Annotated in this window: 166 protein-coding genes, 1 tRNA gene and 1 riboswitch; of the genes, 74 read left to right on the top strand and 93 right to left on the bottom strand. The window is 71.3% G+C overall.

The window, feature by feature from the left end:
- Positions 1–106: 106 nt before the first annotated feature.
- Together AC07EG_RS29020 and AC07EG_RS29025 are read right to left on the bottom strand one after the other, a co-directional pair.
- A complete protein-coding gene (locus AC07EG_RS29020; protein WP_478256383.1) occupies positions 107–4,045 on the bottom strand; it encodes a ThuA domain-containing protein in 3,939 nt (1,312 codons plus the stop codon).
- 28 nt (positions 4,046–4,073) lie between these two features.
- The gene (locus AC07EG_RS29025; protein ID WP_478256384.1) at positions 4,074–5,093 is read right to left on the bottom strand and encodes a multicopper oxidase domain-containing protein; all 1,020 of its coding nucleotides are present in this window, start codon (positions 5,091–5,093) and stop codon (positions 4,074–4,076) included.
- 399 nt (positions 5,094–5,492) lie between these two features.
- Between AC07EG_RS29025 and AC07EG_RS29030 the strand changes: the two genes are divergently transcribed.
- A complete protein-coding gene (locus AC07EG_RS29030) occupies positions 5,493–6,053 on the top strand; it encodes a dihydrofolate reductase family protein (protein ID WP_478256385.1) in 561 nt (186 codons plus the stop codon).
- 50 nt (positions 6,054–6,103) lie between these two features.
- Here the strand turns inward: AC07EG_RS29030 and AC07EG_RS29035 are convergent, their stop codons facing one another.
- Positions 6,104–6,601: a DUF1360 domain-containing protein gene (locus tag AC07EG_RS29035; protein ID WP_478256386.1), complete on the bottom strand. Its 498-nt coding sequence runs from the start codon at positions 6,599–6,601 to the stop codon at positions 6,104–6,106.
- Between the two features lie 177 nt (positions 6,602–6,778).
- On the opposite strand from AC07EG_RS29035, the gene AC07EG_RS29040 reads away from it, so the two are divergent.
- From AC07EG_RS29040 to AC07EG_RS29050, 3 genes are all read left to right on the top strand, one after another.
- Positions 6,779–7,126, top strand: a complete 348-nt coding sequence (locus AC07EG_RS29040; RefSeq protein ID WP_478256387.1) for a hypothetical protein — start codon at positions 6,779–6,781, stop codon at positions 7,124–7,126.
- Positions 7,127–7,174: 48 nt separating this feature from the next.
- A tRNA-Lys gene (locus AC07EG_RS29045) sits at positions 7,175–7,247 on the top strand.
- Between the two features lie 190 nt (positions 7,248–7,437).
- Entirely contained in the window at positions 7,438–7,818 is a 381-nt protein-coding gene (locus AC07EG_RS29050; protein WP_478256388.1) for a hypothetical protein, read from the top strand.
- Between the two features lie 42 nt (positions 7,819–7,860).
- Here the strand turns inward: AC07EG_RS29050 and AC07EG_RS29055 are convergent, their stop codons facing one another.
- Positions 7,861–8,082, bottom strand: a complete 222-nt coding sequence (locus AC07EG_RS29055) for a hypothetical protein (protein ID WP_478256389.1) — start codon at positions 8,080–8,082, stop codon at positions 7,861–7,863.
- A gap of 143 nt (positions 8,083–8,225) precedes the next feature.
- A complete protein-coding gene (locus tag AC07EG_RS29060) occupies positions 8,226–9,401 on the bottom strand; it encodes an alpha/beta hydrolase family protein (RefSeq protein ID WP_478256390.1) in 1,176 nt (391 codons plus the stop codon).
- A gap of 131 nt (positions 9,402–9,532) precedes the next feature.
- Here AC07EG_RS29060 and AC07EG_RS29065 point away from each other — a divergent pair, with 131 nt between their 5' ends.
- The gene (locus tag AC07EG_RS29065; RefSeq protein WP_478256391.1) at positions 9,533–10,150 is read left to right on the top strand and encodes a TetR family transcriptional regulator; all 618 of its coding nucleotides are present in this window, start codon (positions 9,533–9,535) and stop codon (positions 10,148–10,150) included.
- On the opposite strand, the gene AC07EG_RS29070 is transcribed toward AC07EG_RS29065, so the two are convergent.
- The gene (locus tag AC07EG_RS29070) at positions 10,107–12,095 is read right to left on the bottom strand and encodes a glycogen debranching N-terminal domain-containing protein (RefSeq protein WP_478256392.1); all 1,989 of its coding nucleotides are present in this window, start codon (positions 12,093–12,095) and stop codon (positions 10,107–10,109) included. The genes AC07EG_RS29065 and AC07EG_RS29070 overlap by 44 nt on opposite strands.
- 97 nt (positions 12,096–12,192) lie before the next feature.
- Complete coding sequence (locus tag AC07EG_RS29075; RefSeq protein WP_478256535.1) at positions 12,193–12,693, bottom strand: ATP-binding protein; 501 nt, start codon at positions 12,691–12,693, stop codon at positions 12,193–12,195.
- Positions 12,694–12,905: 212 nt separating this feature from the next.
- Between AC07EG_RS29075 and AC07EG_RS29080 the strand changes: the two genes are divergently transcribed.
- Positions 12,906–13,418 carry an alpha/beta fold hydrolase gene (locus tag AC07EG_RS29080; protein ID WP_478256393.1) on the top strand — a complete coding sequence of 171 codons (513 nt, stop codon included), beginning with the start codon at positions 12,906–12,908 and terminating at the stop codon, positions 13,416–13,418.
- On the opposite strand, the gene AC07EG_RS29085 is transcribed toward AC07EG_RS29080, so the two are convergent.
- Positions 13,404–13,817 carry a MarR family winged helix-turn-helix transcriptional regulator gene (locus tag AC07EG_RS29085; protein WP_478256394.1) on the bottom strand — a complete coding sequence of 138 codons (414 nt, stop codon included), beginning with the start codon at positions 13,815–13,817 and terminating at the stop codon, positions 13,404–13,406. The genes AC07EG_RS29080 and AC07EG_RS29085 overlap by 15 nt on opposite strands.
- A gap of 205 nt (positions 13,818–14,022) precedes the next feature.
- Between AC07EG_RS29085 and lysA the strand changes: the two genes are divergently transcribed.
- Complete coding sequence (gene lysA / locus AC07EG_RS29090; protein WP_478256395.1) at positions 14,023–15,345, top strand: diaminopimelate decarboxylase; 1,323 nt, start codon at positions 14,023–14,025, stop codon at positions 15,343–15,345.
- Here lysA and AC07EG_RS29095 read toward each other — a convergent pair.
- Complete coding sequence (locus AC07EG_RS29095; protein ID WP_478256396.1) at positions 15,342–16,256, bottom strand: DMT family transporter; 915 nt, start codon at positions 16,254–16,256, stop codon at positions 15,342–15,344. The two genes, lysA and AC07EG_RS29095, sit on opposite strands and share 4 nt — an antisense overlap.
- A 115-nt stretch (positions 16,257–16,371) precedes the next feature.
- Between AC07EG_RS29095 and AC07EG_RS29100 the strand changes: the two genes are divergently transcribed.
- Genes AC07EG_RS29100 through dusB form a run of 3 tightly spaced genes read left to right on the top strand, consistent with a single transcriptional unit; the run spans position 16,372 to position 18,430 of the window.
- On the top strand, positions 16,372–16,905 hold the full coding sequence (locus tag AC07EG_RS29100; RefSeq protein ID WP_478256397.1) for a superoxide dismutase: 534 nt from the start codon (positions 16,372–16,374) through the stop codon (positions 16,903–16,905).
- Between the two features lie 23 nt (positions 16,906–16,928).
- Positions 16,929–17,258 carry a hypothetical protein gene (locus tag AC07EG_RS29105; protein WP_478256398.1) on the top strand — a complete coding sequence of 110 codons (330 nt, stop codon included), beginning with the start codon at positions 16,929–16,931 and terminating at the stop codon, positions 17,256–17,258.
- Between the two features lie 41 nt (positions 17,259–17,299).
- Positions 17,300–18,430 (top strand): tRNA dihydrouridine synthase DusB, encoded by a 1,131-nt coding sequence (dusB, locus tag AC07EG_RS29110; protein WP_478256399.1) that lies wholly within the window; start codon positions 17,300–17,302, stop codon positions 18,428–18,430.
- A gap of 3 nt (positions 18,431–18,433) precedes the next feature.
- On the opposite strand, the gene AC07EG_RS29115 is transcribed toward dusB, so the two are convergent.
- Complete coding sequence (locus AC07EG_RS29115; protein ID WP_478256400.1) at positions 18,434–19,438, bottom strand: NAD-dependent epimerase/dehydratase family protein; 1,005 nt, start codon at positions 19,436–19,438, stop codon at positions 18,434–18,436.
- Between the two features lie 3 nt (positions 19,439–19,441).
- Positions 19,442–20,413, bottom strand: a complete 972-nt coding sequence (locus AC07EG_RS29120) for a ScbA/BarX family gamma-butyrolactone biosynthesis protein (RefSeq protein WP_478256401.1) — start codon at positions 20,411–20,413, stop codon at positions 19,442–19,444.
- Positions 20,414–20,636: 223 nt separating this feature from the next.
- Here AC07EG_RS29120 and AC07EG_RS29125 point away from each other — a divergent pair, with 223 nt between their 5' ends.
- A complete protein-coding gene (locus AC07EG_RS29125; protein WP_478256402.1) occupies positions 20,637–21,284 on the top strand; it encodes a ScbR family autoregulator-binding transcription factor in 648 nt (215 codons plus the stop codon).
- Here the strand turns inward: AC07EG_RS29125 and AC07EG_RS29130 are convergent.
- Both AC07EG_RS29130 and AC07EG_RS29135 read right to left on the bottom strand, forming a co-directional pair.
- A complete protein-coding gene (locus AC07EG_RS29130) occupies positions 21,271–21,918 on the bottom strand; it encodes a ScbR family autoregulator-binding transcription factor (protein WP_478256403.1) in 648 nt (215 codons plus the stop codon). The two genes, AC07EG_RS29125 and AC07EG_RS29130, sit on opposite strands and share 14 nt — an antisense overlap.
- Positions 21,919–21,972: 54 nt before the next feature.
- Entirely contained in the window at positions 21,973–22,791 is an 819-nt protein-coding gene (locus AC07EG_RS29135; protein WP_478256404.1) for an AfsR/SARP family transcriptional regulator, read from the bottom strand.
- A gap of 322 nt (positions 22,792–23,113) precedes the next feature.
- On the opposite strand from AC07EG_RS29135, the gene AC07EG_RS29140 reads away from it, so the two are divergent.
- A complete protein-coding gene (locus tag AC07EG_RS29140) occupies positions 23,114–25,552 on the top strand; it encodes a helix-turn-helix transcriptional regulator (RefSeq protein WP_478256405.1) in 2,439 nt (812 codons plus the stop codon).
- Here AC07EG_RS29140 and AC07EG_RS29145 read toward each other — a convergent pair.
- The 7 genes from AC07EG_RS29145 to AC07EG_RS29175 form a co-directional block, all read right to left on the bottom strand.
- Positions 25,491–27,992: an acyltransferase domain-containing protein gene (locus AC07EG_RS29145; RefSeq protein WP_478256406.1), complete on the bottom strand. Its 2,502-nt coding sequence runs from the start codon at positions 27,990–27,992 to the stop codon at positions 25,491–25,493. The genes AC07EG_RS29140 and AC07EG_RS29145 overlap by 62 nt on opposite strands.
- Positions 27,992–29,713 (bottom strand): SDR family NAD(P)-dependent oxidoreductase, encoded by a 1,722-nt coding sequence (locus AC07EG_RS29150; RefSeq protein WP_478256407.1) that lies wholly within the window; start codon positions 29,711–29,713, stop codon positions 27,992–27,994. Before AC07EG_RS29150 ends, AC07EG_RS29145 begins: the two co-directional genes overlap by 1 nt.
- Positions 29,714–29,960: 247 nt before the next feature.
- Entirely contained in the window at positions 29,961–30,629 is a 669-nt protein-coding gene (gene phoU / locus AC07EG_RS29155; RefSeq protein WP_478256408.1) for a phosphate signaling complex protein PhoU, read from the bottom strand.
- A gap of 75 nt (positions 30,630–30,704) precedes the next feature.
- Positions 30,705–33,059: an LCP family protein gene (locus AC07EG_RS29160; protein WP_478256409.1), complete on the bottom strand. Its 2,355-nt coding sequence runs from the start codon at positions 33,057–33,059 to the stop codon at positions 30,705–30,707.
- A gap of 291 nt (positions 33,060–33,350) precedes the next feature.
- Entirely contained in the window at positions 33,351–33,992 is a 642-nt protein-coding gene (locus tag AC07EG_RS29165; RefSeq protein ID WP_478256410.1) for a GGDEF domain-containing protein, read from the bottom strand.
- Positions 33,993–34,085: 93 nt separating this feature from the next.
- The gene (locus AC07EG_RS29170; protein ID WP_478256411.1) at positions 34,086–34,517 is read right to left on the bottom strand and encodes a hypothetical protein; all 432 of its coding nucleotides are present in this window, start codon (positions 34,515–34,517) and stop codon (positions 34,086–34,088) included.
- Between the two features lie 4 nt (positions 34,518–34,521).
- Entirely contained in the window at positions 34,522–35,160 is a 639-nt protein-coding gene (locus AC07EG_RS29175) for a lysophospholipid acyltransferase family protein (RefSeq protein WP_478256412.1), read from the bottom strand.
- A 53-nt stretch (positions 35,161–35,213) separates the two neighbouring features.
- Here AC07EG_RS29175 and AC07EG_RS29180 point away from each other — a divergent pair, with 53 nt between their 5' ends.
- The gene (locus AC07EG_RS29180; RefSeq protein WP_478256413.1) at positions 35,214–35,801 is read left to right on the top strand and encodes a TetR/AcrR family transcriptional regulator; all 588 of its coding nucleotides are present in this window, start codon (positions 35,214–35,216) and stop codon (positions 35,799–35,801) included.
- 936 nt (positions 35,802–36,737) lie between these two features.
- Here the strand turns inward: AC07EG_RS29180 and AC07EG_RS29185 are convergent.
- The 3 genes from AC07EG_RS29185 to AC07EG_RS29195 all read right to left on the bottom strand — a co-directional run bounded on the left by AC07EG_RS29185 (position 36,738) and on the right by AC07EG_RS29195 (position 38,640).
- A complete protein-coding gene (locus tag AC07EG_RS29185) occupies positions 36,738–37,229 on the bottom strand; it encodes a helix-turn-helix domain-containing protein (protein ID WP_478256414.1) in 492 nt (163 codons plus the stop codon).
- Positions 37,226–37,429, bottom strand: a complete 204-nt coding sequence (locus tag AC07EG_RS29190) for a hypothetical protein (protein WP_478256415.1) — start codon at positions 37,427–37,429, stop codon at positions 37,226–37,228. The genes AC07EG_RS29185 and AC07EG_RS29190 overlap by 4 nt, the downstream gene beginning before the upstream one ends.
- Positions 37,430–37,731: 302 nt before the next feature.
- A complete protein-coding gene (locus AC07EG_RS29195; protein ID WP_478256416.1) occupies positions 37,732–38,640 on the bottom strand; it encodes an EamA family transporter in 909 nt (302 codons plus the stop codon).
- Positions 38,641–38,725: 85 nt separating this feature from the next.
- Between AC07EG_RS29195 and AC07EG_RS29200 the strand changes: the two genes are divergently transcribed.
- On the top strand, positions 38,726–39,295 hold the full coding sequence (locus AC07EG_RS29200) for a TIGR03086 family metal-binding protein (protein WP_478256417.1): 570 nt from the start codon (positions 38,726–38,728) through the stop codon (positions 39,293–39,295).
- A gap of 6 nt (positions 39,296–39,301) precedes the next feature.
- Here the strand turns inward: AC07EG_RS29200 and pstB are convergent, their stop codons facing one another.
- From pstB to AC07EG_RS29230, 6 genes are all read right to left on the bottom strand, one after another.
- Positions 39,302–40,078, bottom strand: coding sequence for a phosphate ABC transporter ATP-binding protein PstB (pstB, locus tag AC07EG_RS29205; protein ID WP_478256418.1), 777 nt, complete (start codon positions 40,076–40,078; stop codon positions 39,302–39,304).
- Between the two features lie 6 nt (positions 40,079–40,084).
- Positions 40,085–41,011, bottom strand: a complete 927-nt coding sequence (gene pstA, locus AC07EG_RS29210) for a phosphate ABC transporter permease PstA (RefSeq protein WP_478256419.1) — start codon at positions 41,009–41,011, stop codon at positions 40,085–40,087.
- A 4-nt stretch (positions 41,012–41,015) separates the two neighbouring features.
- Positions 41,016–41,936 carry a phosphate ABC transporter permease subunit PstC gene (gene pstC, locus AC07EG_RS29215; protein ID WP_478256420.1) on the bottom strand — a complete coding sequence of 307 codons (921 nt, stop codon included), beginning with the start codon at positions 41,934–41,936 and terminating at the stop codon, positions 41,016–41,018.
- 181 nt (positions 41,937–42,117) lie between these two features.
- Positions 42,118–43,257, bottom strand: coding sequence for a phosphate ABC transporter substrate-binding protein PstS (gene pstS / locus AC07EG_RS29220; RefSeq protein WP_478256421.1), 1,140 nt, complete (start codon positions 43,255–43,257; stop codon positions 42,118–42,120).
- Positions 43,258–43,479: 222 nt separating this feature from the next.
- Positions 43,480–44,355 carry a mycothiol synthase gene (gene mshD / locus AC07EG_RS29225; RefSeq protein ID WP_478256422.1) on the bottom strand — a complete coding sequence of 292 codons (876 nt, stop codon included), beginning with the start codon at positions 44,353–44,355 and terminating at the stop codon, positions 43,480–43,482.
- A 10-nt stretch (positions 44,356–44,365) separates the two neighbouring features.
- A complete protein-coding gene (locus AC07EG_RS29230; RefSeq protein WP_478256423.1) occupies positions 44,366–45,112 on the bottom strand; it encodes a winged helix-turn-helix transcriptional regulator in 747 nt (248 codons plus the stop codon).
- Between the two features lie 175 nt (positions 45,113–45,287).
- Here AC07EG_RS29230 and AC07EG_RS29235 point away from each other — a divergent pair, with 175 nt between their 5' ends.
- From AC07EG_RS29235 to AC07EG_RS29275, 9 genes are all read left to right on the top strand, one after another.
- Positions 45,288–46,178, top strand: coding sequence for an LmeA family phospholipid-binding protein (locus AC07EG_RS29235; protein ID WP_478256424.1), 891 nt, complete (start codon positions 45,288–45,290; stop codon positions 46,176–46,178).
- Between the two features lies 1 nt (position 46,179).
- Positions 46,180–46,602, top strand: coding sequence for a TlpA family protein disulfide reductase (locus tag AC07EG_RS29240; protein ID WP_478256425.1), 423 nt, complete (start codon positions 46,180–46,182; stop codon positions 46,600–46,602).
- Between the two features lie 262 nt (positions 46,603–46,864).
- A complete protein-coding gene (locus AC07EG_RS29245) occupies positions 46,865–47,293 on the top strand; it encodes a DUF4395 domain-containing protein (RefSeq protein ID WP_478256426.1) in 429 nt (142 codons plus the stop codon).
- 44 nt (positions 47,294–47,337) lie between these two features.
- The gene (locus AC07EG_RS29250; RefSeq protein ID WP_478256427.1) at positions 47,338–48,174 is read left to right on the top strand and encodes a sulfurtransferase; all 837 of its coding nucleotides are present in this window, start codon (positions 47,338–47,340) and stop codon (positions 48,172–48,174) included.
- Positions 48,174–48,482, top strand: a complete 309-nt coding sequence (locus AC07EG_RS29255) for a DUF1416 domain-containing protein (protein WP_478256428.1) — start codon at positions 48,174–48,176, stop codon at positions 48,480–48,482. The genes AC07EG_RS29250 and AC07EG_RS29255 overlap by 1 nt, the downstream gene beginning before the upstream one ends.
- A 174-nt stretch (positions 48,483–48,656) precedes the next feature.
- Positions 48,657–49,271 carry a heme-binding beta-barrel domain-containing protein gene (locus AC07EG_RS29260; protein WP_478256429.1) on the top strand — a complete coding sequence of 205 codons (615 nt, stop codon included), beginning with the start codon at positions 48,657–48,659 and terminating at the stop codon, positions 49,269–49,271.
- A gap of 11 nt (positions 49,272–49,282) precedes the next feature.
- Positions 49,283–49,894: a 5-oxoprolinase subunit PxpB gene (gene pxpB / locus AC07EG_RS29265; protein WP_478256430.1), complete on the top strand. Its 612-nt coding sequence runs from the start codon at positions 49,283–49,285 to the stop codon at positions 49,892–49,894.
- On the top strand, positions 49,891–50,751 hold the full coding sequence (locus AC07EG_RS29270; RefSeq protein WP_478256431.1) for a 5-oxoprolinase subunit C family protein: 861 nt from the start codon (positions 49,891–49,893) through the stop codon (positions 50,749–50,751). Before pxpB ends, AC07EG_RS29270 begins: the two co-directional genes overlap by 4 nt.
- A 17-nt stretch (positions 50,752–50,768) precedes the next feature.
- A complete protein-coding gene (locus tag AC07EG_RS29275; protein ID WP_478256432.1) occupies positions 50,769–51,473 on the top strand; it encodes a hypothetical protein in 705 nt (234 codons plus the stop codon).
- On the opposite strand, the gene AC07EG_RS29280 is transcribed toward AC07EG_RS29275, so the two are convergent.
- Entirely contained in the window at positions 51,464–52,312 is an 849-nt protein-coding gene (locus tag AC07EG_RS29280; RefSeq protein WP_478256433.1) for an aminodeoxychorismate lyase, read from the bottom strand. The two genes, AC07EG_RS29275 and AC07EG_RS29280, sit on opposite strands and share 10 nt — an antisense overlap.
- A 29-nt stretch (positions 52,313–52,341) precedes the next feature.
- On the opposite strand from AC07EG_RS29280, the gene ygfZ reads away from it, so the two are divergent.
- The 3 genes from ygfZ to AC07EG_RS29295 all read left to right on the top strand — a co-directional run bounded on the left by ygfZ (position 52,342) and on the right by AC07EG_RS29295 (position 55,084).
- Positions 52,342–53,469 (top strand): CAF17-like 4Fe-4S cluster assembly/insertion protein YgfZ, encoded by a 1,128-nt coding sequence (gene ygfZ / locus AC07EG_RS29285; RefSeq protein WP_478256434.1) that lies wholly within the window; start codon positions 52,342–52,344, stop codon positions 53,467–53,469.
- An 86-nt stretch (positions 53,470–53,555) separates the two neighbouring features.
- Positions 53,556–54,131: an RsiG family protein gene (locus AC07EG_RS29290; RefSeq protein ID WP_478256435.1), complete on the top strand. Its 576-nt coding sequence runs from the start codon at positions 53,556–53,558 to the stop codon at positions 54,129–54,131.
- The gene (locus AC07EG_RS29295) at positions 54,128–55,084 is read left to right on the top strand and encodes an asparaginase (protein ID WP_478256436.1); all 957 of its coding nucleotides are present in this window, start codon (positions 54,128–54,130) and stop codon (positions 55,082–55,084) included. The genes AC07EG_RS29290 and AC07EG_RS29295 overlap by 4 nt, the downstream gene beginning before the upstream one ends.
- Here AC07EG_RS29295 and AC07EG_RS29300 read toward each other — a convergent pair.
- Positions 55,081–55,992 carry a DUF8083 family protein gene (locus AC07EG_RS29300; protein WP_478256437.1) on the bottom strand — a complete coding sequence of 304 codons (912 nt, stop codon included), beginning with the start codon at positions 55,990–55,992 and terminating at the stop codon, positions 55,081–55,083. The two genes, AC07EG_RS29295 and AC07EG_RS29300, sit on opposite strands and share 4 nt — an antisense overlap.
- A gap of 185 nt (positions 55,993–56,177) precedes the next feature.
- On the opposite strand from AC07EG_RS29300, the gene AC07EG_RS29305 reads away from it, so the two are divergent.
- Positions 56,178–56,366 carry a DUF3073 domain-containing protein gene (locus AC07EG_RS29305; RefSeq protein ID WP_113695569.1) on the top strand — a complete coding sequence of 63 codons (189 nt, stop codon included), beginning with the start codon at positions 56,178–56,180 and terminating at the stop codon, positions 56,364–56,366.
- A gap of 97 nt (positions 56,367–56,463) precedes the next feature.
- Complete coding sequence (locus tag AC07EG_RS29310) at positions 56,464–57,321, top strand: 3-hydroxybutyryl-CoA dehydrogenase (RefSeq protein ID WP_478256438.1); 858 nt, start codon at positions 56,464–56,466, stop codon at positions 57,319–57,321.
- A gap of 42 nt (positions 57,322–57,363) precedes the next feature.
- Here AC07EG_RS29310 and AC07EG_RS29315 read toward each other — a convergent pair whose 3' ends face one another.
- The 5 genes from AC07EG_RS29315 to AC07EG_RS29335 form a co-directional block, all read right to left on the bottom strand.
- Positions 57,364–58,194: an ECF transporter S component gene (locus tag AC07EG_RS29315; RefSeq protein WP_478256439.1), complete on the bottom strand. Its 831-nt coding sequence runs from the start codon at positions 58,192–58,194 to the stop codon at positions 57,364–57,366.
- 600 nt (positions 58,195–58,794) lie between these two features.
- Positions 58,795–60,393 carry an ABC transporter ATP-binding protein gene (locus AC07EG_RS29320; RefSeq protein ID WP_478256440.1) on the bottom strand — a complete coding sequence of 533 codons (1,599 nt, stop codon included), beginning with the start codon at positions 60,391–60,393 and terminating at the stop codon, positions 58,795–58,797.
- A complete protein-coding gene (locus AC07EG_RS29325; protein ID WP_478256441.1) occupies positions 60,390–61,472 on the bottom strand; it encodes a CbiQ family ECF transporter T component in 1,083 nt (360 codons plus the stop codon). Before AC07EG_RS29325 ends, AC07EG_RS29320 begins: the two co-directional genes overlap by 4 nt.
- Entirely contained in the window at positions 61,462–62,334 is an 873-nt protein-coding gene (locus AC07EG_RS29330) for an ABC transporter substrate-binding protein (RefSeq protein ID WP_478256442.1), read from the bottom strand. The genes AC07EG_RS29325 and AC07EG_RS29330 overlap by 11 nt, the downstream gene beginning before the upstream one ends.
- Complete coding sequence (locus tag AC07EG_RS29335; protein ID WP_478256443.1) at positions 62,331–63,722, bottom strand: prenyltransferase/squalene oxidase repeat-containing protein; 1,392 nt, start codon at positions 63,720–63,722, stop codon at positions 62,331–62,333. The genes AC07EG_RS29330 and AC07EG_RS29335 overlap by 4 nt, the downstream gene beginning before the upstream one ends.
- A gap of 106 nt (positions 63,723–63,828) precedes the next feature.
- Positions 63,829–63,940: riboswitch (cobalamin riboswitch) on the bottom strand.
- A 60-nt stretch (positions 63,941–64,000) separates the two neighbouring features.
- Here AC07EG_RS29335 and AC07EG_RS29340 point away from each other — a divergent pair.
- Together AC07EG_RS29340 and AC07EG_RS29345 are read left to right on the top strand one after the other, a co-directional pair.
- Positions 64,001–64,903: a Gfo/Idh/MocA family protein gene (locus AC07EG_RS29340; RefSeq protein ID WP_478256444.1), complete on the top strand. Its 903-nt coding sequence runs from the start codon at positions 64,001–64,003 to the stop codon at positions 64,901–64,903.
- Positions 64,904–64,955: 52 nt separating this feature from the next.
- Positions 64,956–65,591: a TNT domain-containing protein gene (locus tag AC07EG_RS29345; protein WP_478256445.1), complete on the top strand. Its 636-nt coding sequence runs from the start codon at positions 64,956–64,958 to the stop codon at positions 65,589–65,591.
- 53 nt (positions 65,592–65,644) lie between these two features.
- Here the strand turns inward: AC07EG_RS29345 and AC07EG_RS29350 are convergent, their stop codons facing one another.
- Genes AC07EG_RS29350 through AC07EG_RS29360 form a run of 3 tightly spaced genes read right to left on the bottom strand, consistent with a single transcriptional unit; the run spans position 65,645 to position 68,675 of the window.
- Positions 65,645–67,150 carry a tripartite tricarboxylate transporter permease gene (locus AC07EG_RS29350; RefSeq protein WP_478256446.1) on the bottom strand — a complete coding sequence of 502 codons (1,506 nt, stop codon included), beginning with the start codon at positions 67,148–67,150 and terminating at the stop codon, positions 65,645–65,647.
- Entirely contained in the window at positions 67,150–67,692 is a 543-nt protein-coding gene (locus AC07EG_RS29355) for a tripartite tricarboxylate transporter TctB family protein (protein WP_478256447.1), read from the bottom strand. Before AC07EG_RS29355 ends, AC07EG_RS29350 begins: the two co-directional genes overlap by 1 nt.
- A complete protein-coding gene (locus tag AC07EG_RS29360) occupies positions 67,689–68,675 on the bottom strand; it encodes a Bug family tripartite tricarboxylate transporter substrate binding protein (RefSeq protein ID WP_478256448.1) in 987 nt (328 codons plus the stop codon). The genes AC07EG_RS29355 and AC07EG_RS29360 overlap by 4 nt, the downstream gene beginning before the upstream one ends.
- A gap of 166 nt (positions 68,676–68,841) precedes the next feature.
- Between AC07EG_RS29360 and AC07EG_RS29365 the strand changes: the two genes are divergently transcribed.
- The gene (locus AC07EG_RS29365; RefSeq protein ID WP_478256449.1) at positions 68,842–70,446 is read left to right on the top strand and encodes a sensor histidine kinase; all 1,605 of its coding nucleotides are present in this window, start codon (positions 68,842–68,844) and stop codon (positions 70,444–70,446) included.
- Positions 70,443–71,132 carry a response regulator gene (locus AC07EG_RS29370; protein WP_478256450.1) on the top strand — a complete coding sequence of 230 codons (690 nt, stop codon included), beginning with the start codon at positions 70,443–70,445 and terminating at the stop codon, positions 71,130–71,132. Before AC07EG_RS29365 ends, AC07EG_RS29370 begins: the two co-directional genes overlap by 4 nt.
- Before the next feature lie 175 nt (positions 71,133–71,307).
- Here the strand turns inward: AC07EG_RS29370 and arfB are convergent, their stop codons facing one another.
- The 6 genes from arfB to AC07EG_RS29400 form a co-directional block, all read right to left on the bottom strand.
- Entirely contained in the window at positions 71,308–71,745 is a 438-nt protein-coding gene (arfB, locus tag AC07EG_RS29375; protein ID WP_478256451.1) for an alternative ribosome rescue aminoacyl-tRNA hydrolase ArfB, read from the bottom strand.
- The gene (gene purM, locus AC07EG_RS29380; protein ID WP_478256452.1) at positions 71,726–72,796 is read right to left on the bottom strand and encodes a phosphoribosylformylglycinamidine cyclo-ligase; all 1,071 of its coding nucleotides are present in this window, start codon (positions 72,794–72,796) and stop codon (positions 71,726–71,728) included. Before purM ends, arfB begins: the two co-directional genes overlap by 20 nt.
- Positions 72,797–72,827: 31 nt before the next feature.
- A complete protein-coding gene (gene purF / locus AC07EG_RS29385) occupies positions 72,828–74,375 on the bottom strand; it encodes an amidophosphoribosyltransferase (protein WP_478256453.1) in 1,548 nt (515 codons plus the stop codon).
- A gap of 186 nt (positions 74,376–74,561) precedes the next feature.
- On the bottom strand, positions 74,562–74,960 hold the full coding sequence (locus tag AC07EG_RS29390; RefSeq protein WP_478256454.1) for a hypothetical protein: 399 nt from the start codon (positions 74,958–74,960) through the stop codon (positions 74,562–74,564).
- Complete coding sequence (locus AC07EG_RS29395) at positions 74,947–75,231, bottom strand: DUF397 domain-containing protein (RefSeq protein ID WP_478256455.1); 285 nt, start codon at positions 75,229–75,231, stop codon at positions 74,947–74,949. The genes AC07EG_RS29390 and AC07EG_RS29395 overlap by 14 nt, the downstream gene beginning before the upstream one ends.
- Positions 75,232–75,394: 163 nt before the next feature.
- A complete protein-coding gene (locus tag AC07EG_RS29400) occupies positions 75,395–76,216 on the bottom strand; it encodes a helix-turn-helix domain-containing protein (RefSeq protein ID WP_478256536.1) in 822 nt (273 codons plus the stop codon).
- Between the two features lie 211 nt (positions 76,217–76,427).
- Here AC07EG_RS29400 and AC07EG_RS29405 point away from each other — a divergent pair, with 211 nt between their 5' ends.
- Complete coding sequence (locus AC07EG_RS29405) at positions 76,428–77,264, top strand: SAM-dependent methyltransferase (protein ID WP_478256456.1); 837 nt, start codon at positions 76,428–76,430, stop codon at positions 77,262–77,264.
- On the opposite strand, the gene AC07EG_RS29410 is transcribed toward AC07EG_RS29405, so the two are convergent.
- Positions 77,265–77,645, bottom strand: a complete 381-nt coding sequence (locus tag AC07EG_RS29410) for a sterol carrier family protein (RefSeq protein ID WP_478256457.1) — start codon at positions 77,643–77,645, stop codon at positions 77,265–77,267.
- Positions 77,646–77,709: 64 nt separating this feature from the next.
- On the opposite strand from AC07EG_RS29410, the gene AC07EG_RS29415 reads away from it, so the two are divergent.
- The 7 genes from AC07EG_RS29415 (at position 77,710) to AC07EG_RS29445 (ending at position 84,203) form a co-directional block, all read left to right on the top strand.
- Positions 77,710–78,330, top strand: coding sequence for a type VII secretion system-associated protein (locus AC07EG_RS29415; protein WP_478256458.1), 621 nt, complete (start codon positions 77,710–77,712; stop codon positions 78,328–78,330).
- Positions 78,331–78,447: 117 nt separating this feature from the next.
- Complete coding sequence (locus AC07EG_RS29420; protein WP_478256459.1) at positions 78,448–79,227, top strand: lysozyme; 780 nt, start codon at positions 78,448–78,450, stop codon at positions 79,225–79,227.
- A gap of 162 nt (positions 79,228–79,389) precedes the next feature.
- Positions 79,390–80,310 carry a lysozyme gene (locus tag AC07EG_RS29425; RefSeq protein WP_478256460.1) on the top strand — a complete coding sequence of 307 codons (921 nt, stop codon included), beginning with the start codon at positions 79,390–79,392 and terminating at the stop codon, positions 80,308–80,310.
- Positions 80,311–80,401: 91 nt separating this feature from the next.
- Positions 80,402–80,962, top strand: coding sequence for a hypothetical protein (locus AC07EG_RS29430; protein WP_478256461.1), 561 nt, complete (start codon positions 80,402–80,404; stop codon positions 80,960–80,962).
- Between the two features lie 153 nt (positions 80,963–81,115).
- Positions 81,116–81,940 carry a hypothetical protein gene (locus AC07EG_RS29435; protein ID WP_478256462.1) on the top strand — a complete coding sequence of 275 codons (825 nt, stop codon included), beginning with the start codon at positions 81,116–81,118 and terminating at the stop codon, positions 81,938–81,940.
- 142 nt (positions 81,941–82,082) lie between these two features.
- Positions 82,083–83,147 carry a hypothetical protein gene (locus AC07EG_RS29440; protein WP_478256463.1) on the top strand — a complete coding sequence of 355 codons (1,065 nt, stop codon included), beginning with the start codon at positions 82,083–82,085 and terminating at the stop codon, positions 83,145–83,147.
- A gap of 3 nt (positions 83,148–83,150) precedes the next feature.
- Positions 83,151–84,203, top strand: a complete 1,053-nt coding sequence (locus tag AC07EG_RS29445; RefSeq protein ID WP_478256464.1) for a pentapeptide repeat-containing protein — start codon at positions 83,151–83,153, stop codon at positions 84,201–84,203.
- 4 nt (positions 84,204–84,207) lie between these two features.
- On the opposite strand, the gene purL is transcribed toward AC07EG_RS29445, so the two are convergent.
- Entirely contained in the window at positions 84,208–86,478 is a 2,271-nt protein-coding gene (purL, locus tag AC07EG_RS29450; protein ID WP_478256537.1) for a phosphoribosylformylglycinamidine synthase subunit PurL, read from the bottom strand.
- Between the two features lie 106 nt (positions 86,479–86,584).
- Between purL and AC07EG_RS29455 the strand changes: the two genes are divergently transcribed.
- Together AC07EG_RS29455 and AC07EG_RS29460 are read left to right on the top strand one after the other, a co-directional pair.
- Positions 86,585–88,210: an ABC transporter transmembrane domain-containing protein gene (locus tag AC07EG_RS29455; protein ID WP_478256465.1), complete on the top strand. Its 1,626-nt coding sequence runs from the start codon at positions 86,585–86,587 to the stop codon at positions 88,208–88,210.
- Between the two features lie 50 nt (positions 88,211–88,260).
- Positions 88,261–89,928 (top strand): ABC transporter ATP-binding protein, encoded by a 1,668-nt coding sequence (locus tag AC07EG_RS29460; protein WP_478256538.1) that lies wholly within the window; start codon positions 88,261–88,263, stop codon positions 89,926–89,928.
- Between the two features lie 598 nt (positions 89,929–90,526).
- Here AC07EG_RS29460 and purQ read toward each other — a convergent pair.
- The 3 genes from purQ to AC07EG_RS29475 form a co-directional block, all read right to left on the bottom strand.
- Entirely contained in the window at positions 90,527–91,213 is a 687-nt protein-coding gene (gene purQ / locus AC07EG_RS29465) for a phosphoribosylformylglycinamidine synthase subunit PurQ (protein WP_478256466.1), read from the bottom strand.
- Positions 91,210–91,449 (bottom strand): phosphoribosylformylglycinamidine synthase subunit PurS, encoded by a 240-nt coding sequence (gene purS, locus AC07EG_RS29470; RefSeq protein ID WP_478256467.1) that lies wholly within the window; start codon positions 91,447–91,449, stop codon positions 91,210–91,212. The genes purQ and purS overlap by 4 nt, the downstream gene beginning before the upstream one ends.
- 111 nt (positions 91,450–91,560) lie before the next feature.
- Positions 91,561–92,004, bottom strand: coding sequence for a L,D-transpeptidase (locus AC07EG_RS29475; protein WP_478256468.1), 444 nt, complete (start codon positions 92,002–92,004; stop codon positions 91,561–91,563).
- 236 nt (positions 92,005–92,240) lie between these two features.
- Here AC07EG_RS29475 and AC07EG_RS29480 point away from each other — a divergent pair, with 236 nt between their 5' ends.
- Positions 92,241–93,833, top strand: a complete 1,593-nt coding sequence (locus AC07EG_RS29480) for a GMC family oxidoreductase (protein WP_478256469.1) — start codon at positions 92,241–92,243, stop codon at positions 93,831–93,833.
- Here AC07EG_RS29480 and AC07EG_RS29485 read toward each other — a convergent pair.
- Both AC07EG_RS29485 and AC07EG_RS29490 read right to left on the bottom strand, forming a co-directional pair.
- Positions 93,808–95,304: an aldehyde dehydrogenase family protein gene (locus AC07EG_RS29485; protein ID WP_478256470.1), complete on the bottom strand. Its 1,497-nt coding sequence runs from the start codon at positions 95,302–95,304 to the stop codon at positions 93,808–93,810. The two genes, AC07EG_RS29480 and AC07EG_RS29485, sit on opposite strands and share 26 nt — an antisense overlap.
- A gap of 37 nt (positions 95,305–95,341) precedes the next feature.
- Complete coding sequence (locus tag AC07EG_RS29490; RefSeq protein ID WP_478256471.1) at positions 95,342–96,502, bottom strand: MFS transporter; 1,161 nt, start codon at positions 96,500–96,502, stop codon at positions 95,342–95,344.
- Between the two features lie 64 nt (positions 96,503–96,566).
- Between AC07EG_RS29490 and AC07EG_RS29495 the strand changes: the two genes are divergently transcribed.
- A complete protein-coding gene (locus AC07EG_RS29495) occupies positions 96,567–97,499 on the top strand; it encodes an ArsR/SmtB family transcription factor (RefSeq protein ID WP_478256472.1) in 933 nt (310 codons plus the stop codon).
- Between the two features lie 35 nt (positions 97,500–97,534).
- On the top strand, positions 97,535–98,170 hold the full coding sequence (locus AC07EG_RS29500; protein WP_478256473.1) for an MBL fold metallo-hydrolase: 636 nt from the start codon (positions 97,535–97,537) through the stop codon (positions 98,168–98,170).
- Here the strand turns inward: AC07EG_RS29500 and AC07EG_RS29505 are convergent.
- The 3 genes from AC07EG_RS29505 to AC07EG_RS29515 form a co-directional block, all read right to left on the bottom strand.
- Positions 98,142–98,819, bottom strand: coding sequence for a DUF2334 domain-containing protein (locus tag AC07EG_RS29505; RefSeq protein WP_478256539.1), 678 nt, complete (start codon positions 98,817–98,819; stop codon positions 98,142–98,144). The genes AC07EG_RS29500 and AC07EG_RS29505 overlap by 29 nt on opposite strands.
- A 112-nt stretch (positions 98,820–98,931) precedes the next feature.
- On the bottom strand, positions 98,932–99,852 hold the full coding sequence (locus AC07EG_RS29510) for a sulfite exporter TauE/SafE family protein (RefSeq protein WP_478256474.1): 921 nt from the start codon (positions 99,850–99,852) through the stop codon (positions 98,932–98,934).
- 95 nt (positions 99,853–99,947) lie between these two features.
- A complete protein-coding gene (locus AC07EG_RS29515) occupies positions 99,948–100,043 on the bottom strand; it encodes a putative leader peptide (protein WP_335645121.1) in 96 nt (31 codons plus the stop codon).
- Between the two features lie 68 nt (positions 100,044–100,111).
- Between AC07EG_RS29515 and AC07EG_RS29520 the strand changes: the two genes are divergently transcribed.
- Positions 100,112–100,939: an SAM hydrolase/SAM-dependent halogenase family protein gene (locus tag AC07EG_RS29520; RefSeq protein WP_478256475.1), complete on the top strand. Its 828-nt coding sequence runs from the start codon at positions 100,112–100,114 to the stop codon at positions 100,937–100,939.
- Here the strand turns inward: AC07EG_RS29520 and AC07EG_RS29525 are convergent.
- The 9 genes from AC07EG_RS29525 to AC07EG_RS29565 form a co-directional block, all read right to left on the bottom strand.
- Positions 100,879–101,709, bottom strand: coding sequence for an MOSC domain-containing protein (locus AC07EG_RS29525; protein WP_478256476.1), 831 nt, complete (start codon positions 101,707–101,709; stop codon positions 100,879–100,881). The genes AC07EG_RS29520 and AC07EG_RS29525 overlap by 61 nt on opposite strands.
- A 22-nt stretch (positions 101,710–101,731) precedes the next feature.
- Positions 101,732–102,463, bottom strand: a complete 732-nt coding sequence (locus AC07EG_RS29530; RefSeq protein WP_478256477.1) for an amino acid ABC transporter ATP-binding protein — start codon at positions 102,461–102,463, stop codon at positions 101,732–101,734.
- A complete protein-coding gene (locus AC07EG_RS29535) occupies positions 102,460–103,221 on the bottom strand; it encodes an amino acid ABC transporter permease (protein WP_478256478.1) in 762 nt (253 codons plus the stop codon). Before AC07EG_RS29535 ends, AC07EG_RS29530 begins: the two co-directional genes overlap by 4 nt.
- Entirely contained in the window at positions 103,222–103,983 is a 762-nt protein-coding gene (locus AC07EG_RS29540) for an ABC transporter substrate-binding protein (RefSeq protein ID WP_478256479.1), read from the bottom strand. It lies immediately after the preceding gene.
- Positions 103,984–103,997: 14 nt separating this feature from the next.
- Positions 103,998–104,810 carry a substrate-binding periplasmic protein gene (locus AC07EG_RS29545; protein ID WP_478256480.1) on the bottom strand — a complete coding sequence of 271 codons (813 nt, stop codon included), beginning with the start codon at positions 104,808–104,810 and terminating at the stop codon, positions 103,998–104,000.
- Positions 104,811–104,924: 114 nt separating this feature from the next.
- Positions 104,925–106,355 (bottom strand): adenylosuccinate lyase, encoded by a 1,431-nt coding sequence (gene purB / locus AC07EG_RS29550; protein WP_478256481.1) that lies wholly within the window; start codon positions 106,353–106,355, stop codon positions 104,925–104,927.
- A 647-nt stretch (positions 106,356–107,002) separates the two neighbouring features.
- On the bottom strand, positions 107,003–107,581 hold the full coding sequence (locus tag AC07EG_RS29555; protein ID WP_478256482.1) for a TetR/AcrR family transcriptional regulator: 579 nt from the start codon (positions 107,579–107,581) through the stop codon (positions 107,003–107,005).
- A gap of 37 nt (positions 107,582–107,618) precedes the next feature.
- Positions 107,619–108,344, bottom strand: a complete 726-nt coding sequence (locus AC07EG_RS29560; protein WP_478256483.1) for a hypothetical protein — start codon at positions 108,342–108,344, stop codon at positions 107,619–107,621.
- Positions 108,337–108,858 (bottom strand): SigE family RNA polymerase sigma factor, encoded by a 522-nt coding sequence (locus tag AC07EG_RS29565; protein ID WP_478256540.1) that lies wholly within the window; start codon positions 108,856–108,858, stop codon positions 108,337–108,339. Before AC07EG_RS29565 ends, AC07EG_RS29560 begins: the two co-directional genes overlap by 8 nt.
- A 149-nt stretch (positions 108,859–109,007) precedes the next feature.
- On the opposite strand from AC07EG_RS29565, the gene AC07EG_RS29570 reads away from it, so the two are divergent.
- From AC07EG_RS29570 to AC07EG_RS29580, 3 genes are all read left to right on the top strand, one after another.
- Positions 109,008–110,042: a threonine aldolase family protein gene (locus AC07EG_RS29570; RefSeq protein ID WP_478256484.1), complete on the top strand. Its 1,035-nt coding sequence runs from the start codon at positions 109,008–109,010 to the stop codon at positions 110,040–110,042.
- Between the two features lie 5 nt (positions 110,043–110,047).
- A complete protein-coding gene (locus AC07EG_RS29575; RefSeq protein WP_478256541.1) occupies positions 110,048–110,659 on the top strand; it encodes an HAD family hydrolase in 612 nt (203 codons plus the stop codon).
- A 65-nt stretch (positions 110,660–110,724) separates the two neighbouring features.
- Entirely contained in the window at positions 110,725–111,534 is an 810-nt protein-coding gene (locus tag AC07EG_RS29580) for an SAM-dependent methyltransferase (RefSeq protein WP_478256485.1), read from the top strand.
- Positions 111,535–111,543: 9 nt separating this feature from the next.
- On the opposite strand, the gene AC07EG_RS29585 is transcribed toward AC07EG_RS29580, so the two are convergent.
- Together AC07EG_RS29585 and AC07EG_RS29590 are read right to left on the bottom strand one after the other, a co-directional pair.
- Positions 111,544–111,717 carry a hypothetical protein gene (locus tag AC07EG_RS29585; protein ID WP_478256486.1) on the bottom strand — a complete coding sequence of 58 codons (174 nt, stop codon included), beginning with the start codon at positions 111,715–111,717 and terminating at the stop codon, positions 111,544–111,546.
- A gap of 77 nt (positions 111,718–111,794) precedes the next feature.
- Positions 111,795–112,970 (bottom strand): pyridoxal phosphate-dependent aminotransferase, encoded by a 1,176-nt coding sequence (locus AC07EG_RS29590; protein WP_478256487.1) that lies wholly within the window; start codon positions 112,968–112,970, stop codon positions 111,795–111,797.
- Positions 112,971–113,073: 103 nt separating this feature from the next.
- Here AC07EG_RS29590 and AC07EG_RS29595 point away from each other — a divergent pair, with 103 nt between their 5' ends.
- Positions 113,074–113,703, top strand: coding sequence for a L,D-transpeptidase (locus AC07EG_RS29595; RefSeq protein ID WP_478256488.1), 630 nt, complete (start codon positions 113,074–113,076; stop codon positions 113,701–113,703).
- Between the two features lie 16 nt (positions 113,704–113,719).
- On the opposite strand, the gene AC07EG_RS29600 is transcribed toward AC07EG_RS29595, so the two are convergent.
- Both AC07EG_RS29600 and AC07EG_RS29605 read right to left on the bottom strand, forming a co-directional pair.
- The gene (locus AC07EG_RS29600; RefSeq protein WP_478256489.1) at positions 113,720–114,835 is read right to left on the bottom strand and encodes a transglycosylase SLT domain-containing protein; all 1,116 of its coding nucleotides are present in this window, start codon (positions 114,833–114,835) and stop codon (positions 113,720–113,722) included.
- Between the two features lie 32 nt (positions 114,836–114,867).
- Positions 114,868–115,179, bottom strand: coding sequence for a hypothetical protein (locus tag AC07EG_RS29605; RefSeq protein ID WP_478256490.1), 312 nt, complete (start codon positions 115,177–115,179; stop codon positions 114,868–114,870).
- A 153-nt stretch (positions 115,180–115,332) separates the two neighbouring features.
- Here AC07EG_RS29605 and AC07EG_RS29610 point away from each other — a divergent pair, with 153 nt between their 5' ends.
- Positions 115,333–117,207, top strand: coding sequence for a serine/threonine-protein kinase (locus tag AC07EG_RS29610; protein WP_478256491.1), 1,875 nt, complete (start codon positions 115,333–115,335; stop codon positions 117,205–117,207).
- 9 nt (positions 117,208–117,216) lie between these two features.
- Positions 117,217–119,028 (top strand): serine/threonine-protein kinase, encoded by a 1,812-nt coding sequence (locus tag AC07EG_RS29615; RefSeq protein WP_478256492.1) that lies wholly within the window; start codon positions 117,217–117,219, stop codon positions 119,026–119,028.
- On the opposite strand, the gene AC07EG_RS29620 is transcribed toward AC07EG_RS29615, so the two are convergent.
- The 7 genes from AC07EG_RS29620 to AC07EG_RS29650 form a co-directional block, all read right to left on the bottom strand.
- Positions 119,025–119,798, bottom strand: coding sequence for an ESX secretion-associated protein EspG (locus AC07EG_RS29620; RefSeq protein ID WP_478256493.1), 774 nt, complete (start codon positions 119,796–119,798; stop codon positions 119,025–119,027). The genes AC07EG_RS29615 and AC07EG_RS29620 overlap by 4 nt on opposite strands.
- Positions 119,799–119,812: 14 nt before the next feature.
- Entirely contained in the window at positions 119,813–121,447 is a 1,635-nt protein-coding gene (locus AC07EG_RS29625) for a hypothetical protein (protein ID WP_478256494.1), read from the bottom strand.
- A 10-nt stretch (positions 121,448–121,457) separates the two neighbouring features.
- A complete protein-coding gene (locus AC07EG_RS29630) occupies positions 121,458–122,042 on the bottom strand; it encodes a DUF3558 domain-containing protein (RefSeq protein ID WP_478256495.1) in 585 nt (194 codons plus the stop codon).
- Complete coding sequence (locus AC07EG_RS29635) at positions 122,026–122,442, bottom strand: type VII secretion target (protein WP_478256496.1); 417 nt, start codon at positions 122,440–122,442, stop codon at positions 122,026–122,028. The genes AC07EG_RS29630 and AC07EG_RS29635 overlap by 17 nt, the downstream gene beginning before the upstream one ends.
- 97 nt (positions 122,443–122,539) lie before the next feature.
- A complete protein-coding gene (purD, locus tag AC07EG_RS29640; protein ID WP_478256497.1) occupies positions 122,540–123,802 on the bottom strand; it encodes a phosphoribosylamine--glycine ligase in 1,263 nt (420 codons plus the stop codon).
- A 69-nt stretch (positions 123,803–123,871) separates the two neighbouring features.
- Positions 123,872–124,858 carry a TAXI family TRAP transporter solute-binding subunit gene (locus tag AC07EG_RS29645; RefSeq protein WP_478256498.1) on the bottom strand — a complete coding sequence of 329 codons (987 nt, stop codon included), beginning with the start codon at positions 124,856–124,858 and terminating at the stop codon, positions 123,872–123,874.
- A gap of 8 nt (positions 124,859–124,866) precedes the next feature.
- Positions 124,867–126,870: a TRAP transporter permease gene (locus AC07EG_RS29650; RefSeq protein ID WP_478256542.1), complete on the bottom strand. Its 2,004-nt coding sequence runs from the start codon at positions 126,868–126,870 to the stop codon at positions 124,867–124,869.
- A gap of 168 nt (positions 126,871–127,038) precedes the next feature.
- Here AC07EG_RS29650 and AC07EG_RS29655 point away from each other — a divergent pair, with 168 nt between their 5' ends.
- Positions 127,039–128,142 (top strand): glycerophosphodiester phosphodiesterase, encoded by a 1,104-nt coding sequence (locus AC07EG_RS29655; protein ID WP_478256499.1) that lies wholly within the window; start codon positions 127,039–127,041, stop codon positions 128,140–128,142.
- Here AC07EG_RS29655 and AC07EG_RS29660 read toward each other — a convergent pair.
- Complete coding sequence (locus tag AC07EG_RS29660; protein WP_478256500.1) at positions 128,135–129,310, bottom strand: MFS transporter; 1,176 nt, start codon at positions 129,308–129,310, stop codon at positions 128,135–128,137. The genes AC07EG_RS29655 and AC07EG_RS29660 overlap by 8 nt on opposite strands.
- A gap of 146 nt (positions 129,311–129,456) precedes the next feature.
- Here AC07EG_RS29660 and AC07EG_RS29665 point away from each other — a divergent pair, with 146 nt between their 5' ends.
- On the top strand, positions 129,457–129,696 hold the full coding sequence (locus AC07EG_RS29665; protein WP_478256501.1) for a hypothetical protein: 240 nt from the start codon (positions 129,457–129,459) through the stop codon (positions 129,694–129,696).
- Between the two features lie 4 nt (positions 129,697–129,700).
- Here AC07EG_RS29665 and AC07EG_RS29670 read toward each other — a convergent pair whose 3' ends face one another.
- A complete protein-coding gene (locus tag AC07EG_RS29670) occupies positions 129,701–130,636 on the bottom strand; it encodes a TIGR03564 family F420-dependent LLM class oxidoreductase (RefSeq protein WP_478256502.1) in 936 nt (311 codons plus the stop codon).
- A gap of 43 nt (positions 130,637–130,679) precedes the next feature.
- Positions 130,680–131,966, bottom strand: a complete 1,287-nt coding sequence (locus AC07EG_RS29675; protein ID WP_478256503.1) for an adenylosuccinate synthase — start codon at positions 131,964–131,966, stop codon at positions 130,680–130,682.
- A 55-nt stretch (positions 131,967–132,021) separates the two neighbouring features.
- Between AC07EG_RS29675 and AC07EG_RS29680 the strand changes: the two genes are divergently transcribed.
- Both AC07EG_RS29680 and AC07EG_RS29685 read left to right on the top strand, forming a co-directional pair.
- Positions 132,022–132,705 carry a hypothetical protein gene (locus AC07EG_RS29680; RefSeq protein WP_478256504.1) on the top strand — a complete coding sequence of 228 codons (684 nt, stop codon included), beginning with the start codon at positions 132,022–132,024 and terminating at the stop codon, positions 132,703–132,705.
- A 101-nt stretch (positions 132,706–132,806) separates the two neighbouring features.
- Positions 132,807–133,439, top strand: coding sequence for an HNH endonuclease family protein (locus AC07EG_RS29685; RefSeq protein ID WP_478256505.1), 633 nt, complete (start codon positions 132,807–132,809; stop codon positions 133,437–133,439).
- Here AC07EG_RS29685 and AC07EG_RS29690 read toward each other — a convergent pair.
- Positions 133,436–134,077, bottom strand: a complete 642-nt coding sequence (locus AC07EG_RS29690; RefSeq protein WP_478256506.1) for a TetR/AcrR family transcriptional regulator — start codon at positions 134,075–134,077, stop codon at positions 133,436–133,438. The genes AC07EG_RS29685 and AC07EG_RS29690 overlap by 4 nt on opposite strands.
- Positions 134,078–134,210: 133 nt before the next feature.
- Between AC07EG_RS29690 and AC07EG_RS29695 the strand changes: the two genes are divergently transcribed.
- Positions 134,211–135,374 carry an alpha/beta fold hydrolase gene (locus tag AC07EG_RS29695; protein WP_478256543.1) on the top strand — a complete coding sequence of 388 codons (1,164 nt, stop codon included), beginning with the start codon at positions 134,211–134,213 and terminating at the stop codon, positions 135,372–135,374.
- Positions 135,375–135,745: 371 nt separating this feature from the next.
- On the opposite strand, the gene AC07EG_RS29700 is transcribed toward AC07EG_RS29695, so the two are convergent.
- Positions 135,746–136,156, bottom strand: a complete 411-nt coding sequence (locus AC07EG_RS29700) for a DUF3151 domain-containing protein (RefSeq protein WP_478256507.1) — start codon at positions 136,154–136,156, stop codon at positions 135,746–135,748.
- 112 nt (positions 136,157–136,268) lie between these two features.
- Here AC07EG_RS29700 and AC07EG_RS29705 point away from each other — a divergent pair, with 112 nt between their 5' ends.
- Positions 136,269–137,483: a hypothetical protein gene (locus AC07EG_RS29705; RefSeq protein WP_478256508.1), complete on the top strand. Its 1,215-nt coding sequence runs from the start codon at positions 136,269–136,271 to the stop codon at positions 137,481–137,483.
- A gap of 50 nt (positions 137,484–137,533) precedes the next feature.
- Here AC07EG_RS29705 and fbaA read toward each other — a convergent pair whose 3' ends face one another.
- Positions 137,534–138,565: a class II fructose-bisphosphate aldolase gene (gene fbaA, locus AC07EG_RS29710; protein WP_478256509.1), complete on the bottom strand. Its 1,032-nt coding sequence runs from the start codon at positions 138,563–138,565 to the stop codon at positions 137,534–137,536.
- Positions 138,566–138,668: 103 nt separating this feature from the next.
- Here fbaA and AC07EG_RS29715 point away from each other — a divergent pair, with 103 nt between their 5' ends.
- Entirely contained in the window at positions 138,669–139,235 is a 567-nt protein-coding gene (locus tag AC07EG_RS29715) for an HD domain-containing protein (RefSeq protein WP_478256510.1), read from the top strand.
- Here the strand turns inward: AC07EG_RS29715 and AC07EG_RS29720 are convergent.
- Positions 139,220–140,038, bottom strand: coding sequence for an LLM class F420-dependent oxidoreductase (locus tag AC07EG_RS29720; protein WP_478256511.1), 819 nt, complete (start codon positions 140,036–140,038; stop codon positions 139,220–139,222). The two genes, AC07EG_RS29715 and AC07EG_RS29720, sit on opposite strands and share 16 nt — an antisense overlap.
- A gap of 114 nt (positions 140,039–140,152) precedes the next feature.
- On the opposite strand from AC07EG_RS29720, the gene AC07EG_RS29725 reads away from it, so the two are divergent.
- Positions 140,153–141,040: an SDR family oxidoreductase gene (locus AC07EG_RS29725; RefSeq protein WP_478256512.1), complete on the top strand. Its 888-nt coding sequence runs from the start codon at positions 140,153–140,155 to the stop codon at positions 141,038–141,040.
- A gap of 4 nt (positions 141,041–141,044) precedes the next feature.
- Here the strand turns inward: AC07EG_RS29725 and AC07EG_RS29730 are convergent, their stop codons facing one another.
- Positions 141,045–141,326, bottom strand: a complete 282-nt coding sequence (locus AC07EG_RS29730; RefSeq protein WP_478256513.1) for a YciI family protein — start codon at positions 141,324–141,326, stop codon at positions 141,045–141,047.
- A gap of 167 nt (positions 141,327–141,493) precedes the next feature.
- Between AC07EG_RS29730 and AC07EG_RS29735 the strand changes: the two genes are divergently transcribed.
- The 4 genes from AC07EG_RS29735 (at position 141,494) to AC07EG_RS29750 (ending at position 144,462) form a co-directional block, all read left to right on the top strand.
- Entirely contained in the window at positions 141,494–142,069 is a 576-nt protein-coding gene (locus AC07EG_RS29735) for a SigE family RNA polymerase sigma factor (protein WP_478256514.1), read from the top strand.
- A gap of 114 nt (positions 142,070–142,183) precedes the next feature.
- Positions 142,184–143,320 (top strand): N-acetylglucosamine-6-phosphate deacetylase, encoded by a 1,137-nt coding sequence (gene nagA / locus AC07EG_RS29740; protein ID WP_478256544.1) that lies wholly within the window; start codon positions 142,184–142,186, stop codon positions 143,318–143,320.
- A gap of 19 nt (positions 143,321–143,339) precedes the next feature.
- Positions 143,340–143,684, top strand: a complete 345-nt coding sequence (locus AC07EG_RS29745) for a hypothetical protein (RefSeq protein ID WP_478256515.1) — start codon at positions 143,340–143,342, stop codon at positions 143,682–143,684.
- 127 nt (positions 143,685–143,811) lie between these two features.
- The gene (locus AC07EG_RS29750; RefSeq protein WP_478256545.1) at positions 143,812–144,462 is read left to right on the top strand and encodes a DedA family protein; all 651 of its coding nucleotides are present in this window, start codon (positions 143,812–143,814) and stop codon (positions 144,460–144,462) included.
- Positions 144,463–144,469: 7 nt separating this feature from the next.
- Here the strand turns inward: AC07EG_RS29750 and AC07EG_RS29755 are convergent, their stop codons facing one another.
- On the bottom strand, positions 144,470–145,858 hold the full coding sequence (locus tag AC07EG_RS29755; protein ID WP_478256516.1) for an FAD-binding oxidoreductase: 1,389 nt from the start codon (positions 145,856–145,858) through the stop codon (positions 144,470–144,472).
- A 651-nt stretch (positions 145,859–146,509) separates the two neighbouring features.
- Here AC07EG_RS29755 and AC07EG_RS29760 point away from each other — a divergent pair.
- Complete coding sequence (locus AC07EG_RS29760; RefSeq protein WP_153036418.1) at positions 146,510–147,115, top strand: RNA polymerase sigma factor; 606 nt, start codon at positions 146,510–146,512, stop codon at positions 147,113–147,115.
- Positions 147,112–147,594, top strand: coding sequence for a carboxypeptidase regulatory-like domain-containing protein (locus AC07EG_RS29765; protein ID WP_478256517.1), 483 nt, complete (start codon positions 147,112–147,114; stop codon positions 147,592–147,594). The genes AC07EG_RS29760 and AC07EG_RS29765 overlap by 4 nt, the downstream gene beginning before the upstream one ends.
- 18 nt (positions 147,595–147,612) lie before the next feature.
- On the opposite strand, the gene AC07EG_RS29770 is transcribed toward AC07EG_RS29765, so the two are convergent.
- Positions 147,613–149,079, bottom strand: coding sequence for an MFS transporter (locus AC07EG_RS29770; protein WP_478256518.1), 1,467 nt, complete (start codon positions 149,077–149,079; stop codon positions 147,613–147,615).
- Positions 149,080–149,166: 87 nt separating this feature from the next.
- Here AC07EG_RS29770 and AC07EG_RS29775 point away from each other — a divergent pair, with 87 nt between their 5' ends.
- From AC07EG_RS29775 to AC07EG_RS29795, 5 genes are all read left to right on the top strand, one after another.
- Entirely contained in the window at positions 149,167–149,691 is a 525-nt protein-coding gene (locus AC07EG_RS29775) for a TetR/AcrR family transcriptional regulator (protein ID WP_478256519.1), read from the top strand.
- A gap of 143 nt (positions 149,692–149,834) precedes the next feature.
- Positions 149,835–150,359 carry a MarR family winged helix-turn-helix transcriptional regulator gene (locus AC07EG_RS29780; protein WP_478256520.1) on the top strand — a complete coding sequence of 175 codons (525 nt, stop codon included), beginning with the start codon at positions 149,835–149,837 and terminating at the stop codon, positions 150,357–150,359.
- Positions 150,356–152,935 (top strand): MFS transporter, encoded by a 2,580-nt coding sequence (locus AC07EG_RS29785; protein ID WP_478256521.1) that lies wholly within the window; start codon positions 150,356–150,358, stop codon positions 152,933–152,935. Before AC07EG_RS29780 ends, AC07EG_RS29785 begins: the two co-directional genes overlap by 4 nt.
- The gene (locus AC07EG_RS29790) at positions 152,932–153,759 is read left to right on the top strand and encodes a YceI family protein (protein WP_478256522.1); all 828 of its coding nucleotides are present in this window, start codon (positions 152,932–152,934) and stop codon (positions 153,757–153,759) included. The genes AC07EG_RS29785 and AC07EG_RS29790 overlap by 4 nt, the downstream gene beginning before the upstream one ends.
- A 52-nt stretch (positions 153,760–153,811) precedes the next feature.
- A complete protein-coding gene (locus AC07EG_RS29795) occupies positions 153,812–154,549 on the top strand; it encodes a DedA family protein (protein ID WP_478256523.1) in 738 nt (245 codons plus the stop codon).
- Here the strand turns inward: AC07EG_RS29795 and AC07EG_RS29800 are convergent.
- Together AC07EG_RS29800 and AC07EG_RS29805 are read right to left on the bottom strand one after the other, a co-directional pair.
- On the bottom strand, positions 154,463–154,876 hold the full coding sequence (locus tag AC07EG_RS29800; RefSeq protein WP_478256524.1) for a VOC family protein: 414 nt from the start codon (positions 154,874–154,876) through the stop codon (positions 154,463–154,465). The two genes, AC07EG_RS29795 and AC07EG_RS29800, sit on opposite strands and share 87 nt — an antisense overlap.
- 124 nt (positions 154,877–155,000) lie before the next feature.
- On the bottom strand, positions 155,001–155,732 hold the full coding sequence (locus AC07EG_RS29805; protein WP_478256525.1) for a protein-L-isoaspartate O-methyltransferase family protein: 732 nt from the start codon (positions 155,730–155,732) through the stop codon (positions 155,001–155,003).
- Between the two features lie 117 nt (positions 155,733–155,849).
- Between AC07EG_RS29805 and AC07EG_RS29810 the strand changes: the two genes are divergently transcribed.
- A complete protein-coding gene (locus AC07EG_RS29810) occupies positions 155,850–156,611 on the top strand; it encodes a GntR family transcriptional regulator (protein ID WP_478256526.1) in 762 nt (253 codons plus the stop codon).
- A 3-nt stretch (positions 156,612–156,614) separates the two neighbouring features.
- Here the strand turns inward: AC07EG_RS29810 and AC07EG_RS29815 are convergent, their stop codons facing one another.
- Genes AC07EG_RS29815 through AC07EG_RS29840 form a run of 6 tightly spaced genes read right to left on the bottom strand, consistent with a single transcriptional unit; the run spans position 156,615 to position 161,617 of the window.
- Complete coding sequence (locus AC07EG_RS29815) at positions 156,615–157,340, bottom strand: SDR family oxidoreductase (protein ID WP_478256527.1); 726 nt, start codon at positions 157,338–157,340, stop codon at positions 156,615–156,617.
- Between the two features lie 9 nt (positions 157,341–157,349).
- Complete coding sequence (locus AC07EG_RS29820; protein WP_478256528.1) at positions 157,350–157,985, bottom strand: nucleoside/nucleotide kinase family protein; 636 nt, start codon at positions 157,983–157,985, stop codon at positions 157,350–157,352.
- Positions 157,982–158,818 (bottom strand): PfkB family carbohydrate kinase, encoded by an 837-nt coding sequence (locus tag AC07EG_RS29825; protein WP_478256529.1) that lies wholly within the window; start codon positions 158,816–158,818, stop codon positions 157,982–157,984. The genes AC07EG_RS29820 and AC07EG_RS29825 overlap by 4 nt, the downstream gene beginning before the upstream one ends.
- Positions 158,815–159,621, bottom strand: coding sequence for an ATP-binding cassette domain-containing protein (locus tag AC07EG_RS29830; RefSeq protein WP_478256530.1), 807 nt, complete (start codon positions 159,619–159,621; stop codon positions 158,815–158,817). The genes AC07EG_RS29825 and AC07EG_RS29830 overlap by 4 nt, the downstream gene beginning before the upstream one ends.
- On the bottom strand, positions 159,618–160,607 hold the full coding sequence (locus AC07EG_RS29835; protein ID WP_478256531.1) for an ABC transporter permease: 990 nt from the start codon (positions 160,605–160,607) through the stop codon (positions 159,618–159,620). The genes AC07EG_RS29830 and AC07EG_RS29835 overlap by 4 nt, the downstream gene beginning before the upstream one ends.
- Complete coding sequence (locus tag AC07EG_RS29840) at positions 160,604–161,617, bottom strand: substrate-binding domain-containing protein (RefSeq protein ID WP_478256532.1); 1,014 nt, start codon at positions 161,615–161,617, stop codon at positions 160,604–160,606. The genes AC07EG_RS29835 and AC07EG_RS29840 overlap by 4 nt, the downstream gene beginning before the upstream one ends.
- Before the next feature lie 122 nt (positions 161,618–161,739).
- Between AC07EG_RS29840 and AC07EG_RS29845 the strand changes: the two genes are divergently transcribed.
- Positions 161,740–162,777: a LacI family DNA-binding transcriptional regulator gene (locus AC07EG_RS29845; RefSeq protein ID WP_478256533.1), complete on the top strand. Its 1,038-nt coding sequence runs from the start codon at positions 161,740–161,742 to the stop codon at positions 162,775–162,777.
- 125 nt (positions 162,778–162,902) lie between these two features.
- Positions 162,903–163,796, top strand: coding sequence for a LacI family DNA-binding transcriptional regulator (locus AC07EG_RS29850; protein ID WP_478256534.1), 894 nt, complete (start codon positions 162,903–162,905; stop codon positions 163,794–163,796).
- The last annotated feature ends 587 nt before the right edge of the window (positions 163,797–164,383 follow it).

The following is a 164,383-nucleotide window of genomic DNA, read 5'->3' on the forward strand; positions in this document are numbered from 1 at the left end:
CCCCCCCCCCCCCCCCCCCCCCCCCCCCCCCCCCCCCCCCCCCCCCCCCCCCCAAACCCCCCCCCCCCCCCCCCCCCCCCCCCCCCCCCCCGGCCGGCTCACCGAATTACAGCTGCCGCACCCGGATGTTGCGGAACTCCATCAGGTCGTTGTCGCTGTGGTTCTGCAGGCCGATGAAGCCGTCGGCGAACTGCCTCAGGTCCGTGGCCGGGTCACCCGGCCGGGAGGACTGCAGCCCCGGCAGGTTGTCGAACTCGTTGATCACCTTGCCGTTGCGGATGATCGTGTAGTGCTGCCCGACCACCTTGATCTCGTACTCGTTCCACTGCCCCTTCGGCGTGGTACCGGCCGCCTCCAGCGGGTTCGGGTCGAAGTTGTAGACCGAACCCGTCTTCTGCGGTTCCCCGGTGTCCCCGTCGTAGAGCTGGATCTCGTGACCGCAGTAGATGGCCACCCACGCCGGTGACGTGGCCGCGGAACCGGTGGTGCCGCAGCTGCCCGGCGGCCGCTGGTCCAGCGGCGTGCGCGGATCCGGGAACCGCACGAAGACCCCGCTGTTGGCGCGGTAGCCCTCCGGTGCGATGTCCTTGAACTGCAGCTTCAGCGAGAAGTTGCCGTACTGCTGCCCGGCGTACCAGAGCATGCCCAGCCCGCCGGTGGCCCGCAGCGAACCGTCCGGCTGGATCTTGAACTCCCCGGAGGGCGCCATTTCCCAGCCCTTGAGCGAGGTCCCGTCGTAGATCGAGGTGTACCCGATGTGGCCGGGGTTCCCGATCGGCGAGTTCTGCGCCGCGGTGACGATCTTGTCCCGCTGCTTGTCGTTGATCACGCCGGTCTGCTTCAGGTTCTTCGCCGCGTTCTTCACGTGGTCGACGAACCCGACGTGGGTGGGCCAGGTGCTCTCGTCGTCGATCATGTCGTCGACCTTGCAGCCGCCACCGGCGTTGCGGTTGGGCACCCCGGTGTCGGTGTCCCCGATCGTCACCGTTTCACCCGGGTCGGACACCAGGCAGCCCACGTTGGCCGTGGTCCGCGAGACCACCTTCTCGCCGTCGGCGTAGGTGGTGGTCAGCTTCGCGGTGAACGGGCCGGTGCGGGTGTAGGTGTGCCGCGGGTTGGCCTCGGTCGACATGGTGCCGTCGCCGAAGTCCCACTCCCAGGCCACGCCACCGGACTTCGACCCGTTGAAGGCCACGGTCAGCGGCTTGCCCTGCACGTTGGTCGAGGCCGCCGCCGGAGCCGGGGTGGCCGCGCCGCCGGTGTAGGTGATCCGGATCAGCTTCTGGTTCGAGTCGAGGCTGAAGAAGCCGTTGCCGTAGTCCAGCAGGTAGAGCGCGCCGTCCGGGCCGAACTTGGCGTCCATCCAGCTGAGCAGCTTGTTGTCGCCGCTGCCCGACGGGATGATCTGCCGCAGGGTTTCGGCGAAGGCGGGCGGCTGCTGCGTCGGAACGCCCGCCGGGTCCACCGTCACCGCGACGCGGTTCTGCGAGTTGGACTGGTCACCGATGAACCACTTGTTGTCCCAGTACTCCGGCCAGGCCACCCCGCTGTTGGCGTTGACCAGTTCGCGGTGGTAGGTCGGACCGGACATGACCGCCTGACCGCCACCCTTGAGGTACGGCTGGGTGTAGGTCGCGTCCGCGGCGTTGTAGGTCGGCACGGAGCTGTTGGGGCGGTTGGGGAAGACCGGGCCACCGCCGTCCGGCGAGTACCAGATCATGTTGTCCTTGATCGGCGGCAGGTTCACCAGGCCGGTGTTGCGCGGCGAGGTGTTCACCGGGTTGTTGCAGTCGTACCAGCCGGTCAGCACCGCGGCGTCGGAACTGCTGCGGTCGCGGTACGGCTGCCGGTTGCCCATGCAGTACGGCCAGCCGTGGTTGCCCGCCTCGGTGATCACGGTCGCCGTCTCGTACTTCGCCGGGCCGAGTTCCGGGCTCGGCGAGGACGCGTCCGGGCCGACCCAGCCCGCGGTCACCCAGTTCGTCACCGGGTCCACCTGCAGGCGCGAGATGTTCCGCACGCCCATCACGTAGATCTCCGCGCGGGCCTTGTCGGTGCCCGGCGCGAACAGGTTGCCCGGCGGGATGGTGTAGGTGCCGTCGGCCTCCGGGTGGATCCGGATGATCTTCCCGTTGAGGTCGTTGGTGTTGCCCGAGGTGCGGCGCGCGTCCTGGAAGGAGACGCCCTTGTAGTCGGCGGTCCAGTTGTTGCCGGAGTAGCCGTTCGAGCCCTGCGACGAGTTGCTGTCACCGGAGCCGATGTAGAGGTTGCCGTCCTTGTCGAAGGCCATGCCGCCACCGGCGTGGCAGCAGCTGTGGATCTGCGTGTCCCAGGACAGCAGGTCCTTGCGGGTGGCCTGGTCGATGGTGGCCTTCGCGGCGTCGTAGGTGAACCGCGAGACCGTGCGCTTGCCGATCCGCTTGTCCTTGTCGATGGACTCGTACGGCATCCAGTAGACGTAGAACCAGCCGTTCTCGGCGAACTTCGGGTCCAGCGTCATGCCGACCAGACCCTCTTCGTTCTTCACCAGCTCGTCGCCCGAACCGCGGTTGCCCATCACCTTGAGCGTGGTGAGCAGCTTGACCTGCTTGGTGGCCGGGTCCCACTGGTGGATCGTGCCGCAGCCGAGGCCGACGTTCGGGTCCGCCCAGTCGGGCACCGGGCCGGTCGCGCAGGCGGCCTTGCCGATGTAGAACACGCGGCCGTTCGGCGCGATGGTCAGCCCGTGCGGCTCGCCGATCTGGTCCATCTGGCCCGCGGCGTTCGGCCCGGACAGCCGCTCCACCTTGTAGTTGGCCGCGATGGTCGCCTTGCAGTCCCCGCGCACCATGCCGGTGGTCCACTTCAGCGCGCCGAGCAGGTGGCCGCGGAACTGGTCCTCGGCGTAGCTGCCCTCGGTGCGGCCCATGCCGGTGTAGAAGGAGCGGCCGCCGTCGTAGTCGCGGCACCAGGAGATCGGGTGGAACGGCCCGTTGGCGCTCGCCCCCGGGTTGTAGCCCTTCTCCTCGACCTGGGCGATGGTGTGCACCTGGCCGATCGGGTTGGTCTCCCAGTTCAGCCAGCGGTCGGTCCGCTTCCAGTTCAGCGGCAGGCCCTCGTTCGCCGGGTGCTGGCGGTCGAGCACGTTGACCGTGGCCTCGGCCGGCGCCGGTTCCGGCGGCGGCGGGTTCTGCGAGTTGTCGTAGTGCACGTCGAACTCGGCCAGCTGGGTGGCCGTTTCACCGGCGTTCGCGGTGATGTTCAGCCGGTAGTGCGCGTAGCTCTTGGTGTTGGCGTACTCGAAGGTCCGGGTCTGGAAGCGCTCCGGGAAGTCCTCGCCCGTGCGCTTGTCCAGGTCGGTCCAGGTGCTGCCGTCCATCGACCCCTGCAGGGTCCAGTCCTGCGGGTCCCGGCCGGCGAAGTCGTTGGCCGAGGTCAGCGAGTACTTGGTCAGCGTGGCGGGCGCGGGCAGCTGGTAGCTGACCCAGCCGGTCTTGGCGAACGCGAGCCACTTGGTGTTCTGGTCGCGGTCGTTCAGCTTTTCCTTGGTCTCGTTGGGCGGGTTCTCGCCGCTGGCGGTGATCGCCGTGCGGGCCCCGGCCGGGCGGGCGCCGATCAGGCCGGTGAACCACTCGGAGTTGTCCTGGGCCTTGGCGGCGTCGGACAGGCCGAGGAAGCCACCGCCCGCCTTCATGTAGTTCTTCAGCGCGGTTTCCTGCTCCGCGGACAGCGTCACGCCCTCCGCGGACAGGAACACCACACCCCGGTAGTTCGCCAGGTTCGCCGCGGTGAACACCGCGGGATCCGAACTCGAGGTCACGCTGATCCCGTTGTCCTGGCCCAGCCGCGCGATCGCGTCACTGGCCCGGAGCACCGGGTCCTGCTGCTCCGCCGCCGGGCCGTGGAAGACCAGCACGGAGATCGGCGCGGCCGCGGCCGCCGCCGGCTGCGCCTGCGCCACGACCGTGGTGGCCAGCGGCGCCGCGAGCGAGACCACCGCCCCGACGGCCAGTGCGGCCGCCGATCGTCGCCGTTTCGACCAGCCTGCCGAAACTCTTCGCCCCATCCCTGACTCCTTAGTTGGTGGTTGGGAACTAGTGGTTGTGCGCGGTCGCGCTCGACTCGGCGGTGTGCCCCGAGTGGTCGTGGTGCTTGAAGCGGTCGATCGCCTCCTGCGCGCCGGGCGGCATGCTGCCGTCGGCGTTGCGGACCAGGAAGATGCCCGCCATGCCCATGTCCGAGTGGTTCTGGACGTGGCAGTGGTACATCCAGGCGCCCGGGCCGACGTCCGCGCCGGCGATCACCTGGAAGCCGAAGGAGGCGCCGGGGTCGAGGTTCTTGTTGTCGATCACGTTGGCGTGGTCGTTCTCGCCGTTGAGCATGCCGGTGCGGGTGTCCGCCCAGCGGTGCGCGTGCAGGTGGAAGGTGTGCGGGAAGATGCCGTGGCCGATGCAGATCCACTCGACGCGCTCGCCGAGGTTGGCCTCGAACATCGGGGTGTCCGGGGCGACCTTGTTGTTGATCAGCATGTCGTTGAACACCACGGTGTACTGCCTGCTCGGCAGCAGGTCGCCCTTCTTGCGCACGATCAGCCCGCCGTAGAGGCCCTTCTGCAGGCCGACGGTGCCGTGGTCGGTGCCCATCGCGTGGTCGTGGTACTGCCAGTAGCCGGCGCTGCCCGGCATCCAGAAGCCGTTGGCCGCCTTGTACTGCGTGCGGGTGCGCCAGGTGTAGGTGCGGGTCTCGCCGGGGTTGTTGAACGAGCCGTTCAGCGGGGCGCCGTCGGAGTTGGTGTCGTAGTTGACGCCGTGCGGGTGGATGGACAGCCGCTGGTCGGTGTTGTTGACCAGCTCGATCTCGAGGGTGTCGCCCTCGTAGATCTCCAGCAGCGGGCCCGGGATGGTGGCCTTGCCCGGTTCGAGGCCGTAGCCGAACTGGCCGTCGGGCAGCGGCTCGGCGTAGATGGTGACCTTGCGGGTGAGGCCGGCCGCGGCCGCGGCGTGCGGGGCGGCGGCCCCGGCGACCATGCCGGGGATGAGCACCCCGGCCGCCGCGGTGGCCAGCATCGAGCGGCGCGACAGCCCGGACCGGCTGGGCTGGGCGGCTTTGTCCATGGCGGAACTCCGTTTCGGGGACGGGGAGGGAGTGGGGAACGGGCGGCTGGAGGGCCGATCAGGGTTCGGGTGCTACGCGGAATGGGGGAACAGCGGCCGCCCAGCGGCCGTACCGTCCCCGCGGCACCCTCGTTGACATCGTTGACACCATTGCCACGTGCCTCGCCTTTCGACCCGGGCGTCCCACGAGAGGCGCACGGACATCGTTCTTCCGACGAAATGAGAACAACTTATGTTGACTCGTGGCAGAAGTTAAGGGCCAAATGGTCTAACGGCAAGCACACGTACGTTCTGCTAGCAGCCGTAGCTGACGGTCACGAAAAAAGTTTGGCTTCGCCTGTCGATGTGGGCCCCGGCGGTTCGACGCTCTGGCACACGCACCGAGCGAAGGAGCTTCCGATGAGCAAGATCGTCAACGCCACCTACATGACCCTCGACGGCGACATCAGCAACATGATGGACTGGCACTTCGACTACTTCGGCGAGCAGGCGCAGAAGGCCGCCACCACCCAGCTGGCCGAGGCCGACGCCCTGATCATGGGCCGCGAGACCTACGACGGCTTCTCCGCCGCCTGGTCCTCACGTGCCGGGGCGGACGAGTTCGCCGACCGGATGAACAACATCAAGAAGTACGTGGTGTCGTCCACGCTGACCGAACCGGAGTGGACGAACACCGAGGTGATCAGCGAGAACGTGGCCGAGCGGGTCCGGGAGATCAAGGACGCGGGCACCAGCCTGCTCCAGTACGGCTTCGGCGACGTCAGCAGGCTGCTCCTGGAGCACGGCCTCCTCGACGAGCTGCGGCTGTGGCTGCACCCGGTGCTGTCGGGGAAGGCGCAGCCGTCGGAGCTGCTCTACCGGGACACGCAGCAGGCGAAGTTCGAGTACAACGGCGTCGAGGTGCACGACACCGGCCTGATCATCCTGAGCTACGTCCCGGTGAACGCCGCCCGCCCCTGACCGGGGCCCGGGGTGGGTCGGCGGCCACGCGCCGCCGACCCGGGCGGCGGTCAGCCGGCGAGGCGCTTGGCCGCGGCGTACCCGAGTTGCAGCAGGTCGGAGCCGGCCACGGCGGCCAGCACCGTGCCGGTCAGGCGGGTGGCCCGCGGGGCCATCACCAGACCGGCGGACAGGCCGGTGGCGATCCACACCGCCGCGCAGAACGGGCAGGTCAGCAGCTCACCGGCGGCGTGCCCCGCCCCGTGGGAGGCCACCGACTCGACCAGTTCCGCCTCCCCGGCGGGCTTCTCGTAGCGGGTGAAGGGCGCGCGGAGCGGGCTGGTGACCGCTTCCTTGGTCAACAACCTGCTCGCCTTGTGCGTGGCCACGGCGAGCAGCACGGTGTCCCCGAGCCCGATGCGCTTCGGCAGCCGGGCACCGGTGCGCTTGCCCGTCAGCACCAGCGCCCCGGCGAACGCTCCGTAAGCACCCAGCGACAGCAAGTACCCCGGCAGGGGTCGCCGGTCCCCGTTCTCGTACCGCTCCCGCAGCTGCTTCAACCTGCCCACCACCGTCATACCCCAGGGTTGCCCAGCCCCGATCCCGACAAACAACTCGGGCCAGACCGTCCGTTTTGGACGGTCGAGCCGACGTGACTCTGGCACGATGTCGGTCGGGAAGTTTCGTTCCCCGTGCCCGCCGCGCGCTGCGCGGGGCGGGTGCGGGCCTGGGGAAGAAGCAGCACCATGACGCACACCCGAAGTCGCGCGGACTGGCCCCACCTCCCGCCGTGCCAGGAGCCGTCGGGCACCCCGGCGTGGAACGTCATCGTGGTGGTCGGCACGCTGGACCAGCCGATCGACACCCCCACCGCCCGGGCGGCGGCCGAGCGCATGCACGGCTCCGCCCTGCTCGACGTCATCGCCGAGGGCAATCGCGTCGGCGTGGCCAGCCGGAGCCCGCTCACCCTGTACCCCGCCCTGGAGCAGGCAGGCGAAGCCTTCGTCGACGGCCTGGCCGAGGCGGGGTTCGAGGTCCGCAGCTGGGAACGGGTCGAATGGCTGGCCGGCGCGGCCGCCCGGCCCGGGACCTGACCCCGGCTCACCAGTGGATCAACCCCCTGCCGCTAGACTGTCGGGCACGGGCCGTTAGCTCAATTGGTAGAGCTGCGGACTTTTAATCCGTAGGTTCTGGGTTCGAGCCCCAGGCGGCCCACTCTTCCGCCCGGTCCACGGCCGAGCGAGCCTTGAGCCTCGACGGGCCGCTCGTCTGACACGGCTGCCACCTCCCGGATCCCGCCGAGCCAACGCGGCGTGCCGGGGCGCGTAGGCAGCAGCTCGCCCGGGCGTCCCCACGGGCAGCTGCTCGTTCGCGCGACCGCCTCGCCTGTGGGCACTGGTGTTCGATGACAAATGTCATCGGTGCGCCCGTGTCGATTTGCTCTGATTCCGTGCGCGAAAGCCTGCGTATGATCATTCCGATCCCAGCGAAGGAGCGTATTATGGGTGTTGCACCACGCAACGCGGCCAGGTTTTTCGCGGCATCGACGATGGCCGTGGCCGCGCTTTTCGCGGGCGGATTCGCCGCCAGTGCGGAACCGGTGACGCAGGCGAGCGCCAAAGCGCCGTTCACCGGTCAGGACGTGTGGGTCGACTGGAAGGTGTACTCGACCCACGAGAAGTGCCGCCAGGCCGGGCGCGACATGATCGGCGTCGGCGCGGTGGTGGACTACCGGTGCTCGTTCGACAGCCCGGGCTGGCTGCTCGAACTGCGCATGGTCGACTGATCCGGGGTCCGGCCGCCTTCGCGGGGTGGCGGCCGGACCCGTTCACCTCTCGTCCCGGCGGTGGAGCACCTCGGTGGCACCACGCTTGCTGAACGCCGCCCACAGGTTGAACCCGATGATGCCGACACCGGCCGCCACCCAGAGCCAGATGAACCCGTTGTCCCGGCCGACTCCGCTGAAAATGCCGAAAAGCAGGATTCCCACGCCGACCAAGGCACCGAATACCGCGACCGGTTTGGACGGTTTCACGTTGTAGGTGGCCACTGCGCCAACTCCCTCGCTTATCCGGTTTTCGTACCTGCGAAGAACATTCCCAGCCGCGTTTCCGGCCAAACGCGACCACCCGCGGTTGCCCCGGTCGCCTCGAAGCGGGGCTCCGAATGGCCTAGTGCACACGATGACGCTCGTCAACCCCGGAACTCGATGTCCGGGTACCGCGGTGACGGACCGTCGAACAGGGAGGTCGGGTGGTGTCGCAGGTGCAGGTCGAAGAAAGCCGCCAGGTAGGCGCGTTGCGCGGAAACGCTGCGCCCCGCATCGACCGTGCCGAGGAACGGAGCCGTGACCGCCGGGTCGAGGCCGAGCCGCGGGACCAGCGACTGGTGGTCGGTGTAGCTGAAGTGCTCGCCGGCGGGCAGGTGCAGCTGCCGCAGCCAGCCGCGCTGGTGGCGCACGAACTCCTGCCACGAAACGTTCGAAGCCGAACTGTGGTCCCCGGCGCTCATCAGCAGGAACGGGCGGTCCAAGCCCTCGTCGGCGACCCGCCCGAAGTCGCGGGTCGACTGCGAGTAGGCCATGGTGCCGTCCAGGTTGACCCCCGCGTCGATGCGCCGGTCCGTCACCATGGCCTCCCCGGCGGTGAACCCACCCGCCGAATGGCCGAACGCGCCGACCCGCGACAGGTCCAGCGCCCGCCCGAGCCCCCGCGGCAACGGCCGCCGGCCGGCGTCCGGATTGCCGCCGCGCGCCAGCACCTCCAGCTGGTCCAGCACGAAGCTGGTGTCCCGCACGCGGGTCGCCACCATCAGCTTCGACACCTCCACGCTGGACGACGGCATGGCGTGCTCGGCCACCCGGCCGTCCGGGAACTCCACCGCCACCGCTTCGTGCGTGTGGTCGATGGCGACCACCACGTACCCGCGGCTCGCCAGCTCCTCCGCCTGCACCGTGCCGAGCGCACGCGACTGCTTGCCACCGGGCGAGAAGAGCAGCACCGGCTGCCGTCCGGCGGCGGGCGCGCCGGTGCGGGCGTGGGTGGCGAACCCGTAGTCGAGCCCGCCGGGGTCGAGGCCGAGCACGGCCGCGTCCTCTTCGGACGCCACCGCGGCGGCCCCCGGCGGCAGGTACGGCGCGACCGGTTTCCGGCTGGGCAGCGCCGGGTACCGGACGGTGACCATCAGCTCTCGCGGGGTGCCCGGCACCCACGGGTCCGGCCGCCCGTGGTCGATCAGGTGCAGTTCCGTGACGCCCACGGCATACCGCCCGGTCGGCTCGGGCAGGGGGGACCCGCTGCTCGCGGACGCGGCGGGCGCGGCCGACGCCACCACCGCGAGCGCACCCAGGGTTACTACCAGTTTTCTCATGCGCCACAAGCTACGAAGATCACCCGCCGAGGACATCCGGGTGATCACCCCCTGAGGCCCCGGAGATCGGGAAGTCACACCGGAATCACGGTCGGTGCGGGTGGGACCGGTCGCCCACTAGGCTCGCGCGGGTGACGAACGAGCTGGAGCTGGGCGTGCGCGAGCGCAAGAAGCTGCGCACCAGGAACGCGCTCATCGAGGGCGCGCTCCGGCTGTTCCACGACAAGGGCTTCGACGAGACCACGGTGGCGGAAATCGCCGCGGGGGCCGACATCTCCACCCGCACCTTCTTCAGCTACTTCGACAGCAAGGACGACATCGTCTTCTACGACCAGCGCGACCGCGTCGAACGGGCGCTGCAGCTGCTGGGCCGCCGGGCACCCGGCGAGAGCGTGGCCGAGCTGCTGCGGCGGGTGCTGGCGAACGGCCTGCTGGACACCGACGCCGACCGCGCCCAGCTGATCGCCTCGGTGCCCGCGTTGCAGGCCCGCGAGCTGCACCTGCTGTTCGACACCCAGCGGCGGATCGCCCACGCCCTGCACCGCGCCTGCGCCGGTGAACTGGGCCTGGTCGACGCCGCGAGCGCGGTCGGCGCGCTGGCCGGTGCGGTGAAGCTGGCGATCGCGGCCAGCCGGGGCCGCGGGGACGACACCGAGCAGACCCGCCGGGCCGCGCACCGGGCCGCCGACCTGACCCTCGCCGGGCTCAGCTCACTCGGCGGAAGCCGGGCGGCAGCACCAGGTCGCTGATCGAACCGTCCGCCGCCACGGCCACGTCCAGCGTGCCGCCACCGACCGGCAACCCGCGGACTTCGAACGCGCCGATCGGGGACGGCGGCGGGTCGAGCGAAATCGTGCCGGCCGGCACGTCCACCCGCAGCCCGAGGAAGGTCTGCAGCAACGCCACCGCCGAAGCGGCCGACCACGCCTGCGGACGGCAGGAAGCACCGTAGGGCAACGGAACCGGCGTTTCGTCCACCCCGAAGCCGGCGTACAGCTCGGGCACGCGGTCGCCGAACGCACCGGCGGCGGCGACCAGCTGAGCCCCGAGCCGGGCCGCTTCTTCCCGGTGCCCGGCGAGGAAGAGCCCGCGGACGACGATCGCGGTGTCGTGCGGCCAGACCGAACCGCAGTGGTAGCTCAGCGGCGAGTAACCGTCCATGGTGGACGCCATGGTGCGCAGGCCGTACCCGGCGGCCAGGTCCGGGCCGAGCAGGTGGCCGGCGATCGACGCGGACTCGCCCGCGTCGACCAGGCCGGTGCCGAGCAGGTGGCCGATGTTGCTGGTCAGCGCGTCGACCGGGGTCTTGGCGCCGTCGAGCGCCAGCGCCGGGTAGCCGGTCACCCAGAACCGCTCGCGGAAGCGCGTGCGCAGGTCGGCGGCCCAGTCGGCGAGGCCGTCGGCCGGTTCGCCCAGCGCGGTCAGCAGTTCCGCCGCGCGGACCACGGCTTCGTGTTGGTAGCCCTGGACTTCCGCCAGCGCGACCGGTGGGTCGGCACGGCGGCCGTCGGCGAACCGGACCGCGTCGGCGGAGTCCTTCCAGCCCTGGTTCGCCAGGCCGCGCCCGGATTCGTCGAGGTACTCGGCGAATCCGTCGCCGTCGGTGTCGGCGAGTTCGGTGATCCAGGTGAGCGCGGCCCGCAGGTTCGGCAGCAGCTCGCGGACGCGGTCCTCGGCCAGCCCCCAGCGCCACGCGTCGTGCAGCAGGCACACCCAGAGCGCGGTGGCGTCGACCGTGCCGTAGTACCACGCGGGCAGCGACATGCCGCGCAACTGGAAGTCCGCGCGGCGGCGTTCGTGCAGGATCTTGCCCGGCGCCTCTCCAGCGGACGGGTCGTGCTCGCGCCCCTGCGAACGGGCCAGCGTGCGCAGCGTTCCGGCAGCCAGCTCCACCGAAACCGGCAGCAGCAGGCGCGCGGCCCAGATGCTGTCGCGCCCGAACAGCGTGAGGTACCAGGGCGCGCCCGCGGCGGCGAAGACGTCCTCGGGGTGCTCGCGTTCGGCCAGCAGCAGGCCGTTGAGGTCGGCGAGCGAGCGGTTCAGGAAGCTGGTGAACCGGCGGTCGTCGGCGCGGACCCCGGGGGCCGCGAGCACCGGCGCACCCGGTACGAACAGCGGTTCCGCGTCGGTGGCCTCGACCGACCAGTGCAGCCGCGCGGGCGCGTCGACCGTCCAGCGGGCCACCACCCCGCCGTCCCGCACGGAGAATTCGGCGCCTTCGGCCCGGACGCGGCTGGTGAGCCCGTCGGCTGACCACTCGACGCCCGTGCCGTTCAGCACGGGGTCCAGCGGGGCGCGGGAGACGGCGGTCTTGATCTCCTCGATCGGCGCGAAGTCGGCGGACAGCGCCAGCTCGACGACACACCGCGTCGGCTGCGGTGCGACCAGCTCCAGTTCCTCGTGCAGGCCGCGGGCGGTCGCGGTGCGGTGGCGCCGGAGCCAGCCCGTGGGGGCGCCGAAGTCGCGGAGGAGGCCGGTGAACTCGCCGCGGTCGGCACCGGGTTCGGCGAACCCGATCCCCTCCGGCTCGCTGCCGTCGACGGTGAGCACCGCTTCGCCGAGCACGCGCCGGTCACCGTGCAGCACCCCCTGGACCCCGGCGGGCCGGAGCTGCCCGTCGCGGCCGGAGAGCACCACGGTCGGCGCCCGCAGCGCGATCGCCAGCTCGTGCAGCAGGGGCTGCTTCCCGGCCATGGTGGCTCCTCCGCGTCGAGACTGCGCCCAGTGTCGCAGCCGAACGCGACGCCGTCAGGACGACGGGTGCCAGGAGTGGCTCAGCCACTCAGCCACTTCAGGCGTCGGTGCGGGTGAGGCCGGTGAGGATGCGGCCGAGGAAGTCGGCGTCCGCGCCGATCGGCTCGCCGGTCATCAGCGGTTCCGGTACCGCGGAGCGGTGGGCGTTGCGCCGCGGCAGCGCCACCGACCCGGCGGTGAGGCCGATCGGCAGCGGCAGCTCGCACCAGATGCGCTTGCCACCACCGCGCAGCGGCTCGATGCCGGCGTGCTCGCTGTCCAGCGGGGGTGCGGTCTCCGGTGGCTGCCCGTCCTCGACCTCGATGACCAGGCAGTCGCCGCGCACCTGCAGGCGCACCAGCACGAAGCCGGGCGCCCCCGGGGCGGCGCCCTCGACCGAGGCGGTGACCAGCTGGGCCACCAGCTGCTCGGCCTGGTCGATCAACGGGCGGAGCGACCACTCGCCGAGCGTGAACCTGACGAACATCGCCGAGCAGTTCACCGCACTGGGCAGCGCGACCAGTCGCAGGTCATCGATTTGGGCGGCTTGTGCGTTCACCGTGCTCCCTTCTTCCCCGACCACGGTGTCGCGCATAATGCCAGCTCACCCACGCGATGTCACCCAAAGGGGTTGGTACCTCACCGTATCTGGCGCGTCCTTCGCGCCTCCTTTCAGTGATACGAGGGGGACGCCTTATGCGTTTGGCACAGCTGGCAACCACGGTGTGTGGTCGACGGGAGCGCTACACGGCGGGTGGCGAGGGGCCGACGGTGGTGTTTCTGCACGACCACGGCGACGCGTTCACCCCCGCGCTGGAGGTGATGGCTACGCGCGGTATCCGGGTGCTCGCGCCCGCGCGACCGGGATCCGACCCGGATTGGGTGACCGAATTTTTACATTCGGCCGGCGTCCGGGAGCCGGTCACGCTGGTCGGTCACGGGCTCTCCGGCGCGGTGGCCGTGCGCACCGCCCACGCGACGCTGCACACCGTTCAGCGACTGGTCCTGGTCGATTCGATCGGGGCGTCGGCGCTGCGCACCGCGCTGGACGGGCTGCGGCGGCGCGCGCTGCCGGTCTCACTGGTCTGGAGCGCCGACCGCACCTGGGCCTGGTCGGCGATGAACGCGCTGAACCTGGCGCTGGGGCAGCCGGGGCACCTGCTGGTCCCCGGGCAGAACTGGCCCGACCACGACTCGCGGTGGCTCGGCTGGGTCATCGGCGACCTGGTCCGGCCGCGGCTGCACCTCGGTTTCCGGCGGGTCGAGCTGTCAGTCTGCCGCTAGCGCGCGGCGCAGCAGCACCAGCAGGGCCTGCTGGTCGGCCTCGTCCAGTTTGGCCAGCGGGGACGCCTCGGCGACGCCGTAGAGCATCGCGGTCCGCACGCGCACGCCCTCCGGGGTGAGCTGGAGCGCCTTGGACCGGCGGTCGCGGGCGCCGGGCACGCGCTCGGCGAGGCCGCGTTCGGTGAGGCGGTCGGCCAGGAAGGTGACGCTGGAGCGATCGCAGCGCAGGCGCTCGGCCAGGGTTTTCATCGCGGGCGGCGGCTGCTCGGGGTCGATGGCGAACAACGCCTGCGACAGCGGCGCGGTCAGGGACAGCTCGGCGAGCGTGCGCTCCATCCGCGCACTGGTGCGGTCGGCGACGGCGAGCAGCGCGCCCAGCAGCTCGTCGAATTGGCTCACGGCCGCAGGATAACCCTCTTAGTTCGCAAAACAAACTAGTGCCTCCCCCGGACGCCCGCTCTGGCCGTGGGCACGCGCTCCGAGCACCGTTAACGCCGCGTCAACAACGCACGCGAGGGTGTCAGGAGGCCGTAGGCGCGCTGTCCACCCCGGACCGAACGGGGTTGTGCTGGCCGGGTAGCGATCCCGACACCCGGAGGTAGTCGTGACCCTTGCCGAGTTGCTCCCCAGCCTGGGCTGTGCCGCCGCCGATCGGCTGGACGCCGGGGAATGGCCGCCGGGGACCCGCATCGGGCGGGACGGTGAGCTGGAGTTCGCCGGGGTGCCGGTCACCCAGCTCGCCGCCCGCTTCGGCACCCCCGCCTACCTGCTCGACGAGGCGCACGTGCGGCGCCAGGCACGGGCGTACCGGCAGGCGCTGCCGGAGGCGGAGGTCGCCTTCGCGGGCAAGGCGCTGTGCACCAAGTCCGTGCTGCGCTGGGTCGCGGAGGAGGGGCTCTCGCTGGACACCTGCTCCGGCGGTGAGATCGCCGTCGCGCGGGCCGCGGGCTTCCCCGCCTCGCGGATCCTGTTGCACGGCAACGTGAAGACCCCGGAGGACCTGAAGACCGCGCTCGGCTACGGCGTCGGCCGGATCGTGCTGGACTCCCTCGACGAGATCGAGCAGCTCGGCGCGCTGGCGCACGGCCGCCAGGAGGTGCTGATCCGCGTGGTGCCCGACGTCGACGGCGGCACGCACGCCGCGATCACCACCGGCACCGAGGGGCAGAAGTTCGGCTTCTCCCTGCTGCCGCGGGTGACCGACAACCTCGACCGCGCGGTGGCCGCCGTGCTCGCGCAACCCTCGCTGCGGCTGACCGGGCTGCACTGCCACATCGGCTCGCAGGTGTCGAGGGTGGACGCCTACGAACGGGCGGCGCGGCGGATGGTCCGCGCGCTGGTGCACGTCCGGGAGACCTACGGGCGCGAGCTGGACCACCTCGACCTCGGTGGCGGGCACGCCGTCGACTTCGACCTGTTCGGGTACACGCGCCGGCTGCGCGTCGCGCTGGCGTACGAGTGCTCGGTGCACGACTTCCCGATGCCGCGGCTGACCGTCGAACCCGGCCGCGCGATCGTCGCGAAGGCGGGCATCACGCTGTACCGGGTGTGCGCGGTGAAACGCGGCAGCCGCACGTTCGTCGCGGTGGACGGCGGCATGAGCGACAACCCGCGCCCGGCGTTGTACGGCGCGCGCTACACCGCCCGGCTGGCGAACCGGGGTTCACGCGCCGAGCGGCAGCCGATGCAGGTGGTCGGGCGGCACTGCGAGTCCGGCGACGTCCTGGCGCACGACGTGCCGCTGCCCGCCGACACCCGCTCCGGTGACCTCATCGCGGTGCCGGGCACGGGCGCGTACCACCACTCGCTGGCGTCGAACTACAACCAGGTCGGACGGCCGCCGCTGGTCGGCGTGCGCGACGGCGTCGCCTCCCTGCTCGTCCGCCGGGAGACCGAAGAGGACCTGCTCGTCCGCGACCTCGGTTAGACGGTCTCCAGCACCATCGGCTTGGCGCGGACCTTCTCGTGCCAGCCGAGCGCGGTGACCGAGGCGACCACGACGAGCAGGCCGAGCCACTGCGTGGCGGTCAGCGTGGTGCCGAGGAAGCTGACGCCGATCACCGCGGCCGTCACCGGGAAGGCGAGTTCGGCGAGCGTCGCGCGGGCGGCCGGGGTGGCGCGCAGGCCCGCGTAGTAGAGGCTGAGCGCGAGCAGGCCGGGGATGAAGGAGAGCAGCAGCAGGCCCGGCGCGTTCGCCCAGCCGGGTACGAAAGACACGCCTTGCACGGCGACGACCACCGCGGAAACCGGCAGGCCGACGGTGAACCGCAGCACGGTGACGTCCCGCGCGGGCAGGCGGTGCGAGACGAACCTGCCGAGCACGGTGCCCGCCGCCCACAGCACCGCGGCGCCGATCGCGAGCAGGGCGGCGCGCAACGCGCTGAGTTCGACGTCGAGCGGGTTCTTGAACGCCAGCAGCCAGGCGCCGAGCAGCGCGGGCACGGCGAAGAGGGCGTAACCGGGGCGGATGCGCTCGCGCAGCAGGAAGAAGGCGGCGAGCACGACGAACACCGGTTGCAGCTTCTGCAGCACCAGCGGCGTGACCGGGTCGCCGGTGCGGAAGGCCGCGGTGAACAGGGCCGTCGCCAGCGCCGACGAGCCGCCGCCGATGACCAGCACGGCGGTCCACTCGCGTGGTCCGCAGGCACGCAGGGCCCGGAGCGCGCGGGGCACGAACGGGGAGAGCACGAGCACCACGATGAGGTGTTCCCAGAACACCACGGTCGCCGGCGGGAGGGCGTTGGCCAGTGGCAGGCGCAGCAGGCCGTCGGTCCCCCACAGCGCGGCGGCGACGGCCACCAGCCAGGTCCGGTCCGCCGGCGTTCGATCGGTTGTCACGCCGCCGATAGTACGACTCCCATCGAATTGATGCGGCTGTCAAGATCGCCGGTGGGATTCACCTGTTCCGGGCCGACTGGTGGCGCGGTCCGCGGGGGAGCGATAGGCAGTGTCCATGCGACGTCTGGTCCCCGCCTTGGTTGCCGTGCTGCTGCTCGGCCTCGCCACGCCCGCTTCCGCCGGAGCCGCGGTGGTCACCGCTTCCGGCGTGTTCGGCTCGACGGCCCACACCTACGCACCGGACCTGGTGCCGGTCGGCGCGTCCGCCCGGGTGCGCTCGGTGTCGTTGCTCGGCACCGGGGTTTCGCTGACCGTGCGCGGCCTGCGGCCGGACCGGGCCTACGGGGCGCACGCGCACACCCGCCCGTGCGGTGCCGACGGCGCGGCGGCCGGTCCGCACCACCAGAAGCGGCCGGACCCGGTCACGCCGTCGGTCGACCCGGCGTACGCGAATCCGCAGAACGAGATCTGGCTGGACTTCACCACCGACGCGGCCGGCAGCGGCGTCGGCGCCACCCACGTCCCCTGGACCTTCGACGCCGACCGGCGCGCCGGCTCGGTGGTCATCCACGAAACGCACACGCACACCGAGCCGGGCCACGCCGGCACCGCGGGCGCGCGACTCGCGTGCCTCACCGTCGCCTTCTGACCTCCTGGCGTGGCGCGGGTGTCATGAACGGTCTGCCGCAGCGCAGCGGCAGACCGTTCATGACCGCAACCGGCTTGTCTTCCGAAAGGGTGGCAATGAAGGCGTACCGGGCAACGGCTCATCGCGAGGACGAATGGTGGGTCGTCGAGGTCGAGGGCGTGGGGGCGACGCAGGGATGGTCGACCGCCGAGGTCAGCCGCGACGGCGCGTTCTGGTTGATCCGGATCCGGGAGCTCGAGCGCAGCACCCAGGCCCTCAGCTGCCAGGACGTCCCGGTGATGGCCGCCGACCTGATCGAGATCGTGGAGAACCGGCGCGTCGGCGAACACGACCTCCGGATCGAAGTGCGCTGACCCTCGGGCAAGTGCCCCGGGTCACCGGTGACAATGGGGGTATGACCGCCACCCTGAGCAAGCCCGTCCTGAAGATCGGCCCCTACGAGGTCGATCCCCCGGTCGTGCTCGCTCCGATGGCCGGCATCACCAACGTCGCCTTCCGGCAGCTCTGCCAGGAGTACGGGGCCGGCATCTACGTCTGCGAGATGATCACCGCCCGCGCCGTGGTCGAGCGGCACCCCGGGACGATGCACATGATGACCTTCGGGGTCAACGAGCAGCCCCGGTCCATGCAGCTCTACGGGGTCGACCCGAAGACCATGGCCGAAGCCGTCCGGATCATCGTCGGCGAGGGGCTCGCCGACCACATCGACAGCAACTTCGGCTGCCCGGTGGCCAAGGTGACGCGCAAGGGCGGGGGCGCGGCCCTGCCGTTCAAGCGCCGCCTGTTCGCCGACATCGTGCGCGAGTCGGCGAAGGCCGCGGGTGACGTGCCGTTCACGGTCAAGTTCCGCATCGGCATCGACGACGAGCACCACACCTACCTCGACGCCGGGCGCATCGCCGAGGCCGAGGGCGCGGCGGCGGTCAGCCTGCACGCCCGCACCGCCGCGCAGCGCTACTCCGGCCAGGCCGACTGGACCAGGATCGCCGCGCTCAAGCAGGCCGTGACCAGCATCCCGGTGCTCGGCAACGGCGACATCTTCTCCGCCGCCGACGCCCTGCGCATGGTCGAGGAGACCGGGTGCGACGGCGTGGTCGTCGGCCGGGGGTGCCTCGGCAGGCCCTGGCTCTTCGGCGAACTCGAAGCCGCGTTCCAGAACCGCGAGCTCCCGACCCCGCCCAAGCTCGGCGAGGTCGCGAAGGTGCTGCGGCGCCACGCCGAACTGCTCGTCGAGCACGACGGCGCCAGCAAGGCCATGCGCGACCTGCGCAAGCACATGGCCTGGTACCTGATGGGCTTCCCGGTCGGCTCCGAACTGCGCCGCGGCTTCGCCATGGTCTCCTCGATGGACGAGCTCGACGACCTGATCGCCCGCCTCGACCACGACGCGCCGTTCCCCGCGGACGCCGAGGGCCCGCGCGGCCGCCAGGGCTCACCCGGCAAGGTCACCCTGCCGCACGGCTGGCTCGACGACCCCGACGACAACTGCGTCCCCGAAGCCGAGGACATGCACTCCGGCGGGTAGCCCTCACGTCTCCGGGTAGCCGATGTCCACCGGGTCGGCGGCGTCCGGCGAGATGTGCTGCCGGTACCACTCCGCCGACCGCGCGAACTTCTCCGCGAACCCGCCACCCGGGTCCAGTTCGGTGCGGCGCCACAGGCGGTCGCTGGCGTACCAGTGGTCCTCCGCCAGCAGCGCGAACTGGTGGTCGGTCAGCCCCGGCAGCGCCTTCCTGGTGCGCGCCCGGTGCGCCTCGGCACCGAGGTTCCGCACCGGCAACCGCAACCCCAGTTCCCGGCACACCGTGGTGACCAACTCCCGCACCGGCACCGGTCGCGGGTGGTTGGCGTGGAAGACCGCACCGCGGCTCTTGTCCCACGACAACCCCATCAGGCGCACCACCAGCGCCGCGAGGTCGTTCACCTCGATCACCGACGTGCGGGCGGCACCCCGGTCGATCCACGACGGCACGGCGCGCACCAGCCGGCACAGGCCCGGCACGAACCAGGTGTCCCCGCGGCCGTAGACCAGGTGCGGCCGCAGCACGGTGCCGCCGAACTTGCGCACCTCGCGTTCCGCGTGCGCCCGGCTCAGGCTGGTCGCCGACACCGGTTCCGGCGCCAGCAGCGACTCGCTGATGCCGCGGTGCGGCCCGCGCCCGTAGACCGCCGTCGTGCTCATGTACAGGAATCGCCGCACGCCCGCCTTTTCGGCTTCCCCCAGCAGGAACCGGGTGCCGTCGTGGTTCACCCGGCGGCACAGCTCCGCGTCCCCGCCGATCTGCGCGGCGATGTGGATGACGGTGGACACGCCGTCGGCGAGGCCGGCCAGTCCCCCCGGATCGGCCAGATCGCCCTTGACCACCTCGACGCCGGACTCCGCCAGCCAGTCCGGCGGTGACCGGCTGAGCACCACCAGCGGCGGCCCCCAGTCGAACCAGCCCACCCGGTCCAGTTCCCGGAGCACCGCGGTGCCGATGAACCCGGTCGCCCCGGTCAGCAGGACCGGTCTTCCCCCAGCCGTTCTGCCCATGCGTCAGCCGTGCACCAGCAGGTCGACGGTGCCGAACGCGGCGGTGCGACCGGCCTGGCCGAACACCACCTCCACCGAGCGCACGCCCGAGCGGACCGCGGTCACCTCCGTCGCGTTCACCAGCGTCGGCGCGTCCAGCTCGATGTAGTGCTCGAAGTGGAAGTCGCAGCCGACGGGCAGCGCGTCCGGCTGCCCGGCGACCAGCTTCGCCGCCTGCCGCGCGGCTTCCATGGTGACCATGCCCGGCACGTGGTCCACCGGGTGGTCGAACATCACCGGGTGGGACTGGTCCACGCGCAGCAGCCACGAGCGGTCACCGGGGGCCAGTGCGACGTCGCGGCCGCGGTCCCGGCCGACGCTCGCCGGGTCGACGGCGGGCAGCGGCTCGACCTCGGTCACCGCGCCGGCGCGCTCCCCGCGCAGCCGCCGGTACGCCGAGGGGGAAACCGCGCTCCACACCGCGCCGCCGGAGCCGATGTGCTCACCGTCGCGGTAGCAGTTGATCGCCAGGCGCCCGCCCACGACGCGCTTGCCGCGCTGCTTGAGGTCGTGGCAGGTGACCGCGAGCACGATGTCGGCCGGGCGCGCGCCGAGCCGGAGCCCGTCCGAGCCGAGCGAGAAGGTCTGCCGGTGCACGATGAACTTCCAGTCCAGCGCCACCCCGAACTCGGAGTGGGCGATGAGCAGCCCGGCCTGGCGGATGGTCTCGGCCATCAGCAGCGGGTCGTGGTAGTCCGGTCTCAGCAGGCTGAAGAAGCTGTGGCCGCGCGGCCACTGGGCGCCGACCTGGAACTCGGTGTCGTCGAGCGCGCACAGGTCGGTCAGGAACACCTCCGAGACAGCCGCCCGGTGCACCAGCGCCCGCGGGATCGTCCGGTCGAACATGACGTCGGACCGCTGCGAGACCACCGCGTTACCGAACTCCGGCGCCGCCGTGACCACAACCCCGTCCGGCCGGGTCATCATCGCTGTCATCAGCACTCCTTGTGTGGAAGCTCACGGTATGACCGTTTTGAACATACTGACTGCCCGGTTTTTTTTACAACCCCTTCGGATGATAAATTCCTGGTTAACCGCTTACGGGCCGTAAGATGTCGGCCGCTAAGTCGTCCGAACAGACCAGGGACCCGGCACCTGAGTCCTCCGAACAGCCGAAGGAATGGCGACTGGATCCCCCGACAAACCTCAGGGAGTACACGTGCCCAAGCAGGAACGGGCCGAACTGACGCGCACGGCCATCCTGGATGCGGCGGCCACGGTGTTCGACGAGCGGGGGTTCCAGGGCGGCACGCTGACCGACATCATCGCGGGCGCCGGGGTCACCAAGGGAGCGCTGTACTTCCACTTCTCCTCGAAGGAGGAGATCGCCAAGGCGATCATCTCCGAGCAGTTCACCATCTGGACCCCGCCGGAGGACCCCGGCCTGGTGACCCTGCAGACCGCCATCGACCTGTCCCACGGCATGGCGGTCAGCCTGCAGAACAACCCCCGCGTGCGGGCCGGCATCCGGCTGGTGATCGAGCAGGGCACGTTCTCCACGCCGACGCCGGACGCCTACCGCAACTGGATCGGACTGGTGGAGACCTGCCTGAACGGCGCCAGGCAGCAGGGCGACCTGCGGCCGGAACTGGACCCCACCGACGTCGCGACGTTCATCATCGCGTCGTTCACCGGGGTGCAGATCAGCTCGGAGGTGCTCACCCAGCGCGAGGACATCACCAAGCGGGTGACCATGCTGTGGCGGCTCACGCTGCCGGGCATCGTGCCACCGCGGCGGCTGCACAAGTTCCGCCCGGAGGGTTCGGCGGAGTTCGCCGAGGCGGCGAACGGGGTCAGCCGAAGCTGACCGGCGGCCGGGCCGCGGCCGTGGAGCTGCCGGCGCGGTCGAAGCGGGCGGTCCGCGCGATGCCGGGCAGCAGCACCTCCCAGCTCCGGCTCACCGCTTCGGTGCGCGGGCGGGGCAGGGCACCGGCCCACCACAGCACCTCGAGGCCGGTGCTGGCGGCGACGACCTGGGTCAGCACGGCGTCGGTGGCCAGGCCGGGCTTGAGCTCACCGGCGGCTTCCGCGCGCGCCAGCGCGTCCCTGATCACCTTGAGGTAGGCCTGGTAGAAGTCGCTGAACGGGGCGCCGCGATCGGCGCACTCCCTGGCGGTGCGCATGCAGGCGCGGATCACCGGGCTGGCGTCCAGCCAGGCGGCGAGCGTGTGGGTCAGGTCGATCACGGTCTGCAGCGGGGAGTTCTCGTTCGAAGCGAGTTTGGCCGCGTGGGACTCCAGCAGTCCGCACCCGAGCTCCTGCACCGCGCCGACCAGCTCGTCCTTCGACGCGAAGTGGAAGTAGACCGCCCCCTTGGTCACCCCGGCCGCCTGGCTGATCTCGGACATGCTGGCGGTCGGGAACCCGTCACGGTCGAACAGCCTGGCGGCGCACCTCACGATCTCGTTCCTGGTCTGCTCCGACCGGTGCTGCTTGGCCACAGGGGGCTCCTCGACTGCTGGGACGAACGGTGTGACAGCTCATCCCGGCCCGCCTCACGCGGTCAGCGCGGGGAAGGCTGGTTCCCCGGGCCGGGTCGGCTCCTGATCGGAGGTGAGGATGCACCGGTGCAGTCGACGCAGGGACAACGATGGCTCGAGTCCCAGCCCCTCCACCAACCGGGTGCGCAACCGCAGGTAGACCTCGATGGCGTCGCCGCGACGGCCGGCCCGGTGCAACGCGAGCATGAGGTGGCCGTGCAGCCCCTCGTGCGTCGGGTTCCTGGCGACCAGCGCGGTCAGCTCACCGAGCAGCTCGTGGTGCCTGCCGAGCCGGAGATCGGCGTCGATCCGGCGGTCGAGCACGCACAGCCTGGCCTCCTCCAGGCGGTGCACCTCGACCTCGAGCAACCCGCCGGGCATCACGTCGGCCAGCGCGCGACCGCGCCACAGCGCCAGCGCGCGCCCGAACTTCTCCGACGCCCCGGCGAAGTCGCCCGCCTCGCGGGCGCGGTGCCCCGCTTCGGCGAGCAGGTCGAACTCCTTGACGTCGATCGTGAACCCCTCATCACGGAGAACATAGCCCCCTACTTCCCGCGCCAGGACCGCTTTCGGGTCTCGGTTACGGCCGTCCTCGGCGGCGGCACCCGCCGCACCGATCATGGACCGCAGGTGCAGCACGTAGGTCTGCAGGGTGGTCCGCGCGCTGCGGGGCACGTCGCCGCCCCACAACTCCTCGAACAACGCGGTGTCGGGAACGAGCTGACCGGCGTGCACGGTGAGCATGGCCAGCAGCTTGCGCTCCTTCGCCGCCGTCGGCGCCACCGTTCTGCCGCAAAACTGGACTTCAAGCGGACCCAGCACCCGGATGTCCATCACAGCTCCCTCAGCTCGTCGGCGAGCCGGCGGTCACCCCGGCCAGCGGCTCGATACCCGAAATTCAAAACCGGGCGGTCGGTTTTGTCAACGAGTTCGGTACCGGTCGGTCGGTTTTTTCATTGAGTCGTTGTACCCCTGCAGCCTACTCACCGAGCGCGACCGCCATGGGCGAAACGACCGGATCCTGCCGATCTTGACCGCCGTGGTGCCCTCGACACGATGTCGGACGCCACTCGAGCCGACCTCGAATCCCCGCGGCGACCCCTTTCTTCTGGGCTAATTTCGCCTCGAACCCCGCACACGACGCGAAGGGGACACCATGCTGATCGCACGGGACGAGCAGTTGGCGGCGCTGACGGCGCGGCTGGCGGACACGGGCACCGCCACGGTGCTGACCGGGGGCGTCGCCTGCGGCAAGACCACGCTGCTGGCCCGGTTCGCCGAACTCGCCGAGCAAGGGGGCACCCGGGTGCTGCGGGCGGGCTGCGCCCGTGCCGAGCAGCGCCTGCCCTTCGGCGCGCTGGCCCAGTTGCTGCCCGCGCCCGTGCCGGAGCCGATCGCCAAGGCGCTGGACCACGACCCCGACCGCGTGGTCACCGAGAACGAGCTGCTGCGGGTCTCGCGGGCGGTCAGTGCCGTGTTGTTCGAGCTGGCGGCCGACCAGCCGCTGGCCCTCCTGGTCGATGACGCCCAGTACGGCGACGCGCCGTCCCTGGAGTGCCTGCTCTACCTGGTGCGGCGGCTCGCGGGCCGCCGGGTGGCCGTGGTGCTCGCCGAAGGGGCCGGCCCGCTGGCGCTCGACCCGGCGGTGCACGCGGAGCTGTCGCGGCAGCCGCACTTCCGGGCGCTCTCGGTGGACCCCCTGCCCGCGAGCGGTGACCTGGCGCCGTCCGGGGGCAATCCGCAGCTGATGCGCGGGCTGGCCGAGGACCGGTTCGCCGAGGCGCTGCGCGGCTGCCTGCACCGGGCCGCACCGTCGACGGTCGAGGTGCTGTGCGGGGTCGCCGTGCTCGGCTCGGCGGGCGACGTGGCCGAACTGCTCGGCCGCGAGGTCGACGCGGACCTGCTGGCGTTGCGGGCGAGCGGCTTGCTCGACGCGACCGGCCACGCGCACCCCGAGGTCGCGGCGGGGGCGCTCGGCACGCTCCCCCCGGCGGCCACCGCCGAACTGCACGAACGCGCGGCCGTGCTGACCCACACCGCGGGTGCCGCCCCGGAGGCGGTCGCCGGGCACCTGCTGCGCGCCCCGCGGCTGAGACCCGACTGGGCGGGCGCCGTGCTGACCGACGCCGCCGACGCCGCGTTGCGCGACCAGCGGCCCGCCGACGCCGTCCGCTACCTCGAACTCGCGCGGGAGGGCACCACCGACCCGGCGCACCGGCTCGACCTGTCCGCCCGGCTCGCCCGGATCACCTGGCGGCTCGACCCCGGGCAGTCCGCCCGCCACCTCGAACCACTGGTCACCGCCGCCCGCGACGGCAGGCTCACCGGCCGCGACAGCACCGACCTGATCGGCTACCTGCTCTGGCAGGGCAAGCACGACGAGGCGCTGGCCAACATCCGCGGCCTCGCCGGCGACGCGCAGCAGCTCGCGCAGGCCGAGTCCTGGCTCGCCAACACCTACCCCGGGCTGAAGCGGCGGATCCGGTTCGACCAGCTGCTGCCGGGCGGGCAGCCGAACGGCACGCCGAAGCCGACCGTGCTCGGCGCCGAGCACCTGCTGCAGCGCTCGCAGTTCGGCGAGCGCGACCAGATCTCCCCGCAGGAGGAGTTCGGCGCGCTGCTCACCCTGGTCTACGCCGGGCGGCTGGACGCCGCCGCGCACTGGGGGCGCCTGCACCACCTCCGGCTCCGGACCACCAGCCGGACCGGGCAGGCGCTGCTGGCCTCGGTCCGCGCGGAGATCGCGCTGCGCCAGGGGCAGCTGACCGTCGCGCACCGCGAGGCGAGCGAAGCGCTGCGGGTGCTCTCCGAACGCGGCTGGGGCGTGGGCATCGGCCTGCCGCTGGCGAACCTGCTGCTGGCGCTGATCGGCCTCGGCCGGATGGACGAGGCCGCCGAGGTCGCCGAACGGCCGGTGCCGCAGGCGGTGTTCGACACCCGGTTCGGCCTGCACTACGTGCACGCCCGCGGGCACTACAGCCTGGCCATCGGCAGGCACCAGGCCGCGCTCGCCGACTTCCTGTGCTGCGGTGAGCTGATGCAGCAGTGGGGCCTGGACCAGCCGTCGGTGGTGCCGTGGCGGTCGAGCGCCGCGCAGGCGTGGCTGGAGCTGGGCAACCGCGAGCAGGCCCGCAAGCTGGTCGACGCGCAGCTCGCGCTGGCGGGCCAGGACCAGCCGCGGGTGCGCGGCATCTCGCTGCGGGTGCTGGCCGCGGCGAGCGATCCGGGGCGGCGGCCGCAGCTGGTCGCCGAGGCGGTCAAGCTGCTGGAGACCTGCGCCGATCGGCTCGAACGGGCCAAGGCGCTGCAACTGCTGACCGGCGACCGGCGTCAGCCCGGTTCACGGACCCGGCCCAAGACCACCCGATCGGCCGACGAGGTGGCGCGGGGGCTGGAGAAGCTCAGCGAGTCCGAGAGCCGGGTGGCCGCGCTGGCGGTGTGCGGCTGCTCGAACCGGGAGATCGCCGGCAAGCTCTACATCACGGTGTCCACCGTGGAGCAGCACCTGACCAGGGCGTACCGGAAACTGGGCATCAAGCGGCGCTGTGACCTGCCGATCGAGCTGCGGGCCCACGCGATGACGAGGAGTGCGTGAGGTCGAGCCAGTACCGCTCGCGCTGGAACGGGTAGGTGGGCAGGCCGACGCGGCGGGCGCCGGGGAAGCAGGCGCTCCAGTCGACCGCGCACCCGCGCAGGTGCAGCTCGGCCACCGAGGTGAGGAACGGCCGCAGCCCGGCGGGCGCGGTCGCCTCGGCGAACACGCACCCCTGATCGGCGAGCGCGTTGAGCGCGTGCGCGAACAACACCGGCTGGCGCAGGTTCCAGTACCAGTAGTCGGCGGTCAGCTCGGTGGTGTCGAACCAGTCGCCGGTGACCGTGGACAGGAACGGCACCGCCGCGCGGCCGGGCACCACGTCGGCCAGCAGGTCCTTGACCAGCTGCTCGATCTCCTCCACGTGCGCCGAGTGGGCGGCGTAGCCGACCGGCAGCCGCCGCACCCGGATCCGGTCGGCCTTGAACCGGTACATCAGCTCGTCCAGCGCGGTGGCGTCGCCGGTGACCAGCACCGACTCCGGCGAGTCGATGGCGGCCACGCCCACCCGCCCCGGCCAGAAGCCGAGCCGGTCGACCACCTCGTGCTCCGGCAGCGCGACCGCGACCACCCCGCCCCGGCCGACGATCCCGCGCAGGGCCCTGGCGCGCAACGCGGCCACCTTGGCACCGTCCTCGACGGACAGCGCACCGGCGACCACGGCGGCGGCGATCTCCCCGTCACCGTGCCCGACCACCGCCGACGGCCGCACGCCGAACGCCTCCCACATCGCCGCGACGGCCACCTGCACCGCCCAGCGCACCGGCAGCACCACGTCGACCCGGTCCGGCACGCGTTCGTTGTGCAGCAGTTCGGTCAGCGACCAGTCGACGTGCGCGGACAACGCCCGTTCGCATTCGGCGACCCGATCGGCGAACACCGGGTGTTCCAGCAGTTCGTTGCTCGTCCAGTCCAGTTCCCCGCCGGGGAACACCAGCACCGGTGCGGCCGGCTCGGTCGTCTCGCGGCGCAGGAGGTTCGGCGCGGTCCGGCCCTCGGCGAGCGCCTTGAGCGCGGTGCGGAATTCACCGGGGTGCTCGCCGACCACCACGGCGCGGTGGTCGAATTCGGTGCGCGCGGCCAGTGAAGCACCGATGTCGGCGGGTGCTTCGGTGTGCGTGGTGGCCAGCAGTTGCCTGGCCCGTTCTTGGAGCGCGGCTTCGCTTTTCGCCGACAACGGCCAGGCCATCGGCAGTTCGGTGATGCGCTCGGCGGGTTCCGGCCGTTCCACCCGGCGCGCCGACTCGACCAGTTCGGCAACCGATTCCGTGTTTTCCGGCACCGTCGCCAATATCCGGTAACCCCTTTCCCTGGCTTCGGATTCCTTGGCGAGCACGAGGATGCCGGCGCCTTCCCGGGGCGTGCCGCGCACGGCGTCCGGGGTCGCCAGCACGGTTGCCCAGCCCGCCAGCGCCAGCGTGGATTCGTTGTTGCGCAGGGAATCCACCGCCTCCCGGCAGGCGTCGCCGGTGGTCACCGCCGGACCGGCGAAGCCGAACGACTGCGCGATGCGCACCGCGGCGGGCACCGGCCTGCCGACCGGCACCAGCGCTTCGTAGTGCCTGCCGTCCACCCCGGCGAAAACGCCGACCTTCTCCCCGCGCATCCGCTCGGGATCGATTCCCGCGTTCTCGAAGGCCTCCCAGGTGGTTTCGAGCAGCAATCTTTGTTGCGGGTCGATGGCCGTCGCCTGTTCTCGGGAGAAGCCGAAGAACGCCGCGTCGAATTCGCCGGGAGCGCGGAGGAACGCACCACGCGGGGCGACGTCCCAGCCGCGGTCATCGGGCACCGGCCCGACGGCTTCCGGGAACCGCCCGCTCACGCCGATGACCGCGATGGGCTCGTCGTCGGTGGTTCTCCCGGTGTCCAGCGCATACGCGACTCCGGCACGCACGATCAGCGGCGGGGTCGCCGAGCCGAGCACCTCGGGCAGCACCTGGACGGTGGCCTCGTGGTCGTCGGCGAACACCAGCCGCTCCGGCTCGACCTGCCCGCTGCGCACCAGTTCGCGGGCGTGCTCGGTACCGGCGAACGGCACCACCCGCAGCTCCGGCCCGGCCCGCCGGGCAGCCGGGATCCGCGGGTGCCAGCCGTCGTCGGGGCCGTTCGCCCCGGTTTCCGGTCCGACGACGCCGGTCGCGTGCCGGGTCCACTCCTCGGCGGTGCGGGTGTAGAGGTGGACCACGCGCGAACCGTTCTCCAGCGCGCCGACCCGCAACTGGAACCGCACGCCGCCGGTCGCGGGCAGCACCAGTTCCGCTTCCGGCCGCAGTTCACGCACGTGCGGGCAGCCCGCTTCGGTACCGGCGAGCGCCAGCAGTTCGGACAGCAGCGCTTCGGGCAGCGGTTCACCGGCCAGCCACGGGTGGGTGTCGGCGCGGAGGTCACCACCGCACAGCAGCGCACCGGTGCCGGCGATCGGCTCGACCAGGTCGAACACCATCAGCTCACCTCCAGCCAGCGCACCCGGTCGCCGACCGGGACCGGCGGCGCGGTCATCTCGATCAGCCGGTACCCGTGCTCGCGGTAGGCGGCCAGCGTCCGCTCGAACGCCTCCGCGTCGCCCGCCTTCGCCCGCACCAGGCGGCGCACGGCGATGCGGCCCGCGCGGAAGCGGAAGGTGAGTTCGTCGATCGACGCCGGGTCGCCGGAGACCACCACCGCCTCCGGGCCGTCCACCGCGAGCACGCCGATCCGGCCGTGCCAGCGGGCGATCCGGTCGGCGACCTCGCTCTCCGGCAGGGCCACCGAAACCATCTCCTGCGAGCGCACGGCGATCGCCTTCGCGCCCTCCTCCAGGGTGAGCGAGCCGGACACCACGGCGGCCGCGATCTCGCCGGCCCCGTGGCCGAGCACGCGGGCGGGACGGACCCCGCGTGCCTGCCACATCGCGGCCAGCGCGACCATCGTCGCCCAGTCCTGGCCGTGCCGCGGGTCGGTGTAGCGGGCCAGCTGCCGCGTGCACTCGTCGTGCGTGGCGGCGAATTCGGCCGAGCGGTCACGCAGGTCCTCGGCCAGTCCGGGGCGGTCGAGGACGTCGGGGAAGACGAAGATCCGCAGGTCGTCGGTGGCGCGGCAGTCGTAGGCCAGTGCCATGGCCCGGCCACCGCGGGCGCGGCGGCGCTCGGCGAGCGCGGCCAAGTAGGCGCTCGTCGCCGCCGCCGCGCCCTGGCCGGTCCGCCCGCGCACGCCGTCCAACGTGGACATGAAGATCAGGTCGGCGCCGTCGAACACCCGGTCCAGGTGCCGCGCGCCGACCACCCGGGTGACCAGTTCGGCCGGGCGGAGTTCGGGCAGCGGGCCGACGGCGTCGTGGCCGGCGGTGTGCACCACGGCGTCGATCGGGCCGCACTCCTCCTTGACCCGGCGCAGGGAGGCTTCGTCGAGCACGTCGGCGGTGACCATGGTCACCCTGGTGCCCGACAGCAGCTTCCGGAGGTCCGCCGCCTCGCCGACCCGGCGGCTGACCAGGACCAGGTGCCGCGCGCCCTGCTCGGCGGCCCACCGGGCGACGCGGGTGCCGAGCGCACCGGTCCCGCCGGTGATCAGCACGGTGCCGCTCGGCGTCCAGTCGTGGCCGGGCTCACGCACGGTCCGGGCCGCGTGCAGCCCGTCACCGCGCACCGCGAACCGGTTGTCGCCGCCGCGGTGGGACAGGGCCGTGGCGAACCCACGGGCGGCGTTGTCGTCGAACTCGGCGGGCAGGTCGATGATGCCGCCCCAGCGGTGCGGGTTCTCCAGCACCGCGGCGCGGCCGAGGCCGCCGAGCAGCGCCTGCGCGGGGTCGGTGGTCGCGCCGCGGGTGACGCACCAGAGCGGCACGGCGAGCCCGGCGTCGCCGAGGGCCTGCATCAGGTACACCGTGCCCGCGACCCCGGGCGGCAGTTCGTCGTCGTTGCCTGCTCCGGCGAGCGCCAGCAGCGAAATCACCCCGGAGAGCCCGTGGAAGATCCGGAGGCAGTCGGCCATCGCCGTTCGATCCCCAGCCGGGATCAGGATCGGTTCGGCCCCGTACCGCTTGAGCACCGCCGCGAACGGCGCGCCGTCGTTGAGGTCGGCCACCACCACCGCCCAGCGCCCGGACACCCGAGGCACCCCGCGCACGGGCCGCCACCGGGTGCGGTGCCGCCAGCAGTCCAGCGCGTTGTCGAACCAGTCGCCCATTTTCGCGGCCCTTCCGGAGAAACGGCTTCCCGACGCGCCCCCAGCATCAGCCGTCCACTCCGGACCGCCCACCCCTAACCCACCCGCGACCCCCTACCCCCGCGGAAACCCCGACCGCGACCCCACCACCCGCGGGTGAATTCGCCATTCGCGCACCCGGGTTTCCGCATTCACGCGCGTGAAATACGCACCCGAACAAAAACAAAAACGGCCCCCGGGCACGCCGGGGGCCGCATTCGCCAGGAAATCAGAGTTCGTCGTCGCCGGGGCCGTAACCGGGCATGCGGCCGGTGACGACGAAGATCATCCGGCGCGCCACCGAGACGGCGTGGTCGGCGAACCGCTCGTAGAACCGGCCGAGCAGGGTCACGTCGACCGCGGCGGCCACGCCGTGCGGCCACTCGCGGTCCATCAGCACGGTGAACAGGTGCCGGTGGATGTCGTCGACCTGGTCGTCGTCCGCCTCCAGCTCCTTCGCCGCGCCGACGTCCTTCGTCTTGATCACCTGTTCGGCCTGCCGCGCCAGCCGCACCGCGATCTTGCCCATTTCGGCGAAGTAACCCCGCACCTGCTCCGGCAGCACCGGCTCCGGGTGCCGCCGCCGCGCGGCCTTCGCCACGTGCAGGGCCAGGTCCCCCATGCGTTCCAGGCTTTCCGCCGCGTGGATCGCCGCGAGCACGGTCCGCAGGTCGGTGGCCACCGGCGCCTGCAGCGCCAGCAGCGCGTACGCCTGCTCCTCGCAGGCCGCCCTGGCGTCGTCGACCTTCGCGTCGTCGCTGATCACCTGCTCGGCGACCGCGAGGTCGACGTCGAGCAGGGCCGCGGTGGCCCGTTCCATGGCATCCGCCACCTGCACGGACATGGCCGCCAGCTTGTCGGCCAGTTGTTCGAGTTCGACGTGGTAAGCCTCGCGCATGCGGCCACCATACGGCCAGGGGGGCGAAATCACCGCATCGCCGGGTGAACCCGGTGTGAACCCGGCCTAACGAATCTAGTTGCCGGGCTTGGCCTGCCCCTTCTGCGTACCGCCCGTGCTCGACGGTGGTGGCGCGGCGGGCTTCTCGTCAGGCAGCGGCCCGTTTTCGATCAACGCGTCGAACAGCTCCTTGCCCTTGGTCTCGAGCATCACTTCGTTGCCGCGGCTGTTCGCCTCACCGGTGGTCGGCACCGTGATGAACTTCACCGTGTTCGGATCGAGCCCCTTCATCGACTGCGCCAGCGTGAGCATCTGGTCCACGCCGAGGTTGTCGCCGAAGGTGGCGGCGGTGAACGCGTTGATGAAGCCGGTCAGCTTGCCGCCGTCGAACAGGACCTCCTGCGACATCGTCTTCTTCAGCAACGACCCGATCACCAGCTGCTGCCGCTTGATCCGGCCGTAGTCCGAGGTGACGTCGCCCCGCACCTTCCGCGCGCGGACGAAGTTCAGCGCCTGGTCACCGGAGATCAGCTGCTCCCCGGCCTGCGGCACGATCACCCCGAGCACGTCGTCGACCACCGGCGCCTCGATGTGCACCGGCACCCCGCCGACCACGTTGATCATGTCCTTGAAGCCGTGGAAGTCGATGCCGACGAAGTGGTTGATCTTCATCCCGGTCAGCTGCTGGATCTGCTTGGTGGTGCACTGCGGCCCGCCGATCGCGTAGGCCTCGTTGAGCTTCGCCTTCGTCTTGGCGGGCACCACCTCGTCCAGGTACTGCCCGGTGTTGGAGTCCCAGCGCTTGCAGTCCGGCCTGGTCACCTCGAGGTCGCGCGGGAAGCCGACCACGATCACGCGTTTCCGGTCGGCCGGGATGTGCGCGATCATCAGCGAGTCCGACCGGGCACCGCCGACCGAGTCCGCGGTGCCGACGCCCTCTTCGGCCTCCGCGCCCGCCCTGGTGTCCGAACCGGCGATCAGGAAGTTCTCGTCACCGTTCTGCCCGGCCGCGTTCTTGATGTCCGCCGAGTTCTCGTCCAGCGCGGCGATCTCGTTGAACTTGCTGTTGAACCAGGTCTTCATGCCCCAGCCGGTCGCGCTGAGCAGGAACATCAGGCTGGCCATCACGATCGCGGTGATCCGGCCCGCCTTCGCCGACCGGTCGTTGCGGCGCTGCTTCTTCTCCTGCAGCCGCGTCTGCGGAGCCGCCTCTTCCTCCGGCGCCTCCTCCTCGGCCGCCAGGTGCCCGAGCGGATGCGGTTGCGGTTTGGCTGGTTTGGCCGGTTTGGCCGGGCGCTCGGCCTCGCCGGGGTGCGCCACGCGCTGCAGCTTCGTGCGCGTCTGCTCGATCAGCTTGACCGGCGCCGCGGTGAGGCGGCTCAGGCGCTCCTTGCGCTTGGCCTCCTCGGCCGCCACCTCGTCGTGCGCGGCGGAGAACCGGGCCAGCGAGTTGTCGATCTTGCGGCGGTACATCGTCGCGTCGTCGACCGGCTCCATCTGGTCGGTCATGATCAGCCTGTCCTCGGCGGACGGCTGCGGGCGCTCGGGCCGCACCGGCTTCGGCCGCGGTGCGGGCGGCTTCCGCGACGGTGGCGCCGCAGTGTTCTTCGCCTCGCGCGGCGACGCCGCGGATGGGTTGGCCGCGTTCCGCTCCTCGCGCGGCGGAGCCACCGGCGGGGTGACGGTGGTCTTCGCCTCACGCGGAGATGCCACTGGCGGAGCGGCCGCGCCCCTGCCCTTGCGCGGAGGTGCCGCCGACGGGGTGGCGGCGGTTCTCCCCTCGCGCGGACCAGCCGCGTTTTTCGCTTCGCGCGGGGGTGCCGGGCTTCTTGTTTCGCGCGGCGGCGCCGCCGGTGGGGTCGCCGCACTCCTCGCCTCGGGCGGCGGAGCCACCGGCGGGGTGACGGTGGTCTTCGCCTCGCTCGGCGGGGTCGTGCTTCTCGCCTCGGGCGGTGCCACGGGGGTTTTCGCCTGGGGCGGCGGCCCCGGCTGGCGCCGCGGCGGCCTCGGCGGTGCGGGTGGCGTGCGTGGCGGCGCCGGCGGGGGCGGGGCCTGCGACGGCATGCCGTTGGCGGGTGGCCTGCCGACCGGCTGCCGGCGCGGCGGGGTGCGCCGGGGCGGCGCACCGGGCGCCGGGTTCGGGCCGGTGACCGGCTGGCGCCGCCGGGTCGGCGGGTCCTCCTGCTGGTGCCGCGGCACCGGGCGCGGCAGGCCGGGTGAGCTGGGGTGCCCCGGCGGCAACTGCGGTCCGCGTGCCCGGACCGGCGGCGGTGACGGCTCGGGTTCCGGCTCCGGCTCGAACTCGGGTTCCGGCTCCGGTTCCAGGTCCAGATCCAGGTCGGGTTCCGGCTCGGCGACCGGCGGCACCGGGTACTTGCCGGTCGCCCGCGCCATCACCTCGTTGACGCTGATGCCGCCGTAGGTGTCCATGGAGCGGCGTCGTGACCTGCGGGAACGACCGGTGCCAGCGGGAAGGTGATCGTCAGGCACTCAGTCTCCCTTCAGCACTCCGGTGGTGAGTCGACCACATTCCCGACTTGGCTCGGGCAGGCGGGCTCCGTGGAGCATCGCCCGCCGGACGGCTTTCGTTATCCTACGGATACCCGCCGTTCGTGACGACACCATCCCGTGATGTTTTTACGCACCGTGCCAGTTTGCCGCGTTACCGACACGGATCAACCAGCCGTTATCACCCGCAGTGGGAACCAGTGGCGATCCGAGTCACCGAGAGTGGTGAATCCGCGCGGGATTATCGGAATCCGGATAAGCCACCACATTCCGCCCGGCGCGTTTCGCGGCGTAAAGCAGGGCGTCGGCCTCCAGCAGGCGGTCCTCCGCGGGTCCCGGAGTCCACGTCAGACCCATGCTGACCGTCACGGCGAGCCTGGCCCGCACGCGGTGCCACGCGTACCTGGCCACCCGGAGCCGCGCGGACTCGGCGACCCGCAACGCCTCACCCGGCGCCAGTCCGGGCATGACGAGCATGAACTCCTCACCGCCGTAACGCGCGCAGAACGCACCTCGCGGCAACCCCTGCTTCAGCAACGCGGCGACGCTCCGCAGCACGCGGTCGCCGACCAGGTGGCCGAAGGTGTCGTTCACGTCCTTGAACCGGTCGATGTCCACCATGGCCACCGCGAGGTCGCCGTCCGCCAGCTGCGCGAGCCGCCGGTCGAGGAACCGGCGGTTGTAGCCCGCCGTCAGCGCATCGCGCTCCAACGCGGAGCGGAGGTGCTGGTAGGCGCGCTCCCAGTTGCCCTGGGCGGCGAACATCGACGCGATCGTTTCGTGCAGCGCGGGCAGATCCGCGGTCTCGGTGTGGACTGCGATCCCGTCCTTTGACACCGCTTTCACCTCCGCCACCTGTTGTTCGTCGTCGTGCAAGAGGCGGCGCTTGAGGTATCGGGACGCGTTGAAGGTGAGAATCGCTCAACCGGACGACGGGGTGCAACGGGTTCAGGATTTCGGGCACGGAGCGAAGCCGTAAACTCGTTGATCGAGCAGAACTACGCGCTGGGAACCGATCTGCTCACCGATCGCGGCGCCCGCGCGGCGGATCGTCAGCGACACCGCCACCACGTACACCTCACCGCGGGGCGGGTCCTCGCCATCGGGTGCCCAGTCCGGGTCGGGCCGCGCGGTGGACATCGCCGGGTAGAGGTCCATGGTGAGGTCGCCGAGGTCGCACTCCTGACCGGTGAAGTCCGGGTGCTGCGAGTCCTCGAGGAACCGTTCCTGCTCTTCGGGCCCCTGGTCGCCGGCGCGGTTGAAGTTGTCGAAGTAGCGGCTGATCAGGTCGGTTTTTGTCTCCTGCCGCGGTTTCAGCGGGGTCACCCCGCAGCCGGTGACCAGCAGGGCGACCGCCAGCCAGGCCACCGGTGTGCGCATGGCTTCAGGTTAGCGGGGAGGTGTTGAACTCCGAGGCCGTTTCCTGACCCGACATCGCGCCGATCGCCCGCATCACGTCGTCGGTCACCGCGCGCCGGGCGGGGCCCGACTTCGGCTGGCCGCTGCCGTGGACCGGCGGGCCGAAGGTGACGGTGATGCGGTGCCAGCGGGGCAGTTTCGCGCCGACCGGCTGGAGCCGATCGGTGCCGGTGAGCGCGACGGGCACCACCGGCACGCCGGCGGTCAGCGCCAGCCACGCCACGCCGGTGCGCCCCCGGTAGAGCCGGCCGTCGAGCGAGCGCGTGCCCTCGGGGTAGATGCCGAAGACGTGGCCGTCGGCCAGCACGCCGAGCGCGGTCTCGAGGGCTCGCTGCGCCGGGCGGTGCGTGCCGCGCTCGACCGGCACCGCACCGCTGGCGGTGAAGAACCACCTGATCACGCGGCCCTTGAGGCCGGTGCCCCGGAAGTACTCCGCCTTGGCGAGGAAGCGGACCTGCCGCCGGGTGATCAGCTGCAGGACCACGCTGTCGATGAAGGAGAGGTGGTTGCTGGCGAGGATGACCGGCCCGGTGCGCGGCAGGTGCTCGTGGCCGCGCACGACCGGGCGGAAGAGCAGGCGGAACAGCAGTCGGAGAACGATCACGTGCGCACTATAGCTCGTTTGGCGTCCGATCGGTCGGACGCTAAACTGGGCTCGTGAGTCCACGCCGGTCCGTCACCGATGCCCTCGGCACCCGCTCCGCGATCCTTCGCACCGGGGTCGAACTGGCCACCGCCGAAGGGCTCGACGGCCTCACCATCGGGCGGCTCGCGGCTGAGCTGGGCCTGTCGAAGTCGGGGGTGCTGGGGCACTTCGGCTCGAAGGAGGCGCTGCAACTCGCGGTCGTCGACACGGCGGCGGAGCTGTTCGGCCGGGAGGTGGTGGAGCGCGCCACCGGCACCACCCCCGGCCTGCCACGGCTGCGGGCGCTGTGCGTGGCTTGGCTGGAGCACCTGATCCACCCGTGCGGCCCGTTCTTCGTGTCGGCCGCCACCGAATTCGACCACCGCCCGGGCCCGGTGCGGGACGCCATCGCCGGTATGAGCGCCCTGTGGGAGCGGGACCTGCTGGTGCACATCCGCCTGGCCCTCACCGACGGCTCCCTCCACGGCGACGCCGACCAGCTCCTGTTCGACCTGACCGGCATCGTCCTGTCCGCGAACCACGGCCTGCACCTGCGGGGGGACGATCGGGCGCTGACGCGGGCACACGTCGCTTTGAACCGCCTGCTGCCCCGGGGGTAGCCGGAGTCGGAGAATCGCCCGCATGGGAGCAGTTCTCACGCACGAGGTGCTGAACCGGTGATCCGGTCACTCCGCAGAATCCGCGCGGCTCTGCTGCGGAGGGTTTCCCGTTTCGCGGCATGGCGTGCTGTGTTGCGGATGGTCGGTTGCCACTTGCGCACGTTCCCACCGCGCGGCCGAAACAGGCGATGAACTGGCGCGTGATCGCTACGGGCCGCGTTTTGTGGTGCGGTTTCGGGCCACGGCAAGGGTTCGCGGGACTGGCGCAACCAGCGCACTCCATCATGAGGCGTCACAACAGACCAGCCGAGGCAGCGCCTCAGGCGATCGCTCACCACTTGCACGCGATGACGCGCCGACCGAGCGCGTGACCGCTACGGGCCACGCTTTGTGACGCGACTTCGAGCCACAGCAAGGATTCGCGGGACTGGCGCAACCAGCACACCTCACCCCGAAAGCGTCACAACAGACCGACCGAAGCAGAACATTCGGGCCCACCAAAGGAACTCACGGACCTAGCACAACCAGCGCACTCCATCATGAGGCGTCACAACAGACCAGCCGAGGCAGCGCCTCAGGCGATCACTCACCACTTGCACGCGATGACGCGCCGACCGAGCACGTGACCACTACGGGCCACGTTTGTGGCGCGGTTTCGAGCCACAGCAAGGATTCACGGACCTAGCACAACCAGCGCACTCCATCATGAGGCGTCACAACAGACCAGCCGAGGCAGCGCCTCAGGCGATCGCTCACCACTTGCACGCGATGACGCGCCGACCGAGCACGTGACCACTACGGGCCACGCTTTGTGACGCGACTTCGAGCCACAGCAAGGATTCACGGACCTAGCACAACCAGCACACCTCACCCCGAAAGCGTCACAACAGACCGACCGAAGCAGAACATTCGGGCCCACGAAAGGAGTTCGCGGGTCTAGTGCAACCAGCGCGCCTCATCATGAAGGCGTCGCAGCAGTTCGGCCGGGGGCAGGCGGCAGAGGGTGGCGGCTTGGGCCAGCGTGGTTTCGTCCAGTTCGATGATCGGGTCGGGGCCGGCGGGCTGGGTGGCGGCGAGGGCCATCGCCCAAGCGCGGAGCGGGCGCAGTTCCGGATCACGCGCCTGGGTGATCAACTTCAGTCGCACGTGCAGGCGCGGCCCCGGCCGCCGCAGGTCGTCGTGGACCTGGGCGAGCACCTCGTGCGCGGTGGTGCCGAGCACCTCGCACAGCTCCACCAGCCGCGACACGGTCAATCTTCGGGCGCCGGACTCGTAGCTGCCCAGGGTGCCGATCGACATGTCGTTGTGCAGCAGCGCGCACACCTGTTCGCGGCTGAGGCGGCGAGCCCGCCGGAGCAGGCGCAACCGTTCGCCGAGCGCTTCGCGCAGGGACTGGTCGAAGTCCGGGTCCACGGCCGTGCGGCTCATCGGTCCCCTCCCTCGACCCGCGCGGCGCGCCGGCGCGCCTCCTCGGCCAAGCCGGTCAGCAGCTCCGCGAGTTGCCGCCACCCGGCGGCGTCGAACTCGGCTTCGTCGATCTCCCTGACCAGGCGCACCATCACGGCACCCACGTCGCGGTCGGTCCTGAGCAACCGGACGAGTGCTCGCTGATCCCGTCGTTGAACCATGTCCACCGTCCCCCTCCCATGGTCAATAGTGGCATATGCCAGTATCGACCATGGGGAGCGCGGGGCGGGGGAAGTCAAACCTTCACCTGGCCGCGCGTCGGCGTTGCGGGGTGGCGACCGGCCGCGGAAACCCTTGGGAACACAGGTTCTCGGCCGACGGGCAGCCGGGAGCGCGGCGGAGTCTTCCTCAGCCGGATTCGCTTCCCACCCATGAATGTGAATTCACGGCCTCAGCGTGCACTCGGCTGCAAGAGTGAGCAACGTGGAGGGTGATTGATCTGCACCCCATGCCAAAGCCCGGATCAGACGTCGGGCTTGGCGGTGCGGGTGGCGCCGATGGAGGCGGCCACCACGCAGCAGATGGCCAGCCATTGCGGCAGGTGGAGCGCCTCACCGAGGACCAGGAGCCCGGCGACGGCGGCCACCGCGGGTTCCAGGCTCATCAGGATGCCGAACACCCTCGGCGGGATCTTCCGCAGGGCCTCCAGTTCCAGCGAGTACGGGATGACCGACGACAGCAGGGCCACCATCAGGCCGATGAACAGGACCCACGGGTCGAGCAGGCCGGTGCCGGTGTCCAGGATGCCGGTGGGCATGGCGACCAGGGCGCCGAAGGCCATCGCCAGGGCCAGGCCGTTGCCCTCGCTGGTGCGGTTGCCCAGCGCCGCACCCAGCAGGATGTACAGGCCCCAGCACAGGCCCGCGGCCAGCGCGAAACCCATGCCGAGCAGGGAGATGTCCCCCCGCGTCTCCGACAGCAGGACGACACCGCCGGCGGCCAGCAGGGCCCACAGGGCGTCCCGCCAGCGGCGGGAGCCCGCCAGCGCCACGCCGAGCGGGCCGAGGAACTCGATGGTCACCGCGATGCCCAGGGGGATCCGGGCGATCGCCTGGTAGAAGAAGATGTTCATGGCGGCGAGCACCAAGCCGTAACCCAGCACCACCGGCACCGCGCGGCGGCCCATCCGCAGGGCCGGGCGCCAGATCAGCAGCAGCACCACGGCCGCGAAGAACAGGCGCAGCGTCACCGTGCCCGCCGGACCGGCGACGGCGAACAGCTGTTTCGCGAAAGCCGCCCCGACCTGCACGCTGACGATACCGATGAGCACCTGCAACGTCGGCGGGATGGCACCCAGCGTCCGCCCCGCGATGGCGAGCAGACCGGGCCTCGGTAGCGGCTCCCCGGCGCCGCCGATGTACGCACTGACCATGGGACGAACGTACCAATCCGTTCCGGCCACCCCGACTCCGTGGGATCTATTGGAATGGAGCGTTCCGTTCTGCTACACTCATGGCATGTGGAAGAAGACGCTCGAAGCAGCTCACCAGGCCCTCCGCACCGCCGTGCAGGGGGTGCCCGACGACGGGTGGACCCGCCCGACGCCCTGCGACCAGTGGAACGTGACCCAGGTCCTCCAGCACGCCGCCGGGGACCAGCTCGGATTCGCGGCGTTCCTCACCGGCGGCGACGGACCCTCAGAGGACCCCTTCGCGCCGTCGGGGGAACTCGGTGGCAGAGACCCCAGGGAAATCGTGGAGGCGGCCATCGAAGCCGCCGCGAAGGCATGGGCGACCGTGGACGACAACGCCACCGAGGTGCCGGTGCCGGTGCCGCCGAACAAGTTGCCGGTGGCCATCGGGGCCGGGGCGTGCGCGCTCGACGCGGCGATCCACGCCTGGGACATCGCCGTCGCCACCGGGCAGCCGTCGCCGCTGTCCGACGAGCTGGCACGCGAGTTGCGGCCGACCGCCGAGGCGATCGTCGAGCCGTTGCGGGCGTATGGCGCGTACGCACCGGCCCTGGACGGCGAAAACGGCGGCGAGGCCGCGGAATTGCTCCGCTACCTCGGCCGCCGTCCGCGTTAGGGGAACTCAGCCGAAGCGGCCGGAGATGTAGTCTTCGGTCGCTTTCTGGTCCGGGTTGGAGAAGATCTTCTCCGTGTCGTTCAGCTCCACCAGCTGCCCGGGGCGGCCGACGCCGGCCAGGTTGAAGAAGGCCGTCTGGTCCGACACGCGCGCCGCCTGCTGCATGTTGTGCGTGACGATGACGATGGTGAACTCCTTCTTCAGCTCGGAGATCAGGTCCTCGATCGCCAGCGTGGAGATCGGGTCCAGCGCCGAGCACGGCTCGTCCATCAGCAGCACGTCCGGCTGCACGGCGATGGCCCGCGCGATGCAGAGCCGCTGCTGCTGACCACCGGAGAGGCCGCCGCCCGGCTTGTTCAGCCGGTCCTTGACCTCGTTCCACAGGTTCGCCCCGCGCAGCGCCCGCTCGGCCACCTCGTCCAGCTGCTTCTTGTTCTTCGTGCCCGCCAGCTTCAGCCCGGCCACCACGTTGTCCCGGATGGACATGGTGGGGAACGGGTTGGGCCGCTGGAACACCATGCCGATGGTGCGCCGGACCTGCACCGGGTCCACCGAACCGGCGTAGATGTCCTCGCCGTCGAGCAGCACCTGGCCCTCGACCCTGGCGCCCGGGATCACCTCGTGCATGCGGTTCAGCGTCCGCAGCACGGTCGACTTGCCGCAGCCGGACGGCCCGATGAACGCCGTCACGTTCCGCGGCGGCACCGACAGCGTCACGCTGTCCACCGCGTGGAACTTGCCGTAGTAGATGTCCACGTCCTTGACGTCGATGCGCTTGGCCATCGTTTCCTACTTCTTCTTGGGGGCGACCAGGCGCCCGATGAGCGTGGCCGCGAGGTTGATCAGGGCGATGATGAGCACCAGCGTCAGCGCGGCACCCCAGATGCGGTCGAAGCCGACGCTGCCCTCGGTCATCGAGTTCGTCGCGCGCTCGTTGTTGATCAGCAGCGGCAACGAGGCCATTTCGCCGGAGAACATGTCCCAGTGCACGAAGGACGAGTAGCCGACCAGCACCAGCAGCGGCGCGGTCTCGCCCATCACCCTGGCCAGCGCCATCATGATGCCGGTGATGATGCCGCTCAGCGCGGTCGGCAGGACGATCTTCACGATCGTCTTCCACTTCGGCACGCCCAGCGCGTACGAGGCTTCACGCAGGTCGTCCGGCACGATCCGGAGCATCTCCTCCGAGGACCGCACGACCACCGGGACCATCAGCAGCACCAGCGCCAGCGACACGGAGAAGCCGTTGCGCGGCAGGCCCAGCGTGGTCACCCACAGGGCGTAGATGAACAGCGCGGCCACGATCGACGGCACCCCGGAGAGGATGTCGACCATGAACGTGGTCACCTTGGCCAGCCGGGACCGGTTGCCGTACTCCACCAGGTAGATGGCCACCAGCAGGCCCAGCGGCACGGCGATGACGGCGCAGACCAGGCCTTGGAGCAGGGTGCCGATGATGGCGTGCAGCACCCCGCCGCCGACCTCGTCGGACAGCACCATGGAGAAGTCTTCGGTCCACCAGTTGGTGAACGGGATACGGGTGATCCCGCTCTCCACCACCGTCCAGAGCACCCAGATCAGCGGCACCACGGCGACCAGGAAGGCCAGCCAGACCAGCACGGTGGCCACCGCGTTCTTGCTCTTGCGGGCCAGGCTGACCTGCTGGAACGCGGGTGTGACGGCCGGCCGGTCGGCGTCGGGAATCGTCGCGGTCACGCCTTCAGTCCCCCTTCTTGTCGCCGATGATGGACCGGGCCGCGAAGTTGACCACGAAGGTCAGCAGGAACAGCACCAGACCGGCGGCGATGTAGGCGCCCGCCGAGGTGACGTCGTTGAACTCCGCGTAGTTCGAGGCGATCTTCGAGGCGAAGGTGGCGCCGCCGTCGAACACGCTCCAGTCGAAGGTCCGCCCGACCGGGATGAACAGGATGATCGACAACGCGATCGTCTCGCCGAGCGCGCGGCCGAGGCCGAGCATCGAGGCGCCGATGTAGCCCGCCTTGCCGAACGGCAGCACGGTGGTCCGGATGACCTCCCAGCGGGTGGCCCCCAGCGCCAGCGCGCCTTCGATCTGCGCGGTCGGCGTGCGCTCGAAGACCTCGCGGGTGAGCGAGGTGATGATCGGCAGCACCATCACCGCGAGCACCACGCCGGCGGTGAAGATGGTGCTGCGGATGTTCGGCGCGATGTTGCCGTCGCCGAAGATCGGCAGCCAGCTGAAGGTGTCGTTGATCCACTGCGCGCCGGGCTCGATGGCCGGCGCCAGGAACAGCAGGCCCCACAGGCCGAAGATGATCGACGGCACGGCGGCCAGCAGGTCGATCACGTAGGCGAACGGCCGGGCCAGCCGCGGCGGGGCGTACTGGGTGAGGAACAACGCGATGCCCAGTGAAACCGGCATCGCGATGACCAGCGCGACCAGCGAGGTGGCCACGGTCACCGCCAGCAGGTCGGCGATGCCGAACCGCAGGTTCTTCGAGTCGCTGGTCTCCCAGGTGCTGGAGAAGAAGCTGACCTGGTTGGCCTGCAGCGCGGGAATGGCCTGCAGCAGCAGGAACAACCCGATCAGGCCGATCAGGACGACGACGAAGACGCCGCTGCCGGTGGTCAGGTTCTTGAAGATGCGGTCGCCCGGCCGCACCTTGCCCCCCTTGGGAGCGCTGGCGGGGGCTGGTTGCTCGGAAATCGGACCCTCCGGCACGAATGCGGACGGCGGACGCCCACCGGGGTCACCGGTGGGCGTCCGCGTCGAGGTTGGCTCGTTCATCGGCATGATCGCCTTGGCCTGTCTCTACCCTCGTCTCAAGCTGTCCGCAAGCAGGTCAGGCGATGGCCTTGACCGCGGTCAGCACCTTCTCCTGCAGCGCCTGCGGGATGGCCACGTAACCCTTGTCCGCCAGCGGCTGCTGGCCGTCGGTGGCGGCCACGTTCAGGAAGGCACGGACGGCCTTGGCGACCTCGGGGTCGGTGTACTTCGAGCAGACGATCTCGTAGGTGACCAGCAGCAGCGGGTAGGTGCCCGCGGCCTTGCTGGCGTAGATCGCGTTCAGGTCGAGCGCGAGGTCGTTGCTGCCCTCGGTCTTGAACTTGGCGGCCTCCAGGGTCTTCGCCACGTTCTCCGCGGTCAGCTCGACCGCACCGGCACCGCTGTCGATCTGCGCGGCCTTCACGCCGTCCTTGGCGAAGGCGGCCTCGACGTAGGTGATCGCGCCGTCGGCGGCCTTGGCGGCCTCGACCACACCGTTGGACTTCTCCGCACCGTTGCCGACGCCACCCTTGAACTGCTTGCCCGCACCCTGGGTCCACGCCTGCGGCGCGGCGGCCTGCAGGTACAGCTGGAAGTTGTCGGTGGTGCCCGACTCGTCGGAGCGGGAGACGACCTGGATCGGCTTGGCGGGCAGGTTCAGGCTCTCGTTGCCCTTGACCGCCTTGATGGCCGGGTCGTCCCAGGTCTTGATGCCGCCGTTGAAGATCTTGGCGGTCACCTCCGGGGTGAGCACCAGCTTGTCCACGCCCTGCAGGTTGTAGGCGACCGCGACCGGGCCGACCACCAGCGGCAGGTTCCAGGCTTCGGTGCCGGCGCAGCGCTGCTTGGCGCTCTCGACCTCGCCCTTCTCGGCGCTCAGCGGCGAGTCGGAACCGGCGAAGTCGACCTGGTTGGCGATGAACTGCTTGACGCCGGCGCCGGACCCGCTGGGGTTGTAGTTGATCTGCTGGCCGGCGCACTTGCGCTGGTACTGCTGGGCGAAGATGTCGATCGCGGCCTTCTGGGCCGACGAGCCTTCAGCCGACAGCGGGCTCTTGCCACCGCATTCGACCTCGGCGGTGCCGGACGGGGCCGCGGCGGCACCGGTCTGCGGGGCGCTGTTGTTGGTCGCCGCGGGGTCGGAGCCACAGGCCGTCAGCACGAGGGCGGCGCCCGCCACCAGGCCGATGACCGCGTGCGGCCGCTTGATCTTCACTGCATTTCCTCCGCGTGGAAGAGAGTCCGGGGGTGTTCGGCCGCGGCGGCTGGCCGCGACGACTCCGGACAGTAGGCAGCGACAGTGGACGGCTGACCGTCAATAAATGAACGGAAGGTGAACAAGGCGGCCATTGTGAGCAGCGCTACTAGCCTCGACAGCCGCTCGTGTCCTGCCCGTGACCTGGGCGTTTGCCGACCGTGACGAGTCGCTGGCGGTGGGTTAACGGGAATATTGCACGTCGACTTCGTAGCGCTGGAAACCCAGTTTCGTGTACACGGCGACGGCGGGTGCGTTGTCCCCTTCGACGTACAAGATCACCTGGCGCAACCCCCGCGCGCGCAAGTACCGCAGCCCGGCCAGGGTCAGCGCCTTGCCGAGGCCACCGCCCTGCGCGCCGGGGTCGACGCCGACCACGTAGACCTCACCGACCGGCTCGCCGCCGAACCGGGCCGGGTTCGGCGGGTGCACCTTCGTCCAGTGGAAACCGATGATCTCGCCGTCGCGCTCGGCGACGAAGAAGCCGTCGGCGTCGAACCAGGGCTCGCGCTCGGTGGCGACCAGCTCGTCGACGCTGAACGCGCCCTGCTCGGGGTGCCAGTCGAAGGCACGCGCGTTGACCGCGATCACGGCCTGTTCGTCCCGGCCGGCCACGAAGGTGCGCAGCGACACACCGTCGGCGAGCCCGGGTTCCGGCCAGTCCTGGCCTTCGACCCCGGCGGAGAGCACCAGCAGCTCCCGCGCACGCCGGAGGCCGAGGTTCGCGGCGATCCTGGCGGCACCGGGGTGGTCGCCGTGCGCCCACACGCGGAGTTCGCCGTCACGGGCGAACAGCTCCCGCGCCAGCGCGGTGCCGTACCCGCGGCGCCGGTGGTCCGGGTGCACGACCAGCTCGGCGACCTGGCGGCCGAAAGCGTCCCCGGCGGTGTCGAGGTGGGCGTAACCGACCAGCGACCCGTCCTCGTGCGCCAGCAGGTGCAGCCCGCCGGACGGCGGCTCGGCCGCTTCCGGCCGCCCGTCCGCCTCACGGGCGGCGCGCAGCACCTCGCGCACCTGCCCGGCTTCGTCCAGCTGCTCCGACCACCGCGTGTTGACCATGCAGCCGAAATTACCGCGTGCTGAACTCCTGGCGCGGCACCTCGGCCGACGGCTCGGCGGCGACCGGCTTGCCGGCGCTCTTGACCGGGCGCTCGAACTTGTAGCCCACGTTGCGCACGGTGCCGATCATCTGCTCGTGCTCGGGGCCGAGCTTGGCGCGCAGCCGCCGGACGTGCACGTCGACCGTGCGGGTGCCGCCGAAGAAGTCGTAACCCCAGACCTCCTGCAGCAGCTGCGCCCGGGTGAACACCCGGCCCGCGTGCTGCGCGAGGTACTTGAGCAGCTCGAACTCCTTGTAGGTCAGTTCGAGGGTGCGCTTGCGCAGGCGCGCGGTGTAGGTCGCCTCGTCGATCACCAGGTCGCCGATGCGGACCTCGGCGTCGGCCTGCTGACCGCTGCCGTCGCGGGTGCTGACCAGCCGCAGCCGGGCGTCCACCTCGGCCGGGCCCGCGGTGGGGAGCAGGATGTCGTCGGTGCGCCACTCGGCGCTGACCGCGACCAGGCCGCCCTCGCCGACCACGGCGATCACCGGGGTGGCGCCGTCCTCGTCCCCGGTGCCCTTGAGCAGGCGGCACAGGCTCTTGGCCGAGGCCAGGTCGGTGCGCGCGTCGAGCAGGATGACGTCGCGGTGGCCCGCGTCGAGCAGGGCGGTGACCTCCGGCGGCCGGACGCGTACGGTGTGCGGCAGCAGTTCCAGCGCGGGCAGTACCGAAGTGGCCTCCGGTTCCGCAGTCAGCACCAGCAGGTCCAGGCTCATCGCCACACCGCCTTATCGGTTTCGCGAGCACGCCGCTTCGGAGAAACGGCCCCGGTCGGTGCTGAGTGAGAATAGCGACTGAACACGGGAAAGACATAGCGCTGCCGCCTTGGTCACATCCGATCACGGCAGCTTGCGTCGATCCAGAACCCCTGGTGAGAGGAAGCGCGGACGAGTGAGCGGCCCGGTGACCCAGTACGAGACGAACGCCCCACGGCCGGAGCGGCGAGGGGGCGGCAGGCGGGCCCGGCGGATCATCGTCGTGGTGGTGGTGCTGGCCGCGGTGCTCACCGCGGCCGACTTCGGCGCCGCCGCCTTCGCCGAGCACACGGTCTCGCAGAAGACCCGCGAGCAGTTCAAGCTGACCGAGGACCCGTCGGTCACCGTGCACGGCTTCCCGTTCCTCACCCAGGCCCTCGGCGGTGAGTACGGTCACATCTCGCTGTCCGCCGTCGGCGTGCCGATCCAGGACGTGCTGCGGGACGTGGAGCTCAAGGCGGACCTCCGCGACGTCGACGCCCCGCTGTCCGACCTGATGGGCGGCAGGGTGGCGGCGATCAAGATCGGCACGCTGGAGGGGGCGGTCAAGATCAAGGACAGCGACATCGCCCGGGTGGAGCCGCTGACCAAGATCGAGAACCTGCGCATCGACCCGGCCGACGAGGAGTACGTGCGCAACGGCGGCTCCGACCCCGAGGCACCGACCACCATCGAGCCGGGGGACGAGGCGCTCGACGACGCCTCCGCCGGCGTGCGGATGTCCGGCACGCTGCAGCTGGCCGGCGAGAAGCTGGAGCTGTACTGCTTCGCGATGATCGAGCTGGACGGCACCGCCATCCACATCACCCCCGAACGGCTCCAGTTCGGGAATGACGGCGAGACCACGATCGTTCCCCCCCAGGTGCAGAAGGCGCTGCTGCCCAACTTCAAGGCCACCGTCGACGCCGGCAGCCTCCCGTTCGAGGTGACGCCGAAGGCGGTGCGCGTGGAGCAGGGCGCGGTGATCCTGAAGGGCGAGGCGAAGAACGTCTCGTTCGCCGGAGCCGGAGCGAACGCGGGAGGCTGACTTGACCGGGGTCTGGGTGCTGCTGGGCACGCTGGTCGTGGCGACCGCCGCGGGCGTGCTGCTGCGGCGGCGCGACGGCCGGATCGAGCGACCGAAGATGATCGACGAACTACCCGCACCGGTGGCCGAGGCGCTCGGCGGCGGCGCCCCGGTCACCCTGGTGCAGCTGTCCACCACGTTCTGCGCGCCGTGCCGCCAGACGCGCGCGCTGCTGACCCACCTCGCGGGGCGGACCGACGGGCTGGCGCACGTCGACCTCGACGTGACGAACCAGCCGGAGGTCGCCCAGCGGCTCGGGGTGCTGCGGACGCCGACCACGGTGGCCTACGCCCCGGACGGCCGCGAACTGCTGCGCGTCGGCGGTGTGCCGAAGGGCCCTGAGCTGCTGGAAGCCCTCTCGCCCTACCTCAAGACGTCCGCATAGCGGGATCCGTCTCATCAGGTGAGCGGTGTTCCCACTCTGAGAGAGGCGTGGGTAGGCTGGCGCTCGTGCACTCGCCACGGTCGGATTACCCCGTGCGGCGCTGGTTCCTGACCCAGCGGCGCGCGGTCGACCTGTGCCGGGTCCGCAGCAGCCTCTGTCGCCGCTGACGCGTCCACCGCCGTCATCGGTGGACCCTTCTCCCCAAGCTCCCCACGCGTGATACCCGCGCGCGTTCGCGCCCGCCGAGAGCCCAGGAGGTGACATGCCGGCAGGACCAGCGGTCGATCCCCGCGGCCCCCGTTTCGCCGCCGCGCTGACCACGGTGGTGCTCGCCGTGGTGCTGGTCACCGGCTGGTGGCCGCTGCTGGCCGCCCAGACGGTGGTCTTCGCCATCGGCGCGTTCGCCGGCCTGAAACCGGCGCCCTACGCACTGCTCTACCGCCACCTGGTCGCTCCGCGCCTGAAGCCCACGACCGAGCGGGAGGACGCGGCGCCGCTGCGGTTCGCCCAGGCCGTCGGCTTCGTGTTCGCGCTGGTCGGCACGATCGGCTACGCCACCGGGGTCACCGCGCTCGGGGTGGTCGCCACGGCGTTCGCGCTGTTCGCCGCCTTCCTCAACGCGGCGTTCAACTTCTGCCTCGGCTGCGAGGTGTACCTGCTGATCCGGCGCTTCACCCCGACACCCACCTGACGCAGAGAAAAGCAAGTCCGACCCAAGAAAGGCAGTGCCGCTCCATGAGCCGTGAAGACGTGCTGGTCACCACAGCATGGGCAGAAGAGAACCTCGACACCCCCGGTGTGGTCTTCGCCGAGGTCGACGAGGACACCACCGCCTACGACGGCGGCCACATCCGCGGCGCGGTGAAGTTCGACTGGCGCAAGGACCTGCAGGACCCGGTCCGCCGCGACTTCGTCTCCAAGGAGGGCTTCGAGGCCCTGCTCTCGGAGAAGGGCATCAGCAACGACGACCGGGTCATCCTCTACGGCGGCAACAACAACTGGTTCGCCGCGTACGCCTACTGGTACTTCAAGCTCTACGGCCACGAGAACGTGCAGCTGCTCGACGGTGGCCGCAAGAAGTGGGAGCTGGACGGCCGCCCCCTCGACACCGGTGACGTCAAGCGCGAGCGCACCGAGTACAAGGCCAAGGAGCAGGACCACTCGATCCGGGCCTTCCGCGACGAGGTCGTGCAGGCCATCGGCAGCAACAACTTCGTCGACGTGCGGTCCCCGGACGAGTTCTCCGGCAAGCTGCTCGCCCCGGCGCACCTGCCGCAGGAGCAGTCCCAGGTGCCCGGCCACATCCCCGGCGCGCTGAACGTGCCGTGGGCGAAGGTGGCCAACGAGGACGGCACCTTCAAGACCGAGGAAGAGATCAAGGAGCTGTACGCCGCGGAGGGCCTCGACGAGGGCAAGCCGACCATCGCGTACTGCCGGATCGGCGAGCGCTCCTCGATCGCCTGGTTCGCCCTGCGCGAGCTGCTCGGCTACCAGAACGTGAAGAACTACGACGGATCGTGGACCGAATACGGCTCGCTGGTCGGCGTGCCGGTCGAGACGGGAGCGAAGTGATGGCTGACGACGGTTGCGGCGCTCCGGTCCAGGAGGCCACCCCGGCGGACTTCGACACCAACGGCCAGGTCGTGCTGGCCGGCAAGGTGACCGGCGAAGGCGGCCCGGTCGGCGGTGCCTTCGTCCGCCTGCTCGACTCCGGCGGCGACTTCACCGGCGAGGTGGTCTCCTCGGCCGACGGCGACTTCCGCTTCTACGCGGCGCCCGGTGAGTGGACCGTCCGCGCGCTGCACCGCACCGGGAACGGTGAGGCGAGCGTCACCGCCGAGGGCCCCGGCCTGCACCGGCTGGCGGTCGCGGTCTCCTGACCACGGCTTTTGGCCCGAGGGGCGTTCCCAGCCGGGAGCGCCCCTCGTTCCTTCTCCGGTTAAGCTGCTCGCGTGCATATCTTCTTCACGGTGCTGCTGGTGCTGTCGGGCCTCCTGGTGACGTGGTTCGCCGCGTACGTGGTGTACCGCCTCTACACCGACAACCGCTGACCCATGTCCTCCGGCGACGACGCCATCCAGGCCGCGGCTGAACGCGCGGAGCACACGCGCGCGCTCAACCTGCCCCAGTTCGGCGACCTGCCCATTCCGGCGGACACCGCGAACCTGCGAGAGGGCCCGGAGCTGCACGCCCAGTGCGTGCCCCTGCTGCCCCTCGTCGGCGTCTGGCGGGGTGAGGGCGAGATCAGCTACCCCACCATCGACGGGCCGCGGCGGTTCGCGCAGCAGCTGACCATCGCGCACGACGGCCGCCCGTTCCTCTACCACGAGGCGCGGTCTTGGCTGCTCGACGAGAACGGCGGGGTCATCCGCCAGGCCGCCCGCGAGACCGGCTGGTGGCGGCCGCAGCCGGACGACTCCTTCGAGCTGCTGCTGGCGCACAACACCGGCATCGTCGAGCTGTTCTACGGTGAGCCGCGCAACCTGACCTCTTGGGAGATGGCCACCGACGCGGTGGTGCGCAGCACCTCGGCCAAGGAGGTCACCGGCGCGAAGCGGCTGTACGGCCTGATCAACAACACCGACCTGGGCTACGTGGAGGAACGCGCCATGGTCGGCGAGGAGATGCAGCCGCACGTGTCCGCCTACCTGCGCCGCGTGGTGGGCTGAACCGCGGCCCGATGCGCTGGCTCCCCTACGGCCCCGACGCGACGCTGATCGAGTGCTCCTCGCTCGAGGAAGCCGGTGCCGTCCGCGCGGTGGTCGCCGCCGCGGACCTGCCGGACGTCACCGAGCTCGTGCCGGGCGCGCGGACCGTGCTGGTCGCCGTGGCGCCCGGATCCGGGGCGCTCGCCGGGATCCGCGCCCTGGTCGACGCCGCCGACCTGGCGCACCCGCCCGCCGGTGACCCGCGGGAGATCACCCTGGACGTGCACTACGACGGCGCCGACCTGGACGAGGTGGCGCGGACCGCCGGGATCAGCCCCGCGGAGGTGGTCGAACTGCACACCGGCGCCGAGTACACCGTCGCGTTCACCGGTTTCGCCCCGGGCTTCGGTTATCTGACCGGGTTGCCGGAGCCGTTGCAACAGTCCCGGTTGGACACGCCGAGGACGAAGGTGCCCGCCGGGTCGGTCGGGCTGGCGGGTGAGTTCACCGGGGTCTACCCGCGGTCCTCACCCGGTGGCTGGCGGCTGATCGGGCGCACCGGTGCCGTGTTGTTCGACCCGCGTGCCGACCGGCCCGCGCTGCTGTCCCCCGGCGACCGGGTGCGCTTCCGGAGCGTGCCGTGAGAACGCTCGAAGTGCTGGAGCCGGGTCCGTCGGCGCTGGTGCAGGACCTCGGCAGGCCCGGCCTGGCGCACCTCGGCGTGCCGCCGTCCGGTGCGCTGGACGAACCCGCGCTGCGCCTGGCGAACCGGCTGGTCGGCAATCCCGAATCGGCGGCGGGCGTGGAGGCGCTGCTCGGTGGCCTGCGGGTGCGGGCCGGGGCGTCGTGCACGGTCGCGGTGACCGGCGCGGCGGTGGCGGTGACGGTCGACGGCAGGCCGATGGGCTCCCACGTGCCGCTGCACCTGCGGCCGGGGCAAACGCTTGCGCTCGGCACCCCGGCCACCGGGCTCCGCTGCTACCTGGCGGTTTCGGGCGGCGTGGCCGTCGAGCCGGAACTGCGCAGCCGGTCGCGTGACGTGCTGTCCGAGATCGGCCCGCCGCCGCTGGCCGCGGGCGACGTGCTGCCGGTCGGCCCGCCCACCGGCGTGCCCGCGGGCGTCGACGTGCTCGCGCCGCCGGTGCACCCCGGCGAGCTGAGCATCCCGGTCCGGCTGGGTCCGCGCGACGACTGGTTCGACGACGCGGCCGCGCAGCTCGCCGGGCCGTGGACGGTCACCCCGGAGTCCAACCGGGTCGGCCTCCGGCTCGACGGGCCGCCGTTGCGCCGAACGGCTGACCGTGCGGGCGCGGAACTACCCAGCGAAGGCATCCTCACCGGCGCGATCCAGCTGCCGCCGAGCGGCCTGCCAGTGGTTTTCCTCGCCGACCACCCGAGCACCGGCGGTTATCCGGTACTCGGGGTAGTGCGAGCGAAATCACTCGCCGCACTGGCGCAGGCACGGCCAGGAACCAAGCTGCGCTTCCGCTCGTCGACCTGAGTATGGAAGAGGTCACGGTGAGCGGCGACGAGGGTGTCGTCGACATCAGGGGGAGAGTCACCGAGTCCGGTTACGTCGAGAGCCTGCTGTACCTCCGCGGCTCCGCGGCGGTGCTGGACAGTTCGGCGTACGAGGGGTCGATCGGCAGGCTGATCGCGCGGGCACCGCGTCCACCGGAACGGCCGGAGCTGGCCGACCGGCTGCGGATCGCGCTGGCCACCGGGCAGATCCGGCGGCCGCTGACCGAGACGCTGCGAGCGCTGACCGGCTTGCTGGTGGCCGGGCGCTACGAGCTGTGCGGCCCGGAGCCGTTGTTCACCGCGGCACCGGACCAGCGCGGCTGGTACGTGACGGGGGTCGTGGCCGACGAACCGAAGTGGGTCCACGAGGACGAGCCGGACCGCTACCTGGTGCCCACCGACGAGTGGCCGCCCGCCGACGAGGCGCGGGTCGGCTACTACCGGACCGCCATCCGCGCCGGCTACCGCCCCACCGCGGCACTGCTGCACCTGGCGGGCAAGCAGCGCTACAGCGGCTTCATCCTGGACGGGCACCACAAGATCGCCGCCTACCTCGCCGAAGGCGTGGTGCCGCAGGTGGTGCGGATCTCCCGGCTGGACGCCCCGCCGATCACCGCCGGCGAACTGCGTGGCGCGTTCAGCGAGAAGGCGTTGAGCCACGGCAATTTCCGCAGCCTCCTGCGGGTGCTGGATCAGGCGTAGACGGCTTCGTAGGCCGCGCTCAGCTCCCGGTGCAGTGCGGTCGAGTCGGCCAGCGCCTTGCCGTCGAGCGTGTGCACCCTGGTCAGCTTGCGCACCGAGGAGGCGAGGAACAGCCCGTCACCGGAGTGCAGGTCGGCCACGGTCAGCGATTCGATGCGGCAGTCGAACCCGGCCCGCTCGGCACCGCGGTACACCGCCGCCTGGGTGGTGCCGGGCAGGATGCCGAGCGTCGCCGGGGGCGTCGACAGGGTCCGGCCGCGCACCAGCACCACGGTCGCGGTCGGGCCTTCGAGCACCGATCCGTCGGTAGCGGTGAAGATCACATCTGCGGCCCCGCGCCGGTCCGCCTCGCGCAACGCGGCCATGTTCACGCCGTAGGACAACGACTTCGCCCCCAGCAGCAGCCACGGCGCCCGCTCGGCCAGGTCGGGGGCGACACCGCGGTCCAGCGTCACCGCGGCCACGCCTTCGGCCCGTGCGCGCAGCACCTTCGGATCGATCTCCAGGCCGAGGGCGAACGCGGTCGGCGTGGCCGCCGGGTCGCCCTCCAGACCCCTGGTGAGCACCAGTTTCACCGCGATTTCGCCGTCACCGGGCCAGGTTTCGACGACCGTGCGGACGGCGCGCTCCCAGTCCTCGGCCCGCGGCTCCGGCAGGTCGAGCATCGACGCCGAGCGGGCCAGCCGGTCCAGGTGCGGACCCAGCTCCCTCGGCTCGCCGTCCGCCACCAGGATCGTTTCGAAGATGCCGTCACCGCGGAGCAGGCCGAGATCGGTGACCCGGAGGTGGGCGGCGTCGGGATCGGCCAGGGTTCCGTCCAGGAAAGCGAGCACGCGCATGCGACGACCCTACTCACTAGCATGTAGCCATGCCCTACAGCTCACCCTTGCTCGAACTTCCGCGTGTGATCGCGCCGCCGGAGGGTCATCCGGAGGCAGGCGTGCCGTGGCACTGGGGTGATCCGTTCGCCGAGCAGCGCACCGCGGCCAGGTCGGTGGCCGTGGTCGACCGGTCGCACCGCGAGTTCATCAGCGTCAGCGGGCCGGAGCGGTTGTCGTGGCTGCACCTGGTGCTCTCCCAGCACGTGACCGAGCTGGCGCCGGACAGCGGCACCGAGGCGCTGGTGCTGGACTCCCACGGCCGGGTGGAGTCGCACATGGTGCTGGCGCACACGGGCGGAACCGTGCACCTGGACACCGATCCCGGCGCGGTGGCCACCAGCGCGCTGCCCAAGGGCGGGCAGCAGCCGCTGCTCGGCTACCTCGAGGCGATGAAGTTCTGGTCCCAAGTGGACATTCGAGACACCACCGCCGACCACGCCCTGCTCACCCTGCTCGGCCCCGAGGTGAACCGGGTCCTCGACGCGCTCGGCATCGCGCTCGGCGAAGCGCCGTACAGCGTCACCGGCTTCGACGGCGGTTTCGCGCGGCGCGTGCCGTGGCCCGGCCGCAGCAGCGTCGACCTGGCCGTGCCGCGCGCCGACCTGGTCGACTGGTGGACGCGCAGCACCGACGCCGGGGCCCGGCCCACCGGCAGCTGGACCTTCGACGCGCTGCGCGTGGAGTCACTGCACGCCCGCATCGGCGTGGACACCGACGAACGCACGATCCCGCACGAGGTCAACTGGATCGGCTCGGCCGCGCACGTGGCCAAGGGCTGCTACCGCGGCCAGGAGACGGTCGCGAAGGTGCACAACGTCGGCCGCCCGCCGCGGCAGATGGTGCTGCTGCACCTGGACGGGTCCCCGGAGATCACCCCCGAAACGGGTGATCCGGTGCTGCTCGGCGAGAAGACCGTCGGCCGGGTGGGCAGCGTCATCCAGCACCACGAACTGGGGCCGATCGCGCTGGCCCTGCTCAAGCGGTCCGCGCCGACCACCGAAGAACTGCTGGCCGGCGCCGAGGACCGGCGGGTGCAGGCGCGGGTCGACCCGGACTCGGTGCCCGCGGAGAAGGCCGCCCCCGGCCGCGAGGCAGCCGCCCGGCTGCGAGGCTGAGCGGGTCGGTCCCTTCCGCAAGCGAAGTTTTGCGCCACACTGGTACCCCGTCGCGGAACCCGGGGCGCAGCACGAAGGATGGTCACGTGATTGAAGTCCGGCCTGGTGGACGCCGTCGCATCGACCGCGTCCTGAACCCCGACTACCTGCGCGGGCTCGACGACCTCACGCTCAACACGCTGCGCGAGCGCCGCAACGAGGCCGCGCAGGAGGAGACCGATCTGTCCTACCTGCGCCGCGTGCTGCACGCGCGCATCGACATCGTGCGCGCCGAGCAGCAGCGCCGCTCCAGCGGCGGGTTGTCCGGCAGCGTGGTCGACCAGCTGGCGAGCATCCTGGCCGACAACGCGCTCGGCCCGGCGGCCGGGCTCGGCAGGCTCCAGCAGCTGGAGCCCTCACGGGCCGGTGACTACCGGCGCCAGGCCGAGGCGCTGGCGGGTGATTCCGACCTGACCGACGTCACCGAGCTGACCGACGACAAGCTCGCCGCGACGCTCGCCGACTACGTCCGCACCGAGGAGTCCGTCTCCACCCGTCGCCGGGAGGTGCAGGCCGTGGTCGACGCCATCAACGGCGAGATCGCCGGCCGCTACGCCGAGGGGCTGGCCTCGGTCGACGAACTGCTCGCCAGTGAACGAGGGAAACGCGAGGACGCTTCTTGAACCCCACGCTCGTCGAGGTGGTCCGCTCCGGTTTCACCGAGAGCGTCCACCGCGGGTCGTTGCTGATCACCGGCCCCGGCGGCGAGCCGGTGCTCGAACTCGGCGAAACCGGCGTCCCGGTGTACCCGCGGTCGTCGAACAAGCCGCTGCAGGCGCTCGGCATGCTGCGGGCCGGGCTCGAGGTCGGCGACGAGGACCTGGCGATCATCTGCGCCTCGCACAACGGCGAGCCGGAGCACGTCCGCCGGGTCGCCGAGCTGCTGGGGCGGTACGGGCTGACCGAAGCCCACCTGCGCTGCCCGGCCGACTACCCGCTGCACGGCCCCAGCCGGATCGCCGCGATCCGCGACGGCGAGCCGGGCAGGCTGGCGATGAACTGCTCCGGCAAGCACGCGGGCATGCTGGTCACCTGCGTGCAGCGCGGCTGGTCGACCGACGACTACCTCTCGCCGGAGCACAAGCTCCAGCGGATCATCGGCGAGGCCGTGGAGGACGTGATCGGCGAGGAGATCGCGCACACCGGGGTCGACGGCTGCGGGGCACCGCTGTTCGCCTTCTCGCTGGCCGGGCTGGCGCGGTCGTTCTCCCGGCTGGTCACCTCGGACGACGAGGCCGAGCAGCGGATCGCCGGGGTGATGCGTGCCCACCCGTGGCTGATCGGCGGCACCGGCCGCGAGGACACCGTGCTGATGCTGGCCGTCGACGGCCTGCTGGCCAAGGGCGGGGCCGAAGGCGTGCACGCGGTGGCCCTGCCGGACGGTTCCGCGGTCACGGTGAAGATCGACGACGGCGGTCAGCGCGTCCGCGAGGCGGTGCTGGTGGCCGCGTTGCGACGGCTCGGGCACACCCCGGCATCGGCGGCCGCGGCGTCCGTTTTGGACGGTCTCGGCCGGGGAGCGGGCTGGGTGCTCGGCGGCGGGCGCGAGGTCGGCGGCTTCCGGGTGGTGTTCTAGTTGAACCGCTCGCGGGCGGCCAGCTCGCTCCAGTAGTCCCGCAGCTCGCCGAACAGCTCCGCCAGCTCCTCGACGTTGCCTTCACGCAGGGCGTCGAGGATGTTGTGCACGTCTTCGGCCGATTTGTCCGACTCCAGGATCGGGTCGGCGATCAGCTGCACCAGGCCGCCGTAGTCCAGCTCCACCGCCGACGCCGGGTGGAAGTGGGACAGCCAGCGGCCGGTCTCCTCCAGCACCCGGCCGGGGCCGGAGTCGCCGAAGGTCTGCTCGACCAGCTCGTACGCCTCCTCGACCCGCCGCAGCGCGTCGCCCATGGCCACCCGCCAGGACAGTTCACGCCGGTGGTCGTGCCGGGAGGAGCCGAGCACCAGCCGCCGCTGGTCGGGGTCGACCAGGGCGAACCACGGCAGCGGCACGGTCCACGTGGTGGACAGCACGTGGACCACCGAACCGCGCAGCTCGGCCAGCGCGGCGGCGGTCTTGGCCCGGACGGACTCGGCGGTCGCCCCGCCGGCGGTGAGCACGGCGGCCCGGAGCGCGGGGTGGGCGTCACCGAGGAAGTTCACCAGCGCGGCGGCCGAGCGGGCCCGCAGCTCCAGCGGGCAGACCAGCGGGCCGGGCCCGACCTCGGCGCCGCCGTCGGGCACCACCGGCACCTCGGCCGGGTCGAGCACCAGGAGGTCGGTCTTCGCGCTGGGCGCGGCGCGGCCGTCGACCAGTTCGGCGGGCAGCAGCCGGGTCGGCGTGGTCACCTGTGAGCGGAGCCACATCCGCTGCTCGCGCTCCCCGGCGGCCGCCCGGCTCAGGCTCGCCTTCTCCACCGCCTCGGCCAGGCGCGGGTCGACGTTCTCGCCGAACGCGGACAGCGGCTCGTACACCCGGAGGTAGGCCACGAACGGACGAAGCACCCGTGAATCGTGACACGGCTACCAGGGCCGATCACCACCGGAGGTCAATGTCGCGTCTTGCACACCGTGCCGCGTCGCATTCCACCCCCCGGACACGGTACGGTGTGTTCAGGAAAGAATTGTCGAGACGATGCGGGGCCGCCGCTACCCCCGGCCGCCCCGCCCCTGTGCGAGGGGGTCGAGCCATGGGGCGCGGCCGGGCTAAGGCTAAGCAGACGAAGGTGGCGCGGGAGCTCAAGTACTCCACCCACGACACGGACTTCGACGCTTTGCAGCGCGAGCTGTCTGGTAGGTCCTCCGACGGCGAACAGCGCGAGGACGATCAGCGATACGAGGACCCGTACGCCGACGAGTACGACGAGTATCGCCGCTGAACGTGTAGGGCGAGGGTGGGTTGGCCGGTTACCCCGGCGGCCCACCCTCGCCTCACGCGTGCCGCCTCCGCGAACAGGGTCCAACTAGGAGGCAACGGTGCGGGTTGAACGAGTCGGAGTGATCGGTGCGGGCCTGATGGGCTCGGGTATCGCCGAAGTGCACGCGAGGGCTGGCCTCGACGTGGTGGTCAGCGAGGTGTCCCAGCCTGCGCTGGACGCTGGGCGCAAGCGCATCGAGAAGTCACTCGAACGCGGCACGCGCAGCGGCAAACTCTCCACAGAGGACGCCGAGGCGGCGCTCGGGCGGCTGCGCTTCACCACCGACCTCGACGCCTTCGCCGACCGCGACCTGGTCATCGAGGCCATCCTCGAGCAGGAGCAGGCCAAGGTCGAGGTGTTCGGCTCGCTGGACAAGGTGGTCGAGCGCGAGGACGCCGTGTTCGCCTCCAACACCTCGTCGATCCCGATCATGAAGCTGGGCATGGCCACCAAGCGGCCGTCGCAGGTGATCGGCATCCACTTCTTCAACCCGGTGCCGGTGCTGCCGCTGGTCGAGCTGGTGCCCTCGCTGCTGACCAGCGAGGAGACGGTGAAGGCCGCCGACACGCACGCGACCGAGGTGCTCGGCAAGACGGTGATCCGCTCGCAGGACCGGGCCGGGTTCATCGTGAACTCGCTGCTGGTGCCGTACCTGCTCTCGGCGATCCGGATGATCGAATCGGGCTTCGCCTCGGCGGAGGACATCGACCGCGGCATGGAACTGGGCACCGCGCACCCGATGGGCCCGCTGCGGCTGTCCGACCTGATCGGCCTGGACACCATCAAGGCGATCGCGGACTCGATGTACGCCGAGTTCAAGGAGCCGCTGTACTCGTCGCCGCCGCTGCTGCTGCGCATGGTCGACGCCGGCCTGCTCGGCAAGAAGTCCGGCCGGGGCTTCTACTCCTACGGCTGACCCCGCGGTCCACGCACCCGGACGGGTGGTCCGGGTGCGTGGTCACGGGTGGAAGGTGACCGGGGCGGTGAAGGCCGCGCGGCGGGCGGCCCGGCGCAGGGTGGCCAGGACGGCGGGGCCGACCAGCAGGATCGCGATCAGGTTCGTGACGGCGCGGCCGGTGTCCCAGCCGAACGTCGAGGTGAGCAGCGAGAAGACGAAGAACCGGTGCAGGTTCGCGCCGAGGTCGTCGCCGGGGACGAAGGCCAGGCCGGCGGTGGCCGGGTCCATCGAGGTGCCCGCCAGGAACGGCCAGAACCACATGTTCATCACGAAGCCGAAGAAGTAGGCCGCCACCACGCCGTACGCGGCGAGCATGGCGATCTCGGCCCTGCCCCGGACCCGGTGCGGCAGCAGTCCGGCGCCCAGCCCCAGCAGCGACGACGACAGCATCTGGAACGGCAGCCACGGCCCGACCCCGGCGGTGAGCAGGGCCGACGCGAACAGCGAAGTCGACCCCAGCACGAACCCGAAGCCCGGCCCGAACACCCGCCCGGCCAGCACGAGCAGGAAGAACACCAGCTCGACGCCCCCGGTGCCGGCGCCGAGCGGCCGCAGCCCGGCGTTGATCGCCGAGAGCACGCCCAGCATGGCCAGCGCCTTCGAATCGATGCCGCCGCCGGACACCTCGGCCAGCACGATCAGGATCAGCACCGGCAGGGTGAACATGAAGATGAACGGGGCGTCGGCCGAATGCGCCTGTGCCCCCGGCTGGGGCGCGGCGAACAACGGCCAGAAGAACATCGACAGCCCGAGGACCGCCGCCACCACCAACACCACCCCCGACCGCGGCGAGATGCGAACGACCTTCGGCCGCTCCAGGAAGCCGGTCACGTCGGCGACACCCCCAGCACCCCGGCCAACACCGAACGCAGCCCGCCGCGCACGCCTCTCGGATGCTTCGGGGAAGCGGTCATGCCGGCGCCTCCGCTCCCGATTGGGGCGCCGCAAACGGCGACCGGGGGGACCTTCGGCAGCCCAGCACTCCGGCCAGCCCGATTCGAACCCACCTCGGGCGTTGCAGGAGACCGGTCATGCCAGCGCCCGCGCTTCCGGCTGGGCTGGAGCGAACGTCGACAGCACCGCCCGCGGCTTGCCGTGCACGACTCTCGGACGCTGGTCGTACCAGCGCCTCCCTCCTCACTGAGGCAACACGAACAACAGCCCAAGCCCCGCAACCACCAACACCGAACGCAGCCCGCCACGAACCACCCTCGAACACTCCGGGGAAGCGGTCACCCCAGCGCCCGCGCTTCCGGCTTCGCAGCCGCGAACCACCCTCGAGCGCTCCAGAAAATCGGTCATGCCAGCGCCTCCGCCCCTGGTCGGGGCGCCGCAATGGCGGCCAGAGGGACATCGGCGGCCTCAGCACACCGGCCACCAGCACCGAACGCAGCCTGCCGCGAACCACCCTCGGACGTTCCACCAACCCGCTCATGCCAGCGCCTTCGCCACCTGGTCGACGGTGAGCCACTCCGCCGGTGCCAGTACCTTCGCCACCTGCGGCGCGAACGCGGGCGACGAGACCACCACCTCGGCGGTCGGGCCATCGGCGACCACGTCGCCGTCGGCCATCACCACCACCCGGTCGGCCGCCGTGGCGACGAATTCCACGTCGTGGGTGGCCAGGACAACGGCCGCCCCGACTGCCGCCAGCTCCGCCAGCACCGCGCCGAAGTGCCGTTTGGCGTGGTAGTCCAGGCCGCGGGTGGGTTCGTCGAGCAGCACCACCTCGGGCCGGGCGGTCAGCTGGATCGCCAGCACCAGCGCCAGCCGCTGCCCCTCGGACAGGTCACGCGGGTGCTTGCCGCCGTCGATGCCGGGGGTGAGGCGGTCGAGCACCGCCCGGCAGCTGCCCGGCTCGGCTGCCGATTCGGCGTCGGCCTGGGTGCATTCGGCGTCGACGGAGTCGAGGTAGAGCAGGTCACCGGGGGTCTGCGGGACCAGGCCGACCAGCTCCCGCGCCTGGTGCGGCTTGAGCGACTTCGGGTCCCGCCCGCCGACGTCCACCCGGCCGCCGCTGCGCGGGCCGCTGCCCTGCAACGCCCACAGCAGCGACGACTTGCCCGAACCGTTGCGGCCCATCAACGCCACGATCTCACCGGCCCGCAGGTCCAGGTCGACCTCCCGCACGGCCACCAGCTCGCCGTAGCGCACCACGATCTTCGAAGCCGCCAGCTTGACCGCGCCGGAAGCACGCGTCACCGGCTCCGGCGACCGCCCGGCCAGCCGCTCGCGCAGGGGTCCGGCCCGGCGCCGCGCGTCCCGGACCGACAGCGGCAGCGGCGCCCACCCGGCCAGCCTGCCCAGCTCGACCAGCGGCGGCGCGACGTCGGCCTCCGCCAGGACCCCGGCCGGGGTGCCGGAGCGGATCGAGCCGTCGCCGGGCAGGTAGAGCAGGCGGTCGGCGTACTGCGCGACCCGTTCCATCCGGTGTTCGGCGACCACCACCGTGGTGCCGAGGTCGTGCACCAGCCGGGTGATCGCGGCGAGCACGTCCTCGGCGGCGGTCGGGTCCAGCGCCGAGGTCGGCTCGTCCAGCACCAGCACCTTCGGGTGCGCGGTGAGCACCGAGCCGATCGCCACCCGCTGCTGCTGACCACCCGAAAGCGTCCGCAGTGGACGGTGGCGCAGTTCGGCGATGCCCAGCAGGTCCAGGGTTTCCTCGACCCGCTTGCGCATCACCTCGGGCGGCACGGCGAGCTGCTCCATGCCGTAGGCCAGCTCCTCCTCGACGGTGTCGGTGACGAACCCGGCCAGCGGGTCCTGCCCGACCACGCCGATCAGCTCGGCGAACTCGCGCGGCGGGTGCGACGCGGTGTCCTTGCCGTCGACCCGCACGCGGCCGTGCAGGTGACCGCCGGTGAAGTGCGGCACCAAGCCGTTGATCGCGCCGAGGAAGGTCGACTTGCCCGAACCGGTCCGCCCGGCCACCAGGCACAGCTCGCCCTCGTCCACCAGGAGGTCCACCTCGGACAGCACCGGCTCGGTGGCTTCGGCGTAGGTGATGCTCACCCGCGAGAACTCGATCACGCCCGGACCCCCTCCCCGGAGAGCAGCGGTGGCGGGGCCAGCCAGGCGGGCAGCACCCCGAGCAGCAGCGCCCCAGCGTGCCACGGCGAGACCTCCGGCCAGCGCAGCGGGTTCAGCGAGGGGTAGAGGTTCGCCGCGTCGAGCTGGGTGGTGGCGAACAGCAGGGCCGCCGCGCCGACCCCGGCGGCGGCCACCGCGGTCTCCGGCCAGCGCCACGGGTCCGGCCGGTAGGTGGTGCGCCGGACGCGGCGGCCACCGAGCAGGAACCCGGTTACCGCGACCACCAGCCCGCCCACCAGCAGTGGGGTGCCCAGCCAGGTCGACGTGCCGTCGAGCACGCCGTAGACACCGACGCACACCCCGGTCAGCCCCGCCAGCACGCAGACGCCGACCGCGACCCGCACCGATCGCGGCAGGTAACCGCGACGGCCGTACCCGCGGGAATCCATCGCCGAAGCCAGCATCAGCGACCGGTCCAGCGCGTCCTCGAGCACCGGGATGATGATCCCCCTCAACGCCCGCATCCCGCGCTGGCGACCGGCCCGCAACCGCCGTGCGCGCCGCACCCGCAGCACGCTCTCGGCCAGTTGCGGGGCCACCGACAACGCAACGGTGACCGCGGTGCCGACCTCGTACAACGCCCCCGGAACCGCCTTGAGCAGGCGTTTCGGGTTCGCCAGGGCGTTGGCCGCGCCGACGCAGAGCACCATGGTGGCCAGCCGGAGGCCGTCGTAGAAGCCGCCGAGCAGTTCCTCCGCCGAGGTCGGCCCGAGCAGGGTGACCCCGGCCGCGAGCGCGGGCAGCGGGATCTCCGGCAGCTCGAACAGCACGTGCCCGCCGTCCTGGCCGCCGATCAGGATCCGGAACAGCACCCGCACCACCACGATGAACAGCCCGATGTAGGCGTAGAGCCGGAAGGCCAGCGCCCACGGCGCGTCACTGCGCCGGTTGGCCACCACGAACCCCAGCACGGCGATGATCAGGCCGAGCAGGAACGGGTTGGTGGTGCGGCTGGCGGCGACCGCGAGCCCGAGGGCCCACAGCCACCACGCCGCCGGGTGGAGGTTCCTAGGAAGCACGTTTGCGACGGTAGGCGGTGACCCCCGCGGCTCCGCCGACCAGGAGCACCGCGGCTCCGCCGAGCACCGCACCCCACGGGAAACCGGCGGCTTCGGCCGACGGCAGCGCCTCCCCGCCGGTCCACCTGACCCCACCCGGCGCGACCCCGCCCGCGAGCGATTCGGCGGGTGGCGCGCTGGTCGGCACGGCGGCGACGGCGGGGACGGCCGAGGACGGCGGTGCGGCCGAGCTGGTCGGCGCGGGCGGCGCCGCGGTCTCCACCGGCGCGGCCTCCTCCTGCTGGACGGGCGGAGCCACCGGGACGGTGTCCTGCCCCGGGATCACGCCGTTCTGCTGGTCGGCGGGCGGTGGTGGCTCGACGGCCTGCCCCGGCCGGACCGGGCCGATCCGCGGTGCCGGAGCGGTGTTCGCGGTCTTGTTCTTCGAGAACGACCAGCCCTCGAAGCTGCCCGGCGGCGGCTTCCGGTTCATCACGCCCAGCTGGCTGTAGGTCCAGCCGCCCCCGTTCGGGGCGTGCCAGTACGCCCAGTACGCGGTGGTGGGCGGGGTGTCGATGCAGGCTTCGGCGTCCGGTCCCGGCTTGCCTTCGACGCGGCAGATGAACCCCAGGCCCCAGCGCTGCACGCCGGTGAGCTCGAACCCGGCGTTCTGCAGCGCGCTCAGCCCGCTGGCCTGGTCACCGGGGGCGCAGCGGACGATCGGGTCCCCGCCGAGTTCCTGGAAGTCGACCACCACGGTGACCCCGTTGCCGTCCGGGCAGTACCCGGGCGTGCCCCGGCCGTGGTCGAGCGCCGATGCGGTGGCCACCGGTGCCGTGGCCAGCACCAGTGCGGCGGCCCCGGCGATCCGGGCGATCCTCATCGGGTGCTCCTCCTTCGTCCGGCGACCAGCAGGCCGGCGCCGGCGGCGACCAGCAGGACCCCGCCGGCGGCGGCCTCCGCGACCGGGGCCCCGGTCTGCGCGAGCTTCTTCTGCTGGGACGACGCCGTGCCGCTGCCCTGGGGAGCGGATCCGGCGGGCGAGCTGGTCCCCGGCGTGGTGCTGCTCGGCTGGCTCGGCGAACTCGAGGTGGGTGGCGCCGAGGACGACGGCACCGGGGTCTCCGACGGCGGGTCGTTCGGATCGGGGCCGGGTCCCGGGTCGGGGCCGGGCTCGGCCGGGGTGTGGGTGAGCGGCAGCTTCGCCAGCGCCAGCAACGCCTGCGCCGACGTCCGCCGCCACTGGTCCCGCTGCATGTCCGGGATCTCACCGTTCACCGCGTTGGCCACCGCTTCGTCGAACGCCCCCTTGTTGTAGGCGATGGCGCCGAGGTCCCCGGTGGCCTTCCCGGCGTTCTGCGGGGTCAGCTGGTGGGTGACCACCCAGCCGGCGGCGCGGTCGGCGGCCGCGGTGTGGCCGGAGACCGCCAGCGCCTGCCCGGCCAGGCCGGTGGAGTTGGCGTTGGGGTCGGCGGTCGGGCCGGACCCGCCGAACGAACCGTCGGCGCGCTGGGTCTGCACCAGGAAGGCGGCTCCCTTGTCGGCGGCGGCCTTCGCGCCGGGCACACCGGCCTTGTCCGCTTCCAGCAGCGCCTGCACCGCCATTCCGGTGGAGTCGGGATCGATGGTGGCGTTGTCGGTGCAGTGCACCGTGCCGCCGTCGAAGTCGCCGCCGCCGAGGCGGAAGCCACCGGCCGGGCACTGCTGCTTGACCAGGAAGTCGACCGCTTCCGCGGGCACCCCGCCGCTGCGGGCCAGCCCGAGCACGGCGAGCGACTGGTCGAAGGTGTTGCTGCCGTCGTTGCCGGCGTTCTTGCTGCGCAACTGGCCCTTGAAGGCGCCGTCGGACGCGATCAGGTCGAGCGTGGCCTGCCGGATGTCGCGGCCGGTGAAGTTCTTCGGGTCCCGTTTCGCGCTGACCGCCGCGGTGAGCGTCTTGGCCGTCGCCCCGGCGATCCAGGCGTTCTTGGTCGCGTCGATCGGGAAGGTGTAGTACCCGGCCGCGTCCTTGTCGATGGCGTCGGCCACGGCCGCGACCTGCGGTTGCCCGGTGGCGCTGAGCGCGAACAACGCGTCGATGGTCAGGCCCCAGTCGGTGCCCATGAAGCCGGGCAACCGGCCGTCGGCCAGCTCACCGGCCAGCCACTTCGCGGCGGTGACCCCGGCGGTGGGGTGTGGATCGGGCGCGGCGGCGGGTGCGGGCAGCGCGATGGCGGCCACGAGCGCGGCGGCGCCGGTGAGCCCGGCGAGCGCACGGACTGGGGTGCGCATGGAACGGCCTTTCCCGGGACGCCCGGGAACCACGCGCAGCGTGAGGCCGCGTCCCCAGGACTCCGCCCGTAATCCTCGACAGTGGAGCCTTGCCTGCTCGGTGGGCAGTCCGGCTCACGCCGAGGCGGCGTCTCACGGTTGCGGGTCAGCGCCGGATTCCCACCGGCTTCCCCCACACGAGCACTTGACACTAACCCACCCCGGCGGCACCGCGGAAGCGATCCACCACACACCGGGGTCACATCACCGGAATGCCCCACGGCACGCCGTAGGGCAGGATGTGCCCCGTGGATCAGCAGTTGCGGGTAGGCCTTGTCGGTGGCGGTCCCTGGGCGAAGACGGTGCACGCGCCGGGATTGGCGGACCACCCCGGTACCGCGTTGACCGCGATCTGGACCCGGCGCCCGGAGGCGGGGCGGGAACTGGCGGACGCGCACTGCGCCACCGCCGTGGACTCGGTGGACGAGCTGCTCGACCGGGTCGACGCGGTGGCCTTCGCGGTGCCACCGGCGGTGCAGGGGGAGATCGCCATCCGGGCGGCGGCCGCGGGCAAGCACCTGATCCTGGAGAAGCCGATCGCCGCGGACCTCGAAACCGCGGAACGCCTCGCCGCGACCGTGGCCGAGCACGACGTCGCCGCGCTGGTCATGCTCACCCTGCGCTTCGCCATCCAGACGCAGGAGTGGCTGGCCGGGCTCGCCGAAGCCGGCGGCTGGACCGGGGGCAGCGCCCGCTGGCTCTCCGGCGCGCTGCTGAACGAGACCTACCGCGATTCGGCGTGGCGGCACGAGGTCGCCGGTGCGCTCGCCGACGTCGGCCCGCACGCGTTCGACCTGCTCGACGCGGCACTGGGCCCGATCACCGGGGTGCTCGCCGCGCACCGCAACGAGGGTGACCTGTGGACCGTGCTGCTGGCGCACGAGGGCGGCATCACCAGCACCGCCACGCTCGGCCTGCGGCTGCCGATCATGCCGACGGTGGTCGAACTGGCGGTGTACGGCGAACACGGGTTCCGGTCGGTCAACCAGCGGCCGGGCACCCCGCAGGACAGCTACACCGCCCTGCTCGACGACTTCGCCGCGCTGATCGCCAGCGGCACCAGGGACCACCCGTGCGACGTGCGGCGCGGGCTGCACCTCCAGCGCGTGATCGACCAGGCCCTCCGGGCGGTGGGCAAGTAGCCCGGATCGAGCGGTACCCGGCAGCCGTGCCGGACCGGAAGAATTTCCGGACATGCGCTGGTTCAAGAGTTTCGCGGCCGCGATGGCCCTGCTGTCCGCGGTCCTGGTCGTTCCACCGGCGGCTTCGGCTTCCACCGGGTCGCGCCTCACCGAGTGCTCGGCGGACTTCTTCCACGACGACCGGCGGCTCGGCCCCGAGCGGTTGCCGGTGCTGGGCGCGGTCGGCCGGCAGTTGCTCGGCTACCACCGCACCGGTCACCTGCCGGTGGCGGAGTTCTTCGACGAGTACTACGACGAAGCCACGGGCAGCTGGCGGTACCCGCCTGCCGACGGGTTCGTGATCGGCCCGGACGGTCAGCCGGACCGGGAGGTCGGGGCGTTGCGGCCGGGGGCGCGGATCGACCGCTACGGCAGCGAGTACGGCGGCTTCCTGGCGCCGAAGGGCGCGCACTACTCGACCCGGTCCATCCCGCCGTCGAACCTGGTCGGCACCCCGCCCGAATCGTGCAACTACCGCGCCTACCAGGTGCTGCGCGAGTTCTCCGTCTACGAAGGCCCGGCCGCGCCGTGGTTCGCGCAGCGGGGCGGGGTGGAGCAGTACCAGCTGAACGGTGCGCTGGTGCCGGGTGCCCCGGCCCAGCTGAACGTGCTGTGGCTGGTCGACAACGGCTACCTCGCACGCCTCTGAAAACGCGGTGAGCGGGGCATTCGACACCGCGAATGCCCCGCTCACCACCCTCGTCAGGCGTCGACGCGTTCCTCGGGCGCGGACGACTTCCGCAGCTTCCGCACCAGCGGCCACGCCAGCAGCACGGCGACGATCGCGTAGACCACCACCGCCATCGGCGAGTTGACCAGCCCGGTCAGCGAGCCGTCGGAGAGTTGCAGCGCCCGCCGCATCTGCTGCTCCGCGCTCGGGCCCAGGATCACGCCGAGCACCGCGGGCAGCACCGGCAGCCCGTAGCGCCGCATGGCGAAGCCGATCAGCCCGATGAGGAACAGCAGCACCAGGTCGATCACCTCACCACCGACCGCGTAGGCCCCGACGCTGGCGAAGAACAGGATGCCCGCGTACAGGTACGGCCGCGGGATCCGCAGCAGCTTCGCCCACACCGGCGCCATCGGCAGGTTGATCACCAGCAGCAGCACCGTGCCGACGAACAGGCTGGCGATCAGCCCCCACACCAGCGCCGACTCGCGTTCGAACAGCAGCGGGCCCGGCTGGATGCCGTACTGCTGGAAGGCCGCCAGCATCACCGCGGCCACCGCCGTGGTCGGCAGGCCGAGGGTCAGCATGGACACCAGGGTGCCCGCCGCCGACGCGCTGGCCGTGGACTCCGGACCGGCGACGCCCTCGATGGCGCCCTTGCCGAACTCGTCCTTGTGCTTGGAGAGCCGCTTCTCCGTGACGTAGGACAGGAAGGTCGGGATCTCCGCGCCACCGGCCGGGATGGCGCCGAACGGGAACCCGATCACCGGCCCGCGCAGCCACGGCTTCCACGTCCGCCGCAGGTCCGCCCTGGACAGCCACGGCCGTCCCACCGGGATCGGCTTCGCCTGCTTCTGCCGCAGGTGCGCGGCCACCCACAGCGACTCGCCCACGGCGAACAGGCCGACCGCCACGATCACCACGTCGATGCCGTCGGACAGGTGCAGCGAGCCGAAGGTCAGCCGCGACTGCCCGGTCATCTCGTCCAGCCCGACCAGGCCGATGGTCAGCCCGATCAGCAGGGACGCGAAGCCGCGGATGCGCGACTTGCCGAGCACCGAGGTCACCGCGATGAACGCGAGCACCATGATGGCGAAGTAGTCCGGCGCCCCGATGTCCACCGCGAGCTCGGCCACCACCGGCGCCAGCAGGACCAGCGCGGTGGTGCCGATGAGGCCGCCGATGAAGTGCCCGATCGCCGCCGCGGCCAGCGCCTGCGAACCGCGGCCCTGGCGGGCCATCGGATTGCCGTCGATGGCCGCGACCACCGCCGCGCTCTCCCCCGGCGTGTTCAGCAGGATCGAGGTGGTCGAACCGCCGAACATGCCGCCGTAGTAGATGCCGGCGAACATGATGAACGCCGCGGTCGGGTCGAGCCCGTAGGTCACCGGCAGCAGCAGGGCCACCGCCATCGCCGGGCCGATGCCCGGCAGCACGCCGATCGCGGTGCCGAGCACCACGCCGATCGCGGCGAAGAGCAGGTGCTGCGGGGTGAGCGCGGTGCCGAACCCGTCGAGCAGATTGGTCAGCGCGTCCATCACAGCACTCCCATCAGCGGGCCACCCGGCAGCGGGACCCCGAGCAGTTCGTTGAACGCCAGCCAGGTCAGCACCGAAACCCCGGCGGCGATCAGCGGATCACGCACGAAGTTGCGGCTGCCCAGCGCGAACGCGGCCCCCCAGAACATCAGCGCCGAGGAGATCGGGAAGCCCGCGGTGTCGATCAGCGCGGCGTTCAGCAGGAACGCCCCGGCCAGCAGGAGCACGGTGCGCCAGTCGGTCGGCGCGTCCAGGTCGACGTCCTCCCCGGCCTCGGCCTCACCGCGGCCGCCACGCAGCACGTTGACCGCCAGCAGCGCGGCCACCAGCACCAGCGCCGAGCCGACCAGCACCGGCACCGCCTTCGGCCCGACCGGGCCGCGCTGGGTGAAGTCGGTCGGGATGCTCAGCGCGTCGGTGAGCACCAGCACGCCGGTGGCCAGCAGCAGCACGCAGATGCCGAGTTCGGAGTGCGTGCGCCACCAGCTCTGGCGCTCCGGCGGCCGCCCGTCCACCGGCTCGTTGTCCACTGTGGTCGTCATGCCAGCCCCAACTCCTTCAGCACCGAAGCCACCCGGTCGTTCTCCGCCTTGAGGAAGGCGCCGTACTCGTCACCGGCGGAGAAGGCGTTGGTCCAGCCGTTGAGCCGCAGCGCGTCCTGCCACTGCTGGGTGTCCTGCAGCCGGGTGAACAGCGAGACCAGCTTCTCCTTGTCCCCGTTCGAGATCCCCGGCGGCGCGACGATGCCGCGCCAGTTCGTGAAGCTCACGTCCACGCCGGACTCCTGCAGCGTCGGCGCGTCCAGCCCGGGCACGCGCTGCGGGCTGGTCACCGCCAGCGCCCGCAGTTCGCCGGCCTCGATCTGGTCGCGCGTCTCGCCGATGCCGGACACGCCGAAGCCGACCTTGCCGCCGAGCACCGAGGCCATCAGCTCGCCACCGCCGTCGAACGGCACGTAGTTCACCGTCGGCGGGGCGATGCCCGCGGCCTTGGCCATCAGCATCGGCGCGAGGTGGTCGGGGCCGCCGGGAGCCGAGCCGCCGCCGACCGGCACCGCACCGGGATTGGCCCTCCACGCCTCGATCAGCTGGCCGATGCTCTGGTACGGCGAGTCCTTGCCCACCACCACGACGTCGGACTCCTCGGTCAGCTTCGCGATCGGCGTGGTGTCCTGCAGCGAGGACGGCGAGCGGTTGGTGTAGACCGCGCCGACCACGCCGAGGCCCATCGACATCGCGAGCTTGCCGTTGCCGCGCTCGTTGACCAGCCTGCCGAGGCCGACCGTGCCGCCGGCCCCCGGGAGGTTGAACACCTCGGTGCTGCCGTTGAGCCCGGCCTCTTCGATGGCCTTGACCGCGGTGCGGGCGGTGATGTCGTAACCACCGCCCGGCGAGTTCGGCACCATCATCCGGAAGTTGCGGATCCGGTCGCCGGATTCGTCGCTGCCGGTGGACACCAGCGGCGGCACGAACACCACCAGCAGGGCGGCGACCAGCACCGACAACCAGGTCTTCTGGTTCTTCATCAGGCACTCCGTTGTACGCCTGCTCGGGTGACCCCGGTTACCCCGAGGCCGATTAGCGAGTCATCGTGCCCCCGCGGTCCGGGTCTGTCTCGCTTGCGCGCTTATCGGTACTTGTGTTCGTTCTGCTCACGGAGTCGTCCGGTCGCGGAAGTGCGATAGTGACCGCATGCAGCCGAAGGGGCGAGCGGCCTCCGCCGAGGGAGGTGGGCGACGGGCGGGGGGTTCGCTGGCGCGCCAGCTGCTCGGGTGGCAGCTGGTGATCGTGTTCGCCCTGCTCGCCTGCGTCGCGTTGTTCTCGGTGGCCCAGTCGAACAAGTCGTTCGCCGACGTCGAGGGCCGCCGCCTGCTGTCGGTGGCGGAGAACGTGGCCGCCACCCCGGGGGTCCGCGAGAACCTGCCCGACCCGCTGCGCCGCGACCCGCTGCCGGTGTTCGCCGAGGGCGCGCGCAGCCTGTCCGGGGCCGACTTCGTGCTGATCACCGACCGGGCGCACCGGATCGTCACCTCACCCGACCCGAAGCAGGTCGGCACCACCCTCGACCTCGGCGACAGCCTGATCACCAGCGGCCGCGCCTGGGTCGGCGAGATCGGTGGCTCGCTGGTCGCGCACGTGCCGGTGATCAGCGATCGCGGCACGGTGGACGGCATCGTCGCCGCCGGCAAGGCCACGCCGGGGTTCTTCGAGGGCATCGGCAACTCGGCCGGGGACGCGCTGGCGCTGCTCGGCATCGCCACCGTGCTCGGCCTCGCCGGGTCGGCCTTGCTGGCGTGGCGGGTCAAGCGGCAGACGTTCGGCATGGAACCGCGGGAGATCGCCGGGCTGGCCGAGCACCGCGAAGCGCTGCTGCACGGCATCAAGGAGGGGGTGCTCGGCCTGGACCAGCAGCACCGGATCACCCTGGTCAACGACCACGCGCGGGAACTGCTGGCGCTGCCTGCCGACTGCGTCGGCACCGCGGTCGCCGACCTGGACCTCAACGAGCGGCTGCGGGACGTGCTGACCGGGCGGGTGCAGGGCACCGACCAGATCGTGCTGCGGGCCGGGCGCGTGCTGGTGCTCAACCGGTTGCCGATCGCCGGGCTCGGGGCCGTGGCCACCCTGCGCGACCGGACCGAACTGGTCACCCTGCGCGAGGAACTGGCCGCCAGCTCGCGCACCACCGACACGCTCCGGGCGCAGGCGCACGAGTTCACCAACCGGCTGCACACCATCGCCGGGCTGATCGAACTGGGCGAGTACGACGAGGTGCGCGAATACGTCGACCTGGTGGCCCACGAGCAGGGCGAGTGGCAGGACAAGGTGACCAGCCGGGTGTCCGACACCGCGGTGGCGGCGCTGCTGATCGCCAAGGCCAGCCTCGCCGCCGAGCAGGGCGCCGGGCTGCGGCTGACCGACGACAGCACCCTGGGCCCGGTGGACGAACGGTTGTCCGGGGACCTGGTCACCGTGGTCGGCAACCTGGTGGACAACGCGCTCGACGCGTTGCGCGCGGCCGGGCCGGGGACCGGGGACTGGATCGAGATCGGCATCCGGCAGGACGAGGCGCGGGTGGAGGTGGTGGTGCGGGATTCCGGACCGGGGGTGGCGCCGGAGATCGCCACCGAGGTGTTCGCCCACGGTTTCACCACCAAGGCCGCCGAGCACGGCGGGCAGCGCGGCCTCGGCCTGGCGCTGACCAGGCAGACCTGCCTCCGGCGCGGCGGCACCGTCGAGGTGCACAACTCCGGCGGCGCGGTCTTCACCGCGGTGCTGCCCCGGGCGGCGCGATGATCCGGGTACTGGTGGTGGACGACGACTTCATGGTCGCGAAGGTCCACAGCGGATACGTCGAGCGGGCGGCGGGCTTCCGCGTGGTCGGCGTGGCCCACACCGGCGCCGACGCCCTGCGCGCGGTCCGCGACCTGCGCCCGGACCTGGTGCTGCTGGACATCTACCTGCCCGACATGGGCGGCATCGCGGTGCTGCGGGCCCTGCGCGCCGATCCGTCCACGGAGGACACCGATGTGGTGATCATCAGCGCCGCGCGGGACGTGGACACCGTGCGCAACGCCATGCGCGGCGGCGTGCTCCATTATTTGATCAAGCCGTTCTCGGCCGCCGCCCTGCACGACCAACTGCAGCACTTCGCCGCCCTGCAAGCAAAACTGGCGCGCCTCTCGGAACGGCGGGAGGTGTCCAACCAGGAGGACGTGGACGACGTCTTCGCCGCCCGCCCCCGAGGCGCGAGCGTGCTGCCGAAAGGGCTGACGCAGCAGACCGCCGAGTTGGTGGCCCAAGCCCTGCGCGCCCGCCCGGACGGCCTCTCCGCCAGCGAATGCGCGCAAGCCACCCAGCTCTCCCGCCCCAGCGCCCGGCGCTACCTGGAGTACTTCGCCGAAACCGGCAAGGCCGAGGTGCGCCTGCGCTACGGCGGCACGGGCCGCCCGGAACGCCAATACCACTGGCTCGCCGACTGACCTCAACCCGCAAGAAACTCCACCACTACCAACGCAACCGCACAGCACGATTTCTGAAGAAGCCGCCAAAGCAAATCACCCGGAACAGCAGCCGCAGGCCGGGCCGCTCAACAGACCACCGCCCCGCCCCGCTCCACCGCAAAAACACGGCGGCCTGAAAAAGCGGGGCGGTGCCTCAATCCTCGAACCGGTTCCGCCGCCCCTTCTTCACATCCGAGCGGCGCTTCTTCGCGGCGATCCGGCGTTCCTTCGAACCCCGCGTCGGTTTGGTGGCGCGTCGCGGTGGTGGTGGCGGGGCGGCGGCCTCGGCCAACGCCGCCGCCAGGCGGGCCCGCGCCGCCTCCCGGTTCGCCAGCTGGGCCCGGTGCTCGCTCGCCGCGATCGTCAGCACCCCGTCGACCAGGCGCCCCGCCAACCGGTCGAGCAGGCGCGCCCGCACCGGCTCCGGCACCGAAGGCGAGCGCGCCACGTCGAACGACAGCTCCACCCGCGAATCCGTGGTGTTCACGCCCTGCCCGCCCGGGCCAGACGACCGCGAGAACCGCTCGCTCAGCTCCCCGGCCGGGATGACGAACCGGGTACCGACGCGGAGGTCAGAACCGGGGGTGGTCACCGGAGAGCACCGCCCGCGGACCGTCCGGGTCCCCGGCGGGGCGGACGTCGCCGAGCACCCAGGCGGGCACGTGCCGCGCGGTCAGCACGGCGAGCGCGCGGTCGACCTCCTCCGGCGCCACCACGGCGACCATGCCGACGCCCATGTTGAAGGTCTTCTCCATCTCGGCGCGCTCCACCCGGCCGCGCTGCGCGATCAACGCGAACACCGGCGCCGGCGTCCACGTGCCGCGCTCCAGCGAAGCCACCAGCCCCCGCGGCATCACCCGCGCCAGGTTGGCCTCCAGGCCACCACCGGTGATGTGCGCGAACGTGCGCACCTCGGTCTCGGCGGCCAGCGCCAGGCAGTCCTTGGCGTAGATGCGGGTCGGCTCCAGCAGCTCCTCGCCGAGCGTGCGGCCGAACTCCTCGACCTGCCCGTCCAGCGGCATCCTGGCGATCTCCAGCAGCACGTGCCGCGCCAGCGAGTACCCGTTCGAGTGCAGCCCGGACGCACCCATCGCGATGACCACGTCACCGGGGCGCACCCGCTCCGGCCCGAGCACGTCGGCGGCCTCGACCACGCCGACCCCGGTCGCCGAGAGGTCGTAGTCGTGCTCACCCATCAGCCCGGGGTGCTCCGCGGTCTCCCCGCCGAGCAACGCGCACCCGGCTTGCACGCAGCCCTCCGCGATACCGCCGACCAGCGCCTCGATCTTCTTCGGCACCACCTTGCCGACGGCGATGTAGTCCTGCAGGAACAGCGGCTCGGCCCCGGTCACCACCAGGTCGTCGACCACCATCGCGACCAGGTCGATGCCGACCGTGTCGTGCTTGTCCAGCGCCTGCGCCACGGCGATCTTGGTGCCCACGCCGTCGGTCGAGGACGCCAGCACCGGCTCGGTCCAGCGGTCCAGCTTCAGCGAGAAGAGCCCGGCGAACCCGCCGACCCCACCGAGCACCTCCGGCCGCGTCGCCCGCTGGGCATGCGGTTTGAGCAGCTCGACCGCCTCGTCACCGGCATCGATGCTGACGCCGGCGGCGGCGTAGGTTGCGTTCGTGGACTCGCTCACGAAAGCGGTCTCCGTCCTTGGGAGGAATCGGCTAAGGACGCCGGACGGCGTCTTCGGCACCGTACCCCGCAGGAGTGACCGGTTTGGCGGCACCTTCGGCAGCGGCGGCGCCGTTCATGCCCTCCAGCAGATGCTTCCCGATCAGCGCGTCGTCCGGCAACGGGATGGGGTACTCCCCGTCGAAGCACGCCGAGCACAGCCGCGACTTCGGCTGCTCGGACGCCGCGATCAGTCCTTCCAGTGACACGTAACCGAGCGAGTCGGCGCCGATCGAGCGGCGGACGCCGTCCGCGTCGACGCCGTTGGCGATCAGTTCGGCCCGCGAGGCGAAGTCGATGCCGTAGAAGCACGGCCAGCGCACCGGCGGCGACGCGATCCGGACGTGCACCTCCAGCGCACCCGCCTCACGCAGCATCCGGACCAGCGCGCGCTGGGTGTTGCCGCGCACGATCGAGTCGTCCACCACCACCAGCCGCTTGCCGCGGATCACGTCGCGCAGCGGGTTCAGCTTCAGCCGGATGCCCAGCTGGCGGATGGTCTGCGACGGCTGGATGAAGGTCCGGCCCACGTAGGCGTTCTTGACCAGGCCGGACCCGTAGGGGATGCCGGACGCCTGGGCGTAGCCGATGGCCGCCGGCGTGCCCGACTCCGGCACCGGGATGACCAGGTCGGCGTCGGCCGGGTGCTCCTTGGCCAGCCGCTTGCCGATGTCCACCCGGGTGGCGTGCACGCTGCGCCCGGCGATCGAGGTGTCCGGGCGGGCCAGGTAGACGTACTCGAACACGCAGCCCTTGGGCTCCGGGGTGGCGAACCGGGAGGACCGCAGGCCCTCGGCGTCGATCGCGATCAGCTCACCCGGCTCGACCTCGCGGACGAACGAGGCGCCGACGATGTCCAGCGCGGCCGTCTCGCTGGCGACCACCCAGCCGCGTTCCAGCCTGCCGAGCACCAGCGGGCGGACGCCGTGCGGGTCGCGGGCGGCGTACAGCGTCGACTCGTCGGCGAAGACCAGGCAGAACGCCCCGCGCAGGGTGGGTAGCAGGTCGAGCGCGGCGGCCTCGATGCCGCGGTCGGCGGCGTTGGCCGCGAGCAGCCCGCAGACCAGGTCGGAGTCGCTGGACGAGCCGGTCAGCCCGGCGTGCGGCTTGAGCCCGGCGGCGACGGTGCGGTCCCGCAGCTCGGCGGTGTTGACCAGGTTGCCGTTGTGCGCGAAGGACAGCCCGCTGCCGGTTTCGGTGGTGCGGAAGATCGGCTGGGCGTTCTCCCAGATGGTCGCGCCGGTGGTCGAATACCGGCAGTGGCCGACGGCGATGTGCCCCTGCAACGAGGACAGCACCTGCTCGTCGAACACCTGGCTGACCAGGCCGAGGTCCTTGAAGACGACGATCTGGCTGCCGTCGGACACCGAGATGCCCGCGGCTTCCTGGCCTCGGTGCTGGAGCGCGTACAGCCCGTAGTAGGCGAGTTTCGCGACCTCCTCGCCGGGGGCCCAGACGCCGAAAACACCGCATTCTTCGCGGGGTTCGGGATCGGGCTGGTCGGTTGCGGCAGGTCCAGTGTTCGACTGGTCGAATACCACCGAGGAGCTCCCTGGAGAAGTGGTCGGGCAAATTTCAGTGTAAACGGTGCTCGACGGGATCTGCCGGGCTGCGCGCGGCATCACAGCACAACACGGAACGCGTCACGAAAAAACGCTGTACAAGGTGGACGGACAAAAGCCCCGGGTGACCAGGTCACCCGGGGCTCGATGGTGCGGCGCGGGGGCTCAGGCGCTGGCGGGCAGCCACTTGGCCACCCCGGCGCGTCCAGGCACCCAGCAGCCCCGGCCGCTGTGCTCGGGTTCCGCCGGGCGCTCCGGCAGCGCGAGCAGTTGGTCGATCACGGTCAGCACGGAGCCGCTGACCTGCCACAGCGTGGTGCGTGGCGCGAGGATGTCCGGCTCGCCGCCGGGCATCCTGGTGGCGATCACGTCGTTCTCGGCGTGCAGCTGGACCACGTCGATCACATCCCCGTGCGCGCGGATGCCGACCACGGCGAGCACCTCGCCGTCGGGGCTGCGCGGGTGCACGAACTGGAAACCGCGGTCGATCAGCCGCCGCAGCCCGGTCTCGGTGTCGCCGACCGGGGTCGCCGGGGCGGCTTCCGCGAAGTCAGTCGAGGACATCGTCGAACTCTCCGTCCTTGGCTCCGGCCAGGAAGGCGGCCATCTCGGCCCGGGTGCAAACGAGGGCCGGGCCCGCCGGGAACCGCGAGTTGCGGACCGCCACGTCACCACCGGCCAGCGGGGCGACCTCGACGCAGTTGCCGAGCGCGCCGCTGCGGGAGCTCTTCCGCCACCGCGCGCCGGTCAGCAGCTCGGCGGGTATGCCGTTGGAGATCCGCGCCACCTCGGTCCCACCCTCCCGGTTGTTCAGCGGATGCAAATGCACGTGCATTTGACTTGTGCTGATGACTCTAGCACGCAGATCCGCAGCTGAGGCCGCACGCACGGCAAATAATGCACCTGTTCTCACAGCGTGATGACAGAGATCAACTACAACCCACGAAGGTGTGAACTGTGGTCAAGGGTGCGAGAAAACAGATACTCAGCGTGGTTGTTCAGAGTTCCGCGCGGATTTTCGCGATGGTGGTGCGGCTGCGCTCCGGGGTTTCGGCGTCGACCGCCAGCCGGTCCAGCGCCCGGCTGTACAACTCGAAGTCGCCCAGCTTCTCCAGGTAGAGCGCACCGGCGAGGTGCTCGATGTAGACGATGTTCGGCAGCTCGGGCTCGGCGAAGCGGAGCAGGGTGAACGCGCCCTCGGCCGAGTAACCGCTCAGCCGGTACGGCACCACCTGCAGCGAGATGTGCGACATGGTGGTCATCTCGAGCAGCTTGTCCAGCTGCTCCTTGAACACCTTCCGGCCGCCGATCGGCCGGTGCAGCACCGATTCGTCGATGACCGCCCACAACCGCGGCGCCTCCGGCCGGTTGAGCAGCTTCTGCCGCCGCATCCGGATCGCCACGCGGCGCTCCACGTCGTCGTCGCGCGATTCGGGGCGGCCGTGGCTGACGATGGCCCGCGCGTATTCCTCGGTCTGCAGCAGACCCGGCACGAACTGCAGCTCGTAGGTCTGGATCCGCTGCGCCGCCTCCTCCAGCCCGACGTAGTCGTCGAACCAGCGCGGCATCAGGTCGTTGTAGCGGTTCCACCAGCCCGGCTGGTTGGACTGCTTGACCAGTTCGACGAAGGCGGCGCGCTCGTTGGGGTCGTCGACGCCGTACATGGTGAGCAGGTCGACCACGTCGCGTTCCTTGAAGCCGACGCGGCCGAGCTCCATGCGGCTGATCTTCGATTCCGAGGCGCGGATGCTGTAGCCGGCTTCCGCCCTGGTCACGCCCTCGCGTTCGCGCAGCCTGCGGAGCTGGGTGCCGAGCACCATGCGGCGCGCGGTGGGCCCGAAGGACTCACCGCTCGGCCCCTCGTTCGAGGTCACTTGCGCTCCCGCTCCCTGTTACTCACACATGCAGTGAGGCGACCACCCAACGTACATACTCATTGTGCACTGTCAAGCCCGCCCTCGTTTACCCACTGGGCGTATCCCCTTACGCTACGTGGATCGTGCTCGGCTTCACAATCCCAGGAGGTTCACCATGCCTGCCGGATCCGCTGCCCCGCCCGAACGCGCACCGGTGGGGGTGGACCCGACCAGGGCCAGCATCGCCCGGGTCTACGACGCCTTCCTCAACGGCAAGGACAACTACGAGATCGACCGCGAGGTGCTGCGCGGGGTGCAGCAGAAGGCCCCGGAAGCGCAGGACCTGGCCACCGAGAACCGCGGTTTCCTGATCAGGGCGTGCCGCTTCCTCGCTGCCCAGACCGGCATCACCCAGTACCTCGACCTCGGTTCCGGCCTGCCCACCGCGGAGAACACGCACCAGGTGGTGCAGCGGCTGGTGCCGGAGTCGACGGTGGTCTACGTGGACAACGACCCGGTGGTGCTCGCGCACGGGCGCGCGCTGCTGGAGGAGAACGACCGCACGCACCTGATCTCGGCCGACATCTTCCACCCGCGGGAAGTGCTCGACCACGAGGAGGTGCGCGCGAACCTGGACTTCGACCAGCCGATCGCGCTGCTGCAGGCGGGCACGCTGCACCACCACGTCGGTGACCCCGGCGAGCCCGCGCGGATCATGCGCGAGTACATCGACGCGCTGGCCCCCGGTTCGTACGTGGCGATCAGCCACTTCCTCGATCCGGAGAACGAGTACAGCTCGGTCGCCCGCAAGATGGAGGACGTGTTCGTGCACAGCCCGATGGGCTCCGGCACCTTCCGCACGCACCAGGAACTGCTGGAGCTCTTCGGCGACCTGGAGCTGGTGGACCCGGGGCTGACCCGGTGCGCCGACTGGTGGCCGGACGGCCCGCGGATCAAGCCGCTGAACCAGGTCCAGCACTGCATCGCGGGCGGCGTCGGCCGGAAGAAGTGACTACGGCCGGAGGACCGGCAGCCAGTGGGCGAGGTCGGCGCGGCTGCCCGACGCGCTGACCCGCCCGCCGTCCACCGCGGTGGCCCAGTCGAGCCGCCCGGTGGCCAGTTCGAGCCAGGTGCGCGGATCGGTCTCCACCACGTTCGGCGGGGTGCCGCGGGTGTGGCGCGGCCCCTCGACGCACTGCACCGCGGCGAACGGCGGCACCCGCACCTCCACCGAACGCCCCGGCGCGTCGGCGGCCAGCGTGCGCAGGCTCAGCCGGACCGCCTTGGCCAGTTCCTGGCGAGCGGGGTCCGGTCCGGTGCCGATCAGCCACGGCAACACCGCGGCCACCGCGGCCCGTAACTCAGCGGGGTCGACCGAACGCGAAGCGGGCATGCCATCCACAGTAGAGTGAGCCGGCACCAGGCTTGCCAAGAACCCAGGATTTCGAAGGAAGAACATGGCGCAGCGCGATGACTCGGACCGGGCCACGGCCGACGGCGGCCAGCGGGCGGTACCGGAGATCACCGCCGGGATGCGCGCCAACGCCAGGGCCAATCCGGACAGCTGGCTGTACGTGATCGACGAGGCGTTCGACCCGAACGGCCCGGTGCCGTCGTGGGCGGTGGTGGGCGCGTACCCGGTGAACACCGCGGGCGAGGTGATCGAGGATTTCCACCCGAACGACGGGTACCGGCCCTCGCCGAAGGCGCTCGGCTTCCCGGAGCCGGGCAACGACCTGGAGCGGCTGCTGCAACTGGTCCGGACCAAGCACCGCCCGGCCGCCGACCTGCCGCGGGTCATCCTCGACTCCACCCTGTTCGTCTACGCGATGTCGCCGGTGCAGCGCACGGTGATCGGCTTCCACAACACCGACGGCCGGGTCATGGTGCCCGCCTACACGGCCAAGGGCCTGGTGCCGCGGGACTGGCCGCACGCCCGCGCGGTGCTCGGCCGGGACGTGGTGGAACTGCTCGCCGGTCACCCGCTGGCGATCAACCCGCACGATCTGGTGACCGCGGTCGTGCCGGCCGAGCACCTGCTCAAGGCGCTCGCCGAGGAAGCCGCTGACCAGGGCTGATTCACTCGATCGCGCGACCTTCGCCGCGCGGGATCGGCCCGTTGGGGGGATCGTCGGAAGTGGACGAACCCCCGACGCGGCAGGAGCGATAAGATGCGCCCGTTTCCTTGTCTCGCGATGTGTGCCGGGCTCGTGCTGACGGTGTTCAGCGCGGTGCCGGCGACCGCCGCCGACTACTCGCTCGCCCAGGACAACCGGGCCGGGTCGCAGATCGCCGCGGTCGAAGGGGTGCACGGCACCCCCGACCACCACCGCTACACCGCCGAGGGCCAGACGCTCGGCCACGACGTCAGCGGGCACCAGGGCGCGGTCGACTGGCCCGCCGCCGCGAACGCGGGCGCGAAGTTCGTCTACGTCAAGGCGACCGAGGGCACCGGCTTCACCAATCCCCAGTTCGGCCAGCAGTACAACGGCGCGCACGGCGTCGGCCTGATCCGGGGCGCGTACCACTTCGGCCGCCCGGACATCTCCGGCGGCGCGGAGCAGGCGCACTACTTCGTGGACAACGGCGGCAGCTGGGCCGGTGACGGCCGGACGCTGCCCGGCGCGCTGGACGTGGAGTACAACCCGTACAGCGACGACAAGTGCTACGGCAAGGACGCCGCCGGCATGGTCGCGTGGATCAAGGACTTCTCCGACACCTACGCCCAGCGCACCGGCCGCCCGCCGGCCATCTACACCTCCACCGGCTGGTGGAAGCTGTGCACCGGCGACAGCCCGGCCTTCGGCGGGACCAATCCGCTCTGGCTGGCGCGCTACGCCCCGGAGATCGGCCCGCTGCCCGCCGGCTGGGCGCAGCAGACCATCTGGCAGTTCGCCGACCACGGCATCCTGCCCGGCGACCAGAACTACTTCAACGGCACCGAGGACCTGATCGCCGGCCTCGCCGCGGGCTGAGTCCCCTCCACCGTCCCCCCCACCGGGCTCGAAAATCACTCACCGCAGGCAGATCTTTCCCGCGATTTCGTGACAAAGCCGACTCCGTCGTCAACAATCAACGACCGAGCGGTCACCTGCAGTGAGCCGTTCACCGCGAGGGTATGTGTGAAGGGATTCCCTATGTCCATGCGAAGAAGCCGTCGCCGCCTGCACGGCGCGGCCATCACCGTCTCAGCGGGCCTGCTCCTGCTGGGTTCCGTTGTTCCAGCGGCCGCGAGCACCTACAACGACGACACCGGTACCGACCCTGCCGAAGCGGTCCCGGCGTTCATCGACGGAATGCCCGTCGACGAATACGTGAAAACCCACGACCACCCCCTCGGCTCGCAGATCCGCCGGGTGGAAGGCGACCATTCGACCGAAGAGACCAAGGCCGCCGCGCAGCAGGAGCCGGCGATCGGCCCCGACGGCGCGGTCATCACCGCCAGCGTCGAAGGCATCGACGTCAGCGGGCACCAGGGCAACGTCAACTGGCAGAACTGGTGGAACCAGGGCAAGCGGTTCGCCTTCGTCAAGGCGACCGAAGGCACCGGGTACAAGAACCCCTACTTCACCCAGCAGTACAACGGTTCCTACAACATCGGGATGATCCGCGGGGCGTACCACTTCGCGTTGCCGGACCGCTCCTCCGGCACCGCGCAGGCGGACTACTTCGTGAACAACGGCGGCGGCTGGTCCGGTGACGGCAAGACGCTGCCGGGTGCGCTCGACATCGAGTTCAACCCGTACGGCGCGACCTGCTACGGCAAGTCGCAGGCGTCCATGGGGGCGTGGATCCGCGAGTTCCACGACCGCTACCACGCACGCACCGGCCGCTGGCCGGTCATCTACACCAACACCAACTGGTGGAACCAGTGCGTCGGCTCGACCCAGAACTTCGGCAGCACGGTGCCGCTGTGGATCGCGCGGTACAGCTCCACCGTCGGCCCGCTCCCGCCGGGCTGGAGCTTCTACTCGTTCTGGCAGTACACCTCCACCCCGATCGACTTCAACCGGTGGAACGGGGACTACGGCCAGCTGCAGAAGATGGCCACGGGCTGAGCCCGGCCCCGGGGGCGCACTCCCGGTGGGCCCCCGGGGATCTCTCAGCTCGGCTAAGCGCCGTCCAAGCCGGTTCGGCGAACCTGGTCCGATGACGGAACCAGGGAGAAGACCACCGAACGCACTGCTGATCGGCATCGCGGCGGCCGTGGTGGTGCTCGCCGCGTTCGCCGTGACCGCCTTCGTCGCACCCGGTTTCCTGCGCGACGACCCCGAGCCCGTGGCCGGTACGACCACCAGCACACCGGTCCGGACCACTCAGCCGACCACCGACACGCCCACCCCCACCCCGACCCCCACGCCCGGCACCCCCCGCCCGACCGCCGAACCCGCGCCGGGTGGTCGCGGCGGCACCGGCCCGGCCGACGCGAGCGTGCAGAAGGTGATCGAGGACTTCGTCGCCGAGCTGAACGCGGGTGACGCCGGTGGGGCGAAGCAACTGATGTGCGCGGGCGGCCGCGGGGACGACTCGGCCGTGGGCGCACTCGCCGCGCAGCAGCCGTCACTGCAGGTGAGCGAGCTGGAGGCCAAGTCGCCGAAGGTTCTCACCGGACAGGTCACCGGCACCGCCGGTGGTCAGCCGGTGACCGCCACCGTGACCGCGACCGCGGCCATCGGCCCGGCCTGCGTCGGCTTGTTCACCCTCTCTTGACCAGGTGTTTCCGGTCAAGCGGCTCCCATTCGGTCACGATCGGACGGGAGCCGCTGTGCTCGCACCGGTGCCAGCCGGAAGAATGGGCCGCACCACGGCTCGTGCCGTGGTGAGATGCGACCCGGAACACCCGCTTTATGGGAAGGCAGCCTGATGACGTACCCACCGCAGCCGGGGCAGCAGCCCGATCCGTACGGCCAGGGCGGCTATGGCCAGCAGCCACAGTCCGGTGGATTCCCGCAGCAGGGCCAGCCCTACGGCCAGCAGCCCGGGTACGACCAGTACGGCCAGCCCCAGCAACCCGGTTACGACCAGTACGGCCAGCAGCAGCAGTACGGCCAGCAGCCCGGTTACGACCAGTACGGGCAGCAGCAGTACGGCCAGACCCAGCAGTTCCAGGGCTACCCGCAGGGCGGCGACGGCTACGGCCAGCCGCCGAAGAAGAGCAAGGCCGGGCTGTGGATCGGCCTCGCCGCCGGTCTGGTGGTGCTGATCGCGGTGGGCATCACCGGTTTTGTCGCCCCCGGTTTTTTCCTCAGCGACGACGAGCCGACCAACACCGCCGGTGGCCAGACCACCAGCGAAGCGCCGGCCAGCAGCGAGAAGCCCAGTTCCAAGTCGTCCTCGCGCAGGCCGTCGGCGGACGCGCCGTCCTCGAGCAGCAAACCGGCCCCCGGCGGTTCCGGCGACTCCGCGGTGGAGCAGGTCATCCGCGACATGGTGGACAAGATCAACGCCGCCGACGCCTCCGGCGCGATGAGCTTCGTCTGCGACGGCTCGGAGGGTTCCACCGAGTCGACCGTGCAGGAACTGGTGTCGAAGAAGCCCAACCTGAAGATCGACGAGGTCACCTCGGACACCCCGGGCACCGTGGTCGCCACGGCCACCGGCTCGGCGGGCGGCCAGCAGGTCCACGCCACCTTCGGCGCCGGTGACCTGAGCACCGGACCGTGCGTGGCCGCGGTCTTCGCTTTCTGATCCCGGTTGCCCCACGGCCGGGCACGACCAGGCAGAATGCCCGGTCAGGGGCAACGCGCGCGGACTCGGGAACCCGGGCCTCCGTCACCGCGTCGCAGCTACGGGGCGCAGCTCGCGCACGCAGTACTACGGAGGCTTTGACATGACCTACCCACCTCAGCCGGGGCAGCCGTACGGCCAGCAACCCGACCCTTACGGCCAGGGCCAGGGCGGGTACCCCCAGTCGGGCGGCTTCCAGCAGCCGGGTCAGTACGGGCAGCAGCCCGGCTACGACCAGTACGGCCAGCAACAGCCGGGTTATGACCAGTACGGGCAGCAACAGCAGCCCGGGTACGACCAGTACGGCCAGCAGCAGTACGGGCAGACCCAGCAGTTCCAGGGCTACCCGCAGGGCGGCGACGGCTACGGCCAGCCGCCGAAGAAGAAGAGCATGGCCGGGCTGTGGATCGGGCTGTCCGCGGCGCTGGTGGTGCTGATCGCGGTGGGCATCACCGGTTTTGTCGCCCCCGGTTTCTTCCTCAGCGACGACGAGGGCCCCGAAGGCACCACGAACGCGATCGTGGCCGCGCTGAACACCCAGGACAAGACCGCGATCCAGGGGCTGATCTGCGCGGACGCCTCGGAGCAGGTCAAGAACGTGCCGGGCGAGGTGGACGAGCTGAGCGCCGCGCGGCTGGTCACCGGGCCGACGAAGAAGTCGGACACCGAGTACACGGCCACCGTCGAGGTGACGCTGAAGTCCGGCGGTGACACCGGCCAGTTCGACGGCACCCTGGTCAAGTCGGGCGAAAGCTGGTGCTGGAAGGGCGTTACCGGCAACACCAGCGCCGGGGGCACCTCGGCCAAGCCGCCGACCAAGCCGAACTCGACCAGCCCGAAGACCCCGTCGAAGCCGACCCGCCCGAGCGGCTCCGGCAGCTCCGACGGCAAGGCGCTGATCGACGAGTTCATCAGCAAGGTCAACGCCGGTGACAAGGCAGGCGCGCTGGCCATGGCCTGCTCCAGCACGGCCAGCCTGCTGGAGACCACGGTCGGCTACGCGATCGAGGGCCAGGGCAACTACACCGTCGCCTCCGCCCCGCCGGACGAGACGCTGGTCAGCGCGGACATCACCGGTACCGAGAGCGGCCGGTCGGTCTCCGGCTCGGTGAGCGCGACCAACTTCGACGACGCCGGGTTCTGCATCAGCACCTTCTACGCCTTCTGAGCCGTGCGGCGAGCGGTCAGGTCCCCGCTGGCGCTGACGATCGCGCTCGCGGTCGTGCTGCTGGTGGGGATCAGCGTGTGGTTGCTGACCGATCCCAAGACCACCCGTGCCGACGCACTGCGCACGGGTGGTCTGGCGGGCGGCTCCATCGTGGCGTTGTACGCGTTGTGGCTCAACGACCGGCGGCGCAAGGTCGAAGAGGGCAGGCAGGAGATCGAGCGGCAGCGCCACGACCTGGAGAGCCACCGGGCCGAGCGCGACCTGGAGCGGGTGGCCGACGAGCGGTTCGCGAAGGCCGTCGAACTGCTCGGGAACGACGCGGACCAGGTGCGGGTCGGCGCGCTGCACGCGCTGGCCGGGCTGGCGCGGACGCGGGTGGCCTACCGGCAGACCGTGCTGGACGTGCTGTGCTCCTACCTGCGGCGCCCGTTCGAGCACGACCCCGAGACCGAGGACCCGGAGCTCAGGCGCGAAGGGGTGGTCCGGCAGACCGCCCAGCGCCTGATCGCCGGGCTGCTCCCGGCCCGTGACGACACCGAGGCCGAGGCGTACGACCTGGACCTGACCACGGCCACCCTGGACCACTTCGACCTGTCCGGGCACAAGGTGGGCGAGGTGACCCTGCGCCACGCCAAACTGCACAGCACGACGCGCTTCCAGGAGATGACCTTCGAAGGTCCGCTGTGGATGACCGCGGCGACGCTGGAAGGCAAGCTGCGGCTGGACGACTCGAAACTGCAGCGGGGTTGGTTCAGCGGCACCAAGTTCAGGGCCAGGGCCGCCTTCGTGCGCAGCGAGTTCAGCGGCGAGGTTTCCTTCGAGGGCGCGGAGTTCAGCGGCGAAGCCCTGTTCGAGGGCACCACCTTCGGCGATTCGCTGAACCTGCGGCGCACGAAGTTCGACGACCACGCGGACCTGCGGATGACCTCGGTCCCGTCGTCGCTGGACCTGTACCACACGCTGGTCCGCCCGGACCGCGAACACGAGCTGCCCGCGGGCCTCGGCAAGCAGCGCCAGCCGAACGGCGACGTGCGCATCGTCGCCGTCCGGCCCTGAGCGCTCAGTCGAACAACGCGGGGAGCGTGCGCTCCCAGGTCTCCCGCAGCTCGTCCAGGCCGAAGCTGGTCACGCCCTGGATCTCCAGCGAGCCCGACTCCGGGTCCACCACGCCGGTCTTGCGCCACGGCAGGCCGCGGGCGGTGCACATCTCGGTGAAGCGCAGTTCCTCGGTCCGCGGCACGGCGACCAGCACCCGGCCCGCCGACTCGGAGAACAGCTGCACGAACGGGTCGAGCTCGTCGTCGAGCACCACGCGGGCCCCGCACTGTCCGATGAGGACGGTCTCGACCAGCGTCTGCGCCAGGCCGCCGTCGGAGAGGTCGTGCGCGGCGGAGATCATGCCGTCGCGCGAACCCGCCACCAGGATCTCGGCGAGCAGCTTCTCGCGCTGGAGGTCGACCTTCGGCGGCACCCCGCCGAGGTGGCCGTGCACGACGTGCGCCCAGGCCGAGCCGTCCAGCTCGTCGTGGGTGTCACCGAGCAGCAGCAGCGTTTCGCCAGCCTCCGCGCCGATGCCGGTCGGAATGCGGCGGCGGACGTCGTCGAGCACGCCGAGCACCCCGACCACCGGCGTCGGCAGGATCGCCGTGTCACCGGTCTGGTTGAAGAAGCTGACGTTGCCGCCGGTCACCGGCACGCCCAGCTCGGCGCAGCCGTCGGCGAGGCCGTGCACCGCGCGCTCGAACTGCCACATCACCCCGGGATCGGTCGGTGCGCCGAAGTTCAGGCAGTTGGTCACCGCGACCGGGGTGGCCCCGCTGGTGGCCACGTTGCGGTAGGACTCGGCCAGCGCCAGCTGGGTGCCCCGGTACGGGTCGAGGTAGACGAACTTCGCGTTGCAGTCGGTCGACACGGCGACCCCGCGACCGGTCGACTCGTCGATCCGGATCACCCCGGAGTTCGCCGGCTGCGCGAGCACGGTGTTGCCGCGCACGTAGCGGTCGTACTGGCTGGTGACCCACTCCTTGGACGCCTGGTTCGGCGAGGAGATCACCCGCAGCACGGTCTCGCGGATCTCGTCCCCGGTCGACGGGCGCTTCAGCGACGCCGTGGTGTCCGCCTGCAGGGTGTCCTGGGTGGACGGACGGGCGTACGGCCGCTCGTACACCGGGCCCTGGTGCGCCACGGTCCGCGGGGGCACGTCCACCACGACCTCGTCGTGCCAGGTGATCACCAGGTGGTCGCCGTCGGTCACCTCGCCGATCTCGGTGGCGGTCACGTCCCACTTGGCGCACACCGCCATGAAGGCGTCCACATCGGACGGTGCCACCACGGCGCACATGCGTTCCTGCGACTCGCTGGAGAGGATCTCCGCCGGGGTCATGCCCTCGGCACGCAGCGGCACCCGGTCCAGCACGATGTGCATACCGCCGTCACCGGCCGCGGCCAGCTCGGAGGTGGCGCACGACAGGCCCGCGCCGCCGAGGTCCTGGATGCCGACCACCAGCTTCTCGGCGAACAGCTCCAGGCAGCACTCGATCAGCACCTTCTCGGTGAACGGGTCGCCGACCTGCACGCTGGGCAGCTTCTTGCGGCCGGTGTTCTCCGAGAAGCTGTCGCTGGCCAGCACCGAAACGCCGCCGATGCCGTCGAGACCGGTGCGCGCGCCGAAGAGGATGATCTTGTTGCCGGTGCCCGAGGCGTGCGCGAGGTGCAGGTCCTCGACCCGCATGGCGCCCACGCACAGCGCGTTCACCAGCGGGTTGCCCGCGTAGCTCTCGTCGAAGACCACCTCGCCGCCGATGTTCGGCAGGCCGAGGCAGTTGCCGTACCCGGCCACCCCGGCGACCACGCCGGGCAGCACCCGGCGGGTGTCCGGCGCGTCGGCCGGGCCGAAGCGCAGCGGGTCGGCCACCGCGAGCGGGCGCGCGCCCATCGCCAGGATGTCGCGCACGATGCCGCCGACGCCGGTGGCCGCGCCCTGGTAGGGCTCCACGTAGGACGGGTGGTTGTGGCTCTCCACCTTGAAGGTGACCGCCCAGCCGTCGCCGATGTCGACCACACCGGCGTTCTCCCCGATGCCCGCCAGCATCTTCTCCTGCATCTCCGGCGTGGTGGTCTCGCCGAAGTAACGCAGGTGCACCTTCGAGGACTTGTACGAGCAGTGCTCGCTCCACATCACCGAGTACATCGCCAGCTCGGCGTCGGTGGGGCGGCGGCCGAGGATTTCCCGGATCCGGGCGTACTCGTCCTCGGCCAGGCCGAGTTCGAGGTAGGGCTGCGGCACGTCGGGCGTCGCCGCGGCGCGTTCGGTGGTATCGGTGCTGGTCACGGTGTCCACGAGGCACAGGGTACGGGTGCGCCGGAGGGCACTCCGACAGGTGGTCGGCGGAAAATCGGTCGCCTCGGCGAGCGGCTGCCGCATACCGTCGGGACTCGTGCCCGGAAAACCTTATCCCGCCCCGGAAGTGCGGTTGCCCGAACGGCTGACCCCGCTGCGGTACCTGTTCGCGCTGCTGCGGGCGCGGCCGTGGCTGGCGACCGCCTCGGCGGTGCTGGGGGCGGCCTGGCTGGTGCCGGGCGCGTTGCTGCCGCTGGTGGTCGGCCGGGCGATCGACGCGGGCATCGCCGGCGCGGACACCGCCGAGCTGGTCTGGAACGTGGTGCTGGTGGCCGCGCTGGGCGTGCTGCAGACGGCCTTCGGCGCCGGGCTGCTGTTCGCCGCGCACGGCATGTGGCTGCACGCCGCGTCCACCACCCAGCGCCTGGTTTCGCACCACACGCTGCGGCTGGGCGCCGACCTGCGCGGGCAGGCGGACACCGGCGACATGATGGCGATCGCCTCCTCCGACGAGAACCGGGTGGGAGCGATCTTCGAGGTCTTCGGCCGGGTGCTCGGCGCGGTGGTCGCGTTCCTGACCGTCGGCATCGTGCTGCTGGGCACCTCGCCGCTGCTGGCCGCGGTCGCGCTGGTCGGCGTGCCGCTGGCGGTGGCCGGGATCGGGCCGCTGATCGCGCCGCTGCAACGCCGCCAGGAAGCCCAGCGCGAGGAACTGTCCACGGTGAACGCGCTGGCCGCGGACATCGTCTCCGGCCTGCGCGTGCTGCGGGGCGTGGGCGGGGAGCGGCAGTTCCACCGCCGGTTCACCAAGGCCAGCCAGCAGGTGCGCGAGCAGGGCAACGGGGTGGCGAGCAGCACCTCGTGGCTGGTCGGCGCCGAGGTGCTGCTACCGGGACTGGTCACCGTGGCGATCACCTGGCTGGGGGCGCGGCTGGCCTCGGCAGGCACGATCACCATCGGCGAGCTGGTCGCCTTCTACGGCGCCTCGGCGTTCCTGATCATCCCGGTGAGCACCACCACGGAGGCGGCGGGCTCGTTCTCCGGCGCCGTGGTGGCGTCGCGGAAGGTGTGCAAGATGCTGGGGCTGCGGCCCGAGCTGGACGATCCGGCCGAGCCGATCGCGCTGCCGGACGGGCCGCTGGAGCTGCACGACACCGAGTCCGGCTTCACCGCCGTCGCCGGAAAGCTGACCGTGATCGAGACACCGGACGCCGAGGCGCTGGCGAGCAGGCTGGCGCGGTTCACCGATCCGGCCGAGCCGGTGCTGGTGTCCGGGGTGGACGTCCGGCGCGCTTCGCTGGCCGAGCTGCGGTCGCGGGTGGTCTACGCGCACAACCAGGACGTCTGGTTCTCGGGGGTGCTGCGGGAGCAGATCGTCACCCCCGGCTCGATCACCGTCGAAGCGGCGCTGACCGCGGCGGACGCCGACGACATCGTGGACGCGCTGCCGCTGGGGCTCGACGAGCTGATCGGCGAACGCGGCCGGGAGGTCTCCGGCGGGCAGCGGCAGCGGCTGAACCTGGCCAGGGCGCTGGCCCTGGACGCCGACGTGCTGCTGCTGGACGAACCGACGTCGGCGGTGGACGCGCACACCGAGGCACGCATCACCGAGCGGGTGGCCGAGTTGCGGCGCGGCCGGACGACCGTGGTGTTCAGCCAGAGCCCGCTGTGGCGGGCGGTAGCGGACGAATACGTTTTCGAGGAGAGGCAACCGTGCAGCTGAAGCTGCCGCTGGCCGACGTGGCGCAGGCCCGCGGCTGGGCGATCGGCACGATGAAGGCGTTCCGCCGGGAGTTCGTGCTGGTGATCCTGTTCTTCTGCCTGGCGGGGGCCGCCGGGCTGGTCGGCCCGCAGATCCTCGGGCGGCTGGTCGACTCGGTGGCCGGGGGCGGCGGGCTGTCGCTGGACCTGCTGGCGCTGGTCTTCGTCGGTGTGCTGCTGGTGCAGGCCGTGTTGAAGAAGGCGGCGAACCGGCGGGCGGGCATGCTGGGTGAGCTGGTGCTGGCGAAGACGCGGGAGGAGTTCGTCGGCGACGCGCTGAAGCTGCCGCTGGGCACCGTGGAGGCGGCGGGCACCGGTGACCTGCTCAGCCGGGCGACCTCCGATGTGGACAAGGTCGACTACGCCATGCGGTACGCGGTCCCGGAGATCGTCGTCGCGTTGATCACCGTGGCGCTGACCGTGGTGGCGATGGTGGTCACCTCACCGCTGCTGGCGCTGGGGCTGCTGGTCGCGGTGCCGGTGCTGTACTTCCCGACCCGGTGGTACTGGCGGCGGGTGCCGTCGACCGTCGAGCGCATGCTGGACGCCTGGGGCGACGTGCAGTCGGGGCTGCACGAGTCCACCGAAGGCGCCCGGACCGCGGACGCGCTGGGGCTGATCCCGCGACGCCTCGCCGAGGGCGATCGACGGCTGGCGCGGGCCGTCGACGGGGAGCGCGAGCTGCGGAAACTCCAGGTCCGGTGGGCGCCGTGGCTGGAGCTGTCGCACGCGCTGCCGGTGGGCGCGATGCTGCTGATCGGGGCGTGGGCGTACACGCAGGGCTGGGTCGGGCTGGGCACGATCACCACGATGGTGCTGTACGTGCAGCTCCTGGCGGGTCCGCTGGACGAGCTGCTGTGGTGGATCGAAGACGTCCAGGTGTCGACGACCGCGCTGCGGCGGGTGATCGGCGTGCGTGGTGCGGCGGCTGCTCCGCCTTCGGGTTCTTCGCTGCCTTCGGGCACCGAGATCGAGGTGCGGGACGTGCGGTTCGGTTACTCGGCGGACCGCGAGGTGCTGCACGGCATCTCGCTGACCGTTCCGCGCGGGCAGCGGCTGGCGATCGTCGGGCCGTCGGGTGCCGGGAAGTCCACGCTGGGCAGGCTGCTGGCGGGCATCGCCACCCCGGACTCGGGCTCGGTGACCATCGGCGGCGCGGAGGTCTCGCGGTTGCCGGAGGACGTGCTGCGGGGTGAGGTGCTGCTGCTGACGCAGGAACACCACGTGTTCGCCGGAACGCTGCGGGAGAACCTGACGCTGCCCGCGGGTTCGTGGTCGGACGACGCGCTGTGGGATGCCCTGGACTCGGTGGGCGCGGGTGCCTGGGCGCGGTCGCTGTCCTCCGGCCTGGACACCAAGCTGTCCCCGGCTTCGGTACCCGCCGCGATGGCCCAGCAACTGGCCCTGGCCCGCGTCGTCCTGGCCGACCCGCACACCCTCGTCCTGGACGAGGCGACTTCGCTGCTGGACACCGGCTCGGCGCGTGACCTGGAACGCTCGCTCTCGCAGGTCCTCGCCGGCCGGACGGTGATCGCCATCGCCCACCGCCTGCACACGGCCGCCGCCGCCGACCGGGTCGCCGTCCTGTCCGGCGGCACCATCACCGAACTGGGCAGCCACACCGACCTGCTGGCCGCCAACGGCCCCTACGCCCGCCTGGTCCAAGCCGCCACCACGTGACCGGGCCCCGGCTCGCCCGCCCCTCCGCAGCCGAGCCCCACGCTCGCGAGCCCGAACCGCACGTTCGTGCCCACTCCCGCCAGCCGACCAACCGGGACCTGCCACCAAACGGGAGCAGCCACCCAACCAAGCCGGGCCCCGAACGCGAGCGGCCATCCCCACCGCAGCCAGAGCACCAACGGGAGCGGCCACCCCACCCCACCGCAGCCAAAACACCCAACAGAAGCGGCCACCCCACCCCACCGCAGCCAGAGCATCAAACGGAAATGGCCGCCCCGCCACCCATCCCACCGCAGCCAGAACACCAAACGGAAATGGCCGCCCCCGCCAACCACCCACCGCAGCCGGGCACCAAGACAGGCGTGGCCACTCCACCCAACCCGAGCCGGGACCCGCCACAAGAGCGACCGCCAACCACCCACCACCGGAACCGGGCACCCAACAGGAAGCCGGGGACTCAACCGGCGTGGCCGCCCAGACCCCCCGGTCCACCGCCAAAAATACGGCTCCGGCCTCGAAGTCAAGGCATCTTTCCCGCCTTGGCATCGAGGCCGGAGCCGTAGTCACACCGAAACCGGGGCGAACCACGCCCCGGGGGTCAATGGGCCAGAGCCGCCGCAAGGGCGTCGACGGCGGAGTAGAACAGGCCGAGGCCGTCGTCCGAGGGGCCGGTGAGGGCGTCGATGGCGTGTTCGGGGTGGGGCATGAGGCCGACCACGCGGCCGTTCGCGCTGGTGATACCGGCGATGTCGTTCCGCGAGCCGTTCGGGTTCACACCGACGTAGCGGAAGACGACCCGGCCCTCGCCCTCCAGCATGTCCAGGGTGGCCTGGTCGGCGACGTAACCACCCTCGCCCGACTTCAGCGGGACGAGGATTTCGGCGCCCTGCTCGTACCGGGTGCTCCACGCGGTGGTGTTGTTCTCCACCCGCAGCCACTGGTCCCGGCAGACGAAGTGCAGCTTGTGGTTGCGCACCAGCGCCCCCGGCAGCAGCCCGGCCTCGCACAGCACCTGGAAGCCGTTGCAGATGCCGAGCACCGGCATGCCCCTGCCCGCCGCCTCGACCACCTCGGTCATCACCGGGGCGAACTTGGCGATGGCCCCGGCACGCAGGTAGTCGCCGTAGGAGAAGCCGCCGGGCACGATCACCGCGTCGACCCCGCGGAGGTCGTGGTCGGCGTGCCACAGCGGCACGGCTTCGGCGTCGGCGTACCGCACCGCGCGGGCGGCGTCGACGTCGTCGAGGGTGCCGGGGAAGGTGATGACCCCGATCCGGGCGGTCACGCGTCCACCCGCCGCACGGTCCAGTCCTCGATGACCGGGTTGGCCAGCAGTTCCTCGGCGATCTTGGCCAGCGTCTCGTCGTCGACGGAGTCGTCGACCTCGAGCACGAAGTGCTTGCCCTGGCGGACGTCGGTCACGCCGTCGAAGCCGAGGCGGGGCAGCGCGCCCGCCACCGCTTGGCCTTGCGGGTCCAGGATCTCCGGCTTGGGCATGACGTCTACGACGACTCGGGCCACGGCTGGTCGCTCCATGTGTGTGCAGGTCAGCGGTACACCCCGAGCGTACTTGACGGTCACCGCCGGTCCGGTGGGTAGCCCCCCGACAGAAGCCACCCACCGGACGCCGGTTCAGCGCACGACCTCCACCACTTCGCCCGGTTGCAGGGCGTTGTAGAAGGTGACGGCCGCGTCGTGCGTCAAGCGGATGCAGCCGTGCGACTGCTGCTTGATGTTGCCCTGGTGAAAGGCGATGCCACTGTTGGTGAAGAACACCGAATAGGGCATGGGGCCGTCGAACGCCCGGCTCCAGTGGTCGATGTCCTTGTAAGTGACCTTGAACGTGCCCGGCGGGGTCCGGTAGCCGGACTTCCCGGACGCCATCGGCACCGGACCGTAGGTGACCTCGCCACCTTCGGCCAGCCACGCCTGCTTGGCGCTCAGGTCCACGCAGGCCGACGCCTTCGCACTGCACGGCATCGAAGCGGCGCTCGCCGCCGGGACCCCGAAGAGCCCCAGCGCGCTGATCGCCGCGGCACCCGCGACCACACCGGTCATCTTCCGCAGCGTTCCCATGACGGGCCTCCCATCCGCTCGCCGGTGCGAGCTCGTGTTTGGTGTGCTGCTGGTGGGGAGGACGCAACGATCACGGGAAAGGTTGCTTGCTCGTCGGTAATTAACCGGATCGGCCGGAGGACAAACACGGGGAGTGACCGGAAGCCGACATCCGGGCGACACCCGGTTCCCCCCTTCCGCCCGAGCCCGGAGCAGACCATCATCGCCTTGGCGGAAGGTCAACAACTGGAGGCACCGTGGCCGAGCGGGAGACTTTCGACTACGTCATCGTCGGGGCGGGCAGTGCGGGCTGCGTGCTGGCGAACCGGCTCAGCGCGGACCCCGCGGTCCGGGTGCTGGTGCTCGAGGCGGGCGGGGAGGACACCGACGACGAGTTCCACATCCCCGCCGCGTTCCCGGCGCTGTTCAAGACCCGGCACGACTGGAACTACGAGACCGTCGAGCAGAAGCACCTCGGCAAGAGCACCTACTGGCCCCGCGGCAAGGTGCTCGGCGGCTGCTCCTCGATCAACGCGATGATCTACATCCGCGGCAACCGGGCCGACTACGACCGCTGGCGCGACGAGCACGGCGCCGTGGGCTGGGGCCACGACGACGTGCTGCCGTACTTCAAGCGCGCCGAGCGCAACACCCGCCTCGGCGGACCGCTGCACGGCACCGACGGCCCGCTGCACGTCGAGGACCGGGTGTTCACCCACGAGCTGTCGCACGCCTGGGTCGATTCCGCGACCACGTGGGGCCTCGAGCCGACCGACGACTTCAACGGCGAGCGCCAGGAGGGTGCCGGCCAGTACCAGGTCACCTGCCACCGGGGCCGCCGCTGGTCCACCGCCGACGCCTACCTCCGCCCGGCGATGGACCGCCCGAACCTGACCGTGCGCACGCACGCGCAGACCACCCGCGTGCTGTTCGACGGCACCACGGCGATCGGTGTGTCCTACTCGCACAAGGGCGTCGACCGCGCGGTCCACGCCGAGCGCGAGGTGCTGCTCTCCGGCGGCGCGGTCAACTCGCCGCAGCTGCTCATGCTCTCCGGCGTCGGCCCGGCCGAGCACCTGCGTGAACACGGCATCGACGTGGTGGCCGCGCTGCCCGGCGTCGGCGAGAACCTGCACGACCACCCGGCCGCCGGTGTCGTCTGGGCCACCAGGGGCACCACCGACCTGGTCGACTCCGCCACGCCGCTGGGCATGGTGCGCTACCAGGTGACCAAGCGCGGTCCGCTGGCGTCGAACGTCGGTGAGGCGGGCGGGTTCATGCCCACGATCGACGGCCTGGCCGCCCCGGACATGCAGTTCCACGTCGCGCCGACGCTGTTCTACGACAACGGCATGCGCGAGCCGACCACACCGGGGTTCACCGCCGCGGCCACCCTGGTCGAGGTGGCCAGCCGGGGGCGGCTGCGGCTGAAGTCGGCGAATCCCCTGTGGCGCCCGGAAATCGACCCGGCTTACTACGCCGAACCGGCGGATTTCACCGCCATGCTGGCCGGGCTGCGCACGCTGATGGAGATCGGCCGCGGCGGCGAGCTGCGGCGCTACCTCGACCGGCCGTTCCTGCCGGAGCGCCACGACCTCGACGACGACGCGCTGGCCGAGCACGTTCGCCAGCACACGCAGACGCTCTACCACCCGGTCGGCACGTGTGCGATGGGCACCGGCGAGCAGGCCGTGGTCGATCCGGAGCTGCGGGTGCGCGGGGTGGAGAACCTGCGGGTGGTGGACGCGTCGGTCATGCCCGTGGTGCCCAGGGGCAACACCAACGCGCCCACCATCATGGTGGCCGAGAAGGCGGCCGACCTGATCAGCGCTTCCCGTGCAGCACGGTGATCAGCTTCGCCACCAGCGCGTCGGTCTTCTCCTTGCGGTCGAAGCTGGTCAGCGCGATGGGGGCGGTGAACCGCTGCCGCGCGATGGCCTTCGTGCGGGCGAACTCCCGCAGCCCCTCCGGGCCGTGGATGCGGCCGAACCCGGAGTCGCCGACGCCGCCGAACGGCAGTGACGCGATGCCCGCGAACGACAGCGGCGCGTTGATCGCGGCCATGCCGGTGCGCAGCCGCCGGGCCAGTTCCATGCCGCGCGACCTGGAGAAGACCGTCGCCGCCAGGCCGTAGCGGGTGTTGTTGGCCTTCTCCACGGCCTCGTCCATCGACGACACCTTCGCGATGGTCACCGTCGGCCCGAAGGTCTCCTCGCGCACGGCTTCGCTGTCCTCCGGCACGTCGACCAGCACGGTCGGCTGGGCGTACCGGTCGCCGACCGCCTCGGCCCCGCCGACCAGCGCCTTGCCGCCGCGCGCGAGCGCGTCGGTGATGTGCTGCTTGATCACCTTGAGCTGCGAGGGCATGGTCACCGGGCCGTACTGCGCGTCGTGGTCGGAGCCCGCGCGCACGGCCCGGCTCTTCTCCACCACCTTCGCCACGAACTCGTCGTGGACCCGCTCGTGCACGTAGACCCGCTCGACGCCGATGCAGGTCTGGCCGGAGTTGGAGAACGCGCCCCACACCGTGGCGTCGGCGGCGGCGTCGAGGTCGGCGTCCGCGTCGACCAGCACCGGGTCCTTGCCGCCGGCCTCGATGACCACCGGCGTCAGCGTCTCCGCGCAGGCCGCCATGATCTTCTTGCCGGTGGCGGTGGAGCCGGTGAAGGCGATCTTGTCCACACCCGCCCTGGTCAGCGCCGCGCCGGTGGCGCCGTAGCCGGTGACCAGCTGCAGCACCGGCTGCTCGGGCACCACCTCGGCGAACGCGTCGACCAGCCACTTGCCGACGCCGGGGGTGAACTCGCTCGGCTTGAACACCACGGCGTTGCCCGCGGCGAGCGCGTAGGCGATGGAGCCGAGCGGGGTGAACACCGGGTAGTTCCACGGCCCGATCACACCGACCACCCCGAGCGGCAGGTACTCCACCGTCGCCGCCTGGTTCGACATCAGCAGCCCGGACGGGCGGCGCTTGCGGCCGAGCACCTTGCGGGCGTTCTTGGCCGCCCAGGCGATGTGCTCGATGGCCAGCACGGATTCGAGCTGGGCGTCGGCGATCGGCTTGCCGGTCTCGTCACGCACCACCTGGCACAGCTGCTGCAGCCGCCGGGTGAGCACGCCCTTCCACTGCTGCAGGCGCTGCGCGCGCCCGGCGAAGCCGAGCGACTCCCACCAGGCGGCGGCGGCGCGCGCGCGGGCGACGGCGGCTTCGACCTGCTCGGCGGTGTGCACCGGGTAGGTGCCGACCACCTCGTCGGTGGCCGGGCTCAGCGAATCGAAGGTCTCCTGGGCAGCGGCGGATTTCGGCTGGACGGCGGTCATCGGCGTCTCCGGAGTCGACTCGGTCGGGGTCCCCAGGCTACGACGTTGCTGGCAAGGTGCCAACTACTCTGGCGGGGCGTCTGCCCAGAATGGCACAGGCGAGCACCGCGCTGGCCACCCCGAACACCGGGGCCAGCCACAACGGCAGCACCCCGACGGTCAGCGAGCCGAGCCCGAAGCCGCTCGCCTGCACCACGAAGGACAGCGAGAACCCCTCCGACCGGCGGCCTTCCGGCAGCAGCCCCTGCATCTGCACCGAGGCCACGGTGACCAGCGGACCGGTGCAGAAGCCGATCAGCACCACACCGGTGAGCAGACCGGGCCAGCCGAGGTCGAGCGCCACCGTGACGCCGCCCGCGATGAACCCGGTGAGCAGCACGAGCGCCTGCACCCGCGGGGCCACGGCCAGCCGCACCCCGCGCCAGGCGTACAGCGCGCCGCCGGCGATGCTCGCGCCGGAGAGCACGGTGATGATCAGCGCCGCGGCCCCTTCCGCCCCGCCGAGCCGCTGCGCCAGCGCGTACGGCGCGACCTCGACCGTGGACAGCAGGTGGCCGATGGTGAACTGGCAGGCCAGCCACGGCACGGCCGCCCGGACCGGCAGCGGCGGCCGTGGACCGGCGACCGGCGCCGGTGCCTCCCGGCGCGGCACCAGCACCGCCGAAACCACGAAGACCACCGCCATCGCGGCGATCGGCCACACCGCGCCGAACCCGGTGAGCAACGCGACCAGCAGCGGCCCGCCGATGACCACCGCGTCGATCAGCATGGCGTCCACCGAGACCGCCCGCGGCAGCAGCGGACCGGTGACCGTACCCGCGAGCAGCGACCGGAACCCGCCGGACAACCCGCCCGCGATCAGCCCCGGCACCACGACCAGCACCAGCAGCACGCCGGGGGCCGCCCCCGCCGACGCCGCGAACGCGAGCCCGCCGAGGCCGGCCGCCGCGCACAGCAGGAAGGCCACCAGCCCGCGTGACGGCCCGATCCGGTCGAGCAACCGGCCGGCCGGCACGGAACCGGCGAGTTCGGCCACCACGAAAACCGCCATCATCACCCCGCCGAGCCGGTAGGAGCCGGTGGTCGCGGTGGTCAGCACGGTGAACGCCAGCGGCGCCATGGTGGCGGGCAGCCGGGCCAGTTGCACCCCGATCGACCAGCGCCAGTAGGGCCGGTGTCGCAGCAGGCTTTCGGTCATGCGCAGAGCCTCTTCGGCGGGCCCCGGGCGCGATAATGATTCGGCCACAGCCGAAAGGACGCTGATGATCGAGCTGGTGCTGACCGCCACCGGGGCCCGGCGGCTGCGGTTCGCCATCTCCCCGCTCGAAGAGGTGCTCGGGGCGATCCAGGTGTTGCAGGGCGTCCGCCGCCACCCCGCGTACGAGCCGTGGCTGAGCACCGTGACGCCCACGCTCCCGTTGACGGAACTGCGCACGGTCCTGAGCGCGAACCGGTACATCACCGAATTCCTCAGCCCGCCACCGCAGGGTCCGCGCACCACCGTCGAGGCGCAGCTGGCCGAACTGCGCCGGACCCCGCCCGCACAGGTGGCGCTGGAACTGGCCATGGTCGACGCCGACCTGAGCGGCCTGCCCGAAGACCCCGCCGAGGCCCGCGACCTGCTCGGCGACCAGCTCGAACTGGCCTGGCACGAGCTGATCGAGCCGCAGTGGCCGCGGCTGCACGAGGTGCTGGCCGCCGACCTCGACCACCGCACCCGGCGGCTCGGCGAAGGCGGGATCGAACTGGCGCTGGCCGACCTGCACCCCCGGGTGAAGCTCACCGGGGACGTGCTGGCCGTGGAGAGCGCCAGCCGCTCGCGCACCACGCTCGACGAACGCGGGCTGCTCCTGCTGCCGAGCGTGTTCGCCTGGCCGAAGGCCGGGGTGATCCTGGTGCCGCCGTGGCAGCCGTCGCTGCTGTACCCGGCGCGCGGTGTGGCGCGGCTGTGGCGGGCCGCCGACCCGGATCCGCGGCTGGTGGCGGTGCTCGGCCGGACCAGGGCGCAGCTGCTGCGGGTGCTCGCCGAGCCGTCGACCACCACCGCGCTGGCCCGGCGGCTGGGCCTGGCGCCCGGCACGGTGTCCGGGCACCTGCGGGCGCTGACCGGGGCCGGGCTGCTGACCGCCACCCGCAGCGGCCGGACCGTCCGGTACGCGCGCACTCGACTTGGCGCCGAACTGGTCGGCGCCTAGCCTGGGATCCGACCTGCTCAGACAAGGATGACCGGATGAAATTAGTCCATTATGGACATTCGTGTGTACTCGCCGAGACCGGCCGCGCGCGGATCCTGTTCGACCCGGGTGCGTTCTCCCAGGGCTTCGAGGACCTGCGTGACCTCGACGCGGTGCTGATCACCCACCAGCACTTCGACCACCTCGACGGCGAGCGCCTGCCCGCACTGCTCGAAGCCAACCCCGGCGCCCGGCTGATCACCGACCCCGGCTCGCAGGAAACCGTGCGGGAGCTGGGCCTGGAGTCACGGACGGCGCTGCCCGGCGACGCCTTCACCTTCGGCGACACCGAGGTCGGCGTGGTCGGCGGTCAGCACGCGGTGATCCACCGCGACCTGCCGGTGGTACCCAACATCGGCTACCTGCTCGACGACGGCGCCTTCTACCACCCCGGCGACGCGTTGTTCCAGCTCGACCGGCCGATCGACGTGCTCGGCCTGCCCACCGCGGCGCCCTGGCTGAAGGCGGCCGAGGCGATCGACTTCCTGCGTGCGGTCGCCCCGCGCGTGGCCGTGCCGATCCACGAGAAGGTGCTGGCCAAGCCGGACATGATGTACGGCATGTTCAGCGGTCTCGGTCCGGAGGGCACCGAGATCCGGGTGCTCAGCGCAGGGGAACCGACGCCGGTGTGAGGTAGGTGGTGCCTTCGGCGCCGGCTTCCAGCGCCACGTCGACGGCGTCCAGGAAGGCCTGGCGGCGGCTCGGCCGGACCAGGTCGCCGGCGTCCACGCCGAGGCGCAGCAGGCCACCCCGGCGGGCCACCCTGGCCGCGGTCAGCACCAGGGCGAAGCACCGCAGGGTTTCGGTGCGCTGGCGCTGGCTGCCGAACCCGTGCACCCGCGCGCGCCGCACCTCGCCGGTTTCCAGGTCCCGGATCGAGGTGACGTCGGCGCAGAGCCGGAAGCCGTGCTCGCGCAACGCGGCCAGCGTGCCGCGCGAGGCCAGCCACCGCGGCGGCGCGAACCCCTCGGTGCGCAGACCGGCGTGGTCGAGCGTGGCCGTGGCCGCGATCAGCCGCAGCCGGGCCTCGTGCGCGGGCAGCGCGGCGAACTCCGCCTTGCGGCCGAGGCTGACCGCGCGGTGCGTCGGCGGCACGGTGTGGTCGTACCCGTGCAGCAGCAGGTCGTCACCGCGCTCCACGCGCTGCTTGAGCCAGGAGGTCACCCCGGTCGACGGGGTGCACAGCAGGGACAGCGGCACGCTGCGCCGATCCAGCTCTTCGGCCAGCTCGGCGCAGCGGTGCAGCGTCCTCGGATTCATGCCGGACAGCGAAACGAGCAGCTTGGTGTCCACCCGACCAGTAAGCGCGCGGTGGGTGACCACGCTCTGACAGCGAGGTGACGCCCGCCCCTACTCGACGCTAAACATGCACCCCTGCGAGGTCACGCCCATGTCACTGCACGACGGTTGTTTCCTTGGGGGCGTCATCCTCGCCCGCGGCCGCGTTGAGCCTGCGCTCTTCACGCAGCGAGCGGACCGCTGCGTAGACACCCGCTGCCCAGAGCACCACGATGGCGGCGTAGGTGACCGTGTAGATCCAGTCGTCGGCGCCGAACTCCTTGAGCAGCGTGCGCGCGTTGGTGAACACGATCAGCCCACCGGCCAGCGCACCGAGCAGCCGCGGCGGCAGCCGCCGGACCAGCCACGCGGCCAGCGGCGCGGCGATGATGCCACCGAGCATCAGGCCGCCGACCACGGTGTAATTGAGGTTGTCCTCCTGGGAAAGGGTGAACAGGAAGCCGAGGCTGGCGGCGAGCGCGACGATGAACTCCGAGGTGTCCACCGACCCGACCACCTTGCGCGGCTCCAACCGGCCCGAAGACAGCAGCGTGGTGGTGGCCACCGGGCCCCAGCCACCCCCGCCGGTGGCGTCGACGAACCCGGCCACCAGGCCGAGCGGGGCGAGGAACTTGGCACCGGGCCGCTTGCCGGTGATCAGCTTGCCCAGCTTCAGGAAGGCGAAGCGGATCAGCACGTACAGCCCGAGCAGCAGCAGGATCAGCGTGATCCACACCGTCGCGTCCTCGGTGGACAGCGAGGTGAGCACGTACGCGCCGAGCACCGCGCCCAGTGCACCCGGCAGGGCCAGGATGCCCACCGTGCGCCAGTCGATGTTCTGGAACTTCCAGTGCGAGAGGCCGGACGCCAGCGACGTGCCCACCTCCGCGAGGTGCACCGCGGCGGACGCGGCGGCCGGGGCGGTGCCGACCGCGAGCAGGGTGGTCGTCGCCGTCACCCCGAACGCCATGCCCAGGGTGCCGTCGACGAGCTGGGCCAGCAGCCCGGCCAATCCGAACAACAGGAACGTGCGCATGGGAACCTCGGTTCGCGGGAAGGCGGGACACGATCGGCGCACCGCCGTGAACGGGGAAGGGAGGTGATGCGGAAAAAAGAAGTGGAGGCCGCGCGTCAGCGGCGGCAAAGAGCGGAATCGACGCGCACGAGGTCGATGTGCCTGCGCTGGACCAGCGCGATCACATCGAGGAGGTGCACCTGCGTCGTCACGATCACGATGGTCCCAGACGCCCAAGTGCTGATCCAGCACTTCCCAGATGGTGAGCGGTACGGAGAAAATGCCCCGAACGGCCTACGACTGGATTTCCTTCACCACCGATTACGGCCTCGAAGACGGTTTTGTCGCGGCCTGCCACGGCGTGATCGCCCAGCGCGCGACGCTCGTCCGCGTGCTGGACGTGAGCCACGCGATCCCCCCGCAGCACGTCCGCCACGGTGCCGCGGTGCTCGCCCAGACCGTGCCCTACCTGCCCGAGGCCGTGCACCTCGCGGTGGTCGACCCCGGCGTCGGCACCGCCCGGCGCGGGGTGGTCGTGGTGACCGACCGCGGTCTGCTGGTCGGCCCGGACAACGGCCTGCTGCCACCGGCCGCCGACGCGCTGGGCGGGGTGCTGGCGGCCTACGAGCTGACCGAGCCGCGGTACCGGCTGCCCAAGGTCTCCGCCACCTTCCACGGCCGGGACATCTTCGCGCCCGCCGCCGCGCACCTGGCGCTCGGCGCGGCCCCCGCCGACTTCGGCGACCCGGTGACCGACCTGGTGCGGCTGCCCGAACCCAGGGTCGTCGCGCGGCCGGGTCAGCTGGTCGCCGAGGTGCTGGCGGTGGACCGGTTCGGCAACGTGCAGCTCGCCGCCACCCCGGCCGACCTGGAGCGGGCCGAGTTGTCCGGGTTCCTGGTCGTGCGCTGCGGGGCGCACGAGCTGGTGGCCGGCCGCGGCCGGACGTTCGCCGACCTGCCGCCGGGCGAAGGCGTGGTGTACACCGACTCCGCCGACCGGCTGGCGGTGGCGGTCAACGGCGGTTCGGCGGCGAAGTCGCTCGGGCTTCACACGGCGGGTTCTTCGGCCCAGATCTGCACGGTGACCTCGTCGCCGACGGCGAGCTGACCGGTACGGGACACGGCGGCCTTCATGCCGAAGGCGACCTTGCCCTCCGGCACCCGGCGGTACTTCGCCAGCGAGCGGATCGGCTCGGAACCGGTCCGCCTGCCGGTCTCCTGGTCGACCAGCGGCACCGTGCAGCGCAGGCACTTCCTGGCGTAGACCAGCTCGACCCCGCCGGCGGCGAAGGTCCGCACGGTGTCCTCGACGTGTGGTTCGGCCCAGCCGGAGACCACGATGTTGGCGCGGAACCGGTCCATCGGCACCGGTGCCCCGCCCGCCGCGGCGATCCGCTCGTTCAACGCGGCCAGCGAGGATTCCGAGACCACCTGCACGGCGTGTCCGTCGGCGAACCCGGCGGTGCCCTCGGTCACCCCGCCGGTCACCCTGGCGTGGTCCGGCGGCACGCGCAGGAACACCGACGGCTCGCCGAGCACCGTGGAGAACCACTCGGCGGCCTCGGCGCCCTGGTGCACGCCCTTGCCGTCGAAGGTGAACACCGAGGCGGGGTGCCGCGGGCCGTCGAAGACGACCGGGTGCTCCAGGTCCTCCACGCCCGGCGCGCGCAACCGCAGCCGGGCGCCGTCGTCGAGCACCTCGACCCGGACCGCGGCGAGCACCGGGTGGCGGCGCTGGCTGCGGAAGGTGCCGTCGGGGGCCGCCGCCATGAACGTGCGGTCGTGCCGGATCCCGGCGGGCGTCATCTCGGCGACGGGCAGTTCGACGCCACCGCACCCCTTCACCGGGTAGTGCCAGAGCTTCGCGATACGGGCCACGCCACCAGGCTAGGCGCTCCGGCTAGAGGACCTGGGACAGGAACCGCTGCAACCGCGGGCTCTCCGGCTGCTCGAACACCTGCGCCGGCTCGCCCAGCTCGACGATCCGGCCGCGGTCCATGAACGCGACGTGATCGGCGACCTGCCGCGCGAAGCCCATCTCGTGGGTCACCACCAGCAACGTCAGCCCGCGCCCGGCCAGGCCGGCCATCAGCTCCAGCACACCCTTGACCAGCTCGGGGTCCAGTGCGCTGGTGGCTTCGTCGAACAGCATCACCTCGGGGTCCATCGCCAGCGCCCTGGCGATCGCCACCCGCTGCTGCTGCCCGCCGGACAAGGCAGCCGGCCGGTAGGGCGCCTTGTCGGCCAGCCCGACCTCGGCCAGCCGGTCACGGGCGATCTGCTGCGCTTCGGCCTTGTCCAGGCCCTTCACGCTGCGCAGCGGCAGGGTGATGTTGTCCAGCACGGTCCGGTGCGGGAACAGGTTGAAGTGCTGGAAGACCATGCCCACCCGGCGGCGCAGCTGGTCGGCGTCGGTGGCCACCACGCTCTCGCCGTCCAGCAGGATGTCGCCGGAATCCGGCTCCTGAAGCCGGTTGACCACCCGCAGCAGGGTCGACTTCCCCGAGCCGGACGGGCCGATCACGCAGGTGGTCTCGCCCTTGCCGACCTTCAGGTCCACCCCGCGCAGCACCTCCAGCGTGCCGAAGGACACGTGGATGTCGCGCAGCTCCACGCTCGCCGCGCCGCTCATGAGCCGACCTTCCCGCTGGCGACCAGGTCCAGCTCGTCTTCGTCGGGGCGGTCGTGGTCGACCTCGCGCCCCTGCCGCAGCCGCTTGTCGATGAAGTTGACCAGGTGGGTCAGCGGCACGGTGATCACCAGGTAGACAAAACCGGCGGCGACCAGCGGCGAGAGGTTGCCGGTGTTCGCCGCGAGGTCCTGGCCGATCCGGAACAGCTCGCGCTGCGAGGACAGCAGGCCGAGGAAGTAGACCAGGCTGGAGTCCTTGATCAACGCGATGAACTGGTTCACCAGCGCGGGCAGCACCCGCCGCACGCCCTGCGGGATGACCACCAGCAGCATCGCCTTGCCGTAGCCCATGCCGAGCGCCCGGCTGGCCTCCAGCTGCCCCTTCTCCACGCTCTGGATGCCGGAGCGGAAGATCTCGCCGATGTAGGCGGCGGCGATCAGGCTCAGCGCCAGGATGCCCAGCGGGTACGGGTTGGTGCCGACCACGTCCCTGGCCAGCACGCCGAGGCCCTGGCCGATCAGCAGGATGGTCAGGATGGCGGGCAGGCCGCGGAAGATGTCGGTGTACACCCGCGCCGGCCAGCGCAGCCACCGCTTCGCCGAGAGCCCCATCACCGCCAGCACCATGCCGAGCAGGGTGCCCAGCACCGCCGAGGAGAGCGCGAGCACCAGCGTGTTCAGCAGGCCGGTGCCCAGCAGGTCCGGGAAGACCTGCCAGATGTACTCCCAGTTGAGGAAGGTGTCCAGCAGAGCGTCCACTCAGGACACCTGGAACTCGGGTGCGGCGGGGGCGGTGGGCAGGAACTGCTGGTGCAGCCGCGTCCAGGTGCCGTCCGCGATGACCTGCTTGAGCCCCTCGTTCAGCTTGCCGAGCAGCTCGGTGTTGCCCTTGCGCACGGCGAACCCGTGCGGCACGTCGGTGGTGAACGGCTTGACCACCCGCAGCTTCGCGTCGGGGTTGGTGGTGACGTTCTTCTCCGCGATGGTCAGGTCGAGGATGTAGGCGTCGACCGCGTCGGTCTTCAGCGCGGTGAGGGCGGCGGCGTAGTCGGGGAAGCGGACCGCCTGCGCCGCGGGCACGGTGGTGGTCAGCCACCTGTCGCCGACGGTGCCCTGGATCACCGCGACCCGCTTGCCTGCCAGCGAGTTCTCGTCGGTCACCGGCGAACCCTCCTTGGCCTGGATGCTCATCACCTCGTAGTTGTACGGCGCGGAGAAGTCCACGTTCTTCTTGCGCTCCTCGGTCTGCGCGATCGCGGAGCTGGCCAGGTCGAACTGGCCGTTGGCGACCTGGCCGAGCAGCGAGGAGAACTCGGTGGCGGAGAACTCCAGCTGCAGGTTCTGCTTGGCGGCGATCGCCTTGAGCAGTTCGTTGTCGAAGCCGGTGTAGTTGCCGTTCTCCAGGTAGATGTTCGGCGGCGCGTCACCGAGCGTGCCGACGCGCAGGGCGCGCTGGCCGTCGTCACCGGTACCGCACGCGGTGAGCAGCAGAGCCGCGGCGAGGAGCAGGGCTTTTTTCATCGTTCCGGTCCCCTTCACGGGTTCTGCACCGGCAGGCCGGGGCCGCCGGGTTCGAGTTCGGCGGGCAGCGGCTCGGTCTTGAAGAACTGCTCGTGCAGCCGCTTCACCGTGCCGTCGGCGATGGCCGCGGACAGGCCGCGGTTGAGCTTGTCCAGCAACTCGGTGTTGCCCTTGCGCACGGCGAACGCGGACGGGGTGTCCTTGGTCTCCACCGTGTAGCCGAACTCCAGCGGCACGTCCGGGTTCTGGTCCAGGTACTTCTGCCCGATGTCCTTGGGCACCACCCAGCCGTCGAGCGTGCCGTTGCGCAGCTGCGCGAAACCCGCGTTGTAGTCCGGGAAGCGCACCACCTCGGCACCCGGCACCTTCTTGCCGGCGAAGTCGTCCTGCACCGACGCCTGCACCACGCCGAGTCGCTTGCCCGCGAACTGCGGCACCGCCTTCAGCCCGGCGTCCTTTTTGGTCACGATGGTGGTGAAACCGGTGCTGTAGCCGTTGGAGAAGGCGACGGTCTTCTTGCGTTCCTCGGTGGTGGAGATGGTGGAGCTGCCGATGTCGAAGGTGCGGTTGTTCACGCTGGCCAGCAGCCCGGCGAACTCGGTGCCGACGAACTCCACCGAGAAGCCCTCGCGCCGGGCGATGTCGCGGAGCAGCTCGTTGTCGTAGCCGGTGAAGGTGCCGTTCTCCAGGTAGATCGACGGCGGCGCGTCGGTGAGGGTGCCGACCCGCAGGGTCTGCCCGGCGGAGTCACCGGAGGAGGACCCGCAACCGGCCAGCGCGATCAGCGCGGCGGCGAGGACGAGGGTTTTGGACAGCGTGGATCTCATGCTTCTTTCCGGGGTTCGGGCGCGTGTCGGCGCGGCAGGTTCGCGCCAACCCTAGGGATTTCGCCCGTTCCGGAAATGCCGTCCCACCACGTGGACACCGGCCGGTGCGTTAGCTCACAGGATGGGCGCCGGCACGTAGTTCGCGTGCTCGGGGTAGCGCTCCAGCACGGTCTGCACGCGCCGGACCACCGCGTCGACCTGAGCCGTGGCGACCCCGGTGAAGGAGAGCCGGTCGGCGAGCAGTTTCTCCAGCTCCCCGGCGTCCAGCGGAATGCGCTGGTCGGCGGCGAGGCGGGCGACGAGGTCGTTCTCCCCGCTGCCCTGCTCGCGCATGGCCAGCGCGACGGCGACGGCGTTCTCCTTGATCGCCTCGTGCGCGGTCTCCCGGCCGACGCCCGCCCGCACCGAGGCCATCAGCACCTTGGTGGTGGCCAGGAACGGCAGATAGCGACCGAGCTCACGGTCGACCACGGCCGGATAGGCACCGAACTCGGTGAGCACCGTGAGGAACGTCTCGAACAATCCGTCCAGCGCGAAGAACGCGTCGGGCAACGCGACCCGGCGCACCACGGAATCGGAGACGTCGCCCTCGTTCCACTGGTCGCCGGCCAGTTCGCCGATCATGGAGAGGTAACCGCGGAGCACCACGGCGAGGCCGTTGACGCGCTCGCAGGAGCGGGTGTTCATCTTGTGCGGCATGGCCGAGGAGCCGACCTGCCCGGCCTTGAAGCCCTCGGTGACCAGCTCGTGCCCGGCCATCAGCCGGATCGTCTTGGCCAGGCTGGACGGCGCCGCGGCCAGCTGGACCACAGTGGACAGCACGTCGAAGTCGAGCGAGCGGGGGTAGACCTGCCCCACGCTGTCGAACCGGGCGGCGAACCCCAGGTGCCCGGCCACCCCGTCTTCCAGCTTGTCCAAAGTGGACTTGTCGCCGAGCAGGTCGAGCATGTCCTGCCCGGTGCCGACCGGTCCCTTGATGCCACGCAGCGGGTAGCGCCCGAGCAGGTTGTCGAGCCGGTCGTAGGCCACCAGCAACTCGTCGGCGGCGGTGGCGAAGCGCTTGCCGAGCGTGGTCGCCTGCGCGGCGACGTTGTGCGAGCGACCGGCCAGCACCAGATCGGTGTGCTCGACGGCGAGCTGGGCCAGCCGCGAGAGCGTGGCCACCACCCGGCCGCGGACCAGTTCCAGGGACCGCTTGAGCTGCAACTGCTCGACGTTCTCGGTGAGGTCGCGGGAGGTCATGCCCTTGTGCACGTGCTCGTGCCCGGCGAGCGCGTTGAACTCCTCGATGCGCGCCTTCACGTCGTGCCGCGTCACCCGCTCACGCTCGGCGATGCTCGCCAGGTCGACCTGGTCGAGCACCCGCTCGTAGTCCTCGATGACCCCTTCGGGCACCTCGACCCCCAGCTCGCGCTGGGCCCGCAACACCGCGAGCCACAACTCACGCTCGAGGCGAACCTTGTTCTCGGGGGACCAGAGCGCCACCAACTCGGCGGACGCGTACCGAGCGGCGAGCACATTGGGGATGGCGGGCTTCTCACTCACCGGCTCAGGCTACCCACCGCGATGATTTCCGGTGGCGCCGCACCCGAGCGGCGGGCCCCCTCGGCGGGTGCCCCCACCTGGACGAACCATCACCTTCCGCGCCTGGCGACCAGGCCACCGGTACGCCCCCCTGGCCGAGAACCCGAAGCCGGACAGAACCCAACGCCCCGCCGCAGCCAGACCCCCAAGCTCCCTCCGCAGTAAACGCCCAAAGCTCCCTCCACAGCCAGACGCCCAAAGCTCCCTCCACGGCCAGAGGCCCAAAGCTCCCTCCACGGCCAGAGGCCCAAAGCTCCTCCACAGCCGGACCCCGCAAACCCGCCCCCCTCCACGGCACAACCCCAGCAATCCCCACCCAACAGAACCCGGGCACCCCAACCAGCCCCGAGCCCACCCAGCCCCACCCCATCCCCGGTCCAAAGCCAAAAACACGGCGATGACCTGCGTGTCAAGGCATCTTTCCCGCCTTGACACGCAGGTCATCGCCGTAGTCACACTGAAAAACCGGGGTGGTCCCGCCCCACACACCCAAGAACATCCCCCACCCGCCTCGGGGGGCGTCCCAAGCCCAGCCTACCGCCCACCACCCACGCACCCATCGTTGTCCACAGGGGTTGTCCACAACCGGGAAACCCTGTGGACAACCGTCAGGGCAGGGCCTCCGCCAGCATCCGCGCCGCTGCCGCTCGTGGGTCCGGGTCGATTTCGATGAGGGCGTTCACCACGGCACCGTCGACCAGGGCGACCAGCCGTTCCAACTCGGCGGCGTCCACCGGGTGTCCGGATCGCGCGAAGATCTCCAGCAGCAGGTGGTCCAGCTCGGCCGAGAGGGTGCGCATCAGCGGGCGCAGGTACTTCCGGCGGCCCGTGGCGACCAGGCGTTCGTACCGCAGCAGCACCGCTTCGGCGTCGGCCTCGCGGTCCTCGCGGGCGGGGCCCAGCAGCAGCTCCAGCACCAGGTCGACCAGCGAGCGGTCGCCGGTTTCCGCCAGGCACTGCCTGCCCTGCACCAGTTCCAGCCGCGCGTGGTGCTCCACGGCCGCGGTCACCAGCTCTTCGAGCGAGTCGAAGTAGTACGTGGTCGACGCCAGTGGCAGGCCGGCGCGCTCGGCGACCGCGCGGTGGCGGATGGCGTCGAAACCGCTTTCGGCCAGCAGCTGCGAAGCCGCCTCGACGAGCGCGGCGCGGCGGCGCTCACCCTTCGGCGTACTCGCGGCGGTGGTCACAGGCGGACATTTTGCCAGTCCGCCAGGCACCCCCCGGTCAGAACCGCTTCGCGAGCGCGTCGGCGACACCCTGCATGTCCTTGGCGAACGGGGCGTCGGTCGAACCGGCCGCCGGAATGCTCAGCACCAGCACGGTCGCGCCGGTGGGCGACTGGGCCTCGGCGGTCAGCGTGCCCTCCGGCTGGGTGGCCAGGGTCAGCGAGACCCCCGGCGGCACCACCGAAGCCGAGACGACACCGCCGCCGACCGGGAACGCGGCGGATCGCAGATCCGTCGAACACACGCGACCGGGCATCGCCGTCCCGTCCGGGACGGGGACCGGGAGCTCGCCAGCGAGGGCGGTGGCGAGCTCCCGATCCGCCTGGTCGCACCCGAAGGTGCCTTCGGCCCGAGGGCCGGTCTCCCCGGTCGTCTCGCCCCCCTGCATGGGCGAGCCGGGCGGGAAGCTTTCTGGTGCCGCGACGGGAGGACGTCCCGGACCTTCCCCAGGTTGCCCCATGGGGCCGAGCTGGGTATTGCCATTCACCTCTTCGGTGGAATTCGGGGCCGCCGCGGTCATCGCGTCACCGGAGTCCCGGGTCACGCCGATCACCCCGGCACCGACGAGTACCACCAGCACGGCGCCGCAAACCGCGGAGACCGTGGTGCGCCGGCGCACCGTCGCCCGGTGTGACGCCCTGGTCACCTGATCGATATCGAACGTCGGCTCGGGGGTCTCGCCCGGCGCGTCGCGGAACAGCGTCTCGAGCTGCCGGTCATCCACGGGAGTCCACCTCCTCACCGAGTTCTCCCAGTACCTTCCGCAGGTTCTCCAGCCCGCGGGCGGTCTGGCTCTTCACCGTTCCTTCGGAACACCCGAGCGCCTTCGCCACGCCGCTGACGTCCAGTCCCTCGAAGTACCGGAGCACCAGCACCGCCCGCTGTCTGGACGGCACGCCGCGCAGCCCGGCCAGGAGGTCCTCCCTGGTCGCCACCTGCTCGTCGAGCCGGGGACCGGCCTGCGCCACGGGTTCGGGCAACTCCTCCACCTGCCGTTCCCGCCGCCACGGCCGCCGCGACTCGTCGATCGAGGCGCGCACCAGCGTCTTGCGCAGGTAGGCGTCGGTCGCCGCGCGGTCGCGGATCTTCCGCCACCGCCGGTGCAGCGAGACGAACGCCGTCTGCGCGAGGTCGTCCGCGCGGTGCCAGTCGCCGCAGAGCATGTACGCGGTTCTACGCACGGAGTCCCGCTTGGCGGCGAAGTACTCCGCGAACTCCTGCTCCTCGCGCTGGTCCACGCGGTTGGCTCTCCGCTCCATCGGGTGTTCGACAGGGTAGACGGAACCGGGCCCGTCCACGGTTGCACGGGTTCGCGAACCGATCCACCGGAACCCGGGTTCCACCAGACTGTTTGAAAGCGCAACGAACGATGTGGTGTGATCCGGCCGTGACCTTCGCAACGAGCCCGACCATCGACCTCCGATCGGACACCGTCACCCGCCCGGATGAAACCATGCGCGCCGCGATGGCCTCCGCGGAGGTCGGGGATGCGGTGATCGACGTCGACCCCACCATGCGGCGGCTGGAGGAACGCACCGCCGAACTGCTCGGCCTGCCCGCCGCGCTCTGGGTGCCCAGCGGCACCATGGCGAACGTCATCGCGCTGACCCTCTACCTCGGCCGCGGTGACCGCTTCCTCGCCCCGCGCGACGCCCACGTGCTGGTCCGCGAGCTGGGCAGCTCGGCGTGGCTGGCCGGCGGCATGCCCGAACCGCTCGAACCCGACGCCGGTCCCGGACGGCCGACCGCGGCCACCCTGGCCAAGGCGATCGGCCCGCGCGACAGCAGCTACCTGCTGCTGCGCACCACGCTGCTCTGCCTGGAGAACACCCACAACGCCGCGGGCGGCTCGGTGGTGCCACCGCACGAGCACGCCCAGCTGGTCGCCACGGCCAAGGAAGCCGGGCTCAAGGTCCACCTGGACGGCGCCCGGCTGTGGAACGCCGCCGTGGCGCTCGACCTGCCGGTCGGCGCGCTCGCCGTGGGCGCCGACTCGGTGTCGGTCTGCTTCAGCAAGGGCCTCGGCGCCCCGGTCGGCTCGGCGCTGGCGGGTGGCCGCGAGTTCATCGAGCAGGCCCGCCGGATGCGGCAGATGCTCGGCGGCGGGGTGCGCCAGGGCGGGGTGCTGGCCGCGGCCTGCCTGCGCGCCCTGGACAACCAGGCCGGCCTCGCCGGGGACCACGACAACGCCCGGCGACTGGCCGACGGCCTCACCGAGATCGGCTGGGCGGTCACCGCACCGCAGACGAACATCGTGCTGGCCGGGGTGCCGGACGTGCCGCTGACCATCTCCCGGCTGGAGAACGCGGGCGTGCTCGCGTCGCCGATGGCGGGCAAGGTGCGGTTCGTGACCCACCGCGACGTGTCCACCCCGGACATCGACGAAGCCCTGCGCCGGATCAAAGCGGTGGCCGCCCGGTGAACGCGATCAATTGGGTCGTCTTCGACTTCGGCGAAGTGATCGTGCAGCGCACCGAAGCACTTCCGGAACTCGCCACGCGTTTCGGCGCCTCCCTCGGTGAGTTCGAGCCGGTCTACTGGAAACACCGCAACGCCTACGACGCCGGTGGCGGCGACCTCGAATACTGGAGTGCGCTGGGTGCGGAACTGGGCGTCCGAATGGACGAATCCCGGTCCGCCGAACTCACCGCGCTGGACATCGAGGGCTGGTCCCGCACCGATCCCGAGACGTTGGCCCTGCTGGCCGAGTTGGACGACGCCGGGGTGCCGCTGGCCCTGCTCTCCAACGCCGCGCCGTCGATGGGCCGGTGGGTGGAAGCACAGGATTGGGCGCGGCATTTCCGGCACCTGGTCTTTTCCGGTGATCTGGGCGTCATCAAACCCGATCCGGCGATTTTCCGCTTTCTGCTGGACCGGCTCGGGGCCCGCGGCGAAGAATGCCTGTTCTTCGACGACCGGCAGGTGAATGTCGACGGCGCGATCGCCGCCGGGCTGCGGGCTGAAAGGTGGACCGGATGCACGGAGGCACGGGCCCAGTTGGGCCGGACGAGTACTGCGGGGCCGCTGCCGTTCAGTTGATGGACGGCACGTCATAGAGTGAGCACCGCCTGTTGCTTCCGTCACACTCCGCCCGAGGTGCTTGCATGACCGGTCCCGGCCCGGTGCCGATCGACTACTCGCAGCCGAGCCAGGCCCGCTTCCACGACGCGCTGCTCGGCGGCGCGGACAACTACGAGGCGGACCGGGAGTTGCTGCGGCGGGTGCTGGCGGTGGCACCCGAAGCCCCGGTGGTGGCGCAGGAGCTGCGGCAGTGGATGCTCCGCGCGGTGCGGTTCCTGGCCGAGCGCTGCGGGGTCGCGCAGTTCGCCGACCTCGGCGCCGGCCTGCCCACCGAGCCGACCATCCACCAGGTGGTGCAGCAGTTCCACCCGCACGCGCGGGTGGTCTACGTGGACAACGACCCGCTGGTGCTGGCGCACGGCCGCGCCCGGCTGGCGAACTACGACTCGACGCACTTCCTCGGCTGCGACTACACCGATCCGAAGGACACGCTCGACGAACTCGCCGTGCACCTCGACCTGGACCAGCCGGTCGGCCTGGTGGTGTGCTCGATGCTGCACCACCTGACCGACTTCGAGCAGGCCAGGCGGGTGCTCGGCGGATACGTGAGCGCACTCGCCCCCGGTTCCTACGTGCTGCTCACGCACATCCACGACACCGGCGACAACAGCGAGGCGAACCGGGTCACCCGGGAGCTGCTGCGGCTGTACGAGGGCACCCCGCTGCACGCGGTGGCCCGCTGCCGCGAGCAGATCGAGGCGCTGCTGGGCGGCACGGAGCTCCTCGACCCCGGCCTGGTGCACGCGCACCAGTGGTGGCCGGACGGGCCGCGGCTGCTACCGCTGGCGAACATGCACCGGATGCTGCTCTGCGCGGTCGCCAGGAAGGTCTGACGGGTCCGGTCAGGGACGGAGGCGCTTGGGCTCCTTCTTGCCCTTGATCGCACCGTAGGCCGCGGTGCCGACGAAGAGCACCCCGCCGATCACGGCGAGCCAGAACAGGCCCTTGATGACGAATCCGAGCACGGTGAACGCCAGCCAGATGGCGATCAGCGCCCCGACGATCTTCCAGAACATGGCTTCCTCCGTTGTCGCTGGACGTGCCCCCACACTCCCACGCCGGGGGCCCGCGCAGCTCGTCACCCGGGCAACGTTCAGGGAAAAGCCGGGGTTCCCCCGAGCCAGCCGCCGAGGCGCCGCACGGCTTCGGTGAGGTCTTCACGGGCGCCGGCGAAGGACAGGCGGACGAACTTGCCGCCGTCCACCGGGTCGAAGTCGATGCCGGGGGTGATGGCCAGCCCGGTGTCGGCGAGCAGCCGCTGGCACCAGCTGAGGCTGTCACCGGTGTGCGCGGAGACGTCGACGTAGGCGTAGAAGGCGCCGTCGACCGGGGCCGCCACGTCCAGGCCGATCGACCGGAGGCCGTCGAGCAGCAGGTCGCGGTTGGCGCGGTAGTGCGCGACGTGGCCGTCCAGCTCGGCGTAGGACTCCGGGTGGAAGGCGGCGACCGCGGCCCGCTGGGCGAGCGCGGGCGGGCAGATGGTGAAGTTGCCGGTCAGCACGTCGACCGCGCGGTGCAGGCGCCGCGGCACCAGCATCCAGCCGAGCCGCCAGCCGGTCATCGCGAAGTACTTCGAGAACGAGCCCAGCACCAGCGCCTCGCCGGAACTCTGCCAGGCGCACGGGGCCTCGGTGTCGTAGGTGATGCCGTGGTAGATCTCGTCGCTGATCAGCTGCACGCCGTGCGAGGCGCACCAGCCGGCGATGGCGGCCAGCTCACCCGGTGGCAGCACGGTGCCCGCCGGATTCGCCGGGGCGGCCACGATCAGGCCCTTGATCGGGCCGAGCGCGTCGAGGTGGTCGACGGTCGGCTGGAACCGCGTGCTCGCGTCCACGCCGAACTCGACCACCTCGCAGCCGAGCGAGGTGAGCAGGTTGCGGTAGGCGGGGTAGCCGGGGCGGGCCATCGCCACCCGGTCGCCGGGGTCGAAGGCGGACAGGAACGAGAGCAGGAAACCGCCGGAGGAGCCGGTCGTGACGATCACGTCGTCGGGGCTGACCTCGAGGGCGTACCGGCGGTCGTAGTGCCCGGCGATGGCTTCGCGCAGCTCCGGGATGCCGAGCTGGACGGTGTAACCGAGGTTGTCCTCGCGCAACGCCTTCTCGGCGGCTTCGCGGACCGGACGGGGTGCGCCCGCGGTCGGCTGACCGGCGGCGAGCGAGACGACGTCGCCGTGGGAGCGGCGGCGGGCCTGGGCGGCGGAGAGCACATCCATCACGTGGAACGGGGGCACGTCGGCGCGGCGGGCCGGACCGGGGAACTCGACCATGGGCCCGAGCGTAGGTGCGTGACGCAAGCGTGATCTCCGCGGAGGCAACTGAACAGCGGTTTTGGCGTCTTGAGGGGTAGGCGGAACGACTGGGGGTTCTACTGTGCAGAAGCTGGTGCTGGCGGTGACCGGGGTGGCCGCGGCCGTGGTGCTGGGGGCGTGCTCGGCCGGGGGCGGGTCGGGGACCACGGCCGGGGCGGCCGCGCCCGCGGGGGAGGTCGCGCCCCCGGTGACCACGACCACCGCACCGCCGTCGTCGGCACCGTCCTCGACTCCTCCGTCGTCACCCGCGCCGAGTTCGGAAACGCCGAAGCCGAAGCCGAGCAGCAGCAAGCCGAAACCGAAGCCGAAACCGTCGTCGTCGGAGAAGCCGAAGCCCGCGGCCGGGGTGCCGTGCTCGATCACCTCGGGGGCGTGCGTGGACCTGTCGGCGAAGAAGACCTGGATCGTGCGGGACGGCGAGGTGGTCTACGGCCCGGCGCCGATCACCGCGGGCAAGAAGGGCCACCCGACGCCGGTCGGCACGTTCAGCGTGATCTCGAAGGTGAAGAACTACCACAGCCGGGAGTTCGACGCACCGATGCCGAACTCGGTGTTCTTCGTGCCGGGCATCGCCTTCCACACCGGGAGCCTGTCGCAGCAGTCGCACGGCTGCATCCACCTGTCGCCGAGCGCGTCGGCGAAGTACTTCTCCACGCTGCGGGTCGGGGACGCGGTGCAGGTGGTGCGCTGACCGGCGCACCACCGGGTCAGTAGCCCTGGTACCCGCCGCCACCGGCCATCGACTTGAGGCCGGGGTGGCCTTCGAAGCCGCCGTAGCGGTCGAAGGTGTACCGGACCCCGGCGATGATGTTGTCCACCGGGTTGTAGATGTCGTCGTGGCCGGGCAGCTTGTGCGCCTGGAAGGTCGGGTCGATGCACTGCATCAGGCCCTTGGACGGGGTGCCCTTGGCGGCGTTGGAGTCCCAGTTGTTGATGGCGTGCGGGTTGCCGCCGGACTCCTTCTCGATGATCGTCCAGATCTCGTCGATGTTCTCTTCGGTGACCGGGATGCCGTTGGCCTGCAGGATCTTGATGGCTTCCCGGATCCACTGCTCGACGTTGCCCGGCGGGGGGCCACCCGCGGGCGGGCCACCGCTGGGCCCGAGGCCGCCCCCGCCGCCGGAGGCACCACCACCGCCCCCGCTGGACGAACCACCGCCTGAGCTGCCGCCGGAGCTACCGCCACCGCCGGTGGACCCGCCGTTGCCGTTCGCGGTGCCGGGCGGGGTGACCGAGGAGAAACCACCCTCGATCTCCTTCTTCATCAGTTCCTGCGACTTGGCGATCTTGGCGTCGGCCTCGTCCAGCAACTTCTGGATGTCCGTTTTGGCGTTGCTCGCCGTGGTGTCGTTCTCGGCCTTGGCCGCGGCGATGATGGCGTCCGGGGCCGGGTTCGGCGTCTGGCCGTTGTCGGCCTGCTGCTGGGCCGCCGCGACCGCTGAGTCGGTGGCCTTGATCTTTTCGTCGATGGCCTTCTTGGCGTCGTCGCGCGTGGTCTCGACCTTGCGCTTGATCTCGCTGAGGTCCTTCTGCAGGCCCTCGAGTTCGGCCGCGACCTCGTCGAGCTTGTCCTTGAACTTCTTGCCCGCCTCACCGACCTTGGCCACGTAGGCGAAGAACTCGTCGGCGGCCGGGCCGTCCCAGACGCCGTGCTGCAGCCCCGCCGCGGCGTTCTTCAGCTCGGCGGCGTGGTCGTCGGCGTTCGCGCCGGCTTCCTTGAATTCGTCGGCTGCCTTCTGAATGGTGGCCGGATTGACCTTTTCGACCTCTTTGGCCTTGTTTTCGACCGCCGGCCATTCCGCCGGCAATCCGAGCACGCTCATGGTGCGACCCCCTTACGCCAGGTGCAGTTTCGTCACGCCTGGCGTTGCTGCCGGGCAATGGCCTCGCCGGAGGCCTGGTCGTTCTCCGCGATCAGTCCCGCGGCACGCAGCAGTGCGTCGCTGAGCGAGGTCATCAGCTTGCCCCCGGCCTCGAACTCGGAGTGCACCCCGCTCTGGAACCCGCCCAGCGCTCCCTTGACGTCCCCCGAGCCGCTCATGTCGCCGAACGGGTTGTGCTCCCCCTCGACCGGCATGACCTTGCCCTTGGACTTGTCGAACTCGTCGCGCAGCTTGGCCACCCGCCGCGCCGCGATCCCCATCGACTCCGCGTCGTACACAGGCACGTCTGGTCATCCCCTTCAACAAGCCAACGTCCGCCCGATCAGACGTGGTGGTCCCGGCGGCGGTTCCGCGCTCACCTTAGAACTTCCACCGCACCGCGGGCGTGCTTTCCCCACGGAATGTGTTTGTAGCATCTCCCGGGGAGGTGGGGTGTGGTGAAGCCGTTGAACGCCGGGGACCCGCGGCAGGTGGGGCGGTACCGGCTGCTCGCCACCCTTGGCGAGGGCGGCATGGGCCGGGTGCTGCTCGGGGTGGGGCCGGACGGGCGGTTGGCGGCGGTCAAGCAGGTCCACCCCGGCTTCGCGCACGACGCCGGGTTCCGGGAGCGGTTCCACCGGGAGGTGACCGCCTCGCGATTGGTGTCCGGCGCGTACACCGCCGCGGTGATGGACGCCGATCCCGGGGCGCCGACGCCCTGGCTGGCGTCGGTGTTCGTGCCGGGACCGTCGTTGAGCGAGGCGGTGGCGGCCGGTGGCCCCCTGCCACCCGGGTCGCTGCGGTACCTGGCGGCGGGGCTCGCGCTGGCGTTGACCGAGATCCACCGGGCCGGGCTGGTGCACCGCGACCTCAAGCCCAGCAACGTGATCCTCGCCGCGGACGGGCCGAGGGTGATCGACTTCGGCATCGCCCGCGCGGCCGAGGGCGGGTCCGAGCTCACCCACACCGGCTCGATCATCGGCTCGCCCGGGTTCATGTCGCCCGAGCAGGCCGAGGGGCGTCCGCTCACCCCGGCCAGCGACGTGTTCTCGCTCGGCGCGCTGCTCGCGATGGCCGCCACCGGGCAGAGCCCGTTCACCGGGACCTCCACCCCGCACACCCTCTACAACGTCGTGCACCACCAGCCCGACCTGCGTGCCCTGCCCCCCGAGCTCCGCCGGATCGCCGAGCCGTGCCTGGCCAAGGATCCCGCGCAGCGCCCCGCACCCGGCTGGATCCTCGAACAGCTGGGGCCGATCGCGCCGGTCGCCAGTCCGTGGCCGCCGGTGGTGCCGCACCTGATCGACCGGCAGCGCGCCGAGGTGCAGGAGGCGCTGCACCCACCCCGGCGCCGCCGCCGGTCCCGTCGCGGGCTGCTGATCGCCGGAGCCGCGGCCGGGGTGGTCGCGCTGGTCGCCGGTTCCATCGTGGTGGTCGACTCACTGGCCGGCGATCCACCGGCCGTCCCCACGCCACCGGCGGCCCAGTCGGCGCCACCGCCGGCCAGGGTGCCCGACCCCGATCCGCTCGGCACCGACAAGCTGCGCACGGTCGACCCGTGCCAGGTGCTCGACGGGCGCTCCGTGCCCGGGGTCGGGGTGCTGAAGCCCCGGATCGACGTGCACCTGTGGACCTGCACCTACGAGGGACCGCAGGGCGACTGGGTGGACCTCGGCCTCGGCGACAACCCGCCGATCGGGGGCGTGCCGTCCGGTGAACTGGCCGGGCTGCCGCTGACGGTCAAGGACGGCGAGGCGTGCGAGGTGGCGGTGCCGGTCAACGGCCGCGCCGACGTGGTGATCAAGGCCGCCACCAGCGTCACGGCGAAGCTGGACAAGCCGTGCGAGGTGGCGAAGGCGATGCTCACCGACGCGCTCGGCGTGCTGCGCGAGAACCCGCCCCAGCACGAACAGCCGCCGGGCTCGGTCGTCCCGGTCGACGTCTGCGCCCTGGCCTCCGACGCCGAGGCGCAGCCGATCCTCGGGCCGGTCCTGCGGGCCGAACCCAAGGGCCTGCACGGCTGCCACTGGGAGATCTCCGGTTTCCTGGACGTCGAACTGGTCAAGTCCTTCCCACCGGTGCAGTCCACGGACCCGTACTACGACGTCACCGGCACCGTCGACGTCAACGGCACCCCGGTGTACCTGACCAAGAAGTACGACCCCGGCACCAGCTGCACGCTGACCTGGCTGCACCGGAGCATCGACGAGGACACCGCCGAGGTCGTCCAGATGCACCACAGCATCACCGGTGAGCAGCCGGCGCCCGAGCAGGTCTGTGGTCCGTCGCTCAACTTCGCCGGACTCATCATGCCGAAGCTGCCGAAACCGTAGAGTCGCGCCGTGCAGCCGTTGTCCCCGGACGAACCCCGTCAGCTCGGTCACCACCGCCTGGTCGCCGCGCTCGGCGCGGGCGGCATGGGCCGGGTGCTGCTCGGCGTGGCCCCGGACGGCAGGCTGGTCGCGGTCAAGCAGGTGCACGCCCAGTTCGCGCACGACCCCGGGTTCCGCGAACGGTTCCGCCGGGAGGTGGCCACCTCCCGGCTGGTCTCCGGTGCCTACACCGCGGCCGTGGTCGACGCCGATCCGGAAGCCGAAATCCCTTGGCTCGCTTCGGTTTTTGTCGTCGGGCCGTCGTTGCGGGAGGCGGTGGACGCGGCCGGGCCGCTGCCCGTGGCCTCGGTCCGGCACCTGGCCACCGGACTGGCCGCGGCGCTGCTGGACATCCACCGCGCGGGACTGGTCCACCGCGATCTCAAGCCCAGCAACGTGCTGCTCACCGACGACGGCCCGAGGGTGATCGACTTCGGCATCGCCAGGGCGGCCGGGGACGGGCACGAGCTGACCGGCACCGGCGCGATCATCGGCTCACCCGCGTTCATGTCACCCGAGCAGGCCGGGACCGCGCCGATCACCCCGGCCAGCGACGTGTTCTCCCTCGGCGCGCTGCTGGTGATGGCCGCCACCGGACGCGGGCCGTTCACCGGGGCGACCACCGCGCAGACGCTGTACAACGTGGTCCACACCCAGCCGGACTTCGGTGACGTGCCCCCGGAGGTCCGGCGGATCGCCGAGCCGTGCCTGGCGAAGGACCCGGCGCGCCGCCCGACCCCGGCGCAGCTGCTCGACTTCCTCGGGCACGTGCCGCCCGGCACCACCCCGTGGCCGGAAACCGTGCACGCCCGCATCCGGCAGCAGGACCACGAAGTGCGGGGGGTGCTGGCCCTGCCGCTGCCGCCGTACCGCCCGCCCGCGAAGCCGAAGAAGTCGCGCCGGTGGATCTGGGCGACCGCCGCCTCGGTGCTCACGGTGCTGCTGGTGGCCGGTCTGGTGACCGTCTACCAGCTGGCGAAGGCCGGGAAGGACCGGCGGGATCCCCCGGCCGCGATGTCCATCGAGGACGCGTTGAAGCCGGAACGCCTGCTGCGCGCGGACCCGTGCAAGGTGCTCGACAGCGAGTACACCCCGGACGACGGGTACAACTCGTACACCCACCGCTGCAAGTACACCGACACCGGCGACGTCAGCTTCGACCTGGTGCTCGGGGACGCGCTGGAGAACAACGGCATCCGCACCTCGCCCACGGTGATCGACGGACAGGGTGTGCTGCTCAACGACATCAGCGGCGGCTGCGAAGCGATGGTCCGGCTGCCGTCGCGGCCGGAATCCAGCGTGATGATCTACAACTCGACCTGGGGCGACAACGCGTGCGCGGTCGCCGAAGAGGCCCTGCGCGAGGCGCTCGAACAGCTCAAGACCCCGGCGGTGGACCGCGAGGCGGTGCCGGGCACCCTGCTCAACGTCGACCCGTGCACCGTGGTCGACGACGCGACGGCGCAGCGGCTCCTCGGCGCGGCGGTGAAACCGGCACCGCTGGGCTTGCGCCGCTGCGAATGGGCCGCGCGGGACACGCTTTCGATCACCTTCAGCCGGGGTTACCCGGACACCGAGGGCGAGGAGCTCGACCTCGGCGGAACTCCCGCCCGGCGCAAGGCGACCGAGGCGCTGTGCGCGATCACCTGGTCGCACCGGCCGGTCAGCGAGCGCGAAAGCGAGGACGTGCGGCTGACCTACTACTCGGCGACCGGCGGCAACGCCTGCGCGATGGCCGAGGACGCGGCGAAGACCGTCCTCCCGAAGCTGCCGAAGCCCTAGACCTCTTCGACCAGTTCCCAGATGCGCTGCGCCAGCAGGTGGTTGTCGGCTGGGGCGACGGTGGCCCAGTCGCGGTTGTCGGTGTTGCGCGCCAGCTGGAACAGGTAGCGACCGGCGTCGGTGTCGTGGAAGGCGACCACGCGTGACGCCCGGCGCAGCTGCCCGTCCCGGCCCTGCCGCTCCACGCCGAACTGCCCGCGCGCCAGCGTGCCGATCAGCATGCCGGCCAGCTCCTGGCACTGCCACAACGGCACACCACGGTCTTCCAGCGCCGTGACCAGGGCTTTGGCGTCACCGCGGGCGTCGGCGTCGGCCTCGACGAGCACGTCGTGCGGCAGGCTGACCGAACGGCCGACGCCCGGTTGCAGCTCACCGATGACCGACACGGCGGACTCGGCCAGCGCGCTGTCCCTGACCGGGATGAGCCACACCTCGTCGCCGTCGACCACGCCGAGCAGCGCCTCGTTGCCCGCGCTCACCGCGAGCCCGTGGATCTCCCGTTCCGCCCACACCCAGACGTCGATGCTCAGCTTCGGCCGGGCGAACAGGTTCAGCAGGTCGAGCAGCTGCCCGTCGGCCCGGCGGCCGCGGGCCAGGCCGCGCTCGGCGAGCGTGCGCCAGGCCCGCTCGACCAGCGCCGCCCGTTCGGCGTGGGTGTGGCCCGGCGTCGGGACGTCGAGCGCGACATGCCGTTCGGGCAGTCCCTGCGCTTCCCAGAGCATGTCGAATTCCAGCGCGGACAGCACCAGGCTGCCGTTGGGCGAACCCACGTCTTCGCTACTCCTCAGCGTGCGCCGCCGGCGTCGTCGCGGCCGATCACGTCGGGCGCCACCATCCGCTGGTCGGTGAACAGGTCCTTGTCGTCGATGCCGAACTTGCGCACGTGCTCCGCGTCGTGCTCACCGTCCTGCGTGGCGGCCCGCTCCAGGAAACCGCGGCGCTGCTCGGACTCGCCGCCCGGCCCGGACCGGCGCAGCGCCCGCGCCTCCTCCTCCGGCAGGTCGCCCATCGGCACCTGGCCGGACCGCGGGAACGCCCCGGCGGAACCACCCCGGCCGACCCCGCGGCCGCGCCGGTCGCCGTCCCCACCGGCCAGCGCACCGCCGACCGCACCGGCACCGAGCGCCGCCGCGCCGGAAGCCAGGTCGCCGACACCACCCGGCTTCGGCACCGCGGTGAACCCGCCGCCGGTGGGCAGCTGGCCGGGTGCCTGCGGCCCGGAGCCGAAGACCTTGCCCTTGCTCAGCGGGCCGTCGCCACCGCCGGGGGCGCCGCCCTTGCCGAGCAGGTTCTCGGCCCCGCCGCCACCACCACCGGTGAGGCCGCCGAGCTTGCCCGCGATCCCGCCGGGTGATCCGGGAGAACCCGGTGAACCGGGCGTGCCGGGTGACACCGGTGTGCCGATGCCCGTGCTCGGGAACGGCTTGCCACCGGGCGGGGTCTGGCCGAGCACGCCCGGTGCGTTCGGCACCCCGGGATGCCCCGGGCCGGGCTGACCGGGCAGACCGGGTTGACCGGGCTGGTGCGGTTGCTGGGGTTGCTGCGGCAGCCGGCCGCCCGGCACCACCGGGCCGGGCGCCACCGGGTGGGGCGCCGCGGCGGGCGGGGTGGCCGAGCTCGGCGCGGTGGACGAATCCGGAACAGACACCCCGGGACGGCTGCCGCCCTGGGGTGCCGGAATGCCCATCGGCGGGGTCGGCGGGTCGAACACGGCACCGGACTTGGTGGTCGGCATCGAGCCCTTGCCCCCGCTCGCCGGCGGGCAGTCGTCGATCGGCGACCCACCGGCGTGCACGTTGGCCGCCTGCGTGCCGACGTCCAGCGGGTTCGGCCCGCCCGGCGCCCCGGCCAGGTTGAGCGCCTCCGGCGCGTCCAGCGCCTCGGTCCAGGACAGGTTGTCGCCGCTGGCCTTGGCGTAGTCGTTCAGCACGCCGACGGCCTGGTCCTTCGCCTCGCGGGAGGCCTTGACCGCCTTCGCGTGGTCGGTTTCGTAGCCGATCAGGCTCATCAGCCCGTCACCGAGCGAGTACCCGCCCGAACCGGCGCGGATCGCGCTCGACTCGGGCAGCTTGTGCAGGGTGCGGGTGAACGCCTCGCCCTGGGCGAAGATCAACTCCGCGGAGGCGGTCACCTTGTCACCGGCCTCGCTGGAGAACCCGGCCTGCTCGACCAGCACCGCGCTGGCCCGGCCACCGGCTCCGCTGGTCCACGCCACGCCGAGCTTCGCCAGTTCCTCGCGCAGCGTCCTGTCGGTCTCGGCCAGCTCCTTCGCCACGGCCTTCATCGCGTCGACCGCCTCGCCGATGGCGCCGACCCCGGCGCCCGAGCGGAACTTGTCGATCTCGTCCGCGATGCCGTTGGGGCTGTACCCGTCGAACCGGTGGCCGCGGATGCGCTCCACCATCGCCGCAATGTCCACGATTTCTCCCCTAACCCCTGGATGCCAAGGTCCGGACCGCCAGCGTCGCCGCCTGCCTGGCCATGTCGCACAGTTGCCGCTGGTCGAACGCGCCCCTGGTGACCGGGTAGAGCTGCACCCGCAGGGTCTGGCCGGTGGCCACGCCGACCAGCGTCTCGCAGTCGCTGGGGGACGCACCACGGCCGTGGTGCGTCAGCGCCGGGAAGCGCTCCACTTCACCCGGCTCGGTGTGCTTGCTGCTCTTGCGGCGGTCACCGGAGAGCCAGGCCTCGACGTCGGCCCCGGTGATCGCCTCGACGTAGTAGGTGTAGTGCGGTTCGCCCTTGGCCACCGGCAGCGAGCAGGTCGGGCCTTCGCGCTGGTTGTCCGCTGGCAATGGCTCGGGCTGCTCGGTGATCTTCAGCTCGTCCAGCTGCGGCTCGGTGAACAGGGTGCACGGGTCGACCCCGTCCAGCCGCAGTTCGGCCGGGCGCGCGGGCAGGGCGGGCGCGGCGGAGGTGGGCGGCGCGGGCGCCGGTGCCGGCTCCGGCCCGCAGCCCGCCACGGTGACCAGCCCGGCGGCCAGGCAGACCACCGGCCTAAGCCGGGTGGACACGCCGGTCCTCGAGGGCGCCCACGGTCGCGTCCTCGTTGCCCTGGTAGGTCTGGGCGGCCGTGCGGAGCTGGTCCGACAGCGTGCGCAGGCCCTCGACGTAGGCGCGGACCTGCTTCTCGTACGACTGGTCGCCCGCCACCACGACCTCGTTCCACGCCTCGATGGCGTGCTTGCTGACGATGTCCTCGGACGGCGGATCGATCCACAGCTGGCCGAGGCGCTGCGCGAGCCGCTGCTCCAGCTGCTCGGCCTGGTCGTGGATGATCTTGGCCACCGCGTCCACCTGGCCGGGCTGGACCTGGAGGTCCTTCACCCCCGGCACCGACGGCACGGCGGACGGCAAGCCCGACGAGGACTGGCGGTAGACCGCACCGGTCACCGGCGGCTGGTTCTCTGACATCTGCACCCCACCTACTCCTCGCCTGTGCTGGCAGGCTACCAACGCACGGCCGACCGCGGACCGCTCTTGGACGCGGGAAGGGGCGGGGCGGTTCCGCTCAGTTCGACGGAACCGAGATTTCGCCGTTCACCGCGCGCAACGCGATGTCGGTGCGGTGGTGCGAACCGGGCAGGTGCACCTTCTCCACCCTGGCGTAGACCTCCTGGCGCGCGGCGGCGAGGTCGGCGCCGGTGCCGACCACGGACAGCACCCGGCCGCCGTGCGCGACCACGGCACCGTCGTCGCGGCGGCGGGTGCCGCCGTGCAGCACGCCGTCGGCCTCGGCACCGGTGATCACGTCACCCGAACGCGGGACACCGGGATAGCCGTCGGCGGCGATCACCACGGTGACCGCGGCGCCCGGCTCCCAGTCCAGCGGCGGGTGCCCGGCCAGCTCGCCGGTGGCCACCGCGTGCAGCAGCCCGGCCAGCGGGGTGTGCAGCAGGGCCAGCACCGCCTGGGTCTCCGGGTCGCCGAAGCGGCAGTTGAACTCGATCACCTGCGGACCGGACGAGGTCAGCGCGAGCCCGGCGTAGAGCAGGCCGGAGAACGGGGTCCCGCGGCCGGCCAGTTCGTCGACCACCGGCTGCACGGCGACCCGCACGACCTCCTCGACCAGGCCGGGCGGGGCCCAGGGCAGCGGGGCGTAGGCGCCCATGCCGCCGGTGTTCGGGCCGGCGTCGCCGTCGCCGACGCGCTTGAAGTCCTGCGCGGGCAGCAGCGGCACCACGGTCCGGCCGTCGACCAGGCAGAACAGCGACAGCTCCGGACCGTCCAGGAACGACTCCAGCAGCACCGGGTGGCCGCCGTCGAGCAGGGTCATCGCGTGCTTGCGGGCGCGGTCGAGGTCGCTGGTGACCACCACGCCCTTGCCCGCGGCCAGGCCGTCGTCCTTGACCACCCAGGTCGGGCCGAACCGGCGGAGCGCGGCGTCGAGGTGCGCGGGGTTGTCCACGCACTCGCTGTGCGCCGTCGGCACCCCGGCGGCGTTCATCACGTCCTTGGCGAAGGACTTCGACCCCTCGATGCGGGCGGCGGCGGCGGACGGGCCGAAGCACGGCACACCGGCCTTGCGGACCGCGTCGGCGGCTCCGGCCACCAGCGGTACCTCGGGGCCGATCACCACCAGGTCCGCCTTCCAGCGGGTGGCCAGCTCGGCCACCGCGGCGGCGTCGGAGACGTCGACGGCGAGCGGTTCGGCCAGCGCGGCGATGCCCGCGTTGCCCGGGGCGCAGGCGATCGCGGTCACCGCCGGATCCTGCGACACGGCCAGGACAAGGGCATGCTCACGGGCACCGGACCCGATTACCAGGACACGCACGGGGGTCAGGGTATCCCGGGCGGTGTGCGCCGCCGCACGTCGGTCACCCGCGCGGCGGCTTGACGCCCGTCAGCCGCCGAGCGCCTGCTTCGCCCCGGGGTGCAGCGGGACCGGGTCGGTGTGCCCGGCGTGCTCCTCCACGATCTGCTTCGCCGCCGGGTGCACCTGCTCCAGTTCCGCCTTGCGGTCGAAGATCAGCTTGGTCACCGCGCAGGCGTCCGGGGTGGGGAAGTCGTCGCGGACCACCAGCAGGTTCGGCACCACGATGGTCGGCACGTCCGCGGGCAGCTGGTAGGTCGCCGCCGGAATGGTGCCCGCCTCGTACACCGGGTTGAGCTGCTTCAGCTTCGGCAGCAGCGGCGTGATGTCGACGAACTTGACCCCGGCGCCCATCGACGTGGTCAGGTCGGTGATCTCCGGGGTCGGCAGGCCGCCGGACCACACCAGGCCGTCGATCGTGCCGCCCTTCATGCCCTCCACCGACTTGCCCAGCGCCAGCCGCTGCGCCTGGATGTCCGCGTCCGGGTTCAGCCCGGCGGCGGTGAGCAGGCGGTTCGCGATCACCTCGGTGCCCGACTTCGGCGAGCCGGTGGAGATCCGCTTGCCGCGCATGTCCTCGACCGAGTTGATGCCCGCGTCGGCCCGCACCACGACCTGCGTCGAGTTCGGGTAGATCCGCGACAGCGCCTTGATCTGCTGCGGTTTGCCGTCGAAGGCCCCCTTGCCGGTGACCGCGTCGGCGGCGGTGTCGGCCAGGGTGAACGCCAGGTCGTACTCGCGGGCGGTGAGCTGCTGGATGTTCTGCACCGAGGCCCCGGTCTCCGCGGCGGTCGCCTTGAGCTTGGTGTTGTTGCTGAGCAGCTGCGCGATGCCGCCACCCATCACGTAGTAGACACCGCCGACATTGCCGGTGGCGATGGTGATCCGGCCGTCGGCCGCCTCGCAGGCGGTCTGCCCGCCCTGGCCCTGCGCGGGTTCGGGGGACTGCTTGCCCCCGCACGCGGTCGCCGAGAGCACGACGGCCAGCGCGCCTGCCAGCAGCAGCTTCGTACGCATGATTCTCCTTAACCGGCTTCGCGAACGGGTTTCTCGCGCCAGAGGACGTGGACGACCGCGGCCACCAGGCACAGCCCGGCACCGACGGCGATGGGGATCGGTTCGAGGTAGAGCAGGCAGACCGCGGCGGGCACGCACAGCGCCCGCACCGGCCAGCGGACCGGGCCGCCCGCCCAGCCGCCGGTGACCACCGCGAGCACGGCCACCGCCAGCGCGGACACCGCGGCCACCCAGAGCACGGTGCCGAAACCGGCCCGCAGCAGCAACGCCGAGCCGTTGTCGGTGAGCACGAAGGCGATCGGCACCAGGAAGGCGGGCAGCGTGTACTTCCACGCCTGCCACATGGTGCCGAGGACCGAACCACCGGTGATCGCGGCGGCGGCCACCGCCGCCAGCGCCGTCGGCGGGGTCACCTCGGACAGCACCGCGTAGTAGAAGATGAACATCGCGCGTTCGGCGTCCGCGACCCCGACGTCGGCCAGCGCCGGGCCGAGCACCACCCAGGCGATGATGAACGACGCGGTCACCGGCACCGCCAGCCCGAGCACACCGACGGCGATCGCGGCGAAGAACACCGTCAGCACCAGCACCGCCGTCGCGTTGCTCGAGATCGCCCGCGCCGCCTGGACCAGCGCGTCCGCGAGCACCTGGCCGAGGCCGGTCTTCGTGATGGTCGAGGTGATGATCCCGGCCGCCGCGCACACCGCGATCACCGGCAGCGCCCCCCGCACGCCGAGCGCCAGCGCGCCGGCCATGTCCTTCACCCAGTCCCCGACCGCCTCCCCGCGGGTCAGCCCGGCCACCAGCGCGAACAAGGCGGCCACCCCGGTCGCGTAGACGACCGCGGCGAACGGCGGGATGTCCAGCGCCAGGAAGACCACGATGACGGCCAGCGAGAGGAAGTGGTAACCACCGCGCAGCAGCAGTTTCCCGGCCCGGCCGTGGGCCACCTCGACGGCCTCGGCGCCGAAGCGGCGGGCGTCGGCTTCGACCGCGAGCACGATGCCGAGGTAGTAGAGCAGCGTCGGCACGATCGCCCAGACCAGCACGGTCAGGTACTCGGTCTGCAGGTACTCGGCGATGATGAAGGCCGCGGCCCCCAGCGTCGGCGGCGACAGGATCGCGCCGATGCCCGACGCGGCCAGCAAGCCGCCCGCGTTCTCCTTGGGGTACCCGGCTTTGCGCAGGATCGGCCAGGTGATCGAGCCGAGGCTGACCGCGGTCGCGGTGCCGGAGCCGGAGACCGTGCCGAGCAGGAATCCGGAAAGGACGGTGGTGCGGCCCGGTGCCGTGCGCGACCGCTTGAACAGGGCGAAGCTGAACTCGACGAAGAACTTCCCGGCGCCGGAGGCGTTGAGCACCGCGCCGTAGATGGTGAACAGCACGATGTAGCTGGCGGCCACGTCCAGCGGCGTGCCGTAGAAGCCGCTCGCGTCGTTGTACAGCGCGTTGACGATCTGGCCGAAGTCGATGCCCGCGTGCGCGACGCCCCAGTTCTGCGGCAGGAACCCGCCGTAGTAGGCGTAGGCGAGGAAGGCCACGCAGACCAGCGGCAGCACCAGCCCGGTGGTCCGCCGGGTGGCCTCCAGCACCAGCAGCAGGAGCAGCGCCCCGGCCACGATGTCCATCGTGGACAAGGTGCCCTGGCGGTCGAGGAAGTCGTCGAAGCCGCCGCCGGGGACCGGCAGCACCGGGTAGAGGCCGGTGAGCAGGGCGGCCACCGCCAGCACCCAGTCGAGCACCCCGGGGTCGTCGGCCGCCGCCTGGTCCTCCCGCGACCGCGGGCGGTAGCAGAGGAACACCGCGGGCAGCGTGCAGCCGAGGAAGATCACCAGGTAGTACTGCACGCCCTGGGCGAACGGGAAGAACACCTGCTTGAGCACCAGCAGCGAGACGGCGAAGCAGACCACGCCGACGAACAGGTCCGGCCGCCGCGAGAGCTGCCGCGCCGGTCGTTCCTCGTCTTGCACAGCGACCACTTCCGCCGCGTCCGGCGATTTCCCCGGCTTCATCGTCTCGGTCAAGGGCACACTCCGCTCGCACGCCACCACGCTGCCTGCACGCTACGGTGTCCCAGCTCACAGTTGAAGGGTTGATCCAGCTCGCGTTAACCCGTATGCAACCGGCCGGACTTCCGGGGCGGTGAAGGTAGCGCCGACCCACACACGAGGAGGACGAAGATGGTGCGCAAGAGACTCGCCGTGCTCGCGCTGAGCGGGCTCGCCGTGCTCGGCCTGGCGGCTCCGGCCGTGGCGCAGCCGGGCGGATCGCGCCCGGGGTACGGCAAGGGGCACGATGAGCCGGTGATCGTCGGACACCGCGGGGCGCCGGGATACCGGCCGGAGCACACGCTGGCCTCCTACGAACTGGCCTACCGCCAGGGCGTGGACTGGGTCGACGTCGACCTGGTGCCGACCAGGGACGGGCAGCTGGTGGCCCGGCACGAGAACGAGATCGGCGGCACCACGAACGTCGCCGACCACCCCGAGTTCGCGAACCGCAAGACCACCAAGGTGATCGACGGCACCAGCTACACCGGCTGGTTCACCGAGGACTTCACCCTGGCCGAGCTGAAGACGCTGCGGGCCAAGGAGCGCATCCCGGACCTGCGGCCGAACAACCGGATCTACGACGGCCGGTTCCAGATCGCCACCTACCAGGAGGTGCTGGACCTGACCCGCGAGCTCGGGCGTGAGCTGCGCCGGGAACTGGGCACCTACCCGGAGGTCAAGCACTCCACCTACTTCCGCAAGATCGGCAACCCGACCGAGCCGAAGCTGGTGGAGCTGATCAAGCGCAACGGGCTCAACCGCAAGAACGCACCGGTGATCGTGCAGTCGTTCGAGGTGGGCAACCTCAGGGAGCTGAACAAGCAGCTGAAGGTCCGGCTGGTGCAGCTGACCTCGGCCACCGGCGCGCCCGCCGACTTCGTCGAGAGCGGCGACCCGCGCACCTACGCCGACCTGGTCACCCCGGCCGGGCTGAAGGAGATCGCCGGTTACGCCGATTCGCTCGGGCCGGAGAAGAACCAGGTGATCGGCCGGGACGCGGCGGGCAACCTCGGCTCGCCGACCTCGCTGGTCTCGGACGCGCACGAAGCCGGGCTGCCGGTGGTGCCGTACACCTTCCGCGACGAGAACAACTTCCTGCCGCTGAACCTGCGTTCCTCGGCCGACCCGGCCGCGTGGGGCAACGCGTTCGGTGAGTTCGAAGCGTTCTTCGAGGCCGGCGTGGACGGTGTGTTCGCCGACCACCCGGACACCGCGCTGGAAGCCGCTAGGTGAGGGAGAGCGTCCGGGCGCCCACGGCCAGCACGGCGAGGGCGCCCAGGGCGCCGACCCCGGCGAACACGTAGAACCCCCACGGGTAGGCGATCCCGGCCGAGAGCAGCGCGCCACCCAGCAGCGGCCCGGTGATCGCGCCCAGCCGCCCGATCCCGGCGGCCCAGCCCAGCCCGGTGGCCCGCCCGCCCGCCGGATAGGTCCGCCCGACGTAGGCGTAGACCAGCACCTGCGCGCTGAACACGAAGCACCCGGCGAGGAACACCGCGGCGTACAACCCGGCGGTCGGCAACCGGACGCTCAGCAACGCGAGGAACACCGCCCCCGCCGCGAACCAGGCGATGGTCGACGGCCGCACCCCGGCGCGGTCCGCGACCCGCCCGGCCACCACCAGCCCGACGATCGCGCCGACGTTGAGCGTGAGCAGCAGGGCCAGCGCCGCACCGAGTTCGTACCCGGCCACCCGCATGATCTGCGGCAACCAGGTGTTCAGCCCGTAGACGAGCAGCAGCCCCATGAAGGACGCGGCCCAGAACGCCAGCGTCGCACGCAGGAAACCGCCCTTGAACAAGCCGCCGACGGCCTTGGCGCCCACCTTCTCGGCCTTCTCGAACACCTCGGACTCGGGCAGGTACTTGATCATCAGCGGCACCAGCACCAGCGCGGGGGCCGCGCCGATGACGAACATCCAGCGCCACCCCGCCGCGGGCAGCACCACGATGCCGAGCAGGGCGGTGAGCACGGCGCCGACGTGGTACCCGGTCATGATCGTGGTGGCCGCGCTGCCGACCCGGCCCTTCGAGAACTCGGTGACCAGCGTGATCGCCGTCGGCAGGCAGCCGCCCAGCCCGAGCCCGGCGAGGAACCGCAGCACCCCGAACACGAACGCCGACGGCGCGAACGCGCACAGCAGCGTGAAGAACGAGAACCCGGCCACCGCCGCGATCAGCGCCCGGCGGCGGCCGATGGTGTCGGTGACCGTGCCGATGGCCAGCGCGCCGAGCATCATCCCGAGCAGCCCCGCGGTGGACACCGCCGACCCGGTGCCCGGCGTGAACCCCCACACCCGGTCCTCCAGCAGCACCGGGATGACCGTGCCGAGCACCACCAGGTCGAAGCCGTCGAGCAGGACCGCAGCCCAGCACAGGGGCAGAACCGCCGAAGGTTTCACGCCGCACCTCCACCGTTGGGGGCGTCCATCATGGGTGGCCGACCCCGCCCCGCGAAGACCCCGTTCCGGCCAGCGGAACGCCGACCGGCTTCACCACCGCCTGAATGGTCTGGGCCATTTGACCGGGCAGCCGCAGAATCCGGACCATGAACGCGTTGCGCAAGATCGCCGCCGCCGGCGTGGTCGCCGGAGCCATGGCCCTCACCCTGCCCGGCGTGGCCGCGGCCGACGACCCGATCCTGATGGGCACCTACGGCAAGGCCGAGTGGTGCGAGGCCGCGGCCGACGGGTACCGCAGCGGCGACCTCGCCGCCTGGTGCGTCTACCGGCACATCCACCTGCAGCCGGAGTACTGGGAGCTGTGGATCCACTCGATCCACGGCTGAGCGCTCAGCCCGGCAGCCCCCGGGTCAGCTCTCCCAGCAGCCGCCACGTCCGCAGCTGGTCCGTGGTGCCCACCAGATCGGACTGGGTGAGCACCACCTCCGTGGCCCCGGCGTCGAAGTAGCGCCGGATCTCCGCGGCCACCAGCTCCTCGTCGCCCGCCACCGCCAGCTCCGCCGCCTTCGACGCCCCGCTCAGGGCCACGATCCGCTGGTAGGAGGGGATCGAGTCGTAGAAGGCGGTCTGCGTGGCGAACCGCTCCCGCGCGGTCTCCAGGTCGTCGGTGACCACGCCGGGCAGGGCGGCGATGATCCGCGGCGCCGGGCGTCCGGCCGCCTCGGCGGCCGCGGTGATCGACGGCACGATGTGCTCCGCCAGCGCCCGGGGCCCGGCCAGCAGCGGCAGCGTGCCGTCGGCCAGTTCGCCGGTGACGCGCAGCGCCTGCGGCCCCATCGCGGCGACCACCACCGGCACCGGTTCCGCACCCGCCACCTTGGCCGGCATCGGCGGCTTCGCGGTGAAGAGGTCCCCGTCGAACGAAGCGGTACCGGTGTCGAACACCGAGCGCACCACGGTCAGGAACTCCCGCAGCCGCGCGATCGGCCGGTCGTGCGGGAGGCCGTAGACCGGCTCGGCGAACTCCGGCGCGCCCAGCCCCAGGCCCAGGGTGAAGCGCCCGCCGGTGGCCGCCTGCGCGGTCTGCGCCTGCGACGCGACCAGCAGCGGGTGCCGACCGGCGATCGGCACCACGGACACCCCGACCGAAAGCTCCGGCACCGCCCGGCCGACCACGGTGGCCAGCGTGATCGAGTCGTAGCTGAACAACTGGCCGAACCAGGCCGAGCGCACCCCGGCCGCCGCCGCGCGGCGGGCCTGGCCGACCACGTCGTCCACGGCGTTGACCGCACCGGCGGCCGGGGCGATGGCGGTTCCCAGTCTCATGACCGGCCCAACCCGCGCGAACCGGCCGGGATTCCCGGCGGGCTCAGAGGAACCGGTGCCGCACGATGGTCTGCTCGCGGCCGGGGCCGACGCCGATCGCCGACATCCGCGCCCCGGACAGCTCCTCCAGCCGCTCCACGTACGCCCGCGCGTTGGCGGGCAGGTCCTCGAAGGTGCGGCAGTCCGACAGGTCCTCCCACCAGCCGGGCAGCTCTTCGTAGACCGGCACCGCGTGGTGCACGTCGGTCTGCGTCATCGGCATGTCGTCGGTGCGCACGCCGTCGACCTCGTAGCCCACGCACACCGGCACCTTCTCCAGCCCGGAGAGCACGTCCAGCTTGGTCAGGAAGTAGTCGGTGATGCCGTTGACGCGCACCGCGTACCGGGCGATCACCGCGTCGAACCAGCCGGTGCGGCGGGACCGCCCGGTGGTCACGCCGAACTCGCCACCCGCCTTGCGCAGGTTCTCGCCCGCCTCGTCGTGCAGCTCGGTCGGGAACGGCCCGGAGCCCACGCGCGTGGTGTACGCCTTGAGGATGCCGAGCACCGTGGTGATCCGGCCCGGCCCGATGCCGGACCCGGCGCTGGCACCGCCGGAGGTCGGGTTGGACGAGGTGACGAACGGGTAGGTGCCGTGGTCGACGTCGAGCAGGGTGCCCTGCGACCCCTCCAGCAGCACGGTCTCGCCGCGCTCCAGCGCCTTGTTCAGCTCCAGGCGGGTGTCGGCGATGCGGTGGGCGAACTTCTCCCCGGCCGAGAGCACCTCGTCGGCCACCTGCTCCGGCTCCAGCGCCTTGCGGTTGTAGACCTTCACCAGCACCTGGTTCTTGAACTCCAGTGCCGCTTCCACCTTCTGGCGCAGGATCTTCTCGTCGAGCAGGTCCTGCACGCGGACGCCGACGCGGGCGATCTTGTCCTGGTAGCACGGCCCGATGCCGCGCCCGGTGGTGCCGATCTTCTTGGCGCCGAGGTAGCGCTCGGTGACCTTATCGATGGCCACGTGGTAGGGCATGATCAAATGCGCGTCGGCGGAGAGGAGCAGCCGCGAGGTGTCCACCCCGCGGGCTTCGAGCCCGGCCAGCTCGTCGAGCAGCACCCCGGGGTCGACCACCACGCCGTTGCCGATGACGTTGGTCACGCCGGGGGTGAGGATGCCGGACGGGATGAGGTGGAGCGCGAAGTCCTGCCCGTCCGGGAGCACCACGGTGTGCCCGGCGTTGTTGCCACCCTGGTACCGGACGACCCACTGCACGCGGTCGCCGAGCAGGTCGGTGGCCTTCCCTTTGCCTTCGTCGCCCCATTGGGCACCGATGAGCACGATGGCCGGCATGTGACACTCCAGGATGTTTCGGCGACAAGGACTTGGCGCTGGTAAATGCCGGTGCATGACTGTAACGGAGGACTCGGGCGTGCGTGGAGTGGTGCTGGTTTGCGGGCCCGGCGCGCCGGATTTCCCAGCCATCGAGGGGCTGACCGCCCACCGGCTGCCCGCCCGGCCGGGCAAGGCCGAGGTGGACCCGCTGCTGCCGGGGGCCGAGCACCTGGTGGTCGCCGGGACCGACGCCGACCTGGCCGCGGTCGTGTTGCGGCTGCTGCGGAAGGAGCGGCTGACCGCCACCACGGTCGGCTTCGTGCCGCTCGGCGGTGAGTCGGAGGTGGCCGCGGTCTGGGGGCTGCCGGCGGAGCCGGCGGCCGCGTTGCGGCTGGCCGTGCGCGGGGACGTCGACCCGGTGCCGCTGATCCGCGACGACGCGGGTGGGGTGCTGATCGGCCGCGGGGAGATCGGCCCGGTCCAGGGCGTCGGTTACTGCGACGACCAGGTCGCCCTGCGGGGCCGCGCGCGGTCGATCGTGGTCACCCCGGACACCGAGGGCGGGGCCGGGCTGGTCGTGCGGGTGACCAGGGGCCTGCTGTTCCGGCGGCCGGTCACCTACTACGGCCGGGCCTTCCAGCTCGGCTGCATCCCGGCGGTCCCGGTCTCCGACGGCGTGCCGTACCCGCGCGAGATGAAGCGCTGGACCTGGTACCGGCACACCGAGGACCTGCGGCTGGTGCGCGGGCTGGCCTGACGCCAGACGAAAGTGCCTACTGTTCACCCGGGGGCGTTGCTAGCTTCACCCTTGTCAGTCAAGGTCAGAAAGTTCCCAACAGCTGATCGAGAGGCAACAAGGTGAGCCTGCACCGCCGCACCGCACTGGCCGCGCTCGGAATCTCCGCCCTGCTCGTCGCGGGGTTGCCCGGGGTCGCCGCCGCCGAGCCGCCGAACATCCCGAGCGCGGGCACCGCGCAGACCCAGCTGGGCGAGCTGACCGTGGCACCCGACGGTTCCCAGGACGGGTACGACCGCGACAAGTTCCCGCACTGGAGCGACCAGGGCGACAGCTGCAACACCCGCGAGGTGGTGCTCGAGCGCGACGGCACCGACGTGGAGACCGGTACCGACTGCGCGGCCACCGGCGGCAGCTGGTTCAGCCCCTACGACGACGCCACCTGGACCGACGCGTCCGATGTGGACATCGACCACGTGGTGCCGCTGGCCGCCGCCTGGCGCACCGGCGCCGCCGACTGGACCGACGCCGAGCGGGAGCGGTACGCCAACGACCTCGACGCGCCGCAGCTGATCGCCGTCACCGACAACGTCAACCAGGAGAAGGGCGACAAGTCGCCGGAGGCCTGGAAGCCGCCGTCGACCGGCTACTGGTGCACCTACGCGCGCATGTGGATCGGCGTGAAGCACAAGTGGGAGCTGACCGTCAACGACGCCGAGAAGGCGGCCCTGTCGGACATGCTCGATCGCTGCTAACGCAACCTGGCGATGATCTCCGGGGCGTGCCCCTGCAACCGCAGGACACCGCCGACGGTGAATTCGGTGAGCAGGTCGATCAGCGCCTCGGGGTCGGGCGCCGAATCGTCGTCCCAGCGCAGCCCGACCAGCGCTTCGGTCATCGCGAAGTACATGGCCACCAGCGCCTTGTCGGTCCGGCCGGACTCGACCCCCTGCGCGGCCCACCGGGCCCGGCTCGCCTCGGCGTAGCTCGTGGCGAGCCGGGCCCGCACGCGGTTCAGCGCCGGGTCACCGGCGCGTTCGGCCTGCTGCAGCAGCGGTAGCGCGTCGGGGTGGTCGGCGACGAAGGCGAACATGGCGGCGTAGTTCGCCCGCGCCCACACCCGCAGCTTCGGCTCCGAGGTGTCCAGCGCGGGCCTGCCGACCTCGGCGTGCACCAGTTCCTCGGTGGCCCGCACGGTCTCGGCGAAGAGCTCCTTCTTGCCGCCGTAGGTCTCGTAGACGGCCTGGCGGGTCACCCCGGCCTCGGCCGCGATCTGCTCCACGGTCGCCGCCTGCGGACCGCTCTCGGCGAACACCTTCCTGGCCGCGCCGAGGATCAGCGCACGCTGCTCGCCGACCGGCAGCTTGCGCGGCCTGCCCACCCGCCTTGACATGTGCGCCACCTCACCCCGAACATATTTCCGACACAGTCGTCGGAAAACCCGCGCAGCTCAACGGGGAGCCACCTTGCGCCGATCACCCAGCCGTGCGTTCGCCACGGTCCTGTCCGCCCTCACGCTCACCGGCCTGGTCACCTTCGCCGCGGCACCGGCGAGCGCGGAGTCGTTCTACGACCCGCCGTCCCCGCTGCCCGCCGGCGACAACGGCGACATCATCAAGCACGAACCGGCCGAGTTCTTCATCGACCCGGTGAAGCTCGTCAAGGCACCGGCGAAGGTCCAGCGCATCATGTACCGCAGCCGCGACACGCACGGCGAGCCGATCGCGGTCACCGGCACCGTGCTCACCCCGCACCAGGCGTGGAGCGGTGGCGGGGACCGGCCGATCATCAGCTACGCGGCGGGCACCCAGGGCGTCGGCGACGACTGCGCGCCATCGAAGGCGATGGCCGCGGGCATGGAGTACGAGGGCCCGTTCATCGCGGGACTGCTGGCCCGGGGTTACGGCGTGGTGGTCACCGACTACGAGGGCCTCGGCACGCCGGGCACGCACACCTACGCCAACCGCGAGTCGCAGGCGCACACCGTGCTGGATGCGATCCGGGCGGCACAGCGGCTCGACGCCGCCAACCTGCCCGACGCCGGTCCGGTCGCCATCGCCGGCTACTCACAGGGCGGCGGCGCTTCCGCGGCGGCGGCCGAGTTGCAGCCGTCGTACGCGCCGGAGCTGGAGGTCAAGGGCGCCTACGCGGGTGCGGTCCCGGCGGACCTGGCGGCCGTGGCGAAGAACCTCGACGGTGCCTACGCGGCGGGCTTCCTCGGGTACGCGCTGCTCAGCATGGACGCAGCCTACCCGGAGCTGAACATCCGCGGGGTGCTCAACGACAAGGGCAACCGGCTGCTCGACGAGGTCGCCACGCAGTGCACCATCGAAGCGATCGCGGCGCACGCCTTCACCAGGTCCACGACGCTGACCAAGGACGGCAGGCCGCTGGCGGACTACCTGGACGAGGAGCCATACGCGTCGAGGCTGGCCGAACAGCGCATCGGGGACCGGAAGCCCGCCGTGCCGATGCTGGTGGTGCACAGCACCCTCGACGACATCGTGCCGTACGCGCAGGGTCGCGAAATGGCCCGCGACTGGTGCGGCCAGGGCGCGAAGGTCCAGTTCAGCAGCTCCTTGGTCCCGACGCACGTCGGCGGTGCCGTACGAGCCTTCCCAGAAATGTTCCTCTGGCTGGAAGGCCGCTTCGCTGGCAAACCAGCCCCCGCCAACTGCGGCTGGTTCTAAACGCACCGCACCCAACGCGCGGCCGGACACCCGAACAAACGCAACCCCCACACCCCACCACCCAACCCGCGGCCGGGCACCCCAACAGAGACAGCCGCCCAAACCCCACCACCCAACGCGCAGCCAGGAGCACAAACAGGAACAGTCACCCAGGCCCCCAACGCGCGGCCGGAAACGCAACAAGCGCAGCTACCCCACACCCACCCAACGCGCAGCCGAACACCCGAACAGGAGCAGCCGCCCAGACCCCCCACCCCGCCCCGGTCCACCGCCAAAACACGGCGAAGACCCCGATGTCAAGGCATCTTTCCCGCCTTGACATCGGGGTCTTCGCCGTAGTCACAAGGAAAAACCGGGGCGGATCGCCGAACTCAAACCAGTCCCGTAGCCTCCGCCGCCGCCGGATCGGAATCAGCCAGGAACGTCCGGCACCGCTCGTACTCCTCCGTCTCGCCGATGCGCTGCGCCGCCTTGCCGAGCACCGCCAGCGCCCGCAGGAAGCCCTGGTTCGGCCGGTGCGCCCACGGCACCGGGCCGAAACCCTTCCAGCCGGCGCGGCGGAGCTGGTCGAGGCCGCGGTGGTAGCCGGTGCGCGCGTAGGCGTAGGCGGCGACGGTCTCGCCGTTCTCGAACGCCTTCTCCGCCAGCGCGGCCCAGGCTTCGCTGAAGTCCGGGTGCTCGGCGGCGACCTCGGCGGGATCGGTTCCGGCGTCGAGCGCGGCCTGCGCGGCCGTGCGCTCGGGCAGTTCGGTCGGGTCGGGACCCAGCAGGTTGTGCGTCATGCGGCCATTCTGCTCGCCGCCGGGCCGGTGACCCCTACGGGTGAACCCTGGTTTCGGCCGGGTTTACCCGGCCGCTCTATCGACCGTGACCTTGACCAGGGATGATGACCTTGTGACGAAGGCAGTAAGTGCGTCTGGGGTCGCCGAACCCGACGTCATCCCGAAGAGTCCGATCGCGAAGACGAAGCTGTTCTTCCGGCTGTACTGGAAGCGCGGCGCGCCGGGGCAGCCGACCGCGCCGTGGGCGCTGAACTTCGCCTACGGCATGTGGCTGCTCGCGTTCGCGTTCAAGCTGATCGGCTCGTCGTGGGACATGTCGTGGCACTTCATGTGGCTGCGCGACGACCTGGCCCCGCCGCACCTGATCAACACCGTCGGCACCGGCATCGTGGTGGTGCTGGTGGCCATCCACAGCTACACCGGGCTCGGCTGCGACCGGCGCTCGCTGCGGCTGATGCAGGCCGGGACCGTGGTGTTCCTCATCGCCGGGCCGCTGGACGTGCTGAACCACCGGGTCAACGGCCTCGACCTGACCGCGTGGAGCCCTTCGCACCTGCTGCTCTACATCGGCACCGGGATCATGCTGGCCGGCGCCATCGACGGCTGGCTGAAGACCTCGCCGCCGGGGCGGACGCGCTCGCTGGTGCTGACCGGGCTGTGGTTCTTCTTCCTGGAGAACACCTTCTTCCCGAACGGCCAGCAGGAGTACGGCATCCTGGAACTGCGCTCCTGGGAGCGCGGTGAGCCCTACGCCGAGCCGACCCTGCTGGAGTTCGCCGCCGAGCAGATCGGCCGCCCGGTGGACCGGGCCGCGGTGATCCACTTCGCGCTGCCGATCGAGGACTGGGTGTACCCGGTCTGGGGCGTCGGCGTGATGGCGCTGATCCTGGCGGTGGCGCGGCACACGCTGCGCAAGCCGTGGACCGCGACCACGGTGGCGGTGGCCTACGTGGCCTACCGCGCGCTGATCTGGCCGCTGCTGCTCGGCGCCGGGTTCCCCACCTCGACCGTGCCGTTCTACCTGGTCTTCGTCGGGCTGGCGGTGGACCTGGCCTACCGCATCGGGCGGGGGCACCGGCTGCTCACCGCCGGGGTCGGCGGCCTGCTGGTGACCGCCTTCGGCTACGGCGCGCTGTGGCTCCAGTCGCAGGTGCGCCCCTGGCTGCTCGGCGACGCGGTGACCGAGTCGGCGCCGCCGGTGGAGTACCTGACCATGCCGCTGGTGCTGGCCGGCGTCGCGGTCCTGTGGGCGCTGGGCGGCCCGCTCGCGCAGCGGCTGAACACCGTGCGCAAACCCGCCGACGCCGTTCCGGACGCGGTGGTCTGACAAAAAGCGGAGGCGGCCCCGGCAGGGGACCACCTCCGCTTTTCGCGTCCTTACTTCAGCCGCTGCCCCGCCGACTTCAGCGACTCCGCCGCCTCCACCACGCGGGCGGCCATGGCGCCCTCGGCGACCTTGAGGTAGCTGCGCGGGTCGTAGACCTTCTTGTTGCCCACCTCGCCGTCGATCTTCAGCACGCCGTCGTAGTTCTTGAAGAAGTGGTCCGCGATCGGCCGCGAGAAGGCGTACTGGGTGTCGGTGTCGACGTTCATCTTCACCACGCCGTACGACAGCGCCTCGTGGATCTCCTCCAGCAGCGAACCCGAGCCACCGTGGAACACCAGCTCGAACGGCTTCGACCCGGCGGGCAGACCGAGCTTCTCGGCGGCCACCGCCTGGCCGTTCTTGAGCACCTCCGGGCGCAGCTTGACGTTGCCCGGCTTGTACACGCCGTGCACGTTGCCGAAGGTGGCGGCCAGCAGGTAGCGGCCCTTCTCCCCGGCGCCGAGCGCGTCGATGGTCTTCACGAAGTCGCCGTCGGCGGTGTACAGCTTGTCGTTGATGTCGTTGGCGACCCCGTCCTCCTCACCGCCGACCACGCCGATCTCCACCTCGAGGATGATCTTCGCGGCGGCGGTCTTGGCCAGCAGCTCCGCGGCGATCTCCAGGTTCTCGTCCAGGTCGATCGCCGAGCCGTCCCACATGTGGGACTGGAACAGCGGGTTCTCACCGCGCTTGACCCGCTCGGCGGAGACGTCGATCAGCGGCCGGACGAAGCCGTCCAGCTTGTCCTTCGGGCAGTGGTCGGTGTGCAGGGCCACGTTGATCGAGTACTTCTCGGCCACCACGTGCGCGAACTCGGCCAGCGCGGTCGCGCCGACCACCATGTCCTTGACCTTCTGCCCCGACGCGAACTCCGAGCCACCGGTGGAGAACTGGATGATCCCGTCGCTCTCGGCCTCGGCGAAACCGCGGATGGCGGCGTTCAGGGTTTCCGAAGAGGTCACGTTGATGGCGGGATAAGCGAACTCGTTCGCCTTGGCCCGGTCCAGCATTTCCGCGTAGACCTCGGGGGTGGCGATGGGCATCGTTGGTCCTCCTCGAAGCAGGGTTCGCCGTTCAACGCGCATCTTACGAGGGCCGGGCGAAGCTCCCACCGGCTAGCCTGATCAGGCGAAAAGGGGGTCTGCGATGCGGGTTTTCGGGTCCTGGCGCGACTGGGCGTCAGCGGCGGTGGCGCTGGGTGAGGTGCTGCCCGCGGAATCGGTCCAGCTGCTGGGAAGGGCGTACGAATTCGCCGCCGCGCACCACGGCGACCAGAAGCGCCCGGCGGGCGAGCCGTATCCGTGGCACCTGCTCGAAGCGCTGGAGATCGCCGTCGACGCCGGGGTCCGCGACGAGGCCGTGCTGACCGCGGCCCTGCTGCACGACGTGGTCGAGGACACGCCGTGCAGCCTGGGCGAGGTGCGTGCCGAGTTCGGCCCGCAGGTCGCCGAACTGGTCGACTGGGTGACGAAGTCCGGTTCGCGCGAGAGCTACCTGAGCCGGTTCGTCACCGCGCCGGAGGAGGTGCTGGCGATCAAGCTCGCCGACCGCTACAGCAACGTCCAGCGGCTGCACACCCATCCGCGCCCGGCCAAGCAGGCCGCCTACTACGCCGAGACCGTGCGGTTCTTCCTGCCACTCGCCGACCGGCTCCCGTACTTCCGGGACCGCTTCGCCGAGTGGCAGGAGAACTACGCCTACTTGGCGAGCTGAGCCAGCGCCTTCAGCGCGGGCAGCGGGTCGTCGCCGAGCGCCTGGATGGCCACGTGGTCGGCACCGGCGTCGAAGTGCGCCCTGAGCCCGGCGAGGAGGTGGTCGGCGTCGCCGTGCAACGCGAGCGCGTCGACCAGCCGGTCGCTGCCCTCACCCGCCACGTCCTCGTCGGTGAAGCCGAGCCGCTTCAGGTTGCTCGTGTAGTTGCGCAGCCCGAGGTAGAACTTGACCATCGCGCGGCCGGTGGCGCGGCCACGGGCGTCGTCGGTGTCCAGCACCACCTTGTGCTCGGCGACCAGCAGCTTGTCCCCGATCAGCTCGCGGGCCTGCCGGGTGTGCTCCGGGGTGGTCAGGTAGGGCAGCGCGCCCAGCGTCCGCTCGGCGGCGAGCTTGAGCACCTTGGGGCCGAGGGCGGCCAGCGCCCGCGCTTCGACCGGCACGTCACCGGCGTCGAGCTGGTCGAGGTACTCGACGATCTTGTCGTACGGCTTCTGGTAGACCTCCGTGGCTTCCGGGTGCCCGATGCCGACGCCGAGCAGGAACCGGCCCGGGAAGCGCTGCTCGATCCGCTGGTAGGAGCGGGCCACCTCGGTGGCGTCCGCGGACCACATGTTCACGATGCTGGTGGCCACCACCATCGAGTCGGTGGCGGCCAGCAGCTGGTCGACGATCTCCAGGTCGGCGGGCGGCGAACCACCGATCCACCACGTCCCGTAGCCCAGTTCCTCCGCCTTGGCGGCCAGCTCCGGGGTGGTGTCCCAAAGCGGCCGCCAGACGCCGATCTTGCCGAGTTCGAATGCCATGCCGGTGCCAACCCGGACGGTGACAGGTTCATTCCACGCCGTTGCTACCGATGAGTAGCCTACTGGCAGTAAGTTGAGGTACGGTCCCGGACGAGAACTCGACGAGGAGGCACCATGGCTCGCAAGGTCAGCGGAAAGGTCGTGCTCATCACGGGCGCGGCGCGCGGAATCGGCGCCGGGCTCGCGGAGCGGCTGGCGGCGCGGGGCGCGAAGGTGGCGCTCGTCGGCCTCGAAGGCGCGGAGCAGGCGAAGGTGGCCGAGCGCATCGGCTCCGCCGCGCGGTCCTGGGAAGCCGACGTGACCAGCTGGGACGCGCTCGAACGCGTCACCGGCGAGGTGGTCGAGCACTTCGGCGGCATCGACGTCGTGATCGCCAACGCGGGCATCGCCACCACCGGTTTCGTCCGCTCGGTCGACCCGGCCGCCTTCGAGAAGGTGATCGAGGTGGACCTGCTCGGCGTCTGGCGCACGTTCCGGGTCACCCTGCCGCACGTCATCGAGCGCAAGGGCTACCTGCTGGCGATCTCCTCGCTCGCCGCGATCACGCACGCCCCGGGCATGGCGAACTACGCGGCGGCCAAAGCCGGTGTCGAAGCGTTCTCGAACAGCCTGCGGGCCGAGGTCGCCCACCTCGGCGTGAAGGTCGGCGTCGCGCACCCCACCTGGATCCGCACGGACCTGGTGGAGAGCGCCGACGCCCACCCCGTGTTCGGCAAGCTCCGCGCCGGCATGCCCGGCCTGATCGGCAAGACCTATCCGCTGTCCACCGCGCTGGACTGCCTGGAAGCAGGCATCCTCCGGCGCGGCCGGACCATCCACGTGCCGCGCTGGGTCGGCGCGCTGAAGCTGATCCGGGCGTTCCTGCCGCCGATCATCGAACTCGGCTCGCGCTCCCGCGTGCCGTCGGCGGACAAGCTGGCGCTGGAGGACATCGCCGCCCGCGGGGCCAGGGAAGCCTCGGTCACCGGCCACGGCGGCCGGGCCGCCACGACCGGCGTCTGAGGCGCTACTGGCCGGGCAGCCAGGCCCCGATCTTCGGCTCGAAGCCGCGGACGCTGCGCTCGGCGACCGCGCCTTCGAGGAAGTACGGGTCGCGGTCGATGATCTTCTGCAGCGCCTCTTCGTCCTCGGCCTGGTAGAGCGTGATGCCCCCGGTGCCGTCCGCCAGCGGACCGCCGAGGGCCACCACGCCCTGCTCGGCCAGATCGGCCAGGAACGCCCGGTGCGCGGGCCGCACCTCGGCGTACTTCTCCTGGACGTAGCGGATTTCGACGAGGAACCAGGCCATGACGCCTCCGGATGCGATATCTCAGGGTCGGGACAGTGGCACCGCCTGGCCAACCCGATACGCTTTGTCTGCGTGTTGCTGGTGTGATCAGGCAGGCGCAGCAAACGGTAACCGACCCGGCGAGTTCTCCCGGGTACGGGCGGAGACCAGCAGGGGACGGGCGGACCATGCACGAGGCGAGCGCTGAGCAGAGCGTGGAGCGCACGCTCGGCCACCTGCGCGCGGTCGACGGACCGGCGGCGTCCCCGCCGCCCGCGGCGCCGCTGACCCTGGAGGACCTCTACCGCACGCACCGGATGCGGCTGGTCCGGCTGGCCATCCTGCTGGTGGACGAACCGGCCACCGCGGAGGACGTGGTGCAGGAGGCGTTCACCGGGCTGCACCGCAACTGGGGACGGCTGCGGGACGCCGCGGCCGCGGTTGGTTATTTGCGCACCGCCGTGGTCAACGGCTCGCGCAGCGTGCTCCGCCGGCGCAAGACCGCCCGCGAGTACGTGCCGCCGCACGCGGTCAACGCGCGCTCCGCGGAGAGCCTGGCGATGCTGTCCACCGAGCACCAGGCGGTGGTGAACGCCCTGTCCAAGCTGCCGCCGAGGCAGCGCGAAGTGCTGGTTCTCCGTTACTATGGCGGACTGTCCGAGGCGGAGATCTCCGAGGCCGCAGGCATCTCCAAGGGCACCGTGAAGTCGACCGCGAGCCGGGCGCTGGAGGCCCTGCAGCGGGCGATGCAATCCCCCAACTAGCCCTGGTGGCGCGTCCTCGAACGGCGTATCTCCGCACATGGTTGGCGGGTTGTGACCCATCAGCTGGTTTAGACCAATATGCTGGAGTGCGTGACGGGTGCCGAAATCGATTTCGTGATCACCGGGGGCCGGCTGGCCGCACCGGAAGAGGAGACCAACGACGCCACCTGGCTGGCCGTGTCGGGCGGCTCGATCAGCGCGGTCGGCAGCGGCACACCGCCCGAGGGCAGACACCTCGACGTCGGTGGCGCGCTGGTCGTTCCCGGGTTCGTCGACACGCACTGCCACGGCGGCGGTGGTGGCTCGTTTTCCAGCGGGCAGCCGGAACAGCTGCTCCGCGCGATCGCCGCGCACCGCAGGCACGGCACCACCACCCTGCTGGCGAGCCTGGTCTCGGAAGCCGTGCCGGAGCTGGCGCGGCAGGTGGGCGCGCTGGCCGAGCTGGTCACCGACGGTGAACTGGCCGGGGTGCACCTGGAGGGGCCGTTCATCTCGAAGGCCCGCTGCGGGGCGCACGATCCGGGCGCACTGCTCGAACCGGACACCGGCACGGTGACCAAACTGCTCAAGGCGGGCGAGGACGCCATCCGGATGATCACCCTCGCCCCCGAGCTGCACGGCGGGGTCAAGGCCATCCGCCAGCTCACCGAGTCCGGGGTGATCGCCGCGATCGGGCACACCGACGGCGTCGAGGAGCAGATCCGCCCCGCCGTGGACGCCGGGGCCACGGTCGCCACCCACCTGTTCAACGGCATGCGCCCGCTGCACCACCGCGAACCGGGCCCGATCGGCACCCTGCTCGACGACGAGCGCGTGACCGTCGAGCTGATCTGCGACCTGGTGCACGTCCACCCGACGATGCTGCGGCTGGCCGCCAGGCACGCCGGTCCGGAGCGGACGGTGCTGGTCACCGACGCCATGTCGGCCACCGACGCGGCCGACGGCAGCTACCGGCTGGGCAGGCTGGAGGTGGACGTGACCGACGGGGTGGCCACGCTCGCCGAGAACGGTTCGCTGGCCGGGAGCACGCTGACCATGGACGCCGCGTTCCGGAACCTGGTGCGCGGTGCCGGGCTGTCGATCGGCGAGGCGGTGCGCGCCACGTCGACGCGTCCGGCGGAGCTGCTCGGCATCGAGAAGGAGACGGGCTCGCTGAAGCCGGGGCTGTCCGCGGACCTGGTGGTGCTCGACGAGGACCTGCGGCCGTCGCGGGTGCTGCGGCGGGGCCAGTGGATAACCGGTGTCGGCTGATCCCGATACCCTTTTGCGCGTGAGTGAGCCGGAAGACCCCGAGCGCCTGCTGGCCGAGGCGTTGCGGGCACAGGCCGTCCGGGCGCCGCAACCGGCGCGCCCGGCGGAACCGGTCGAGCCGCCGACCGAACTGCTGGCCAAGCCCGCGTTCCCGGCCCCCGCCGGGTACGGCCTGCTCTCCGGTGCGGACGCCGGTTCACTGGAACGCGAGCGCGCGGCGCTGGAACCCCCGTCCGAGCAGCCGGTCGCGGCGACCAGGGCGGAGGCGGGCCCGGCTCCGGTGGCGGCGCGCTGGGTGCTGCTGCTGGCCGCGCTGCTGGGCCTGGCGGCGGGTGCTGTCGCGGGACTGCTCACCCTGCTTTGAGGGCCCGCCCGCCGGCCCACCACCGCCCTCCACCGCCCTCCACGGAGGCGCACGGAGGCGCACGGAGGCGCTGCGCGCCGCTGCTTCAGCCTGGCCTGTACCGTGTCCCGGCGTGAACATCGATCAGATGAGCCTCATGCCGGATTGGCTCAACCCCGAGGTGCTGCTGTCGGGGCTCGGCCCGGTCGCGCTCGGCGTGCTGTGCCTGATCATCTTCGCGGAGAGCAGCATCTTCCCGGTGCTGCCGGGTGACTCGCTGCTGTTCACCGCCGGGCTGCTGATCGCCAACGACTCCCTCGACCTGCCGCTGTGGCTGGCCTGCGTGTGCGCCACCGCCGCCGCGCTGATCGGCAACGTGGTCGGCTTCGGCATCGGCTGGAAGGTCGGCCCGGCGCTGTTCAAGCAGAACTCGCGGTTCTTCAAGCAGGAGTACGTCGACCAGACGCACGGCTTCCTGGAGAAGCACGGCCCGAAGGCGGTCGTGCTGGCCCGGTTCGTGCCGTTCGTGCGGACCTTCATCACCTGGATCGCCGGCATCGGGCGGATGGACCCGAAGAAGTACTTCACCTACACCGTGCTCGGCGGCATCCTGTGGGCGGCGGGCCTGATCGTGCTGGGTGCCCTGCTCGGCGAGATCCCGCTGATCAAGAACAACGTGGACGCCATCTTCATCCTGATCGTGCTGATCTCGTTCCTGCCGATCGTCTTCGAGTACCTCAAGGGCCGCCGGGAGAAGAAGCGCGACCTGGCTGCGGCTCCGGCGGAGCCGCAGCCGTAGGACCGGGTTACAGGGCGAACATGGAACCGGGGTTGAAGATGTTCTCCGGGTCCAGTGCTCGTTTGATCTCCCGGTGCACCCGCAGGCCGACCGGGCCGATCTCCCGCGCCAGCCACTCCCGCTTGATCTTCCCGACCCCGTGTTCCCCGGTGACCGTTCCGCCCAGGGACAGCCCGACCTCCAGGATCGCGTCGAACGCCCGTTGCGCCCGCGCGAACTCGTCCTCGGAGTCCGGGGAGTAGACGATCGTCGGGTGCATGTTGCCGTCGCCGGCGTGGCCGACCACGGCGATCCGCAGCCCGACCTCCTCGCTGATCCGCTGGCACCCCGCGATCAGCTCGGCGATCCGCGTCCGCGGCACGCACACGTCGTCGGTCAGCCAGACGCCGTAGGTCTCCAGCGCGGTCAGCACCACCCGCCGCGCCTGCAGCAGCATGTTGCCCTCGGCCAGGTCGTCGGTGGCATAGGTCATGTCGGACCCGCAGTCGAGGCAGATCTGCTCCAGTGCCGCCAGCTCCCGCCGCGCCACCTCGCCACCGGAGTCCGACTGGCACAGCAGCAGCGCCTGGCAGTCCGAGCCCGCGCCGATGTCGGTGCGCAGGTAGGTCTCGGCCGCCTTGATCGAGGTGGCGTCCATGATCTCCATCAGCGACGGCACCAGGCCCTCGCGCACCACCCTGGCCACCGCCTCCCCGGCGGCCGCGGTGCTGGTGAACCCGGCGACCAGGGTGGCGGGTGCCTGCGGCAGCGGTTTCAACGCCACCGTCGCCTGGGTGATCACGCCGAGCGTGCCCTCGCTGCCGACGAACAACCGCGCCAGGTCGTAACCCGCCACGCCCTTGACCGTGCGGCGGCCGGTCTTCAGCAGTGACCCGTCGGCCAGCACCACCTCCAGGCCGAGCACCGAGTCCGTGGTCACGCCGTACTTCACGCAGCACAGCCCACCGGCGTTGGTGGACAGGTTGCCGCCGATCGTGCACCAGTCGTAGCTGGACGGGTCCGGCGGGTAGAACAGCCCGTGCTTCTCCACCGCGTTGCGGAAGTCGAGGTTCACCACCCCCGGCTGCACCACGGCGAGCCGGTTGCCCGCGTCGACCTCGACGATCTGGTTCAGCTTGGTCAGCACCAGCACCACGCAGCCGTCGACGGCGTTGGCCGCGCCGGACAGCCCGCTGCCCGCACCCCGCGGCACGATCGGCACCTTCGCCTCGGCGCACGCCCGGACCACGGCCTGGACCTGCTCGACGTCGGCGGGCAGCACCACCGCCAGCGGGGTGCCGACCGGCGCGAGCGGCATCATGTCCCGCGAGTAGGCAGCGGTGACGTCGGTGTCGGTGAGCACCGCGTCCCCGCCGAGTTCGGCCCGCAACCTGGTCACCAAGGCGTCATCGCTCATCACCCCACGGTATGCCCTTCCCCCCAATGGAAGAAGTCGCCGGATTTTTTCCGTGCGGTGTGTATCTGGGACCGCCCCCGCTGCGTCATATGGGGCAACGATCACCCGCAGCGCGCGCGGGGTGGTCGCCGGCAGGGGCCGGGTGGTGTCCGACAGCCGAGGGGGCCGCCGGACACCACCGCCCCTGGGAGAGGAACCCGATCAGCCCTGACGAGGAGGTGCAGTGCTCGCACGAAGCGGGGAGTTCCGGAGAACGGGGCCGGTGTGGCCGGGAACGGCCCTAAGGGGGTTATCGGCCCGGCCGGGATCGGGACGTGCGAGCGGTGCCCGGGGGAACAGGGCCACCCGGGAAGGGGGCAGGCGGCCGCGGGGGCGGGGCCGCCTGGGATGGGTGGGGTTCGCCGGTCGGCGCCGGGCTTGGTCCTCGACCAAGGCCGCCGGGCGCCGGCCGGCACCCACTCCGGCGACCCGGAGTGGACGAGCACACCGCGAGGTGTGCTCTTTTCCGTGTTCAGGTAATACCCTCCTACTACGCCAAGTAAGTGACAAATGTATCCAGCACTGACCCATGTGCTCTCTAACCCCGATGGTGCCGCGATACTGCGAGCGCCAACTTGAGGAGCAGCAGACACCCGTTGGGGGGTCGATTCAGTGACCGAAGTGCGAACCGCCGAGGCGGATCCACCGTGGGAGGGCCTCCAGGGCACCGACCTCTACGCCGCCTGCATGCAGGCGGCGAGGGCGGGTGATCGGGTGGCCATGGATCGGCTCGTCGCCGAACTGACCCCGCTGGTCTGGCACGTGGCCAGAGCCAACGGGCTGGACCGGCACACCGCCGAGGACGTGGTCCAGACGGTGTGGCTGGCCCTGTTCAGCCACCTCGACCAGCTGCACGAACCGCGGGCGCTGGCGGGCTGGCTGATCACCACCGCCCGGCGGGAGGCGCAGCGGCCCTACGGCCGGAAGACGCCACCCGTCCCGCTGACCGAGGAGATGGCCGAGCGGGTGGAGAGCACCCAACCGGCACCGGAGGCCGAGGCCGTGCGCACCGACCGGGACAGCCGGATGTGGCGGGCGTTCCTCAACCTGCCGCAGAACTGCCAGGACCTCCTCCGGCTGACCGTCCTGGCTGGCCGCGCCGAATACCACTCGGTGGCCGAAGCACTGCGGATACCGCGTGGCAGCATCGGACCGACCAGGCGACGCTGCCTGACCCGGTTGCGCACATTGTTCGAGGCCGAAGGGGGCAGCCAATGAACGGAATCGAGGAGTTCGGGGGGAGCGCGAATCCCGAGGACGAGGCGCTGCTCGCGGACCTGGACCGGCTGATGGACCAGCTCGACCCGCCACCCGGCGACCTGGTCGAGCGCGTGCAGTTCGCCATCGCGCTGGAGAGCCTGGACGTGGAGGTGGCCCGCTGGGTGCACGCGAACGCGCTGGAAGGCGTGCGCGGCGGCAGCGACGAGGGCACGATCACCTTCACCGTCAGCGATCTGACCGTGATGATCAACCTGACCAAGATCGGGAAGCACCACCGGATCGACGGCTGGCTGGTGCCCGCCGGCGAACACGGGGTCGAGGTGCGGGTGGCCGAGCACGGCACCACCTCCACCACGGCCGACGAGGGTGGCCGGTTCGTGCTGGACGACGTGCCGCGCGGCACCACGCAGATCGTGGTGTACGTCGGCACGGAGGCCTCCCGGCGCACCGTCGTCACCCCGACCGTCGTGCTGTAGGCGTGCCGTGGGGGTGGCCTACGCCACCTCCACGGTCTTCCGGCGCCGCAGCAGCACCACGGCCTGCACGCCGGTGTAGGCGAGCAGGACCGTGCCGAGCACGGCCGTCACGTGCAGGCCGTCCACGAAGGCCGCCTTGGCGGCGTCCAGCAACTCCCCGCTGACCGTCGCCGCGGCTCCGCCGAGGGTCTCGCGAGCCGCCTCACCAGCGCTTTCCGGCACCCCGGCCCGGTAGACGGCGGTGGCCACGCTGCCGATCACCGCGGTGCCCAGCGCCCCGCCGAGTTCGAAACCGGTTTCCGAGATCGCCGACGCCGCCCCCGCGCGCTCCGGCGGGGCGGCCGTGACGATCAGGTCGTTCGTCAGCGTTTCCGACAGCGCCACACCCAGGCTGACCAGCACGAACCCGGTCACCAGCGCGGCCAGCCCGGAATCGGCGCCCAGGGCGAGCAGGCACGCGAACCCACCGGCCGCGAGCAGCAGCCCGGCACCGATCAGCGCGTGCACCGGCAGCCGCCGGGCCAGCCGGGCGGCGAGCAGCGCTCCGGCCACCCCGGCCACCGTGGTCGGCAGCAACCACAGCGCGGCGACCATCGGCCGCAGCCCGAGCACCAGCTGCAGGTACTGCGGCACCAGGAACAGCAGCCCGGTCAGCGAGAACACCCCGAGCAGGTTGGTCACCACCGAGGTGGAGAACGCCCGGTTCCGGAACAAGCCGAGGTCGAGCATCGGATCGGCCAGCGTCCGCTGCCGCCGCACGAACAACACCCCGATCCCGGCGCCGGCCAGCACGCTCACCACGGCCTGCCAGCCGAAACCGTGCTCGGCGAACAGCTTGATGCCGTAGACCGCCGGCAGCATCGTCGCCAGTGACAGCACCGCGGACAGCGGGTCGAAGCGGCCGGGGTCCGGGTCGCGCGCCTCCGGCAGCAGCAGCGGCCCGGCGATCAGCAGGAGCACCATCACCGGCACGTTGATCAGGAACACCGAGCCCCACCAGAAGTGCTCCAGCAGCCAGCCGCCGAGCACCGGCCCGAGCGCCATGCCGCCGGAGAAGCCGGCGCTCCACACCGCGATCGCCACGCGCCGCTGCGCCTGGTCCAGGAAGATGCCCCGGATCAGCGACAACGTCGACGGCATCAGCGTCGCCCCGCCGACGCCGAGCAGCGCCCTGGCGGCGATCAGCAGCCACGCGCTGGTCGCGAACGCGGCCAGCACCGAAGCCACGCCGAACGCCACCGCACCGGCGAGCAGCAGCCTGCGGCGGCCGATGCGGTCGCCGAGCGTGCCCATCAGCACCAGCAGCCCGGCCAGCATGAACGAGTAGATGTCGACGATCCACAGCTGCTCGGTGCCGGTCGGCGCGAGGTCCTCGCTGAGGTACGGCAGCGCGAACCCCAGCACGGTCATGTCCACGCTGATCAACAACACCGGCAGCACCAGCACGGCCAGCGCCGCCCACTCCCGGCGACCCGCCTCGACCACGATTTCTCCCCTGAAGACTGAACAGTCCGGACGGTACAGTTTCCGCCCGGACTCGAAGGTAAACCGTCCAGACGGTACAGTCAACTCGTGCCCAAGCCTTCCGCCCGCGAAAGCGTGCTCGACGCGTACGAGGCCATCCTCATCGAGCACGGTCCCGGCTCGGTGACCCTGGACGCCGTCGCCGCCAGGGCCGGGGTGTCCAAAGGTGGCCTGCTCTACCACTTCGGCTCGAAGGAAGCCCTGCTCGACGGCCTGCTGGACCGGCTGAGAAGGCTTAGCCTCGCCGACATCGAATACGCGAAGTCCGCTCCCGAAGGCGTGGTCCGCTACTTCCTCACGTCCTCGGTGACCGACGCCTCGATGGACAAGGCGGCCCACCGGGCGTCGATGGCGGCGCTGCGGCAGGTCGGCAGCGACGACCGCGTCACCGAGACGATCAAGGAGTGCGCCCAGCTGTGGCGCGACCTGGTCGCCGAGCACGTCGACGACCCGCTGACCGCCGAGATCGTCGGTGCCCTCGGTGACGGCCTCTACCTGCGGGCGACCATGGGCGAGGAGACCGCCACCCTGACGAACCGGCTGGACGAGGTCCTGCACCGCCTCGGTCTCTGAATCCCCTCCGAAGTTGGTGGCCTCAGCCACAACCCGGGTAATCGAGTTGCGCGCACCCGGTCTCGAGGCACATCCTTGCCGGAGGCAACTAGTTGCAGAGATCAAACAACCCAAAGCCGACATTCCCCGCGAAAGACCCGCTCATGGCACCTCTCCACGGCGATCCACCCCAGGCCAGCGAGGCCGAACTGGACTTGGCCGACCAGCTCGGCTTCCAGCTCGTCCGCTTCATGCGCCTGGTCAACCGCGCCAAGGCCCAGGTCGCCAAGCAGGGGCCGGACGGCATCGAACGGGCCGCCTACGCGATCCTGTTCACCCTCATCCACGAGGGACCGCAGCGCACCAGCAAGCTCGCCGAAGCACTGCACTCGGAGATCTCCACGATCAGCAGGCAGAGCAGTTCCCTGGTGCAGCACGGCCTGGTCGAGCGCACCGCCGATCCCGAGGACGGCCGCGCCTGCCTGCTCGCGCCCACCGCCGAGGGCCTGCGGGTGTTCGAGGAGAACCGCAAGTCGCGCAACCAGTGGATCGCCGCGCTGCTCGCCGACTGGCCGGAGGACGACCGGCACACCCTGATGCGCCTGCTCGACCGGCTCAACGTCGGCATCGAGCAGCAGCAGGCGCAGCACGCCGAAGACCAAGCACAGCCCAAGGGGGGCACCCGATGACCCGCGCCGCGAACCCGGTGCAACCACCACAGCACGCCGCGCCGGAGAAGGAACCCGAGCGCCTGACGCACCGGCAGATCGTCACCATCCTGATCGGCCTGATGTCCGGCATGTTCCTCGCCGCGCTGGACCAGACCATCGTCGGCACCTCGATCGTGCGGATCGCCAACGACCTGCACGGCTTCGACCTGCAGGCGTGGATCACCACCGCGTACCTGATCACCTCGACGATCGTCACGCCGATCTACGGCAAGCTGTCCGACATCTACGGGCGACGGCCGTTCTACCTGGCCGCGATCTCCATCTTCGTGGTCGGCTCGGTGGCCGCCACCTTCGCCGACTCGATGTACCAGCTGGCCGCCTTCCGGGCCATCCAGGGCCTCGGCGCCGGTGGCCTGATGTCGCTGGCGATGACCATCATCGGTGACATCGTGCCGCCCCGGGAACGCGCCCGCTACCAGGGCTTCTTCCTGGCCGTGTTCGGCGTGTCCACGGTGCTCGGCCCGGTGCTCGGCGGCTTCTTCGCCGACATCGACTCGATCGCGGGCATCACCGGCTGGCGCTGGGTGTTCCTGATCAACGTGCCGATCGGCCTGATCGCCTTCGCCGTGGTGGCCAAGGTGCTCAACGTGCCGCACGAGCGCCACGACCACCGCATCGACTGGTGGGGCGGGCTGGCGCTGGTGGTGGCCGTGGTGCCGCTGCTGATCGTGGCCGAGCAGGGCAACAAGTGGGGCTGGGGCTCGGCCGAGGCCATCGCCTGCTACGTCATCGGCGGCGTCGGCGTCGTGCTGTTCCTGTTCGTGGAACGGCTGATGAAGGACGAGGCGCTGATCCCGCTGCGGTTGTTCGGCAACGGCACCTTCTCGGTGGCCATCGCCGGCAGCTTCATCGTCGGCATCGGCATGTTCGGCGCGATCATGATGATCCCGCAGTACATGCAGGTGGTGCAGGGTTACTCGCCGACCGAGTCCGGGCTGCTGATGCTGCCGCTGATGGTCGGCATCATGACCGCGTCGGTGGTCTCCGGGCAGATCACCAGCCGCACCGGCCGGTACAAGATCTTCCCGATCATCGGCACGCTGATCATCACCGCCGGCTCGGTGTTCTTCGCGCAGGTCGAGTACGACAGCGCGCTCTGGCACCCGCTGGTCGCCGCCGGCATCATCGGCCTCGGCCTCGGCAGCTGCATGCAGACCCTGGTGATCGCGGTGCAGAACGCCGGGCCGCGCAGCGACATGGGCGTGTCCACCGCGACCGCCACCTTCTTCCGCCAGATCGGTGGCACCGCGGGTGTGGCGGTGTTCCTGACCATCCTGTTCAACACCCTGGCCGACAACATCGCCAAGGCGTTCGGCGGCGCGCTGCCGCCGGAGGCCGGGGCGCAGCTGGGCAACTTCCAGGCCGACACCTCCGGTATCGCGAACCTGCCGGAGCAGCTGAAGGTGCCGGTGCTGACCGGGTTCACCGAGTCGATCACCACGGTGTTCTGGTGCGCGGCGGCGGTCACCCTGGTGGCCTTCGTGGTGCTGCTGTTCATGCGGGAGATCCCGCTCGCCGGTGGGGCGCCCCCGGCCGCGTCGATGATGGAGGGCGGCGAAGCGCTGGTGGAGGACGAGAAGCCCGCCCCGAAGCACGCCGACAACACCTGGGACGAAGTGGACCAGGCGCTGCGCGAGCCCGAGCTGGTGGGGGCACACGCGCGACCGGAGGGGAACGGGCACGCCAGGATGTCGGGTGTGATCCAACCGATTTCGAACGCGGCCGTCAGCGGGCGGCTGGAAGCCGGGCCGCCGATCAGCGGGTACGTGCGGCGGCAGGACGGCAGCCCGGTGGTCCGGGCGGCGCTGACGCTGATCGACCAGAGCGGCCGCCAGGTCTCGCGCGCCACCGGCGGTGGCGACGGCGAGTACACCATCGGCACCCCGGGTCCCGGCACCTACGTGCTGATCGTCTCCGCCTTCGGGCACGAGCCGCAGGCATCCAGCGTGGTGGTCGGCGACGGCCCGGCGAAGCTGGACCTCACGCTCGCCGGTTCGGGCGAGGTCAGCGGCCTGGTCACGTCGGCGGTTTCGGGTGAGCCGCTGCGCCGGGTCACCGTCACGCTGACCGACGAACGCGGTGAGGTCGCCGGGGCGTCGAGCACCGACGAGACCGGCCGGTACTCGTTCCACGGCATCGGCGCGGGCAGCTACACGCTGGTCGCCAGCGGGGAGCACCTGCGGCCGCTCGCGGTCACCCTGACCGTGCCGGAGGGCGGGGTGCTGCGGCACGACGTGACGCTCACCGGGGCGGTGGTGCTCACCGGCACCGCGCGCAACGAGGCGGACCTGCCGGTGCCGGACGCGCGGATCACCGTGCTCGACCAGGAGGGCCGGGTCGCCGCCGTGTCGCGGACGAACGACTCGGGCAACTACGTGATCAGCGATCTGCCCGAAGGCACCTACACGGTCGTGGCCAGCGGGTACCCTCCGGCGACCAGCAGGCTCGAGCTGGCGGGTGGCGGTGACTCCACCCACGACGTCCGGCTCGGCTACGACCAGGTGATCGACGAACTGACGAACGGACGGGCATGAGCACAGCGGGACTGCGGGCACGGGTCAGCGGCGCCGAAGGCTGGGCCGTGCCGCACGCGGTGCTGACCGTGACCGACCTGAGCGGCAAGCAGGTGGCCAGGGTGGAGGCGGACGAGCTGGGCGTGGTCGGCACCCAGCCGCTGCCCGCCGGTGTCTACACCGCGGTGCTCACCGCGGCCGGGTTCGCCCCGGTCGCCCGCACCGCGCGGGTCGGCGCCGACGGCTCGGGCACGCTCGGCGAGATCGTGCTGGAGTCGAACGCGGAGGCGGTGCAGTTGCCGCCCGCCGGTCCGTGGGTGATCGACCCGGCGCACTCGTCGGTCGTGGCCACCGCCCGCCACCTCGGCATCGCCAGCATCAAGGCGCGGTTCTCGGAGCTGTCCGGGCGGATCACCGTGGCGCGGCCGGCCGAACGGTCCTCGGTGCACGCCGAGATCAAGGCGGCGGCCATCGACACCGGCATCCAACTGCGTGACGACCACCTGCGTTCGCCGGACTTCCTGGACGTCGAGCGGTACCCGGTGATCGAGTTCGCCAGCACCGGGCTGCGGCAGCACAGGCCGGTGAACTGGACCGTGCACGGGGTGCTCACGCTGCACGGGCAGCAGCGGGAGGTCGAACTGGACCTGCGTTACGGCGGCTGCGAGGCCGATCCGTGGGGTGGCACGCGAGCCGCCTTCCACGCCGAGACGCAGCTGCGGCGGGACGACTTCGCGATCAACTACAACGCCATGGTCCGGGCCGGGGTGGCCGCCATCGGCACGGTGGTGAAGGTGGAGCTGGACATCCAGGCGGTCCAGGGGGAGGCCCTGCCGCCGATGTAACCCGATCGTGCGGATTCAGGCTGGTCTTGGGTTCGGCACGTAGGCTGCGGGCGTGACGGAGGTGCTGGCCGCGGGTACCGGCGTCAGCTGGCTGGACACGGCCGGGCCGACGCTGGTGTGGATCATCGTGCTCAGCTTCGTCTTCGTCGAGTGCGCGCTGATCGTCGGCCTGTTCCTGCCCGGTGACTCGCTGCTGTTCGGCGCGGGCGTGGTGCTGGCGCAGCACCACGCCGAGCTGAGCGCGTGGCTGCTGTCGCTGGCGGCGCTGATCGTGGCGGTGCTCGGCAACCAGGTCGGCTACTACATCGGCAGGCACACCGGCACGCGGCTGGTGGCCCGCCGCGGTGGCAAGGTGCTCAACCGGCACAACCTCGAACGCGCCCGCGCCTTCCTCGACCGGCGGGGTTTCTTCGCCATCGTCGCGGCGCGGTGGATCCCTTGGGTGCGCACGCTGGCGCCGCTGATCGCCGGCGCCGCCCGCATGGACCCGAAGCGCTTCGCACTGGCGACCGCGGCCGGTGGCCTGCTGTGGGTGCCGACGCTGGTGCTGCTGGGGTACTACGGCGCCGGGTTGCTGGACGCGCTGCCGTGGGTGAAGACGGTGCTGGTGTGGCTGAGCGTGGCGTTCTTCGTGCTCGGCACCGGCTGGGGCGTGTGGCGGTACCGGCAGGAGATGAAGAAGCCGGTGGACACCGACGCGGAGCTAACTGTCGGTATCGGCCCAGACCTCGAGCTGGATCCCGTCCGGATCACGGAAGACGACGACCTCGGACCCGGGAAGGGTGCGTGAGGCCTTCGCCGCGCTGTAGGTCACGCCGTGCTCGGCGAGGCGGCGTTCCCAGTCGCGGAGTTCCTCGCGGGAGCTGACGCAGAAGGCCACGTGGTCCAGCCCGGTGCGCCGCTCGTCGAACCAGGGCCGCTCGGTGTCGGGGTGCTGCACCAGGACCACGGAAAACTCCTGGTCGGAGGATTTGAGCACCACCTTGCGGAGCCCGGTCTCTGGATCCTCGCGCCGGGTGGCCTCCTCGAGGTCGAGCACCCGCACGTACCACGGCACACTCCGGTCGACGTCGGTGACCGTGAGGGCCAGGTGGTGCACGGACTTCAATCTCGGCATCGGTGGTAGCCGCCCTTTCCTCGTTGAGCCGCTTCCGACCCTCACCCACCCTCCGTGAATTCCTCGTTGCCGCCCACGTACCCGACCTTGTCGACCACAAAACGTGACCCACCTGTGCCCGACCTCAAAGGATTCCCGGGCGGAACCGGACTTGCTGACGAGCCGCGGACACCACCCATTCCCAGTCCTGTGGCGTGCTCAGCCAACGCCGGTAGACCACCTCGGTCTCGTCCCGAAGGCGACGCGGTCCGGCCTGCTCCAGCAGCGCGGTGCACGTGACCGACCGGCTCGCCTCGCGCTCGTCCCAGCGGGGCCGCCAGTTCGCCAAGACCGGGCTGGACTGCACGAGAACCGGGCGACCGGTGGCGGTGCCGTCGCCATGCACGGTGAACCGGACGAGGAAGCCGTGGTGCACCGGCACGAGGATGAGCGCGCCGGGACGGGCCTGCTCGACCCAGGCGTACGGCAACCCGCCGAGGGCGATGCCGCCGTGCGCGAACACCCGGTCGAACGGCGCGTACCTCGGTGCGCCCCCGGCGCTCTCGCGGTGGAGCACCGACACGTGCCCGTAGTGCCGCTGAAGGCGCTTCCTGGCCAGCACCACCCGGTCGACGTCATTGTCCACTGCGGTCACCAGCCCACCGTGCCCGACGGTCTCGGCGAGCACCGCCGTCGTCACCCCGGCTCCGACGCCGATCTCCAGCACGGAGTGGTCGCGCTGCAGTTCGAGCTGCTGGAGCGCGCGAATGCACCGAGCCGAGATGGCTGGGGAGCCGATCTCTCCGGCCGCCACCAGCTCTTCCAGGAATTCCTTGAGTCCGCGCTCCCTGACCATGTCCACCCTCCAGCTGGTCATGACGACTTGTCCAGAGCATCCGGCTATATTGGTCCTGATGTCAATACCAGTTGGCGCCGCCGATAGAGTGATGCTGGTGGTGACGTCCTGAGGGGCTGACCAGTTGGAGGTGTCTCGATGATCGACCGGGCGAGCGGCCTGCCCGCATACCGGCAGGTGGCCGACGACCTGCGGAAGAAGATCAACACGGGCGAGTACCACCCCGGCGACAAGCTGCCTTCGGAACGCGTGCTGGTGGACACCTACCAGGTCTCCCGCATCACCGTTCGTGAAGCCGTCGGCTTGCTCAGGGCGGAGGGGCTGGTGAGCGCCGAGCACGGGAAGGGCGTGTTCATCCGTCCGCCGCACAGGGTCGAGCGCCTCAGCCGCAGCCGCCTCAGCCGCGCGGCGCGCGCGGCGAACAAGAGCGCCTTCCTGGGCGATGCCGCAGCCCACCGGTTCACGCCCTCGGTCGAAGTCGAGATTCGGACCGAGGTCCCCGGCAAGGAGGTCGCGGCGCTCCTCGGGATCGAGGAGGGCGCCGAAGTCCTCGTCCGCGAGCGCATCATGAAAGCGGACGGGCACCCGATCCAGCTCGCCACCTCACGGCTCCCGAGGTCGATCACCGCGGGAACGGCCATCGAGCAGGCCGACACCGGGCCCGGCGGGACCTACGCCCGCCTCGAGGAAGCCGGGCACGAGCTCGGGCACTTCAGCGAGACCGTCGGAGCGCGCATGCCGACGCCCGAGGAGGCGTCCCTGCTCCAGCTCACCGCGGGCACGCCGATCCTCGTGGTGCGCCGCATCGCGTTCGACCAGGAAGGCACGGCCGTCGAGGTCAATGACATGCGCCTCGCCGGGGATCGCTACGAGCTCGCGTATGAGTTCCCCGCCGACTGAGGTTCAGCGGCCACCAGAGACGGCCAGCACCGCACCCGCGGCGAACGAGGCGGCGGGCGACAGCAGCCACAGCACCGCAGCCGCGATCTCCCCCGGTTCCCCCGGCCGGCCCATCGGCACGCCGGGCCCCAGCCGGTCCAACCGGTCCGGCACCCCCGCCGTGGCGTGGAACGAGGTGTTGACCAGGCCCGGGGCCACGGCGTTCACCCGGATGCCGGCGGCCGCCACCTCCTGCGCCAAACCGAAGGTCATCGTCTCCACCGCCGCCTTGCTCGCGGCGTAGTGAACCCACTCGCCCGCCGAGCCCAGCCGGGCGGCCGTGGAGGTCACGTTCACGATGGCACCACCGCCGGTCATCCGGCGCACGGCTTCCCGGCAGCACAGGAACACCCCGGTGACGTTCACGTCCATCACCCGCCGCACGGTGTCGACGTCCTGCTCCACCAGCGGCGCCGCCCGGCCGACGATGCCCGCGTTGTTCACCAGCCCGTACAACGGGCCCAGCTCCGAGGCCGCGTCGAACAGGGCGCCCACGTCCGGCTCCGAGGACACGTCCCCCTGCACCGCCAACGCGCGCCGGCCCTGCGAAGAAACCCGGGAGACCACGTCGGCGGCGGCGGAGGCGTCCCCGGCGTAGTTGACCACCACGTCGTAGCCGCTCGCCGCCGCCTGCACACAGATCTCCGCACCGATGCCGCGGCTTCCCCCGGTGACGATCACCACACTCATGGCGCCACCCTAGAGCGAGAAGTTCACCAGCGACACGTCCTCGACGATCAGGTCCGCGCGCGACGCCGTCGTCGCGATCAGGTCGGCGTTGCGCTGGTCCGAACCCCGCGCCCGCTGCTGCGCCTGGACCAGTGACCGCCCGTAGTGCCGGTGCCGGGTGACCAGCCGCTCGATCCGCTCCTCCTCGTCCGGCCGCAGGAACCACACCTCGCTGAGCAGCGGCGGGATCCGGGACCACGGCGAGGACTCGAGCAGCAGGTAGTTGCCCTCGGTGATGACCAGCGGCACCTCCGGCGGCACGGCCACCGCACCGGCGATCGGCTCCTCGATCTCCCGCCGGAACTCCGGCGCGTAGACCGTCTCCCCGCCCGCCGCCAGCCGCGACAGCAGGCTGACGTAACCGGCGGCGTCGAAGGTGTCCGGCGCGCCCTTGCGCTCGGTCCGCCCGAGGCGCCGCAACTCCACCTGCGCCAGGTGGAACCCGTCCATGCCGACCACCGCCGCCCGGTTGCCCAGCGCGTTCGCCAGCCCCCACGCCAGCGTGGTCTTCCCCGACGCCGGTGCACCGACGATGCCCAGCACGGCCCGTTCCCCCGACTTGATCAACCCCTGCGCCCGCGCCAGCAGGTCCTCGAACGAGGTCATCGCACTCCCTTCCTCATCTCGCGGACCGCGGGCACCCACGCCCGCGGCCCGGCGTGCCACACCCGTTCGGCGGCCACCTCGTTGGCGAAGCGGATGCGCTCCACCAGCGGCAGGTCCGCGCCGTAAGCGAACGCGCCGTGCCAGACGTCCCCGGCGCCCAGCGTGTCGGCGGCTTCCACCTCGGGCACCGGCACCGTGCCCGAAGAGTCCATTGTGGAATACCGCACCGGGTCGGCGCCCGCGGTGGTGATCACCACGGGCACGGTCAACTCCGCGGGCGCCCGGAAGTGCGCCGAGCACGCCGCGACGTCCACCAGCGGCAGCAGTTCGGTCAGCACCGGCTTCCAGCTCCCGGCGTCGAGGACCACCGGCACGCCGAGTTCGCGGGCCCGTCGCGCGACGGCCAGCGCCAGCGCCGGGTGGTGCCCGTCCAGCAGCACGCAGTCGCCGTGCACCTCGTCCAGCAGCGAAGAGACTTCGAACTCCGGCACGTCGGCGGCGTTGTGCGAGACGACCGTGCGCTCCCCGTCGGCGTCGCGCACCGAGACCGCGCTCACCGGCGGTGGTGACACCCGTGACGGCAGGGCGTCGACCACCCGCACGCCGTACGCCTCCAGGTCGGCCCGCGCCAGGTCGGCGAGCGGGTGGGCACCGAGCACGGTCAGCAGCACCGCCTCGCCGCCCAGCGCCGCCACCGCCACCGCCGCGTTCGCCGCCGGACCGCCCGCGGCCACCTCGACCGCGAGCGACTGCACCTTCTCACCCGGCGAGGGCAGTTCGCCCACCCGCTGCACTAGATCCACAGTGGACAGTCCGGCGAGCACCACCCTCATCCGGACAGCCCCGCCCGCACCGCCGCCGGGACCTCTTCCACCGCGCCGTCCTCACCGATCCGCAGCGCGCCGGTGATCAGCCCGACCACCTGGTTCATCGTGTGCGTCTTCGGCGACACCACGGCCACGCGCCTGCCGAGCCGGTGCACGTGGATCCGGTCGGCGATCTCGAACACGTGCGGCATGTTGTGGCTGATCAGCACCACCGGCAGGCCGCGCTCGCGGATGCGGTCGATCAGCGCGAGCACCTTGCCGGACTCGGCCACGCCGAGCGCCGCGGTCGGCTCGTCCATGATCACCGCCTTGGTGCCGAACGCCGCCGCCCGCGCCACCGCCACGCCTTGGCGCTGCCCACCGGAGAGCGTCTCCACCGGCTGCGTGATGGACTTGACCCGGATCCCCAGCTCGTCGAGGATCCGCTGCGCTTCGGCCCGCATGGTCGCGGTGTCCAGCTTGCGCACGAGGCCCAGCGGCCCGGAACGCCGCTTTTCCCGCCCCAGGAACATGTTCGACGCGATGTCCAGCGCGGGTGCCACGGCCAGGTCCTGGTACACCGTCTCGATGCCGTACTTGCGCGCGTCGATCGGCGTGCGGAAGTGCACCGGCTCGCCGTCCAGGAGGATTTCGCCCTCCTCCGGCACCAGCGCGCCGGACAACGCCTTGATCAGGCTGGACTTCCCGGCGCCGTTGTCCCCGACCACCGCGAGCACCTCACCCGGGTACAGGTCGAAGTCGGCGCCGTCGATCGCGGTCACCCGGCCGTAGCGCTTGACCAGGCCACGAGCGGACAGGATCGGGTTCATCGCTGCCTCCTGGCGAATCGGTCCACCGCGACGGCCGCGATCACCAGCGCACCGGTCGCCACGTCCTGGTAGAGCGCGTCCACGCCCAGCTGGGTCAGCCCGGACCGCAGCACCGCCACGATCAACGCGCCCATCATCGTGCCGAGCACCGAACCGCGCCCGCCGAACAGGCTGGTCCCGCCCAGCACCACGGCGGTGATCGAGTCGAGGTTGCCCAGCTGGTAGGCGTTCGGGTCGGCGTTGGGCACCCGGCCCAGCGCCTGCCAGGCGGCGATGCCGAAGATCACCCCGGCCACCACGTACACCGACAGCACCGTGCGGTCGACCTTGATGCCCGACAGCCGCGCGGACTCCGGCGCGTTGCCGACGGCGTACACGTGCTTGCCCCACGCCGTCCTGGTCAGCGCGTACCACATGACCAGGTACATGATCAGCGCCAGCGTCATGCCGTAGGTGATTTCGATGCCGCCGAACAGGTAGCGGCGGGTGCCGAGCCAGCTGATCAGCCCGTCGGCCACCGGGATCGCCTCACCCCCGGCGAACAGCCGACCGGCCGCGGTGAGCATGGTGAGCATGCCGAGCGTGACGATGAACGGCGGCAGCTTCACCTTGGTCACCAGCGAACCGACCACCGCGCTGATCACCACCGTCGCGGCGATCCCCAGCAGCAGCGCGAAGATGCCGTCGACGCCACCGGTGAGCAGCTTCGCCATGATCAGCGTGGCCAGCACCATCGAAGCCGCGTTCGCCAGGTCGATCCCGGCGGTCAGGATGATCAGCGTCTGCCCGAGCGCGAGCGTGCCGATCACCAGCGACTGCTGCACCACCAGGGACATGTTGTCCAGGTTGAGGAAGGTGTCGGTGGACACCGAGAACACCACGACGGCGGCCACCAGCGCCAGCGCCGGGCCGACGGCCGGTGCGCGCAGGAAGAACTCGCCGATGGTCGGCCGATCGGATTCGGCGGTGGCGGTGGCGGTGCTCATTTCTCCCCCCAGCAGTTCTGCAGACCCCAGTCGGTGTTCTGGCTCTCCACACCCGGCATCGGCTTGTCGGTGATCACCACGGACCCGGTGTTGTTGAAGCCGCTCGGCTTCTTGCCGGTCCTGGCGTATTCGACGGCGGCGAGCACCCCCTGCTCGGCCATCTTCTTCGGGAACTGCATGACCGTGGCCGCGTACTGGCCGTCACGCACGTTCTGCACGCCCTCGCAGCCGCCGTCGATCGAGCCCATCACGATCTGGCCGGTCAGCCCGCGTGCCTTGAGCGCGGCGTGGGTGCCGCGGCCCATCGGCTCGTTCATCGTGTAGACGGCGTTGATGTCGGTGGTGCGCTGCAGCAGGTTCTCCACGCCCTGCTGGGCGGTGCTCTGGTCGCCGTTGGCCGGGGTGGACCCCTTGATCTCCGGAGCGCCTTCCGGCAGGCCGATGCCGGACAGGAAACCGGTGTGCCGCTGGGTGTCGACCGTGCTGCCCGCGGTGCCGTCCACCATGAGCAACTTGGGCGGGGTGCCGCCGAGCGCGGCCTTGACGTAGGCGCCCTGCTGCTGCCCGGCCGCGAAGTTGTCGGTGGCGAAGGTGGCGTCGACCGCCTCCGCCGGTTCGGTGGCGGTGTCCAGCGCGATCACCAGCACACCGGCCTTGCGGGCCCGGTCGATCGCGTCGAGCACGCCGGTGGACGAACTCGGCGTGATCAGGATCGTGGTCGCGCCCTGCTGCATCAGGTTTTCGATGGCCCGGACCTGGCCGTCGTTGTCGCCGTCGAACTGACCGGCCAGCGCGCTGAAGTCGGCGCCGTTGGCCTGCGCGGCCGCGCTCGCCGCGGCCCGGAGTTCGACGAAGTAGGGATTGGTGTCGGTTTTGGTGACCAGGCCCACCTTGGCCTTGCCCCCACCGCCACCGGAGTTGGTGCTGCCGCCCCAGTGCCGTTCGACGGTGCACCCGCCCGCCGACACCAGCACCGCGGCCACCAGCCCCGCGGTCAGAGTTTTTCGCACGACATCCTCCGCGTTGAGGATCGGAACAGATGACCCGGGACGGTAGAACGGGCTATGCTGCGGCGCAAGCGTTTGCGCAAACGCTTGCTCACTCGTCCGTGAAACCCGGTGGAAGGAGCCCCGTGCCGCCAGGACGCTCATCCCGCCCCACCCAGCGAGACATCGCCGAGATGGCGGGCGTCTCCATCACCACGGTTTCGCACGTGGTCAACGGGACCCGCGCGGTGGCGGAGGAAACCAAGGCCGCCGTGCTGCGCGCCATCGAAACCACCGGCTACACCGGCGACGCGATCGCGCGCTCGCTGGTCACCGGAGGTACCCGATCGATCGGCGTGGCAATCTCGCTGATGGCCAATCCGTACTTCGCCATGCTGATGCAGGCGGTGGAACGCGAGGCGGCGGCGGCCGGGTACACCGTGCTGCTGGCCGACACCCACGACGAGCTGGAGACCGAGCAGGCGACCGTGCGGGCGTTGCGCTCGCGTCGCGTCGAGGGCCTGCTGATCACGCCGGCGCCGGGTGACGGCCAGGTGGTCGGCGAACTGGTGTCGCTGGGTGTGCCCACGGTGCTGGTCGACCGGCTGGCCACCCGCGGCGACGTGGACCAGGTCGGCGCGGAGAACATCCAGGCCACCTCGGCGCTGACCGAGCACCTGGCTTCGCTGGGGCACCGCCGCATCGGCTTGATCAGCGGCGCGGCCGGGCTGTCCACCAGCGAGGAGCGCACGCTCGGCTACCGGCTCGGGCTGGGCCGCGGTGGTCTGGTCTGGAATCCCGAACTGGTCGAGTGCGGGCATTCGTCGCGGGACGGCGGGGCCGCCGCCCTGCGCAAGCTGCTCGCCCTGCCGGAGCCGCCGACCGCGCTGGTGGTGGCCAACGACGGCATGATGGTCGGGGTGCTGCACGAGGCGCGCAGCCGTGGCCTGAAGATCGGGCGGGACCTGCCGGTGGTGGTCTACGACGACGTGGAGTGGGCGGATCTGGTCGACCCGCCGCTGACCACGATGGCGCAGCCCATCGAGGAGATCGGCAGGCGCGCGGTGCGGCTGCTGCTGGCCCGGATCGCCGACCCCGACCGCAAGGCCGAGGTGATCCGGTTGCCCCCGACGCTGCGACACCGAGAGTCGTGCGGCTGCGGCGGGATTCACCCGGTTCGTTGAATTTCTGCCTCATCGAGTGACTCCCGACCGGATGACGCCCGGATCGGGGATATGTTCGGCGCCGGTATTCGAGAGCGTCTTATCGGGCGGGCACGTTCTCATCAGGCATCGAGGGGCCGGGAGAGATGACCGCACTGTCACACGACATTCCACTCTGGGGCTGGGGCTGGGGCACGCCCGTCACGCATCGACTCGGCGTGGCCATGGCGTTCGACGCCACCCCGTACGCGACCGACCTGTCCAGGGCGATTGAAAGCGCGGCGGCCGACGCCGGCTGCGCGGTGACCTTCGCCGAAACCGAAGACGCCGCGGGGGTGGAGATGGACGCCGTGCGCTCGCTGCGCGCGGGCGGCATCGACGGCATCCTGCTCACCCCGGCCGCCGGGGACGACGTGGTGGTCACCAGCCTGGTGCGCCTCGGCGTGCCGACCGTGCTGATGGACCGGCTGGCCACCCGCGGCGACGTGGACCAGGTCGGCACCGAGAACATCCAGGCCATGTGCGACCTGGTCCGGCACCTGGCCGAGGCCGGGCACCAGCGGATCGGCCTGGTCGCGGGCGCGGTGGGCGTGGCGGTCAACGACGAACGCGCCCTCGGTTACCGCCTCGGCCTTGGCCGGGTGGGCCTGACCTGGCAACCGGACCTGGTGGCCTGCGGCGAATCCACCGCCGGCGGCGCCGCCGCAGCCGCCGCGCGCCTGCTGGACATGGCCGAGCCACCCACCGCCCTGGTCGTCGCCAGCGAAGCGATGATGATCGGCGTCCACTACGAGGTCCACCGGCGTTCCCTCCGGCTCGGCACCGACCTGGCCCTGACCGGCTACGGCGACGCCGACTGGATGGCCGAGGTCGACCCCGCGCTGACCACCATGGCGCCACCGATCGAGGAAATCGGCAGGCGGGCGGTGCACACCCTGATCACCCGCATCGCCGACCCCGACCGCCGCCCGGACTCGGTCCGGCTCCCCCCGCTCTTCAACCACCGCTCCTCCTGCGGCTGCGATCCCCACAACCCCTGACCGCGCGCACTCCCCACGGCTGTTGTCCCGACGACACCTGTGCCTGAGCACGGGTGGCACCGCACCCCGCACCAGCGGCCAGCCGCTCGATGACGTGGCAGTGGGGAGGGCCTGGCACCCGGGAGGCGCGGCAGCCGCAAGAACCTGACAGCCCAGGAAAGCGCGCCAGTCAGGAAAGCGCGACAGCCGAAAGCGCGGCAGTGGAATGGCGCGGCAACCGGAAAGGCGCGGCAACCGGGAAGGCGCGGCAGTCAGGAGACCCTGACGGCCGAGAGGACCTGGCAGTCAGAAGAGCGCGGCAGGCTGAAGGGCCTGGCAGCAGGGGACGCGACAGCCGAAGGGCCTGACAACCGGGAGAGCGCGGCAGCCGGGGGCGCGGCAGTCAGGAAACAGGAAAGCGTGGCAGCCAGGAAGCGCGGCAGCCGGGAAGGCGCGACAGCAGGGAGCGACCATCGCAACGGGAACGGGCACCCACCCCACCGAAATCAGGCACCCCGTTACCTTTTTCGTAGTTCCTGATCAAGGAGCTGTGGTCGCCAGGTTCGGCATGACTGATGCCCCCAGTCGAGCCCATGATCCGGGGGGTG

The organism is Amycolatopsis sp. NPDC045836, from assembly GCF_056431745.1.

Coding starts and splice junctions, on each gene's coding strand:
- AC07EG_RS29020 (WP_478256383.1), bottom strand. CDS start 4,045: ATGGGGCGAAGAGTTTCGGCAGGCTGGTCGAAACGGCGACGATCGGCG.
- AC07EG_RS29025 (WP_478256384.1), bottom strand. CDS start 5,093: ATGGACAAAGCCGCCCAGCCCAGCCGGTCCGGGCTGTCGCGCCGCTCG.
- AC07EG_RS29030 (WP_478256385.1), top strand. CDS start 5,493: ATGAGCAAGATCGTCAACGCCACCTACATGACCCTCGACGGCGACATC.
- AC07EG_RS29040 (WP_478256387.1), top strand. CDS start 6,779: ATGACGCACACCCGAAGTCGCGCGGACTGGCCCCACCTCCCGCCGTGC.
- AC07EG_RS29050 (WP_478256388.1), top strand. CDS start 7,438: ATGACAAATGTCATCGGTGCGCCCGTGTCGATTTGCTCTGATTCCGTG.
- AC07EG_RS29060 (WP_478256390.1), bottom strand. CDS start 9,401: ATGAGAAAACTGGTAGTAACCCTGGGTGCGCTCGCGGTGGTGGCGTCG.
- AC07EG_RS29070 (WP_478256392.1), bottom strand. CDS start 12,095: ATGGCCGGGAAGCAGCCCCTGCTGCACGAGCTGGCGATCGCGCTGCGG.
- AC07EG_RS29100 (WP_478256397.1), top strand. CDS start 16,372: ATGCGACGTCTGGTCCCCGCCTTGGTTGCCGTGCTGCTGCTCGGCCTC.
- AC07EG_RS29105 (WP_478256398.1), top strand. CDS start 16,929: ATGAACGGTCTGCCGCAGCGCAGCGGCAGACCGTTCATGACCGCAACC.
- dusB (WP_478256399.1), top strand. CDS start 17,300: ATGACCGCCACCCTGAGCAAGCCCGTCCTGAAGATCGGCCCCTACGAG.
- AC07EG_RS29115 (WP_478256400.1), bottom strand. CDS start 19,438: ATGGGCAGAACGGCTGGGGGAAGACCGGTCCTGCTGACCGGGGCGACC.
- AC07EG_RS29120 (WP_478256401.1), bottom strand. CDS start 20,413: ATGACAGCGATGATGACCCGGCCGGACGGGGTTGTGGTCACGGCGGCG.
- AC07EG_RS29135 (WP_478256404.1), bottom strand. CDS start 22,791: ATGGACATCCGGGTGCTGGGTCCGCTTGAAGTCCAGTTTTGCGGCAGA.
- AC07EG_RS29140 (WP_478256405.1), top strand. CDS start 23,114: ATGCTGATCGCACGGGACGAGCAGTTGGCGGCGCTGACGGCGCGGCTG.
- AC07EG_RS29145 (WP_478256406.1), bottom strand. CDS start 27,992: ATGGTGTTCGACCTGGTCGAGCCGATCGCCGGCACCGGTGCGCTGCTG.
- AC07EG_RS29150 (WP_478256407.1), bottom strand. CDS start 29,713: ATGGGCGACTGGTTCGACAACGCGCTGGACTGCTGGCGGCACCGCACC.
- phoU (WP_478256408.1), bottom strand. CDS start 30,629: ATGCGCGAGGCTTACCACGTCGAACTCGAACAACTGGCCGACAAGCTG.
- AC07EG_RS29160 (WP_478256409.1), bottom strand. CDS start 33,059: ATGGACACCTACGGCGGCATCAGCGTCAACGAGGTGATGGCGCGGGCG.
- AC07EG_RS29170 (WP_478256411.1), bottom strand. CDS start 34,517: ATGCGCACACCGGTGGCCTGGCTGGCGGTCGCCCTGCTGGTCACCGGC.
- AC07EG_RS29185 (WP_478256414.1), bottom strand. CDS start 37,229: ATGAGCCGCACGGCCGTGGACCCGGACTTCGACCAGTCCCTGCGCGAA.
- AC07EG_RS29190 (WP_478256415.1), bottom strand. CDS start 37,429: ATGGTTCAACGACGGGATCAGCGAGCACTCGTCCGGTTGCTCAGGACC.
- AC07EG_RS29195 (WP_478256416.1), bottom strand. CDS start 38,640: ATGGTCAGTGCGTACATCGGCGGCGCCGGGGAGCCGCTACCGAGGCCC.
- AC07EG_RS29200 (WP_478256417.1), top strand. CDS start 38,726: ATGTGGAAGAAGACGCTCGAAGCAGCTCACCAGGCCCTCCGCACCGCC.
- pstB (WP_478256418.1), bottom strand. CDS start 40,078: ATGGCCAAGCGCATCGACGTCAAGGACGTGGACATCTACTACGGCAAG.
- mshD (WP_478256422.1), bottom strand. CDS start 44,355: ATGGTCAACACGCGGTGGTCGGAGCAGCTGGACGAAGCCGGGCAGGTG.
- AC07EG_RS29230 (WP_478256423.1), bottom strand. CDS start 45,112: ATGAGCCTGGACCTGCTGGTGCTGACTGCGGAACCGGAGGCCACTTCG.
- AC07EG_RS29245 (WP_478256426.1), top strand. CDS start 46,865: ATGCCGGCAGGACCAGCGGTCGATCCCCGCGGCCCCCGTTTCGCCGCC.
- AC07EG_RS29250 (WP_478256427.1), top strand. CDS start 47,338: ATGAGCCGTGAAGACGTGCTGGTCACCACAGCATGGGCAGAAGAGAAC.
- AC07EG_RS29255 (WP_478256428.1), top strand. CDS start 48,174: ATGGCTGACGACGGTTGCGGCGCTCCGGTCCAGGAGGCCACCCCGGCG.
- AC07EG_RS29260 (WP_478256429.1), top strand. CDS start 48,657: ATGTCCTCCGGCGACGACGCCATCCAGGCCGCGGCTGAACGCGCGGAG.
- pxpB (WP_478256430.1), top strand. CDS start 49,283: ATGCGCTGGCTCCCCTACGGCCCCGACGCGACGCTGATCGAGTGCTCC.
- AC07EG_RS29280 (WP_478256433.1), bottom strand. CDS start 52,312: ATGCGCGTGCTCGCTTTCCTGGACGGAACCCTGGCCGATCCCGACGCC.
- ygfZ (WP_478256434.1), top strand. CDS start 52,342: ATGCCCTACAGCTCACCCTTGCTCGAACTTCCGCGTGTGATCGCGCCG.
- AC07EG_RS29305 (WP_113695569.1), top strand. CDS start 56,178: ATGGGGCGCGGCCGGGCTAAGGCTAAGCAGACGAAGGTGGCGCGGGAG.
- AC07EG_RS29330 (WP_478256442.1), bottom strand. CDS start 62,334: ATGAGGATCGCCCGGATCGCCGGGGCCGCCGCACTGGTGCTGGCCACG.
- AC07EG_RS29335 (WP_478256443.1), bottom strand. CDS start 63,722: ATGCGCACCCCAGTCCGTGCGCTCGCCGGGCTCACCGGCGCCGCCGCG.
- AC07EG_RS29340 (WP_478256444.1), top strand. CDS start 64,001: ATGTGCCCCGTGGATCAGCAGTTGCGGGTAGGCCTTGTCGGTGGCGGT.
- AC07EG_RS29345 (WP_478256445.1), top strand. CDS start 64,956: ATGCGCTGGTTCAAGAGTTTCGCGGCCGCGATGGCCCTGCTGTCCGCG.
- AC07EG_RS29350 (WP_478256446.1), bottom strand. CDS start 67,150: ATGGACGCGCTGACCAATCTGCTCGACGGGTTCGGCACCGCGCTCACC.
- AC07EG_RS29355 (WP_478256447.1), bottom strand. CDS start 67,692: ATGACGACCACAGTGGACAACGAGCCGGTGGACGGGCGGCCGCCGGAG.
- AC07EG_RS29360 (WP_478256448.1), bottom strand. CDS start 68,675: ATGAAGAACCAGAAGACCTGGTTGTCGGTGCTGGTCGCCGCCCTGCTG.
- AC07EG_RS29365 (WP_478256449.1), top strand. CDS start 68,842: ATGCAGCCGAAGGGGCGAGCGGCCTCCGCCGAGGGAGGTGGGCGACGG.
- AC07EG_RS29370 (WP_478256450.1), top strand. CDS start 70,443: ATGATCCGGGTACTGGTGGTGGACGACGACTTCATGGTCGCGAAGGTC.
- AC07EG_RS29390 (WP_478256454.1), bottom strand. CDS start 74,960: ATGTCCTCGACTGACTTCGCGGAAGCCGCCCCGGCGACCCCGGTCGGC.
- AC07EG_RS29395 (WP_478256455.1), bottom strand. CDS start 75,231: ATGCACGTGCATTTGCATCCGCTGAACAACCGGGAGGGTGGGACCGAG.
- AC07EG_RS29400 (WP_478256536.1), bottom strand. CDS start 76,216: ATGGTGCTCGGCACCCAGCTCCGCAGGCTGCGCGAACGCGAGGGCGTG.
- AC07EG_RS29405 (WP_478256456.1), top strand. CDS start 76,428: ATGCCTGCCGGATCCGCTGCCCCGCCCGAACGCGCACCGGTGGGGGTG.
- AC07EG_RS29410 (WP_478256457.1), bottom strand. CDS start 77,645: ATGCCCGCTTCGCGTTCGGTCGACCCCGCTGAGTTACGGGCCGCGGTG.
- AC07EG_RS29415 (WP_478256458.1), top strand. CDS start 77,710: ATGGCGCAGCGCGATGACTCGGACCGGGCCACGGCCGACGGCGGCCAG.
- AC07EG_RS29420 (WP_478256459.1), top strand. CDS start 78,448: ATGTGTGCCGGGCTCGTGCTGACGGTGTTCAGCGCGGTGCCGGCGACC.
- AC07EG_RS29425 (WP_478256460.1), top strand. CDS start 79,390: ATGTCCATGCGAAGAAGCCGTCGCCGCCTGCACGGCGCGGCCATCACC.
- AC07EG_RS29430 (WP_478256461.1), top strand. CDS start 80,402: ATGACGGAACCAGGGAGAAGACCACCGAACGCACTGCTGATCGGCATC.
- AC07EG_RS29435 (WP_478256462.1), top strand. CDS start 81,116: ATGACGTACCCACCGCAGCCGGGGCAGCAGCCCGATCCGTACGGCCAG.
- AC07EG_RS29440 (WP_478256463.1), top strand. CDS start 82,083: ATGACCTACCCACCTCAGCCGGGGCAGCCGTACGGCCAGCAACCCGAC.
- AC07EG_RS29460 (WP_478256538.1), top strand. CDS start 88,261: ATGAAGGCGTTCCGCCGGGAGTTCGTGCTGGTGATCCTGTTCTTCTGC.
- AC07EG_RS29475 (WP_478256468.1), bottom strand. CDS start 92,004: ATGGGAACGCTGCGGAAGATGACCGGTGTGGTCGCGGGTGCCGCGGCG.
- AC07EG_RS29485 (WP_478256470.1), bottom strand. CDS start 95,304: ATGACCGCCGTCCAGCCGAAATCCGCCGCTGCCCAGGAGACCTTCGAT.
- AC07EG_RS29490 (WP_478256471.1), bottom strand. CDS start 96,502: ATGACCGAAAGCCTGCTGCGACACCGGCCCTACTGGCGCTGGTCGATC.
- AC07EG_RS29495 (WP_478256472.1), top strand. CDS start 96,567: ATGATCGAGCTGGTGCTGACCGCCACCGGGGCCCGGCGGCTGCGGTTC.
- AC07EG_RS29500 (WP_478256473.1), top strand. CDS start 97,535: ATGAAATTAGTCCATTATGGACATTCGTGTGTACTCGCCGAGACCGGC.
- AC07EG_RS29510 (WP_478256474.1), bottom strand. CDS start 99,852: ATGCGCACGTTCCTGTTGTTCGGATTGGCCGGGCTGCTGGCCCAGCTC.
- AC07EG_RS29520 (WP_478256475.1), top strand. CDS start 100,112: ATGCCCCGAACGGCCTACGACTGGATTTCCTTCACCACCGATTACGGC.
- AC07EG_RS29530 (WP_478256477.1), bottom strand. CDS start 102,463: ATGAGCGGCGCGGCGAGCGTGGAGCTGCGCGACATCCACGTGTCCTTC.
- AC07EG_RS29540 (WP_478256479.1), bottom strand. CDS start 103,983: ATGAAAAAAGCCCTGCTCCTCGCCGCGGCTCTGCTGCTCACCGCGTGC.
- AC07EG_RS29545 (WP_478256480.1), bottom strand. CDS start 104,810: ATGAGATCCACGCTGTCCAAAACCCTCGTCCTCGCCGCCGCGCTGATC.
- AC07EG_RS29580 (WP_478256485.1), top strand. CDS start 110,725: ATGACCGGTCCCGGCCCGGTGCCGATCGACTACTCGCAGCCGAGCCAG.
- AC07EG_RS29585 (WP_478256486.1), bottom strand. CDS start 111,717: ATGTTCTGGAAGATCGTCGGGGCGCTGATCGCCATCTGGCTGGCGTTC.
- AC07EG_RS29590 (WP_478256487.1), bottom strand. CDS start 112,970: ATGGTCGAGTTCCCCGGTCCGGCCCGCCGCGCCGACGTGCCCCCGTTC.
- AC07EG_RS29600 (WP_478256489.1), bottom strand. CDS start 114,835: ATGAGCGTGCTCGGATTGCCGGCGGAATGGCCGGCGGTCGAAAACAAG.
- AC07EG_RS29635 (WP_478256496.1), bottom strand. CDS start 122,442: ATGTCAGAGAACCAGCCGCCGGTGACCGGTGCGGTCTACCGCCAGTCC.
- AC07EG_RS29645 (WP_478256498.1), bottom strand. CDS start 124,858: ATGCGTACGAAGCTGCTGCTGGCAGGCGCGCTGGCCGTCGTGCTCTCG.
- AC07EG_RS29650 (WP_478256542.1), bottom strand. CDS start 126,870: ATGAAGCCGGGGAAATCGCCGGACGCGGCGGAAGTGGTCGCTGTGCAA.
- AC07EG_RS29655 (WP_478256499.1), top strand. CDS start 127,039: ATGGTGCGCAAGAGACTCGCCGTGCTCGCGCTGAGCGGGCTCGCCGTG.
- AC07EG_RS29665 (WP_478256501.1), top strand. CDS start 129,457: ATGAACGCGTTGCGCAAGATCGCCGCCGCCGGCGTGGTCGCCGGAGCC.
- AC07EG_RS29670 (WP_478256502.1), bottom strand. CDS start 130,636: ATGAGACTGGGAACCGCCATCGCCCCGGCCGCCGGTGCGGTCAACGCC.
- AC07EG_RS29675 (WP_478256503.1), bottom strand. CDS start 131,966: ATGCCGGCCATCGTGCTCATCGGTGCCCAATGGGGCGACGAAGGCAAA.
- AC07EG_RS29680 (WP_478256504.1), top strand. CDS start 132,022: ATGACTGTAACGGAGGACTCGGGCGTGCGTGGAGTGGTGCTGGTTTGC.
- AC07EG_RS29690 (WP_478256506.1), bottom strand. CDS start 134,077: ATGTCAAGGCGGGTGGGCAGGCCGCGCAAGCTGCCGGTCGGCGAGCAG.
- AC07EG_RS29700 (WP_478256507.1), bottom strand. CDS start 136,156: ATGACGCACAACCTGCTGGGTCCCGACCCGACCGAACTGCCCGAGCGC.
- fbaA (WP_478256509.1), bottom strand. CDS start 138,565: ATGCCCATCGCCACCCCCGAGGTCTACGCGGAAATGCTGGACCGGGCC.
- AC07EG_RS29715 (WP_478256510.1), top strand. CDS start 138,669: ATGCGGGTTTTCGGGTCCTGGCGCGACTGGGCGTCAGCGGCGGTGGCG.
- AC07EG_RS29720 (WP_478256511.1), bottom strand. CDS start 140,038: ATGGCATTCGAACTCGGCAAGATCGGCGTCTGGCGGCCGCTTTGGGAC.
- AC07EG_RS29725 (WP_478256512.1), top strand. CDS start 140,153: ATGGCTCGCAAGGTCAGCGGAAAGGTCGTGCTCATCACGGGCGCGGCG.
- AC07EG_RS29730 (WP_478256513.1), bottom strand. CDS start 141,326: ATGGCCTGGTTCCTCGTCGAAATCCGCTACGTCCAGGAGAAGTACGCC.
- AC07EG_RS29735 (WP_478256514.1), top strand. CDS start 141,494: ATGCACGAGGCGAGCGCTGAGCAGAGCGTGGAGCGCACGCTCGGCCAC.
- AC07EG_RS29750 (WP_478256545.1), top strand. CDS start 143,812: ATGAGCCTCATGCCGGATTGGCTCAACCCCGAGGTGCTGCTGTCGGGG.
- AC07EG_RS29755 (WP_478256516.1), bottom strand. CDS start 145,858: ATGAGCGATGACGCCTTGGTGACCAGGTTGCGGGCCGAACTCGGCGGG.
- AC07EG_RS29765 (WP_478256517.1), top strand. CDS start 147,112: ATGAACGGAATCGAGGAGTTCGGGGGGAGCGCGAATCCCGAGGACGAG.
- AC07EG_RS29780 (WP_478256520.1), top strand. CDS start 149,835: ATGGCACCTCTCCACGGCGATCCACCCCAGGCCAGCGAGGCCGAACTG.
- AC07EG_RS29785 (WP_478256521.1), top strand. CDS start 150,356: ATGACCCGCGCCGCGAACCCGGTGCAACCACCACAGCACGCCGCGCCG.
- AC07EG_RS29790 (WP_478256522.1), top strand. CDS start 152,932: ATGAGCACAGCGGGACTGCGGGCACGGGTCAGCGGCGCCGAAGGCTGG.
- AC07EG_RS29800 (WP_478256524.1), bottom strand. CDS start 154,876: ATGCCGAGATTGAAGTCCGTGCACCACCTGGCCCTCACGGTCACCGAC.
- AC07EG_RS29805 (WP_478256525.1), bottom strand. CDS start 155,732: ATGACCAGCTGGAGGGTGGACATGGTCAGGGAGCGCGGACTCAAGGAA.
- AC07EG_RS29810 (WP_478256526.1), top strand. CDS start 155,850: ATGATCGACCGGGCGAGCGGCCTGCCCGCATACCGGCAGGTGGCCGAC.
- AC07EG_RS29815 (WP_478256527.1), bottom strand. CDS start 157,340: ATGAGTGTGGTGATCGTCACCGGGGGAAGCCGCGGCATCGGTGCGGAG.
- AC07EG_RS29820 (WP_478256528.1), bottom strand. CDS start 157,985: ATGACCTCGTTCGAGGACCTGCTGGCGCGGGCGCAGGGGTTGATCAAG.
- AC07EG_RS29825 (WP_478256529.1), bottom strand. CDS start 158,818: ATGAGGGTGGTGCTCGCCGGACTGTCCACTGTGGATCTAGTGCAGCGG.
- AC07EG_RS29830 (WP_478256530.1), bottom strand. CDS start 159,621: ATGAACCCGATCCTGTCCGCTCGTGGCCTGGTCAAGCGCTACGGCCGG.
- AC07EG_RS29835 (WP_478256531.1), bottom strand. CDS start 160,607: ATGAGCACCGCCACCGCCACCGCCGAATCCGATCGGCCGACCATCGGC.
- AC07EG_RS29850 (WP_478256534.1), top strand. CDS start 162,903: ATGACCGCACTGTCACACGACATTCCACTCTGGGGCTGGGGCTGGGGC.